Here is a 230,686-nt window from a genome sequence, read left to right on the forward strand (position 1 = left end):
ATCAATGTAGAAATGTAGGTATAAAATCGGGCGCCGACATCCTGAATGTCGTACACTAAGGTATCGATATCGGTCAGCGTGTCAGGTTTGAAATCTTGCCCGTCTTGCCGGTAGAGACTGTAGAGCGGCATACCGGCAATCGATTTGTTTTCACTATCCCACACTGTGCCGGCGTTTTCACAGCCATAAAGCCCGTGTTCCGGCGCGAAGAGGGCGCGTACTGTGTACCGTTCGGCAAGTATTTTCCATGAAGGGGTAAAATCTTTAGAAAGACCGGACAGCGAAGTGATAACACCGAGCTTTTTCCCTTTAAAGAGGAAATCGAAGTTATGTATCCGGTCTATTCCATTTAGAACCATAGTAAAACTGGTATAACTTACTGTTTTGCCTTAGTGCCGAGCTTTTCTGCAGCACGGGCATAGTCGATTTTTGCCAGCTTATAGTAGTCGGGCGGTAAATGTATTGCCATCGGTCCTTCATATTGTGCGATAATCTTTTCGAGCATAGCGTGAGCATCTTTCCACTGATGTCGTTTGATGTGCAAGTGTGCGATTTCGTATTGAGCGGCGATGCACGCGCTGTCATCATCGGCAAAGCGTTTTAGGATAGTCTCATAATAGACACGTGCAGCGCGATAGTTACCGGAATCGAAGGCTTCTTGCGCTTTTTGTGTTAAATCTGCTGCTGTTGCTTCTTCCGGTATTTCTGATTCCTTAGGAACAGTCATACACGCAAAAAGACCGAATACCATAATCATGCATCCAAGAGATGCAATACTTTTTATTTTCATATATCAACTCCTGTTAGTCGCGCAGAATAGTAATTTCGACGCGGCGGTTTTTTGCTCTGTTTTCAGCGGTGTCGTTCGGTGCAATGGGACGCGTTGCTCCGTATCCGGCGGTTTGCATTCTATTTGCCTCAATGCCGCGTTTTGCAAGCTCTTCAGCAATTTTATCAGCTCGTTGCAAAGATAGGATGCGTTGCCCTTCAGGGCGATTAAGGTCAGCAGTATGCCCTTCAATTAAGAAGTGTGTGTTTGGTCCGACTTTTTTCAACGCTTCTGCAATTATATTAAGGCGATCTGTTTCGTCCGGAAGAATTTCTGCCGAATCTGCTACGAATAGTATCTCATCGTGCATAGTAATTTTGATAACATTTTCAGGTGCTTTGACGCTGATACTTTCCGGTTCGCGGTCTAAGAAGAATTTTTCTATATCATGATACATAAAATAGAACTGTTCATCCACAAGCGGATATGTCGGAGAGACCTGCAAGGTATCTTTATCGCATACAATAACGATCTTCCCTTGGCGGAGCAGTTCGATATTTTCTTTTTTTGCAAGGATCCGTTCTGCATCTTCATTGCTGATAATCGGATCGGTACGGTTATCGCCGAATACACCGCGTGCAATAATCCTTAATGGCTCCGTACCTATTCTATCTCGATATTCGCTTTCATCAAGTGTCCCTGTATACAAAACAATGCTGTGCTTTTTTGCCTGATCGGGGTCTACGATGTTTTTCTCATAAATCAGGTTCATGTTTTTATTCCATATTTTGGGGAATAAACAAGGATTGAGTTGTTCGCTGGAATACTCACCGTGTACGGGCAGTTGTCCACGAGCGTCGATTAAAATACCGGTATATACCTTACTCGCCGTACCGAAGGGAAAAAATGAAGGGGTATACGGCGCATTGTGTTTTACAAAAAGATTGGCAAGTTCCTGCAAAGGATTTTGATGATAGATAATAGCCGTCTGTAATTCTTGCGAGAGAATAGGTGCCGTACTTTTTCCGTTATTAATGACGGTATTGATGTCGGTGAAGGAAATTTTTTCTTCCGCCAGATAGTTACCGATCCTGTGGGAAGAATCCACCAATATGGAAAGGTAAGCATTCTTTAAGAGCGAAGAACGGTTTTGTTGGATAAGCCGTATTGCCGCATTTCTATCGGTCGGCAGGTACAGTCCGCTTTTATTTAAATCTATTGTAATCTTTGAATCTACTTGAGCGGTTTCCCAGTTTTGTACTGTTTGGGATTCCATCCCTGATGGATAGCCGTAGCAGAATGCCAAAGCACATAGAACGAAAACGGTAAGGGAGACTGAATGTTTCATAGATATGTCCTCGTCATAGTATCGGCACTTTTAGGGTATTCCCTAACTTGAGGACACTATTTACCGACAGATTATTTTTCTGGGCTAGAAGTTCGACTGAAACCGAATATTTCAGCGCGAGTGACCACAGTGTGTCGCCCTGTCGGATGGTGTGCGTACCGTCGAAATTTCCCGCCTGTACGATGTTCTTGCCCGAATATGTTCCAACCGACTTTAATGCGGGAATAAGGATAGTCTTTCCTATTTTCAACGTTTCGGGTTTAAGGCCTGTGTTGTAGTTTAAAATACTTTGGATGCTCACCCCGTAGTGGTTTGCGAGGGCATAGAGCGTGTCGCCGGATTTAATGCGGTATTGATAGTATTTTATCAGCAGTTTATCGGATTGATTGAGTACTGTTTGTGCAGCCTCCGTGTATGCCGACGGAAGACGGAGCTGATATTTGATACTCGGCGGGGTGATAAAGTAACGGAGTGAAGGATTAAGTTTCCTAATAGTTTCGGAGTCAAGGCCGAGTTCCTCTGCGAGTAACCGCACATCGATTGCCCGTTTGATTTCTATCGTGGAAGTAGGCGGGTGGTCTTCGGTATTTCCCCAATCGATGTTCAGTTCTTCACTGCGAGAAAGTATTTCTGCAATGGCGAGAAATTTCGGTACATAATAGAGCGTTTCTTTTTTTAAATAACCGTGCTCTGCAAGGTACCAGTAGTCCGCCTTACCCGCCTTTTTGATAGCTGTGCGTATCGTTCCCGCTCCGCTGTTATAGGCGGCAAGTGCAAGTGGCCAGTCGTTGAATTGGCTGTAGTTCCACTTGAGTTTTTTTACCGCAGCGATGCTCGCTTTCCACGGATCGCGCCGTTCATCAACCCAATCGTCAATATGAATGTTGTATCCGCCGATACTGTTCTTCATAAACTGCCAAATCCCGACGGCACCCGATTTCGACGTAGCTGTTTCAAAAAAACCCGATTCTATGACGGGGAGAAACAGTAGTTCGGCAGGCATATTTTCGGTTTCTAACAGCTCGATAATGAAATCCCGGTACGGAGCGGAACGCTTCATTATTTTTGAAAGGTAGTTATAGCCATCGGTACTCATATACTGCTTACGAAATTTTTCGATTAATGGATGATCGTGAGGAATGAGGGTACTGTGTAAAAATGTGTTGCTTTGAAAGTTTTTGAGAAGTTGTTTATTTACATATAACTCTGTGTCCGAAACAGGCGGTTTTGATTGAATATTTGCATAGATAGGGTGAATATACAGCGCCCCTGCTATGATGCCGACGCAGAAGTACTTTATCTGTGGTTTTTTATCGGTAAAATGTATGCTCAAACTTTTTCTCCATAATAAATACCTGCCCATTCCCAGCGGCCATGAATTGTCGGATCGGCAGGGAAATTGATTTTCCTAAAGTAGAGGTACCATGTACGGACGTATTGGTTCCAACCGGAAGTCCTTAAATAAGCTTCGTAAGGCGTGGAAGACGGATCCAACTCGGAGGCAATACTGATAGCGCTGCCGTACATAAAGTCCTTTAGATTCGTATCAGGCTGCTGCTGCGTATCGGATAACTCCTGTTTCCACGACATTGCGAAGAAGTTCACCTTTGAGCGACACCGTTCCAATGTCGCATAATCTCGTGAGCGGATCGCGGTCTTGATGGTCTTTACGAGGTCGTCAAGTGTATTGAACGTCCAGCTTTTTGTCGACGTACTGTAATCGACAATTTTACGCGCATAGCCGTAGCTGTCGGGAATTCCCGGAATAATAACATCAAACCGGTGCAGATTTAAAAATTGCGTATAAGCTTGGATTGCAAGCCGCCATTCCCCTTGTTTTTCATAAGCCTGCGCGAGCATAAAATATGCTTGTGCAGGATCAAACTCATTATAAAAATCGGTTAAAAGCCGCGAATAATAAACAATCGATTTTCTGGCAGTACCGACGAGCTCGATTAGATTTTTCAAACAAAGTAGGTGGATTGATTGTCCGTTTACAACCATATCGGAATAATTTTGAACGATGTATTCAAAATAATATGCAGCAATGGTATCTTCTTGGAATTCTCGATATGCTGCCGCGAGCCGTAAAAGAAAGTAGGCATTATACGGATTGTCCGGTTCTTCGTCAATAACGGATTGCAGGAATACTGTCAGTGATTTTATTTTATGTTCAGTTTGCAAATGAGAGGCAATCTTATCGATGAGGGCGAACCGTATTTGAGGCTTCTGTTCTTTTTCCAATAATTCTACCAAGGTTTTCTGTTCTTTGCGATGTTCACGTAAACCGGTATACAGATAATCGAATCGGTTGTGAGAACAAGAACACAATAGAGCACAGATGTACAATATAAAACAACCGAACAGAGACTTTTTAAACCGTACCACGGGAGGCATACTATCACAGTCAGTGTATATTGACAAGACTCCGCTTGCCTTGACAGTCCGTTTTTTATTTACTACCATTATATCACTACTATGCAATCGGATGCTTTCAGATTTCAGGCACAAGAAGATTTTTCCAGAGCACGCAATAAAGCATGGATCAATGAGATGCAGAATATTATGCATCCCGATAAAAAACGGCTCCTTTCCTTAAACGACGTAAAAAAAATTTTAAAACCTAAGAATGAGGTATACATCGGGCTCAAAACTGTTCCGATTAAAAAAATAGTCGGCAGTGAGGGGCGTTATAACGATTTTGACAATCATTTTTTACCTCGTTCAAACGAATTGAAGCAGCGGTGGGTGAATATCGATCAGGCTCATTTATCCGACATTGTTTTGCCGCCCATTCAGCTGTACGAACTTGGCGGGTTGTACTTTGTGCGTGACGGGAATCACCGTGTGTCGGTGGCGAAGACGCAGGGCGTTGAGTTTATCGATGCCGAAGTGATCTCACTGCAAAGCGAGGTGCAGCTGCCGCCGGATGTCAGGCTGGACACGCTGCTCGATGCGGTTATCCGTTACGAAAAGCGGGTGTTTTACAACGAAACACATTTCGGCGATCTAACCGATTATTGGGATTTGGACTTTACCGCAACCGGCCGCTACGATGTTATCTATAATCATATCCTTGTACATAAGTATTATATGAACGAGCAGCAGCATACCGAAATCGACTTTAACGATGCGCTGGTTTCTTGGTATAAAACGGTGTATCTTCCGGTTATCGCTGTGATAGACAAATATACGCTGCTTTCCGATTTTAAAGACCGGACGAAGAGCGATATTTATGTCTGGATTGTCAAGCATTGGGATAGTCTCAAGCAAAAAAACGGTAACGATTTCAGTCTTGATGAAGCTGCGCTGGATTTTGTTGCATTAGAGAAAACGGCTAAGTTTCAAGAACCTTCGGTGTTTTCAAAGTTTAAAGCAAAAGTTTTGAAGCTTTTAAAAAAATAGTAACGGTGGGGTAATCGCCGCATTAGTTGCGGTTTTCTGTAAAGGCAGGGGGGGGCAGATTGATGATAAAAGACGGATTGATGCGGTATGTGCAGTTGTTCACGGCTTTTTTTAAGATAGGGCTTTTTACCTTCGGAGGCGGCATGAGTATGCTGCCGATGTTGCAAAGAGAATTGGTAGAATCGAAGCAGTGGCTGACTGAGGAAGAAATTCTGAATTACTTTGCGATAGGGCAGTGTACGCCGGGAATCATTGCGGTGAATGTTGCGACGTTCTGCGGGTATAAACGTGCCGGTCTTTCGGGGGCGATTGTGAGCACGATAGGGATTGTGTGCCCTTCGTGGATTGTCATTACGCTGATAGCCGGTTCCATCTCCCGCTTTTCCGATATTGTATGGATACAGCGCGCAATGAAAGGTGTCTATGTCGTTGTAGCCGCTCTGCTTGCCCGTGCGGTTTTTACTTTCGGCAAAAAGATTATTACGGACTTTGTTACCGCGGGGATTGCCGTCGGTGCGTTTCTCGCGATGTCCGTGTGGAATGTGTCCGGTATCTTGATAGTGCTTGCCTCCGGTATTATCGGGTTTTGTGCGCAGATTATCCGAAACGGCAAAGAAACTTCCGGTCGCCGTGAGGAGGATAAAGAATGAGTTTGCTCGGTTTATTTTTCCTTTTTATGTATATCGGCCTTTCTACCATCGGCGGTGGACTGGTTGCCGTCAGTTTGATGCAGCAGGAGTTGGTAGCTCGCTCAATTATCAGCTCGGAACAGTTTATTGCAATGATAGCCGTTTCGGAGTCGACGCCAGGCCCGATCGGTATCAACATGGCGACCTATATCGGGTACGAGCTGTATGGTATTTGGGGCAGCCTTGTGTTGACAACAGGGATTGTGCTGCCGTCGCTGATTGTTATTGTGTTAATCGCCCGCTTTGCCCAATCGTTTCAAAATGCGGCGCCGGTTAAGAACACCATGTATGGGCTGCGGGCGGGAGCTGCGGGGATGATTGCCGCTGCCGCATGGAACGTGCTTGCGGTTGCAGTATTTACATTGCCCGCCTTTTACGCTTCGCGACAATGGACGGAATTGGTTGACTGGAAAGCTGCAGCCGTCTTTTGCCTTTTCTTGCTTGTGCAAGTGCTGTTTAAGCGGCTGCATCCCATCTTTTTAATTCTTGCCGGCGCTGCCGTCGGCCTTGTGTTGTTTTAAAAAACGATTCGGCGCTTATTTTACGGTGCCGATAATTTCGGACATTGCGCCGAGGTCGGCGGTTTCAAACCGGTCTTCGGGCGGGTAAAGGGCGCCGCCGTAGTAGATGGCGGGGTTCTTTGCCGTCGAAGGTTCGGCAACGGCTTTTAACGCTGCAAAGTGGATCTGATTGACGCCGGTACCTTTTACGAGCTTCGCCGCATTTTTCTTTGTAATGCCGCCACCGGGTAGAATTTCTATGCGGCCTTTTGCGTGCTTAACCATCGCAGCGATCAGTTCCATGCCTTCGTAGGCGGTCGGTTCCTGTCCGCTGGTGAGCACGCGGGTAAAGCCGAGATCAATCAAAATATCGAGCGTTTTAAGGGGATCGGGTACGACATCGATAGCACGGTGGAATACCTTTTCTTTATCGCCTGCAATTTTGATGAGCGCTTCGCACCGCTTTTCGTCTATCGTTCCATTCTTTTTTAAAAATCCGAATACGATACCGTCAGCTCCGTTGTCGATAAACAGTTTTGCATCTTCTTTCATTGTCTTAAATTCGGATGCGGTGTACAAAAAACCTGCAGCGCGGGGGCGAACCATCGTCATCACTTTGAGGTTGGTCTCTTTTTTAACGAGGAGAAGGGTGCCGAGCGAGGGGGTTAGCCCTCCCAAAAACAATGAAGAATTCAATTCAATTCTTGCGGCGCCGGCTTTTTCGGCTGCAATTGCATCATCGAGCGAGCCTGCGCAAATTTCAATGGTAATAGTGCTTTTCATTCCATAATTATAGGATACCCCTTATGAAAGGTCAACGATGTATTTCGCACAGTAAAGCAGGAAATTGCTTAAAATATTTATAATGCGGAATCCCTGTGTATTTCTCCGGTCTTTCTTAAAAAATATATTATTTCGTTGTAAAAACATCGGATATTGATTATGATAGCAAAACCGTTAAGAATACAATAAATAGAAGGAAAACCGGTATGAAACAATTCATCAATCTTATCCGATCGATCGTATCCGATATGAGACTTCTGGGGAAACCGTTTATCAACTATACTCTTGCCTATATAGGTTTGGCAGTTGTTTCAAATGCGCTGTCTCTGTTTAACAGTTCAAACGAAGCTTTAAATTCTCTTATAGCTCTTTTAATTCTTGCCGTAGCAGTTCTGCAAACAGTCGCTATTGTCTACTTTCAACAGGCGTATATAAAGCAACAAATAGGCAATGTTGTTTTCAATTCTATTTTTGCCGTAATTCTACGCCTCTATTTTATCTATTTTATTCAGTTGATTATTATCATCATACCGGTTACTGCGGTTATGATGATTCTCCGTTCGGTACGACCGGAAGCATCTGCCGCATTCTTCGATATGGATTGGGTAGGCAGAGGGTTGGTCTTTATATTTCTGTTATACTGGTTCAGCCGGTTAGTATTTGTACCGACTATTTTGGTTTATAAAAAAGAGAGCATGAAGATGAAGCTCATTATTGCCGAAAGTAAGGCTATATTCCGGAAAAATTTTTTTGTCGTTCTTCCGTTTTTTCTTATACTGTTTGCCACCGCCTTTTATGCCGGTTTTACTCTTATGGACAATCCGCAGTATACACCGTCATTAGCACGGGTTATCTTTTTAACGTGTAATGCATATATTTCTTCAATTCTCTATTGTAAACTGGTCATTAACTATCAGCTGCACATGGCAAGCAAGTACTTGCCCCAAACAAGCGGTGCGCAGGAGTAAACATGGAAACGGAAAAACAACGGGCACAGATTTTAAACGATAATCTCTGGAAGATTTTAATAGATTTTTCATGGCCGGCAGTTATTGCGATGTTCCTGCTTGGAGCGAACAATGTGCTTGACGGAATATTTGTCGGGCGCTTTGCTGAAGAAGGCTCGCTTGCAGGTATTTCCATTGCGCTGCCGCCGGTAATTGCGCTTACCGGCTTCGGGCTCCTGATCGGAACGGGAGCGGGTTCCCTATTAAGTATTGCGATCGGCGCGGAAGATACCGATATTCGGCGGCGGTTATTAGGGAATGCGAATGCGCTGGTGCTTATCGCTTCGGCAGCGGTAATGCTGTTGGGATTTCGTTTTTCTCAGCCGCTGCTTTTTGCGATGGGTGGCAGGGGAAATGAACTTGTGCTCGGCGATGTGTATTACCGGACCCTTTTATGGGGTGCACTTCCTTGGATATATGCTGTTGCGCTCAATACGCTGATTCGCGCTGAAGGCAAAATGAAAACCGCTGCCGTCATTATGGCGATAGGTTTGGCGGTAAACGGGCTTTCAAACTATGTGTTGATGGTTTTGCTTAAGCAGGGCATTAAGGGGGCTGCAATCGGTACGAACATCGGTATGATCGTGCAGGCGTTGATCTGTATGCTGTATGTTATTCATTCCCCATTGGTGCAGCGAGATGCGGATTCCGCGGGCGACAGGATATCTGTTTCTTTGTTGCAGCGAGCATGCGCAATCAGGTTGGACAAAGATATTGTCAGTACGATTATTCGAATGGGGTTATCTTCTTTTATTATGCAAATTATGATGGTGCTGCAAAGTATGTTGGTATTGAACGTTATTGCCCGCTATGGCTCTGCTCACGATATTGGTTTTTACGGTGTAGTTACCCGCCTGTTCAGTTTTGTCATACAACCTCTTGCAGGACTCATGATTGCGATGTCTCCTATCATCGGTATTAATTTCGGAGCAGGACGATCTGAGCGTGTTATTGCAGTATTTAAATGTTTTTTAATGGCTGCTTTTATTCTCGTACTTCCCTTTTGGATTTTCGCACTTACCATGCCCGACGTAGCTGCCGGTGTTATGATGAACCGTGCCCTGATTACTACAGAGAATAGCATACAAATTAGGATCTTTATGGCACTGCTGCCTGTGATGCCGCTTACTTTTTTAACACTGAGTTTTTTCCCCGCAATCAACAAAGGCCTTAGTAGCTCTGTAATTGCTCTTATGCAGCAGGTCGTACTGTATGTTCCCGTTATGCTGCTTTTGCCTCGTTTCACCGGCGTCCGCGGTGTGTACTATGGTACGTTGTTTATCGAACTGGTAACGGCAATTCCGATCCTCATTTTAATTAAACGTGAATTCCGACTGTTAAGAACGGGTGCAACTCGCTGGGTAAAATGATGAAGTCCGGTACGGCTTTTGGGAGAAAGGGTATTAAAGCCGACTGCAACCACCTTATAGAACACACAGTGCGAAACGTTGAGCACTGTGCCCCGACGCTTGCGTCGGGGTTGCTGATTCGTTTCAGCTATTTATTCATTGGTTTTTATATTTTGCAGATGATCAGTGTGTGTAATCAGTGCATTGAGCGTACCGATTGATTCGCTCGTTTCGGCTTCTACTCCGCGTGTTGTCTCAACTGCATCATTTAAACTTTTGATATTTGTGAACATAGCCGCTATTTCCGTATGTACTTTTTCGGTTGCTTGCAATAAGCTGGTAAAACTTTCATTGATTTTGTTTCTTAGTTCAGATACCTCGGTTTGTTCCTCTTGAACATCAACGGATTGATCAGCCAGCGATTGCATAGCGCTGTTCATTTTTTCTGCCTGTATATCGACGTCTTTTAAAAATGATGAAATATCTCCTAATATCGTCTGGAAGTTATTGACCTGTGTATTGATATTGTCAAAGCTTTTTCGCAACACATCCGAAGCTTCTGCAGAGTCTTTAATGCTTTTATTGATATGCTTTAAAATCTTACCGGTATTATCAGCTTCATACGCAGAGTTTTCTGCAAGTTTTCGTATCTCATCGGCAACGACTGCAAATCCTTTTCCCGCTTCTCCGGCATGGGCAGATTCTATTGCCGCATTCATAGCCAATAAATTCGTTTGCTCTGCGATAGCGGTAATAATTTGGTTTGTTTCCAGCAGGCTTTCCGAACTTTCGTAAATCGCATTGATAATATCCGTAACCGTTATTAAATGATGTTTACCGGCATCACTTGCTTCACGGATGTAAGAAAAGTTATGATTTATTTCGTTGAACTTTTCCGTTAGTCCGTTAGTAGCATTATTCAACTGTTTAATTTGTGTTACCGTTTCTTCCGCCGCATCGGATTGCCGTTCAATTCCTTGGCGCATCGTATTCAAGAAAGCGTTAAAGCTGTCGGTTGCGTTTTGCGTACTCCGAAGCTGATTACTTTGTTCGGACATTTCGGATTTTAACGTTTGCACTTGAATTGATAAGGCCTGCATTGCCTTTTCTGCTCCATCCATGTTTCGTGACAGAACCGTTTCTTGTTGTTGTAGCTTATCGCTAGTGTTTCTGATTTCATTAAATAAAAGTGTTTTTTGTTTGTTGGAATCCGACAGTTGTATTTTTATCTCCTCGCTTTGACGATTGTAAATATGTGTTTTCCATGCAAAACCGAATGCCTGCGCTAATAAAAATGCGGAAAAACCGAAAGGCAGAAGGTTGCCTGTAGAAATAATCAGCATACTATAAAGTAAATCATTGACAGTAAATAATATTAACGCAACGATACCGACGATAATAAATATCGCCCCTTCCCGTTTACGCATAAGCAGCTTGATGATCAAATAAATGACATACACGATAATCATGACAATCACGAATTGGTGAACTTGTATGAGTTTTCCGTATATATAAGACGGTGTTACACAAATAAAGGCGGTGTATGTCAACGCTTCGATCATAATGATACGGTTAATAATTTTATGAGTATCTTTAGGATAGAGCGTAGCAAAATAACCGACTACGGAAAAACCGAGCAGTGCAAAGGTAAGGTAGTCGATTTTAGTATCAATACTCCACGATAAAGAAGAAAAAAGGATTCTAAAGACCGGACCCTTTACCATGTTGCGGAGAACAACAAGGATGCTGAAGAATACGAACCATAGGATACTTTTATTATCCGGTTGAAATAGATAGAGCGCAAGGTGATACAGAATAATTGCTGCACCAAAACCGAAAACAAAAATCTCAATAAAGAGAAATGCAAAATTGGCGCTGTCGGCTTTTGCCTTTGTCGAAAATCTAATGGTTTGGTAAATACCGCCGCGCGAATGAAAAAAGTTTGAAACTTGAATGGCAAGGAATACTTCAGTGATGTCTTTTGGAATATAATAGAGAATATCTGCTTCGCCGCGGATCGATGCTTCTCGTGAAGCTCCAACTCGTCCTGAATGGTCTTGTAATTCTCCATTCACATAGAGACTCCATGCTGAAACCGGAGAAGGAATTTGTATTGCCAATTCTGGGTGTCGTTCCGGTAATAAAATCTGCAGCGTATAGGTACCGTATCCGAAAGCGGACATCTTTGTTCCGTCGGATAAAACGGTTGCGCTCCATTCTTTAGGACATTCGATAAATACTGCAGGGTTACGCACATCTTCCGGTGAAGAAAGTAGCTGACGATTATAGAATCCCATCTTACCGCTTATCGCAATAGTTTTAGCGCTGATGAAGTTGTTCCCGCGGAGATCGAGTACCCCGTTCTGAATGGTTTGGGAAAACACGGGGGCAAAGCATATACTCAAGATTAAAAGCGCTGTAAGTCTTTTTATATGTTTCATTGTCTCTCTCCTTTTAAATTTACCGAGGCTGCATAGAGTAAGCAGCCTTGGTAATCCTTTGTTTCTATTCTTTGATACGGGCTGCAAGCGCTTGGGCGGTAAATCCGAGATGCTCCGCAACTTTTTTTGCGGGGCCAGATTCGCCGAAACGTTCTATCGAGAAAATATCTTTCTCCGGTGACTGTACCCAGCCTGCCCAGCCCTGTTTAACTCCTGCTTCTGCAACCATTACACGGACGGCACTGCTTCCCACCAACTGCTCTTTATATGAAGATGTTTGTGCTTCCAGAAGCTCTTTCGACGGAACGGAAACCACCCGTACTTTTTTCGGGGCTGCAAGCTGAGCAGCTTCGCAGGCGAGGCTAACCTCGGAACCGGTTGCAAGTATCGTTACATCGGGCGTACCGATCGTGTCTTTTACGATATAGCTGCCGGCGGCTTTCATCAGAGCTTTCCACTGAGGTTCGGCTTTTTCCAGTATGGGCAGATTCTGGCGGCTCAGTATTAAACAGACCGGCCGGTCTTTCTGCTCAAGCGCAATTCTCCATGCGACGGCGGTTTCTTCCGCATCGGCAGGGCGGAGTACCAATAGATTAGGAATGGCGCGGAGGCTTGCGAGTGTTTCCACCGGCTGATGGGTCGGGCCGTCTTCGCCGACAAAGATGGAATCGTGGGTCAATACAAAAATAGAAGGGATGCGCATCAGTGCCGCGAGCCGGAGCGCCGGACGCAGATAGTCGGAGAATACGGCAAAGGTTGCGCAGAAGGCGCGGAAGCCGCCGTGCAGCTGAATACCGTTGGTAATCGTTGCCATCGCGAATTCTCTGATACCGAAGTGGATATACCGTCCCTGCGGCGTTGCGGCGGTAAAGGATTGGGCATCCTGCAAGGCAACCGCATTCGGCCCCTGCAAGTCCGCCGAACCGCCGACAAGATTCGGAAATGCTTTTGCAAAAGCGTTCAGTGCGGTTTTGGAAGCCGCCCGCGTCGCAATCATCTCATCTTTTTTAAAGACAGGATCGGCTACACCGTCGAGTATGGCTTGATCGATGCCGCCTTGTACAAAGCTGCGATCCCATTCTTTGCGCCGTTCGGGATAGGCGGTACTCCACGCGGCAAAGCGACTATTCCAGTCAGCTTCCGCTTGAGCGAATTCCTTTTGCCGCTCTTCAAAATAACGATAGGCTTCGGGTGCAACAAAGAACTGTTTTGCAGGATCAAGCCCCAGCGTCTTCTTTGCCTGCGCCAGCTTCTCTTGACCGAGCGGCGCTCCGTGTGCGGCGGCGGTTCCCTCGACAGCGGGCGCTCCTTTTCCGATTACCGAATCGAGTATGATGAGCGAGGGGCGGGGATCTTTCTTCGCCTCCGCAGTGAGTTTTTCTATATCGCTGTAGGAATACATCGACCCGTGCAGCACCTGCCAACCGTAAGCCTCGTACCGCTTTGTAACATCTTCGGTAAAGGCGATATCGGTTGAACCGTCTATCGTAATATTGTTTTTATCATAGTATATAATGAGCTTACCGAGTTTCAGCGTACCGGCAAGGCTCGATGCTTCGGAAGAAACGCCTTCCATTAAACAGCCTTCTCCCACCAGCGCGTAGGTGTAGTGATCGACAATGCGGTACTCTTCGGTATTGAACCGCGCTGCAAGCATCGCTTCGGCAATCGCCATCCCGACTGCGGTAGAAATACCCTGACCGAGCGGCCCGGTGGTGGCTTCGACGCCGGGGGTGAGGCCGTATTCGGGATGGCCGGCACAGCGAGAACCGACCTGCCGGAACGAGCGGATATCGTCGAGCGAAAGATCGTAACCGGCCAGATGCAGCGCGGCATACAGGAGCATAGACCCATGCCCCGCCGACAGGATGAACCGGTCGCGATCTACCCATTGGGGATTTTTCGGATTATGCCGTAAAATTTTTGCATACAGCACCGCTGCGAGTTCGGCGGCTCCGAGCGGAAGCCCGGGATGGCCGGAATTGGCTTTTTCGATTGCATCGATTGAAAGGCTCCGTATCGAAAGCGCTACGGCGTCAAGTTCTTTATTCATAGTTCCTCCAATATGTTACGGCTGCGGAATAAGTTCGAGCAGCTCGGCGATAATTTCATCTGCACTGATATTTTCCGCGCTCGCTTCATACGAAAGTTTTAAGCGGTGGCGCAGAATAGGGTAGGCGAGAGTTTTTATGTCTTCGGGAAGAACGTAGTCGCGTCCGTTTAAAAATGCCCGTATCTTTGAGCACCGGTAGAGGGCGATGCTCGCGCGGGGAGAGGCTCCAACGGTGATATAGCTGAGGTAACTGCCGCGGGGCAGCTCTTCCCGTTTTTCGATAATGGGACGGGTCGCCGTAACCAACGCGATAATGTATTCGTGTAAACCTTCAGTACAGCGGACGGCTTCGGCGCCTCTACGGATGGTATGGAGCATATCGACGGAAAGAATTGCTTCGGTTTCGGGCGCTTGCATTTTTTTTACCGAAGCGGTGATATTCTCGCTTTTCAGCATGATGACGAGTTCATCCGCCGGTTTAGGGTAGGGGACAAAGAGTTTAAACAGGAAGCGGTCGAGTTCTGCTTCGGGAAGGGGATAGGTACCCTCCTGTTCAATCGGATTCTGGGTTGCAAGCACGAAGAACGGTTCGGGGAGGGGATAGCTCGTTTCGCCGATGGTAACCTGACCTTCCGCCATCGCTTCGAGCAATGCGGATTGAACCTTTGCCGGAGCGCGGTTTATTTCGTCAGCCAGCACTACGTGCGCAAAAAGCGGCCCCTTTCGTACCGCAAAGCGATGCGCGGTAGAATCAAAGATGAGCGTTCCGGTAAGATCGGCAGGTAGCAAGTCGGGCGTGAACTGGATGCGTTTGAAACTTAATTGAGAAAGCTCCGCGAAAGTCCGCACCGTTAAGGTTTTGGCAAGACCGGGCGCCCCCTCCAACAACACGTGTCCACCTGCAATATAAGCGACTAGAATGTCATCAATCAGCTGCTCCTGCCCAATGACGGATACGGCCATTTGTTGTTTAAATGCAGCAACTCGCTGCAGCACTTCGGTTGGTAAGCTCTCCATAATAACGAAAGTGTACGCATATTTTTCATTCTATGCAAGATAAGGTAATTCTGTAACTTCTTATAATCTTATTCCTTGTATGTAGGCTGCATTTTACTTTTAATCATATTGATAGTGTTAGAAAGATCGATTTTAAAGGAGCCGCGTGTGAAAAGATTTTTTTCCCTTGTTTTTATTCTTGCCGGTGTGTTTATAATTAGCGGGTGTTCTCACTCTCCGAGAATATATAGTGTAACCTTTGATACGCGTAGACTTACCACCCCACCGGCTCCGGTAACTGTTGTTAAAAATCATACTATTCCTGCAACTGATATACCGAGTCCTACGCATCCGACATGGAATTTTTCCGGCTGGTATAAAGATAAAAATTGCAATGCTCAATGGAATACGGCCTCCGATATCGCTATGGGGAATATGACGCTGTACGCAAAATGGACTCCTAAAACTTTTTTAGAAAAGGAGTTATGGGAAAGTAAGAAAACTGAAGGAGCGACAAACTATTTTCGAATTCCGGCATTGGCACAGACAAAAGACGGGACGCTGATTGCCGTTACGGATTTACGGTACAATCATACTGCCGATATAGGCAGGTTCGGGCCTAATGGGGAGTGGAATCAACACTCCGATATCCATCGCGTGGATGTAATAGTTAAACGCTCTACCGATAACGGCTTGACATGGGATAACAGCAGTACAAAAATTACAAATGCACCGGATAATTCCGTGAAATACGGTTATGGAGATGCCGCTATCGTAGCAGATAGGGAATCGGATAATGTACTGATTATTTGTGCTCACGGGGACACTCGCTACGGACATTATACAGCAGGAAATGCAAGTACGCGGCTTAAAGTCGTCAGGATTCGTTCCTCAAACGGAGGCAGAACCTTCACATCGCCTGAGGATATTACGACTTCCATTTACGGTTTAAACGACAATTGGGGAACGCTCTTTTTCGGTTCCGGGAAGATTATGCAGTCTCGCAAGATAAAAAAGGGTAGTTATTATCGTATTTATTCAGCAATTTTGATTACAGATACGGCAAAGCACCTCTTCGGAAATGCCGTATTGTACTCCGACGATTTCGGCGAAACATGGCAGGTTCTCGGTGATGCAACAGTGTCGCCGATACCGAACGGTGATGAAGCCAAGGTTGAAGAGCTTCCTGACGGTAGAGTATTGCTTTCAAGCCGCACAAAAAACGGACGTCTTTTTAATATCTTCACTTATACAAATGAAGGAACTGCAAGCGGGCATTGGGAAAGCGCTCAAACTGCGCCGCTCGGAACGGAACGCGGTACGAACGGTGAAATATGTATTATAAAGGTTCGTAAAACCGATACGAAAGCGCCGGTATATCTTGCATTACAGTCTATTCCCTTATCCTCAAAACCGCACCCTAAGAGCGGCGAACCGAACATCCGCAAGGATGTCGGCATCTATTGGCGCGTAATAGAAGAGAACATCAGCCTTTCTGCATTGGCAGATAAAAATCAGTGGAAAAAATATCAAGTATTTACCGGAGAGAGCGGGTATTCGGCAATGGTAATGCAGCAGGATCACCGGATCGGCTTCTTATATGAGAAATATGATCATGTTACCAACCTTGGCGATATGAATGACGTATACGATATATGTTATGAAAGTTTGCCTATCAGAACTATTACTAACGGCGAATACGAAGCGGCGTTTTTAACGGAGTAGCAACATAGTTTCCGTAAGCCTTTTGAAAATAGCCTGTCCAGAAGTGTACCTCCGTGTACACTTTTTCCCGACATACATCCGTGTATGTCGGGAAAAGACGAGTTTTGTGCGTGCACAAAACTCACTGCTGATTAGTACCCCGTCCCTCCATGGACGCATTGATGGCGAGTTTTTGTTCCACAAAAACATCGCTGCTGCATGGAACCACGGACATCCGTGTCTGTTCTGAAAATGCTAGGGGCGTACAAATTAACCGCAGGCTACTGACTAGAACCACCGCCGTCCTTGTCCGTTATGATACGTTGAGGATTTTCAGTAGCAACATAATAAAATACCCTTTCCGTAAGCCTTTTGAAATAGACGGCGTAGATGCTAGGAGCCTAGCCGAAATAAAGCGGAGACGTATCAGGTATACGTTGAGCATTTATTTCGGCGTAGTGACAACGCAGATATGCCGTATATTTCAAAAGGTCTAGTAGGTTTTATTATGCGGAAGAATAATCGGGAACAGTTTTACATCCTTTGCTTTTGCCGCTTCGATAACTCCCTCTTTCGTAATTGAACCTTGAGGGCGGGGATGGGGCGGGGCATCGCCGATAAGGATCAGTTTACGGTCGATATCCGCATCGGTACGCCATTCAAGGTCGAGTCCCGCGTCGATGCCTTCGTAAACCGCTTCGGGGATGTCGCGGCCGCCGAATACGCTAAAACTCCTGAGCGCAGCGGAAAAACGATCGATATCCGAGGTAAAATCGGTTGCGGTTTTAGTCAGAAAATCATCATAGTAGTCCTTATAAAGGACAAGCCCTATCCGGTATGAATCATATTTGGGAAGTACTTTTTTTAACGAAGCCGCAAGCAGCTCTCTGACTTTTTTTATATCATCCTTCATACTTTCGGTTGCATCGATGACAAACACCACATCGAGTTTTTTGTGTTTCTTCGGTGTCAGGATGACTTCAATTGAGGGCATAATACCGTCGACGTTTTCAGAGTAGATCAGTTTATTGCCGCTCAAACGGGCAAGTTCCGAAAAAGAAGCGGCGGCCGGTTCGCTAAAAGCCGGAGCATGTACTTCCTTAATTGATTTTTGCGTTACACGGAGGACGAAGGGGTTATCGCTAAAGGAGCCGGTATAATCGGCATACGGCTTCTCAAATGCGCGGATATTAAAAAACGTGCCGTCCAATACCTGTACTTCGCCGTGTCTGTCCCATTCATAGCCGTAACAGATAATGTACGGTACCCAAATATGAAATGCTTCGCCGAGCGGCGTGTCTTTTTCGGGACTGGAGTCTATCAGGCTGTAAAGTCGCTTTCCGCGGGTATCCAGCTCTTTGCCGTTTAGGATACGTTTTTCATCGCCGTTAATGCTGTTGTATTGGAAATCGCGGTATGCAAAGTTATCGAGCCGATTTTGAGGATCCTTTGTCGTCTCCGTCATTAAGATGGAAGCGATATCGGGCTTTTTTCGAATATAAAAGTGATATCCGGCGCCCTTGGGGTCTTGAATAACCGCAAGATCGCTTTGGTCAAGCTCTAAATCCGCCCCGAATACGGGAAACAGGAATCCGATAAGCGCAATAACCGTAATAATACCGTTCTTTTTCATATCTTTAATATCGAACGGATTACTTACGCGGCTTAATCTTTTTCTGCGCTTTTTCGAGATTTTTCTGTTTGCTTTCCTTTATATCCCACTCAACGTCGATGAGGCGGGCTTCCAAATCGGGGATTCTTTTGAGGTTGATACAGCTTTTCCGATGAATGATAACTCCTCTACCGTTGGCGACATAGCCGCAGATGGCGGAATCGGAGGTCGGTTTACAGCACCCTGCAAAACGTACGGGAAAGTTGGTAGAACCGCCGATGCGTATCCGCAATGCAGGGTTCTTTTTGGGATCCTTTTGAGCTGATTCAAGTTCCCGTTTTGCCGTTTCAGCTTCTTCCGGTGTTTCTTTGGGCGGACGCAACGCTTCTTTTGCCGAATCTTCCGTAAGATCCGTTCGCTGTCCTTTTTCTTCTTTTTCACTGCGGAGCAGGTTTTCGTTCAACTGAAGCCAAGCACGGATTTTTTGACGAGCCCGCGTCGTATGGGCGTTTTCGTACTGGTTGTGCGTGGGGTGCGCGTTCGGGTGCGTGATAACCTCTACCACTTGTGTGTTTTTGAGCGGGCGAGAAAGCGGGATGATGGCGCCGTCTGCCTTCGCGGATACGAGCTTTTCTCCTATCGACGAATGGATACGGTATGCAAAATCGACGGCGGTTGCACCGGCCGGCAACTCGATAATATCACCCTTAGGAGTAAACACAAAAATCGAATCGCTTAATAAATCGCTTTTCAGTTCCGCGAGGAATTCTTCATTATTAAAACGCTGTTGCGCGAGCGATTTAACTTGCTGCACAAAAGATAATTCCTGCTCGTTCGCCGTTTTGTTCTTGCTGTGTTTTTTATACACCCAGTGGCTTGCAACGCCGCGCTCGGCTATTTCATGCATTTCGTGCGTGCGTATCTGGATTTCTAAGGTTTGCCCGCCTTTGCAGATAACGGTGGTGTGGAGACTTTGATAGCCATTCGCCTTCGGCATCGCGATGTAGTCCTTGAAGCGGCCTTCAAGCGGCTTCCATACCGTATGCATCAGGCCGAGAATGGTATAGCATTCGTTCACTGTGGTGCATAAAATCCGCACGGCGAGGAGGTCGTACAATTCATCCGCCGCCTTGTTCCGCTTTTTCATTTTTTGATAGATAGACCAAAAATGTTTGGCGCGGCTTTGTACCTTAACCTTGATTCCCGCTTTTTCCATCGTTTGATAGATGGTTTTTTCGGCGCTTTGCAAAAAGGCTTCCCGTTCTTTCTTCTTCGCTGCGACAACGGTTTTTATCTGATCGAAGGCTTCGCGGTTGATGTATTTGAGGCTTAAATCTTCAAGCTCATTTTGAACGGTGGAAATACCCATCCGTTGGGCAAGCGGCGCCCAGATTTCACTGATTTCACCGGCGATACTGCGCTGCCGCTCCGCAGGATATTCTGAAATATACCGAATCTTATCGAGCCGGTCGGCAAGTTGGACAATCATAACCCGTAAGTCGCTTACGAGGGAAAAGAACATCTTGCACACAGTGTCGGTATGTTCTTTGCTTTTGCCGTACAGCTTTACGTCGGAAAACTTTGCCGCCGCATTCAGGATGTCCGCTACCGTATCTCCGAATTGTGCGCGCAGTTGATCATCCGGTAAAGTAAAGCTCCCGTCTTCGCTGTACAGCAGTGCACAGATGATACTTTCGGAATCCATTTCAAGCTCGGCAAGACTGTGCGCCATGCGTAGCGAATGAGCGGCGTCATGCGGAATGGGGGCGTCTGCAGCCGTATCGGGTATACGGTTTGCAAGCAAAAGATTCCACGCAGCGGTAATCCGGGCGGCGTCTTCAGGACTTTCCGCTTCCGCATAACAGGGATACTGCGCAAAAAAATGTTCAAGACTGCTTAAGTTTTCAACTTTTTGTATCATCGTGTCATCCTCAGGAAATGGTAACCGCAGCAGATCGTGTTTTTAGCAGCCCCGCAAAATAATTGAGGTCTTGATCAATTGGTCTGCTGTGATTGCCCTTCTGTAAAAATAAACTGTGTGAAATTTTTGACAAAATTTCACACGGAAGGGAACAACCGTTACACTAACCTTAGTGCGGTTGTTCCGATACGCCTTCGATTAGTCTATCTTGGCCTGCTAAGTCCTGATGGATACGGATGTCCGAAAAGCCTGCGGTTTCAAAGAGCTCGCTTGCGGCTTGGGCATGGTATTGGGGCGGTCTAAAAGCTTCAGCTTTTGGACAGTTTCCTTAGCTTTAGATTCTACATGGAACTATTGATATCCCGTCAGAAAAGCGATATTTCGACGTTGTCGAAATATGCTGGCAAAAACGTATAAGGAGACATACCTTTGGCAATGCGACGCAATAGATGCGCAGTATATTTTCAAAAGAATTTTAACATTCCAAGATAACAAGTCCATCAGGTAGCTCATTGGAATTTTCTGCGTCGCTAGGAAAGTTCTGTTGTAGAATCCTGCCGCATTCCTTTACGGCGGTAACAAAGGCTTGGGCTGCGCGGTGTTCTTTTAATCCTGTGGTCATAATTTCGCAAATGCCGTCCCATTTAGTTTGCGCTACTTTTGCAGCAATTCCCGAATCGGCGATGACAAAGAACTTCCGTTCCAGTACGGATGCAAAGATGAGAACGCCGGAATGTTCCGCTGTTTTATATACGCCGCTTTCGACAAAGTGTTGCAGTGCACGCGCATATACACGACGATTTTTTAAAGTATTCGGAATAATCAACCGGTCGATTGCGGGAATATTTACCAGTAAATAAACAATAAATACAGCAGTAGCTGCACCACCTCCGATGACCGCTGTCAGCTGGGCAGGGGACGGAAACCAAACGGTGCGTTCTAAAAGACTCCAGATAGGAGCGGAACATAAAAACAGAATGAAAAAAGAAAGAAACGCCGCGCAACATGCAATGAACAACTCTACAAAGGCATATGAATCGCTTTGGTATACAACCGCAAGGGCAATCTCTCCGGTAGTCTTTTTTTCAACCTCCGCGACCGTATCGGCAATTTCTCTCATTTGAATAGGAGAAATATTCATTAGCTTTAATAGCCTATTTTTTTTCATCGTATTCCTTCCTCATTTAAAGCAATCTGGAGTATCTTCTAAAAACGTCCAGTTTTAAAAAATACCTATTATGGCATATTTTATGAAAAACGGCATATCACATATTATCCTTTCCGATGCGATTACCCTGCTTTTCTTATCGGCTTTTATGAAAGTTTATATACTGCATAATTGATTAAGTGATATTCCTTCTTGTACTGCCTGCAATGCCGGTTTTTTACCGGTACTATGCAGTGTTCGTTGTAATAAGGAATTAATGAATCGTGAGTTAGAAAAAGCATATTTTCAACTTTCGCCTGACATATCAACCTTTGCAGTATAGCTCATAGTATGTCTTCCTCTGTATTTATAGTATATGAGAGACATACCCACTGTCAACAACACCGAAACCACAACCCCAATTATTTTGCAGGGTTGATCAATTTAGCTGCTTTGATTACCCTTCGTTAAAATACGCCCTCGATTAGTCTGTCTTGGCTTGTTAAATCTTGGTGGATACGGACATCCGAAAAACCTGCGGTTTCAAAGAGCTTGCTTGCGGCTTGGGCATGGTATTCTCCTACCTCGCTTAAAAGGACACCGTTGCAGTTCAGGACAGTACAGGTATTATTTGTCAAAATCCGTATGAAATCAAGACCGTCGGAGCCGCCGTCGAGGGCTAATGCCGGTTCATTCCGCCCGTCTTTGAGTAGTTCCTGCGTCAGCGTAGAGGGTACATACGGCGGATTGGCAGCGATAAGGTCGAAGCGGATAGGCTTGGAGATCAAGGAAGATGAAGATAGTGATTCTTCAAAACGGGCGATGGTTTCCGGCAATGCGTGCATATCGCCTTCGATGATGTGCAGCCGAGTTTGTGTTTCAGCCGACAGGAGCCGCTCCGCATTGAGGCGGGCTATGGCGAGAGCTGCGGGAGAAATATCGGCGGCAATACAGCAGAGATTTCGTATGTTTTCAGCTTCAAGCGTATGTAAGATGGAAATTGCAACGCAGCCCGATCCTGTGCAGGGGTCGAGTATGAACAGATTTTGTTCGGGTAGGAGAGCCGCCGCTTTTTCTCTTATGATAGCAAGGCTCCGCTCTACCAGCAGTTCGGTGTCGGGCTTAGGGATCAGCACATCGGGACTCACGTGGAAGGGAAGCCCCCAAAAGTCTTTTTCGCCGGTGATATAGGCAATGGGTAAACCGGTACAGCGCCGCTCTACTACCGCGCAAAAGGCTTCCCGTATCGGGGAAATATCGGTGTCATCATGGGCAAAAAGCCATGCCCGCGGCTTATTAAGAAAGTGCTGCAACAGGACGTCCGCATCGAGCGTTAAAGACGAGCGTGGCTGCGTTTTCAGTATTGCCGACTGCATAAACAAATCGACGGCACAGCGGCGGGCATCGGCGACGGTAAACATCCGGTTATGCTTGGGCTTTCATCATTTGCTCGCGGGCGGCGATGCAGAGCGCTTCGACGATTTCGTTGAGGTCTCCCTGCATAATCGCATCGAGCTTGTAGAGGGTTAGGTTAATCCGGTGGTCTGTTACGCGGTTTTGCGGATAGTTGTAGGTGCGGATGCGCTCCGAACGGTCGCCCGAACCGACTTGATTCTTCCGGTCTTCCGCCCGCTCGGACTGCTTCTTCGCTTCTTCCATATCGTAGAGGCGGCTCCGCAATACGCGCATTGCCTTTGCCTTGTTTTTAATCTGGCTTTTTTCGTCCTGACAGATAACAACCAGCCCGGTCGGAATATGGGTAATACGCACGGCGGAGTCGGTTGTGTTGACGCACTGACCGCCGGGACCGCCTGCTCGCATAACGTCAATGCGCAAATCTTCCTGTTTGATAACGATTTCCGTTTCCTCAGCTTCGGGTAAAACCGCGACGGTTACCGCACTCGTGTGAATACGCCCCGAGCCTTCCGTTTCAGGTACGCGCTGTACGCGGTGTACTCCCGATTCATAGCGGAGGCTTCCGTACACATACTTGCCTGAAATGGACAGCGTTACTTCTTTAAACCCGCCCAGCTCGGTTTCGTTAGAGGAAAGGATTTCGTATTTCCAGTTTTTCAATTCCGCATAGTGCGTGTACATTTTTAACAAATCCGCTGCAAAGAGCGCCGCTTCTTCTCCGCCGGTACCGCCGCGTATTTCCATAATGATATTTTTTTCTTCGAGCGGATCGGGCGGAATGAGCAACACTTTAAGATTGTTCTCGCTTTGCTCCAGCTGCGCTTCGAGGTTATGCAGTTCTTCTCGAGCCATCTCTTTCAGCTCATGGTCGGTTTCTTCCTGCATCATTGTGCGGGTTTGCCCGATGTCTTTTTCCAATCGAAGGTACTGCGCATATTCTTCCATCAGCTTCGAAAGATAGGCATGTTCCCGCATCGCCTCCTTATAGCGGTTTTGATTTTTAATCAACGCAGGGTCTTGTATTTCTTCTTCCAGTTCTTTCCAGCGAATCGATAAACTTTCAAGTTTTTCTTTCATAATTATTCACCTTATAATGCTTTAGCATAATACTTTAGCCGAATAAAACGGCTGATACTATTGAAGGACGTTAATGCCGATAAATTGAAACACAGCTAAGGCTGCTGCATGGCTTCTAAAATCTCTTGATTGTTGAACAGTTTTGCGTAACCAAGCGCGGACATGCCCAGTCGGTCGGTGATGTTCCAATCGGCATGATGTTTTATGAGCAACTTTACCATTTGGGTATCCTTTCTGCCGACAGCGAGAATTAATGCCGTTTGTCCGTCTTTGCTTTGAATGTTTGTGTCTGCATTCTTTGAAAGCAGTAATTCTGCAGTTTTTAAATCGCCGATTTGAGCAGCTTCCATTAATGCCGAATAGGAACGATCTTCGGCACAGAGGTTTATCTCTGCTCCATAGTCAAGCAGCAGTGACGCAATTTCATAATGCGAATTTCTAATCGCAAGCGAAAGTACCGGAGTACCGCGTGTGTCGCGCTGCGAAGCATTATAACCCGCCTCTAAAAAGAGCCGAACAATCTCGTATTTTCCTTCTTCTACTGCTGCAGCAAAATTAGACTCACAACAAGGAAAGCCGCTATTCAACAACTTTTCTCGGGCGAGCTGTTTTCGTTCTAGTGCAAGAAAATTCTGTTGTTCTTTAATAAAATAATCTTCGAAAATATCAAGCGCAAGTGGAATGATAAATTGTTTACAGTTTTCCGGCAAAGGCAAGGCGCTTTCCTGTCCAAGCGTTAAAATAGGTAGATTTTTTCCGACGCCGAATCCTAAAAAGAAAATAAACGCAAGGTCTAGCGCTGATGTATTTTTACCGAGCACAAATAGAATATGTGACGCATCCTGCAGCAGTGCGATAGGAGAGCATACACCTTTCTCCCATATTGTATCGACTTGATAGTGTACGACATCGCATTGATGAGATTCAATAATATGAGCGGCAGCTTCGGAAATTTTCTTTTCAGTTTTTTCGTACAGGATAACAATTTTCATGATATTATACGGTAATATATCGTAAAATAGAAATCATTTCAATGATTTTTGATATCCTGAGTCTTAATAGCACCCGACCGTATCAGCGCTATCTTTGCAGTCACCGGTCCCATCAGTTCATATAACACCGAAGATGCTAGAATGATATTAAATAGGATAAGGCCGTCCTTTTCCGGCAACATTGCTTTACCCATAAACGCGAGTCCGATTGCAACACCTGCTTGCGGCATTAGCGCAAACCCCATATTTTCCGTTATCTTCTTATCGATTGATAATATTTTACATGATGTGTATGCACCGATATATTTTCCGATTATGCGGATGAAGAAATATGCAACGCCGATAATCCCTGCCGTTACGATAATGCTTAGATCCATATTCATACCGGAGATGATAAAAAAACTGCTCATCACCGGGGGAGAAAAATTATTCATTTGGTCGAATAGGGTTTTATCGTTTGTTCGGTTGTAATACACGGCGCCACACACCATACAGGCAAGCAGTGGGCTTACCTCAAAATATGAGCAGATACCGGAAATCAAAAAAAGAAACGCGACAGCTAAAATCAGCCTGTTATCGAAACTTCGCTTTTCCGTAATGAGAAACTCCATACACAGGGCGGTAAAGAAGCCTAACATCAGCATGGCCGCATTAAGGCCGACCGGCGTTATAATACTCATGATATTAAAGACATCACTTTCTTGCGCATTGACGACGGCAACCATAATACTGAACACAAAAAGGCAGACAACATCATCAAAGGCGGTGATACGCAGCAGCAAATCAACAAACGGCCCTTTGCCGTTGTATTCCTTGATAGTCATAATAGTGCTGGCAGGGGCTGTTGCGGTTGCAATCGCGCCGAGTAAAAGCGAGAAAGAAAGCCTCATCTTAAAGACAAAGAGCATAACGACGGTAACTAAGCATCCCGCTAACAGGGATTCGCAGAGCGTGATAAAGACGACATTCCGGAATTCCTTTCTGCCGTCGCTTCGTTTAAAATATCTTCCCATATCGAAGGCGATAAAGCTGAGCGCGATAACCGAGATAACGTCCAAATTGACAATAAAATGGCGATGAATTAAATGTAATCCGCTCGGGCCGATCAGTATTCCGGCAAGAATATAGCCGCTCACTTTCGGTAGCTGGAGCCTTTTGGTGAATCGAGTGACTAAAAAGCCGCTTATCAATATCAGAGAAAAGGATATCAGAATCGTAGTAGGTAAATTGAGGTCTTTAACAATGCTGTAAATAAAATCGATCATATTCATTTTTGCTCATCTCTGATACGCGCAGGTGCGTCGCCGAAAGGGCGATTGTGAATTCAGAGGTGTTTTATACTATAGTATATGGTTAAAAGACGCAACCTCCTTTTGAAAATATACGGCATATCTACTGCGTCGTACGTTGAAAATAAATGCTCAACGTATCATAGATACGCCTCCGCTTTATTTTCAACTATCTCCTTGTATCTACGCCGTCTCTTTTCAAAAGGCTTACGGCAAGTTTATTTTCAAATTGAAAATATACGACGCATCTACTGCGTCATACTGCCAAAAGCATACACGGAGGTTTTTACCGTACATTCGCATTATTTACCAGCCATTTTCCCCTCCGTGATATACAAGAAAGGTATATTCACGGAGGTGTGAAAAGTGAGAAAAACCATTACCATTCCTATGCGTTTTACTGCTCGAAACGACTATGCGTTCAAAAAGCTCTTTGGAACTGAAGAAAACAAAAATATCATGATTGAGTTTCTTTCCTTGGTGACGCAGTTGAGCAAGGACGACTTTGATGATGTCCATATCGAAAACAGTGAGCAACTTCCCCGCTTCTATAACGACAAAATCGGACGGCTCGATATAAAAATCCGCTTACAAGACGGCCGCAAAATCGATGTAGAGATGTCGTTTCCCGATAGACATCCGTGTCTATCGGGAAACACGAGTTTTGCCTTTCGGCAAAACATCGCTTCTGCTAAAATCCACCGCCATCCATGGCGGTATGGATACGGGAAAAAAGCCTCTACCAATAGAGAATAAAAACTGATAGACTGACTACGATTTATATGAATCGGCTCTTTTGGAAATAGGTGGAGCAGATACGAGGCATGAACAAAAATTAGCCGCAGGCGTGCGTTTGCACGTTGAGGACTAATTTTTGTGAAATAACGAAGTAGGTGCCCATATATTTTCAAAAGATAGGAGGTAAAGTACGTGCTAGCACAGGGAAATCCGGCAATGACGAAGGCAAATCGAGTGATGGATATCTTTTATCTGGATGAGCAAGAACGTAAGCGGTATGAGGCAGCGTGGGAATATGAGAGCGACCGGCTATCAATGATAAGCGAGTCTGAGCGGAAAGGCCTTGAACGCGGTGCTCATCAAAAGGCGCTCGAAACGGCAAAGATTTTAAAACAGTTTGGAGATTCTATCGCAAAAATAGCACAAGCAACAGGGCTTAGCCAAGAAGAAGTAGAAGCGATTAACTAATCGATAATGCGGTAATGGGTAATTGAAACCGTTCCGACTTGAGTCTTGACATAACGATGAATATTTTAGATGATGCCGCAATGGAGAGTGGGAGTGCGGTGAAATTTACCAGATCCTATTTGCAGACGCTGTCTACGGATGCTCTTTTTGCGCTGGCCGACCGATATGGGTTGTTTTTGTCATCCGATTTGACTCGGTACCTTTTGATCAGTGAATTACTTGATCTTGATGACGGTTTCGCGAATGATGATGATAGTGTTGACCCTATTTTGGCATCAACACGACCTCAAGAAGCAGCATACGGCTATAACATGACCGAGATAAGGGTTGTCTTAAAGAATCCGCTGTGGTTTTTTGTCTTTTGGGATTTTCATAAACGTCTTTTTACCGAATTGACGGAAGCAAAAGATTTTTCTTTTTTTTCACTTCGCGTGCATTCTCTCGACCTTGAAAACCCTTTAAAATCTTCAGACTTTTTTGATATACAGGTACCAAAGGAAGACCGCAGGCGCTATGTGCATGTTTCTTTTGATGAATACTTGCACCGTATCGACTTAATGGCTCATTTTACGAACGGTCGTGAGCAAATATTGTCGCAATCGAATGTTGTCGGTATGCGGCGAAAGAATATTCCGCAACGGCTTTGCATTTCGCAAAATGCAGTGAATAAGATAATCGGTTTATCAGGATTGACCTCTTTAAAAAAGTCCCACTTTCGGCATTACCGGCAGGCTTTTAGATAGAAAAGCAAGGAAACTATTCCAAAACTGAAGTTTTTGGATAACCCTACGCAGCCCTATGTTCGGAGAACAGTATATTCGAGGTACTCGATGATTAAAAAGACATTACTTTTTATTTTTCATGCTCACGTACCATATATCCGCCAATCGGATGAGAACGAACCGCTCGAAGCGGCACAGTTGTATGAGATGCTGTCATACGGTCTTTTGCCGTTCTTACGAATGTGCAGACGTTTGGATTCCGTTCCGTTTAAATGCGCGCTGGTAATTTCTCCGCTTTTGTGTGAAATGCTAAAATCTTCCTTGTGGCAAGAGCGGTACGGTGTGTATTTGGATCGGCATATAACATTTGCACAACAGGAATTAAAGCGGACATCCGGAACTGCCCGTGAAGATATTGTCAGGATGTACCTTGAATTTTTAACGCTTAATCGAGAAGATTTTCATACCCGTTATAAAAAAGATATTTTGAGCGGAATAAATTTCTTTGTTGCCAAGGGATGCATTGAACTGCTTGCGACGTCGGCAACACCATGCTTTTTCCCGTTTTATCAGGATATGCCGGAAGCGCTTACCGCACAGATTGAACAAGGCCTCAGTAGTTTTCGGGAGGATTTTGAGGCGGTGCCTGCAGGGTTTTGGCTTCCGTCAATGGGATATGATACGGGATTAGACAGCATTATCAAGTCTTATGGTATCGATTATACCGTATTGGAAGGTCAGAGTTTCTTATTTGCCGATCGACCGCCGGTAAATGGTGTCTTTTCCGCCGCCATAGGCGAAAGCGGTTTGGCGTTCTTAGGGAAAGACAGTACAGCGTGTGCTGATGTTGCCAATCCCGAAACAGGGTTTTATCTGCACCCCGATTACCTCGATACCGATAAAGACGTCGGCTTCGAATTTGATGAACAAGCGCTTTCACCTCTGTTCGATGTGAAAAAAGGGCGGCGTGCAACGGGATTTTGCTATCACCGGCGAGGTGGCGGCGAATATAACGCAGCGGCAGGCGTACTGCAAGCGGAAAAGGATGCCGAACGGTTTATTGCAAACCGTAATGCGGTATTAACGGAAGCTATGGAATTGCTCGGTACCGATACCGATCCGCTGTGCTCGGTTTCCGTATTGCCGCTCAGGTTTCTCGGCAAAACGTGGATGGAAGGAATGCGATGGCTGGAAGCAGTGTTTCGCAAAGTTGCGCAGCGGCGTGATATGCAGTGCGCATTACCGACCGAATACCTTAAAAAAGTGCGGCGGATACAGAGTATTAATCCTTTTTATGCTTCCAACCTGCCGAGCGGGTATGCTGATGAACTGATTAACAGCTCTAACGATTGGATGTTTCCTCGTATTCAAAAGGCGACCGAACGGATGATCGACCTCGCAGGACGTTTCCGGAACGATCAAGGCCTTAAAGAGCGGATGCTGAATATGGCAGCGAGAGAACTGCTACTTGCGCAGTCGACCGATTGGCCGCTGATGGCGGATGCCCAAATCTCCGCCGACTATGCCGCCGCGGAGTGTGAGGAGCATCTTGCCGCCTTTACCGATGTATATGATTCGCTCGGTTCGGGCTCGATCGGTACCGACCGGTTGATTAAGAGAGAAAAAGAATATCCGATATTTTCGGATATGAATTATCGTTTTTTCATATCATAGGAAAGTTTTTATGGAGGTAGAAAATGAAATTAGTGCTTATACGGCATGGCGAAAGTGAATGGAACAAGTTGAACCTGTTTACCGGTTGGACTGATGTGGAATTGTCGGAAAAGGGTGTAGAGGAAGCAAAGGAAGGCGGAAAGGCGCTTGCCGCAGCCGGTTTTGACTTTGATATCTGCTATACCTCATATTTAAAGCGAGCAATCCATACGCTGCAATTCGTATTGGACGAACTTGACCGCAATTGGCTCCCTGTCGTTAAAACATGGAAACTGAACGAACGGCATTACGGCGATCTGCAAGGATTGAACAAGGCTGAAACGGCTGAAAAATACGGGGAGGCGCAGGTAAAAATTTGGCGCCGTTCCTTCGATATTGCGCCGCCTGTTCTTTCGGAAGACGATGCACGCTGCCCGTATCTCCAAACCGCATACCGTGGTGTCGATAAGGCGGAGTTGCCCCGTACCGAAAGCTTGAAAGATACCATTGCACGAGCTGTTCCGTATTTTGAATCGGTCATTAAAAAGGATATGCTGGCAGGTAAGCGCGTATTGATTGCCGCGCACGGTAATTCGCTGCGGGCGCTCATTAAATACTTTGAACATTTGAGCGACGAGGAGATTGTGCAGGTAAATCTGCCGACGGGCGTTCCCCTCGTCTATGAATTTGATGTTAATTTTAATGTGGTGAGTAAGGCCTATTTGGGAGATCAGGAAAAAATCAATGCCAAGATCAACGCCGTTGCGAACCAAGGCAAGGCGAAGTAAACGTTAATTTAATCTTTATCATGCAAGAAAATGAAACACAAAACAGCGCACACGTGAATAAACTCATCGTTAAAGGTGCGCGCGAGCACAATCTCAAAAATATCGATGTGGAGCTGCCCCGCGACAAGCTCATTGTGGTGTCGGGGCTTTCCGGTTCGGGAAAAAGCTCCCTTGCTTTTGATACCATCTTTGCCGAGGGGCAGCGGCGGTATGTGGAATCCCTTTCAGCGTATGCGCGGCAGTTCTTAGACCGTATGGATAAGCCCGATGTCGATTATATTGAAGGCTTGTCTCCGGCTATTTCCATAGAACAAAAGACTACGCACCGTAATCCGCGCTCGACGGTCGGTACGGTAACGGAAATTTACGATTACTACCGCCTCCTGTATGCCAGAACGGGGCATCCGCATTGTCCGCAGTGCGGGAAAGAGATTCAGGAGCAAACAGTCGATCAAATTATCGATGCGATTATGAGCTGGGAAGACCGTACCCGTGTTCAAATCCTCGCGCCGATTATCAAGGGCAAAAAGGGCGAACACCAGAAGATTATCGAAGACGCCCAAAAGGCGGGTTTTCTCCGTGCGCGCATCGACGGACTGACGGTTAATTTGGAAGACGGCGTTAAGCTCGATAAACAAAAGAAACACACTATAGAGATTATCGTAGATCGTATTCAGCTGTCCGCCGATGCCCGCAAACGCCTTTCGGAGTCGGTGGAAACTGCGTTGGAAAGTTCCGGCGGGACGCTGATAGCCTTGCGGCAAAAGACAGCGGATGACCCGATAACGGAAGTGTTCTTTTCGCAAAAAAATGCCTGTCCCGACTGCGGTATTTCGATGCCGGATTTGCAGCCGCGCCTTTTTTCGTTTAATAACCCTTACGGCGCTTGCCCCGAATGTACCGGATTGGGGCTTAAACAGCATTTCGACTTTAAGCTGATAGTGCCGGACACCTCGCTTTCCTTTAACGAGGGGGCGTTCTTGCCCTATAATCCCGATTCCGCATGGAACCGCGCCCGTTTTGAAGCGCTTGCCCGACGCTTCGGTTTTTCGCTTGACACGCCGGTAAAGGAACTATCAAAAAAAGAGCTAAAGATCATTATGGAAGGCTCCGGTCTTGAACCGATTGAATTTGTGTACGAACGGCAGGACGGGTCGGGTAAGTCGAAGTACCGCCGTCCGTGGCTCGGAATCTATGCTGACATGCAGCGCCGGTATAACGAAGCGTATTCGGCAGCGCAGCGGGAATCGTACGAAAAATACATGGCGGTTACGACGTGCGAACACTGCGGCGGTAAGCGTTTAAAACCGGAAGCCTTAGCCGTTACCGTCGGCGGTAAAAATATTTACGAGTTAAGCAGCCTTTCCGTCGGCGATTCAATTACGTTTTTTGAAAAGCTCAAGCTGACCGCTACGGAAAAAACCATCGCGCATCAAATTCTAAAAGAGATAACCTCCCGCCTCCAGTTTATGAAAAACGTGGGGCTTGACTACATCACCCTTGAACGGAAGGCAGCGACGCTGTCCGGTGGGGAATCGCAGCGGATACGGCTTGCAACCCAAATCGGCTCCAGCTTAATCGGAGTGCTGTACATCCTCGACGAACCGTCCATCGGATTGCACCAGCGGGATAATCAGCGGCTGATCGATACACTGCTGTACCTGCGTAACCTCGGCAATACGCTCATCGTGGTAGAACACGACGAGCAAACCCTCCGCATCGCCGACTACATCGTAGACCTAGGCCCGGGTGCAGGGGTGCACGGCGGCGCTGTCGTAGCGGCGGGGACTCCCGACGAGGTGATGCAGGTAAAGGAAAGCCTTACCGGTCAGTACCTTGCGGGCACGCTCTGCATGGAACTTCCCGCAGAACGGCGGAAAGGAAACGGCGCCTTTTTAACTTTGCAGGGAGTAACCGAGCATAATTTAAAGAATGTTTCTGTTTCCATCCCGCTCGGAGCCTTTACCTGCATCACCGGCGTTTCCGGTTCGGGAAAGTCCACGCTCCTTTCGGATGTACTGTACCCCGCCGTATCCAATGCGCTGATGCGCAGCGGTCTGCCGGAGGGCGCATACAAAAAGATAAAAGGGCTTGAGCATATCGATAAGGTCATCAATATCGACCAAAGCCCGATCGGCAGAACGCCCCGCTCGAACCCTGCGACCTATGTAGAGGTGTTTACCGCGATTCGCGACCTGTTTGCAAACTTGCCGGAAGCCAAAGCGCGGGGCTATAAGCCGGGACGTTTTTCGTTTAATGTGCGGGGCGGCCGCTGCGAGCACTGTCAGGGTGACGGCGCAATCGCAATCGAAATGAACTTTTTACCCGACGTGTATATCACCTGCGATGTGTGCCGCGGCAAACGGTTTAACAAAGAAACGCTCGATGTCCGGTATAAGGGGAAGAACATCTCCGACGTGCTCGAGATGACCATCGAAGAAGCCGCCGAGTTCTTTGCTCCCGTGCCGCAAATTGCCCGCAAAATGCAAACCCTCCTTTCGGTAGGGCTCGGCTATATCCGCCTCGGGCAGTCAGCGCTTACCTTGTCGGGCGGCGAAGCGCAGCGGGTTAAACTGGCGCACGAGCTTTCCAAGCGTTCGACGGGGAAAACGCTCTATATTTTGGATGAGCCGACAACGGGGCTGCATTTTGCTGATGTTAAACAGCTGATGGAGGTTATTCAACGGCTGGTGGATCAGGGGAATACCGCCCTGATGATCGAGCACAACCTCGACGTCATCCTGCAAGCCGACCACATTATTGACCTCGGCCCTGAAGGAGGTTCCCGCGGCGGTACCGTTATTGCGGAAGGCACGCCGGAAGAAGTTGCCGAAGTGAAAAATTCCTACACGGGATTTTACATTAAAGAGATGCTTGACCGACAGCGGCACAAAAGCTCATAGGTTTTATAGACAGCCGTATAATGAAAAAGCCGCTTGTTTCCGTTTTTTGCCTTTTTTTATTCATTCTCTCTTCTCCCTCTGCGCAGATTGCGAAAGAGCCGAAAGTTATTACCATCAATTCAGTGCGCGTGATGGAGGTATTCAAAAAAGAGAATAAGGCGCAATACAGTACCAAACCGGATAAAACCGATAAGAAAAAAGATACAAATAGCAGTGAAGATAAAACGGAATCTCCGACAGAACAAACCGCCGGTACGGAAAATATCTCCGACACTCAGACATCGGTAACAACCGAAGAGGCGCAAAAAGCCGTTGAGGAAAAAAAAGACGACATTATTGTGTTTACCGGCGGTGTTTCTCTTTCGGTAAAAGACGGCTCTACCGTTTCAACAATCGAATCGGATAAATTAGTGTATAATCGCTCCGAAAATACCATTGAGGCGGAAGGGAATGTTCACTACAGTAGAAAGAGCGGCGGTTCCGATGGGGCGGAAGAATTCATCGGCGAATTACTGCTATTCAATATCGACGAGATGGAAGGTATATTTCTTGACGGTACGATCAAACAGGCACCTCGGAAACAAGGGCAATCCCCTTTTACAATTCAGTCGGCAACGGTTGGCCGTGATTCGAGCGGTGTAATCGGATTTAAAGATGCCGTGCTAAGTACCAACCCCGATCCGGACGAAGAACCGTTGTGGTCTATCCGTGCAAGTCGGATTTGGATGTTACCGGGTAATGAATTGGCATTTGCTAACGGTTATTTCTCCATCGGAATTGTGCCGATATTGTATCTACCGTTTTTTTATCATCCTGCCGATGAAATGCTTTTCCATCCCGTATTCGGCTTTCGAAACCGTGAGGGATATTTTCTTCAAACAACAACATATCTTCTTGGGCGTAAACCGCTTGATACCGATTCCAAAAAATCCGGTTCTTTTTCTAATTTTATGAAAAGTGATCGGCTTAAAAAACAAGAACGAATCGGTTTGTTTTTTAAGAACATGGAAGAAGATGAAACCGATATAAGTTCTGCATATATTAAATTAATTGCAGATACCTATTCACAACTCGGCGGTTTAGTCGGCATAGAAGGAAAGACAATTCCTAAAAACACACCGATTAGACAGCTCGATTTTTCAGTTTTTTTTGGAATGTCTCGGACACTTTTTCCTCTGAATAGAATCGGTACCGGCGGTATCTCACATACTACTTATGATACACATGGAAAAAGGCACTACAATAAAGGTTTTTTTCTGGGAATGCAGCTGCCGTTTCGATACAGAGCGCATATTAATTTTGGAATTTCGCAGGCACCGTTTCAACTTTCGATAAGTGTGCCCCTTATTTCCGACCCTTATTTCAAGAAAGATTTTTTTGACCGATCGGAGGATATGAATTGGTTTAATTATCTTTTGAATAAAGAAAAATTAGCAAAAGGCGCCGATAGTATCGGACGTGAAAGCTCTTATTCTTGGAAAATAGACGGATCAATACGGCCATCATTTAGGAAAATCAGTCCATGGATCTCTTCATTTAATCTGGATACCGCATCTTTGACCGTTGATTTTTCTTCAAAAACTAAGCAATCAGTCACTGCTGAAGAGTTGTATGCTCCGCAGAGGGATTTCTTTTATCCTTCGCTTTTTAAACCGGAAGGAAAAATTTCAATTGCGGGAACCCTCCTATCCAATACTATGTTTAATCGAACACCGGCAAAAAAAATTCCTGATGTGGAAGGCATTGTACATCCGTTTATCACGCAGGATAAAGCACCGTCGGATAGCGAATCGGAAACTAAAACCGCCAATTCAAAACGGGATTTTTTTGATACTTTTATTCCTCTATTTAAACCGGTGTATGACAAAGAGTTCGATCATAGTATTGCATATTCGCTTAGTTATTCAGGTGATTTTTCTGCATTACAGGAAACAACCTTTGCTTCTTCGCAGTGGAATAATCCTGAAGATATAAGATGGAAAGACTATGAATCGCGATATTACCAATTGAAGGGGAGTGCAGGTTTAAAAGGTTCACTATCCTATTCGCAAAATCTTATTTCTCTCTCGAGTAACCTTGTCATTTCGGGAAATTATCAACGTCATCCATGGACACGGGATGTGAGTAAAAAGCCGATTTTAGAACTAAACAACTTTAAAGCAAACGTGTATACATTAAAGAACGAAAACTCAGTAACCGTCAATCCATTCGTGTACACTGATTTATTTAAACCTGTGTCATTCAGCTGGAATATCACAGAAATTTTAGCAAAAAATACATTTATCGGTACTTATAGTAATCCTAAATGGGAAACACAGAGAGTAAAGTGGAATAAAGATTTTATTACTGCGCATACGGGGACAGCAGTATTCGGCGTTATACTCGCAGAAAAATATACGCAAAAAATTACTTTTTCTATGAATTTGCCGCCCCTCTTGCAAGCCTATACTACGTCGCTTAATGTGTCGTTTCCTTATGGCACATTTGCGGCCTCTACAAAGTTGTCCGAAAAAGAGCATTCAGCAAAAAAATGGGCTTGGGAGCCTTTCAAGGCAGACTTAACATGGGTGCTTCCTTATGATATACGGATTGCCCAAACCTATATCTATAATATCCAAGATAAGAGCAACGAGCGGCTGCATATCACCTTTGGGTGGAAATATATTTCCGCCTTTTATACCCAAAGCAGAGAAGTGCCACAAAAGCTCGTACCGGGAAGCGGATGGGTATTGGACGGTACGGAAAAACGGTTTATCCCCTTTGCCTTGGGTTTTTCGTTTTCCAACACTTCCAATCCGTTTACTATTTATGCATGGAAAAACCGTATCAAAATACAGCTTGGATTGTCGTCAACTTTACAGTTTAATTTAGTCCGTATTACTGACAGCTATTTTACGTTTGCTCCTAAGATTATTTTTAATATCCATGAATTTTGGGATTTTTCTTTCGGTTCATCAAGCAGGAATGATGTCATTGCACGATATTTTCAAAAAGCGCTCAATTTGCCGGTTGTTATTCCCGGTAATACTAATATACTTACCGATTTGGCTCAGTCTTTTTATTTTTGGAACAGATCGAAACGGGAAGCCTCGGGATTTAAACTGCAATCACTGGATATCGGTTTTACCCACTACCTCAAGGATTGGAAATTAAAACTCAATTGTGAAATCAAACCTCAGTTAAAGAATGAAGGTTCCCGTAAATATTATGAATTTAGTCCGACCATCACTTTTGCGGTGGAATGGAATCCTATCGGCGATATAAAAGTTGAGGCAAAAAAGAAAGAAGGAAAATTCTCTGTCGAGCGTGGCGAACTACAATAGAGCATCTTCTAAAAACTCAGTAGCGATGTTTCGGCCAAAGCCGAAACTCGCGTTCAAAAATTGACAAGGAGGTCAATTTTTGAACTTGGCACGGATGGCGGTGGTTCCATGCAGCAACGATGTTTTTGCGTGAGCAAAAACTGTAAGCAAAGACTGTACAAGGAGGTACAGTCTTTGCGATGGCATATTCTCGTTTATTGTCGATTGATGTTCTGCCAATACAATAATCTTATCGTCTACAAGGCAGGAAATATCATTAACAATGTTCATGTACATTATATTATCAAACCTTATATTTTCTACAGGACAGGAAAGCGGTAAATTAGTATGATGCAAGGCATTATACAGCGACAAAAAATTCTCTTTTGCAAATATGCGGGCATCTGCTGCGTCGCACGGCAAAAAAGTGTCCTCGACGTATACCCGATACGCCTGCGGTACTTTTTTGCCTAACTCCTTGCATCTGCTCCGCCTATTTGCAAAAGTGCTCATACTATATAACCGCCACGGATGGCGGGGGTTCCAGCATTACGATGTTTTGAGCTTTGCTCAAAACTCGAAGTCAACGACTGTACACGGATGTACAGTCGTTGACGGTCGACAAAAACCGAATCTTTGTATTTTCTGTTTGCTGTAGTCATAGCGGTTTACTCTTACAAGCGGTATTATAGCACAGATTATAGGATTTTGAAATGGAATTGTTGAGTTAAAACGGTTGCTATGGCGTTTTTTTATAACAACCATAGCATAAAAATCCCTCTGGTGTGGTATTCATAATTACCCATTACCAATTAAAGGGATTACCAATTAATTGTTTACCTATCACCAATTGATTACTGCGCACATCTAAAGCTTTTCGATTTCTTCAACGGAAAGACCTGTTCCTTCGGCTATTTTAGCAATGTCGATTCCAAGGCGCTTAAATGCTACGGCCGTTTCACGCTTTGTTTGGTATGAGCCTTCTGAAAAACCTTGTTCAATACCTTGCTCAATGCCTCGTTCAATGCCTCGTTCAATGCCTTCGGCAAAGGCGATTTCTCGTTCTTCGGCACGCTGTACGGCTATATCGGTTTCATAATCATATTCGGCTAGCAGCATATTTATTACCTCCTTAGTCTTGCGCTTTAGATACTCACGCAAAATATTGTTCTCTATACATTCTTCGACGGCTTTTTCAAAACCGTTTTGCGGGTCTATCTCTTTCCACTTTCTTACCGTTTCCACAAATATACTGTATTCCTGTATCGTTTGGCAGTTTTCCAATACCGGATGGCGGTTTTGCCGATTTATATTTATTACTTTAACGGTTAATTCAAGATTAGCTTGTGTTGTGTTTTCTATAAAAGCCTCCGATAGTTTCAGAGTTTTATCAGAAGGATAGGATTCTTCACCATTATAAAAAACATAAAACTCAGGAGTAGGAATATTTAAGAGCTTACGGCTATATTTTTCTTTTGATTCAAAGAGTGTTTCATACAGGCGGCCGATGTATTCAAGACAACGCAGCGGCATATTGGGATTTATCGTAGACTGGTGTTCTGCAAGGACTATTATTCTATTATCTACAAGATAGGATACGTCATTATAGAATGCCATATAAAGAACTTGCTCAAGCCTGATATTTTTTAACTTTCCTACAGCCGTAAGTTTTGTTCCATGCAAAGCATTATAGAGTGATAAAAAGTTTTCTTTAGCCTTTTCATCTTCACTGAATAGATCAACAAATACCGAATCTTTGTATTTTCTGTTTGCCGTACTCATAGCGGTTTCCCTCGCTTATTGCAGTATAGCATAACTTACTCGGATGTTCAAAGAGATCGAATAGGGGAAGCCTTTTCTTTTTTTCGATAAAAAGAAAACTCTTCCCCTCTGACCTCGTAATCCACAATTATCAATTACACATTACAAATTACAAATTACCCATTAAATCCATTCCCCATTCTCTTAAATGTCTTCATCAAATCCTACCCCATTCAGTTTTTTCATTGCCCAGTGCTTTGCGTCTTTCGCATTGTCAAAGGCAGCTTTAAGGCTTGCAGGCTGGGTGAAGTCTGTGCAGTTGCCTTCGGCAACGCCTGTTTCTTTGCTGTAAAGTATAGCCTCTGCATTGTCGCTTCCCTCACGAGTCGGCAAATCGTTAAAGAGCTTTATGAACGCATCGGCATTAAGCTTATTTTGGTCGCATAGCAGGATTTTCAAAGAGGTGCAGCCTTGCACGTTGAGGGTCTTGAGCTGATTGGTTTCGCAGTTAAGCTTTTGCAAAGAGGTGCAGCCCTGCACGTTAAGGGTGGTAAGCTGATTACCGTAGCACTCCAGCTGTTGCAATTTGGTTAAGCCTTGCACATCAAGGATGGCAAGTTGAGCGTTAGGGCATCTCAGCTCTTGCAAAGAGGTGCAGCCTTGTACGTTAAGGGCGGTAATCGTATCGTTGTTTTCGCAGAGCAACTTTTGCAAAGAGGTGCAGCCTTGCACGTTAAGCTCGGTAAGCTTATTTCTGTAGCAGTCCAACTTTTGCAAAGCATTTAAGCCCTGCACGTTGAGGGTACTAAGCTTATTGACGCTGCAGTCCAGCTGTTGCAATTTGGTTGAGTCTTGCACGTTAAGGGTGCTAAGCTCATTGCTTCCGCAGTTAAGTTCTTGCAAATTCTTTAAGCCTTGCACATTAAGAGCGGTAAGCTGGTTTTTGGCACAGTCGAGCTTTTGCAAGGCGGTTAAGCCTGACACGTCGAGGGCAATGAGCGGTCTGTTACCACCTACCGCTGCTTCACCACTGCAGTTAAGCTCGGTGATGTCTCCTATGAGGGTAATCTTGTTGTCTGGAGCTGTTACGGTCAGTGTGGTTTCTGTGTCATTTGCAAGTTCGGTCACGGTGCAGCCTTCCACTTTTATGGCAGAGCCGTCAGCTGTTTTTGCCTTCACCTTCACGGTATTCTTGCCTGCCTCAAGGGTGAGGAGGGCTTTTTTTGGCTCAAAGCTCACGGTGATTGTTGCAGACTGGGTTACAGCCAGTGTGTAGGTCTCAGCTGTACCGTTTACGGCGTTGTCGTCGAGCGTCCAGCCCTTTACTTTGTAACCCTTGTCAGGCGTTGCGGTAAGGGTTACGGTTTTGCCGTGCTCGACGGTAGTATCAGTTTTTATTTCCGTTTCACCTATCTTTGCGGTAAGGGTTCCCCCCCCCCCCCCCATCTACGTTAAAGGTTACCTGGTACTTGGGCGTTGCCAGCTTATTTCCGTGTGCATTGGGGCAGCCGGTAAAAAGCAGTGTCAAAAATACAGCTATGATGAGCGCCGCGGCTCCGCTCAAGGTGTGCGCCTTTTTGCCGGTTCTCAATTTTGTCATATAAACCTCCTATATTCAATGTGTAATGGGTAATTGGTGATGTGTAATTACAAATTACCTATTACGCATTATCAATTAACAATTATCCATATATGGATAGAAAAAATCTTCTTAATAAAGTAATTTTAATGAAAAAAGAACCTTGGTTGCTTAAAAAGAACTATGGTTACAGGAAAAGATCGTAGGGCGGACATAGACTGATGCGGCTGTACCGGAATCGAACCGGATGGCCTGCAGTGTACTGCGGTATAAAGCTAAAAATAATAGGTAATCAATTTTTAATTGGTACTGTTTACTGGGTAATAGGTAATCGAATCGGGCGCAATGACACCGGTGATCATTTTGATAGTCGTCGTTTTTCCCGCCCCGTTCGGCCCCAAAAAGCCGAAAATCTCCCCGCTTTTCGCCTCAAAAGAGAGGTTATCAACCGCTTTTCCCGCCGACCGTCCATACGTTTTTGAAACATTCCGTATCGTAAGCATATTTTTACCTTCCCTAAAATGCAACAGTTGAACAAAGTGTGAACTTTGGAAACTGCTGCATTGGTGCGCGGAACGCGCATACGTTAATAAGCGAGTTTGCGTTAAGCAAACTCGCCGTGTTTTTCAGCCGCGCTATTTCAGCGGCTGAAAATAAACCTTCCATTTGTGCAAAATTTTATCTAAAATTTTGCACAATTTTTTTCAGAAAAAGGGCAAACGCATCAGAGAAATAGACAAAACTGCAGAATAAATAGGCTGTGAGACCATTTGAGCCGCAGTCAGAACTGCCAAGGATGGCAGAGGTGATAAACAGAAACCGGTTTTTGAAAAAACCGGCAGCCAAGGAATTGACACGGATGGCAATTCCTTGGCGTTATTCTGGTCGAATAGCCTGTTTATTCTGCAGGGCTGTTAAAAAAACAGTCTAATGCGTTTGCCCTGAGTTTTTACAGGTTTTTATCCATTTTGAAGCTGAGCTTTGAGTAGTTGAACGATTCCAGCATCAGCTGCGCGATCAGGTCTTTGGTCTTTTTGATGACGTAAGCGGCAGTCTTTTCGTTTTCCGTGGTGAGGAATTCGGTCAGCTTTTCTCCGGTCAGGGCTTTGCCTGCTTCGGTAACCTCGTGAACTCGTTTGAACCCGTAGGTTTGCATCTCGTTCAGATAGGTTGTATTTGCGTCGCGGAACGCCGGGTAGCGGCTTTCGGTGAGGAACCCGAGGATTTTAAACAGCCAATAGGCGTTTTCGAGCGAAACGGTCGCCGTCTTTTTTTTGTAGATTTTCGGCGTGTCGTTGATGTTGGTAAAAAACGGCACATAGGGGGTAAAGGCGGTGGTGCCGAATGCGAGCCACTGAATAGCGGCTATGCCTTCCGGTACGCCGGAACGCAGCTGGAGAATATGGGATTCCGCCGTGCGGGAAAGGGAGATTCCTCTGAACCGTGTTTTTTCATAGTCGGTTCCCGCCTTGCCGAGCGGATCGTAAACGGTTTCGTTGTAATGCGAACTCAAGATATACTGAACATCCTCTACCGAAATCAACCTGCTCGCCTTTCTGATAAACGGGATATCGTTGGATACGGGGCTTTGCTCTATTTCGGGGTTTAGGTATTTTTGTGCGAACCATGCGCGCGGCGTGTTGTACACACGGTCTTTCTCGGTTGAAGTGCCGAAAATATGCCGGAAGTTAAAACCTTCGCGGTCGGGATTGAGATTATGCGCTTCGACAAATGCCTGAATGCCGTCCGCCCACATAAAATCACGCTCGTTTGAAAAATCGATGGTTTCGATACAGACCTGATTGGGCGCAACCGCATAGCAGTCATCGGGGATACGCTGCGCGACCCAGTAATGTCCGCACGGGATTTCCATATACCATGCTTCATCCGCATCGGCAAACAGGATACCGTTGCCTTCCGCCGAACCGTACTGCGCAATGAGCTTACCTAAAAAGGCAACACCTTCCCGCGCGGAATTGATAAACGGCGCTACGATGTTGTGGATAGCATCTTCTCCGATGCCGTCCGGCACGAGCGGATCGAACGCAAGCACGCGCGGATTGCCGTATACGCTTTCGGTTGAGCTGACGGCAATATTCTTTTCGTTGATGCCTGCTTCTCCGTATTCTCCTTCATCGCCCTTCAACAGCTGAAATGCCTGAGGCGTAGAAGTACAGCGGAGCGCCTTCTCCGGCAGCGCAACGGTAACGCCGGTGTTTTTCGACGTATAGGTACGGTTTTTGATCTCGCTTGCAGGCATCACGGTAAAAAGCTTAACTGAAATTGCTTCGTGAAAGTCCTCGTTACGGGCAATCATCACCGAACCGTCAACTGAGGCCTTTTTACCCACCAGCACGGTGGTACAAGCCTGATGATGTGTGTTTTTCATATAATCGAATCTCCTATAAACCTTTTAGATTTAATGTGCGGGAAGTGCTTTCACTGCGCATCCCTAAGCGACTGACAAGCATCGCAAAGGATACGTGTCAGGTATTCTTTATTCCGATAAAGCTCCGTCTCTCCCGAAGGACAGCATACGGGGTGTAGCGCGGCAAGCAGCTTATCAAGGGTATCGCGGTCGTATTCTGCACGGTTTTGCAGGCGGAGAATTTTCGGGTAATCGGTCGGCTCGGTATACTCCGTTTCCGAAGTGAGCGGCTCTTCCAACCGTTCTCCCGGCCGTACCCCGATAATTTCTATCGGTATGTCCTTCTCGGGTTCGTAGCCCATGTACCGTATCAGTTGACGGGCGGTTTCCAGAATATTCACCGGCTCGCCCATATCCAGTAAGTATGACTGCCCGTTGATGCCAACCCCGCCCGTTTGCAGTACCAGCGAACAGGCTTCCGGTATGGTCATAAAAAAGCGCATCATATCGGGTGAGGTTACCGTTACGGGGCCTCCTTTTTTTACCTGCTCCACAAAGAGCGGAAAAATCGAGCCGCGCGAACCGAGTACGTTTCCGAACCGGACAAACATATAGGCATAGTCCGGACTACCGTATTTTTCTTTGACCCGCGCGGCGGCATCAAGTACCATCTTCTCGTTGAGCATCTTCGAAACCCCGTAAATCGATACGGGATTAACCGCCTTATCCGTCGAGATAAGCACAAAGCGTTTAACGCCGTTTTCGATACAGGCGTCGAGCAAATTCTTGGTGCCGAACACATTATTTTCGATGACGGCGACGGGGTTCGCTTCCATCAGCGGTACGTGCTTGTAAGCCGCCGTATGGAAAACCGCATCGCAGCGGAGCTTCTCAATGATATACTGCATATAATCACGGTCTTTCAGCTCGCCTACGATGGGCACGATCGTCGCCTTGTCGCCGACCCCTTCTTCCTGCAAGAGACGCAGTTCCTTATCGATCTGATAGATTGAGTTTTCCCCATGCCCGAATAGGTAGAGCCGCTCGGCGCCGCCTGAAAGGAGCTGCCGTGCAAGCTCGCTGCCGATAGAGCCGCCTGCACCGGTTATCAATACCCGCTTTCCGCGCAGATAGGCGAGGCTGTTCTTTAAACTGATTTTTATCGGCGTGCGTCCAAGCAGGTCTTGCGGGTTTATCTCCCGTGCTTGTACAAGGTGCGCATTGCCGTCCACAATCTGCGAAATGCCAGGCAGTAATTTGATGGTGGTAAATCCTGCCTCTTTTACAATCGCATAAATTTCACGCAGCCGCTCTGCCTTTATGCTTGGAATGGCAATCAACAGTTCATCGCGCGCCTCTACTCTGATAAGACGGGCAACATCTTGAATCGGCCCAAGTACCGGTATCCCTTCAATCTTACTGCCGATTTTCTGCGGATCGTCATCAAGGAACGCTGCGACGCGGCCGAATACGCCCTTTCGTTTTATCTCATGGGCAATCATGGTGCCTGCCAGCCCCGCCCCGATAATATACACGGTTGGCTGTACTTTATTATTTGGAACTGTCATTTCTCCCCTCCAATTTATATGAACCGGAAGCTGCCGGTTCTATCACATCAAAAGCCAAATCGATGGGAAAGCTGTCGGTGTACATGTCGAGTAGTACCTTAGCCCGTTGCTTTCTTCTATCAACTTTGATAATTTTTCCTTCAAGCCCTTTGAGCGCTCCTTCGATAACGCATATCCGTGCATTCGCGTCAAAAAATACTTTAGACGGAGCGGTGATTTCTCCGAACGAAAGAAAATGGCGCAAAAGCGAGAGGTCGTTATCGGCAAGCGGCAGCGGATTTTGATTATTCGGCAAAAAATGATAAAAATTCGGTGTCTTACGGAGTCGCCAGCAAAGAGGAAGCGATAAGTCATCGATTTCTAAAAAGATATAGCCGGGAAATACCGGCGCATCAACTTTATGCCGTATACCTTTCTTTTTAATATACAGTACGCGGCGCGGAAAATAGGCTTCTATTTCATGATTTTCTTCATTTAATTTCCGTATTATTTTTAACAGCTCCGGTTCCTTGCCCGTTTTTACCTGCACTGCGTAATAATCCATACAGTTTTCATTTTAACATAAAAAGAAAAAAAGCTCCACGGGATATAAGTCAGGTGGTGTGCGGACTCTAGGACAAGAGCAGGAAAATCTGCTATAATCCGCTATGCGGTTACAGCTTGATTGTGGAAAAGGGCATATAATAGAAACCGATTTACCGGCTTTTATCATGGGGATTGTCAATACAACCCCCGATTCGTTTTATAAACCGAGCCGTTCAACAAGTTTGGAAAAAAGCTTGATACGGGCATTAGCTTTAGAAGCGGAAGGCGCCGATATTATCGATATCGGAGGTGAATCGACTCGTCCCGGCGCTTCCTATATCAGTGAAGAAGAAGAACTTGAACGGGTCATACCGTTAATTGAAGCTGTACGGGGGCGCAGTACTGTTGCTATTTCGGTAGATACCCGGAAAGCAGCGGTTATGAAGGCCGCTTTTAAGGCTGGAGCAACACTGTGTAACGATATTTCGGCTTTAATCGATGATCCGGCACTCGGTACGCTGATTGCGGAAGAAGCCGGTGCGGTGGTTCTTATGCACAAACGGGGAACACCGCCGACCATGCAGCAAAATGTTCCGCAATACCGCAATGTAGTAACGGAAGTGCGGGACTATCTTGAAGCACGGGTGGCGCATGCTTTAAACTGCGGAATAGCGCATGAGCGTATCATTATCGACTATGGTATCGGCTTTGGGAAAACGGCTGAAGATAATTACCGGCTGATTGCGGCAAGCGCATACTTTACCGGCTTAGGATACCCGCTGCTAGTAGGCCTTTCGCGGAAGTCGTTTATCGGCTACGTTACCGGAGAACCTCCCGAAAAGCGCCTTGCAGGAACGCTTGCCGCAACGATGTATGCGGTGCAGCAAGGAGCTTCTATCGTACGGGCACACGATGTTGCCGAAACACGAGAACTATTACTGGTGTTAAAGGAATTGCAAAAATATGGAACTACTTAGGGATATGTTGTCATTCTATCTTTCCTATATCGGGCCGGCACTGGATATACTCCTTCTCGCGTTCCTGATGTATAAGTCATATCAGATACTGATTAAAACGCAGGCAGCACAGCTCGGGAAGGGTGCCTTATTGATGCTCCTTATTTACGCAGTTGCATTCCTACTGCACCTTACGACGCTGCTTTGGATATTGAACATGCTCGCAACCGGAGTTGTTATCGGTGCAGCGATTATCTTTCAACCCGAACTGCGGAGAATGTTCCTGACGATGGGACAAAACGATTGGTTCAGACGTTCCCGATCTCAACACAGCCATATCGACTACGTGTTAACCGCCGCCGAACGCCTTTCTGCAGAGCGCCGCGGAATGCTGGTCATATTTTTAAGGCAGAATAATTTAAAAGAGATTATCGAAAACCCCTCTGCAACCCGAATCAATGCGGAGATTAGCTCAAATCTTCTTGTTACCATTTTTGAATTTGACACTCCGTTGCATGACGGAGCAGTCGTTATCGATAACGGGCGGATTATTGCGGCGGGCTGCTATCTGCCGCTTACCAAGCAAGAGGATATCAACAAGAGCTTTGGGACACGGCACCGTGCGGCGCTTGGTATTGCCGAAGAAACCGATGCGGTTGTGCTCATCGTGTCCGAAGAATCGGGGGCAATCAGCCTCGCGTACGATTCAAAGCTGTATTACGACCTTACCACGGACAATATCGAATCGGAGCTGACCTATCTGCTCAAAGTCAAGGCAAAGACCCAAAACATCGAAACATCCGAAGGAAGCGCTTCATGAATATAAAACAAATATTACTCCGGCTTACCGAAAATTGGCCGGCTAAAATTATCTGTCTTGTCTTTGCCGTTTTCCTTTCGGAATTTTATCGCGGAACTCTATTGGATAAACGATATCTCATTGTACCGCTTACGATTGAAAATAACGGCCTCCTCACACCTGCGGAACAATATCCCGCAAAGATAAAGGTTAGCATTTGGGGCGATGCAATCGGAATCGGTTCCATCGATGAAAATGATATTATTGCTTTTATCAATATATCCGATTTTAAAACCGAAGGGACGTATCGAATACCGATCAAAACTCGGTTGGCGGGGACGGTAACGCCGCTCGGCAATATGGAAATTAGTACGGAACCGGCAATTTTAACGCTTCGATTGGCGACAAGTATACGCAAACAGGTGCCCGTTACGCTTTCTTTAAAAGGGATCCCAGCCGACGGATATGAGGTAACCGAAAGTTCGCTGGAACCGGCAGCTGTTGAAATTGAAGGTCCTGCCGAACTCGTTGAAAAAATCAACGAACTTGTGACTGAGCCGCTTTCGATAGAAGCGCGTACGAGCGGTTTTTCGGGAACAGCCGCCATCATCAACAACAACCCGTTAATTTCTATCGTCGGTAAGGCACAGGTACAACATACGGTAAAAATAAACGAAACAACTATCCAAAAAAAATTTGATAACATCCCTCTTTATTTTGAAAAACAAAACAAAGGACTATCGATAACTGCTGATACAAAAACCGGTAGCTTGGAAGTACAGGGACCAAAAAAACTGCTGGAAACATGGAGCCCTTCCGAAAATATATTAACAGTGTCGTGTGAAAGTATTACCGAGCGGGGTGTGTATACGCTGCCTGTTTTTCCGGTATTATCGACAGAATATTCAAAACTGCATGTACTGCAAGTAAGTCCTAAATCGGTGCAGGTAACAGCGGAATTTCCGGAGGTATCGGAAGGGGATGAAATGCATAGATGATTGTCGGTTTCGGAATAGATGCCGTTGCTATCAGTCGTATACGGCGGTGGATGGAAGATGAAGGACTGCTTGCTCGCTTTTTTCATCCGCAAGAATTGAGGGAAACTAAAAGCAGAGGCTTGACCGCTGTCTACTCTTTGGCAGCCCGCTTTGCCGCGAAAGAAGCGTATGGAAAAGCGCTCGGTACAGGATTAAAAGGGATAACACTAAAAAATATTCTCGTTACCAATAATCCGAACGGAAAACCTGAATTGACACTCTTAGGAGATGCAGCAACGCCATTCAAGCGTATCTGCGGTACCCGTATCCATCTTTCACTGACCCATGAAAGTAATATGGCTATTGCAGCTGTAATATTGGAAAGTTAGTAGTCAGACACGGGGAACGCCAAAAAAGCAACCGACTATTGAGATATTCCCGAATACCCGGTATGTTTACAAGGAGATCTGTAGTATGAAACGTGAAGAAGATCAGCAAAGCAAAAAAGAAGTAGCTATTTCTTATTATTCCAAGGATCAGATTGAATGTCCCGTATGCGGGGCAAAGTTTAAACGAGAAGAAATGTATTCCGGTGGCGGCCGCGTTATCGCCGGTGATTTAACGGAGGAATTGCGCCGCTTATATGAACCGTCGGCGAAATACGGAGAGGTCTATCCACTTATCTACAGTATGACCGTTTGTCCGCAATGTTTATACACAGGATTTACCCAGGACTTTAGAGTTATTGAAAAGCCGATTGCCGAAAGATTACTCGAAGCTATGAATGAGCGCTACACTGCGGTAAAAGGTCTTTTTGGGTATATTGATTTTAATACTGCCAGAACACTTCATGCAGGAGCGGCCTCCTATTATCTGGCCTTACTCTGCTACGACCATTTCGATTCAAAATATTCTCCTACTATTAAGCAGGCAATATGTGCGCTTCGCGCCGCGTGGCTCTTTTCAACGCTCGGAGAAAAAGAACCGGAGGAGAATTACACCTATATTTCAAAACTCTTTTATCAGAAAGCGCTGTTCTTATATCGACGAGCGCTTGAATTGGAAACAACCGGTAAAGAGATGATAGCAGGTTTAAAATCCTTCGGGCCTGATGTAGATAAAAATTATGGGTACGACGGCGTTATTTATCTGGGAGCATTATTGGAGTACCGGTACGGTCAGAGGCAAGATGCCGAAACGCGGCTAAAACGGCTTGAAATGCATAAAATCGCGTTGGCAAAACTATTCGGCCTCGGAAAATCCTCCAAAGCTAAGCCCGGCCCTATTTTGGAACATGCCCGCACTCTCTATGATGCATTAAAACTCGAATTAAAAGAAACCGATGACGACGACTGAACCCGATCCGGCTATCCCGCAACGGAATATTCTGCTCCGTATTTCATACGACGGAACACATTTCCACGGATGGCAGAAACAGTTGCGGCACGGACAAGAATCGTTCCGCACCGTGCAGGGCGAAATAGAGCAGGCATTGGCGCTGCTGCATAAGCACCCCGTCGAGCTTTTCGGTTCGGGGAGAACCGATGCGGGCGTCCATGCGTGCGGGCAGGCTGCTCATTTTTTTACCGATATAGCGCGGATTAAACCGGAAAGTTTTATTCCGGCGCTCAATTCCGCACTGCCCAAGGATGTCCGGATTATGGAAGCAGTTCATGTTTCCGATAACCTGCATGCCCGTTTCAGTGCCCGATCCCGTACATACCGGTATTTCATCCACTGTGGGAAAACCGCTTTTGCGCATCAATTACCCTATTGCTGGCACATACGGCGAGAACCGAATATTAACCTGCTCAACAAGATGGCAAGCGTCCTATCAGGCGAGTTGGATTGTACGACGTTCTCTGCCGCAGGCGATCAAAGTAAAAGTAAATCGCGCTATATCTATAGTGCTCATTTTTTTACCGATCGGGAGTTTCTGGTGTTTGAAATTTCCGCCAATGCCTTTTTGTGGCGCATGGTACGCTCGATAACCGGTACTTTACTGCACTATGAGCAGCAGAACGGCACAAAAGAGGATTTTGAGGCTGTGCTTCGCTCAAAAGACCGCCGGAATGCGAGAGAAACCGCTCCTCCGCAAGGGCTTTTTTTGTGGTCGATTGAGTATCCGCAGCAGTTACTTACGCCGTAATGGCCGTCTATTTTCAAATGCCCCGATAAAATACTTCCATTTTATATTATTTTACAGTATATTACAAAACATTGCAGTTAACATTTGAGGAGAAACTATATGAAAAAACCATTAGTACCGATTACCCTGCTCTGCGGATACTTAGGAGCGGGCAAAACAACCTTGATGAATATGATCCTTGCGAACCAAAAGGGGTACAAGGTGGCAGTCATTGTCAACGATATCGGCGAAATCAACGTCGATGCCAGTTTGATAGAGAAGGACGCCAATATCACGGATAAAAGCAGCCTTGTGCCGCTTACCAACGGCTGTATCTGCTGTACGCTTAAAACCGATCTTGTGATGCAGATTGAAAACCTCATTGCGTCGGGAAAGTATGACTATCTGCTGATTGAATCGAGCGGCGTATGCGAGCCAATGCCGATTGCGCAGGCTATTGAAACAATCGAAAACGGCTACTTGGATAATGTCGTCAGCGTTGTCGATGCAAAGCGGCTGGTGGATGAATTTTCCGAGGGGGCGCAGCTGTTAAAAAAGGATATGGGAGAAGAAGATATCGAATCACTCCTTGTCCAACAGATTGAGTTTTGCTCCACACTCATTATCAATAAAAAAGATTTGGTAACGGAAGATCAGATGAAAAAGGTGCGGGCGGTTGTCACTAAGCTCCAGCCCCATGTGAAGGTGATAGAGACAACGCGGTGTCAGGTGCCGCTCGAGGATTTGCTTGCGACAAAGCGGTTTGACTTTGAGAAAGTCTTTGAAAGTGCCGGTTGGGTTGCCGAGTTGGAAAAACGTGCGGAAGAAGACGATGATGATGAAGAGTGCGACCACGACCATGAGCACTGCGATCACGATCACCATGACGAGCACGAACACCATGGACATGAACATCACGAACATGATGAGCATGGAGAACACGGGCATCACCATCATCATCATCACGAACATAAACATGAAGGTGCGGATGAGGATGAGTACGGTATCGGCTCTTTTGTGTACTACCGCCGCCGCCCGTTTAATAGAGGAAAGCTTGAAAAATACGCTGGGGTATGGCCGCGTAATATTATCCGCTGTAAGGGTGTCGTCTGGTTCAGCGATGAACAAGATATGGCCTACGTCTTTGAAACTTCGGGGCGGCAAATCCAAGCGGGGGCTTCCGGCAGATGGCTTGCAACTGCCTCTAAGCGAGAGCAGGAAAAAATTCTCGCCCGAGAACCTCGGATGAGGGAAGAATGGGATGAAAAAGTCGGCGACCGGATGATTAAGCTCTGCATTATCGGGCAAAAGCTTGATAAAAAGAAGATTTGCGCGGACTTGGATGCCCTGCTCGATTAGCAAAATGCTGAACAAAAACCGTTTTTAATAGATTAAACCTGTTCGACAACGCAGTTATCGAACAGGTCTGTTTTGTAAGGTGAGATAAATGGAAGAAATAAAGGCAAGACCTATCGGCCCGGCTGAAAACAAGATGGGCGTTATGCCGATTATGAAGCTCGTCCTCAATATGTCGCTGCCGATGATGTTTTCGATGTTCATTATGGCGTTGTATAATATCGTCGACAGTATCTTTGTGGCAAAAATCAACGAGGATGCGTTGACAGCCGTATCGCTTGCCTTTCCCATCCAAAACCTGATGATTTCCTTTGCCGTAGGGACGGGGGTCGGCGTTAATGCCCTACTGTCCAAACGGCTCGGTCAGCGGAATCAAGCGGATGTCAATAAAACCGCAATGAACGCCGTTTTTTTGGCAGCCTGTAATTTTATCGTTTTTTTTATTGCGGGGATTGTACTGGTACGCCCCTATCTTGCCTCGCAGGGAGTAGACGCCGGAATTGTTACCTACGGGGAAGCGTATTTGGATATTGTGCTCCGTATGTCGTTTGCGCTCTTTTTCGGTATTACGTTCGACCGGCTGCTCCAATCGACGGGACTTACGCTGTATACAATGTATTCACAGCTTTCCGGTGCGATTTTCAATGTGATATTCGACCCGCTGCTGATTTTCGGGATCGGGCCGTTTCCGAAAATGGGTATACGAGGGGCGGCGCTTGCAACCGTATTGGGGCAGATCCTCGGCCTTTGTGTTTCGGTTTTCTTTAACCTAACAAAAAACCATGAAATTCAGTTTAAGCTTAAAAACCTACTTCCCGAACCGCGCATCGTTGCGGAAATTTATAAGGTCGGTGTGCCCTCTATTCTCCTCAGCTCGATAACATCGATTACCACCTACTTTCTCAATATCATCTTGAGCGCTTTTTCGAGCACTGCGATTGCGGTGTACGGCGTGTACTTTAAACTGAATAGCTTTATCTTCATGCCGGTGTTCGGGTTGAATAACGGTATGGTGTCCATTATCGCGTACAACTACGGAGCACAGAACAGAAAGCGGATTACGGCGACGATACGGAACGGCCTTTTGCTTGCGATGGGGATTATGCTTTTCGGAATGGCACTTTTTGAACTGTTCCCTGCGCAGCTTTTGGGGCTATTCGACGCCTCCCCCGCGATGCTCGCGATCGGTGTTCCTGCAATCCGCATCATCGCATGCAGCTTCCTCGGGGCGGCACTCGGCATCACCTTTTCTTCGGTGTTTCAAGCATTCGGCAACGCGGTCTACAGTATGATTGCGACCTTTGTGCGTCAAATTGTCGCGCTGCTTCCGGCGGCATATTTGCTTTCGCTGTCCGGCGATGTCAATGCTATCTGGTGGTCGTACCTCATAGCCGAAGTTGTCTCCATCATCGCATGTATCTTTTTTATGCATCGCATTTACAAAGAAAAGATCGAGCCGCTGCCGGTGTAAGGGCGATGTATTTTATGAAGCCTTTAAGAACATTGTTATAAAAGAAAGGAGCTGGTATGCAGGAAATCATTGATTTATTGGAAAACGATGCGCGGCTGAGTCCGCAGGATATTGCCGCAATGACGGGTAAGTCCGAGGAAGAGGTTCGCGCTGCCATTAAAAAATTAGAGGATGAGGGCATCATCTTAAAATATGCTGCGGTTATCAACCGTGAACGGCTGACGAGTAGCGATACGGTATCTGCGATGATCGAAATTCAGGTTGCTCCGGCACGGGAACACGGATTTGACCGCATTGCAGAGCGGATATATCGGTACCCGCAGGTAAAGACAGTTCAGCTAATGTCCGGCGGATATGATCTGCATGTGCTGGTCGAAGGAAAAGACTTAAAAGAGGTTGCCTTTTTCGTGTCGGAAAAGCTCGCATCGCTGGAAGGGGTGATCAGTACGCGCACGCATTTTGTACTCAAGACCTACAAAGAAAACGGAACCTATTATATCGACCCGAAAAAAGATTCCCGTGAAGAGATTACCGCATAATGGACAGACCCGATCAATTTTCCAACCGGATTGTGACTATTGCTCCTTCCGGTATCCGCCGTTTTTTTGAGCTTGCTGCAGGAAAAGATGATATTATCTCGTTGGGGGTAGGGGAGCCTGATTTCGCAACGCCGTGGGCCATGCGCGAGGAGGCGTGGTATCACCTCGAATGCGGGCATACTTCGTATACTTCAAACTGGGGGCTTGAACCGCTCCGCAAGGCGATTGCAAGCTATTTAAGCCGTTATGGCATGTCGTATTCGCCTAAAAACGAGGTACTGATTACCTTCGGCGTTTCGGAAGCAATAGATATTGTGTTCCGTTCCATTCTGAATCCGGGGGATGAGGTGATTGTTGCGGAACCGTGCTATGTTTCGTATCAGCCCTTGGTGGCGCTCTGCGGGGCGAAACCGGTCGGACTGGATACTTCGGCGGATAACTTTATCCCGACGGCGGCGGCGATCGAAGCGCTTATTACGCCGAAAACCAAGGCGCTGATTATCTGCAGCCCGAACAATCCCACCGGTACGATGATTCCTGCTGATGAGATGGAAAAGATCGCCGCCGTCGTTAAAAAGCATAAGATTTGGGTGCTGTCCGACGAGGTGTATTGCGAACTTCGGTATGAAGCGCCGCATGTGTCTATCGGTTCCTTTCCCGGAATGAAGGATTACTGCATTATCCTCAACGGGTTTTCAAAGTCCTTTGCGATGACCGGCTGGCGTATCGGGTTTATCGCCTGTCCGCAGGAGCTGATGGCGCAAATTCATAAAATTCACCAGTATGCGGCAATCTGCGCCCCCATTATGAGCCAATATGCGGCGCTGGAAGGTTTGGAGCGCGGCTGGGACGAGGTTGAGCGGATGCGGATTTCCTACCGGCAGCGGCGCAATTTGATGATGAAGAGCTTTGACTCGATGAATATTCCGTATATAATGCCCGACGGCGCATTTTACCTCTTTGTCGATATCCGCAGTACCGGTTTAAGCTCGGAAGATTTTGCGGTTAAGCTGATTACCGACTACAAAGTTGCCGTTGTTCCCGGGCACGTGTTCGGGAGCGGCGGCGAAGGCTTTGTCCGCTGCTGCTACGCTACCGACATCAGCAAAATACGGATTGCGCTTGAACGTATCGGCAGATTCTTGAAAGGTGAACCACTATAATGGCAAAGTTGAAAAATATAGAAATTATCGCAATGGATTTGGACGACACCCTTTTGCGGGATGATCTGACGATCTCCGATTATACGGTATCGGTGTTGCAGGCATTAATGAAAAAGGGTGTGTTGACGCTGCTCGCTTCGGGGAGAAGTCCCCGTTCGGTGCATTCGTATGCGCAGCGGATCGGTTCGGATAAAACGGAAAGCTATATCCTGTGCAACAACGGAACACAGATATTGACCTCCGATATGAAGCTGGAAATCATCAGCCGCTGCCTCGGTGCCGATCTTGCGCTTGAAATTTACGATTATATCGAGTCGCAAAATCTTTCCTGTCATCTCTACTTTGACGATACCATTTATATCGTTAAACGGACGGTTTTTTCGGATAGGGACGCACATCTGACAAAAATGAAGATTGTCGTACCGAAGGACTATCGGGAAATTTTGCGCACCAAGCCGGTGTATAAGCTCCTCATTCCTGCAGAGCCGGATATTATCGCTACCGTCGAACCTGAGTTTAGAAAACGGTTCGGTACGCGGGCAGTCCTGTTTACCAGTAAGCCGTATTTTTTGGAAATCATTCCGTTGGATACCGGTAAGGGGGAATTCCTACAGGAGCTGGCATGGCTGCTCGGTGTCAGAAGTGAGGCTGTGATGGCATTCGGCGACAGCATGAATGATGAAACAATGATTCGCTATGCGGGATACGGCATCGCTATGAAAAACGGTCTCGACGCTATCAAAGATATTGCGTATGCAGTAACAGACTACACCAATAACGAAGACGGTATCGCTCACTTTTTAGAGAAGTACGTGCTGTAGAGTATAAGGATGCGGTATCTTCTTTCTGTGCGAAATTTTGGATAAAATTTCGCACATTTTTTCTAGCAGACGGGTAACTGCATCAGGAAAAATTGATAAACATCGCAGAATAATTGAGGTCGCGAGACCATTTGAACCAACGGTTCAACTCTGGTTGAGCGGCCTCAATTATTCTGCGGGGATAACAAAAGAGCCTGATGCAGTTACCCGGATTTTTTTATAGGTGTGTAGTTGCAAAATTTCCATATCCGTGATACCGTGTTATACAGCTATTAAAAAAGGTTATAAATACAGTAAACTACCATGGAACAAAACAATTTATTGACCGTTAAAAATTTGCACACGGCTTTCCGTATCGACGGCAACTATTATGATGCCGTTGATGGGGTATCGTTTGACGTTCATCCCAATGAGATGCTTGCGATTGTAGGGGAATCCGGCTGCGGGAAAAGCACTATCGCAATGTCTATTATGGGATTGCACGATATGCGTTTTACCCGCGTTTCGGGCGAAATCCTCCTGAACGGCAGGGATTTGCTGACACTCCCCGAAGACGAGATGAACAAGATCCGCGGAAAGGATATCGGATTTATCTTTCAGGATCCGCTTGCTTCACTTAATCCGCTGCAGCGGGTAGGGAAGCAGATTGAAGAAGCCCTGCTGTACCATACCAGCCTCAGCGAAAAAGAGCGGCAGGAGCGGGTTTTGCAGCTTTTAAACGATGTCGGTATCCAGAACCCCAAGCGTACGGCGCAGCGATTTCCGCATGAGCTTTCCGGTGGAATGAGGCAGCGGGTACTTATCGCGACAGCGCTGTCCTGTAATCCTTCTCTTATCATTGCCGATGAGCCGACGACGGCACTCGACGTAACGATCCAAGCGCAGATTCTTGATCTTATCAAAGACCTGCAGGAAGAACACAAGGCGGGTATCATCCTTATCACCCATGACCTCGGTGTCGTCGCACAGGTAGCCGACCGTGTTGCGGTTATGTATGCGGGGCAGATTGTCGAACTGGCTACCGTGCAGGAATTGTTTACTCATCCCTTGCATCCGTACACCCGTTCTTTGCTTAAATCGATTCCGCAGGCCGATAAAGACGATGATATGCTGCACGTTATTAAAGGTATGGTTCCGTCGCTAAAAAAACTCAAGCATACGGGCTGTCGGTTTGCCGACCGTATTCCGTGGATTCCGGCCGAAGAACATGAAGAAACTTCCGTCTTACATGAAGTAAGTCCCGGGCATTTTGTTCGCTGCTCCTGCTGGAAAAATTTCCGGTTCGAGGGTGAGGTTTAGAGGAGGCGGATATGGCATTATTGGAAGTAAAAGATTTAAAAGTGCATTTCCCTATCCGCGGCGGCTTTTTCAATACGATACAAGACTATGTTCGGGCGGTGGACGGTGTTTCTTTTCAGATTGAAGAAGGAAAAACTTACGGCCTTATTGGGGAATCCGGTTCGGGGAAAACCACCATCGGCAAAGCGATTGTCGGGTTGGAACAGCCTACCGGCGGCGAAATCCGCTTCAAAGACAGCCTTGTAAATACCAAGGCGCAGCGAAAAAAGATTAAATATAACGAAAATGTTCAAATGGTATTTCAGGACGTTATGTCAAGCCTCGACCCCAAAAAACGTATCCGTGACATTATTGCGGAACCCATCAGAAACTTTGAACGGCTTTCAAAGCATGAAGAATTAAAGAAGGTGCTTTCACTGTTGCAGATTGTTGGAATTCCGCCCGATGGCTTATATAAATATCCCTATGAATTTTCGGGCGGGCAGCGGCAGCGCATCGGCGTTGCGCGTTCAATTGCCGTTAATCCGCGGCTCATTGTGGCGGACGAGCCGGTTTCCGCACTTGACCTTTCGGTGCAGGCGCAAATTCTCAACTTTCTCAAAGAGATTCAGCGTGAATTTATGCTGAGTTACCTGTTTATTTCGCACGACTTAGGCGTTGTCAAACACATGTGCGATTACATCTATATTATGTACCGCGGCCGGTTCGTAGAGGCGGGAACGCGGGAAGATATTTACCGTAACCCTATGCATATCTACACCAAGCGACTTATTGCGGCAATTCCCGAAATGAATGTCGAAATGCGCGATGAATATAAAAAGCGCCGTGCCGAAATTGAAGAAATATACAAGCGTGAATCGGAGCGCTACTTTAGCCCCGAAGGGCGAGTGTACGATTTAAAGAAAATCAGCGATACCCATTACGCTGCGTTGAAGGATTAGGGGGAAGAGTATGTGGAAGACAATAATACGCCGTATCCTTATTATGATACCGCAGCTATTTATATTGAGTGTTTTGGTTTTCTTAATCGGGAAGATGATGCCCGGTGATCCGTTTACGGGACTTGTCGGTAATCCGAACATCAAGGCAAGCCGTATCGAAGAGCTGCGGGAGAAAGCCGGTTTAAACGATCCGTGGCCGGTTCAGTATAAGAATTGGATGGGGCGGATTTTGCTGCACGGTGATTTCGGTGTATCCTATACCTATAAAATCCCGGTAACCGATAAAATCAAATTGCCTGCACAGAACACCCTGTGGCTTTCACTTTTAACGGTTGTGTTAACGTATGCCATTGCCGTTCCGCTCGGTATCCGTGCCGGCCGCTATAACGGGTCGAAATTCGATAAGGCGGTGCTGGTCTATAACTTTATCACGTACGCAATTCCGACGTTTATCCTCGGTCTTTTGAGCCTTTTGCTGTTCGGCTATCGGCTGAGGATTTTCCCCACGTCGGGATTTGTCGGATTGGAGGCAATGGGGAATACCGGTCGTTATATTGCAAGCAGAATATATCACATGCTACTACCGGCCATTACGGCAGCAGTATTGCGCACGACGGGTATTGTGCAGTACCTGCGTAACGAGGTTATTGATGCAAAAAGCCAAGATTACGTTAAAACGGCGCGGAGTAAGGGCGTACCGATCGACAAGGTGTATACGCACCATATTTTTCGGAACTCCCTATTACCGATAGCGGCTTTTTTCGGCTTTACAGTAACAGGTCTGCTCGCCGGTTCGATCTTTATCGAAACGATTTTTATGTATCAAGGAATGGGCTTGCTGTTTATCGAAGCGATTATGTCGCGCGATTATTCGATTATCAATGCGCTTACTTTGTTGTACGGTACGCTCGCCCTGTTCGGTAGTTTGATTTCGGACATTATTATGATAATCGTTGATCCGCGGATCAGAATTGAATAAGATCATCAACTGATGTACCTCCTTGTACATCAGTTGATTTTGAGAGGGTATTATGGAAAAAACGGCATTTGATATTGATACTATAGATGAAGCGACGTTAAAAGAAATGTCTTCCGTGCCATCGTTTTGGAAGATTGTAAAGACAGAATTTAAACATGATAAAGCGGCAATCGTTGCGCTTGGCATATTGGTTATTATCTTTGCGGTGATTATCATCGGTGGTTTTGTGCTTGATACGGAAACGGTCATGAAGGTAAGCTTACGGGATAAGTTTTCGGTACCCGGCAAAAAATTCTTGCTCGGTGCAGATCTCGGCGGTCGGCCGATTTTGCCTCAGCTGATTATCGGAGCGCGCAATTCCATTCTCATCGCATTCAGCGTAACCATTATTACCGAAATCGTCGGCGTCTTTTTCGGCTTGATTACCGGTTTTTACGGCGGAAGGGTTGATAACATCATTATGCGTATTTGCGACTTTATTCTTATCCTGCCGGTTGTTATGCTGATTATCGTCTTTGTAACTATCGTACCGACCTATAATATTTGGACGTTTATTTTTATTATGTCCGCTTTTTATTGGACGGGAGTTACTCGGCTCGTGCGCAGTAAAGCCTTGTCTGAAAACCATCGCGATTATGTGAATGCCTCGCGGATCATGGGTACCGGAGATTTTAAGATTATGTACGGGGGAATCTTACCGAATATTGCTTCCATCATTATCGTTGACTTTACACTCGGTATGGCAGGCAATATCGGTATAGAAACGGGAATGAGCTTTCTGGGCTTCGGACTTCCGCCGACATCACCGTCGCTCGGTACGCTGATCGGCTATGCGCGTGACCCGGGAACCATTTCCGGCAAGTTGTGGGTATGGCTGCCTGCGTCCATTCTTATTATGGTGTTAATGCTGTGTATCAACTACGTCGGACAAACGATAAAACGTGCCTCCGATGCAAAGCAGCGTTATAAATAAAGAGAGCATCTTTAAAAACCTAACCGGTTTTTTGAGAGTTTTAAGAGGAGGAAAACAATGTCAAAAGGTTTAAAACGCGCTGCGTTTTTATGTGCGGTAATGTTGGCGCTTGTCAGCTGTGGCGGTAAGACGGAACAAAAGCAGACTGCACAGAATGGCGGGGATGATGCAGGGGATAAGACATTAAAACTGATGTTTCCGCAAATGATTGAGCGGGAAGGATCGGCTATTAATGGTGGCACCTTTGTATACGGTTTTGTATATGATACGCCGTGGAAAGGAGTGTTTAATACCTTCCTGTATCAGGATAATCCTACGTATGAGGTGATGCGTCCACGGATCGGTAAGTTTATGACCGACGGCCCGAATCATGAAATTAAAGACGGCTACTGTACCATGACATTCGATCGCGAGGCAAAAACGGCAACATACCACATAAACGAAAAACTTACCTGGTCGGATGGAGTGCCGGTAACGGCTGAGGATATTATTTTTGTCTATGAATGTGTCGGACATCCTGACTATACGGGCATTCGCTATGACAGCGAGTATGAAAATGTTGTGGGTATGGTCGAGTACCACAAAGGTGAGGCGAAAACCATCTCCGGTGTAAAAAAGATAGATGATAAAACGGTAGAAGTTACCTTTAAAAATTTTTTCCCGGGCATTTTATGGGGTTCGGGACTTACTTATGATGCGGAACCCTATCATTACCTCAAAGATATTCCGTTAACGGAAATGGCTTCTCACGACCGTGTACGGAAAACGCCGCTCTCCTGCGGCCCGTTTGTGATCAATTCTATGGTAGAAGGTGATATAATTGAATATGTGCCCAATCCCTATTGGTACGGTAGAAAAATTGCGATCGATAAGCTCATTGTAAAACGGATTGCTCCGACCTCTGCTGCCGCGGCAATAAAAGCGGGTGAAGTTGACGCCATTCAATTCAAAGCCGATTTATACGATCAATTCGTTGAGCTTGATGATGAGGGTAAAACAATTCTTGACGAAAACGGAAAACCGAAAATGAAAATCGATAATATCGATATTGTCGGTAATATCGAAAACACTTATACATACGTCGGATTTAAATTCGGGACGTGGAATAAAGAAAAAGAAATGTGCGAAATGTTCCCCGACGGCGGTAAATTTAAAGATAAGGCTCTGCGTCAGGCTATCGGTTATGCAATGGATAACGATGGTATCAATGCCATCTACTACCACGGTTTGCGTGTTACGGCAAATTCGTTTATTACACCGTACCATCCCGGTTTCTACGATGTCTCACGGAAAGGTTATTCCTACGACCCTGATAAAGCAAAACAACTGCTTGACGAAGCAGGCTACAAGGATGTCGACGGGGATGGCTACCGCGAAACGCCTGACGGAAAACCGCTTAAAATCAATTTCATGTTTATGAGCGGCAGCGATGTAGCGGCTCCGATTGCGAATTACTATATCCAAAACTGGAAAGATGTCGGTTTAAATGTCGCGCTGAATGACGGCCGGTTGATCGAATTCAATGCGTTCTATGATAAGCTGCAAGATGACGACCCGACGGTAGAGATGTATTCCGCGGCATGGGGAGTCGGATCCAATCCCGAACCGACCGGCCTTTACGGAAAAGTTGCGCAGTTTAATTTGGAACGTTGGGTAAATGAGAAAAATGAGGAGCTTCTTGCCAAAATAACTTCCGAAGCTGCTTTTGACGAAGCATTCCGTGCTCAAGCTTATAAAGAATGGGACGAGAATATTCTTGAAGAAGCTCCTGCGATTCCGACTGCTTATCGTATGAAATTGTATGCGGTAAACAAGCGGACAAAGAACTGGGATCAACAGTTCGTTACCGGTTGGGATTGGTGCGACCTAGCTCTGATTAACGATAAGCCTGCCGTTAATATGATGAAATAACGGTAGCCAAGTAAAAATAATGATTGGGGATAACACTGGTCGGTCAAACAAAACCGATCAGTGTTATTTGCATTTAAAGTAAATTAAAATTGTTATGAGGTTATAGCGCATGATACGGAAACAGCAGGAATTTTGGGGAAAATTAGTTATTTTCACCGGTATTAGTTTGGTTTTTGCATTTTTTATGCTGGCGTTGAGTCCCCGCTTTTCATTTTTAGGGCGATTGATTTCGGCAAAAGACCTTACATTGATGGTAACTCAATACCGGATACTCCCTAATTTCAGCTTTCTTACTCGTTTCGGCTTCGCCTTTGGAATCTTTGCTATTGCTTCAATTATGGCCTCACTTGGGACGGTTTTTTTGTCTCGTAGGGTTCGGGAAAGAGTGTATAAAGAAACGGAGACTGCTCTTTTTGATACTTTTATCAATAGATTGCGCTTTTGCTATACACGTGAAAACCTTATTGAAGCTATCCAGCAAGAACTTGAATACAAGGCTGATTGTTCTGTCTTGCTCACCAATACCGATACCGATTTAGTTATATACGGCAGTACGTCTGCGTATGTTTCGGATCCTGATGTATATGCAAAGTTGGCGCACCGATTCTCGGTCGAATGGCTTGACCACTGGGGAGAAAATATTTATTTATTGGATTCCGATATGCAGATGACCTCTGACAGAAAGAAAGCACGAGGTTTGGTTATTGCATACGGCTCTTCACGCCTTTTTATTATCTGCCGATATATCCGTTCCGTTGAGCCGGAGATTTTTTCTCAGCTTTTTAAAGAATTTAAAAATTATTTCGGACGTGAAAAAACGCTTTCTCAACTGCTCTATTATTCGGAACTCGCACAGGAGTGGCAGATGGTTGCAAATACTCAGCGTGCATTCCTGCCTCAAAAAATACCGGCACTTGACAAGTTAGAAATTGGCGTTTATTTCCGACCGTTAGTAAACGTGTCCGGCGACTATTATGATATTATTCCCATCGATGAGGATAAGACACTTATTATTACGGGGGATGTTTCAGGAAAAGGACTTGCTGCAGCGCTCGTTATGGGGGTTGTCGTAAATACAATACGGATTATGGAAAATAAAGAGGATTTAGCCGGCCTGATCCTTGCAATAGATAGCGCTATTAAACGTATGAATCTCCTTGATAAATATACCGTTGTGTTTTTAGGGTTGATCGATACCAAAGCGATGAAAATACGTTATGTCAACGCTTCGATGGAAGCGCCGATGATTTTTACCCATGCTGCGGAAGGATACAAAGTAAAGCAGCTTGATTCGAATTGTTCCGTTATCGGAATCATCGACATCGATTCGGTTGATGTCGATGAAAAACCTTTATACCGTAACGATTTACTGGTTATTACAACGGATGGAATTCCTGAAATAACGAATGAAGAGGGCGTAGAACTCGGCAGTAACGAAATTTATATTAAATCGATCAAATCTTTTGCCTCGTCGGATGCGTCGACTATTGCTTCAAAGGTAGCAGATTTGGGGCTTACTTACAGTGCCTCAAAAACGTTCCGCGATGACACTACTATTTTAGCAGTAAAATTAAAGGGATAATGTATGGGTTTAATTTTCTTTACTTATTTTTTTGCCGTATCACTTTTTGTGAACTCCTCCTATCTTGCATTTCATAAATCGAACCGTATTAATGTCCTTTTAAATAAGATTACGGTACCGGCTTCTCTTGTTGCGCTTTGTATTGCCGTTTCTATTCATCTGGTTTTTTATAAACAAATCGGACTGCAGCGTATCATATCAACTGCTACCTTATTCTTTATGCTGCTTACTTCTTATCATATTGTCGATATGGCTCTTGTTCTCTCTGAATTGAAAACGTACAAGATAATGCAAAAAGTGAATACGGTAGTCCATCTCGCCGGTATCGGACTTATCGTATTCTATGTGGGTAGATTTCAATGGAACTCGCTGAAAGGTTTCTATTTTGTACAGCGCGATGTGTTTCCGGGCATGAGCGGTATTAGACTGTTTCAGTATATTTATGTATTTTTTACCTCTGCGGTTTCGATAGCAATATGTTTTATAAAAATATTTTTTGTTAAAAGTAATATCCATCGTCAACAGCTGTTTTTACATACTCTTGCCATCGGGCTTGGCCTCGCGATATGGATTGCAGAAGGCTATTATTTCTTGATGTTTTCTTGGGTGTTCGCATTTATACCGGTCGGTTATGCTGCAATGTTGGCGTTTGACAATATAATATTCTCACTGACGCGCGTATTTGATATTAAACAAATCGCTTTCGGCCTTATCCGATTTGTCCTTTTTACAGCTATCTTTGCAGGTGCTGCAGGTTTTACGACGGCACTTATTATGCAGTTTATTCATTCAGTCAGCGGCTGGATAGTTTTAATTATCGTTTCGTGTATTATTCTTTTCTTTATCCGCAGTTTTGTTTCCGGTAAGCTTGAATATGTTTTCGGTAAAACGACGGATTATGAAGTAATGCTGGACACTGAGTTGCAAAAACTTGATTTTGGGAAAGGCCACGATACCGTGTTGGAATCTTTTCCGAAAATAATGAAACAATATATCACTTGTCAAGGGCTCGATATTCTTGTAAGTGATGAAAATATGAATTTACAGACAGTCTATTCGGATTTTGAGCATCATAATACATTGAGCGCTAACCTCGCTTGTTTTGAATATTTGCTCAGCCAAAATAATGTTGTTCTTACGAAAACGGAACTTATTGCCAATTATTTGTATGACTCTATAAGAGATGAACTGTTGGATGTCTTTGAAACAACACAGACCGAAATTCTTATCAGTATGCGGGAGGGGCAGAAACTCATCGGCTGTATCCTCCTCGCGCCAAAAACCCATAGCGCGGAATATACCCCTTATGATATACACGTATTGTCCAATATGTATTCGTATTTCTTTTTGGTAATCTATTACCTCAGAAATATATCCAAGCAGGATATTATCGTTACGATCGACCGTGAAGTTGAAATGTCCGACCAAATTATCGGATCCATTCAGAACTATAAGGATACACTTGAAGCACACGGATTTTCAATGGATTCTATTGCATATTCGGCGCATCAGCTTGGCGGTGATTTTATCGACTATATTACATTGAATGAAAAGCGGACAATGTTCCTTATCGGTGATGTTTCGGGTAAGGGGTTAAGTGCAAGTATGTCGATGGTTATTTTAAAGTCGATTATTCATACCTACTTGCAGACAATCTCCGATTTTAAAGAATTGATAACAAAGGTAAACCGGTTTATAAAGGATAACTTGCCGCGTGGGACTTTCTTCGCAGGGCTTTTCGGTATTATCGACTTCCCGACTAATACGATTTATTACTTGAATTGCGGTATTCCATTGATGTCAATGTATATCAGTTCATATAAGCATGCAATCGAAATTCAAGGGGAGGGTAGAGTTCTCGGTTTTGTAAAGAATATCGCACCGTTCCTAAAGGTACGGAAAATCACCATGCACAAGGGAGATACAATTGTCTTTACGACTGACGGCCTGCTTGAAGCAACGAATCTTAAAGGTGATCGGTTTGGTAGTGATCGCGTCGGACGAATTCTGCAGGAAAACAACGGGGCAAAGGCTTCTCAGATCGCCCGCACTATTTATAATAATCTTCTGGATTTTATTTTACGTAAAATCGATGATGATGTTACCATATTGGTATTGAAATACAATCAACAGGGTGTTTCTAAAAACTGATTCGCTATCCATGTCATGGATACGATAATAATTCCCTTACGGAATGAGCCGATAGGATTGCAGTCTTTAGAAGGCCTCAATATATAGGAGTAGATTTATGGATAATTTAACGATTACGGAAAAAACGAATGATGCGTTTGTATTACTGACGGTAGCCGGTTCAATAAATTCATACACGTATCATGAATTTGAAACGAAAGTTTACAATCTTATTAAAGAACACTCAATTGTACTTGATGTGTCAAGGGTTACCAATCTATCATCGTCAGGCTTAGGGATTCTCATGGCTGCTTCTGAAGACGGGGCGGAGCTTGGTCATAAAATCTATATTTTGAATCCTTCAGAGGTTGTAAAGCTTGCGATTGCCTCTACCGGCTTTACGGAAGTGTTTCCTATCATTCACTCGCTTGATGAAGTAAAATAGGCCGATACGGTAGTAGGACGTGAACCATTTACAGGTAGGAGCCGATTTAAAAAATATCGGCTTTATTGAAGAATTTATCTCTACCTCTAAAGATATTCCCGAGAATAAGCGAGTAGCAGCGCTTATTATATCAACAGAAGTGTTTGACAATATTGCTGAGCATGCCGCTTTTACAGGACGTAAAGAACTTCAATTAAGCATATCAAATATGTTCTTTCCGCGCCTTTGTTTTTCCTATCGCAGTACGAATTTCGACAATCTCCTGCATGCGCTCAAGGAAACAAAACCTTATTTTGATCCGAAAGCGAAGCGGTATCGAGGCTTCGGTCTATTGATGACGAAAAACATTGCTCGAAAAGTGTGCTATCGGCAAGAGCAATCTCGTTCTTATATTATCGTGTACTTATAAACACATTGTTAAAAGTCGGTGGTATGAAAAAAATACTTTGTATAATACTGTGTCTGTCATCGTTTTTTTGTATAACGGCAGCTGATCCTGCTATGGAAGCTCAGCTTCGCAACTTTGTATATCCCTCTGCTGTTCCAGCAGAGATACGGCGCCATATCGGCAATGATGCAGATACTTTTTTAGCTGATCTGAAACAAGTTTTGGCTGCAGAAAAAGAGAACTTATTTATACTGGTTGATAAACGGCATTTGCTGCCGGATGGATATACGCCGCAAAATCTTGTAACGCTGCATACCGGTCGTGCATATATAATTAACCGGAAGGATTTATCTCTGACAAAAACGGCGGAACAGGCGTTACAAGAAATGGCGCTTGCAGCAAAGCGGGATGGTATTACGCTGATTGTCAGCTCCTCATATCGTTCATATACATACCAGAAAAATTTATTTGACCGCTATGTACGGGAATCCGGTGAAAAAGAAGCGGAACGGTTTTCCGCCCGTGCGGGAACAAGTCAACACCAACTTGGGACGGTCGTCGACTTCGGTTCTATCTCCGATGACTTTGCGCAAACGCGCGCCGGCAAATGGATATTGCGTAACGCTTCAAGATACGGGTGGTCGCTTTCCTTTCCCAAAGGATACGAAGCAGTAACCGGCTATGTATGGGAGTCGTGGCACTATCGCTATATTGGCCTAGAAGCCTGTGTCTTTCAGCAAAAATGGTTCGGCGATATTCAGCAGTACATGCTTGAGTTTATAGACGCTTGGAAGAAACAAACGAGATAAGAGGATGCCTCAAAATGATTGGGTATTCCTAAAAACTTGGAATGGATTAGCCTGTCTGCCCTGCGTACGATCACTTGAGGATTTGACCAAAACGATTTTTACCTATAGAATAGTAGATATGAAAATATTTCATCGATATTTATTTTTAGCTTTTATAATAAGTGTATTGGTCGGCTGTTCTGCTGCGCCGTCTTCCGTTAAAGAGGAACCTACACCGTCCGAAGAGATCGCGGTTCCTGCGCCTCAGCCTGAACCGGTCAAAGAAGCGGAAGTGCCGGTAAAACGGGAATCCGTTAAGCCCACGGTTCCTGTTAAACCGAAGCCTCCTGTTAAGACGAAGGAGCCTCCTGCGAAGGTAGAAGAACCGCCTGTAAAGGTGGAAGAACCTCCTGCGAAGGTTGAGGAGCCTCCCATGAAGCCTGAGCCGGTTAAAGAGCCTGTTGTTGAAGTTAAGCCCGAACCTGTCGAAGAAAAAAATACCGTTATTGCCGAGTTTGAAGGGGTTACCATTACAAAAGAAACCTATGATCAAACAAAGACGGAGATGGAAAAGATTGTCGAGAAGCTTAACCGTATTACAGCGACAAAGGACTATGCTCAATGGACGACATTCTTATCGGAAGAGTATAAACAACAATATTCCCAACCTTTGACGCTTAGAAAGGTTTCTGAAGCCTTACCGGTTAAAGGGATTAAGCTCAAATCGCTGCGTGATTACTTTATGTATGTTTTTGTTCCTTCTCGTCAGAATGTACGGGTAGACGATATTAGGTTCGTTTCCCCGACACGGGTCGATGTTATTATGAAACAGGCAAATGTTTCGCTGCTTGTCTACGGTTTGGAAAATATTAACGGCAGCTGGAAACTGATTCCGTCGAAACTGTAAGTCATCTTTGAGTAGGAGTTATACGCTATGCGTAAAAGTATTACTTCTGCAGTTTTTGCTGCGTTAATTTGTGCAGGATGGATGATGTCCATTCCCGTCGGACCTATTCCCATTGTGCTGCAAAATGCGCTTGCAGTGCTTGCCGGCTTGCTGTTGGGGCCGCTGTTCGGCGGTCTTTCGGTACTGCTTTTTTTGGTTGCCGGAGCCGTCGGTCTGCCTGTTTTTTCGGGTGGTTCGGGAGGTTTTGCCGTCTTTGCGGGACCGACGGGCGGCTTTTTAGTCGGATATCTTGCCGCGGCTGTTGTCGGCGGTTGCATCATGAAACTTTACAGAGAAGAACAGCGGTGGCCGCTTGCTTGCGGTATTATTGCGGTTGCAGGGCTTTTAAGCTTTTTGTCTATCTACGTATTCGGTCTTCTGTGGTTTAAACATGTTCTGAACCTCAGCTGGCAGCATACGTTTCTGAAGGGGTTTGTGCCGTTTATCCTGCCCGATCTGATTAAGCTGGTTGTTGTCGTTCCGATTACGCTCAAATTGCGCCCGATTATACGGCGCTATACGGAATAACGCAGCCTCTATCGATGCTCCGACTTTATAGTGATGATGCCTTCCTCAGAACGCTATGAATTATTCAAGCTCACCGATGTAGCTAAATCTTTTACCGGTGCCGAACGTCCGGTGTTGAACGATATATCTTTCTCGGTATATGACGGTGATTGTGTTGTCGTATCGGGGCCGAACGGATCCGGTAAAACCGTACTGATGACGCTTATTGCCGGATTGGAAACTCCTTCCTCCGGTTCGATAGTCAGCAGCAGGAAAGACGGCGGTGAGTTGCGTATCGGACTGGTGTTTCAGGAAGCCGACGCTCAAATCCTCGGCGATACCGTCGAGGAAGATGCGCTTTTCGGTATGCGGGATAGTAAGCTGTCTAAAGACGTCATCGCACAGCGACTGGAAACGGTGCTTGCACAGCTGGGCTTGTACGAAAAGCGCCGCTCGCCCGCACGTAGTTTGTCAGGGGGCGAGAAGCGGCGGCTTGCAGTTGCCGGCATCCTGATGATGGAAGCCGATGTTATCATCTTTGACGAACCTTTTGCCAATCTCGATTTTGCAGGCGTGGTGCAGGTAACGGCAATGATAGAGCAGCTGCAGCGTGACGGGAAAACGGTTATGGTACTTACCCATGAGCTGGAAAAAGTGCTTGCACTTGCGAACCGGCTTATCATCTTGCACAAAGGGCGTCTTGTTTATAACGCGGAACCGGAGCCTGCACTCCATAGCGGTATTCTTGAACAATACGGCATACGGAATCCTCTCTGCTCATATCGTGTATTTTCGGACCTTGTATGGAGAACCGGTGACTGTCGATAAAAATAACTTTTTATTTCAATACACGGCTCGAAATACGGTGATTCACCGCCTTTCGGCGGGAGTAAAATTCTGCGTATTATGTCTTTCATCCTTCGTTTTATACGGCGCACCTCAACCGCTGCTGGCAGTCTATGCACTCTTTCTTGTATTGGCCAGCGTTGCTGCAAAGCTTTCGTGGCTAACGGTAAAAAGGAATTGCCGATTTTTAGGTATCTATGCACTTTGTATTTTTTTTATCAAGATAGTCGGTGTGCCACTGACGGCAGATATGCTTAAAACTATGACGGCGGAAACGCTGTTGTTTATGCAAAAGCTCGTGCTTATCTTATTTACTGCCTCGATATTTTACGAAACCACCTCAAAGCTGGAGTTTTTTGTACTCTGCGAAAAAATCGAACGCTTCTTTTGCAGAAAAAAATACACCGGCGCTTTTTCAACGCTCTTTACCATCACATTGATGTGCGTTCCCCGTGTGTTTGAGGTGTGGGCTCAATTGAACTACGCTTACGATGCACGTACCTGTCGGCGGCGTGATATTGTCAGTGCCTACCGCCGGTTTGCTTCACTATTGCCTGCACTTATCGAAAATCTCTTACGTTTTGCCGTTACCGCCGAAAAAGCCCTCAAAAACCGCCGACTGCGGGGGTGTGCAGGGCAACCGTATTAAAAATATTTTTAGCGGTTGCCTTCCTTTTGGTGCAAGCCGTTTGACAATAGGGCAGTGTTTGTTATATTCTATACGACAATATGTTTGTATCGATAATGATAGATCCGGGCGGAGAGGAATCTGCCGCTCATCTTTCTGAATTGTTAACCTTTTATGGATTTGAACGGGTACAGCGGGCGTGTTGGGAGTCCACTACGATTAGTGAAAAACAATTGGGTGCTCTTAAACGCGAAATTGATCGGGTAACCGATTATTATGATGTTATTCGCATATATCAGTATCCTGTCGAAGGGGTATTGGCGATTTCTACGCTTGCTAAAAAGAAGTGGCGGAAACTCTTAATTCGTCCGCCTAAGGACAGCTAAAAACTTTTTCGGATGTTGAAACATCCTGCAAAAGTTTTTATAGGAGATGCGCTAAAAAGTGCCGTCTAAAATTATCGCCGACACCTTTTTAGCTCAAGTTTGCGGGGCAAACTTGTTGATTTACGTGTGCGCGTTACGCGCACGGCTAAAAACTTTTTCGGATGTTGAAACATCCTGCAAAAGTTTTTATAGGAGATATGATGTTATTGGAAGAATATAAACCGCAGATTGCAGCACTTAAGGCCGATGTCGATGAAATCTGGAGGCGTCTTTGACTCCGAAGCGGTAAAAAAACGGATTGCGGAAAAAGAAGCTATCGCGGGGCAAGAAGGTTTTTGGAACGATCCTAAAAATGCCGAAAAACTCTTGTCGGAAATCAAAAAGCTGAAAAACCGTATCGAGCCGTGGGAAACACTCATTGCCGATATAGAAGATCTGCAAGCCCTCTATGAACTTACCCAAGAGGCGGGGGAGGAGGATAATGCAGATTCCATTCAAGAAATCGATACGTCGCTCACAAACCTTCAAGAACGGTTTGAAAAGCTCAATACGCTGGCACTCCTTTCCGATGAGGTTGACGGAAATGACGCTTTCTTGACCGTTCATGCAGGGGCAGGCGGCACCGAAGCGTGTGATTGGGCGCGGATGTTAACCCGTATGTATCTCCGCTGGGCGGAGCGCCGCGGGTTTACTATCGAAACGCTTGATGAGCTGGAAGCCGATGAAGGTTTAAAATCCATTACCCTACAGATACGCGGCGACTATGCTTACGGCTTTTTAAAGGCAGAAACCGGTGTACATCGGCTTATCCGTATCAGCCCGTTTGATGCAAATGCCCGCAGACATACTTCTTTTTCTTCCGTCTATGTATTCCCCGTGCTGGACGATACCATCGAGGTAAATATCAGACCGGAGGATTTACGGGTGGATACCTACCGCGCGGGCGGTGCCGGAGGACAGCATGTTAATAAAACCGACTCTGCAGTACGGCTGACGCATCTGCCTACCGGTATTGTCGTAGCGTGCCAAAACGAACGAAGCCAAATCTCTAATCGGGCAACGGCAATGAGTATGCTCAAGGCACGACTTTACGAATACTACCGCAACGAGAAAGAAAAAGAGAATGCGAAATTCGCTACCGAGAAAAAAGGAATTTCGTGGGGAAATCAGATCAGATCATACATCTTTCAGCCCTATACGATGGTAAAAGATCATCGTACAAAACATGAAACGGGCAATATTCAAGCTGTTATGGACGGCGATATAGACGGCTTTATCGAAGACTTTTTAAAAAAACAATGGGCAAATCAGCTTATGGATGAGGACAGCCCAGAATGAAGGTAAAACGGGTGTGCGTTGCGCTGATTGCGATGGTAATTGTATCCTATGGTACTGCGCAAACAAATGGGGAAATTCCTACATGGTCAATTACGGCATCAAAATTTACGCTTACCGATGTGCCTGAATTGTATGCGTCGTACTCGACTGCATTGCCTACAATGCTCAACCTTTTTTGTGCTGTACCTACAAGCAGAGTTGTGACTCCCGAAGAAAAAAAGGCACGACAGCTCATAGATTATGCTGCAAAAAAACTTATGCTTATTCGTGAGCGAGTATCATTAATCGCAGAACGGGATTCGTTGTACCTTGCTGTCATGCCCGAGAAGGAGAAGCTGAAGCAAGCAGTCGCATTCAACAAGAAAATAACTGCGAAGGAAATTGATATCCAAAAAGCCCAAGAGAAAATTGATGCATTACTGAACGATACTTCTTTTACTGCCGAAACGCTCCCGGTTACGATATGGAAGGACGGTCAACAGTTGTTTGAGCTCCCTGAATATGCGAATATTCCGCAAACGCTCAAAGTTGAGAATATCTCAGCAGTTATTAACGGATCGATACAGGATTTGGCGGGGTATATGTATGTGTCCGTTGTGTTGACAACCGGTTTGCCGGGTATGCCCGATTATCGGTTCAGCGAAGCGGGGCCATATCAGTCAATCGAAGCAATTGCTCGTTCATTAGCGGCACAAATTATGACGGCGGTAAAAAATACTCAGCCTGCAAAGGTTTTGCTTACTGTCGAACCGGAAAATGCAGAAGTGTATTTAGACAGCGAACTGCTGGAAACTGGGAAAAAGTCTATTTATATGTATGAAGGAAGCCATCGACTGGAAGCGCTTGCTGACGGTTACGATTCAGCCGGTCAAACTATTGAGGTTCAAGCAGGACAAAACTATTTGTTGAACATAAAATTAAAAAAGGAAAAAATTATTTCCGTCGGGTTTCAGTTTATAACACCCAATGCAGATGTGTTTTTACATACACAGTATTTTGCCGGTGCACCATTTCAAACTGATATTCCGGTAGGTAAAAATACTGCTATCAGTTTTTCTTATGGAGACGTAAAAACCTATATTGTACTTCGGCCTCATGATTTTATGCAGCAAGGACAGACAATCTATCAGTTGCAAGCTACACTCAATAAAGAAAAGACCAAAACCTTGGTTGATCGGCGGCGGAATGTCTTGTACTGGTCGCTCGGCGCCTTTTACGTGTCGCTTCCTATTTTTATGATTTTGCAGGGACTTACTGCGGATATGGCTTCCGCCGCTGCGGATTCCCGTTTGGGAAGTGATACAACAGTACGAAATAAATATCGTGCACTGTTTATCAGTACTGCGGTTATGCAGGGAATAACAATCGGTTTAGGTATTAACTATGTGGTACAACTTGGACTGTATCTGCATGCCGCCGACCAAAGTATCCCAAAAGAGGCACGCAAATTATAACCGGATAAGCAGCGATACTATCACGCTTTGTCGGAATATCGGATATACTGGAGAGAAATATGGCTAAAAGAAGTTTTTCCGAAGGCTTAAAGAAACTGTTCGGCATTCATTCCAAATTGGACGATTCTTTTTTTGAAAGTGTTACCGATACTTTGGTAGAAGGCGATATCGGTGCTCAATTTGCATTCGAGATTGAAGACATGCTTCGTGCAGAATGTAAAAAACGGAAGGTTGAACAGCAAGAACAAGTATTGCAAATTTTATACGATATTTTGCTTCCTTTTTTGCCGGTCGTCTCTTTTACGCCGGAGAAAGATAAAACCTCCGTGTATTTGCTACTGGGGGTGAATGGAGTAGGGAAGACCACGACAGCGGCAAAGCTTGCTCAGTATTATAAGCCTCGCTTTGAAGCGCCGATCATACTTGCCGCTGCGGATACTTTTAGGGCCGCTGCGATAGAACAGCTTGAATATCACGGCAAACAGCTTGGAGTGCGGGTTATTGCACATCAGTACGGCGGAGATCCGGGAGCGGTTATCTTTGATGCGGCACAGGCAGCGCGGGCGCAGGGAGGAGGACTTGTCATCGCCGATACCGCAGGGCGACTCCATAATAAGGAAAACCTTGTACGGGAATTGCAAAAGATCAATAGGATTGCCGAATCTAAAACCGATGAGGGATGTTATAAAAAAATACTCGTGCTCGACGTAACGGCGGGACAAAGCGGTTTCAGGCAGGCTGAGGTGTTTCACGAGGCGGTCGGTGTCGATGCAGTCATCCTGACAAAATACGATTCGACGGCAAAGGGTGGTATCGCGCTCAGTGTGGGACGGCAGCTGAATCTGCCGGTCATTTTTACCGGCACCGGCGAAAAATACGGGGACTTTGCCCCTTTCAATGCCGATACCTATCTACGGGAATTTATCGGTATGCCGGTATGAAACGTTTTGCCTTTTGTCTCTTCATTTTAGTGTCTGCATTCCGCCAATTGCCGTTTGGCATTGCTGATGGAATCGAATTAACGGATACTTCGATCGGTACAGTGCCGGGTGGGGCGGTAGATAGCACTCCGGATATTCAGGCAAACTCAGCGCCGATAGATACTACCCAAGCAGAGAAACTTTCTGCCGAATCTACAAAAGAGCATGAAATGACTTCGACACCTGCTACGACAAGAAAAGAAGCTTCCATGGAACCTGCAAAAAGTGATGAATTTGCTCCGTCGACAGCGGATACAGATGGAAAAACGGTTGATAATGACGGAACCACTGCATCAGCCGTAAAAGACGAGAAAAAAGACGAAAGTGGTGAATCTGCTGATGTAGCTTTTGCCTCTATCCATAGCAAGGGATTGACCGTCGCAGACGGGAACAGATGGTACTACGAGACTTTTGATCGCCAGGGGCGTTCTACCTTTGCGGTACTTTACGAAGATGGTACGGCTATTGAAAAAACAGAGTGGGCATATAAAGGAAAAACCCGTCATCCCACAAAAAAGCAGATACTTCGCGCGGATGGATCGGAGACGTTCCGTTATAACGAGCAGGGAAAAGAGTTGACTATTGAACGATATAAAGGAAAGACATTAACCTCAAAGACGGAAAATGTATATAACAGCGACGGTAAACTAATTGAGCAGACAATTACCGCGGGGAAAAATACCGACAAATCGGTATGGGTGTTTGCCGGAGATAAGGCTGTTTCTCAGACTAAATATCGGAACGGAAAAAAAACGGCCCTTATCGAACTGGGTAATATTCCTCATATTATACACTTATATGTCGATGACAAAGAAGTATATGCAGGAGAGGAACAATGAAACGTACCGACCTCGCATGGATTTTTTTTGTATTGCGGCGGTTTAATGCCGCAGATACCAAGGGGCGTTCGGCAGTTACCGGAATCCTTTCCGTACTCGGTATTGCTTTCGGAGTTATGGTCTTGATTGTGATCCTTGCCGTGATGAACGGTTTTCAGCGTAGCTTTATCGACACCATCTTACAGGTAAGTTCGGCGCATGTGCAGCTGTACGGCTCCGAAGCGGCACTTGAAAAGGCAAAGGCTGCAGGCGGGTTCCAATCTTTTTCTATATTTTCAGAAACACAAACGGTAATGCAGGGAAATTACGGCAGGCAGCAGCCCGCCATACTGCGCGCTGTGCCCGAAACAATCTTAGGCGATGACCGTGGCTTTGCCGGCGCTATAACAATGATGGAAGGTCGCTTTGACCTCAGTGTGCCGTATTCTGTCGTGCTTGGGTATGAGCTTGCCCGTATGCTTTCGGTTTCTATCGGGGATAAAATTTCACTTCTTGTACTTTCGGGGACTGCTGATACCGATATATTTCCGGAAGATGCGGAATGTACGGTTACCGGTTTAATGAAGACCGGCTATTATGCAATTGATGCAGGGTTTGCCTTTGTGTCAACCGATACCGGCGAACTGCTCTGTGGCAAACAGCAGGAGCTGTCTGCTGCCGTAAAACTTCGAAACTCTGAAGCCGACGGGATCTATATTGCCCACATTTCCACAGCTGTGCCCGAATTGAAAGCCGAATCCTGGCGCACCTATAATCAGGCGTTTTTCGGTGCACTACGCATCGAAAAAAATACGATGTTTATACTTGTGTTTTTAATCTTTGTAGTGGTTACGGTGAATATTTACAACGGGATGCGGCGTTCCATCTATGAGCGGCGGGAAGAGATTTCGGTGCTTGCCTCATTGGGAGCTAAAAAGGAGCATATCCAAGCTCTCTTTATCGCAAACGGTTTTACCATCGGACTTCTGGGTGCTTTAATCGGCTTACTATTGGGGCTGCTGCTTTCCGCCGACATCAATCGGGTATTTCTGCTGGCTGAATATCTGGTAAATACCGTCATTGAAGCGGCAAACATTTTGTTGGAGTATACGTTTTTTACCGGTTTCAGTATTTTCAGTCCTCAGTATTTTTATATTGATTCGGTACCGGTTCGCATTTTTTTTAACGAAGTATTCTTGATATTTTTGTTCGGAGTTTTTTCGGCAAGCTTTGCCGCTTCAATTGCAGCCCGGAAAATTCTTACTCTAAAACCTGCAGAGGTGCTACGCTATGAATAAACCGATTTTAGCACTGACGAACGTCTCAAAGACATTTCAGTCGGAGGCGGATTCAATCCGTATTTTACAAAATTTAGACCTGATAATCGAGTGTCCGGCAAAAATTGCCGTAGTAGGGGAGTCCGGTTCCGGGAAAAGTACCTTTTTGAATATTGTCGGCGGTTTGGAACAGGCTGATTCGGGAGAGATTGTTGCGGGCGGGTACGAATTGCACCGGCTCAATGAAAGCGGATTAACGGACTACCGACGGTTTTATCTCGGTTTTATCTTTCAGTTTCACTACTTGCTGAAGGATTTTACAGCGCTTGAAAATGTAATGCTGCCTGCCCTCATCGCCGGTATGCCGAAAAAAGAGGTAAAAGAGAAGGCTGCTGCGCTTTTGCAGGATGTCAAACTGGAAACACGGCTTCATCATTTCCCTTCTCAACTGTCGGGAGGGGAGCGGCAGCGGGCAGCGGTTGCTCGTGCGCTTATAAATGATCCCTCGCTTATTTTGGCCGATGAACCGACCGGCAACCTTGACCCTGCGAATGCGCACGGGGTTCAAGAGCTGCTCTTTTCGATAGCGGATAAGCATCATAAAACGCTCATCATCGTAACGCATGATCAGGGAATCGCTGCCGATACCGATCTATGCTATCGGCTTGAACAAGGGAAGCTGAATCTCTTATGAATTTTTTACTGGCATGGAAACTGGCGCTGCGGTATCTCGGACTCAACGCAGGTACGGCAGTCTCTAACGCGCGGAAGAGTTTAATCGGCGCCATCTGGGGCATCGGTATCAGTATTATCCCGTTGGTCATCGTGCTTGTGGTGTCAGATGGGATGATAAAGGGGATTACCTCTCGTATGATTGAGCTCGGAAGCGGGCATATACAGATACTCGACCTACGCCCTGCACCGCGCAGTGTACAAACAGCCGCTGATCGGAAGCGAAGCGCTCAAGAAGTTTTTGATTCAATCCGCATGAATACACGTTTGCTACTCACCGGTTCGCGGCAGCAGCAGGAAGGTACCGGCTTACTGATCGGCAAAGTCGGCCGCAGCGGGGGCACGATACGGGCGATAGAGGCGGGCTATTTTACCGGAAATCCTGCTGCACGGAATCTATTAACGGTAGTAGACGGTAATCTTGAGTTTGACGATGCCCGATCAATTCTGCTCGGTAAAAAGATTGCGGAGAAAACCGGTCTTAAAGTTGGAGATAGCTGCTCTCTGCTTACGCTAGTGCCACAGTATACAGGTAATCAGACAAAGCCGAAACTTACTCGTTTTAAGGTTGCCGGTATTCTTTCTTCCGGTTATCAGGAATTAGATGCATTGTGGATCTTTATCCCGTTGGCATCTGCCGATGCAGTGTTATCGCCTCAGTCCTCGCTGAGCGCTCTTACGGTCAGTATTGCAGATCCTTTCAATGCCACTTTGCTTGCTGATGCGAAAGATGCCATCCAACAATTATTGCCGGCAGGTTTTTCGGTATATACGTGGCAGGATCTAAACCGCTCTCAATTTTATTCATTTCAGACTTCAAAGAATCTTTTGATGTTCATCATGTTTTTGATTCTTCTTGCTGCCTCGGTCAATGTTTCATCGGCAATGGTGATGCTCATCATGGAGCGGCGGAAGGAAATTGCAATTCTTAAAGCGACCGGCGCACATCCGTTTTTTATTACCCTGTCGTTTTTAATTGCAGGTCTCTTTACGGGAGCAGCAGGACTCTGTATCGGCTTAACCGGCGGTATCCTTGCAGCTTTACACATCAATGAACTGTTTACCTTTTTTGAATATGCAATCAATGCGGGACAGACTGCACTTTATTATATGGTGGGAAAAACGGGTGTTCCCCAAACCATCCGCCTCTTAGCACCTGAATACTATTTGGAGTATATCCCTATATCCTTAAATGCGACCGAACTGTATATAATCGCCGCCGGAACGCTTATTTTGTCGGTGATTGTCTGCTTGCTGCCTGCCGTGTATGCAGGTAAAGAAAAGCCCTTGGACAGTATGCGGAAACTGTAAGGGCTGATAATATGCTAATAAAATTCCGGAAATAGAAAAAATTCCAATGCCTATAAATTTTTACCTTGCATCAGATTAAAGAGTCTTTTAAACTTCTCTTTTGCCGCATTGCCGTATCGGGCAGCAAGCTGTTCCAGCGCTAAATCGATGGTTTTCTTTCCCTGCGCTTCCGCATCGGCAATCGAATCGCTTGAGCTCAGCAGTGCTATCGCTTTTTCTATCGCAGGAGAATCGATACCTTCTCGCCGCGCCTGTTCAAAATAAGCGGTAAGAGCTGCAGCATCTTCGGGATGTTTTTCGATATGCAGGATTACAGGCATACTCTTCTTCCCTTCCACAATATCGTCGCCCCGTTTTTTTCCGGCATTTCCCGTGCTGATATTTTTTACATCATCGAGTATTTGAAAGCCGACGCCGGCTTCTGCAAACAGCGCTGCAAAAACGTTGCTTTCTTCATGTTCTTTTCCTGCAGCGCGCATACCGGTATAGGCGGCAAGCGCAGCGAGCGCTCCGGTCTTTAAGCGGATCATCCGCTCATAATCCTGCCGTGAAGGGAAAAACCCCGCCGTCCGATGCCAGTGGATATCGAGTGCCTGTCCTTCGTGCAAAGCACGGATATGTGTGAGCGCCGCAGTATATAAATCGAGCTTTATGTCGGCAGGGGCATGATAGCCTTCAATCGATTGCAATGCCCGAAAGTAAAGCCAGCTGCCCGAATTGAGTGCCGAATCGAGCCCGTAGGCCACGTGAGCGGCAGGTTTTCCGCGGCGCAGTTCGGAATTGTCTTCTATATCATCATGAATAAGGCTTGCCGTATGGATTCCTTCGATAAGCGGCGCAAGCGTGTAAATGTCATCACCGCTGCCCCCTGCAAGCTGATAGGCAAGAACCGCAAGCAGCGGTCTCCAGCGTTTCCCGCCGCCGGACACCAACGAGGCGCACGGAGCGGATAAAAGTGCAATAGGATTTTGTCCCGCAGCGGACTCCGGTACATCGGGTAAAAATGCAGTTCGCAGTGCGCCTTCAATCTTTTCAAGCCGTTGCTTAAATTCATCATTCATACTACTATTATACCTCATATTTTATTGATAGAGAACTACTCTAGCAAAGTGCAAAGGAACAGATGGGAAATCAGTATCGAGAACCGGACTATTGGTCGCGGAAGGCTTTTTCGGAAGGCTATCCTGCGCGGTCGGTCTATAAATTAGAAGAAATGCAAAAGAAATTTAACCTGTTTGGGAAAAATGACAGCGTGCTTGACCTCGGTGCCGCGCCGGGGAGCTGGACAACATTTTTACTGCGGTTTCTTTCTCCGGAAGGGCGCGTATGTGCAGTGGATTTGCAGCCGCTTTCGGAATCGATACAGGATCCGCGGCTTTCGTTTTTCCAAGGAGATCTGACAGCGGCGGCCATGGCTGCTGCTGTAAAAAACTGCGGCCCCTACCGTTCCGTTATCTGCGACGCGGCGCCCGCCACCACCGGTAATAAAATCGTCGATACCGCCCGCTCCGCCGCCCTTGTCGATATGGCGCTTTACTATGCCGAAACGCAGCTTGAAGCTCACGGCAGCTTTGTTGTTAAAATCTTTCAAGGCGGCAGCGAACAGCAGTACCTACAGCAGATGCGGAAGCTATTTAAAACCGCCCGAGCTTTTAAACCGGAAGCATGCCGTAGCAGCAGCTTCGAAACCTACCTGCTCGGCCTAGACTTTAAAAACCGTGGGTAAGTTCTCGTAGGACAACCGCAGTACAAGTATTTTAAGCGGTTGTCTTCCTCCTGTACGAAATTTCATAGGTATAAGGTGAGCGTCTACAATGATGCCTTCATCAACTGATGAACATCCCTGTCCATCAGTTGATGACGAATTTTGGCAAAGCCAAAATATCGCTTCTGCTCTAACCACCGCCGTCCGTGGCGGATGTATTAACCGTCAAGTTTTCTTTCGAAAACTTGCGCATTGATGTGTGCGCTTTTCGCGCACGAATGCAACAGTTTCCAAAATTCATATTTTGTTCAACTGTTGCATTTTAAGGAAATAAAATTTCGTACATCTTTTTTTGGCAGATGGGTAAACGCATCAGATAAATAGATAAGAATCGCAAAATCACGAGGTTTTTTAAAAACAAACTCTTCATTGGCCTTTTGAAATAGACGGTATAGATACGAGGCGCGAGCACAAATTAACCGCAGGCACGACAAAGAATAAACGTCCGTGTTCATTCTTTGTCTGCTAGTTCGCATTGCGAACTAGATTCCGCTCGAAACCACTGCCATCCTTGGCAGTTCTGACACGTTGAGGATTTTTCAGTAGCGGCACGGATGCCGCTGGTTATATCAGAAGCGATGTTTCAGCGATGCTGAAACTCGCTGCCAAAAGTGTACAAGGATGTACACTTTTGGCAAGGCAACGAAGTAGATGTACCGGCTATTTCAAAAGGTATCTGATGCGTTTAACTTTGAAGTTCTCGATTATTTCCTTGACAATACCTACAACTAGCCCTTACAATATATAATATAGAATACTTTTTAACATCTTATGAGGAGCTTCGTGATGGGAATTGGAACAGAGAACATAAGAACGATTGCGATTGCAGGGCACGGGCAGTCCGGCAAAACAACACTTATTGAAAATCTTGCGGCAGTAACGGGTACAATTGCACGGGCGGAGCCGGTTGCAGGCGGTAAAACGGTTAGCGACTACACCCCCGAAGAAATAGAGCGAAAAATTTCGATATATTCGGCGCTGGTATCAACAAATTGGAATGATACGGTGATCAATTTCTGGGATACTCCCGGCTCTTCGGACTTTATGGGCGAAGTTATCGCGGCTTTCCGGTCGGCAGAAACGGGTTTAATGGTACTCGATGCAAAATCGGGAGTGCAGATTGAAACCATCAAATACTGGCGAGACCTTGACCGCCGAAATAAACCCCGCTTGGTTTTTGTCAATAAGATGGACGAAGACCGCGCCGACTTTAATCATGCGATGCAGGATGTCAAAACCCAATTCAACGCTGATGTATTTGCCGTTACCTTTCCGATCGGAAAAGGTAACGATCTTGCAGGGATCGTCGATGTCCTGCACGGTGTTGCTTATCAAACAGATTCAAACGGTAAAGAAAAGGAAATACCTATTCCCGATTCGGAAAAAAAGCGATACGAAGAAATGCGCGAGGTACTTGCAGGAGCTGCAGCGGAAGGCGACGAAGATTTATTGGTAAAATTTATCGACGAAGGTGAACTCAGCAGTGACGAAATTGCGAAGGGGCTCACGCTCGCGATGAAGAACAATAGAATTGTGCCGATTTTTGCCGGAGCCGCACAAATGGGACTCGGTTTAACAGCGCTTTTACGCTTTATCACGGAGATTTTACCCTCTCCGGCCGGTTGTTTGGAACGTGCGGTAAAAGGCGAAGAGGAGTGTACCGTCAAAATCGATCCGGAGCCCGCATTCTCCGGCTTTATCGTTAAAACTGCAAACGACCAGTTTTCAGGGCGGCTTTCGTACATCAAAGTTATTACCGGCACGCTCGTGTCGGATGCAGAAGTATATAACATTAACGAACAAAAGAAAGAGCGAGTCGGTAAGTTATATCGCGCTGTTGGAAAGAAACTGACCGAAGTAAAAGAACTTGTAGCCGGAGATGTCGGCGTTGCGGTTAAACTCGCGGCAGCAAAAACCAACGATACCCTTGCCGCCTCTCAAGATTGCCCGCCGTTTGTAAAACTGCGCAATCCCGATCCTATCTATTCAATTGCAGTTGCAGCCGTCGATAAGAAAAATGACGACAAACTCGGCGAGCAGTTACTCCGCGCCTGCGAGGAAGACATGACGCTCTCTTTTGTCTACAACCCTGAAACAAAGCAGAATGTATTTTCCGGCATGGGAGACTTGCATACCTCCATTGTGCTTGACCGCATCAAAAAACAGACAAAGATTGAAGTACAAACCTCCATCCCCCGCATTGCCTATCGTGAAACCATCCGGCAAAAAGCACAGGCGGAATATACGCATAAAAAACAGTCGGGCGGACACGGACAGTTCGGACGGGTCGTCTTGGCAATTGAACCGTTGGAGCGCGGCGCAAAGTACAGCTTTACCAATGCGGTATTCGGCGGTGCGATTTCCAAGGGCTACATTCCCGGTGTTGAAAAGGGTGTAAAAGAAGCAATGGAAAACGGCGTCATGGCGGGCTATCCCGTTGTCGATGTCGGTACGACAGTGTTAGACGGTAAAGAGCATCCGGTAGATTCATCGGAAATGGCCTTTAAGATCGCCGCCCGAAACGCATTTAAAAATGCAATGCGCAATGCAGGTCCCATCCTTCTGGAACCGATTATGAATTTGACGGTCTATGTGGAAACGGCCTACCTCGGCGATATTATGAGTGATCTATCTTCACGCCGCGGACGCATTCTCGGACAGTCTCAACTTGCAAACGGTATTGAAGAAATCCGTGCACAGGTACCGCATAAAGAACTGCTCCGTTACGCTATCGATTTACGGTCGATGACCAGCGGTACCGGCTCTTTCGAAATGTCGTTTGATCATTACGACCCGATATCCGGTAAAATTGCCGATGAAGTAGTTGCCGCTGCCAAGGCATTTATCGAAGAACAAGAGGAGTAATATTTCTAGCTGTAATACTTAAAATTAAGTCATTGATATATAAAAACTTAATTTTAAGTTTGTTGAGGATGTTCTGAAAGATAGAAACTTTTGGGACATCCCCGTTTCCACCATATAAAAAAGTTGGCACATATACACAGAAAGGAGAATATTATGGCAGAAACAACAGCAAGTCCGGAGTATCAAGATCCCCCTAAACAAATTCTTATTCTCGATTTATGTACTAATCTCGGATGGATAGCAGCTAATTTTATTACTTCACCTTTTATCGGCAGTACCGGTAGTTTAAACGGTGTTATCAGGACAAAAGCTTTCATTATCGGTTTAATTCTTGCGTTCATCAATCCTGTTATAAAACAACACCTATTATTTCCGTCGATCATTAATTGGAAGGAAAATCCTCATAAGGCAAAAAAATGCATTACACTCTATGAACAATTATTACTGATATTTCCGGTTCTTATAGCGATTACTGTTCCGTTCTTTATTTCGCTTGAAATGGGTTTGCTGCAAAGCACTGGAATCTTTTTATCCGCGATGTTCAGCACAATCGGTAATATCTTATTAATCGGTGGTTTATTCTGCGCATATACGGTAAGGAGTTTTGAAAAATGGGTTCTATTCGTACCGGTCGATGAGGAAAGCCTTACGCTCTCTATGTTGAAACGAGTAGTATTCGTAAGCATCGCATGTATTGTAGCAATCGTTCTACTCGTCCTTTCACCACTTGTACGATATCAACAACATGATACCCATGTTAAGTTGATTACCGCAGCTTTACCTCTTTTTATATATGGCTTATTTTTTTCAGTATTTAATTTGCTAACAATTATACGCTCATTTGGAAGAAGAATATCGCTGATTCAACAAATTGTTAGGAAATTGGCAAACGGAGATTACCGACAAGAGATGCTTACGGCATGGACACGGGATGAAATATCTCTTTTACTATTGGACTTTAATAGATTGCTCTCATTTAATAAGACTTTCTTAAACGAGCTGAATGAAAGTGTTGCCGTTTCAACCCACACAGCGGAAGCGCTTTCTTCTAACATGAAGATAACCTCTAAAGCCGCCGAGAAAATCGGTGAAAGCGTATCTTTTGTGCGGGAGCGTATCAAAGAGCAGTCGAGCGGCGTTTTAGAGATGCAGGAAAACTTGCAGCAAGCGATAGAAAATATCGAAGATCTTGATAACAGTATTGAAACACAATCAACTTCCATCGGTCAAGTGGTTTTTGTTATTGAACGAATGGTTTTCGATATTCAATCGGTTACCCATACGATAGAAAATACCGTCGATTCGATTAAGCATTTAAATAGCGCAGCCGATGCCGGTAATGCAGCGGTCTCGAACGCCCATACAATTGTGAAAAATATTAGCGATCAATCCGAAGGATTACTGGAAGCAAGTAACGTCATTCAGCATATTGCAAGCCAAACCAATTTACTTGCAATGAATGCTGCTATCGAGGCTGCTCATGCGGGGGATGTTGGTAAGGGGTTTGCAGTTGTCGCCGACGAAATCAGGAAACTTGCCGAGGAATCAAGTACGCAAGGGAAGACTATTACTGCGGTGTTAAAAACACTGAAGGAAAAAATTGAAGCATTGAATTCGGTTGCGGAAGAAACTGCTATTCAGTTTGCAGAAATTATGCGGCAGCTCTCGACGGTTAATAGCGGCAGTAATACCATTATGGAATCGGTAACGAAACAAAATGACGGTAATACGCAAGTGCTTGAATCCGTTAAAGAAGTCAATGCTATAACGGCGCGGGTTAAGGAGAGCTCCTTACAAATACGCTCGGGTAATACGGAAGTCGGTAAAGAGATGGCAAGGTTGGTAGAAATTACTCAAAATATTGATAACACGATCAGCAGTGTAAGCGGTGACACGGAACAGATTAGAAAAGTTATCGATGAGGTAAGCGATAGCAGTGCGCGGAATCGAAAAGCTGCGCAGAATGTCATGAAGTATCTAAATCAGCTTTCGCTGTAATTTTAAAAGATACATAGGGAGTTTCTATTGCACACGCATAATGGAAAATGTGCTTGAGAAGCTCCCCGCTTCATTAGTATAAAAGCAGTCAAATTAACGGAAGAGACTGTTTGCCGATACGTTTATCGCAAAAAAAAGACAAACAGTACGATTATAAAAATACCGAATAGGATAAGGCAGATTCCGAGTAGTACGGCGAGCCCTCTGCCGGCCTCTTCATTGACACGACTCACTCGGGTTTCGGGATCTACAAGAACTCCGAGTCCCCATATCATACACCCGATACCGAAGCTGACCATTTGCAGATCCAATACACCGTCCGGTACTCCCAATATTTTTGTGATTGGTATTTCCAAAAAAGACATAACCACAATCGAAAAAATGTAGATAATCAGTCCCGTAATCTTGAGTCCTGTCCCTATCGTATGTCTTGTGCGTGTGGTTTTTTTCATACTAAAAACTTATTTCCAAAATCCTAATATTTCAAAATCTTCACAGTTAAATGCGGTAATTTTATCCCAATCTCTTTTTAAGATGATATCATCGACTTGTGCCGCTGTATATAATTCATCTAATGACTTGTAATTATATTCTCCGCTTGATTTTTTATCATTACTGCCGCATCTCTGAAAGGAGCAATGGTCTTTGTAGATAATAATCATATACTCTTCGGGGTTATCTGCAAAAAATATGTGTAATTCGGCTTCGCAGTGGTACTCATCTATGCTTTTTAATAATAAGGTTTTAATCTCTTCAAAAGTAAATTCAGCCGCACTGTTTGTTTTTTCAATCCACACAATATTTTCTTTTGAGTTTTCCGCTATTATTTTACATTCTTCTACCGTGTCAAAAAAATAATCACTAACTGTGTTGAATTTTTCATCACAGAAAAACAAATAAAAACCTTGCTCATTTGCATAACTGCAAATTGCAAGATGTTTTATATCGAGAGTTTTCTTTCCGTCATTGCAGTCGACGGTACCAAAATCATCTTTTTTTGTATAGTATTTAACCTTTGCACCGTCTAAATAATTTGGGAACACTTTTTACCCCTATTAACTATATTATGTGTTGTCTATTCAAATCCCATTAAAAGACCATACATTTCGTCTTTTACAGTCTTTGATTTCTCCAAGTCTTTTTCTGAAAGCTTTTGAGCAGTTTTTGAAAGTACATATATGCAGTCGATACAAATTTCAAATGCTCTCATCGGTACAGCTCCATTTTTCTTCCATTGCTTAAATCTTTCATTTAATTTTTCAAAGAATATATTAATAAGTCTTCATCAAAAAATCCGTTTTTCTGTTTAGACACAAACCGAATGTATGTTTCCCTTAATTCCATTCATCATACCATTTGTTTATGCCCTTCTTTTAGCGACGCTTTTTTCATTTTTATTTAAACACACCATAAATAAAAATACCTCCGACAATAGCAAAGAAAATACCGCCTACAAAACCTATTATGCGGGCAACAGGACGGCCAAAATAACGACTTATCTGTCCCATTCCCCATTTACTTTGATAGTGAGCGTCCGGCGCATACAGCCAATCCCAATCTCTGATGGCGCCTATAATGAGGCAAACTCCGAAAACAAAAACCACAACCGCTATTATTTTTCCGAAAATAGCAGGATTATTTTTTATCCATTGCTCAATACGCTCGTCCATAGTTTACCACCTCCTCTTGTCCCATTTTTCTAAAGATTATTGAATAATTTCTAAACCATGTAAATATGCAAATTTGATTAAACTTGCACCGTAAAAGTCTTCAAAATGCAAATCGATGTTTTCTTTTGGAATTTCTTTTAATGAGTTATAAAACGAAATATATTTTTTCTTTAACTTATTTTCTTTGATAACTTTATTAAAGTATCTTTCAGCCGGCTCTTTACCGCCAAAATAGTAGATATAGTAGAGCAAAGCATACCCTTTTAATGAGCCGTTTAAAATTCTTTCGATATTTTTATTTGTATCTTCAAAGTCTGCAAATAAAGGCATAATGTGTTTATGTAATAATCCCGTAATTTGCGTTACGGTATCTTTATAGCTTGCTCCGGCCAACTGCCACCAAGCACCCGTTTTTCTTCCGGCTAAAGAACTAAGCTCTCCGCCGTAAATAATTCCCTCACCGGTTTTTCCTGCTTTTTTCATAGCCTTTGAATAAATGTTGATATGCGGGATAAACTCAACATTAGATTCACAATTGTATTTATTAGCTTGAAAATATATTTCAAAGATAATGTCTTTGTTATTTGCAATTTTTCGTAAAGTCTTTCCTTTACCTAACACTTTAAAGTCAGGGAAATTGCGTGCTATTTCTTGCCATGCTTTTTCGCAAAGTTCTCTTGGTTTCATAACTTCCTCCTAAAAACTCATTTCCAAAATTCTAATATTTCAAAATCTTCACATTTTAGTAAATGGAAACCAAAACATTTTGACCTGCTTGGGCTGCTTCGTTATAAAAATCTTTAAGTCCGGCAAATGCACATTTAAGTTCATCTATAATTTCTTCTTTTTCATCTTCATAATCCCAGATATTCGGATACAGTTTATTTTCTTTACATTTTTGCATACTGAAGTTTTCCAAAAGAGAATCAATATCGGTTTCATTTAATTTTTTCACGATTAATCGTATGTTTTCCTTTTTTGTATATCCGATAAAATCTTCGCATTCTTCGAAAGAATTTACTCCGACAATTGCTTCACTGAGCGGGTTACCCTCTATCGGATCTCCTGCTGAAACACCGGTAAGTACAAAATGTAAAACGTCCCACATTTTATCCATGTCGAATAAAATACAGTCTTCGGATTCTTGCAGTTCTTCCGTAAAATCTGCAATGTCTTTTTCGGTCATAAGTTCTTTTAAGTCCCTATCACTTATGATTTGATAGTTTGCAATCATTCCCATATCAAATTCTCCTTAGCTGTTATCTAAATTATCATTCTTATGAATACTCTTGTCTTTTGTACTCCGTTATTAAGATAGTGTCAATCAAGAAGATTAAGAAATGGAATGCTTGGAGCTGGCACGAACAAAAATTACCCGCATAAATATCAGTAATGACCTAATTATATATGCACCATGTCTTGTGCTATACTCAACAACACCTCTACAATATTACCGGTTTTGATTAGAACAATTACCAAACGCTCGTAAAATCTGAAAATTGAGATACATTTTTTAGAAATATATCGTCATAGTGAACTTTCGTATTTTTGATGCGTATAAATCCAAAGCCTGTATCATCATGAGGATAAGCAATAAATCCTAATTCATCAAAAACAAAAAAACAATGCCCGTCAATTCCTTCATCCATCATCATTAATAAAGAGAACATAGATATAATATCATAATCCGTAGTGAGAAATTTTTTGAATCCTAAAGATAAGCAATTATCATTATCATAAATAGAAGCGCTAATTGTTTCTATATATCCAAAATCAATTAAATACTTTTCTATGTATTTTATGTAATTGTTTATGTTGCTGTTATTTAGATTATATTCTTTTACTTTGAAAATATTAGAAACTATGATTATATTATTTGTATGTTTTCTAAAAAAATGCATAAAATAACCGACTATTTTATTTGCACGAAAAATAGTAAAAGGCTTATTTCTTCTGCAATATCCTTTCCAGCCTTTACTGTCGGTATAAGAATTCAAATTTACCCATTCTTGAATATTAAAATTTGAGTTATCCATTCTCGTGTCCATCTATCTATTTTTATCCCACCAGTTTTTGATAATACTTTTCCAATTGTTTTATATTCCGTGCTCTTTTTAAAGAATCGGCATCATTTTTATCCGTATAGGTCAGCCATTTATTATATAAGTCATATAAAATTTTCTGTCCGATTTCGGTTAAATCGAGATTCGTATATAAGAGTTTTATAATTCTGCCTTCTCTGTCTACAGGATTTTCCTTTATCAGCTTTTTTTTATAGGCAAAATTAAGAAATGTAAGATTTTCTTCATATAGTTTATAAATGGTTTCGGGATAGCCTCTATAACTTTGAAATAAAAATCCTATATCAATGACAACTTCTTTTAGAAAATATAATTCATGAAAGACATAATGTATGATCTTTTCAAGTTTCTCCTTATCTTCAAGATTTGTAACTTCAATAAATTGATAATACTTCCAATTAAATAAATTTACCGTTTTAAAACAAGGCAGTATATTTTCCGTTTTTTCAAAAGTTGGTGCATAAAGGACATAAAACTTTTCCTGATACAGCACTCCGATTCGTTTCCCTGATACAAGTACAATATACTCTTCAAAAATGGATTCCAGTGAAAAATTATTTATTCCCTTGCATTGTTTTTCCATATATTGAGCAAATTTTTTAGTGGTCATTTATTTTCTCTCTCCTAATCAAAACATAAGTCATATCCGGTTTTACTTTATCAAATTATACATGATTTTACGGTATTTTTCCATCCTTTAAAGAGCGTAAGAACAGCTATTCTTATTATAGAAAAACCAGCTTAAAAATGATATAATATAAACAATATTTAATTGGTGAAGGGCTTGTACATGGCAAAAGAAACAAATACTTTAAAAGAAGACATAAAATGGCACGATACGAACTTGGCGCAATTTACGAAATAGATGCAGGCGAAAAATCCTATTATGCCCGCCTTTTAAATTGCGATTTATATGGAGTATTCGCCCCCCTTTCCGGTGAAATATCCGAAGAAGCATTTGAAAATACACCATATCGCCTGTATATTTCTACCGGTAGCTATGCAGTAAAACGAGGCTTTTGGAAAAAGCTTTTTCCTTCGCCCGATAAAACGGATATTGAACGCTGGAGCCGCCCTCTGCATTTAGTTGTATTTACACCTTGGGACATTGAGGGGGCACTCAACCGTCGAACTTCATTTGACAAATACGGCCATACTGAAATACTTGATGAAAAAACATATATTCAATGCCTTAAACAGGGCTTTATTTCAATCATTCAACCTATGTACGAAAAAATCTCTCAGTTCCTCAATAATTATTACGATGATTGGCCTGCAAGTGAAATTTACAGCGACGTTCTAACAGGAATCGGCGCGGCAGAATATCAACAAAAACAAATGAGCAATTTAAAGAAATTGGGATTTGATATTTATGAATATCAGCATAAGAGGGGCTAGGTAAAAACCATGGTAAAAGCATATCCGTTAATATTGGAAAATACGACCTTTGTAAGCCATTGTATAGTCGGAATATATCCGCTAAAAGATAAAATAGCGGTTGTTCACTGTGCTTTCAATCATGCCGATAAAGAAAAAAATAGTGCAGAAAAGTGCATACGGACTTATATCCTGCTCGATGTTTTTTCTAAAGATTTTACCGAGCATACTAAGAGCCATCTTATATATCATCAAGAAGAAATTGTCTATCAAAGAGATGCGGCTTGTTATATAAAAGATGGTAGATTCTTATTGAATACTAGAAAGTATAAAGGTCTTGATTCTTCAATATCAAAGCTGATAGAAATATCCGATACTAATCTCGTTGAACTTGGAAAATCACCTGAACCTATTGATAAAATATATAATGACGGTAAAACATATTACTTTGATGAATCTGAAATATATATGTTTTCACAATATATAATGGCATGTAAAAATAGTAAATCAAAAGAAATAATATGGAAGCTGAAATTAGGTTCATATCTTTATACTGAAGTAAAAGAAGAAAATGGTGTGTTATATTTTGGAACCGCCGGGCACGGAGGGAAGTTTTTTGCCGTGAATATAGATAACGGCAGTCTCCTTTATAGTTATAAAACAGGCGGAACTGAAAACTTTATACAGTATAAGGATTACATCTTGCTTGCCGATATAAAAAACAAGCCAATATTGTTAAATAAAAAAAACGGTACGGAATTTAAAAAAATAGATTTTAATAATTTTCAAATTACAGCAGATCAACAAATGATTGTAATTGATGATACTTTGTACACAATAGCTTTTAATGATAATACAGTTTATGCGGTATGCACTGATTTAGTATAATTAATATAAGGAGAAATAAAATGCTTACATTGAAAGAATTAATTAAAAATCAAAAAAATTTTAATGAAAGCTTCTTTGTGGAAGTTTCGAGTAAACTATGGAAAATTGGAGAAATAGAAGAAATTAAAAATCAAACCGATGAGGATTTATTCCTTTTTCATATTGCCGTTAACATCATCGGAAATTGGAAGGGAGATGGTTGGTGGGAATTTATCTGTAATTATCCGCAGCTTATCCGTTATGTTCCTGACACATTGGCAGCATTAAAATTATCCGATATGAAAACAGCTTTTGAAAACGTGATAAAACGTTTCCCTGAAAATACGGTTTTTGAATATTCGAGCACCTATGTAGATACGGTCAATTTTCTTCAAAATGTCAGATTCAAAATAAGCGATACATATTTAAATTCGATTCCTGCAGATAAGAGAAAAGAAATGTCCGAGGCTTTGCATAAAAGCATTGATGCTCTTGAATCCTTGACGGATAAACGCTGGGCTTATAATGCAAAAGATGACGGTTGGTCGGATGTAATTGATTTTATCGGAGAAAAGAAATAACGGAGAAAATGATAATGCACTATATCGGAGAATTAACAACAGACGGTTACGGAATGGCTATTATTCCTATTGATTTGCTTACGGAATATCTTGCTTCAAAAAAATGCAGGGCAAAGAAGCTTTTGAGCTATCTGCAAAAGAACTTCGAGCTTTTTCTGGAGCTTGTAGAAAAAGGCAAGCTTGTCCCATTTTATCGTATCAATTCTTTTGAATATCATATATTCGCCTCTATAAATGAAGAAACTGTCATACCTAAAGGATTTAAAGAAGTATGCAAGTTTGAAAAATTTTATCTTGAAGTGGGCGATTTAAATAAAATATGTTTTTCCTGCTTCGATGATTTGGACTATGATTTTGAAAATATCAAAAAAAATATTACAGATCACACGGAATATATTAAAACCGGTCCGAAAGAAATTATGGAGCCGTATAATTATCGTTTAGATTTTGATATACCCAAAGGAAAATATGAATTCGATCTTATAGGCTTGGAAAAAATAGAGAAAACTGAAAGAGAAAGCAAGAATTATGGTTATGCTTTTGTGTTCAAAAAGAATGAAAATGCCGTAAATAATAATTTGACAAAATGTGATAATGAAGATGATACTTATAAATTTAATGTACCGAAAAAAATACATGAATTATTTGAAGATTAAAAGAGAGGTGCTTAACACTTCGAGAAATAGGTAAACAAGGAATTAGTTATGATAACAATCGGAAATATCGGAAGATTTGAATCTATACCGCAAATTTTAAATGATGTACTAAATGAAAATATTTCTGCATTGGAAGAACATCTATTAAATGGGTGGAAGCTTAATAAAGCAATCAGAGTCGGCAAATACACCGAACTCTCTCCTTTGGATTTTGCATTGATAATGGAAAAATTTCAATCTATAAAATGGCTGACGGAAAAAGGAGCAGACCTCAATGTAAAGGAGCATCCAAGTTTTCTTCTCGCAGTGAGATATTGTAATGAAGAGGTAATAAGGTTTCTTATTTCCCATGGTGCAAAGATAGATGTAGCGAACAACGTAGGTTCGGAAGCTTTTTTAGAGGCGTACTATGGTAAACGCTTTGACAATTTTTCGATTATACAAGAGCTTGGGCATACCGCAGCTCAATACGGCGGACAGCTCTTGCGCCACGCGGTTTCTGACCGTAATTATAAAGTTTTAGAATTTCTAATTGAACATGGAGCAGATATTAATTACAATAAGTCCGACATGGTATATTCCAATAAATCAACTCCATTGTGTGTAGCTGCAAGATATGTTGATTTGGAAATGTGTACATTTTTAGTAAAGCATGGAGCGGACATTACGACCGCCGAAAAAGATGGAATGCGTCCATATAGCATAGCTTTGGAAAAAGGCGATGAGGAAATGGCGGAGTATTTTAAATCATTAGAGCCTCCCGAGTTTCATCAAACGCAAAATAAATTGGATGAATTAAAATCGTATAAATTGCCAAAGAAAATAATTGAATTTTTAAATAGTGAAAACCTACACTTTGATTTAGCGGATTCCGACTTTGTGTATCTTGAGTTCTTCAAACTGATTGATACTATTCCATTTAAATTCGGCAAACAAAAATTATTAAGACTTTCCCGCTCTCTCGGCGATTACAGTCATATTTATATTGTATGGAATCCGAAAACAAAAAAGATTGCAAGCTATGATATGGAGCATGAAGAGCTCATCGATTTGGCAAGCTTTGATGATTTTATAGAGAATATGACAAAGTATATGAACCGGATTTTTGAATAATAACTGATAATGAGAAAAAAGCTTAATGAATATAAAATGCATAGACAGATATTTCTATAATATAGATGAGGAGATGATAGATTGGGAAGATTAATTTTTATTTTACTGCTTTCCGTTTCAGGACTTATTTTTTTAGCGGTTATCTTCGGAATGTATATTTATATGAAACGAACCGTATCGGGCGGAAAATCATTGATGGAAGAACCGGTAAACGAACAGACCGATACTACAAAAATGGAGCTCAGTGAGTTTTTAGTATATGCATCTTCGATACTTGGGGCAATATTATTTGCCTTACAGGTGATAAAAAAGGGAGGCTCAGGATTTTCTAATTTGGCAACAGCTATTGTCTTGCCTCCGGTTATGGCTCTCTTTAATGCACGAAAGCGTACCGGAAGAAGTATTTTTGTGTTTGTGGCTGTCGCAATATTTTCACTTTATACGTTTCTGGTATATATCATAATCAGCGTTCCGGTGAAGGCTCCGGTTTTTACGATTAACAACACAAAGATTAAGATGGCACATACAACTGTTGCCGATATAGCCGCGGACGGATTCGATATTTATGTAAAACAGGATAATCCTTCCGGCAGAGATTATAAAAAACTGCTTTCTTGCGGTGCTTTTAAAAAATATCCCGTTGATCGGAGTATTCTCGTTGAAAAAGGATTCCGAAGAAATAATACTGCTATACCTTATGCTCATTATCTTCTTGTAAAAGACGGCTTTGTGATCGGGAGCATCGGTCTTTACGGTCATAAAAAGAAAGATACGGTATTAGAGGATTGTAAAATCATTCATTTAAAACTTGATGAATACTGCATTTCCGATGCAAGAGCAAATTCAATTCGTTATTGTCTTGATGATGTTGAGCTGCTCGTTCCATTGCAACAAGAAACATTGCAAAAAACATTCGATAAAAAACTATGGTTAGCACCGCCGAGAAATACGAGAGACATAACCCAGCTGCACTACGGCATTAAATGGTCAACCGGAAGCGATCATCTCTTTTGGAATGAATACTTTGCTTATATTCATTTTAATGAAAGCAATGACATGACCGGTTTTGAGATTTCAACCGAAATAGCACGTGATTGGAATGAATAAGAGAGCTCAGTCGTCATAATCCCCCTACACAAAGCCGCGCCGTATTTTTTTCTTGCAGTATGATAAGCGATTCGAAAGATGCAAAAATTACAACCTGCATGCCAAGCGTAATCCGAGACTACCTGCATGAAAATCGGGAGTATAAAAGAGCCTGATCGGCAGCGCTGCGGTATATATATCGATATCTATACCGCCGATCCGGTAGGACGGCAAGCTGACCATATGTGCAGGGTTTACGTCGTATTCTCCGTATCCGAGGGTACCGTCCGTTACGGCAGGAATGGTGATCATCGTAAACGATACGCCGTTTACCGTATACGTCTTACCGGTAGGCAGTATGTCTGCATTTTCGGCATTTACACCGGCACTGCCGCCTGTCATTGCAATAAGCACCGCTCCTAAAAATAATGTTTTATTCAATTTTCTTTCCTCCAAATATATTTATATTTCGGTTTTATAATACTGCTTTACCACAGTCTCCTTTCCCAAAATTACCTTCAACATTTTGTAGAATATTCTACATTTTTATTGTATCACTCCAAACTTCATAGAGCAATTAAAATAGAGTGATTAAAATAGAGCAATTTTGATAACGCACATTGTCTTAAGATGATAACATGTTAAGATAATGTGCGTTTTTATATCCGTTAGAGCAGTTAGCAAGGGCGTTTTTACCAAAGATACATGGTCTTTTTTATTTTTCATGAAAAGTAACTTTATGCAAGGAAGGGAATCTGTTTGTAAAATTGAAAACTGATGGCATAGTTGAATCGCTTCAATCTCTACAAGGGTTGTTTTTGATGATTTGATGATTCTCTGTTGTTAGACTGTTATAGAGTCGGTTTGGAACTTTTTAAGTTTCTGAAATGCTCTATTTTTTTGAACAAAATATTGAGTTTCAGCATTACAAATTAAAAATAGGATACATCATATCATCCTACTAAGTTATCTATCATTGTAGTTACAACAATGATAGATAACATCTATGAGCCAAGTATGATGCAAGAGACTGTGAGAGAATAATTTATAAAAGCTCTTGACAAAATAACAGATAAAAGATATTATAAAAAACCGAACGGTCGGAATTTAATAAGAAGGTGTATCAGCTATGGCGAAAGAATATAATGCAAAGGCTACCATTGAGGCTATTTTATCCGTATCAGCGAAGCTGTTTTTACAAAAGGGATTCGATAAGACCAGCATGATGGATATTGCAACAGCTGCCGGAATATCCAAGGGGGCTATTTATCATCATTTTAAATCGAAGGATGAAATTATCAAATCTGTTATGGAGAAGCAGGAGCAAAGTGTAAAGGGTACAATAGAAAACTTTATGGAAGAGACCCGGTTTTTGAGTGGAAAAGAACAGTTGCAACTTATTTTGGAGAAAAATATCGAGAATCAGGAAGCACATTATTTAGATGATGCAATGAGTGTACGCATGAAAAGTGCAGAGTTTGTCCTATCCTACATGCAATCTTGTGTCAATAAGGATTCTAACTTTGTTTCAAAAATTATTAAGAAAGGAATACAAGATGGCTCTATCGTTACAGATTTTCCGGATGAATGTGCGGAAGTTTTTATGCTATTGCTCAATGTGTGGTGTGATCCGGCTGTTTTTGATTGTGATGGTGAGAAGTTATCCTCGAGACTCGGATTTTTACAATATATGATGAAGTCGATAGGCATCGATGTATTCAGTGATGAACTTATTGAAAAATCGTTGGAGCTATTGCAAAAATTATATCCAAAGGAGGATAAGACCGATGAATCATCATTTCATTATAGAAACAAATAACCTTACAAAAACTTTTGGCGGTAAGGAAGTAATTAAAGGTTGTAATATGCATGTAGAAAAAGGTACGATTTATGGTTTTTTAGGTGCGAACGGAGCGGGGAAAACAACGGTATTCAAACTTCTCTCAGGACTTCTTACACCGACTATGGGAAAATTACAAATGTTTGGAATAGATAATCTTTCAACACCGAGTGATATGTTATCACAGATTGGTACTTTGATAGAAACTCCCATTTTTTATGAACATTTGTCGGCAGCAGAAAATTTGCGTATGCATCTTGCCTACATGGGCAAGGAAGGTGGGAATGTAGAGGATGTCTTGTCAAAAGTCGGATTAAAGGATATTGGTGTTCAGCCGGTATCTACTTTTTCCTTGGGAATGCGTCAGCGTTTAGCGATTGCAAGAGCAATTATCCATAAACCACAACTATTGATTCTGGATGAGCCGATTAACGGACTGGATCCTATGGGAATTAAGGAAATGAGGGACTTATTTTTGTACCTTGCAAAAACAGAGGGTATGACATTACTGATTTCCAGTCATATTTTGACAGAAATAGAGCATATTGCGGATACAATAGGGGTCATTGTCAACGGAACGATAGTGAGAGAGGTCTCGATGGATAAGGTGAAGGTAGAGTATCCATCAGGTCTGGAAGAGTATTTTATGGATATTATGATAGGGAGAAAAGAAAATGAAAACGCTGATTAGATTGGAATTAAAAAAGAATAACATCAACACTTATATCTTAGCGGATATTATCATAGCGATTACGATGATTGGTTTCCTTTTTCTTTTTGCATATGCCCCTTTGATAGAGCCGAATGATAAAGACATGGCAATTTTTGCAGGATATGATAATCTTATTTCTCTATTTTGTGTTTTTAACATGGCAGTATTTTGTGTGATGTCTGCAGTGATGTATTGCAGGTTTGTTATTGAAGATTATTCGGGTAAGCGACCTATTTTACTTTTTTCCTATCCGGTCAGTCGAAAAAAGGTTGTGTTATCCAAACTTTTGATTGTGTGTGGATTTACGATTATATCAATGGTTATCTGTAACTTTATTGTTTTTTTGATATTCGGTATCACTGAAAATTTCATTCATCTTGTAGGAAACAACTTTACAGTTTCTATTATCTTGAACATTGTTGAAAATACCATATTGATGTCAGCGATAGCTGCAACTATCGGAGTGATAGCAGTAGGAATCGGATTTATCAAAAAATCAGTGCCGACAACTATTATTTCTGCAGTTCTCCTTGCTTCGTTAATGTGTAATATTGTGGTAAATGCAAACCCTAATCGAGCAGCGATGTATGTGTTAGCAGCGGCAATGGTAATGATTGGTATCTTGTGTTCGATATTTTTGATGAAAAAAATAAATAAGATGGAGATTTTATAATGGAACAAAAAATAGAAGGAACAGTGGACAATTTTCTTGATAGAATGGCATCAGAATTATATTTGGGAAGTGTATGGTTTGGATTGTTGCTAATCCTTGTTGGAGCAGTGTTGTTATTCAAAAAAAGAAATTCAAACAATAACAAATTTGTTTGTTATGCTTGTATGGTAATAGGATTTCTCGCTATTGTAAGTGGACTGATGCAGATGTAATCCACTGAAAAAGGGGTTCTTGAATGCGTATCGGCTCTACATGAGACCAGACTATTTACGCTACAAGACAGGATAAAAGTATGTATATCAAAAATCGAAATTCCTATGCTTACAGTACGAGAAAATACTGAGAGAAGACGAATAGGGTAGTATAAGATGTTGAGAATACGAACAACAGGTTCTTCCAAAATCAACCATGCGGTTTATAATCTATCTTCTATTTTATATTATAGCTTTAACACTGCGATAAGTTCTTCCCCATCCGTATCTCCTGTTTCAACAAAACCGAATGAGCTATATAGTTTACGCGCAACTTGATTTTCAGGTTCATAAGACAACCAACAACATTCAGCTTTTCCGCAAGGAAAAGTCTTAACAAAATCTAGAGCCAATTTAACTACTTCTTTTCCAAATCCATTGTTTTGATACGCTTTATCAATCATCAGCCGCCAAAGATTATAATTCCCTTTTGCTATTTTAGGTGCATCAATCCAATAGTCATGAACATCAAAACCGATCATCAAAAATCCGACCGGTGTTTCATTGTCATATATCCCGAATGGAAATGCATAACCATTTGCGGTGATTGTAATATAGGCTTCAATGATACTTATATCGTTGGCAGCAACAAAGCTTTTCTGTGTTTCCGATACCTGCAGTTTCAGAATATCCCAAATGTTTTTCCCGTTTACTTTTTCCAAATGAAGCATAATATATCCTTTATGACTTAAATTTATTCTGCAATATTAATTCCTTTCTTGATAAGTTTTTTCTTTGCTTTTTCGGAAATATAAATAGCGGTACCGCTAATAAGTTTTAAGTTTGGAAACTGTGCCAACTCTTCATCGGAAATAGACTTAATATCAAATAAATTATCTTCGCCATCCCATTGCGGAATAAGCTGCATATTAATTTCATTTCCGCCATCAAGAAACAGCTGTGTTACCTTTGGGGCTAATTCAGCAGGAATTTCCAATTGCTGAAACCAGCTTTTTACTTCAGGTATCATTTTATCGTAGTAATCATCGGGATCTATTTCTTTTTTTGCATAATCATTACAAAAATCATATACATCAAATTTCGGTTTAAGCAGTTCTTGTTTGTACATCAGCTCTTGGATAACAGCAAGTTTAAAATTGAAGTTTGTAAATGTCAGTACTTCACCTTTCACCTTTGGCAGCGCCCATTTACCGCTCGACACCCTCGGCGGTTTATACCAAAAACTTATATCCCGTATAGGTTCAGGTTCGGCACATACCAAATCGGCTATCTCATCGGTTTTTGATTTTCTCAAACGCTCCTGAAAAGATAGTGCGCCCAGAACCGAGTTTAATTTGCTCGACAATGAGCAATTTATTTTCCAGTTTTCCACTTTCATTTCTAAAAATATATAAGCTTCTCTCAATGTTTTTTGAGGTATAGCTTCCAAAATAGTTTTACCGTTTATCGTAAAAATGCCGGGAAACACCTGCGTTGGATTTACATCGAAAAACGAAAATTTTACTTTTTTCTCCCATTCCCTATCTTCACATATTCTTATGTCTAGTTCGCTGATACGTCCTTTGGAAACAAAACTCTTTATTCCTATATTATCCCAGATATATATTTCCTCTAAATCATCTTTACTTACTGTTCCATCAGGCGGCTTACGCAATACTTTTCTATATTCACCGAATTTCTCCGCAAGAATATCTATTGATAGGTTTTCAATAAACTCATCATTAATATACAAACCGTTTTTAGTTAAATTTATATGAAGTTTCTGTTGCGGCATAGCCGGCTGTTTATCCTGTTTATTTGATTCCCTGTTTTTTATAATACTCATTTTATAACTCCTTTTCCTTCATTACAGCATGTTCACAATTTCAATCGTATTCTCAGATTGAAGCAGGCTGAACAGTCGTTTATAAGCACTTATGATTTTTTCTCTATTTTCTTTATCTGACAAACCTAAAATATAGCAATCGCTATTTGTGTCGATAAGATATAATACCTTGTCACTCATCGAAGCAAGTCTACGGAAAACTTCCGGCGGTTCAAATTCCGTATCTTTATCCAAGCGAAGCATATTCGATTTTGTCTTTTTTGCTAATAGATTGTAACCGTATACAATATCTCCCACATCCGCCTTCCAATCGAACATTGCCAAATAGTTCAAATCTATAAAATCGTTTATCAAAGAGACACAAATATCTTCTTGCTCCAATGCTGTATGGTATATTTTCTTGGCTTTTTGCGGAGATATGCCGAGTAATTTGCAAAGCGATAAAAAAGTTTGTTCCGTATCGGCAGGTAAGCTTTTGTTCCGGCAAGCAAGTTTTTCTTTTGCTTCCCAAATACGTCTGTCTTCTTCTTCAAGTATTTTTATTTGCAGTTGTCCGTATTGTGTTAAAGCCGTTTTTATATTCTCAATGATTTTTTTATCAAAAACAGGGTTGTTCTTTCCTATAAAATTGAACCACTCTTGTCCCTTCTTGCCTGTGATGTCATAATCATAAGAAACAATTTCACAACACTCTCCGATTCTCACAACGGCAAAGATTTCATCTTCACAATAATCAACCATACAGATACTTTCGGGTATAAATGCTCTATGGCCGCCATTTTCGTAAAAGCGATTGGTGTATTTTGAGCTTTTGAGTGAAATACAATCAAAAATATTTTGTTCTTTAATTTTGCTCTCTATCATTTCTTGAGCCTGACTCGAGAACCTTGCGTTGTTTTCCAATATCTGTCGAAAGAGTTGTATATCAAATGCCGACCCGCCTATGAGTTTTTCGTCTTTGTAGTACACCCACGATACAGTTCGGCCGATATTTTTTCCATTCATATCCCACTCCTTTTTTTTATTTATTTCAATTAAGCAATAATCATTTTACATTTTATGAAAAGCTCTCTCAGCGGCGTAATGCAGTTTTTTCGACAGGTTCTCGAATTCCAAAGACCAAATCGATTCATCGTATTTCCATTCAAACGGTGTTTTGTAATTTTCCCAAATTATACAAGCCTGCTCATTTACCTCTTCAATGAGCTCCGTAATCTTCAAAGCCTTACCTGCCTCGCTCATCATCAACTGCCAGTTGTCCAAATCGGCAGGGGCTTCGGTATGGATGGATTTCTCTCGCGGAAGATAATACACAAAATCGCTTGTATCAAAAGGGAACAGGGTATGGCATAGCGCAGTAGTGTAAACTTTTTGAGCTAATACGGTAGGCAGCTGCTCGTCGGAATAACCGAAGGTGGAAATATATAAAAAGCCGCGCAAAATGCCCGCTAAATTTCTACAAACGGGAGCAAAAGCATAATTTGAAACCTTAGTTGTTATGGCTCCGTTTCGTATAAAACTGATGGCACTGTCTATCTCTTTTCTTCTTAGATTTACATACTTTATCTTTTTAAACCGCCAAGAGTACATCAGTTCCAAAGAATTGTCGATGACGCGCAAATGCTTGTCTCTTTTTTCCTCTGCCGTACCGTTTAGCTCGGCAATCCTCGTAACAGCCTGCCTCCAAAACGGAATTAATGTTTTTACCCATTCGAAATACTGCAAAAAGAGGTCATTGGGTTTTTCTTTTTCAAAAGCAGTTCTTATTTCTGTAAGTTTTATCATGGTTTTTATCTCATTGTTTCTTTGATGGTTCAAGCCCGAATCCTAAGTATACTTAATCCTTTCAACCGAGCTTCTTCATCAACTAATCCTCTTCCTTTCATATTCTATTGTATCATTTTTCCTTATCGTTTTTAAGAGGGGCGATGAAAATCTGACAGTAGAAAAAACACCTTAAAAAGGGTAGAATAGTGTCAAATATGTAATGAAATGAGAATTGTGCGTGGAATGTAGGTTATGGAAATGTTGATTATCGATATTTAAGGAATGACTTATCAATCGATAAGCCGGAACGTTCTGCCAGTGCATTATTTTCACAAAAGAGATACAACAAAGAAATACGGAAGAGGAACGATATGAAGTATATGGATTGGGATAATATGCATACAAGATTGGAGGCGCTATATATTTTGGATAATGCTTTGACTGACCCGTCGGAAGACGACTTGCGATTAGTAAGAAAGAAGAAACTCGACTCGAATCTCAAATATGTTATTGATAACGGAGCAGGAGATTCGTTATCTGTAATCTTTACGGAAACAGTGGTGTTGGTAAAAGGCTTTGCGCATGAAAACAGTCTGAACCAATTTGCTGCCGACGAATGGAATCAAAGTATTATAGACAAGATGTACGAAGGGCTTGACGAGAAATTGATGAATCTTTTTTCAGTAGACGAAAGGGCGGAAACGACATTTTTCATTTGGTATGATGGGGAAGTTCACCAAAATCAAACAGATAAACATGATGGAGGTTATTGGCTATTGGGATATGCTTTCGATGCGTATGAAAGATTTCAGGAATTTGTTACAGAATATTACTCTATAAAATTCGATGATAATTTGTTGAGAAAACTATATACGGATTCCGTTTTATCAGATTTTGAATTATCGGAATTGATTGCAGGATGAATAGATGTATTTTACGAATCGTTCAGAGAAATGAGAGGAGGAGCTGAAAATGTCTGTAATCAATTGGTATTATCGTGTGATAAAACGACGGATGATATTGTGAAATGGTTACAAGGAATTTTCAAATAAATCAGCATTGAATGACATATGCTATCAGTGAAAGGGAGATAACAAATGCTAAAGATCGGAGAAAATCATACGTTTGAAGATGACTGGAGTGGAAGACAGAGCTGTCTGATGTATTTAAAAGAAGATGGATCTGCATCATGGTCAGTGGATGTCGGATTTGCTAAAGGTAATTTTAGGGGCGAAACAATAGCACCTTCTATTTGCATAAATTGGATAGGTACAAACAAAAACTCAGCAGCAGAATTAATTGGAGAATCCTTTTCTGTAATGACAATAGAAGAAAGCGATGACAGAGAAGATTCATTTTACATTTATGAACACGAACCGATGGTTTCATACAAATTAAAAATTCTTGAAATAAGGAATAGCAAGGCTCATATCCAATGCAGCGGAATATTAATAGTGGATGGATATACTGAACCCTATGAACAGGAAAAATTTGAAATCGATAGTTGGATACCTGTTATTGAATCGGTTAATGACTGGGAAAAATTCGGATTATAGGAAAAGTTAGGCGAGCGGAGGAACTATGAACGAGATTGAGAAATATAGAATATTGAGTGCAGGAAAAGCCTTTGGTCACCGTGCAAAAATTGCTTTGGTGTTGCTTGATAGCCGCACAGCCTATGAAGAACTTAAAGAGGAAGCGGCACAAACTTCAGTTGCCGGAAGTTATGGTTGTACCGGAGGTTTTCCATCCGAAATACTTGAAAGAATAATAACAGAATTGATATGCCGCGATACCCGCAACACCTGGTATTTGCCTGACAATGTAAAATTTTGGGACAGGCGTTTCGGCAGTCTATTTGAGACCAAGTTTTTTTGCTATGATGATGATGTAGAAACGTGGAGTAAGATACTTTACAAATTCTTTGTAAAGCTCAAGTGGATGCCGAAAAGAGAAGATTATACTTCAACAAAAAGCTATAATAACGTTTGGGGATATTTTGCAGAACTTTTAGCGGTTGTGAAACAAAATAATCATCCCGAATTTGATAAGTATTATGAAATTGCAATCAAAAACGGAATGAATGCAGTGATTTTGGAAAGAAAGTTAAAAGAACTGTCTGAAATAAAACAGTCCTTTATCGAGTTTAAAACAATTTGAACTAAAAAACGAATTTGATGAATGATGGATTAGTCGCATTTATAGTAGTGAACTGACTGTTATGTGAATATGGGAGAATAATTATGAATTACTATAATTGGAATGCAAAATGGGCAGGAAACTCTATTACAGAGTTAAAAGATTATACAGGAGAAGAAATTTTAAAGTTATATTGCTACGGATTATCTGAAGAAAAATATCCTTTAAAAAAAGACAGAGATAACATTTTAAAAAGCTGGATAGATTATTTTAACAATACAAAAACAAACATTAAAAAGCTTTTAGTAACAGGTATTGTAAATCAGAAGTTATTGGAAGCGATATGTAATCAAACGTCACTTGAAGAACTCGTTATATTTCAGGGTAATTTCTCGGACATACAGTGTATTACAAAATTAAAAAACTTAAAGACTCTTTCAATATATGCTTCATCAAGAGTAAAAAGTTTGCAGCCCATAGGCGAAATAAAAAATTTAGAAGTACTTATATTATCTAACTTCACCGGCGTAACGGATTATTCTCCGTTGGGAAAATTAAAGGATCTTAAACAGCTGGGAATTCATAGTTCTATGGGAAATATAATTAAAGTAGATTCTTTTGATTTTTTAAAAAGTTTGAAGAATATTAAAAATCTTCATACAACGGGATTTAGGCTATTGAATGGAGATTATTCGCCTGTTTTAGAACTTGAAAAATTAGAATTCCTATCTGTTAATATGCCTGCTTATGATTACAAAATATGGAATGATAGGTTTGCAGAAAAGTTTAAAGATATTCCACAAAATGACCATGTTCGTTAGTTTGTATTTATATAATTTTAAAACCGAGATGATAATGATTACTGAATGGATAGAAAGAATAAAGCGAAAACATAATTGTAAAGCACATTTTGGAAATGATAGTTTTCAAATGAAAGACTGTATCGTAGCTCCAGTCCACCTGATTCCGGAGGAGATTTATGATAATCAAGAGTTTGACTTCTATGTCAAAACAAAATATGATGTTTACCTGCTCCGTATTATAAATAATGAATCTAAGTGCGGTATTATTTATCCGGCAAAACTGAGTGGTATTATATATATCGTAAGCAATTTACCTATTAGCAAAAAGAATATAACCGAATCTATTCAAAAAACATTAAATCGATTAGAGGAATATGGTTTTCCAAATTTAAAGAACTCAAAATGCAAAATCGCATTTCAAATGGAGTAATAAATTGAGCACTTACACAATGAAAGAAAAAACTTTGGTTACTCTTAAAGATGAAATATCTTTTGAATATCCGTTTTCTGATGACATGCCTATGGTTTACTTAGGCGAGATAGCTAATATGCCGGAACATGGAATTTTTATAGGTCAATCCGGAAAATGTTATTTTGGGTATCATATTTCAAATTTTAGAGAATTAAGTGAAGATGAGATATAAAATATTAAGACAGAAAATATTTGGAGAAGTTTACAATGAATAATCAGATGGATTTTGTACTGCCTACTTTATATGATAAATTTTTATTAGAAATAGGAGAGGATGGAGAATTTACAATAGAGGATACCGGTATCATTTTATATTCAAAGGCGGATTTGGTAGAAAGAAATACTACTTATCAGATAGAAGAATGGGAGCCGGATTTTTTTATGATTGGACAGGGCGGTGACTTGGCTTTCTTTATAAAAAAAGATTCTGATGATACTATTTATATGAATGATTTGGGAGCTTTGGGGTCGATTGAAATGAAGCGTGTAGCCTCAGATGTATATGAGTTTGTCAAACATTCAGGTGAGGGGATTGATTGGAGGACTTAATGGAATTAATTGAATACATGCGGCTAAGAAATAAAATGACACAAAAAGAATGGGAAGACTCTTTTGAGAAAAAGGAACGAGAGATTATTGTTCTAAGACACGAAGGCGGCGGCGGAAGTTTGAGAAACGGTTTTTGGGACTGGGCTGCTTATTTCTTAGCTTATGTGGACTGTGAAACAGGTGAACTGCATAAAGAAGAAGGGCGTATAGTATTTCCTGTCACAGATAAAGAAAATTTGCCATATCAATTTGAAGACGAAACCATTTACAAATTAAAGGTGCGTGCAAAGCTTCCTGAGGAAGTTCCAAACGGTGTATTGCCGATAAAAAACCATTTTTTAGTTGTGGAAGTTCTTGAAAAAGACGTAGCTTGTCCGGAACTTGAAGAAATACTTGCAGAGTATAGAAAGCCGATAATTTTGCAAGATGATGTATTGGGTGAACTGACTTATGATAAGCAAATTAAAAGTTTTGAGGGAAATATAGCTTGGCTTGGTGACAAGGTACATATATCCTTATATGTAGATAAGGATAATAAATCAGGAATAACAAAGGCTAAAAAAGCTCTGAAAACAATGGTGTCAGAACAGGAAAAATGGGATGCAGACCTGCGCAGTTTTGCTGCCCAAAAGCTTACAAAACTTGCCTGTGAATGGGCAGAATCTGATGAAGAAGCTGCTGAAATTACAGAAGAAAGTTTTGCAAAAAGAATTAGTCTAAGTTTGATTTGGATGACATCGGGAGGTTCATTTTCTGCTTATTTTGATGATGATGACCTTTTCTTTGGACATAGCATAACGGTTTGCGGCAGCCCTAAGAAGGGGATTGTGTCGGCTGATATTGAGGGATGAAACATATACTGATATTTATGGTAATGAAAGGAAAAAATGGAAAAACAAGCTGTTATTAATCAATGGTTGCATGAGCAGGAAATAGCTCATATTAAAGGTTGGGATTTCTCACACATTAGAGGAAGATATAAAGAAGAGGATGATCTTCCATGGGATTTCGAAAACATTATAAAATCCTATTTAAATGATACAGATTATTTATTGGACATGGAAACAGGAGGCGGCGAATTTCTTTTGTCTTTTATGGCAAACGCTAAACATACTGCTGCGATTGAAGGATATGAACCAAACATCAAAATATGTGAGGGCAGACTTCTTCCTTTAGGAATAGATTTTAAAGCATGTGACGGAGGCGATATTCTTCCTTTTGAAGATAATTACTTTGACATTATTACTAACAGACATGGTAAATATAATATAAAAGAGATTAAAAGAACTCTTAAAAGCGGAGGAGTATTTCTTACGCAGCAAGTCGGTGCAGAAAATGACAGGGAACTTGTAGAGCTTTTGATAGGTGATGTTGAAATTCCGTTTCCGGAAGCTTATTTAAATATTGCAAGACAGGAATTTGCTGATAACGGATTTGACATTGTGGAAGAAGATGAAGTCTACAGACCGATAGAGTTTTATGATGTAGGTGCACTGGTTTGGTTTGCCAGAATTATTGATTGGGAATTTCCCGGATTTGAAGTGGAGAAATATCAGGATAATCTTTTTAAAGCACAGGAAATTCTTGATAAAGAAGGTGTAATTAAGGGAAAAATTCATAGATATTATTTTGTGGCTAAAAAGAAATAATAAATTTTAGTTTGTTTTTTAAGTAAAACAGTAAGCTATAGGAGATTAATATGAATCGGCATGATAATTTTGATTTCACTTTGGTCTGCACTGTAAAATTTTATAGAAGAAAGAGAAGCTTACCGCCTGATTTGAGTAATGGGAAATATTGTCCTCATTTTATGATAAAAACAGATACAAGATATCTGGGTATTTGTTTTATTGAAGGGCAGAAAGCGGACTTTGAGACTTTAGTAAAAAGTCTGGTTGTACCATTGTATGAAGAGGTCGATTATTCCGGATTAGCCTGCGGAACTGAGTTTTATATAATGGAAGGCCAAAATAAAGTTGGAGAAGGAATTATAGATGAAATTATTTAATGATACAAGTATCAAATACTTTTGATACCCACATAGTATAATGGAAACTTAATAATTGGGGATTATAACTAAGGAGAAGAATAATGGCAAAGAAAAGAATTACCTTACCTAAAAATTTTGATGAACTGATTACAGCAGGAGATGTTGAAGCACTTAAAGCCGTCTATGATAAATGTGAGCTTACCGCTCATGACGGCAGATACAGCTTAAATACGGCGCTTCATTATGGCGGTGTTCCTGATGAACTTGTGATCTGGCTCGTTGAACAGGGCTTAGATGTAAATACACTCGATTATTATGGGCGTACACCATTATATAAACATGCCACTCTGGGCAGAGATACTGTAAAACTGCTGTATGAATTAGGAGGAGATATACAAAAACCTGATACATATGGAAGTACACCTCTGCATACGGCAGCAGGGTTTTTCCGACCTAAGATAGTAAGTTTTTTGATTGAAAAAGGTGCAGATGTTAATGCAAAAAATGATATGGGACGAACTCCGCTAGCCGAAGCCCTTGCTACTTGCAGAAATAGTAATATTGTACAGGCGGCAGAAATTGCAGAAATGTTGATAAAGGCAGGTGCTGAGGTAGTACCTGAAATGACGGAAAGAGTCGAAATAATCGGTAAGGATTTTGAATTTCACAGAGAAAACTTTAATAAAGATTATCTGGCTGAAGCAGAAGCAGGGCTTGAGAAACTCTATACACTATTTGATGTAAAGCCTGCTCCAAAACGTAAAATACATGACGGCGTTTCTCCTATTATTGTAAAGACGGGTTCTTGGAGGGAACAATACGATGAACTTTGGGAGATGCTGATTCCTTCAAGCGGAGCTGCAAAAACAGTACAGGGAGAAGTCATCCGTATAACAGGCAGGGTGCAGGATGAGCTATATAGAAACGGCGGAGTAAACTGGGATAAAGATTATAGAAATATGCTTAATACCCTGCCAAATCATTTTGCTTCAGGCACACCGCTTTCTGAGGAAGAACTGGAAGAGACCAAAGAGCTTATTTCAAGCATACGTGCAAACGGTGGTGATGAAGACGCTATAACGGAGCGTTTGTGTGAACTTTCAGTTCTCTGGGTGCTTTCAAATCCGACACCTATTCCTTTAGGAAAAACAAATTATAACAGATGATTGAGAATATAAACTTATAAAAATAGTTCTTTGAGGCGGCAAAATGAGCGGAGAAATCTCACACAAGTATTTTTTGTTCTCTTATAAATAAGCAATAGGAAAAGATGGAATAAGCCGTATTATCTTATTGAAAAACAAGAGAAAGAAAACAACTTTGATGCGAACATGAAAGGAGAATGTATATGCATATTTTTAAACCAATAGTCATTTTATTATGTATTGTATGCAGCGCAATCTTTTTAAATGCCTGTTCGCATATTAAAGAAGATAGTGAAATGATAATCAAATATTTGGATAATAGATTTGGTAAGGATGCATATACCATTAAGAAAGATAAATATTATCGCCGCTGGCTTGTGACATTAAATGAATATCCCGATCTCATCATTTTTTATACTGTTTCCCGTGATCCTCTTTCCATGACATCACCTTCTATAAAAACGAATTTTGATGAGATTTTCGGCGAGTATATCATTGAGGAATACAAAAAAAATTATGAACTTGGTAATGATGAGATTTTTTGGGAAATCCCTATAAATTTTATATACTATACGAAAGTACGTTCACTTGAAGAATTGAAAGTTCCTTATGATAGAGCGATGGAATTTATTGCATTCGTTTCTGAAAAACATCCGATGCTTATTGATGAGAGATTACTAAACATACGAATGGATATTGACGGCATCAGACTGAAAGGTGTTGCCGATAATGATAGCATGATATATCTTGATATATCTGAAGTAAAAAACGATGGACTTAGTATTGCGGCATACGAAGACATTTGTAAAGAATTAACTCCAAAGTTAAAAACGCATTCGGATAATCCGAATGGATTTACATTTCATGCAGATATTGGGAAGTCTTTTATTTTAGGCAGTGATACATTTGAAGATTGTTTCTTTAAAAACCTTATTGTAAAGCAAGGAACGATTGAAGAATTAAAAAACATCATTTTGCAACCGGGGGAAATAAGTAACGCTTATATTTTTAAAAGTGATAATCAATATGAGTTTACAAATATAACTTTACAAGCTAAAAACTTATCGGATTCACCATGTTCTTTACTTGAGGCAACGATTGTCAAAGCAATTATAGATGATGCAAAAGAAATATATATTGAACCGGTATGGATTGATCTTGTTTTTGATAAACGCAGAGAATGGAAAGAACCTTATGAAGTACTAGGAATTTCTCCTCCAAAAACAGAGCAAGAGAATATGGAAGGTGTGCAATATAAAAATATTAAGATTTTATTTGAAATGAATCAATATTACAAAGAAGTTAAAAGGATTACATTAACCTTTCTATAAGTAAGCAAAACTAAATAAGCAGCACTTGTTAAGGAATGTATTAGAATTATGAACGGAGAGATGAAAAATGGCAATAGACGGTGTAAAAATTATAGACAGTGACGATGGGTATGATATTTACAATACTATAGTAGAACGATATAAAGACGGTGAAAATATCGACACAATAGTTGAAGATATTTTAAATGACGAGAATAACTTTTGTACAGATTCATTTTACACGGAGATTTACTGGACTGCATTCGCTTATTCTTTGTGGAAGGTTGGACATTTGCCGGAAAAGATAAAGAATAAGGCATTAACAATAATTGCAAAAGGTGCTGATGATTTCTGGCTTGAAATTGACGGGAAAGCTTTAAAGCAAAGGCAAAAGGAACTCGATAAACTGGCAGTACAGCTGCAAAGTGAAAATCAAAAACCGATTAAGGTACCAAAGGCAAAAATTAAACGAGACCCGTATTTTAAAGTTGGAGAAGTGCTTGCAGTTAAATTTGAGAATGAGTACGGTGTCGTTTTTATTTCAGATGTTGACCAGACACCAAGAAAAATAGAATATCATTTAGCTTGCACGCGTTTGTTGCAAAAAGATAAGCCGACTATGGATGATTTTTTGAACAGCCAAATTGCCTGTAAGAAACAAAATACGGAATATGCTCTGGATACGGATTGCTGGTTTAATCACAAAGATTTAGGACTTCTATTAGATAAACTTGAAAAGATAGGTGAAGTCATTTTCGAAGATTATTCTTTAGGATTATTAGCACCTGCGCATACATTGGAGAATATATACGAAGAAATTACCGCCGACAAGAAGATTTGGCAACTTCGCTTTATAGAAACCTATCATTTGATAAAAGAAATTAACATAATATAGTAGATACATATATGATGAAAAAATTTGAATTTGTGGCAGGAACACCAAAAAGCGACATGATTATGGGATTATGCTTTCCGATAAGCTTTATGTTTCCTATATTACTAACCTACCTGCTGTTATTTTATTCTGGAATGATTACTTACAAAATTCATCCGCTATTTAAATTTTTAGTGTTTTTACCTGCATTTGTTATATCATATCTTATTATAAAAAAAATTCGTAAAAGTGTAGCAAAAAAATTTATTGTTTATATCGATAAGCTTAATATAAGAATTTTAGAAAATGAAAAAGAAATTATAGCCGGTAAAATCTCATTTTGTAAAATCAAATCGAATCATGATAAATTGCTAAAGGTTGATATAGGAATTGATAACCGGAAAATATCATTTATATCAAGACCGAAAGAATACAAAACAATTACAGGCGCTACATCCTTCAATCCTTTCGGGATAAGCGATATATCAGACATGAGCCGATTATTGACCTTGGGAAGAGAAGTACAAGAGCTTATTGAAAAACAAGGGGAAAATTAGATTTACCGACATAAATGAATAGCATGTTTATACCTCCCTAATTCATCCATTTTTTCATTATTTCAATGAAATCGGAAATCATTAAATTGAAATCATAATTCGGTGTTTTCTTTTTTTGTTTTTCTGCAATAGTTCTAAGTGCAATTAAAAAATACTCTGCCAGTTTTTCTTTTTGCTGACGATGTGTTAATCGGCTGAATTCTTTTTCAAAATGTATAACTACATTTATCTTGCCTGCATCTGCTCTAAATGGCCCGTATTGAAATCGGGGACGCAAGTAATATCCGTTTTCGGAAATCTCTTCTTTTGTGTATAATTTCTGTAATTCTTTTGCGGCTTCTTGATTTGATAATTTGCGCCCCGATTCATCGATGACATAGTTTGTTTTACAATGAGCATTATCATAATAGCTGAAAGCACATTTCAATAAAATACAATTTACGGCTTTGCCGTATTTTTCGGGACGCATCTTTTTATTTAATTCGTCCTGAAGTTTTTCTTTAATGCTTTCTATAACCGGTTTTGAATTTTCATAACAGTTTGATATTGTATGCACAATCCAAACAGGATTTTTAGGAATCCAATTACGTTGACTTTCAATTTTTATGTCTTCTATATTTTCTGTTACGGAGTAATCCCAACACATCGATTGCTTCTTGTCTTTGCAGTCGGGAGAGGGGTAATAGGAAGTTCTACCCTGCTCCATGGTAAGTCCTGTTTTTCTTTTTGACCATATTGCCTCGACAAACCGGAGCTCTCCAAATCTGTTGCAAAAAAAGGTACGGGGATTACCGTTAAAAAACACACCTCTTGACGCTTCCAAAGGTTCATAATTTCCCCAGCCGATTACGGCAAGACATTCACAAAGCCGCACCGCCTTGTTCCACTCCGAGACGCTTTTATAATCCGCATATTTTAAAAACTCTACAAAAAGTTTTTCACGTATGTTTTCAATGAAGTTTTGAGAATGTAAAAAATCTTCCAGTTCCGATAAGCTGGTAATTGCATAAATTTCGTTCATATCCGTTCGCCTTTCCATATAGCTTAGCTACTGATTCCGAGCCCATTTGTTTAACAGCAATCCCAATACAGCCATACCTTGTCGAAGTTTCTGTTTTTCAAATCGTCTTTGTTGATAAAAAAATGAGCCGTGCCGGTATCGCCGAACATAATCTTATCATCGCTATCGATTTGCAAAAGAGAAACATCATTCTTATGTTCTTGCCCGTAATCGCGCGGATCGGTTTGTGTAAAATATGAATAACCTCCTATCTTGTGCCCCGTGCCGTAAAATAAATCATCAAATACTTCTTTTTGTGCAGGCTCAAGCGTATCATAAAGCTCCCACGGGCTTTTTCCGTTGAACATACAGCTACACCGAAAATCTTCGGTACCGCCGTACTCTTCAGCTTCTTTAAACTGCAAACGGTGCTCGCACCATATCGGACACTCTTCGTACAAATCTTCGGTTAAGAACGGAAAATCAGTTTGAGGCGGCGAGTCCGTATGCGCGTGGAAAAGTACTTTTATTTCTTCGCAATCGTACCACTTATCTGCCGAAACGAAAAACTGCACAATACCATTTTCGGGATAATCGTCCAAATGAGGAATTTCCGAAAAATTTAATTGCGCCCATAAAACAAGCGGCTTGCCATCCTTGTCTTTCGGATAGTCCGTACCGACAGGCAAATAAGGGGTTCCCAAAAACTTGGAACTTTTTATATCCGTTGTTTCACCGTCGTTTAGGGCTGTCGCAAGAATTTCGACAGAACGCTGCCTGTATTTTTGTAAAGCGGTTTCGTATTCTTTCATAAAATCGGGAATTTGTTTCATGATTATACTTCTTATATTTAATCCTTACTTAAAAATCTGACAGCCGATTTGCGAGCCTTTTCTATTTTTACTGCATCTTCATTTTCAACAGCGATAGACGATATCCATTTTTTGCCGAATAAACTCTGTGCCGACTCTATCATTACGCCGCATGCAAAAAGGTCTTTTTCCGCAGCGATTGCCTGTCTAAAAACATCTTTTACATCCGGGAGTATTGTTTGACTATGCAGTCTGTTACATGATAATTGCCATAGCCCCGAAGCTGACCATGCACGGCAAAGACTATCCTCATCGTGGAGCATTCTGTCATTAAAAATACCAATCTCTTGTACTGTCCCAACCCACCCTACAGCTATCAGCACTTTGCGCCTCAGAACACAGTCCTTCGTATTTGTAAGCGAAACGAGTATCGGCACAAGACGATTGCATGCAGCCGTATGAAAATTGCGATGTTTCGACCTTACAAGAATTTCGGCAATGAGATAGGCGGTGAACACGCGTATTTTTTCGGTTGCAGCTTTGTTTATAGCTGCAAAAAGAAAATCAATTCCCGCTAAATCGTGTTTATCGAAACTGTTATCCAAATGCAACGGATCATCTCGCTCCCAGTCTTCGCAAATCAATTCGTAATGATAAGCAATCTCATTACTGCCGCCTAAATCGGCTATAAAACCGATACATTCGCTAAGAGGAAAACCGGTTCTTTGTAAGTCGGCATACTTTTTTTGTAAATCTTCTTTTGTAAGATTTTGACGGCGTAACCGTTCCGCTTCAAGTTCTTGCAAAACTTTTTCCTTCCTTAAAATTGAACAACTGAACAAAGTGTCAACTTTAGAAGTTGTTCAATTAGTGCGCGATAGCGCACATATAATATACGATGTTTGCCGAACGGCAAACTCGTCATTTAACTTCGACTGCACTATTTTAGCGGTCGAAGTTAAACCTTGAATTCTTCATTACTTTATCTCCGATTTTATATTCAACCTCAAAAAACCTAATTAATTCTTTCCCTCAAACCATGAAGAAAGTACTTTTGCTTTTACGGCAAATTCCGTCTCTCTTAATTTAATAAATTCTTCCCGATATATTTTTAATACCTCAAAAGAATAATAATAAAAACTGTAAAAAAGATCATCAGGAAAAACATTCTCATCTTCATACCGGAGGCAATCATCATCTTCATTATAAACTTCAGACCATAAATATTCTTCCTTTAACATATCTTCAAAAAAAGGAAGAGGCTCTGCATGTTCCAATTCATCACCCTCACAAAAACTCTCAGCTATTATTGCAAAACCTTCCAGTAGTTCTTCTACAATGTAGTGCGCATTCTTATTTGTACTGCTCTGAGTTAAAGCTTTCATAAAAATTCTTGTAAGAAATATAAGAGCAAACGGAGTTGCATACCACAGAGTACTTTGATGTTCAATATTTATTGCTATTTCATACAATGCATTTTCTATTTTATCCGTGTCCTGCATGTTTTCCAATATTTCAAAATATTGAGGAAACAAGGTCGCTCTTCCATAAGTTGTAGGAAGCCGATGCCAAGGAACATCTTCCATTTTTAAATTATGAATATAAGAATTGTTTTGCATACAATATCACTCCTTGCATATTTGTAGTAAATTGTGTTTTACAGCTTATATCTTTCCATCATATCCATCAGTACCGAGGCTGTATCAATTTCTTGTGAAAGTAAATCGTCAAACTCTTCTTCAAGCTCATCTTGTCTGTCAAAAATCCATGATAAAAATTCTTTTGATTTTTCATAGTTTTGATGAATAAAATAATATTCACCTAAAATACATTTTGCAGATGTAACACTGGCAAGATCATCATCGAGTTCGATTACTTTATTCAAAGTTTCCAAGGCTTCGTCATACAATTTCTTATTTAGTTGCAGCATGCCCTTTTTTAGATATAATTCTCCGTTCATATTTTACCCTCTATAAAAACTTTTTGAAGCAAATATAAATTTGCGAAAAAAGTTTTTTCAAATGTGTGCCGGAAAGCACACATATATAATAATGCGATGTTTGCCTGAAAGGCAAACTCGAAGATAAACAGTGAGGCTGAATTTCTGCCGAACTGTTTATCGCACCTCCTTATATTTATTCTATCATCTTTCAACCGTTTTTGTAAGTGTTGTAATTATATCGTCCAGTGTTTCAGATACGGAATTAAAGCCGGCTTTTTTTGCAGCCTTAGGAGTTTTTTCCAATGAAAATGATACGGCTTCTTTTAAAGCTTCTGCATCTTTTAGTGAAATAAGATTTTCCTTCGCCACAGCATTCCCAAAAGAGTCTGTAATAATTTTATCATCATTCAAAAGTGAATAACAATTGCGAATCATTATGCCGATATGAGAAAGTGTTATATAATCCCGTTTTTTCTGCATAAGCTCTATGATTACAGGCCAAACTTCGGAAGTTTTCTTTAAATACCAAAGCAGGCTTGCTGCAGCTTGCCGTACAGAGGCATCTTGATGCCCTAAAAATAATCCTCCGAGCTCACGAGCCTTTATTTTGAATTCTGTGTTTTCTTTTTTTGCGATAAAATTTTGAGAATCTTTTACCAAATAAGCTAAATCAATATAACGTTCACAATATGTTTTAATCAAAAATAAATATTCCCATAACAGTTTCGAATCTTTTTCGGATTTTACTATTTTAAAAAGTTTTGTGTAATTTTTAGTTTCAGAAAACCAATCTCTTATCGGATAGGTATTTTTCGTACCCGTTTCCAAACAAGAAGCTTGTCTTAAAAACTTTATCCCTTTTCTTCTCATACTAATATTGCTGCTTTGCGCTTGCAGCAATGCTTCATCTAATGCTTCTTTTGAATACTTTGCCATATTCTTAACTAATCCCTCTTAAACTTTTAAGAACAATTTCTTTAAACAGCTCGCCATCAAAATTATATCCGGCTGCTTTAAGCTTTTTTTCAATAATTCCGCCTAACTGTATCAACGAGCTTTCCATGAATAGAATAAACTTTCTATCCACTGGAAGAACAGGTTCTAACGACCAATAGTTTTTATCGATACAAAACTCTGTCGTATATTCTGTCTTTGCACGGAAATATCGGGTTGCAGTAATACCCGTTTTATCGCAATAAGAAGAAACATCTCCGCTGATATATACGTTGATTTTTATTCTATCTAGCCCTTCAAAAAATATTTTTTTAAAATGCTCTTTCAAGGAGTTTCTCATTTTTATTATCAATGAATGAACAATTTTCCCACCATCAACCTCAACCGTAATTTCACCGCCGATTACCGTACTCAAAATAACTTCCATATTGCTGTCTCCTCATATTTATTCTATCATCTTTTAGCAATTTTGTGAGTGTACTATTCTTTTATATTGTTACCTTTATTGTAAGATTATCAAAAACGCTGTCAAAAAAATAAAGAGAAAAAATAACAATAATGGGAATGATGATAAGTTCAATGTAGTATAGTTTGGCCGAAATTGTATTTTGTTGAAAAATTTTTATTTTTCTTGTAAGTTGACTAATAGCTAAAAACAAATTCGTTATTATAAACGATACTAAAAATCTATAACTCTCGATAACAATATCAAAAGAAAAGATAAGAGTTCCGGTAAAAACCCCTGTCTTTGGGAAATAGTACCCGATGATATACACCGCAATATTTAGCATGATGTAGTTCAAAAAAGTTTTAAGATATTTATTTTCAATTTTCGGAAATAAATCAGGAAGCCCGCCCCAAAGAGGAGCCAAATCATTATATCTTCTTTGTTTTATCAGTGTGAAAAATCTTGTGATTAACACTATATCGGCTGTAAAAATTAAAAGAGTAAAAATTACCATTACTGTTGTAGTTACAATTTTATTCATATTAATTTCTAAAGATATGCGGAAAATTCGCTGTGAAAACTTCCTGTTCTTTGGGAGAAAGATTCTCGAAATCTTTGTTTATCCTTGCAAATATCTTTTTTGCAAGTTCATTTTTAGAATCCTCGGCTAAGTGAGTAATCGTTAAAACAGTTGCGCCGTCCAAATAATTCGGAAACATCTTTTAATCCTAAAAATCCCGTATCGTATCAAAAATTTCCAAGAGCTTTTCTTTATTGATAGATAGAGAAGGCGATATTAAATCTAAAAGTTCTGTAAGAGCACAATAAATATCTTCTCTTTCTACTGTTTCAATAAAATATTTGCGTTTGTCCATCTTATTAAAGGCTTCGGTGTATGCCCTCACCAAAGCTTCAGCAGTCCGTGCTGCTTCGAGCGGCGAGCTTTGTTCCAATTTGAGAATTTCGGCTCTTGTTTTTTTATATATATCTGCTGCTTTCTTGGCATTCGCTGCAGAAATATTTTCCTGTCCGTCCCATGAGCGGAACGGATTGTCAAGGTTCTGCGCCAGCCATTCCGGTTTTCGCGGCTTTTGTATCCAAAGATCAAGCCCTTCTTCTTTTCTCTTTTTATAAAGCTGTTTAGCTTTTTTGGCTGCATTTTCCGGCAGGCTGCTCATCCAAAACCAAAGTAAGTTCGGTAAACATTCCGGCTCCGGAATATCTTCGGCAGAAAAACCGAATAAATCAACCGTGGTAAAGCCCTCCAATTTTGTAAATTGGGATAGCATAGAAAGGTTAGAAAGAATACCGGGTTTGCCCCATAGCCGCAATTCCTTCAGCATCGGGTATGCTTTTAAAATCTCGGCTACATCAAGTTCTGTAATCTCTGAGCAATGCAGTTTGCCCAAGTCTTTTAGCCCCTGTATTTTAGGCACTATTTTAGTTGCTGTTAAAAGTAATAAAGCTCCGTTTTCAACAGCATGTATTTTACAGTTATTTGTTACTTCACCTAACAGAATAAGTTCTTCCAATTCGTTATTCAGATACAGTTCTTCCACGCCGTTCATATCAATGGAAAGCTGATGTAAATGCGTATTGGAAAAATCCAATCTTTTTTGCTGATGATTTTCAAGTACCAGCTCATCTAAAAACGGACATGATTGTAAATATTCATATAAACCGGTATGCCATTTTTTACATGCCAAATAGGATAAGCATGGAAAGGCCTTTAATTCCAGCACATTTTCAAAAGGAACATCATCATATATGCGATGTTTGGAAACCGGTCTTTCTTTTCCGGCAAATATAATTTTTTCCTTACTGCTCTCCGCTTTTTTAAACGCATCTCTTTGCTCTTTAGGAATTTCCTGCCATTTAAGTTGACGATATACTTCGTATCCGTTTCCCCAAGACATTGCATAGGTATTTGTGCTTTCATCGGTTAATGGCTGCATGTTACCGATTAACATATGGTTCGCAGGCACCATGACATCAACATTACAAAGATGCAGACCACGTTTCCAGTACATAAAGTCCTGATAAAGCGGCTTTAGTAAAGGTAATTCTTCCTCTTTGAGAGGCTGTTCACCCGACCAATCTAACCAGAGCAGCACTGCTTTCGGTTTTTTCTCACCTTCCTCTATCTTGGTTATTTGGCATGCAGTATATTTTTTTAAATATGAATTATACACACAGTATACATCGCCGGTTTTAGCTTTCATAATATTTATCCTTTTTTAATTATATCACAGTTTTTGTTCTTTGATAATCCTATCTAAATATAATTTATCTACGCTGATCCATTCAATGCTTTCTTTCCCATTTTTATAATTGCAATATTGGAATATCATCTCATCCCTTGTTTGAAATAATGCATTCACAGCCCAATTTTTTTCTAAATCATCTATTTTACAATCAATAATAAGCTCATCAATTAATTCAAGTGCGGATAAATCAAATACATAGCACTTCCCTTCAGTGGTACAAAATATTCCGAACCTATCATTGATTTTCTGTACATTGGATAATGAATCTTCTTTAAATAAAGAATATGTCTTTTCAGCAATCGGCGTAAAATCGGAGGAGGAAATTTTAAAAAAGTTTGAGCTATAAAAATCAGCAAGCAAAGCATATTTATCGAAGCTAAACATATACGATAAATTCTTCGGAAACTTATATATTATTTTCAGCTCATTTTGAGTTAATTCTATGCAATAATCTTGAGAACCGTCTTGTCCTGCTGCAAAGGATACTACTATGCGATTTTTTTCATTTAAACTTGTAAAAGCTATATCTGAATCGCTCAATTCATCTTCCATTTTTATAGAAGCAATTTTGTTTGCAGCTTTATCGAATGCCATTATGCGTACACAATTTTCGTCCAGCCGTTTTGCAGCCCAAATAATCTTATTTGAATGAGGAGATTGATAGATAATATCAGCTTCGGGGTTGTTGATTATTTTTTCAATCTCGACACTTGGTTTCCTGTTAATGCCCTCTAAACAACCTTTGCTTTTAGTATAAAATTTAGCATAAATCATAGTTTGTTGCTTTCTCTCTAATCCTCATCTGTTTTGTAAGTGCCGATGAAGACAAATTTCTCGGGATTATTCTTAATGTAATCTGTCAGCTTATCGCTAAAGTCCTCGTTTTCATAGAAGAACCTGTCATGCTTATCTAAAAAATCATAAAGAGCTTCTTCATCTTTTTCTTCCGCTTTTGAAAGCATATCCCAGCGCTGCTTCCTATCAAAAGAAACATCTCCGCCAAAAAATTCTATCACCTCCAGCAAGTTATTATATAAATTATCTATGCCGAAAAGTTTGAAAGCCTCCAACGCATCTTTCCACACAATACCGGTGGAGTTAAAAAATAGTTGATGATGCCCGCCGTTATCGGTTTCCGCTGCATACCACTGCAAGGCTAATAAGTAACGCTGCTCCGCAGTAAAATCTTTAGCCGATTTTAAATACTCTTCATAAGTTCCGTAAATATTTACGGTCCACCACATCGGGTTGGTAAGTCGATAAAGGTCAATTTCCTCACCCATTTCTTTAATAACTTCTACAGTTAGATTTTCATTAATTGTTTTCATATATCAAGCTCCTTATATTTAATTTTGCAGGGGCACGAATAAAAAGTTTTTACATTGACATTTCCAACCGCTAACTTTCCCAATCGATGGATATGATTTTTGCATCTTCACCGAATTTTACGCAGAGTATTTCATCGCTTTCATCAGGCGCAATCATAAAATCCATTGTGATATGCGGCCCTTCACTTTCAATCCATAAGCCGATATTGGTTATCTTCATTTTCGTTACAAACTCGGTAATATCACTCGGTAAATCTTCCAGTCCGCATTCTTCAATATGAAAGTCAATATAGTAGCTGTCATCTTTTAAATATGTTATCAGCGCTTTTCTTGCTTCTTTTATTTTATCGTCTATGTTCTCAAGAAACTGTGCATAAAGGTCGAGTATGCCGGTAGACGGTTCTACATTTTTGCCGAGCCAAAGCCATGTGTCTATCCCCTGAACCTCTTTTTCCCAAATTACATCTACATCATCTGTTGTCGCAAGATTCAACTGACCGAAATATTGATGTTCCATTTTTTTCATAACTTAATCTCCAATAAAAACTTTTTGCAGCAAATATCAATTTGCGAAAAAAGTTTTTTCCGTGCTTTTGTAACGCAGTTAAAAAGCACATATAATAATGCGACGTTTGTCGAAAGACAAACTCGGCAGATAAACAGTGAGGCTGAATTCCTGCCGAACTGTTTATCATGACTCCAATAAAAACTTTTTGTAAGTATATCAAAAAATGAAACTTTTGTCTGTGGACACAGGTACTGATAAATACTATATTATTTAATCTTTATGTGGAGGTTTATATGATACCGACAAAAGAATGGATTGAAAAATATGAAAAAGTGAAGGAACTGCTTGTATCTCCGGTGCATTACGGTAACTTGTTTTCTCAAGATGGAGTACATGGGAAAAAGTTATTTATATTGCCGATGGGAACCGTGCATTTTCCTACGGGAAATATTTTGGTGCGTGATCCGCTTGTCTACCTTGACAAAAACGAAGAGCCGTATCTGCAAAAAGTACCTACAGGAATTTTTCCATTAGAAACTTTGGTTGTCGAAATAGAAGAAGACCATTACCGATATGTTGCAACACGGGTAAAATTTTCCGATGAAAAGGCTGCCGTATATCGTGAAGCCTTGATAGGCAATGAAGATTTGGACGACGTCAATGGAGAAAGTTTTTTCGGATTTAATGTCGATGCAGGGCTTGCAACGGTTGTCGATGTAAAAACACGGGATGCCTATTGCGATTTTGAAAGCCGTTGGGCAAACGAAAATCCCGACAAAAATATATACGACGATTATTTTGCAAAAGAGTTCAAAAAGAGTTATGCAGCAAATCCGCGCTTTCAACGCGACGGCGGGGACTGGATTAACTATCCGTTAGAAGGAACGGACTTGACCGTTCCTATGATACAAAGCGGTTTCGGTGATGGAAAATATCCGGTATATTTCGGCTACGATAAAAACGATGTTGTCTGTGAGCTTGTCATCGAATATATTTTTGCCGGATAAAAATAGCGATGTATATTTGATTAACTAACTTTCCCAACCGATTTATCGAATCGGTTAAGGACTGGAAAAAATTCGGATCATAAGGTAGCAGTATAGAGAGCGAAAAATATGGATAATATTAATTTATTACAGCTAAAACAAAGGCTTGATTCGATAGACTGGAGCGGTAATTTCGAAAAGGCGGATAAAGAGCATTATGAGACCCTCGACAGACTGTGTGAATATATCGAGGTAGAACTTGGCAGAAATCCGAAATCTGAAACGATAGATAATGCCCTCTTACTCCTTGCAGAAAACATAGGCTGTGCCGAAGATTTTGCAAGATACGAAGAAAACTTTGTAAACAAGCTTGCAGACAAAGGGCTGCTGACCAAAGAACGGACTAAATTATTTTACAATAATACAAACAGAAGACAAGGATAGAACTTTATTGTGTAGGATAGAAAATTATGCAGGTAAAATTAGATAAAATTTCAGAGTGGACGACGACAGGATTCGAGCTAAGCAACGGTGCATATCAATATGCTCCTATCAATGCAAAAAATCATTTTGCACGAGGAAAAGACGAATTTGTTATCTGGGGCAACGGTGATGACGGCACGAGCTACGGTATCGTTTGGATAAAGGCGGGGCGATGGTCATTCATTCCGTCTCCCGCACAAAAGAAAAGCTGGAATAAGCCCGTTTTGTTGGATACAGGTTCCGATATTTTAGTTATTAGCGGAGAAGACAAAAAAGCCTGGTGGGTGTCGTCTCCCGAGCAGAAGCCGTGCGAAGTAGTAAGTGAAAACCTGTGTGCCGCAGAGAATATCACGGAGATTTCCACACTTGGCGAAAAGGGGGTTTATCCGATTATTTGCCGTGTCGACGGAGAGGTCTTTGCCGCAAATAGTTTTACCTCTCTACATTATGATAATGAGACGCATACGCTGCACTGGGACAAGCAACTCACCCCTGTGTTTACAAATGAAAAAGTCCGAAGCAATTTTATGCAATCCTTGGAACGGGCAGAGGGTATCCATCACAAAATGGATTTTAGTTACTCCTATCCCCAGATAGGCAGCCTTATGATAAAAGATAATTCGATTTATGCCTTCGTGGAAGCTGATACGGTAAATCCTTGCCGCTTATCACAATTTAAATATTATTGGTATCTCGAACTCACCCAAGACGGTATCTACAAGAGGAAAATATGGGGAAAGGAAAAATTGGAAAAGCTTGCACAAAAGCATGGCTTGAGGGGAAAATTCAGCGCCCAAAAAGAATATCTGATCCTATCCCCGATTTTCAAGACAGATGAATGGAAAGGAAACCAAAAACTGTTGAGATTGTCTGACCTGGAACTTCTCGATATTACATTCCCAAGAGGATATTCCAAATTCAGGATTATGGATATTTGGGATAATCACGTATTTATCAGCGATGAGATAAATCATATCGCCCTGTGCAAAATGGCGGTATAGGTACTTTTTGAGAGGAGGTATCGGTACTCTCTCTTATCGTATCCCTTGCCGTTACAATAGTCGACTTGACAAACAATATCCTTCTCTTTAATATTAAATTAAAATTCAATTTTGATAAAAAGACAAGCGATTTTGAGATGCAAGTATTGAAAGAAGAAGTGAGAAATAGAATTCTCGCCGCAGCAGAAAAAATATTTTATGAACAAGATTATAGAAGCGCCAAGCTGACGGATATTGCAGATGAGGCTGATATTCCTGTAGCACTCATTTATACTTATTTCAAGAATAAGGAAGTTTTGTTTGATACGGTTGTTGCCGGTATAACCGAGTATTTTACGAATGCGCTGGAAAAAGAAGAAGCTATGGAGTCGGGGCTGCCGTCAACACGTTTTGAAAAAATCGGCGCGGAATATGTGCACGGGCTTTTAAAAAATCATATAAAGCTCGTCATTCTGATGGATAAAAGTTCCGGCACCAAACACGCCGGAGCAAAAAACCGATGGGTTGAACGACTGCAGTTGCATATCGAAAAAGGAGCCGCGCAGTTTGCGCATGGCTCCTATGATCCTGCACTGTTTCATATTCTTTCCAATAATTATGTTGAGGGGCTTTTAGAAATTGCACGCCATTATAAAAACGACGAATGGGCGATGGAAATGTTCACGTTAATGAACCGATGTTATTATCACGGAGTTGAATCGTTATAACCCATAGTTGTGGCATAAACAATGGAAGAGAAGGAGCGGCAAACCGCTCCTTATTTTAGGTTATAATACTGAATATATATTCAATATTATTTAGTTTTGAAGACATGGATGTTAACACTTGATGATGATAAGGAGTTATTTGAAATGACTGAAAAAGAATTGAAAAAGCCTATGACGGATAAACAAGTTGGAGCGGCGTATGTTTTTACGCTGGCTAAGGCGGAGCGAGGAAAGTTGGCTACGGGTATGGTACTTGCAGCGATCGGCTCGATGTTGTCGTTGGTTCCGTACATTGCGGTGTACCGGATTTTGGAAATGATTATTGCTCGGTCGATGAGTGCGGAAGCGCTTTTACATTGGGCTGTTATGTGTGTTGCAGCAGCGGCGGTACAGGCAGTGTTGATGTCGATTGCGGGAATTTGTTCGCACACGGCGGCATTTAATACGATGCATACGGTAAAGATAAAAGTCTTGCAACATATCTCGTACCTGAATGCAGGCTTCTTTCAAAAAAATGCAGCGGGTAAAATCAAGACAACCCTGTTCGATGACATCGATAGAGTGGAAGCTTTTTTAGCGCACAGCACTTTGGAACTCACGCAGGCGGCGGTTGTTCCCCTTGCGATGTTTGTATTTATGCTGCATCTCCATTGGCTTATGGCATTGGTTATGCTCGTTCCTATGCTGCTCGGTATTGCCGCTCCGATGATGATGATAGCGGCAAGTAATTTTTCGGGATTGGCGAACGATTTTGCAAAGGATATGGAAGCCTTGAATGCATCGGCTACGGAATATATTTCTGCAATGCCGGTGATGAAGATGTACCGCGTAACAGCCGAAAAATTTCAACAGTACAAAACCGCTTTACAGACGTATACTGTTTGCTGGAAAAAGATGTGCAGCGCTTCGTGTAATCCGCTTTCGGCAGCATCGGTTATTTTGGATTCGGCAATCTTATTCACTCTGCCGGCAGGAGGGTTCCTTTATGTAAGAGGCTCACTGTCGGTTTCTTCTTTTTTGATTTTTATTCTTTTGACGGTGTGCTTTTATACATCGTTTTTAAATTCGGTTACGATTGCTATGCAGTCGATGGAACTCGGCGGCGGACTTGCAGCGGTTAAAAAAATTTTGGAAGAGCCGCAGATGAAAAGCGGAACAAAAACGCTTCCGCTAAACGGCCGTTATGATGTCCGGTTTGACGGTGTTTCATTTTCGTATGGAGAAGACGGACGGAATGCTTTAAATGATGTTTCGCTATGTGTAAAGGCGGGAACCGTCAACGCCTTTGTCGGAGCTTCCGGTGCAGGCAAGACCACCGCCGCCCAGCTTATCGGACGATATTGGGATAGCTCTGCGGGCACTATTTCTATCGGCGGTATTCCCGTTACGGAACTGCAAACGGAGAACCTTATGGCGCTTACCTCGTTTGTATTTCAAGATGTGTTTTTATTGGAAGACACGCTGCTCGAAAATATCCGCATGGGAAGTGACGCTTCTTTGGAGGAAGTACGCAAGGCAGCACAGGCAGCTCAAATTGACGATTTTATTATGAGTTTACCCGACGGTTATGAAACGAAAATCGGCACAGAGGGTATAAAGGTTTCAGGCGGAGAGCGGCAACGGATTTCTATTGCGCGTGCGTTAGTTAAAAATGCGCCTATCCTCATTTTTGATGAAGCAACTTCATATTCGGACATTCAAAATGAACATAAGATTCAAGTCGCATTGCAAAATTTGCTCAAAGGAAAAACGGTCATTATGATTGCGCACCGTCTGCACACGATAAAAAATGCGGATACTATTTTTGTCTTTGAAAAAGGCAGCATCGCTGAACAAGGTAGCCATACTGAACTGATGAATAAAAACGGTTTGTATGCACAGATGCAGCGCACGTATATATTCGCTCTCAACCACGGTAGTATAAATGTAAAGGAGGAAAACTGATATGTTAAAACTGATTGCACATATATTAAAAGAAAAACGGAAAGCATTAAGGCTGCCGATTATTTTAATGTCGCTTGATTCCGCGGGCGGTATGCTCTTATACATTATGCTCTATTTTACGGTGGTAGGATTAGTACGTAACACATTGACCGGAGAAATTATCATTACCTATTCGCTGGTTTGTTTGGGAGCGGTGGTGTTCCGTTTAATTATTTACCGCACGGGTTACTACCTCTGCTTTGCTCGCGGGGCGGAAGTATGTGCGCACATGCGGCTTGATTTGGCAAATCACTATCGCGCGTTAAGCCTCGGCTATTTTAACCGGCACAGTTCAGGCGCTCTTTTGGAAACCCTTGTAAAAGATATTACCAATTTTGAACTGATCATTACGCATACGCTTCCCGCACTGGTAAAAACTGCGGTAACGGCGGCGCTGATTTTAATCGGTATGTATTGTATCGATGTTTCCTTGGCGATAGCGCAAACAATAACGCTCCTTGTGCTTGTTCCGTTTTTGCATTGGGGAAACAGCTTGGCGGAACATTTCGGAAATGAAAAGCATCGACTCACCGCTCGTATGATTTCCATTGTGCTGGAATACATTAAAGGAATAAAAGTGTTTAAGGCGTATAATCTAACCGGAGAAAAATTTGACAGAATGCTGCAGTCGTTGGAAACGGTAAGAAAAACCAATATCAAAGCGGAAATAAAACTTTCGCTGCCTGCTGCCGTCTATTTTATAGCAGCTCATTTTTTACTGCCGCTTGCTCTTTTATCTTCGGTATATATTCTGAAGAGCGGATCGGTCAGCCCCGAAAAACTCACCGCTTTTATGTTGATGAGCCTTGCGCTTTCGGGGGTATTAATTTCATTTGAACACGCATACGGTTTACTAAAAGGTTTAAAGCCTGCGGCGGAACATGTGCAAAAAGCGTATACGGCTCAACCCCTACCGTGTTTACAAACCGCTGGAACTGCAAAGGTAAATACCGGCACAACGGTGGAAGAAACAAGGCAGGAACAAAGACAGCCTTTTGACGTTTCCTTTGAAAATGTTTCGTTTTCTTATCGAGAACCGTTCCATACGTTTCAAAACCAAAGCGGTGAAGCTAATGCCGAACGGGAAATAGACGGTGCAAAACAAACAGCGGTATTGCATTCCATTTCTTTTGAGGCAAAGCAGGGAACGGTAACTGCTCTCATCGGCCCGTCAGGTTCAGGCAAAACCACGATTGCCAATTTAATAGCCCGCTTTTGGGATCCGCAAAAAGGTACGGTTAAAATCGGCGGAAAGGATATAAAAGAAACAGAACCCGATACGCTTTTGCAGTCCGTCAGTGCGGTATTTCAAGACAGCATTTTACTGTCGGACACCATTTACAATAATATTAAAATAGGGAAGCCCGATGCTTCGGAATCGGAGGTTATCGCTGCGGCACAGGCGGCTCAATGTCATGAGTTTATCAGCGAGTTGCCTGACGGATATAACACCCTGCTTGCGGAAGGCGGAGCTGCTCTTTCAGGCGGCGAAAGACAGCGCATTGCTATTGCCCGTGCTCTTTTAAAAAATGCACCCATCGTGCTTTTGGACGAATCGACTGCCTCACTCGATGCCGACAACGAATGGAAAATCAACGCCGCCTTGGATACGCTGATGCAGGGAAAAACCGTCTTTGTCATCGCTCATCGGCTGAATACCATTCGCAATGCGGATCAAATCATCGTGTTGAAAAACGGCCGCATCGAAGAAAAAGGGACTCATACGGAACTTATGCAAAAGCGCGGCACCTACTTTGAGATGATACAAGAGCAACAAAAAGCCGCCGAATGGGAAGTCGCGGGGAATTTGTAATTTGTAATGGAGTTGTTTATGACAGAAAAAGAGCTGCGGAAAAAAGCAGTCGGTAATAATGTGAGTTCAAATATATTGCTTTCTTTAAAGATACTATTTGATTTAATACCGCAGGTACTGCTCGTTTATCTCATAAGTTCATTGATTGCACAAGATATAGCAGCGGCAAAGGTGAAGTATATTTTTCTTGCAATGCTCACTTCCTTTATTCTAAAGGGGGTGTTTTATTATTATGCGACGAAAGTTGCTCACGAAAAAGCATATAAAAAATTGACGGAACTAAGGTTAGATATTATAGGTCATCTGAAAAAACTCAGTTTGGGATTTTTCAAAGAGCATAATACCGGAGAGCTTACCAATATCGTTCAACATGATGTAGAGCAGGTTGAAGTATATCTTGCGCATGGATTACCTGAAATAATGGCTGTTACGCTTCTTCCTGTTATCATCTTCATCGCAATGATTTTTGTAGATTGGCGTCTTGCACTTAGCATGATTACAGGTGTTCCGCTGATGTATGCGGTAAAAATACTTTCGCAGAAAACAATGAATAAAAACTTTGCGCTCTACTTCAACCATGAAAGTAAGATGAGAGAAGAACTGATGGAATATGTAAAAAATATTTCCGTGATTAAAGCTTTTGCAAAAGAAGAAGTGATGAGTGAACGGACACTAAAGACGGCAAGAGAATATATTTACTGGGTGAAAAAGAGTATGGGAGCAATTACTATTCCAATGGGGCTCATTGATATATTCATGGAAATCGGCGTAGTCATTGTTATGATTTTAGGAAGTATATTTCTTTATCATGGAAATATTACAACACCTCATTTTATTCTTGCTATTATTTTGTCCTCTGCATTTACAGCCTCTATAAGTAAGACTGCTACTTTACAACATTTTTCTATTGTGTTTAAGGAAGCCTTAAAAGAAATAGGAAAGATTTTAACCGTTCCGATTCCGAATAAAAAAATGGCACAAGGTTTGGGATGTGGCGATATAGAATTTTCAAATGTGAATTTTGCTTATGGTAAAGACAGTTTTGAGCTTAAAAATATCAATTTAACTTTTAAGAAAAACAGCTTGAATGCCTTTGTCGGGGCAAGCGGTTGCGGAAAGAGCACCGTAGCCAATTTGCTTATGGGCTTTTGGGATGCAGACAGCGGACTCATAACGATAGGTGGAAAAGACATAAAGCAGTACAGTCAGGAGAATATTGCAGAACTTATCGGAAGTGTGCAGCAGGAGGTTATTCTTTTTGATGTAAGTATTTCGGAAAATATCGCTATCGGTAAAGCAGGAGCAACAACAGAAGAAATCATAGAAGCCGCAAAGAAAGCACGATGTCACGATTTTATTTCTGCTTTACCGAATGGCTACAATACAAAAGTCGGTGAAATGGGTGTCAAGTTATCAGGTGGAGAAAAGCAGAGAATTTCCATTGCGAGGATGATACTGAAAAATGCACCGATTTTGATATTAGATGAAGCAATGGCCGCAGTTGATAGTGAAAATGAAAAATTAATCGGAGAAGCGATTGATGATTTACGTAAGGATAAAACGGTCATTACTATTGCTCATCATTTGAATACGATAAAAAATTCGGATCAAATTATTGTTATGGATAAAGGTCGTGTGCTTGATGCAGGAAAGCACAAAGAGTTAATGCAAAGATGTGATTTCTATCAAGATATGGTTGAAGCACAGAATAAGGTCGACCGATGGAATCTGAAAGACGAGGAACAAAGCTTTTCACGAACGAGCAGCGCAGCAGATTGCGATTGCATAACGGGAGTAATAAAAAATGTTTAGAGAGATGCTAAAACTGCTTACAAAAACCGGTAAAAGAGATTTGATTATATCAAGTATATTCTTTGCCATGTATGGATTAAGCTCGATAGCGATGATTGTTATCGTCTTTTCTATCTTGTTTCAAATATTTGCCGGAACGAGTATAAAAAATCTCTATACCTATTTTATTGCAATTGCGCTGCTTGTTGTATTTAAGGGCATCTGTAACATGATTGCGGATATGAAAAAGCACAGCGCAGGCTTTGATATTGTTCAGCAAATTAGAGAGCGAATGATTATTAAACTAAAAAAATTCAGCTTAGGATTCTATACTAATGAAAGACTCGGTGAGATTAACACGATTCTTCATAAGGATGTTGATACTATGTCTCTTGTTGTAGGACATATGTGGTCAAGAATGTTCGGGGACTTTTTAATAGCGGCAGTTGTATGTATCGGTCTTGCAAGTATTGATATAAGACTTGCACTGATAATGACAGTATCCGTTCCTATTGCTCTTGCGTTTTTAATTATGACAATTAAAAGATCAAAGGAAATTGAAAATAAAAACAACTCCGCTCTTTTGGATATGGTGAGTTTATTTGTTGAATATGTTAGAGGGATACCGGTATTAAAGAGTTTTTCCAACAACAAAAGTCTGGATAGTGAACTGATAGAAAGAACAAAAAAATTCGGAGAAACAAGCAAAGTTGCTTCAAGATTTAAAGCAAAACAATTATCCGTATTCGGTTTTTTACTTGATATGGGATATTTACTGCTCCTTATATTTGGAGTGATGTTTGTGATAAACGGCAATTTGAAAGTATTTGATTTTATCATCTTTGCCGTTATTTCAAAGGAATTTTATAAGCCCTTTGCGTCGATGGAACAGCACTATATGTATTATGTTTCGGCAGTAGACAGTTATGAACGACTTTCAAGAATTTTATATGCAGAAGTAATACCGGATAAAGCGGACGGTATTATTCCGAAATATAATGATATAGCTTTTGAAAATATCGAATTTGCATATCAACAAGATGAGTTCAAAATGAATGGAGTAACTTTTTCCGTTCCGGAAAAAACGATGACTGCGCTTGTAGGAGAATCGGGAAGCGGTAAGACGACAGTTACGAATTTGCTTTTGCGGTTTTACGATGTGCAAGGCGGAAGTATTACACTCGGCGATACCGATATTCGGGATATTCCCTACGATGAACTTTTGGATCGCATCAGTATTGTTATGCAAAATGTGCAGCTTTTCGATAACACCATCGAGGAAAATATCCGAGTAGGAAAAAAAGGAGCAACAAAAGAAGAAATCATCGAAGCTGCAAAAAAGGCAAAGATTCACGATTTTATTATGAGCTTGCCGAAAGGCTATGAAACGGATATTGGAGAAAATGGAGGTCTCTTATCCGGCGGGCAAAGACAGCGGATTTCCATTGCACGAGCATTTTTAAAAGACGCTCCGATTTTAATCCTCGATGAAATGACCAGTAATGTCGATCCCGTAAATGAGTCTTTAATACAGGATGCCATTACAGAACTTGCAAAAAACAGAACGGTCATAGTGATCGCTCATCATTTAAGGACTATTCAAAAGGCAGATCAAATTCTTGTGTTTCAAAAAGGAAAATTGCTTGAAAGAGGAAAGCATAGAGAACTTTTGGAAAAAGATGGGTACTATGCTCGGCTGTGGAAAGCACAGTATGAGGTGTAGTTATGATAATGCTTAAGAATATACAAGATTAAATGATTTGTTGGAATGAAACCGTATCTTACGTATCCATCGAAATATCGAACCAATCGGATTCTTCGGAAATAAGCCATTCAAGTCCGCGCCGCCGTTCCATCAAAACATCGGGATTTAAGTCCTTGATTTCCGTTTCCGGGCGGAGCCGCTTTTCCTCCGTTGCCCAATGGTAACGGTAGTGAAGATCGAGCATATCCAGTATTTCTTCTATTCCGCGTAACTTACATTGTGCTTTAAACGCAGTTTTCCCATCGGTATCGCCGACCAGTTTTATCGCTCTCTCCACATCACAGATGGTGTTCGGATACGAAATATCTTCGACCAAGCCCAAAGCCCACACAAGCGACCAATAGGCTTCATAAGTCCAGCAGACATCGATGACATCCTGTTCACTGTATGTCCCGTCAAAAAGCCGTTTTTCTTTTTCCAAAAGGCAGTCCGATACTTCGTAGTTTTTAAGCAAACGTAAAAACAGTTCCTTCGATTCTTCATACCCTTGCTCATTATGAATGTCTTCGGCCAATTGAATTGACAAAAGGCATGCGATGGCTCTGTTGCAGATTTCTCCAAAGCTTTTAAGCTTTGCCTCTTTTGAGGATTCCACCAAGGGCAGTTCTTCCATACAGGCAATGCCCATTCCCTTTATTTTTGCATTCGATTTTTCACGCCGATCTTCAGGTCTTATGTACATAATAGTTCTCCTGTTTTTTGCTTACGTTGCCATTATATCAAAAACTGAACTCATTGATAACTGCTGGAAAAACACCTTCAACATGGTATAATATTAGCTTAGCACATTTGACTTGATAAACAGACCGAAATATGATGCAGTTTTATTCAAATGAATTTTATCACTGAAAAGCGGATAATGTATACGGAATAAAGCGTTAAAAAAGGAATTGTAAATGATGAGAAGAATAACATTTCAATGCAATAAATATTCACCCGGTGTATTGTATATTATGGTGTTATTCGGAGTAATAGTTGGGCTTTTGACTTTTTATGCATTTCTTGTGTTCTCCGGTATTGAGAAAGGACCGGAAGATGGACCGGTATATTTCAGAGAACATCCCATGCATGCTGTTTATGTGATATTCGGTTTAATTCCTATTGCTATGTCGCTGCCGGCATGGATTGCTGCAAAATGTTGGAGCAGCAAGGAGGAAGAAGCACAGCTGGAACTATATGAAGATCATGCCGTTTTATATTGGAAAAATAAAGAATTCCTCATCAAAAAGGGAGCTGTAAATATTAAGATTCCCAAACCGCAACCTTATTGGTATAAAACTTACGTATTAAAAATACCGGGACACAGAGTAGTTTTGGTTGGCTCCATAAAAGAAACAAAAGAAAAGAGAAGAAGGCTGCCTTCTTTGGATATTGCAATTGAGGAGATATCAGCTTACAAATAATGACCGATGCAACTATTAGAGAGTCTTTGGGAACCTCTTAAAAAGGATAACGAAAAGCGGTAAAATAAGATATGAACGGCAGTATATCGGGGTTATCGGATAAAACGAAAATACGGTACGAAAAATTCTTTGCAGCGCTTTTTTTTACATATACTGCACTTTTTTTATTTCCCTTGAAAATTGTGCCGAAAAATGTGCCCTATTCGTATGCGCTCTATGATAAAACGGGTGTCCTGCTCGGTGCATCGGTTGCTTCGGACGGTCAGTGGCGTTTTTCGCCCGGCGAGGTTCCCGATAAATTTGCTCAAGCGGTTATCGTTTTTGAGGATAAACGTTTTTATTATCATCTCGGTGTTGATCCGATTGCCGTAGTGCGTGCGGTTGTGTCCAATATACGGGCGGGACGGATTGTTTCGGGAGCCTCGACGCTTACGATGCAAACTATGCGGCTGCTTGCAGGGAATAAGCCGCGTACATTCGGACAAAAGTGTCGGGAATCTTTCCTCGCGGTTATGGCGGAAATTCGGTTGGGCAAGGCGAAAATCTTGTCGCTGTATGCCGCTCATGCGCCGTTCGGGGGAAATGTCATCGGCATTGAGGCTGCTTCTTGGCGGTATTTTAACCGTTCGCCTGCTTCGCTGACATGGGCGGAGGCGGCAACACTTGCCGTACTGCCGAATCAACCTTCGCTGGTGCATCCGGGAGCAAACAGAGCTGTTTTGCTCAAAAAGCGTAATACATTGCTGCAAGAGCTTTATGCAATGGGGCGTATCGATGCGCAAACGCTGGAGCTTTCGCTTGCAGAGCCGTTGCCTGAAAAGCCGTATCCGCTGCCTTCAGGCGCCCCCCATTATTTGGAATTGTTAAAGAAGCAATACCCCCATACCGCACGGTTTTACACTGATCTGGATTCCGGTCTGCAAAAAAATCTGTACCGGATTTTGGAGCGGCATTCGCGTGAACTTTCCCGAAAAGGGATCGATAATGCTGCAGCGCTGATTATCGAAACCGCTACCGGAAAAGTGCTCGCATACTGCGGCAACACTGGGCTTGACGGCCGGAATGGAACTACATCGGCAGTAGATATTGTGCAGGCGCGGAGAAGTTCCGGAAGTCTGTTAAAGCCGTTCCTTTATGCCGCAATGTTGGACAGCGGCCGGTTATTACCGGATCAACTCGTCATTGACATTCCGACTCGTATCGGTAGCTATAAACCCGATAATAATGTGCCGCTCTACCGTGGGGCTGTTCCTGCTTCCGAAGCGCTTTCACGCTCGTTAAATATTCCCGCCGTTAGAATGCTGCGTGAGTATGGGATCAGTCATTTTCTCGACTATCTCAAGCGGTGCGGTTTTACCACCTTTACGCGATCTGCCGACGAATACGGTTTGCCGCTCATCCTCGGCGGCGGTGAGATTACGCTCTACGAAGCGGTATATGCCTACGCACAGCTTATGAACGCCGCATGCAGCCGGAGCGGGTACTCCGGTGAACATGTCTTTCCCGTATCGGCCGGTGCTGCGTGGTTGACGCTCAAAGCATTGGCCGAGGGGGTGCGTCCCGATGATGAATCGCTCTGGCGTGTTTTTGCCGGTTCCAAAAGAATCGCATGGAAAACCGGTACCAGCAACGGGAACCGTGACGGATGGGCAATCGGAACCACGGAAACATATACGGTCGGTGTGTGGTTCGGCAATGCGGAAGGGCAGGGGAGACAAGATCTCCAAAGTATCCGCACGGCAGCGCCGGTATTGTTTGAAATTTTTGCTTCCCTTCCCGCCGCCCATTGGCCTGCGGCACCATCCGAAAGTTTAAAGGAAGAAACTTTCTGTGCGGATTCCGGATATATTGCCGGACGGTACTGTAGCCGTACCGTAAAGGGCTTTCGTCCCGCTCAAGCGCCGCAGGGTACGGTTTGCCCGTATTGCACCGCCGTGTCGTTTACACCTGACGGAAGATTTCAGGCTGATATGTCGGACATGACGGGGGTATACGAAGGCCGATTTCCGCTCATTCAAAACCGCTTTGTATTGCCGCCGGCAGTAGAGTATTATTATACCCGGTTTGCAGCGACGTATAAAAAACTGCCGCCCTTCGTTGCGGGGCATCAAGGCGCTCATCCTTCGCAGCTGGCAATTTTATTCCCCGAGCAAGGAGCGCGTATCGTTATTCCGATAGAAATCGACGGCAGTGCGGGCGCCATGATTATGCAGGCTGCTGCGCGTGATATCGGTACGGTTATCTATTGGGATATCGACGGAGTGTATCTCGGCAGTACGCAGGGAACGCATACAATGACTGTCCGGCCTAAGATCGGTACCCATGTTCTTACCGTAACCGATTCGTTAGGAACTCGCCGTGTCCGCACCTTCGAAATCCTCGATGCAGGATAGGAATAAAGTGCAGACGTCTCTACTCATCACCCTTTCAGTGCATAAAAAACGGTAAAAAGGAACTCCATTCGCGGAGGCGGATCGCTTCTTCGATATGCGGTGCCGCAATGACTTCTTCCTGCGCGAGGTCGGCAATGGTGCGCGCAATCTTCAAAACGGCGTGGCTGCCTCTTCCCGAAAGCTCTCTTTTTTCGGCATTATGGGTAAAAATACGCTCCGCCTCGCCGGTTAGCGGGCACACTGCTAACAGGGCAGACGGAGTCAGGTGTACGTTTTTGTAAGACAGCTGCGCTGCCGATTGCGCAGCACCGGCGAGGCTGGAGTTTACCGCCTTGTTGTGTACAGGCGTTCCCGCTGCTCCGCCGTTGAATCCTTTATGCAGATATGCGGCGTACCGTTCTCGTTGTATTTTATCCGAAGCCGCGATTTTTTTGCGCATATCCGCGGTATTGTAACACGGCTTTCCCGGCAGCCCGTATGCTTGAGTCGGAAACACCGGAATCCGCAAGTCGATACGGTCAATCAACGGCGCTGTCAATTTTTTCCAGTATTGTTCAACTACGGCAGGCATACACGTGCATACCTTGCCGTCGGCTCCGAGATTTCCGCACGGACATGAGTTGAGCGCCATAAGCAACTGGAAGCGGGCAGGGAAGGTGGTCGCCCTGCCGGCACGGCTCAAAGTGACGGTTCCCGTCTCCAGCGGCGCACGGAGCGTTTGCAGCACTGTTTGTTTAAACTGCACAGCTTCGTCCAAAAAAAGGGTTCCGCCGTGCGCAAGGGAGATTTCCCCGGGCATACATTTTCCGGCGCCGCCGATCATTCCTTCAAGGCTGGCATTCGGATGCGGCATTCTAAACGGTGGGCGTTTAATCCGCACATCATGACCGCGCATACTCGGTAAAAGACCTGCGATGCTGTAAATATGGGTAACTTCTTCCGCCGTTTTCGGGTCTAGGTCGGGAAGGAGGCTGGCAAACCGCTGCATCGAAAGCGTTTTACCACAGCCGGGCGGCCCGTAGGCAAGCACGCTGTGTCCGCCTGCCGCTGCGATGTGCAAAGCTCGTACCAGCTCGCCTTGCCCGTATACCTCCTCGAAAAAGCCGCCCGTACCCGTATTTGCCGCGGCATCCGCTTGACTCGGTTCCGACCATGAAGCCGCTGTGAAAATCGAGTTGCCTGTGTGGTCGATAGCCTCCTGTGCCGGTGTGCCGCCGTTTTTTTCGCCTGTGTTTGTTTCGCAGTCTTTTTCCGCACGTAGCTCCGTTTCAATCGCATAGAGACATTCCAAAGCTTCCCGTAGCGTTTCAACACCGTATATGTGCACCCCCTGCTGGATACGGGCTTCCGCTTCATTTTCTTTCGGTACGATAAAGTACTCAATCCCAGCGGCAGATCCTGAAATTAAAGCTCCCAATACGCCCCGCACCGGCCGTACCCTCCCCGATAGTTCCAGCTCTCCGATTACCATAACCGGCATATCGAGCGCGCAGTCTGCCTGCAATACGGCAAGGGCAATTGGCAAGTCAAACCCGCTGCCTTCTTTTTTCTGATCGGCAGGGCTTAAATTGATCAGTATCCGTTCTTGCGGGAAAGGTAAATCGGAATTACCGATGGCAGCGCGCATCCGTTCCCGCGCCTCCTTCACCGCCGAACCCGGCAGTCCGACAATATCGACAATCGGCAGCCCGCGCCGCAAATCCGCTTCAACCTTGATAATCTCTCCTTCATAGCCGAAGGAGGCAAAACTCATAATAGTCATGTTCAGCTCCTCATCCTGTCACCGCCTCATAAAAAACACGATGGTTGCAGTTTCTTAAAGGATATATAGGGCATGATCAGCAATTCGGCTAAAGATTTGAGGAAAAAAACTGCTGTTTTCATGAAAATGTTAAGAAAAAATGTGCCGTTTTAGCATCGGGGAGATTAAAAACGATGGAAATTAATCTTTAAGACAAGCGAATCCGTATTAATCGAGCGGCTGGGCTGTCTCTTTTTCTTTGATAAGGATAGTGCCGGTGGCGCCTTCGTTAAAGGCAAATTCTTTTGCAGCGGTATTTGCTGCAAAGCTTTTACCTTCGATGGTAATTTCATCTTTTTGAGTGATTGTTACCGTTTCATCCGCAGGCGCCGATAAGAAGTTTTCTTTTTTTTTCCAAATGAGGGCGGGGCTTCGGATAGAAAAATCATCTTCAATCAACTGAAAGGATACCGTGTCGCCAAGCGAGTATTCTTCCGCTTTTTCATCGATGTATAAAATACCGGTTTGTCCCTTCATAGACTCTTTTTGTGTTTTTTTATCGTACTGTATAAAACTGATGTGCTTGCCCGCCCAAATTTTTTCTTCATCGTACATTTCGAGCTCTTGTGCATACACACTTAAATCGACGAGTGTATCCTCGTATCGCTTTAATGTGACGTTTGTAAATATCATATCAGGTTGAGGCACCGTTTGTTCCGGCAGTTCCTGATAATTAAACGAGCACGCCGTGCAGATAAAGATAATAAGGACAGGCCACAGCTTCATCTATTCCGCATCACTTCCGGTTGCTTCGATGACGGTTTCGGTAATGATCCCTTCCGCTTCCGGTTTACGGGAATAGCTGACGGAAAGATTCTTACCGCGGTACGGAAAATCATTGAGTTTTTCAATAATTTTATCTGCATCTTCATTCATTACCTGCACGAATGAGTAATTGTCGAGAATGCGGATATCGCCGATTCGTTCGCGGCTTATGTCTGCATTTTGGATAAGCAGCGTAATAATATCACGGGGAAATACACGGCGGCTTCTGCCGACACTCATAAAGATGCTCACCGATTCGGACGGTTCAAGCATCGGGCGTTCTACCGGCGGACGATCGGAAAAATAACCTCGTGAACGATCTCCGAAACGGGGATTCGGACGCCGACTATACGGTTTTGAGCGGGGGAAGGCAGAGCCTTCAAATTCTTTGATTAAATAAGCAGCAATATAAGAACGCAGCGTAAAGGGTACATTCTTTCTGAAAATCTTACGATAGGCGTTAAGGACATCCGGATCTTCTTCCGTTTTAACTGTTTCTACTGCTTCTTTAAGAAATGCGGTGATTTGTTCTTCATTTAATGCGGGGGTATGTTTTACCACAATATTCTCCTCTTCAACTCAGCTCCGCCTCATCGGAGCATAACATAACTGAAAATCATTCATCGTGCGCCGGATTAACCGACACTGTAATGCGACAATACTGCCATAGATAGATAATTTACTCAAGGGCAGGTTTAATTTTTCCTGACGATGTTCAAAATATCTTCTTGCGTTAAGGCTGTAACTATAATGTAGTTAGCATCTATAAATCGATATTTGCCTTTCGGCAGCCGTGCTATAAAATCGGAATATTCTACCTCTCCTGCCTGCTGATAAGAGTCTTTATCATCGGGATCGCCGTTTATAATCATTAAGGCTGCTTTCCAAGCGTTTACATCTTCATTTTTTACTATGTTTATATTCTTGTATTCCACGCTTGGTTTATAGGGCAAAATGGTTTCTACGTCTTGGGTGAGGGCATACATTCCAATAATTTGTTTAGTGTTCTTATCCTCAAAAAACATCTGATTTGCTGAAAAAGCGTCTAAATACTGAATCTCTTTATAGAATGTGCTAAATGCCGCTATCGGATTTTCAGCATTTAGAAATCCTTCTATAATTTTTTTGTTCAGCGCAACTTCACGGAAAATGCCCAAACTGATGTATTCTTCTGAATCTTTATCAAAACAAGATTTTATTCCGAATAAGATATCATCGGTATAATTGAATTGTTCAATGTTCTCAGCTGTGAAATATTCATCTCTTTCACTTACAATATCACTGCCTAATTTCTTTGCCAGATCTTTGATATATTTTAAAGCAACTTCCCAGTCTTCTTGTGTGCTTGGGGTGAAAATTCTCACGGCATATTCATTGAGATCCTTTTCAAAAGAAAGTTCAAAACCGCGGGAACTCCGTTCATATACTCCACAGAGCAAACATTCATAATCTGCAATTGATGAGTTATAGAATTCCTTTGCATCAAAATCATCTTCTGTCTCATCAAAGGTAAATTGCTCTATTTTTTGTGAAGAAAGCGCTAAGCATTGTTCCACTGTCATAGGAGCCTTACTTCCCAAAATACTTTTTTTGTTTTTAATATAAAACGATATGCTCATTCGTTTCTCCATGTACTTTAGGTGGTATGTTAGATGGGAATGTCTCAAAACTCAAAAGTCGGTTGCTTTTTCGCCATCCTTGCCTTATTGGATATTGATATAAAAACCGGTGATATACCGTATCCGTGCATCCGCTTCCGCCCAATACTTACTTTGCGGAAAACCATCTGTAAGCGTTTTATATGCGTCGAGGGCAAGTCTGATATTGCGCATGGAACCGTTTAATTCATACGCGCGTCCTTTCAACAACCACCCTTCATCCAATTTCTCTTCCGCAGTGGTAAAGAAATTGTTCAGATATGTTAAGGCCTTGCCTGCATCCGCAGCTGCGATTGCCGTACGTGCCTTTTCGAGCAATTGATCGGGGCTGAGTACTTCTTCGCTTGCTGCTGTGGGGCTTTGTCCGGTTGAATCGCCGGTATTTCCGGCAGCTGAGGATGCGGCTTCCGCCGTTCCGGCGGTCATAGCCTGTTCCGAAGTTTTGCTTTGCGAACCGGTACTCGCTGTTTGCGGAGCTTCGGAGGCTGCTTGTACCGTGTGTGTTGTCGTGCCGGTTCCGGTGTTTGCGGTCGAATTGCTTGACGACTGAGAAGCGGCTGCTTGCGTATTTTTGTTAGCTTGCGCTTCTGTCGTATCGGAATCCGCTTCGGTTTGATAGTCCGGCGCTTTTACCATTGCTTTCGCTGCGGTTGAGCGGGCGGCGCTCACCGATACAGCTACCGCATCGGTGACAAACTCATTGGTAAATACGTCGAAATAGGAGAAATGGAGTATATAATCCCCTTTTTTCTCCGCTGTAAACATAAAAATCGAATTTTCATCCTGTAGTTTCCGCTGCTCATACTTTAATCCCGGTTGGGAAGTTTGTTCGCCGACATAGACCCATCCGTGCCCCGGATAGGTGAGCTCTAATCGCTGTTTTTCTTCGACTGCAACCATGCGCGAAACCTTGGGCTTTTGTTCGGTTTCCGGTTCTTTGGAAAGCGCAACGGTAAATATTTGCGGAGAAAAAAGGTCGCGCATTTCTTCCTGGAAGGTCGGTGGAGGTTCGTAGCCGTGGCTGCCGCCCTGTTTTTCAAAATCACTGATAAGATCCGCAAGCGTTGTTTCGTACGCCGGTACGTTCTGCTCTACAGAAGGGACGGGCGTGTCTGCGGCTGCAAGCGGTACCGGTTCGCCCGTAGACGGAGCTGTCGGAACCTGCTCGACGGCTGTATCTGCCGTTGTTGTGGGCTGTGGCGTGTTCTCGGTGGCTTTAGCGATATCTGCTGCTGTCGTTGTCGTGTTCTCGGCGGTTACGGTATCGGAATTGGAAGCGGCCGATTTCAGCTCACCGGCAGTTTCGGCAGGTACAGACTCACCGGCTGCTGCAGTAGGCTCTGCCTCACCGGCGGTTTTTGTAGGGACAGATGTATCGGCGGCAGCAAGGGCAGGGGAGGCGGCCGCAGTCGAATCCTGCACGGTCGTCTTGCCACTATTTTCTTCGTTCTGTACAACTGCCTCGCTACTGTTCTGTTTGGAATGCTGTGCAGCTGCTGTTACCGTTGGTTCGCTCTGTGCTTTCGCGGCGGTTTTATCTGCGGCAGTGTTCTTTTGACCGGCCGTTTTACCTGCGGTAGCTGCCGGAGTATGTTGCTTTTGAGATACGGCTGCGCCGCTGGTTGCCATACCTTTGTTGGCTCCTACTGCTTCCGATGCAGGCGTTCTTTTTTGCCGTTGGGATACGGTCGCGCCGGATACGGTATCGATTGTCGCACCCGATACCGCATCGGGCTGCATTGCCGGTTTTGTCGGCTGCGGAGACATTGTATTGTCGGTGTGAGAATCCGCTTCTACAGCAGGCTGTTCCTGCCGCGAAGGGGGATCCTGCGGCTTTTCCGCAGCAGTCTTTGTCGTACAGGCGGTAACCGGCACGAGGAGTAATACGAGAAGGATAAGGCAGGGCGGATAGATCGATTTTTTCACGGAACACTCTCCCATAATTTGTTCATTTGCCGCTCATTTATATCGTGCAGTTTTTGCATCTGCTCCGCATCGGGAATCGTATACCAATACTGCAAATCCGAATCAGTCCAGATTTTCTTTTGTTTGCGCGAATATTGTACCGGCGGAAGTTCAAGCGGCTCGTCGGGAAGCATAAAAATCACCGGATCGATTGAAATCATTACTTCATCAGGATCGACACTCGGCTTTTTTGTTCCGCTTAGTAAAATAATCACGGAAATAATCAACATGATAATCAGTAAACCGAGTGCAGAAGCTAGAACGATGAGCTTATGCGTCCGAATCGTTTCTATGATGTTCATCCGGCTGTTCCTCCTGAATTGTATGTCGTCGTTTCGGCGGCCGCGACGGAATGTAGATACCTTCTTCAGGTTCTACATCCTCTTCTATAAAAGTATCGGCATCTTCTTCCGCTTTCTCCTGCTTTAATAACTCAATATCATTATCCAATTTGATTGCAATGAGTTTGGAGACGCCTGATTCCTCCATCGTAACACCGAGCATGGTGTTTGCGCCGAGTACCGTTTTTTTGTTATGGGTGATGACGATATATTGGCTGACATTCGCAAAGCCGGACAGGGCAGTAACGAAGCGGCTGACGTTCTGCTCGTCAAGCGCAGCATCTATCTCGTCCAAGAGACAGAACGGGGATGGTTTAACCATGTATGTTGCAAAAAGGAGCGCCACCGCCGTCATGGATTTTTCTCCGCCCGATAATAGACCGATATTCTCCAGCTTTTTCCCCGGAGGCTGCGCGAAAATCTCGATGCCCGATTCCAATACCTGCTTGGGATCGGTTAGCTTAATTTCCGCCCTGCCGCCGCCGAAGAGCCGCCTAAACATATTGTGAAAGTTCTTTTTGATCTTATTATAGGTTACAAGAAACAGCTCCGTAGACTCCGCCTTTATTTCATCCGTAATCCGCTGCAAATCCGAACGGGCTTTATCAAGGTCGTTGATTTGTCCGGTCAAAAAATCAAATCGGGTCTTTACTTCTTGGAATTCCTCCGGAGCCATCAGGTTGACACTGCCGAGGTCTTTCAGCTGTTTGCGCAACTCGGCAAGTTCCGTCCGTAAATCCATCGGGGAAGCGGTGATTTTATACATCCGCTCTTCAAATTCCATCAATTCACGCGAATGGGTTTCTCTAAAGTTGTCTTTGACGTTTTTGATTTCGATTTCAAGAGTTGCCGTATCGACATAATACTTTTCGATGAGTGAATTATGCTTGGCAAGTTCCGCATTGAGCGTTTTCAGCGTCCCTTCGTTGCTCGAAAGCTCGTTGTTGCGGGAGGTGATTTCTTTTTCCAGCTGCTCGAGCGCTTCGGTCAACTGCCGCCCCTTGCGGTCAATCGACGCAATTTCTCCTTCAATTTCGAGGAGCTGTTCTTTTACCTCGTCAAAGCGTTTTTGCTCCGTATACAGCTCGTTTTCAAGATCGCGGAGCGCGTTTTGCTGTACCGTCAATTCTTTCCGCAAAAACGCCGCTTGCTGCTCGGCAGCGTCTGATTCAGCCTTCATCTTGGTTTTATGGATACGGAGATCTTCCAACGTTTTCCGGTACTCGTTTATTTTTACTGCGAGCTGCTCGTTTTCGGTATGTAGACTTGCTATCTTTTTTCGTTTTTCTTCTATTGTATTTCGATTTGCTTCGATTGCCGCATCAATACTGCGCTTTTGAGTGATAATACCTTCCGGTGCTAAAAAATCGTCGATAAAACTTGCAGAAGATTTTTTGTACTCCTGCAAATATGTTTCCAGCGATTCGGTTAAGCCGAGCAGCTCGGTAAACGACTGTACGGCATTGTCGGCAAACAGCGCAGTCTCTTTTTCAGTATGATCGCTGAGTGCGGCAAAGTCCGAAAAGATATTCTTGCGGCCGTTTAACAGCACCTTGATTTGACTGATGCAGTCAAAAACCTGTTGTTCCAGCTTGCCGCGTCCCTGCGCCGAATAACCTGCTGCGGAAAGGTTCTTATCCAGTTCCGTAACGATGTCTTCGGTGATGGCGCGGAGCTCGGTTTCCATACCGGCGCGTTTTTTATCGAGGTCTTCAATCTGTTCCTGCAGCGTCATACGGGCGGTGTCGTTATCGGTAATTTTTTGCGACGCAAGCCGGAGACTTTCTTCAAAGTCATCGATATTTTTTTGAATATCCTGCACTTTCTTTTTAAAGTCGTGCACCTTCGCATCCTGCTCTCCGGCGTCCTCTTCAAGGTTTTCGATACGCTCTTCAAGCCCCGTCTTGCGCAGCTCCAGCTGACCGAGTTTGGTTTTAAGCTCGGTTTGCCGCTCTGCCTGTAAACGCGCCTGATTTTCCTTTCCGCGCTTTTCGATGGCAAGTCCGTAAATCTCTTTTTGATGTTCGTCGAGCTTTTTTTCCAAGCTGTTGACTTCGTCCATGTTCTCGGAAAGCATTGTATGGATGGAATCGATTTTGGTCTGTACATCATCGCGCTTAGCTTTGGCTTCTTTTATGCTTTCCTCGCGTTGTGCGTAGTCGTCGGTGAATTTTTTAAGGCGCAACAGCTGGATATCGAGGTCGTGTTCAAAGATGGCATCCCGCAGCGACCGGTGCTTGACGGTTTTTTCCGCCTGTACTTTCAGAACATCGTAGGAGCGGCGTACCTCTCCCAATACGCCTTCCACTTGACGCATATTTTCTTCGGTCTTTTGCAGTTTTCGCTCCGCTTCGGCACGGCGTACTTTAAATCGCGTAATACCGGCGGCTTCTTCAAACAAATAGCGGCGGTCTTCCGGCTTGCTGGAAAGAATTTGGTCGATCTTTCCCTGCTCCATGACTGAATACGCCGCCTTTCCGACACCCGTATCCCAAAAAAGCTCCCGCAGCTCTTTGAGCCGCACCGGCGTATTATTGATAAAATATTCGCTTTCTCCCGACCGGTAGAGCCTGCGCTTTATGGCAATTTCACTTACTTCAAGATTTAACAATCCGTTTTCGTTGCTGATAGTCAGCGTAACTTCCGCCACATTGAGCGCCTTCCGCGACTCGGTGCCGTTAAAGATAACGTCTTCCATCTTCTCCGCACGGAGCGTTTTTGACGCCTGCTCACCCAACACCCACTTCATCGCATCGACGACATTGCTTTTACCGCAGCCGTTCGGGCCGAGTAAGGCGGTAATACCTTCCGCAAATTCTATCCGCGTCCTATCCGCAAACGATTTAAATCCGAATATTTCAAGACTTTTAAGAAACACCCTGTCTATTAACTCCTCAAGAACTTGCCGTTTCCCATTCATTCAAGATAATCGGCAATCTTTTGTATTTTATACTTTTTTAGGGAGATTGTGAACATCCGGCCGAAGGAAATTTTATGCTGTTATGGAAAATAGATCTAAAGGGAACCTCTAAAAACCTCAGTTTTTAGAGATGCCCTAAACTCTTACTAAGCAGGTCAAAAAGAAGTATAGTGAATATGGATGTTTATTTTCAGCCGCTGAAATAGCGCGGCTGAAAAACACTGCGAGTTTGCCATTCGGCAAACATCGTAGATTATATGTGCGCTATCGCGCATTAATTGAACAACTTCCAAAATTGACACTTTGTTCAGTTGTTCAATTTTAAGGGAGGATAGAAAGCAGCAGATGCGGAAAAAAGTACTCGGAGGGATAGGTTTTGTGTGTCTGATTTTGATGCTCTTTTTATTTGCATTCGGGCGATCTTTTCCTTCGTATATACGAATAGATACACCTACATATCCGAATAGTTTCGTTTTGAACCTTGACGATAATTTATTTTACCGGCAAACACTGAATAATTGCGGCCCTTATTCGGTGATGGCTGTAATTAACGTTTTAAAAAGCGAAGTAATCTCTCCTGAACTGCTTGCAAAGGAAATGAGATGGCGAATGCATAAAAATTTAACATTCCCTATAGGATTAATAGAACTCCTACATAGATACGGTATAGGGGCAACAGAGTATATTTTAAACGGTAAAACAAGTGATACAAAGATTCATTGGATAAAAGAAACGATTGCAAAAGGTTCTCCCATAATTATGCTCATAAAAATCAATCATGTTCAACATTATGTGACAGTCTTAGGGTATGATGAGCATGGTTTTATGTTGTATGATTCACTGCAAAAGAAAAATATTGAAAATGGACGAAAAACTTTTATTGATGAAGGCTGTCTTGTTGGTAATAGATATTATTCGCATGAAGAATTAATCGATTTATGGAATAATGGCGGATATAAAATATTTTTCAAGAACTGGGCTATAGTTTGTAATCGGTATTAAATCGCTTTTTATAACGCTTACAGTGAAGATAATAATAAGTAAAAGCAAGCAAGAAAATCAACATACAGAGGCAGAACACACGATATAAAAACAATTTTCCCAAGAACTAATTGTAAGTACGGGGAGTACCCGATTTACAGTCCTCCGAGGAAGATGCCGGCAATAACTAAAATCAGGCATACGGGCACAAAGACATACTGCATATAGGGGGCGTACCAAGTGCCGACCTTATGCTTGGCATGAAGGTTGATATCCTCAAGTATCCGCTGTGCTCCATATACCCAAAAGATGACAAAGGCTGCCGTAACCGCAGCGAGCGGAAAAATGATGATGGCGATGGTGTCGGTAAAGGTGCCGAATACCCTCATGTCAAAGTTGAGGGGGACGGCGATACCGGCTGCTAACACGGTGATAATAATCGCAGCTTTTTTTCTGCTGATTCTAAATTTTGACATCAGCGACTCGACCGGTACTTCCAACATAACAATCGAAGAGGTGAGGGCTGCGAACATTGCGCAGAGAAAAAAGAGGTTACCGAAGATATAGCCCGCCGGCATGTGTGCGATAATGTTAGGTACGGCAATAAAGAGGAGCGCGGCTCCCGCCTGCGGATTGATTCCAAGCGAATATGCGACCGGAACGGTAAACAGGGCGCACATTATCGAAGCAAGAAAATCCAAGCCTGCCGTTTGGCGGGCGGTACGGGGAACATCGGAACCCTCCGGCATATAGCTTCCATATACAAGCATTGCAGCTCCGCCGAGACTGAGGGTAAAGAATGCCATCCCCAGCGCATATATCCAGATTCTGAAATGACCGAATACTTCCCACTTAGGCCTCAGCATTATGGCAACTCCGCGTAACGCTCCCGGCAGGGTGAGCGCACGGATAACCATCACGGTAACGACGATGTAAAAAGTTGCCATCATCACGGTGGTAAAGCGTTCGATACCTTTTTGAATGCCGAGACTGACGATCAGTGCTGTTGCAACAAGGGCTGCGAGCGTCCACGGAATATTGGCGGGAGTTCCTGCAAAGGATTCGAAAAAGGAGGGCTGCATCGTTGGAAATGTGTTGGTAATCGCCAATACAAGATAGCGCAGTATCCATCCGATGATAACGGTGTAGAACGATAAAATTCCGATAAGAGCTACGACCGGAAACCAACCGACGGCACGGAGTAGAGGATTCGCGGTTTTTCGCGTGATAACCGATTCAAAGGCGAGTACCGGCCCCTTACGCATCTTGCGTCCGAATGCATATTCTCCCATCAGCCCAAAGGCGGAAAAGCAAAATAAAAAAATGAGGTACGGAATAAGAAACGTGATGCCGCCGAACTCCACTAAGCGGGCGGGAAACATCCAAATATTCGCCAATCCCATTGCCGAGCCTACGCAGGCAAGGAGCATTCCGATGTTTGTTTTAAAAAGTTCTCGTTTTTGTTTCATCCGTAACCTCAATCGGGTAAACACATCAGGCAGAGTCAAATAAATTCTACATAATAATATAGGCAATGAGACCATTTGAGCCGCGAAGTGGTTCAAATTTGGTTGAACAGCCTATATTATTATGCAGGGATAGTCAAAAGCAGCCCGATGCGTTTACCTTGCTTCTTTAAAAGCGGCGCCTACCGCATTCATATCCTCGATAAACCGGGGGTAGGATATTTTTACGCAATCAAAATCTTCTATACAAGAGGTTTCGGAAGATTTTTCGGTATTTTCTCTTGTTGTGTTCGATTGTTGTCCGCTGTGATAACGTGCGGCAATTCCGCAGGCTGCGACGGCGAGCATCATCGCGATGCGGTGGTCGCCGCGGCTCCGTACCCGTGCGGGATGGAGTTTTTGTCCGCTGCTGCCGTTTACGGTGCTGCTGTTCCCGCCGCTGCCGCCGATGCGGAGAAAATCTTCCCCTTGGGTGATATCCGCTCCGAATTTTGCGAGTTCTTCCGCCGAGGCAGCAAGCCGGTCGCATTCTTTAAAGCGGCATACACCCGCGTTGAACAGCAGTGTTTCTCCCGTACAAAACACGGCGGCAGCGGCGAGGATGGGAACCGCATCGGGGATATCACTACAGTCGAAGCGTCCGCCTTTTAATTCGCCGGATATGGGAAACACCGAAACCGTGCGGCGCTCCGTATCGCAGCGGATGTCCGCTCCCATCGCTTTAAGGATGGAAAGCGCCTGCGAATCCCCCTGCGTGTCTGCGGGGTCGAGGTTGGTCAGCGTAAGCGCCGCATTGCAGATGACGGCTGCTGTCAAGGGAAAGAGGGCGGACGACCAATCGCCCGGTATTGTTTGTTTAAAAGCATGATAGCGCTGTCCGCCTGCAACCTCAAAATAACAGTCACCACGGTTTAGTACCTCGATACCGGCGATGCGCAGCCAAGCGCAGGTCATCCTGAGATACGGACGTTCCCCGGCATTGTTAAAGGTAATGCGGCTCATTCCGTTTAAAAGCGGCGCGGCAAGGAGAAGCCCCGTTACGGGCTGAGAAAAGGGGCCGTCGAGTTGATATGCTCCGGCCGGCAGCGGGCCGCAAAAACGGAGCGGCGGAACTTCCATGCTGCCTGTATCGTTTTTAACGCTTGCCGCCGAGTACGGGATGCCCGCTTGCCGGTATACCGAAAGGAGCGGTTCCACGGGGCGGCTCCGAAGGGATTCATCTCCGGTGAGACACACCGGGATATCGGCGGCGGCAAGAATCATGCCTAAAAAGTAGAGGAGGGAACCGGAATTGCCGAGGTCGAGGACGAGTTCTGTTGGTTTGTCACTTTGCTCGCTGTGTCCGATGTTTGTGCCAGTTGCATCGCGCTCTGCGGAGGCGAGGAGACCGCCGGATGGCGGCGTAACTTTGAGTACAAGCGGATTATTCGATACTTCCGTAATGGTAACGCCAAGCTGACGCAGTACCTGCACGGCGCTTTCCATGTCTCCGCTGATAAGGGGTGCGGTAATAAACGAAGTATCGTCCGCTAAAGAGGCGCAGATGAGGGCGCGGATCGTATGGCTTTTGGAAGAAGGCGCCGTCATTGTTCCGCAAAAAGACGGCGTACTTACTCTGAGATTCATTATGATACAGTTCGTTCCGTTATTCAGCGACGAGTTTTTGTTTAAGTCTTTATATTATAATGACTTAAACAAAAACATCGCAAATTAAATCTAAGGAAAACCTCTAAGTTGTTTTTTTTGTTCGGGGCTTTTTTACCGCCGCTTTTTCGGTTTTTGTATCGGTCGTCTCTTCTGCAGCAGGCTCAGTCGCTGCTGTTCTTTTTTTGCTTACAGCGGACTTGGCTCTTGCAGGAGCCTTCGTGTCCGCAGCAGACTTAGCAGATGCAGCTTTTTTTGCCTTGGTGCTTGTAGCGGGTTTTGTTGCATCTGCTCCTTCTTCGCCTGCAATAGACTTGGCGCTTGCCCTTTTTTTTGTCTTGGTACTGCTAACGGGTTCTTCTGCATCCGCGGCGGATTTGGAAGCTCTGCTTGTTTTTTTTGCCGAGGATGTCTTCTTGGGTTTTTGTTCAGCGTTTTGCTCTGAGGCAGGCTGATCGGTTGTGCCGGTATCCTGCAAGAGGGCTTGTTCAAGCGCCTCGACACGTTCCGACGTTTCGTACTGTTTAAGCTGTACAACCTGCGCTTGTGCCTGCTCGAACCGTTTTGTGTTGCGGTACACACAGGCAAGATCGTAGTGTAGGTCGGGACTTTCAGCAAAGGATTCAAGCCCTGCCCGTAACGTTACCTCCGCACGGGCATAGTCGCCTTTTTGAACGGATATGGATGCAATCAGCTGATATATCCGGACGGACGGCTGAATATCGAGCGCCTTAACCAAACCGTCATCGGCTTCGTTGAGGAGGAAGAGCGCATAGTCGTTTTCAGCCTTATCGGTGAGAAGCTCAGGATTTTTCGGATCAAGTTTTAATGCCTTATAGTACCACTGCTGGGCTTCTTCGCGGGCATCGTCGTCGGCAAATGCATTCGCTAAGGCGTGGAACGCAGCTGCCCGATTCCGTTCTACCGCGAGGTCGGCAGTTCCGTTTTCAATATCGAAGAGCGGCAGGCACTTTGCAAGCTGTCCTTTCCTGCGTTGTACTTCAAGGTAGTTTACCAACAGGGATACCTCATCGGGCAGCAGTCTGCGCGCTTCCGCAACTGCCGCTTCCGCCTGTTCAATATCGTTTTCGCTCAATGCTGCTAATGCACGTAAATTATGTACCCAACCGTTTTGAGGATCGGCGGCAAGCGCTTGTTCCAATACCGGTTGATATTTTCCATTACTTAAATAGAGCGCTTCCGCTAACCGGAACTGATATAATCCGTATTCGGGTTCAAGGTCACACGCTTTTTTAAATGCTTTGACCGCCTCTTTCGGTTCATCTGTTTTGAGCAGCAGTCCGTACAGGTACCAGTCCGCGGAATCTTCCGAACCTTTTTTGCACGCCGTTTTGAATTTGAGTAAGGCATCATCGTATCTGCCCACTGCGTAAGCATATTTTCCGGCAATCGAAAGCGTTCGGGGATCATTCGGCGCTATACGTTCCAGTATCGTAATAACTTCCGCAAGGTCATCGTAGGCTTCCTGCTGTAAAAACGCGCGCGCAGCCTGCATATATGCATCTACCGCTTCCGGCTTTTTCCCGCAATCGTAGAGTTCATTCGCCTGATGGAAGGCAAAAAGCCCCTGATCGGGATTGATTGTAAACGCCCGCCGATATGCTTCAGCCGATTCTTCGTGCTTTCCCAAGGCATGGAATAAATGTCCTTCAAGGTTTGAAAGGAATGAGGATTGCGTCATCATCGGCTTCGGAACTTTTTGCAGTAAACGCTGCAAATCTTCGTACCGTTCAGCCCGATAGTAAATGCCGCCGAGCTCCGCAAAAGCTTCCTCGTTGGAGGGATTCGCTTCCAAGACCGATTGAAATTCCCGCTCGGCTTCGTCAAGCATCCGTTGCGCAAAATAAATGCGGCCTGCCAGTATCCGATCCGCTTCTTCCGGCTCCTTTAACCGCGCTGCAGCCCGGAGCTGGAGCAGGGCAGGAACATACCGCCCCATCGCATAGAGCGTTTTTGCAAGGCTGATGCGGGCATCCGGCGGCACCGCAGAAAATTCGTTCGCTTCCGTATATGCCGTTTCTACCGTCATCGGGATGGAGTTTAACGAAAAGCGGGAAAGCTGCGCGGTAACCTGCGGGTAGGTTTCCCAGTTTTGAATTGCAAAGGCAATTTTTCCCGCTGCCTGAATGGTGTCATCCTCGCAGCAGGCAACCCAATGGCCGTTTATCAAAATAGTGATAGTCGTATTATTCGCGATCAGTTTGATTGAGTACGCACGTTTTGTATCCGTCTCTTCTTTATGATTTGAATGGTCTGAATAGGAATGATCTGGATCGGAGTGATCTGAACCATGATGATCGGCATCGGAATGAGCGGAATCGGGGATTTTTATCCAGCCTAGGAGGGGCATCGGAGTGCTGTTGACGACTGCATCGAGCCGTACCCATCCCGCATCAGAGATCATCAGTGCGTAAAAGGTACTCTGGCTGATATAACGGAACAGGATTCCGGCAGCGAATCCTCCCGCCTTATCGGTCGGTGTGTCCTGTCCGTCCGGCTTTTTTGCCGGCTCCCGTAAACGGATATCGGCTTCGATAATCACATCCTTATAGCGGAATACCGGATTTACCGTCCACGCATAGAGATGCTTCCGCTGCGCTTCGAGCGTCAGTCCTCCCGTATTGTTTCCGGCAGGCTCAGGCGGCGTAAAGGCAACTGTATATCCGTCACCCGTTTCGGCAGCAAACCGGCAGTTTTCAGGCTTGGAAAAATTGGCCTGCCACTGTTCTTCAACGATTTCTTCATAATCAATCGGAATTTCTTCTTTAGGCTTCCGCAGATTTTTAATCTTACTTTTAAAATAATCGATGTAAAGTTTGAACATCCCCATACATTAAAAATAGCGAAAAAGAGAAAAAAAGTCTATCGAAGAAATAAATCAGAGCAATCCCAGCAGTTATTTTTATTGGTAAATGCCTTTCATGTAAAACTTGGTCCGGTGTTTAAGTTCTAATATTTCTCAATATATTTTGCTAACAAGCGAGGTGTAATAAAAAGAAATGTACTGCCACAAGACGGAAGCCGGTCATTCCTTTTTGTTTTCTATCATCCGGTACCGGACATATTCCTTTTTTAGGAAACCTCGGGAATGGCGAAAAAGTAATAACTTTTGAGCCATCCCCTTATCAGTTAAAATTCAACTTTAGGTGCCGTTGCTGCTTGCTCATCAGCCTTAAAATATGCCTTTTCTCTAAAGCCGAACATATTGGCGAGAAACGCCTGCGGGAAACGCCTAATCTGTAGATTATATGTCTGTACCGCCTCATTGAAACGCTTCCGTTCTACGGCAATGCGGTTTTCGGTTCCTTCAAGCTGGCTTTGCAAGTCGCGGAAGTTTTCATTCGCTTTCAATTCAGGGTAATTTTCCGCAATGGCAAGCAGCCGCTGCAGTGCCCCGCCTAACTCGTTCTGTGCTTTTTGGAATTTTTCAAACGATTCGGGATTGTTGAGTACTTCGTCCGAAACATTGATAACGCCGCCTGCTCTGGAGCGCATTTCCGCAATTTCGGTAAAGACTTTTTCCTCATGGCTTGCATAGCCTTTTACGGTGTTAACAAGGTTGGGGATTAAATCAAAACGGCGCTGGTATACGTTTTCTACCTGACTCCATGCCGCTTTAACGTTTTCATCCGCCGCTACCATCGAATTATACGAACGGGTTACACAACCGTACAGCGAAAAAATAATCAGCACAATAATGCCGAGAATAATGAGTCCTGTTTTTAATCCTTTGCTCATAACCGGATGCTCCTATCAAAAAATTTAAAGTATTATTTGGCACACTGATGCATGCCAAATAATCAACGGCGAAGTATAGAGCATTTAGCGAAAAGAAACAACGTTCCGAAGTCTATAAGTGTAGGGCTTCAGCATGAAAGAAAGGCTGTAACGGCAGACGGTTTCGCCGGTACAGGAGGAAGACTGTACAGTTAAGAGGGATTCCGAAGGAGATTGGGAGGAGCTTGAATTTGCTGGGGAATAAGCAAATAGCTTTCAAATTGCATTTTAAGGAATAATCTGTTTGCATAATCAACAACCCCGACGCAAGCGTCGGGGTATTAAACCCTCCGCACGAACAAAAGTAATCCACGCTTGACATTCTCATCTGGTTTTAGTAACATTGTTATTGATTGATAGAAGAGTTATTATAGATATGGACAACTATACGGAAAAAATATTAGCCGATAAGGATGAACTCAACACACGGGCAAAGATTTTGCGCGCTGCAAAACAGGAGTTTTTTACCAACGGCTTTGCAGATACTAACGTGCGTGCCATTGCAGAGAAAGCAGGGGTTACAACAGGGGCGCTGTATAATCTTTTTGATAATAAGGACGGCATATTCGAAGCTCTTGTAAGCGGTGTGTTCGATGAATTTTTAGCCATCGTGACGCATCACGATGGATTCGATGCTGAAAATTTTGGAATGAAAACGAGCGACCTTTCCGCAATTACAGAACTATCGCAACGACGGTTTTTACGAATGATAGATTTTTTTTATGATAATTGGGATGCGATGAAATTGATTGTCTGTTGTTCGAAGGGAAGTTCCTACGAGCATATTTTCGATAAGGCAATCGATATAACTGAAAACGACACCTTTCGATTATTGAAACTCGACGGCGTTAAAATGTCACGGCGCATACGGTTTTTTATTCATGTCATGGTAACGTCTCACTTTGAAAATTTAAAAGAAATTTTTTATCATAATTTAAAAAAATCGGAAGCAGTGGAATATGTGCTCGACTTTAACATATACCATTGTGCCGGCTGGAAACAATATTGGATGGAACAAGTAAAGGGCTAAAGGTTAATGGAATAAACATTTTTGAAAATAGGTGGAGCAGATGCAAGGCGCAAGCAAAAATTAACCGGAGCCGTACTTTGTGTACGGTGAGGATTAATTTTTGTGAAGCAACGCAGCAGATGCCCGCATATTTTCAAAAAATAAAGGAGTTTATTTTATATGGATACATATAAAAGGTTGTTTAAATATACGCCGGAGAAAATACACTGTGCGTATATTTCGGTGGTGTGCGCTACGCTGGGAGTTGCTTCTCAGATGGGGGCATTTTGGTTTTTATGGAAGTTCTTGTACGCGCTTTTGGTTACCAAAAACGTTACGGACGGCTCGATGTACGCAACGGTGATTGTTTCGCTGTTGGCAGGCTATTCGGTTGTATACTTTTGTGCTGTGTGGGCGTCGCACGTGCTTGGGTTCAGGCTTGAATCGAATTTACGCAAAACGGCAATCAACCATTTGATGAATGCATCGTTTGCCTTTTTTGATATGAACCCGTCGGGAAAAATACGGAAGCTCATTGACGACAATGCACAGGAGACGCACATGCTGGTTGCGCATTTAATTCCCGATAATATTTCCGCATTGTTTACGCCGATTTTTATGTTTATCATTGTATTTGCAGTCGATGTAAAACTCGGTCTTTTGTTGCTTGCCGTTGCTCTTATCGGCGGTGCGCAGATGATGTTTATGATGGGCAATAAAGATTTTATGCGGAAGTATCAAGCGGCGTTGGAACGGATGAATGCCGAAGCAGTTGAATATGTCCGCGGTATGCAGATTGTAAAAATCTTTAGAAGCACGGTTGAATCTTTTAAAGCGTTTTACGAAGCAATTACCGGCTATTCCGATTTAGCATATAAGTACACGCTCAGTTGCCGTACGCCGTATGTGCTGTTTCAGGTGCTGTTTAACCTGTTTGCGGTATTCACCATTCCTGCTGCTATTTATTTTATGAACAAGGGGGCGGACGCTAACCTCATCATTGCAAAGCTCGTCTTTTTTGTCTGCATCGCCGGTGTGCTTTTTTCGGCATTTATGCGCGTGATGTATGTCGGTATGTATAACTTTCAGGCAAAAAGCGTTGTAGATAAACTCGAAAATCTTTTTGCAGACATGGAAAAGGATAACCTTGAACACGGTACGGAAGAAACCTTTGAGAACTTCGGTATTGAATTTAAAAACGTATCGTTCGGTTACACGGAAGAAAAGATTTTAAATGATGTCAGTTTTACCTTGGAACCGAATAAAACCTATGCACTGGTCGGCTCATCGGGCGGAGGAAAGAGTACAATAGCAAAATTGATTTCGGGTTTTTATAAAATAAATTCAGGTGAAATTTTAATCGGCGGAAAAAATATTTCGTCATATTCACGGAATGCGCTGATGCGCAGTATCGCCTTTGTATTTCAAACCTCGAGGCTCTTTAAAACAAGTATTTTTGAAAACGTCAAAATGGGGAATAAAAATGCAAGTGATGAAGAGGTGATGAATGCGCTTCGGCTTGCCCGCTGCGAAGATATTTTAGCAAAATTCCCCGAACGTGAAAAAACGGTTATCGGTTCAAAAGGTGTACACTTATCCGGCGGAGAAATTCAGCGTGTTGCGATTGCCCGCGCAATTTTGAAAAATGCAGATATCATTATTCTGGACGAGGCATCCGCCGCTGCCGACCCTGAAAACGAATACGAAATTCAGCAGGCGTTTTCCAATTTGATGAAAAACAAAACGGTTATTATGATTGCGCACCGGTTAAGCTCGATTAAAAATGTCGATGAAATTTTGGTTGTCGAAGACGGAAATATCGCTGAACGCGGCAGCGATGCGGAGTTGATGCAGAAGGGCGGAAAATACAGCCGATTGCAAGGTTTATACTCCAAAGCGAATGAATGGAGGGTCTAGCCTTTTGAGAATAGGCGGAGCAGATGCTAGGAACTTAGCCGAAATAAAGCGGAGACGTATTGTTATACGTTGAGCATTTATTTCGGCGTAGTGACAACGCAGATGCCCGTATATTCTCAAAAGAGTTGGAAGGAAAGAGATTTTTCCTAATTAGGGAGTTATATATGACTAAATTACAAAAATGGTTCGGGGTAACCGAATCGGGGGCAAAAGGGATTGTTACGGCATCGGTATGGTCGATGCTTGCGGATGTCGCATTTATTCTACCGATGTTTGTGATGATGTTTTTTTTGCAAAGTTATTTTGACGGGACGCTGCAGTCGGCGGGATTTTATATCGGTATTATTGCTGCCCTTGCAGTTGTGATGTATGTGCTTGTGCATATCAATTACAATACGCTCTACACCGCGACATTCAAAGAATGTAAAGAACTGCGCGTGAATATTGCAGACCGGCTCAAGGCGCTGCCGCTTGCGTATTTTTCCAAACACGATGTTTCCGACTTATCACAAACGGTGATGACTGATGTTGCTGCAATCGAACATGCGCTGAGCCACGCAATTCCGCAAACAATCGGTCTTGTGTTCTATTTGACTATACTTGGCGTCGTGATGATTGCAGCCCATCCGGGATTGGGCTTATGCGTATTTGTTCCGATTATTATCAGCTTTATTCTATTGATCTTGTCGAAAAAAATTCAGATACGGGAGACAACGCGGGACTTTCATAAACAGCGTGAGCGCACGGAATTTTTTCAAGAAGCGATAGAACTGCAACAGGAAATTAAAAGCTATGGGCTGACGGAAGACACGGCTGAAAAACTAAACCGCAATGTCGATGAAGCGGAGAAATTGCACTTAACTGTGGAAGCACATCAAGCGATCCCTCTCAACATTGCACTGCTGTTTTTAAAGTTTTCCATCGGCGTTACCGTATTTTTCGGACTCAAAATGTATCTTGCAGGAACAGCCCCGCTTTTGTATCTTATCGGATATATTATTGCCGCTGCCCGTATTGTAGATGCCGTTGCAGGTGTAGAAATGAATCTTGCAGAGCTGATGTATATCGATGCACGGGTCAAGCGCATCAATGAGCTGCGCGAAACAAAAACGCAGGAAGGCGAACCTGCTTCTTTGCAGCATTATGGTATTCAATTTAAAGATGTGGAGTTTTCGTATAACGATGGACAAAAGATTATCGACGGTATTTCGTTTACGGCGGAGCAAAATAAAGTTACCGCGCTTGTCGGGCCTTCCGGCTGCGGAAAAACAACCGTACTCCGGCTTGCGTCCCGCCTCTACGATTACAACAAGGGACAAATCCTCATCGACGGCAAAGACATTGCAACGATTGATACCGACAGCCTTTTCGATAAAATTTCGATTGTCTTTCAGGATGTCGGGCTTTTTAATACCTCTATTATGGAAAATATCCGCGTCGGAAATAAAAATGCCAGCGATGATGAGGTAAAAGAAGCTGCCCGTCTTGCCAACTGCGCCGAGTTTATCGAAGCGCTGCCGGACGGCTACAATACAGTCATCGGTGAAAACGGCAGTAGGCTTTCCGGCGGAGAGCGCCAGCGTCTTTCCATTGCCCGCGCCCTTTTGAAAAACGCACCGATTATCATCCTTGATGAAATCAGCGCCTCGCTCGATGTGGAAAACGAAATGAAAATACAGGAGAGTCTTAACACGCTCATCAAAGGTAAAACGGTGATTATCATTTCGCACAGATTAAAGTCAATCGAGAACGCCGATAAAATCATCGTAATGAATCAGGGCAAAGTTGATGCGGAAGGTACGCACGCAGAGCTGTTGCAAAAATCGGCACTGTACCGAAGTATGATTGAGAAGTCGGGGTTGACCGAACACTATACCTATTGAAAATATACGGCATATCTACTTCGCCGCTCGTTCAGCGAAGTACGTTCGTGTACTTCGCTGAGCACAAGTTTGCCCTTGCAAACTTGTAGCCCAAAAATGTACACAGATGTACATTTTTTTAGCGATGGCATCCATGCCGCTGATTTCATGCAGCAGGGAGTTCGCCTAGCGAACTCGTAGCCCAAGGATGCGCAAAGACGCTTGACACAAAGGTAAAAGTGCGTATAATAATGAATGAATTGTATGAAATATTCATTCATATCAACAACAGGATACAGAGATGGACGACAAAAAAGAACGGCTGACATCCGCAGCACATTCATTATTTTTAAAAAACGGCTATAAAAACACCAATATTGCTCAAATTGCAAAAAAAGCAGGTGTTGCCGTCGGATCATTCTATAACTACTATGCTTCAAAAGAAGATATATTTTTAGCGGTCTATATAGAAGAAAATGAGACGATGCGAAGTCATCTAATACAACAGATTGATTGGAAAGGGGATGTCGAGCAAATTATTGATGAGCTTTTCTCATACAGTTTTAAAAATATTATGAATAATAAAATTCTGATCGAGTGGAATAATGGCGCTGTTTCACAAATGCTGCATAGCTACTATTATTCAAAAACAGGCATAAAAAATAATTCTTTTCATCATTTTTTACAGAAAATTTTTACTAAATGGATGAGAGAACGAAGTCTCACTTCTGATGCAATCGAAAAAATATTAAAAGTATTTGATTTCATCTACTACATAGACTGTCATGTTACAGGGGATGAGTTTACGGGTTATGGCGAAGCGCTGCAAACATTTGTAAAGTATTTTGTCAAAGGTATTTTGTCGGAAGTCTCATCTAATACATAGCGGCTTAAGCCTTATTCTAAAAGATGAAATAGAATCCTGTGTTTTTTATATCAGAAAATGAATGAATTTTAAAATTTATTCATTCATACTTAAAAAGGAGATCTGTGTGCGCAACGGAGATAAAAATTATACGGCAAGTATTTTGGTTAATTGTTTAACTATGGGAAGAATACCGCTTTCTGTTTTGGCATATATACTCGTATCTGCAGAGGAAATCAAAATGCTATCGTATCTATTCCTATTTACGGCTATTGCCGCAAGCGATTTTTTTGACGGAAAAGCTGCGCGGGCATTCCATGTGCAAAGCAATCTTGGTGCGGCAGCAGATGTGTTTTGCGATTTTTTTTATATCATAACTTCTTGCTATGCACTCTATCGAAAAGGGTTATTTCCATTATGGATGATAGCACTCATTGCACTCAAGCTAGTGGAATTTATCATGACATCCCTAGCAATACAAAATAGAAACAGCTGTCGGCATATTTTTTGCTTTGATTATATTGGGCGATATATCGCAGTTGTTTTTTATGCATTGCCGTCAATGATTATCATCTTTGATCGATTTATGCCCGCATATATCTTTTATCGCACGTCATATGTGCTATACGTTACATTGTTATTTTTTTCTATTTTTTCAAGCATCAAACGAATCAGGCTACTAGCATAATGAACATTTTCTCAGATGATCTGTTTGTAAACAGTTCCTATTTTTCTGCTATTATTCGTGCGGGGGTAATACCCCGACGGTTGCGTCGTAACAAAGGGCATTAAAGCCGACTGTAACCACCTTATGAGAACAACATACCTACAGAGTAGATTAGTATAGCCTTTTATCGCATATACGACACTACAGGATATCTTTATCATTGAATATTTTATTCAACGTTCGTTTATATGAATTGATCAAATGTTTTCTGATCATTCGTTTTGCTTTATCGGGATCGTTCTTTTTAATTGCTTCTGCAATAGCAAGATGTTCATTAAATACGGTTTGCGCATCGATCGAATTATTGTACACGGATTTATTTTCAAAGCGGAGATAGTTATCCAAGATCAATTCCGTTTCTCTATAAAGCCACTTATTGTTTGTTGCCTTTGCTATTGCTCTGTGAAATGTATGATCCAATCGATAGAGTTTTATTCCGTCTCTTGTTTCCAGTTGATCTTCAAGATTCTGTAAGCAATTAAAAATATCTTTTACACTCTGATCATTTGCCCGTGCTGCTGCGAGGTATGCATTATTCTGTTCCGTTAATAACCGTATCTCTAAAATATCTTTGGCGATTTCATCGGTAACCGGAACAACTTTTACGCCTCTCCCTCGTGCAAAAGCAACATAGCCTTCTTTTTGTAATTCTAACAAGGCTTCCCGTACAGGCGTTCTGCTGATACCGAGCTCTTCGCATATTTCATCTTGCGAGTATATGGCTCCGACTCTAAACCGGTTAAATAAAACAGCATCTTTTATAAGTTCATAAGCTTGTTCTTTGTATGTCAAAGTTTTTACAACTACACCGCCTATCAAAGACTCTTTTTTATCAGACATATAATCTCCTTCCGGAATTTTCTTACTGTTTCTCTATTTCTCCGTTGAGTTCACTATCTACGTTGAACTCAAATTGACAATTGCAGTACGGAATAACTCTTCTTCTTTTGCAGCAGGATCAATACCTTTCGCACGCATGGACTGCGCAATCGATTCTACCGTTTCTGTAGCACGCTTTCTATCGTATCCCATATTGATAAGAGCGGTGATGATATCCTCAAACTCCGATTTTTTTGCCGTTTCCGTCCGGCCCGTATCGTGTAATCCGGTGAGTTGTCCTTTCAAAGCAAGCACCATCTTTTGCGCTGTTTTCTTGCCGATACCGGGGATGCTTTGCAGCCGTACAACATCCCCTGCCTCAAGAGCCGCTTCCAATGCTGCGCTGTCAAGACCGGAAAGAATTTTCAGCGCTTGTTTCGGGCCAATCCCGTCAACTTTTGTTAAATCCAAAAAAAGACTCCGCTCCGCCGGTGTTAAAAAGCCGAAAAGCCTCATCTGATCTTCCCGATGATAGAGCCATGTATAGACCCGTATCGTGCTCCCCGCAGCTCCGAATCGGTCTGCACTCAGGGCTGATACAAAAACTTCCCATTCAATGCCATTGGTTTCTATGTAGATGGACTCCGCCGTTTTACCGGTTAGCGTCCCGCTGATGCTGTTGAACATCTCTTTCTCCTTCTGAAATATATCCGAGAGAATCTCTTTTAGGGTGAGTTGCTATTCTGAAAACCGAACCGAAGACGCTCCCTTGGTGATTTCCGTAACAAGCTGAGCAAGCTCATTGCAATATTCAAGTGGAATTGACCCGCTCAGCCGGACGGTTTGTGCAAATTCCGTTTGTGCAAAGCTGATCGGCAGGTGTGCGGCGGCGCGGAGCAGCGGGTTGTGATTCTCATAGCTGCATTCGCAGGTGAACTCCGCTTTTTGAATAAGCGGCTCCGTGTGTACTTTAGCGAGCGCCTCTTTTGCCGCCGTAGAATAGGCTTTGACTAAGCCGCCTGTTCCCAATAGAGTACCGCCGAACCAGCGGGTAACGGTTACAAGAATATTGGTAATTCCGCTTCCTTTTAAGACGGCTAGAACCGGCTGTCCCGCCGTGCCTGCCGGCTCTCCGTCATCGCTGCAACCGAGTACCGCGCCGCTTTCACCGATAACAAAGGCGTGTACCACGTGCCGGGCATCGCGGTATTGGTCTTTTTGTCGCTTTACGGTCTCTTTAGCTTCCTGCGCATTGTCCGTATAAAACACCTCGGCGCGGAACACCGATTTTTTTACGGTTATTTCTGCGACAACGGCAGCTATGGGCATCGATGCTTCGGGGATAGATATCAATATGTCGGGCATGACCGCCGGTTTATCCGTTACTCCTGCGTCCGGCACTACAGTGGGTTCGTGTCGAGCGGTTTGCTCCCGGCTGCGGCTGAGAACTAGCATCCGGCGGCGCCTGTGTTAGCCTGCGCTCCGGTTTCCGTTTCCGGCAAGCAGTCGTGCCGGAGCTGTGCGGCACGTAGGGTGTTCCGCAACACCATCGCTACGGTTAAAGGACCGACACCGCCGGGAACCGGGGTAATCCAGCCGGCTTGTTCAGCGGCGCTTTCAAAGTCAACATCGCCGGTCAGCCTGTTGCCTTTGGGTGCAGTAGGATCGGGGACGCGGTTAATTCCCACGTCGATAACTGCGGCGCCTTTTTTTATCATGCTACCGGTAATGAGCGCCGGATGTCCCGCAGCCGCAATCAAAATATCAGCCTGCCGTGTCAGTGCGGCAAGGTCTTTCGTTTTACTGTGGCAGAGTGTAACGGTTGCATCCGCTGCAGTGAGCAGGGCGGCAAGTGGTTTCCCGACAATCGCAGAGCGCCCGACAATAACCGCATGAGCGCCGCTGAGCAGTATGCCATATTGCCGCAGTGCATACATAATTCCCTGCGGTGTACAGGGGATAAAGCCTGAACTACCGGTAAGCAATCGTCCCAAATTCTCCGGTGTAAAGCCATCGACGTCTTTAGCCGGATCAAGCGGCGCTAGTATCCGTTTGCTGTCCAGCGGGTAGGGAAGGGGCAGCTGAATTAAAATGCCGTCAACGGTATCGTCAGCATTCAGGTTTTGTACGCATGCTGCCAACTCCCGCTCACTTATTGTTTCGGAATACGGAATAATCCTGCTCTGCATTCCCGCTTTCTCCAATGCTCTCACCTTTGTTTTAATGTACACCTGCGAGGCGGGATCGCTTCCCGATGATACAATCGCGAGGCAGGGCTGCGGGTGCTTTTTACAATATGCGGCATTTTCTTGTGTTACCGCTTCGGTCAATGCTTCGGCTAATTTTTTGCCGTCTATAATCTGTGCCATAATCAAGTTCTCTTATTGTAGTATATTAAAATCGCTTTGGGAATATCCGGCGCATTGTATGACGGTCTTTTTTCTGGTATACTTGCCGAGTTATGAGCTGTGTTATATTTACCGGCGGCGGTACCGGAGGGCATATATTCCCCGGTATTGCCGTTGCAGAAGTGTTAAAAAAAGAAACAGGGATACCGATTATCTGGATAGGTTCCAATAACGGCACCGATCGATCGTATGTGTGTAGTGCTGATATTCCGTTTTACGGAATACCGGCAGGAAAGCTCCGACGATATTTCAGCCTCGAAAACCTCATCGATGTGTTTAAAATTATCGGAGGATTCTTCGCTTCGTTGATTATCCTGTTAAGGCTTAAGCCTCGCTTTGTGTTTTCCAAGGGAGGCTTTGTGTCAGTGCCGCCGTGCGTTGCCGCACGGTGTTTAAAAATTCCGGTTATTACGCACGAATGTGATTTTTCTCCCGGACTTGCCACAAAAATCAATATGCGGTTTGCCGATCAAGTACTCATCTCTTATGCAAAAACAGCTGAATTTTTTCCGGTTACCGTGCAGAAGAAGCTTGTCGTTACCGGAAACCCTGTTCGAATGCGTTTTTATGCAGCCGATGCGGAATCTGGCAAAGCTTTTATTCAATATACCGGTGATAAGCCGATCCTATTTGTACAAGGAGGAAGCCTCGGTGCACTCCAGATTAATGTATTGGTAGAGCAAACAATTTTATTTCTTGCGGAATCTTTTTTTGTTGTGCACCAAACCGGCGCTCAGCACCGTGCGCAAGGGGAACGGATTAAGCAGCGTCTAAAGGAAGAACGGCCGGATTTAAGCAGTTGCTATAAACCCTTCCCGTTCATCGTCGAGCAAATGCCCGATGTTCTTGCCGCTTCCGATCTCGTGATGTCGCGTGCAGGTGCTAATACTATCTGGGAAGCGGCTGCAGCCGGAAAGCCGATGCTCTTATTGCCGCTCGAAAAAGGCAGCAGCCGCGGTGATCAAATTGAAAATGCGGAATTTTTTACAGCGCAAGGAGCAGCTATTACACTTCATGCTAAAGATGCATCACCCACTGCGCTTTGCAGTGCATTAACTCATCTTGTAGAGAATCCGGAAAAGTTAAAAGCGATGGCTCAAGCCTCTTCCGCTCTTGCCGGAGAAAAACCTGCTGTTAAAATTGCCCGTCTATTACAACAATGGATGGCAAAATGAGCATCAATATACTTGATACCGTTCTATTGCTTTTCAGTATTATTGTCATCATAAAAGTTACCATCCGAGGTTTTATCGACGAGTTTTTTTCAATGGCTGCCTTTTTGCTTGCAATTGCCGTCGCCTTTTGGTTTTATCGCCCGCTTTCTTTGCACACAAAGGTGAGCGGACTTTCCCCGGCGGCGATGAAGCTTATCGCTTTTTTTATGATATTTATCGTAGTATTTATAGCGGTTAAACTTTTACAATTATTGATATCTGCCGTTTTCAATAATGAAATTCTCAATAGTCTTGATCATGCGCTCGGGTTTTTTTTAGGTGTATTTGAAGCATATATCGTGCTTATTATTATAATCGCTATCCTACAGCTTCAGCCGTTTTTTAATGTTGATGAGCTTATTGCCCACAGTATTGTTGTGCGAGTACTGGTACCGCTTCCGATAGATAGCGATAATGTCTTGCAGATGATCAGAAGCGGTATCTAAAGCGCAAAGTACCATGGCAACCGTACTGAAAATATTTGAACGGTTACTTGCCGCTTAGGGATGTTCCAAAAGTTGGTTACTTTCGGGACATCCCCGACGAGTTTAAAATTAAGTCTTTATACAGCAATGACTTAATTTTAAACATCGCATCTAAAACTTAAGGAAACTGTCCAAAAACTGTTTTGCAATCCGCTTTAGCGGATATGACAAATCATTTCCTTACAGAAAAAGCCGATAGGCTTTCAGTTTTTGGACAGCCCTATCATTTTTTTTGAGAAGGGCAACGCATCAGACGAATAAATATAAATAGCAAAATCAGGAGGTTGGACAAGCATTTGAACCATCTTCAACTGCTGTACATCCGTGTACAGCAGTTGAAGGCGAGTTTTATGCGTGCATAAAACATCGCTTCTGCATGGAACCACTGCCATCCATGGCAGCTCTGCTTGAACGGCCTCCTGATTTTGCGGGGAGATTAAAAAAATGATCTGATACGATTTGCCCTGAGAGAGGGTATATGTTTGAAAATGTACTCGGGCAACCGGTTATCCAGCTGCTCAGCGATGAATCACAGCACGGTAACGTACCACCGGCATTGCTTTTTGCAGGGCCGGAAGCAAGCGGTAAACTCACCGCCGCATTGGAAACAGCACGTATTCTTTCATGTGCTACAGACGGCAGTTGGACATGTACCTGTGAATCCTGCAAACGGCATAAAGACCTATCGGCAAGCGATCTGTTAATCCTCGGAACACGGGATACCGTGCTTGAAACGAAAGCAGCTGCCCGTGCGCTCTGCACCACAAAGACTGCGGCTGCACGGTACCTTTTTATCCGTGCCATACGCAAGCTTACGTCCCGATTTGATTCTCGGTTGTGGGAAACGGACGAACCGCGGTTTGTTAAGGCGGCGCCGATCCTTGCCGACATAGAGGAAGCTTTATCAGACCTTATCAGTCAATATGATAATATGGAAAACCTATCGGAAGAAGAAGCAAAAAAACTGGAAAAGCAAACAGTAAAAATTGCCGATTTCTGCCAAAAGCTACAAGAAGACTGTATGTATGACACACTTCCCGTTAATCAGGTACGCAAAGCTTCCGCATGGGTGCGTTTAATGCCGGTAGGTAAAAAAAAGGTACTCATTGTCGAAAACGCTGATAAAATGCAAGAATCTGCCCGAAACGCATTTCTCAAGATATTGGAGGAGCCTCCTGAATATGCAGTTTTTATTTTAACGACAACACGCAGAGCCGCTGTTATCCCCACTATTTTATCTCGCGTACGAACCTACCCGTTTATTGAACGGGAAGCTAAGCACCAACAGGCAGTAATCGAACGGGTATTTCGCGATACGCATTTTTGTGTGGCGCTATCTCCATCGCAACCGGTTCGTATCGTTTCATACTTGCAGAGTTTTTTACCGGTTGTCCCCGAATATTTTCGGGAAGCTGCCGCGGCCTTTTGGGAATATTGCTTAAATAGGGGCGAGCAACAAAAAAGACAATCCACAGTTCTTATTCAAAAACTTACGGCTTATCGGTCCGAACATCCGTCAACCTACGAACCGTCGATTACAGTTATACTGAAACTGCTCAATAATTGTAAACCGCGCCGAATATATATGCTTTTCTTAGAAGCGGCTATCGCTTTTTTGCAGGAAAGTATTCACACCGGCACATGCACGCCGCAGGAATTAGAGCAATACGCTGCTGTTTCTCGTTTTATCCACACGGCGATGCAGTCAGTCGATATTTTTAATGGTGCACCGCAAGCAGCACTGGAAACACTGAGCGAGCAGATTGCCTTTGCCTAAGGATGATCAAGGCAAGCATATCAAATTGGACATTTTAGATTTCCAGTGCAGGTTGCCTCGATGAATAGGTATCTGTAAAGAGGTCAGGGGGAGTTTTTAAAGATTCCCAAGCATTATAACCCGAAGGTGTTTGCCGGATTTACGCCTGCATAAAAATATAACGGATGCTTATCTTCAGGGAAGACTCCTTTCAACCGTTTAGCTTCTTCAACCAGTGCAGGAGCATCCTTAATCACGGTAGTCAGTGCATTGAGGTTCGCAAGATTTTTATTGATAATCAGTTCCGACTTGCGAGCAAGTCCCTGTAGTCGGCATGCAAGGTTGATGCCATAACCGACATAGTCGCGATATTTTAAGGCAGACGCTTCAGCAGATATCTCATACTTATATACTTTTTCCATTACTAAAGCACCGCCAAGCCCTAATTCGGGGTAGGGACTGAAAAGTTCTTCTCCGAGAAACTCGGTATAGGTTTGAAATACCATAATCGCTTCGCCTAATGTTGTCGGGGTTGTCTCGTCCCAAATAACTAAAGCACCGTCCCCAAGGAGCTTGTAGTATGAGCATCCGTATCCGAATTGATTTACACAGGATAAAAAGTTTGAAGTGAACGAGGTGATAAGCGAAAACACAGCCTTTTCATCATGTGAGCAAAGAAAGTTGCTGAATCCGCGTACGTCGACACAAAGGATAAGCGCATGAGGTTTTACGTCACCGACATATACGTTATCGAATATATCGACAGGCATCTTTTTCAAACCGGCAAGAGTTGATGCATCCAGCTCAACAGATCCGTTTTCAGCATTAGAAAATACAAGGTTATTAAGCGATACTGTATCCATTTGTACAAAATTTAACATATTTTATTCAAAAAGACAAGGTAAAAATATCTTGTCTTGAATATTTTTAATATTCCTCGCATATTAATAGGGGAGGAGTAATCATATATGCGCCGAATCGCTGTTTTTATGTTTCTGTTGCCTGTATTCTGTTCATGCTGTGTAGTTGCCGACTCACTGCAAGTTATTATTCCGGCTGTTGTAGAGGAAGATGCTGTCCCTATAGACGATGGCAATCTCCTTTTTATGGGAAGCAATCCTTATAGTCCTCCTCTCGTGCTCACTTTCGCAGGAGATCTTATGGCTCATACTGTGAATTTTAATATGAAGTCGTATGATTTAATATACACTGATGTCGAAAAAATATTACATAATGATGATTTAAGTTTTGTAAATGTTGAAACACCGGTCTGCGATGTACTACCGCTTTCGACCTACCCCAGTTTTAATGTGCATACACCTTATGTGCGTGCTGCTGTTCAAGCAGGGTTTGACGTATTGAGTCTCGCGAATAATCACACCAATGATCATGGTAAAATCGGTATTGATGGAACACTTACTGCGATACGGACAGTACAGAAAGAGCGCCCCACTTCCGGCATACTTCCTTCGTTTTTGATATTTTCCGGCTTAAAAGATTCCGAGAATGACCCTATACAGGTAACACCTCTTTTTTATAAGGGATGGAATATCCTATTTTGCTCCGTTACCGAAATTTTGAATTCCTACGATTCATCAAAAGCTCGGCTGTATTACAGTGCACCGACAAAGCAGGGGAGAGAGGCGCTCCTTTCAGTCATTAAAGAGGCACGCAACAGATATCCCTGCGATCTATTTGTCTTAGGGCTCCATCTCAATGAACCTGAATACGGTAGGATTGTTTCGAAAGCGAAGAAGGCGTGGTTTAAACAGCTTGGCGAAGCAGGAGTTGATATTATTTGGGCGCATCATCCGCATGTTATGCAGACATGGGAGACAATTACGGTCGAACGACCTGTACCTTTGCAAGAAGCCACCATGACCGATAACACAACCAATCAAAAAACTTCTGATACCGATATGGCAATTGATGCTAGACATACCGACATATCCGATGTGAAAGAAATCGTTGCCTCAGAACAGTGCAAGGTCTTTTGTATGTATTCTATGGGAAATTTTATTTCTGGGCAACGCTGGCATACACGGTATGATGATCCCGCATTCTATCGTGAATATACCGGAGACGCCGTATTGCTGCAATTAACATGTACGCGAAATAAAGCGGGTAGGGCGGATTTTTCGGTTTTGCCGCTGCTTATAACGCAATACAATGAATCGGCATATCCGGTTGTCAAGCGTTTTACACAGGAATGGCTAGATACGCTCAGCGAAAAAGAAAAGAATTATTTTACGAAGCGGCTTGAACTTATGGAGGCATATCTTCCGATAAATCTAACTACCGAATAAAACACGAGCTTTAGAGCCTTGCCGTTTTCAGTTATTATTCGTTCCGCGCCTTAGAAACAAAACGGGTACATTCGCTGATAAACTCAAGGTTGACGGTAGCAACCGGTCCGTTACGTTGTTTTGCAACGATCAGCTCGGTATCAGGGCTCTCGCGTTTTTCGCGATGTAAGAACATAACGACATCAGCATCCTGTTCGATTGCGCCTGATTCCCGCAAATTTGCAAGTGTCGGAGCTGTACCTTCAGCATCACGCCCTACCTGCGATAGCGCTATGACGGGAATATTAAGTTCGCGGGCGAGGCTTTTAAGCGATTGAGAAATTTCTGCAAAGCGTTCATGGCGCGGAATAGCGTTATTTTCCGAAGCGATTAAACCGAGGTAATCGATAAAGATAATCTTTACCCCCTCTTGCAAGCAGAGTTGCCGCGCCATCGCCCGTAAATCGAGCAGCTTCATATTGGGCATATCGACGATATAGAGCGGTGCTTCATAGAGTCTGCCTGCTGCATCTTGAATTTTTTGAAAATCGGCAAGCTGCAAATTCCCGGAACGGATTTTGGAAGAGGAAACTCGCGATTCCAGAGAGAACAGTCGATGTATCAGCTGCATATTTGACATTTCAAGCGAAAAGAAAGCGGAAGGTATTTTTTTTGTTACCGAAATATAGTCGGCAATGGTAAGTGCCAGCGCAGTTTTTCCGATTGAAGGGCGTGCCCCGATGATAATAAGTTCGGAATTTTGAAAACCGCTGGTAAGGCTATCTAAAAATTCAAAGCCGGAAGGAATCCCAGAAAACTCGTCGCGATGTTGTGTACGCGCTTGGATAATCTCGATTGCTTCCAAAATAAGATCTTTCGGTGTATGAAAGGTCGCCGATTGCCCCGCATCGGTTAAATCAAAGATATTCTTCTGTGCCTGTTCCAGCACGGAAGAGTATGCAACGGTTTGGTCAAAGACATCGGCATAAATCTGCTGCGAAACTCGTAAGAGTGAACGACGGATAGCAGCATCGAGGACAATTTTTGCATAATAGGCAACGTTTGCAGTGCTTGGGACGGTATCAGTGAGTGAGGCGATATAAGCCGTACCGCCTACAGAATCAAGCAAACCTTCTTGCCGCAGATGTTCGCTGATAACAAGAAGATCAACCCGATGACCCCCGTTATAAAGATCAACAACAGCTTGGAAGATTTTTTGATGGGCAATTGTATAAAAACTTTCCGCACGAACATACTGCAAAACCGTCCCGATAGAATCCGAGTCAAGCAAGATAGCTCCGAGCACAGCTTGTTCTGCTTCCGTATTATTCGGCGGTATTTTATCCTTTAATGAAGAAAGCTGTTTTATCATGTCTGACATTCTATTTTCCCTGATAATTTTTATATATGAGCATCTATAAAAACCGGCGAGTTTTTATAGATACCCTAAAAAATAAAAGAGAAGCCCCCTAATAGAACTTCTCTTTTATGATGGATGACACACCGTTTCCTTCTCTGATAAATCAATATAAGAGAAGTAGGCTATTCTTGCGTTTTGGCAGATTCTTCTGCTTTTACTTCTTCTTGGGTAGCTTCAGCTTGCTGTCCTTCAGTTGCTTCTGCCCGAGTCTCAGCTTCGTCCCCTTCATGGTGGCGGCGAGAGCGTTTCTCCGGTTTTGCCTCGGCCGTTTTTTCAGCCTCAGGCTGTGCCTCTACCACGATGGGAAGCACCGCAACAGCCGCTTCATACAGTTTGAGGGTCGCGTTATAATGCCCCACACTTTTAAAGGTAAGGCCGGGTAATTCAATACGCTTCCGTTCAATTTCGAATCCAAGTTTCTGCAGTTCATCGGAAATGGTTTGGTTGGTAACCGCACCGTACAGCTTCCCATTGGGACCTGCGGGCATTACGATAGTCAGTGTGAGGTTTTCAAGCTGCTCTTTTAAGCCTGCCGCATTCTGCCGTTTCACTGCTTTCCGCTGCTCTATCTCCTCTTTACGGCTTTCAAAATGGGCAAGGGTAAAAGAATTGCAGGGAACTGCTAAATTCCGCGGAAACAAATAGTTACGGGCATACCCTTTGGCAACGTCCTTAATATCACCCTCTTCTCCGAGGTGTTTGACATCTTCATTTAAAATTACTTTCATTTCAAGCTCCTTATAGGCGTACCGTTACAACGGTACATAATGATAAAACGATAGCTGACCGGTATTCCAGGAGTTGGAATCCGGCAGCAGACAATTTAAATACTCCTAAAAACCGTGTTTTTAGGAGTGTATCAACTCTTAGTCTACAACGTAAGGAAGTAACGCTAATGCGCGCGCACGCTTGATTTCAAGCGCAAGCTTACGCTGATGCTTCGCACAAGTTCCGGTAATACGGCGTGGTAAAATCTTTCCGCGTTCGGTAATAAAGCGCCGCAAAGAATCAGGGTCTTTATAATCGATTTTTGCCTTTTGCGAACAGAATCGACAAACCTTTTTACGGAAAAACATTTTTCCTTTTTTATTTACCTGGCGTTCTTCGTTTCCTCCTCCTTCGCGAGGATTTTCCTGTGTATTTGTGTCCGCTTCAACGGTATTCAGTGTCTCGTCCGACATGTTTTGTTCTCCTTAAAATGGAATATTGTCATAATTAGCATTATCAAAATCAGCTTCATAACCGTCATTAGCCGGTGACATATTTTGCCGAGCCTGATATGCCGAAGGCGCATTTGATCGCTGATATGCTTCCCGATTGCCGCTACTTGTCTGCTGACCGCTTCCGGAACCGCCTCCTAAAAGCTGAAGATTATTCGCGATAATTTCTACTTTACTGCGGGATTGCCCGTCCTGTTCCCATCGGTTTTGCCGAAGTTCACCGTCAACAGCAACCTGTTTTCCTTTCACAAGGTATTGGTTAAGCGCTTCACCCTGTCTGCCCCAAAGTACGATGTCGAAATAGTTTACTTCTTCAACCCATTCTTCACCGTTTTTCCGCCGTCGGTTAATTGCAATCGAAAACTTGCATACGGCAGCTCCTCCTTGAGTATATTTTAATTCCGCATCACGGGTAAGTCTGCCGACAAGTACGACATGGTTTATATCTGCCATCAATATCCTCCCGAATTATTCATCAATTTTGATAAATAAAAAAGTCAAAAGGTTTTGATTTAGTTTAAACTTGCGGTCTATTTCGATAATCTTATCCGGTTCGGCATGGATATTGAACAATACATAGCGCCCCTTTGTCTTTTTTTTGATTTCATACGTTAATTCACGGTCTCCGAATGGGTCTTCGGAATCAATTTGGACGTTGAAGTCCCCCAGAACGGATCGGGCTTCTTCAATCCCCTGTTTGAACTGTGCTTCCTCAATAGGAAAGACAGTCATCAACTCATACTTTCTCATGTGCCCTCCTGATGGCCATTAGCCCCGTATTTACTACGGGATGGAGTTTATTTATCGGGCTTTAAACCCCGATATAGCGTTTACCTCATCTTAGATGAATAGCAATAAAACCCATTCATAGAGAGGTAAAGCATAGATTTCAGTATAGTATAAAAAGACTTGTTCAGTCAATGCTGCATTTCATAATTAAAGAATTAACCATCATCTGATGTTAAGCGTTATAATTTTAGTTTTGTTTGCGTATTTCCTTAATCCGCTCCCAATAAAAGTCAAGTTCATCGGCTTTAAGGAGCGGTTCAGGCGGTGGCCGTTTGAGACTATTATGCCGTTTTATCTCTCCCTGCAAGTCTGAAATTGATGATCGGATTAAAAAAGGCTCGCCAAATGCAAAGGCGGTATCCGTTTCACTATAATATAACGGGAGCGATTGTACCTTCGGATATTTTTGATTCGGATACACATCCCCAATTGCATAAGTTCCCGGTCCGCCCCCCTGTGGTATAAGCGTCAGCTGGCGCATACCATTTTTGCCATTGCTGATCGATACGGCGCCTTTTTCATAGTTTTTAAGCCTAGACCCGTTATCGGTTACGCAGCTGTATATGGCATCATATTGCCGGATAAACTTTGGTACGGTTACTTGTAATCCGTCATCGAATGCAAACCCTGCATATTTTTCTTTGTACTCAAAATCGCCTATCCAATAGCGAAATTTGATATACTGTGTCCCATTGAAGAAAAAGGCATCAAAAAAAGCAGGAGCCTCTTGCTGATATATCAAGATGCCGTTTCGGAACCCCTGTTCAACCCAAAAACCATCCAAAATCGCTGTTTCCGGTGTAAGTACCGGTTGCAAATGGGCATCCATTTCTGCAGACACAGAAGAAGAGAGGCTTTCTCGTCTATCGGTAACAAGATTATAAGGTCTCTTTTTATAAAATGAGGAAAATAATCCGTTATCATACACCCATACGCTTGTTGTTATCGGAGTTCTGAATCCCTGGTAACGGATATTCAGTGAATAAATATTCCTTCGATCTTCTTGTTTTACCTTGACGGGGTAGCTACCCATATCCTCATACACAAAGCGATAATGAGTCTTGAGAACTATCCGCAATGTATCTTCTGCAGCTTCGTCTGCCTTCCCGATATATTCAATAAAACGTTCCGAATTTTCCCAAATACCGGCAAGCGGCTGAGCAGGGCAGGGGAGCGAAAGAATAAAAAATAAAATGATATAAAGGTATTTAATATATCTCACAGCAACGATAGTATATCATATAGCTTGTATTTTGTTTAGCCGTCATCATAACTAATAAAACTCTTTAATGCCCTCATACTGAACACTTTAATAGCACTTTAAGAATTATCCTAGACATAACCTCATTTATATAGTAAATTGAGGAAATTTAATAAAGTTGCTGTACTTAGAATACGACAGTGTCAAGAATTAAAGGATTAATTAATTGTGAAAATTAAAGGTATAGCGTCCATTATTATACTATTTGCGCTAAGTCTTTATACCATGTCTTGTACAAAGGTCGAGCAATTGTATGTTTCAAATGGTATTTATGATATTTCGGATATTGATAAAGATATAGTTTATTCGTTAAAAGGTTCATGGGCATATGCGGAAAAAGAGTTTGTTTCTCCGATTATGCCGCTTGAGATATATACACATTTTCAGCCGATCGAATTCGGCTGGACAACATATACACCTCCACAACCGGTACAAGGATATGCTTCGTATGCAGTAAGAATCCGCGGTTTTGAGCCTCAAAAGGTATATGCGATCCATTTTACTCGTACATCGTCAGCTTTTACGGTATATCTGAATGGTAACCTATTCTATACATCGGGGACGCCCGGAAAAAATTTTAAAGAAGAAATATTTGATTGGCACGCTGATACGGTTATCTTGCCGCTTAATAATGAAACCGAAGCAACCATTGTTGTTCATTTATCGAATTTTCATGATAGAAATCCGGGGGTGGAAACACCTTTTCTTTTTGGCCTTTATTCAACATTACAAACAAAAATAGTATTGGATAAGCTTGTTTCCTCCGGCATATTTTCTATCTTATTCAGTATGGCTACTTTCTTTATTTCTTTATTTCTGTTTTATAGGAGAGAAACCACTGCAGGCCTCTTTGGATTGCTTTGCTATAGCTTTGCCATTAGGACACTTTGTTACAATGACTTTTTGTTAAGAGATTTCTTTCCGAACGTATCGACGAATATTATGTATCGACTCGGATACTTCACCTTTCCGTTTTGTGCTGTATTTACATTTCTCTTTATTCTTAATCTGTTCATCAAAAAACCGCCAAAAGTTTTTTATTTTTTAACTATTCCATTGATCTTGTATGGTTTAATAACACTCATCACTCCAATACCGGTATTCGTCGGAATATTACTTATTGTACAACTTTATATCTTATTTCTTTCGGTGATTGCATGTATAGTGGTTGCTTATGCATTAATTAAACGAAAACCATTTGCGTTAACATTTTTAATTTCATTTTTATTATTCATCAGCGCAGCAATATTTGACGGTTTAATTTCGAACGGTCTTATTAATGCCCCGTTTATTTCTCATTTTGGAGTATTACTGCTGATGATTCCGATGGCATTTATTGTCATTCGGCATTTTTCTGCAGCTTTTAAGACACAAGAGCAGATGATCGAATCGATCCAAAAGACAAATATATCTTTTCAACGATTCTTTCCAAATGAATTTTTACAATTTTTGAATAAGAAAAATGTTACGGATATTTCACTTGGTGATAATATTCATAAAAATATGTTTATTGCCTTTATCCATCTTGGTATTAAAGCAAAACTTTCATCAAGCAGTGCGCGTGAAGAACTGTTGATTTTATATAATACCGTTATCCAAGCAGCTAATCCTATTATTAAAAAATATAACGGATTCATTGATAAGTATTTAACAGATGGATTAATGGTTCTTTTTTACGGCACTGCAGAAGACACGGTGGATTGTATTATTGAGATTACACAGCTCATTAAAAAAATTAATATACATAGGCAGGAGCAATCCTTACCGCCGCTTCACATCTCTTCAGGAATTCATTATGGGAAATTAATGATGGGGACTATCGGGGAACCGGAGCGAATGGATACAACAGTTATTTCCGATGTGGTGAATATTTCTTCTCGAATGTATAGTTATGCGACTGAAAAGAATGTTAATATCATTATCAGTGAAACCGTTAGAGAACAGCTTCTTGAAAGTTATTGGCGTACACATACCTGCTTTTATTACGGAAAAATAAAATTCCACGGTAAAAGAAATTTAATAAATGTTTATGAGGTCAATTTACTATGAAAAAGATACTTGTAGGCGCTTTTCCTTTTTTTTGTATGATCCTTATGATAACATTTATTAGTAGAGAGAAACCAATACAGAATCTTCGAGAATATACAGTAACGGTACAGCATGGGCTGTTAACATTGCCAGTGCATAATGATCAAGATGTGTTTAGTATTAGAGGCCAATGGTATTTTACTCCTAATCAGTTCTATTATTTTAAAGATAATACGCGGCCGTTATATGCACCGTTACCAGGTAGGCTCAGCGAAACCGCGCTGAAAACCGACTTTGGTTATGCCTCATACGGATTACGTATTGTCGGGCTTAACCCTAATAAGGTATATGCGCTTCAATTGAGTCATATTCTCTCAAGTTGTACCATTGTTATTAACGGTATTGATAGGGCAGGGCAAGGGCAACCCGGTGTATCTGCGCGGACGGAGATACCGGGGAAAACGATCAGCATTGCAACTTTCAAGCCACTAAAGAACGGTACTGCCGATATTATCATAAATATATCTAATTTTCATAATCGATATGGGGGAACAGATCAATCAATTATCCTTGGTTCCGCTGAAATGTTAAATCGATCTTTTGTATTCAATCTTTTATTTTATAATATTGCATCTACCGTACTGTTGCTGTTTAGTATCTTTTTTATCATACTGCACTTAAATTATAAAAAAATACCCTATATATTATGGTTTGCATTTGCTGCTATAACGATTAGTATTCGAATTAGTGTATTCTATCCGCATATTCTTGCTTATATTTGGCCTGCAATTCCATGGAAGTTGTATTTTATTTTGCGTTATTCTTCCATGCCATTAACGGCATTGTTTTTCACAATATTTATTAATAAGATTTTAAATATCCGGTATACATCTGTTTATCGAAGTATTATTGTAATTTGCCTATTATCAACTACCTTTATTGTTATTGCACCAACGCTTCTCGTATCCCGTTATTTATATATGCAACAGGCACTTGTATTTATTGCTGCCATTTACGACGCGGTAATCATTATTCGTGCACTGGTTAAAAGGGAGAAGTCTGCAATATGGATTGCTATTGTATTATGTATACTTGCCGGCTTTGCGCTGTATGATACACTGGTAAGCCAATGGATTGTTTCGGGTAAATTACTCTTGCAAGAAGGCGCAATGGTCGCAATTATTATTGCCGTCATTATGAGCATCGACGGATATGCAGAAGCAATACACCAGATTGAACAGCTGGTAGAGGAACTGAAAAGGATCCAAACAGCATTGCGTCGTTTTTTCCCTAATCAATTATTGATGTTTCTTCAGAAAACCAGTATTACTGAGATAAATACCGGAGATTTCTCGGAATTGTCGATGACTGTTCTTTCAATTGATATCCGATCTTTTACCAGTATATCGGAACAACTGAGTCCTGACGAAGTTTTTATATTGCTTAATAACTATTTTGCTTTGGTAGCTCCTATTATCCGGCAGTACGGCGGGGTGATTATGAAGTTCCTTGGTGACGGTTTTACTGCATTGTTTCCCGAAAATTCCGATACAGCAGTATTATGCGGAATTGAAATCCAGAAGAAATTACAGGAAAAGTGTATACAGCTAAAGAATCTCCAATCTATTAAAATTAGGGCAGGTATCGGGATTGATACAGGGAGAATACTCTTAGGTGTCATCGGAAATGATAGCCGATTAGACAGCGTTGTTATTTCAAATACTTGTTATACAGCAGAAGAATTGCAAGCCGCGACAAAGATATATTCCAATACAATTATTATTTCTGAATCGATTTTCCGATCACTTAAGCGACCAGAAGATTTTCACATACGGTGTATTCAAGAATCGCCGATTATCGGAGAAGCGGAGCAAAGCGTACTTTATGAAGTTTACGATTGTGATATGCCTGATATACAAAATAAAAAACGACAGACAGCATCCCGTATTGAAAAAGCGCTTAAATCCATCAAAGAAAGAGATTACGCCCGAGCCCAAACATATCTTACACAATCGCTGGAAATATTTTCTGATGATCCGTTAGCACTCTATTATCAAAGATTGATAATAGGGATGTTGTCGGATAATTCTTAGAGTATTGACATAACGACTTTATGCTTTAAGATAAACATTTTAGTAGACAGAACGCTCATTATTGATAGCATATTTCAGCTATTCATTATATAACGTTTTATAGAGATTTGTCTAGTAGTCGTTTTTCGATCGCATCAATGCTACTGTCAGGAGTTGAAGCGCCGGCAGCAAGACCGATTGTTCCGTACTGATACACATCCTGAGGAATATCATCGGCGGATTCGGCAAGCCATGCAGGTTTACTGCTGTCGATGGCAGTTTGCAAAAGACGGCGGGTATTGGCGGAATTACCGCCGCCGATAACGAGTATTGCATCAACTTCTTCTACGAGCTCCATGAGCGCCTCCTGCCGTTCGTCGGTCGCCGGACAAATAGTTTCCAAAACGGTAAGGTTTGGAATTTTACTATTAAGGATTTTGGCAATTGCGCGGTATTCTTCCCGTTTAATGGTGGTTTGGGCAATCAGAACGGTAGGCGCTCCATCATATTGCAGTTTTTCCGCTTCTGCAGCCATCTGCACGGTAATACACTTACCATTTGGAACTGACAAAGCATATCCTTTAATTCCGATTAGTTCTCCATGGTTTTTATCCCCGGCGAGGATAACCGTATAACCTTTTTTTGAATACTGTGCAGCCCTCAGTTGGCTTGCAATGACACGCGGGCAGGTTGCATCGATAATGATTGCGCCACAGTCTATCAATTCTTGCCGTTTTTTCGGAGCGATACCGTGTGCTCTGATAATAATCGGTGAGTCGGGAGTAATCTGAGATTTCAGCTCCTCATCGGGGTTTACGATACGCACCCCCTTCGCTTCTAAAAGCCGTATCGTTACCGGATTGTGAATGAGTGGGCCATACGTATAAACCGTTTTGTCAGGATACTTGGCAAGAGCGCGATATACCGCCTCAACCGCCCTTCGTACTCCCATACAGTAACCAAGTACTTTTGCACGCTTCACCTGTCGATGCTGTTCTTGCAGATGCGGTATATCGTCGAGCTTTATCATTTTACACCTTTTTTACCATAATACCGTTAATTAAAATCTGTAACGATTTCTCTCACAGCTGCAACGAACTGTTCCAAATCACTTTTTTCCGTGCCGTGTCCGATGGAAATACGTATAGCATTTTGTGCGATTTCGGGACTAACGGAAAGAGCTGCCAGTATCGGCCGAACTTTTGTCTTTGAAGAACATGCTGAACCGGCCGATACAAAGATATCGCGATCGGAAAGGCATCGTGTCATGATTTCTGCCGGAACATTCTTAAAGCTCACTTGTATAATCCACGGTGAAAATGCATGGGCACACTTGATGTTATCCGGTACTGCGGCATTCGATATTTCGACTGGTATTCTTGCGGAAGGGATAATCGAACATTCGGGGATTCGGCACAACGCTTCGATGAGGAATCGAGACAACTCCCCTGCCCGCTCAAATTTTTGCTGAAAATCCGTATATGTTTTTTCAAGACAGCGGGCAAGCGCACAAGCACCGGCAAGGTTTTCCGTCCCGGGTCGAATGTTGCGCTCCTGCGAGCCACCTCGGATACCGGAGTTTAAGGGCTGTTTTAAATATAATAATCCGATACCGCGCGGTCCACCAATCTTATGGGCGCTCATCGAAGCAGAATGCACATCGGCAAGTCCAAGCTCCGCGACCGGTAATTTTCCGATCGATTGTACCATATCAACATGGAAATGAACGGGTCTTTTTCCGGCTGTATGTGCTTTGAGAGCTTGTGCAATATCTCGAACCGGCTGCACAGATCCAATCTCGTTGTTAACGCCCATAATTGCAACCAACACGGTATCTTCCCGCAGGGTATGCAATACTGCATCGGGGGTAATGCAGCCGCTCTTATCGGAAGGAGCTTTTAAAATCGTCCAGCCGCAATGCTCCAATACGGCGGCTTGTTCTCGTACCGACGGGTGTTCGATATTGCTGATAATCAGACTGCCGGTTGCCGGACGGGTTAATAATGAAAGGAGTACGAGACTGTTTGATTCGGAAGCGCCGGAGGTAAAATAAAGCGTTTCTGCGGGAACACCGAGCACTGCGGCGCAGCGGCTGCGGGCTTTTTCCAGCATATTCCGTGCCTCTTTTCCGAAGCGGTGCTGTGCTGAAGGATTTGCGAACACTGCTGTCGCCTCACGATAAGCAGCTTCAATCTCATCGGTGTAGGGTATCGCCGATGCCGCCCAATCCAGATAAATCATATCAGTACCTCCCGTATTATAGAAGTATCGACTTCACGTACCTGTGTTTTGAGAATATTCTCTTGAAGAACAAGTCGAATCATCCCACCTCGGTTCTTTTTATCTTTTTTCATGCGCGCAATAATAGCGTCCGCAAAAGAATCTGTATTAGATAGTATACTAAAGTAGACAGGTGTTGTACACCAGCCGTAACAGCTAAGAATTGACGTGAGGGAGTGGGCGTAGTTTTTATCGGTAAGCTGTAGACGAAGTCCTACCGCTAAAGCGCGAGACATACCCCATGCGACGGCATCTCCATGTGGTATGGAAAAATGAGCTAAACTTTCAAGAGCATGGGCGAAGGTGTGTCCGAAATTTAAGAAAGCGCGTTCTCCTTGTTCGGTAAAGTCCCGCTCGACAACTTGCGCCTTAGCCTCCGCAGCGCGGCGTATCATCGTAGAGATACAGGTCTCATCTCTACCGATAATTTCATCATGCTGTGTTAAAAACATCTGATACAGTTCAGTATCGTAGAGAACGGCTGTTTTCAGTATTTCCGCAAGCCCCGAACGGTATTCGGCCTCGGGCAAGGAACGGAGCACCGGAAAACAGAGGTGAATCGATGAAGCGGCGTAAAATGTACCGATAAGATTTTTATAACCGGAAAGATTCACTGCTGTTTTTCCGCCGATGCTTGCATCCGCCATCGCGAGTACGGTTGTCGGCACCAGAATACACTGTATGCCGCGCATATAGAGCGAAGCGGCAAGGGCGGTTATGTCGCATACTACGCCGCCGCCGAATGCGATAAAACAGGCATGCCGGTCAAGTTCGTATTCTGCAGCTTTCTCGGCAATAAGAGTAAGGGAGTCTAAGTTTTTTGCTTCATCCCCTGCCGGTAGTACTACCAGCGGTACTTGCATGGAAAAATATTCAGCTTGTCGTAAGAGCGGGAGCGTATGCTCGTCGCATACATACAATGCGTCTACCCTCCCCTTTTTTTCCGAAAGTTGAGGGAGCCGGATGGTATCTGAGTACCATACCTGTGTAGTGCCGTGCGGCGTAGAAAATGAAAATGATTGCGGTAATGATTTCATAGGCGTCTGTTGTAGCCGACAAATTTAATCGGCGCGTACTGCTGTTGCAGTGGGTGTCGTTCGCGATATTTTTCTATTTTTTATTTTTAAAAAGAGCATTTTTTCAGTTTCGTAATTCGGATTTAAATCGGTTTTCCAATAAAAAAACATTCGTACGCCACGTATCATCTGTTCAACGGCTTCCGTCTCCCTTTTGCAGATGCCGTAAACGGGAATAACAATGAGACCCGGCACCTCATTTGCTTCCATTGTAAACTGAATCTTTCCTTCGGGGTCTTCGAGCTGTATCCATGAAACCTTATTAAATACATCGGTAGTGATACTGCGCTCTTTTTTTTGATTTTCTTCGCAATCATACAGTGATAGGGAAGGCATGACGGAATCAGTTTCTTCTAATGCAATATCGATTTCAACAATAAAATAAGCGGAAAGATTAAAAGGGCTATCGTTCTTTAAAATGTATTGAACCTGCGTTCCTTCGGAAAAAAAAGTATATTGCTTACGCAGTGAAACCGGCTGTTCAATGCCGGCATCAAATAAACTTGCAGTAGACAGCTTCAGCTCAGAACGGATTGTATTAATTTCGGTTTCCTGATATGTATTATCGGAAAACACAGCTGTAAGCGCTTCGAGTTGTCCGTTTTTAAGACGCTGTAAAGCTGCTTCCGATAAAAGGTAGTCGATAAACATCCCTGAATGCTCCAACGGCATATCGGAATAGTTTTTATAGGCTGAAAACACGTCACATTCAAAAATCTTTCCGCCGTGATGATGCACATACATATTTAGAGGAGAACGTTGCGATAGGACTTCTTTAAAACCGTCCATATCGATATCATAGCGGGTGAGACCTTCGGTAAATATGCCCGGAAGCCGCGTTTGCTTTTCGGCAACAAGCAGTTTTCGGTAGGCAATTCGGCGTAATTCGTTATGGTATTCGGAAATACAAGGTTCCAGCGCGAAAAGCTCTGCATTTTGCGCTTTCCATAGTTCTTGTAAGGCATATTTTTTACGCGCCTTATCGCCTTTCATACCGTTTGCCAACATATTCACATACATCATTTTGGAATAAATTTTAAAGGCATCACGCTGTATCGTAATGGCGTGTTTTGTTGCATGTCCCGTCGGGGTATCACAGAGAATCGTATTTGGCGCAATGTACATGGGTGGGTGAGGTTGCCGCCGTTTCATCAATTCAGCCGTATGGGTAAGCCGTATGACCGATTCAGGTTGATTACACAGCTCCACAAAGGAAGAAAACCAGTTTAGCCCGTCTTTATTTTTTTCAAGGCATTTTATATAGGCTTTAACCGGTAGGAAAAGAAGATACATAGATTCGTCGGTAGAGGAGGCTGTAGCCGCTAATTTATCATAAAATTCTTGCGGTGTACGGTTTATGAAATCAGGATCATCGGGAATATACGGAAATACGGTTATTGTTTTTCCTTTATCTTCAACAATTGTAGGAGAAAAATAAGTATTTTGACTATTCTGTTCTCTATTTTGAGGAAACAGACGATAATCGAGAAGACAATATTCCATACCGCACCGAATAAACGGAGTAATTAATGACGGTGTCCATGCGGAAGCGGTTAAAAAAAGACCTCGAGGCCGTTTTCCGAAATGGGTACGGATAGCAGCAGTCATCATTTCAATTTGACCGATGACATCGGAAGCGGGTAATAAAGACAGATAAGGCTGATAATACCCTCCGCCCAGAAGCTCAATTTGTTTACGGGAAAGCATACTGTTGAGCAACATCGTATAGGCTTGACGCTTCCCTTTTTGCCATTCTAAAAAGCTGCCCGTTGCAAAAATTGTCAGAGGCAGCTTTTCCTCAGCTTGAATACCGGAAAAAAAAGTTTTATACAGCGAAGCATTATCATTTTTATCAATTTGCTGTAAATAGGAGATAGAGAGCTGTACACAAAAGCATAAATGCACATTTTTTTTTGAGGTATCCACGGGAATCATCCTTACTAAAACAATAGTTATTGTATACTATTTTCAGTAATTATGGAAGTATAAAATTCCGTTACATTTTTAGATATTGGTATCTCTAAAAACTCGATGAGCTTTTAGAGATACACGATAAGTATTTTGAATGTCACTGATTATTGCTGAGGAGTGGATGAATCCGAGCTATCAGCAGCACTAGACATGCCCGCTTTGTAAAGTTGCTCTTGCTCACCGGACATATCTGATGAAATAGGTATAATTTTCGATGTTTCGGAGATGGGCTGTTGCGGTAACTGAGACTCTGCCTTAATGATATCGTCAAACTCCTGTTTATCGATCGTTTCTTTTTCAAGCAAACGCTGAGCAATATACTCAAGCAGCGTCTTTTTTTCTTTTAATCGATTTACAACTACGGTATACCGCTCTTCCATAACGCGGGCAATTTCTTCATCGATATATTGCTGTGTAGTTTCAGAGTATTCACGTACCAGCTGAGGATCGCCTGCGCCGTATCCGCTACCCCGCTTTGAAAGAGCAACGTTTTTAAACCGATCACTCATACCGTAATCGGTTATCATACTGCGGATAATATCAGTAGCACGCGACAGATCGCTTGAGGCGCCGGTTGAGACAACCCCAAACTGTACAAATTCGGCAGCCCGTCCGCCAAGGAGACAGTCAACCTCTGCAAGCAGTTCCTTTTCAGTACTCAGGAAACGATCTTCTTCGGGGATGTTCAAGGTATAGCCAAGTGCTGCGATACCACGCGGTATAATGGAAACCTTATGTACCTTATCTGCTCCGTCAGTAAAAGCAGCGGTTATAGCGTGTCCGGTTTCGTGGTAAGCAACAATTTGACGTTCTTTTTCTTTAATCACCCTACTCTTTTTTTGTAAACCGGCAATAGCCTTTTCTACTGCCTCATTGAGATCTTCCGCGGCAACTTCTTTACGGCCGCCACGTACTGCGAGCAAAGCCGCCTCGTTAATCACATTTGCAAGATCAGCGCCGGAAAAGCCGCTTGTAATCCGTGCCGTATCACTAAGATCAATTCCGCTTGCAAGTTTAACATTCTTTGCATGTATCTTGAGTATCTGTTCTCGCCCTTTCATATCGGGGCGATCCACTGCTACCTGCCGGTCAAACCGTCCGGGACGAAGCAACGCAGGGTCAAGAACATCAGGCCGGTTAGTTGCCGCCAGCAAAATAAGCCCTGTACTATTATCGAATCCGTCCATCTCTACGAGCAGCTGGTTGAGCGTTTGCTCCCGCTCGTCGTTTGAATGAATGGAATTTAAACGGGACTTACCGATGGCATCAAGCTCATCGATAAAAATGATACAGGGAGCTTTTTCCCGCGCTTGTTTAAAGAGATCACGTACACGGGAGGCACCGACACCGACAAACATCTCTACAAAGTCTGAGCCGCTAATCCGAAAGAATGGAACCCCCGATTCCCCTGCAACGGCACGTGCAAGCAGGGTTTTACCGGTTCCGGGCGGGCCGACCAGTAAAACACCGCGCGGAATCTTACCGCCTATTTCGGTATATTTTTGAGGGTATTTTAAAAAGTCTACAACTTCAACCAGTTCTTCTTTTGCCTCGTCAACACCCGCGACATCACTGAAACGAGTGGTAACTTTTCCTTCCTCAACGGCCGCCGACCGAGCCTGCCCGCCGGAAAAAATACTGCCGCCGAGACCGCCGAGATTCGAGGTAAAGCGCTTCATAACAAAATGCCAAAGAAGGAAGATAAAACCGAATGGCAGTATCCATTGTACCAAAAAGTCAACGAGAAAGTTATTTTCTTTAGGACGTACTAAATAAATGACATTGTGTTCATCCAGCAGTTGTAAAAAAGATTCCGAATATATTCCGACCGTTTGATAGGCATCTCCCGCATCCGCAGATAAAAACGGCAACTTGTTTCGTGTTTGTTCACTACTCGCTTGCGTTTTCGTTTGTCCGATAAAATATGTCGGCCCCATAATGACTTTAACGATTTCGCCTGACGCAACACGATCTTTAAACTCCGAAAAAGGAATAATATTCGCATCTTGCTTCATCAAGAACTGGTTTACAATCAGTAGAATTATAAACACGCCCGCAATAATCGCGATAAAAGGTAATCGAGGTTTCTTTTGATCCTTATTATTATTGTTATTGGACGGTTCGGGGCTCAATTTGAAAAAATTAAAGGGATCTTGTTCGTTCGGATCCTTTTTGTTCTTATCATCATTCTGATTCATAACTGCCATTGCCTCATCTTTTACTCTAGGATTCCGCTCAAAACTCCGGTGAAGGTAGTGGGGTTCCCTATTTATAAGGCATAACATACTCAAAAAAAACAATATAGACAAGCCGGCTATTCGAAAAGTCATAGCAACCGATCAAATTTTTTGCAATATACGTTCATAGAATAATGAAGGTTGTAGACATTTTATAATTGACGATACCGGTAATAGATGATAGAATTGCCCCCATGAAAACGGTTTCTGCCGCAACGGTGTTCCTTGCTATAAGCATAGTATGCAGCTTATTTTTTGTAATAAGAGCTATAAAGAATAGAAAAAGTATACAATCGACACAGTTATATAATATTATATTGGCAGTAATTATGCTCTTGTCTATAGCAGCGGCCGGCTTTTTCAGATATATTTCCTTCCCGTTCGCTTCGTTAGCACTCGGTGCCCTCTGTTTTATCCTATTAGTAGTTATTGCGTCAAACGATGCAGTCTATCGCCGGGAATATATGGCTCTCAAAACACAAATGGAGTTGGTACAAGAAGAGCTGATTAAGGCGCAACGCCCCGATGAAACCGCTATGAGAGCTAAAGAGTTGCTGCCTGTCGGTAATACCTTCTTAATAAAAGCTGCCGAAGCGATACGGCAACAAACCGATACGGCTGGCATCCTCGGTTTTATCAATAAAATTATGATCGAACAGCTCTTTGCGGATGGAGGTGTTATCCTTACCATCGGCGAATTTGAAGACGTGCTTAGTGTTAAGGCGTATAGTGGAACTTATCCGCCGCCGTATAAGTTGCCTGATGATGTACCGCACCAACAAGATCAAGTTGCTACTAATTTTAGATATGCGGAGTTCCCACTTAATAATTCATTTTTTGGTGAAGTAGCCCGTTCAGCACAATCGATCCTAATTCCACACGCACAAGAAGATAGCAGAATTGTTATCAATGGAGAAGAGCCGTTTCTCATGCCTGGATCATTACTTACCCTTCCAATGGTATATCGGGATACGGTCGAAGGATTGATTTCTTTGTCAAGAAGTGCCAATCATGCACCGTTTACCGAGTCAGACCTACAGATCGGTGAAATATTGGCCAGCTATGCAACGGCAGCGCTTAAATTGATATACGATTTGCAAGACGAGACGGAATTAAACACAATTGAAAATGAAACCGATATTGCAAGTCGTATTCAGAAAATATTACTGCCTAAAAAGCTTATCGATACTACCGATTTGAATTTTTCCGTACTTTTTAATCAAGCACGAGGCGTTTGCAGTGATTATTATGATATCATCCAGAGTCAGAGGGATCGACTTTTCTGTATTATTGCCGATGTCGCCGGGAAAAGCATTCACGCCTGTATCGTTATGGTAATGATTCGCTCATTGCTTTATCTTATCACCAATACGGCTCAGAATACTCAGAATATCCTCGATATTTTAAATAAGGGTATTACCGGGAAAATATCGATTGACCACTATGCAAGTATATCGTTATTGACGTATATTCCTGCAGAGAAAAGCATTGAATATGTAAATGCCGGAACGCAGTCTCTTCTCTTGTGGAAAGCTTTGACAAAGAAATTAATCCGGCTTGAACAAAAATCGGATCCTATCGGTGTGGATAGTAAGTCAGTTTATACCTGCAAAAAGATTCCGGTTGAAAAAGGAGATATCGCCGTTTTATTTACCGACGGTGTTATAGAAACGCTCAATGGACGTGGAGAACCGTTCGGATTAAAAGCTCTTGCTGAGATTTTGGTTGCGAACGCTTCATTATCTGCAAAGGCAATTACCGAGAAAATTAACAAGCAAATAAGGACTTTTATCGGGAAAACAGCACCTCATGATGATCAGACGGTGATGATTATTAAAGTAAAATAGAGTTAAGGAGGACAGAGTATGGAACTGAAAATCCGAAAAAATAAGGATGTATACATTATCGATGTAAGCGGCGAGATGGATTTATACAATTCGTATAAACTGAAGGAATTAATTGCAAAGATGCTTGAACGTCAGATTCAATGCATTGTACTCAATCTTGAAGAAGTGGAATATATCGATTCTTCCGGTATCGGAGCGTTGATTTATATCTGTTCAACCTTAAAAAAGAAAAACTTAAAGTTATACATTACTAATATTCATGGTTCGGTAAAGAAAGTCATCGAATTAACAAAACTGATGGGCTTTTTCCCAATTACCAATAGCCTGGAAGAGGCTCTACAAAAATTAGCCGATAGTCAATAGGAGAACGTTACAATATGATCAAAGAATTACGCGTTGACGGAAAAGACCCGTTATTTGATAAGACCGGTATGCTGTATAAAGAATTCCCTTCGGATTTCCGACAAATTCGCTATTTTACCCTTTTGATTGTTCAGTCAGCTCCGTTGGAAATCAAAGGAATTAACCTACTTGAGCAGCAAATCAGTGAGATCATCAAAAATGCTGTAAAGCATGGAAATAAATGTGATCCTAAAAAGAAAGTAAAGGTATGGTATGAATTCAGCCCCGAACACGCACACCTCATCGTCGAAGATGAAGGCTCCGGCTTCAAAGATATAGAGAAATGGAATGAATTTAACCGGAAACGGCTTGAATGCCTCCATAAGCAGGATTTTACCAATCTTGGTGATTATGTTTCTTTTAGAACGGCTCAGAGCGATGATAATGACGGCGGAAACGCGTTGTTTGCAGCACTGGAGTATTGGAACGGCGGTTTTGTATTCGGCGATAAGCGTAATTCGATCGCGATGCTGAAGCAATACCCTAAAAAACGCCACGGTATTGCAATAGAATAGTGCAGTATTGAAAAGCCTGTTTACCAGGGGCTGTCCAAAAACTGAAAGCCTATCGGCTTTTCCTGTAAGGAAATGATTTGTCATATCCGCTAAAGCGAATTGCGTAACAGTTTTTGGACAGTTTCCTTAGATTTAGATGCGATGTTGCGATCAAAACGGTACATCCTTGTACCGTTTTGATCTTCAAGTTTTCTTGCGAAAACTTGTTACTGTTAAAGCCACCGCCATCCTTGGCGGTTCTGATAGTCATTACTGTATAAAGACTTAATTTTAAACTCGCGGGGATGTCGAAAAAGTAACCGACTTTTGAGACATCCCCTTTTTCTAACAAACAAAAGATTGACGGCACATAAATTCTATGCTATCCTAAATCTATGTTAATAAAAGATATAATGCATGGGATTGCAGTGCCGTTTTATTCGTGCAACGGTTCGATTAAACAACAGACATACCAGCGTAAATTAATACTTCCTTCTATAATACCCCCCCCCCATCTTTTGGAAATATACAGTACATCTACTTCGTTGCTGCGCACAAATTAATCCTCAACGTATCAAAGATACGCCTGCGGTTAATTTGTGCTTGCGCCTCGTATCTGTACCGTCTATTTCCAAAAGAAATTTCAGCACGGATAGGGATGTATATTCGATGACGAGGTATTTGTACCGTTCAAAAGCGTTTATTCAAATAGTTCTTTTTCTCCTTTTATTTTCAGTTCGGCTTGCAGCGCAAGATGTGTCCAATGCACAAAACGAACAAAACACGTCGACTGCACAAGGTGAGCAAAGCGTACCGGTTGTGCAAGAATCGCACAGCGCCATACAAGATTCCGCTCAAGTCGCCGAGACGGCCGCATCTGATAGTTCGGATATTTCAGGACGTTGGTATACGAATTTCTTTGTTTCGGGAGGCTTGCAGACCTTTATTCCCGTTTCCCTTTTAAAAGAATACACACAAGCAAAACCCGGTTATAGGGCGGCGCTCGGCTACACCTTTTTCCGCTCCGGCAAGCACACCATGCCGGTGTATCTGGAAACCGGACACAGCGTTATCCTCGGGACGAACCCGCTGGTACGCAGTTTTGATGCTTTTCCGATAACCGTCAATGCCGCCTATGAATACTTCCCGATACGGTATCTTTCGCTCGGCGTGTTTGCCGGGATAGGGGCGGAGATACTGCATATTCGCCATTATCGGACGGCACTTGATCTATTAGCCGATAAACTGAATACACAATCGGGAGCGGAAGCAGTGTTCACAACCGGCATAACGGTCGGAACGGCAATACTGGAACGCAGCATCGAAGTGAAAGCTCAAGTTTCTATAGACCTTATGATGGAGCAGTCCCGTGTTATTCCGCTTCCTTCTTTTCAACTTGCAATGAGAGTGTATCCCGGCGCTGTTTATGCTTACACGAGAAAAAAACGGACAGCAGAGTACCAGGTGCAAGAATGTGCCAAGAGGATAGAAAGCCTTAAAACATCGATAGAAACAAAACAGGAAGCAGCGTTGGCAGTAGAGAAAGCGCCGCCGAAAGAGCCTGAAGGGAAAGAGGAAGTTGATATACCTGAAACAAAGCCGCTTGCACAGTTCAAGAGTATCTATGTGTATTTTGAACCTGAAAGCGCTGCGCTCGACGTAAACGCCAAAGGGGACATTAAAAAGGCTGCGGCAATCTTGAAAGAAAACGATGACCTTTTCATCCTGTTTGAAAGTTCTGCAGCGCCGTTCGGATCGCAAGACGAAAGGCTGCAGATTGAAACGGCGCGCATCAGGTCGGTTGCCGAATACCTCACACAAAAATGCGGCATCACGCATGATCGCATTATCTATAACGAACCGAAAGATAAAAACCTGCAAAGGGATAGCCGTAGCGGAGCAGACGAATATTACATCCAATACCGGTATGCAAAAATTCGCTTTGTTAGAATACAAAGCAATCCCGATGAAGGAGCAAACAGTTGGGCGATTCCGAACGCGCGATGAGCTTTTTAAAAGCCGCCGTATCAATAGAACGGATAGATAAAGGAGAAAAAAGATGAGAACGATGAAAAGTAGTATACGTTTGTATGCGCTTTTATGTGCCGCGCTATTGCCGGTAACGGTGTGTCTTTCATGCAATAAGCTGATAACCGATCTTATTCCCTCGGACGATCAAAAACTTATCAGCCTTGATTTGAGAAATGTTGAGCGGTATGTGTGCAGTACAAACACTGCTATTCGTGATCATAGCGTTACCGTAACCGTTCCCAAAGGAACCGATGTAACACGCCTTTTGCCCGAAGCGGTTGTATCTGCGCAGGCGACGCTCTTTCCGGTAACGCTGCGCTACTTACAGGAAGCCTTTCCCGCAACCGATGTACTGAAAATCGGCTCTGCCATCGGCAGCTTTGAAAACATCGAAGCGATAAACAAGTGGTTTTTCGAAATGTATGCGGAAAATCCCAACTTTACCATTCCGGAGCTGATTTTTCCTATTAACTTTTTAAGCCCCGTGCCTTTTGCCGTTATCGGCGGACAGGGGAAGATAGAACTGTATACCGTAAAAATCCTCTATGACGATGGCACCGATCCCGCTACCGGTACCCTGCCGCCGGGCGTTAATGCAGAAAAAAATATTCTTTCGTTTACGGTTGGGGAGCCGCAGATAGGCGAAAGCGTTATCGGAGAAAGCACGGTGGATTTTGAAGTAAAGGCGGGAACGGAAGTACGCGCGCTGACCGTAACGGCAACCGTTTCTCCGCACGCTGTTTTGATACCGCTTACCGAGTCCTACCTTGTGCCGCTTTTGCGGAGTTTGGGGATGGATCCGTTGAGCGTATTATCCGGTTACATTACTGCGCCGAATAAAGAAGCGTATTTACGCGCTCTTTTTGCACCGGTTAATCTTTCGAGTGTAACCGTTCCGCTTAATAAACCGATTGATTTTACCAACCCCGTGCAGTTTGCCGTACTGGGTAATGATAAGGATGTAAAGCTATACACGGCAACCTGCAAGCAGACGGTAACGGGAGCGGCGCTGAAAAACTTCGGCTTTTCAAAGATGAAAAACCCCGGTCCGGTAAAAGACGGAACGGTTCGTATAGACCATGCGGCAAAAACCGTAACGGCAGAGCTTTTTTATCCGGTTGAATACTCAAATACCGGCTATGACGCTTTTTCGCTGTATTGCGATGTTGCTTATGCCGGAGACGAAGTAGAAATAAAATATAGGGGCAGACGGTATGAGACGAACGATAAAATCCCCTTTACGCCGGAAAATCCGTCGGGGGCGCAGTATCATCTCGGTACAGCCGAAGCAAAGATTATCATCACCTTCGGGACGGAGCAGACGGAGTACCGCCTGTTTATCTCGTTTAAAGAAGACCCCGACACGGTTCGCAGCATTACCGACTTCCGTTTTACCAAAGACAAGAATAGCGAGCTGAAAACGCTTTCGATGGCGGCCATTGCAAACGACGGCCACGAAGGTACAATCACCGCAACGGTGCTGTACACGGGAAGCGCAAAGCCCGAAAGCCTTATCCCTACCTTTATTACTCCCGGTACGGTAACCGTAAACGGCGCCGCACAAACATCGGGTAGCAGCGCACAAGACTTTAGAAAGACGTTGACGTATCTGTGTACCTCGCGGAACGGACAATACACAAGGCGGTACACCGTTAAAATACGGTTTGTCTATGCGGAGCCTGCTCAATCGCTGTTAAAAACCTTCCGCTTCCCCGCAGGGGTCAACTCGCTGACTAAAGACTCTGAAGGCAGGATAGACCAAACGGCGCATACCGTGCACATCAGCGCCCACTATGCGGGAGAACGACCCAAAAAGCTGATCCCTGAATTTTCTGCAACGGGCGAGGTAACGGTGGACGGGCTTGCGCAGTCAAGCGGTTTTAGCGCGCAGGACTTTGAATACCCCGTCTACTATAAGGTAACCGACCCCGGCGATCCGTCTGCATACACAATCTACGCGGTAACGGTGCACTTTGAGTACTCGGCGGATTCGGGCTGCGAATTAACGGAGTTTAAGCTGTTGCAGCAGGATAACCCTTCGCTGACACAGGATGTAGACGCTGTTATCAGCGCTCATTCGGGTACTGTCTATGCACTTTTGCCGCGCGGGGCGGATGTTACCAATCTTATACCGCGCTTTACCGCACGAGGACGGGTAACGGTGGACGGCGTTGAACAGACCAGCGGAGAGACGGCAGCCGATTTTTCGTCGGTGGTAGAATACAAGGTAACGAGCGAAAACGGCCTTTATACCAAAACCTACCGCGTAACCTTACAGCAAGCGGGCGGCATTATCCATGTTGACCCGAAAGCGACGGGCAGGCACAACGGTTCGACATGGGAAGACGCCTTTACAAACCTTGAAGCCGCCTTACAAAAGGCGAACGAAATGCCTGACGGCGTAACCGCTGAAATATGGCTGAGTAAAGACTTTACAAGCCCCGCAGGAAAGCGGTACAGGCTAAAACGCACGCTGACCCTACGCGGCGGTTTTTTGGGCATTGAAACCGAAGCCGACCAGCGGAACAAGGATAATAAGACCGTATTTCTTTGCGAAAGAAATGACCTTGACGACATATTTTTCTCCGATACGGTAATACACGGAACGCTCACCTTTGACGGCATTGAGTTTAATAAGAACGGCTATATGTCGGTATACCCTATTTACTATATTAAATGGGACACCGCCGGAGAAAACGCCCTTGTTATCGAGAACTGTACTGTGCGCTGGGCTACGGATTTTAATACCAGCATCTCCTCCCGTTTGGCCTCGGTTACGATAAAAGATTCGGAGGCTTCTAGCGACATTAGACTACCGAAATGCAATACCGTTACGGTACAAAATGTAAACACCGGCAGCAAGGACTTGTCCGTAATATGCGATACCGCTGCCGTCGATAATTATATTGGCGATGACCTTTTCATTAATAAGGGCAACGGCATTGCTCCGGCGCAAAAAATAGTTATCAAAAACAGCCGCTGCGACCTCGAAATTTCCGCAAAGGACATTGACGTTAGCAATTCGACGATATACGGTAAGTACAAGGACTTTGATGTTATCAGTCTTTACCGACTATTAGGATACTACAACATGGAGCTGTATCCTGCAGCTTCTGCCTCCATTAAGATGAAAAACTGCGACTTCGGCAATATATCGATTAAGAACGACAAAAGCGAAGTGCTAAAATTAAAAAATGTCGATATTACCGCTGTAACCATAGCCGATCTCTCTGTATCCAGCGGAAAGGTAATAACCGAACGGCTTAGCTGCTCAAAGGAGTGGTATAACGACGACACGATAGGATCCTTACAGCTCCCTGCCTGTTCGGTAACAATAAAGAATTGTAACTGCAAGGATACCATCGATGTTTCCTGCAATGAAAAGGACTTTAAAGCTATTATGGAAGCCGTACCGGTACATACGGACATAGAGAACGTATCGGCAAAAACAATAAAATGCGGGTATATAACCGAAGCCTTACGAACCATCAAAAGGGAGTACAGCTGCCCTCCGTATGTATTCAAAACAAGCGACTGGAAAAAGATATATGTAGAACCGGTACCCTTTGCAAGCGGCGGCTCCCATACCCTAAAAGATGTTAAGGCGGAAAACCTATATGTATCTTCAGGCGATTCCATTACCTTAAAAGGCGGCAGCGGGTATCAGCCATTCCGGCTGGAAGGACAGTTAAAAGGCACCCTATCGTTCGTTATGCGATGGAATGAGGAGATCCAGACGGATGTAGTATATAATGCCTGTGATTTTTCTTCCGTTGTGTTGAATAACGAAACGACGCCGAACAGTAAAATCGACATAGACAATATCTATGTGCAAGGGGAGTGGTTCCGGGCACGGACGAATACCCTTTCCGTACGCAAAATACTACCCGCATGGTTGCAGCTGGGCTGCATAGAACTGCAAGGGCATAGCAGTGTAACCGTTACGGACTGCGACTTCCGTAACTTGGTGCCGTTTTACGCATACTACGACAAACGCCCGACCGAAATACGCCCCAGCTTCCTTGCCGTAGGCGGAACGGTCAGCTTGACGGGCTGCACCTTTGACGAGAGCTTTGTTCAAGTGGCTTCAGGCACGTGCTTCGACACCCACCTCAACAGTACGTTCAACTGCACGGCAGCGGTGTGGAAAAAGTAGGGGCAAAACTATTACGGTGTGGTCCGGGGATGTCGAAAAAGGAGCCGACTTTTAAGACATCCCCCGTCCGCCTGCCGCTTCTGTGGGTTCTTCATATCTGCAGTTAGAATATTAGAAAAAATATGATAACCTGCCGAATTTCTTAGCCATTTTGCCGTTGGTGGTATATATAGAGGGTATGGAGGCGTGAAAAATGCAGAAATTACCTACCACACCGATGAAGTTTACCGCTCGAAATGATTATGCGTTCAAAAAGCTTTTCGGTACCGAGGAAAATAAAGACATCATGATTGAATTTATTTCGTTAGTAACAGACTTAAGTCAGGATGATTTTGATGATGTCCGTATCGGTAATAATGAGCAGCTTCCGCGTTTTTATAACGATAAAACCGGACGGCTCGACATAAAAATCCGCTTAAACGATGGGCGAAAAATCGATGTGGAAATGCAGAACACGTACTTTGATTACTATCCCAAGCGGAGTATCTTTTACTGCTCAAAAATGATTCATGAACATTTTTTCAGCGGATTCCAGTATGCAGATTTAAAAAAATGTATTGCAATCAATGTACTGAATAGTCCTTTTAAATTAAGTCCTAAAGTACATTCGGTGTATCAGATACGGGAAAGTGAAGAACAAACGCTCTTGGATGAGTTATTGGAGATTCATTTTTTAGATTTAACAAAGCTGCCGAAAGAGAATTTGACAAGCGTAGAGAAATGGCTTATGTTTATCAAAACAGACAGTAAGGAGGAGAGGCGGATGTTAGCACAAGAAAATCCTGTAATGACAAAGGCGAATAACGTGATGGATATCTTTTATCTGGATGAGCAGGAGCGGAGACGGTATGAAGCAGCATGGGAATATGAAAGCGACCGGCTGTCGATGATAAACGAGTCTGAACGGAAAGGTCTTGAACGAGGTAAATCGCTTGGTCTTGCTGAAGGCGAAGCACGCGGTTCCCGCCAAAAAGCGTTTGAAACGGCACGGCTGATGCTGCAACGCGATTATCCGGAGTCTGAAATTTGTCTGATGACCGGCCTCACCAAAGAAGAAGTAGAAGGCTTGTAAGGGTGTAACGGGATAATGTCACGGAAATCAATTTTTGAAAATAATACTGCGATCCAATGATTTCCGTATTGTTTTTAGAAGAAATGATACGTCGAGTATTTTCAGTAGCAATGTTTTGCCTTTGGCAAAACTTGCAAGTTTAAGCGGCAATGCCGCTTAAACATTGGCACGGATGCCGCTGGGTTATATCAGAAGCGATATTTCGGCTGCTGCCGAAATTCGCCATTAAAAGTGTACACGGATGTACACTTCTAATGATGCGACGCAGTAGACGGTATACATATTTTCAAAAAATCATCTCCGTTAGCCTTTTAAAAATAGTGATACCGGATACAAGGCGCGAACAAAAATAAAGCGGAGCCGTACTTGTTGTACGGTGAGCATTTATTTTTGTGCAGCAACGCCGTAGACGGTATGCATATTTTTAAAAGGTCGAGGGGCTGTATTTTTCATGATAAACCCGCTCATATAAAAACCGTTTATCTTCTTCAAAAAGATTTTCAAACACAAAACCGAGGACAGCGCAGTTGCTCTTGGGTAGAAAATGAGAAAATAAGCTGCGGCCGGTGCTATGAATGACACGATGGGGAAAATGCAGAACGAACCGAAGCGATTGCCGTTTTCCGATCGAAACGGCATAACGATCTCTGCAGCCACAGATGAGTATTTTACTGTCAACAAACAATATATACAGTCCGCCGGATGTGTAGGGGTTAAACATCATAAACGTTTGCTGCTCAAATTCATGCAACCGGTATAGGAAAAGCGGAAAAATATTCTGCGTTACTGTTTTTTCCGCCGTAAATTGTGCGGCAGTTTGATACGCTGAAGGCAAAAAGTCGGTAAAGGGAGGCAGATGCAGATCTGTGTGGATAATCGAATCGAGCGGGAAATACTCGTGTTCCTGTGCAGTGATTGGAGGATTCTCCGGTATATGAATTTCCGCAAAAACATTGTTCTTTTGCTGTTCATCGGGATCGTATTTATATGCGCTATCGGGTAAAGTAAAAAAACAGCTACCGTCATCGGCATAAATAGCCGTATAAAAGACAATACTTCGTTTTTTATGATCAAAAAAAACGGCTATTTTTTTTCCGATAAATTCGGGAAGCGATTGAAAATAAAGCCTACTGTTCTTGATCGTATAGGCGCCGGACGGCAACATATAAAAAAGTGCCCCCGATTGCAAAAGAAGCGGAGGCAATTCCTGCAAAAATGTTTCAAAAACATAGCTATATTCAATCCGTGAGAGCGGAATCTGCATATTCTGCCCCCTTAAAATCGATATAAGAGATTTTCCATACAGTTTCTTCTTTTACTGCGCCGAGTTCCATCATAATAAAAAGCGGCTGTTCATCGTCGGCAAAAAGGTTCGGAACATCAGCGATATTCTCCGGCTGATCTTTGACGTCTTCCTCGACAGCTTTAGTACCTTCGGTATTTTCAATACTTTTGGTACTTTCGATAGGAAAAGCTGCCGGTTCCGTCTCCCCATTCTGCACAACCGTATCTTGCTGTATAGCTGTATTTTGAGTTGTGTCCGAGACTTCCGGCGCGGTCTGTTTTACAGTAAGTCGCATCAGTATTATCGCACTACCGTCCTGCTTAAATGACGGGCGTCCGTAAAAAGCATAGGAAAAATCGGGAAAATGTTCAAACATAAAACGCCCGAGATGCGGTAAAAAAGGTTTCTGTGTACTGAATAAAGCGCTGTCAATCGATTTTGCGACCATTGCAGCAGCGACCGTATCGCAAAAGCCAAGCAAATCTTCGGGGATATTCTGATAATCCAATATACCAAGCTGCGGTAATGAGGGTAAAATAGCGCCGTCATCGATGGTATCCGCATACGGAATAGGACGATTGCTTTCAATGGTATACGGTTCGGGAAGGGACGGAATGGCCAAATCGTTCAGTTCTTCCCATTGAATAGAATCAAAATACGTTTTATTTTGATCCCTGAGGGACTCCGAGCAGAGCGGCAACAGAACTAATATAAAAAAAGCTGCGCACCATTTTTTCCGCACTATTCTATACTCCCTACATCTTCCGCCGATAACCCATAGCACTCCCCTTCCCTGTCGGAATTATACGGCTCAATATGGATCACAATATCATAGACATTTCCAAGTGCATTGCGAATAACAAGTGAAGTCTTTTCTGCAATACCATGCGCTTCGCTTACCGGCATCGATCCGTCTACCTCAATATCCAAATCGATATCCCAAAGGTTTGCCATTTTACGTATCCGCGCTCGGTGCGGATTTTTAACTTCCGGGATGGTGGCTACAGCGCTAAAAAGTCGTTCGTAAAGCTGCTTATTGGTATTCCCGTCCATCAATTCTACATTGAGTTCGATAAAGAGCGTAATAGCCGATTTAATAATGAGGCACGAAACAAGCAATGCGACAAGCGGATCAAAATACGGCGCGTGGAATAGCAGAGAGATGATAAACCCGATGAGTACCGATGATGAAATGACGATGTCGTTTACCATATTGCGCGCGTTAACAAGTATCATTAAACTTTGCGCTTTTTTGCCGAGGAGGTATTGGTTGAGCGCAAGTAAGAGCTTGCCGGCAATAGATACCGCTGTTACGATTATCGCAATGCGTTGCGGCATCGGAAGCAGCTCCCCCCTATAAACCTGTATCAGTTTATTGATTGAGGCGATAAAGAGCTGGATACCGGCAAACATAATGATGAATGCCAGTACCATAGAAGCGATGGTTTCGGCACGCTGCCGTCCCCACGGATAGCGAGAGTCCGACGGTTTATTGATGATAAAGCTGACAAGTACGGCCATCACAGCGATACCGACATCAGTTGCAGTATCGATACCGTCTCCTAAAACGGCAAGACTGCCGGTCATAAGCCCGACGGCGAGTTTTAGTATGCAGAGGAATAGATTACCACCGAGCGCGATAAAAGAGGCGGTACGCACAATCTTGGTACGTGTATCTTGTGTAAGCGTATTTTGATCGGTCGGTTGCATTTAGGCGTAAAACTCTTTCATTGTGTCGGCAATATATTGAATATGTTCTTTTGTAATCCAATAGTGCGTTGTCAATCGGAAATAGCCGTCGCGGTCGCACGGATTGATTAAAATATTTTTTTCATGCATATATTCGACAAAGGCTTCGGTATCCAGTTTTGTATCTTCTTTATTTTTGAAAAACACAAAGTTAATATCTCTGCGGTCATGCGCAATCTCTATTTTATCGATATCGTTTAAGAGCTTTTCCAGCATCCCCGCATGTTGATGGTCGGTATCGAGGCGGTACCGCATCTCTTTTAAGGCGATTAAGCCCGCAGCGGCAAGGATACCTGCCTGACGCAAGCCTCCGCCCATAATTTTGCGATTCCGGCGAGCTTGATCGATAAATTTGCGGCTTCCCGCTAAAATAGAGCCGACCGGTGCACATAAGCCTTTGGAAAGGCAGAACATAACCGAATCCACATGCCGCGTCAGTTCTTTCGCTTCAATGCCTAAAGAAACCGCCGCGTTAAAAAGGCGTGCGCCGTCAAGATGAATGGGAATATGATGACGATTTGCGCATCGCCTCACCTGTTCCATCTGCTCTACCGAAAACACCTTTCCGTTTGAATGAGCATTTTCCAAGCAGATAAGGCTTGTCGAAGGTTCATGAATATCATCGCCGATGCGTACCCGCGGTTCGATTGCTCCCGGCAAAAGGATAGAACCCTGCGCATCGATAGTCCGCAGCTGAACGCCCGCGATAATGCTTGCAGCGCCGCTTTCGTGCTGCACGATATGGCATTGGTCGTCTAAAATGACCTCGCTGCCGCGCGGACAATGCGTGAAAAGCGCCAACTGATTTCCGAATACGCCGGAAGGCACAAAAAGCGCCGCTTCTTTTGCGGTAATACTCGCCGCATATTGTTCCAGCTCCTTAACGGTAGGATCATCTTCATACACATCATCACCGACCGGAGCTTTCGCCATAGCTTCCCGCATCGCATCCGTCGGCCACGTAACGGTATCGCTACGCAAATCAATGTAGTTCATATATTCAAGTGTATCTCATAACCCCTTCCGATGCAATACAGACGCTTTCAATATTCAAAGATATTTTGTTAAAAGTAAATCTGTTCGGAAACTTCCGTTTCGGAACAGGTTACCTTGAAATGCGATGTTCTAAATCGTGCTATTTGTACGATTTAGAACTCGTCGACCTATTCGAAAACGCAGTTATCGAATAGGTCGAGTATTCCCGCTTGAAAGACAGACGCTGAAGCATATATTATAGGTTGCAGGGAACAATTAAAAACGAAAGTTTTTAATTGTTCCCTGCAAGAAATCTCTAAACAATCGGATAGGATGATGACGGAAGAAAAACCGGAAGCGTCGGCGGCATTTTCGCGGACTCGAGCAGATCATGCAATAGAAATACTGGAAGATTATACGGAGGCTATCGCCAAAATCAGTAAAGAAAACGGGAAATGCCGCGTTATGGATCTTGCACGATATTTCGGCGTAAGTCATGTGTCGGTCATTCAGGTACTGCAACGGCTAAAAGTCAATCATTTGATTGAAAGTGGTACCCATAAACCAATATGCCTTACTGAAGAAGGCCGTGCATTGGCACGCGAATGTGCTATCCGGCATGGAATCGTACTTCAATTTTTACTGAAACTCGGCGTAAGCGAAAAAACAGCCCTGCTCGATTCCGAAGGATTGGAACATCACATCAGTTCCGAAACATTGGAATGTATGAAGCAGTTTATAGAAAACCCCTAAAAACTGGACTGCTATTATTACCATTCAAATTATAGTGGGAACCTCTAAAAACAGAAGTTTTTAGAGGTGAGCTTTGCTCACCGGTTTTCCTTAGATTTATTTGCGATGTATTTTTTATAAATTATTATAATATAACAATTTATAAAAAATACTCGTTATCAGCTTTGCTGATGAGGCATCTTCTAAAAAGCTAACCGAGTTTTTAGAGATGCCCAGTGATAGTCTTGACAAAATACTGTAGTATGCACTACATTTGTGGTGAAAATATGTAGTTTTTACTACATATTTTCCAAGTATTTTATGTAGTTTATACTACTAAAAATAGAAATTTTGTTCCGGAATAATTTTCCAAAGGAGCTTGTATGAAAAATCATACACAACGGACAACAATTATACTCATGATACTAACGTTTATTATCGGCGCAGCCGGTATTATCGGCTGTGCAAAAAAAGATGCGGCTGCAAGTAAAGCAGATGCTGCGCGTCCGAAACGGGTAGTAACAACCTTCACTATTTTGCAGGATATGGCACAGAATATTGCAGGCGATAAGCTTCTCGTTGAATCGATTACCAAGCCGGGGGCAGAAATTCACGAGTATGAGCCGACTCCGCTTGATATTGTGAAGGCTCAATCTGCTGATTTGGTACTGCGCAACGGTTTGGGGCTTGAACGCTGGTTTGAAAAATTCATGGGCAATGTAAAAGATGTACCGAGCGTTACGCTTAGCGATGGGATTGAGCCGATGGGTATTGGGGAAGGACCGTACAACGGTATGCCTAACCCGCACTCGTGGATGTCGCCGAAAAATGCGCTCATCTATGTAGAAAATATCAGAAAAGCTTTTGTGAGTTTAGACCCTGCGAATGCGGAAACCTACAATGCCAATGCGGCTGCGTACAGTGAAAGCATCAAAAAGATAGATACCTTCCTCACTGAAAAGCTGTCTGAAATCCCCGAATCGCAGCGGTGGCTCGTAACCTGTGAAGGGGCTTTTTCGTACCTTATCCGCGACTGCAATATGAAAGAATTGTATCTGTGGCCGGTTAACGCCGATGAAGAAGGCAGCCCTCAGCAAATTCAAAAAGTCGTCGATACGATCCGGCAAAATCACATTCCTGTTGCCTTTTCAGAAAGCACCATCAGCAATAAGCCGCAGCTGCAAGTCTGTAAGGAGACAGGTGCCTATTACGGCGGGGTTTTATATGTCGACTCTTTGACGTATGAAGACGGAGATGCCCCGACTTATCTGAAAATGCTGGAATACAATGCCAATGCAATCGTGAAGGGATTCCAGGATAGTCTTTCACGGTAAGCCGCCGCGATGTAGATAAGCGGTGATGGCTGATGTACGGAAATATGTCCGTTGCAATATCGGGCTAATCAACAACCCCGACGCAAGCGTCGGGGTACAGTGCTCAATGTTTCGCACTGTATGTTCTATAAGGTGGTTGCAGTCGGCTTTAATACCCTTTGTTACGACGCAAGCGTCGGGGTATTAAACCCTCCGCACGAATAATAAGGAAAGAATTATGGACGGTAAGCAGGAATATCCCGTTGAACTTACAGTAAAGGATGTGAGTGTTGCCTATAACAACGGACATGTCGCCCTATATGATGCGTCGTTTTCTCTGCAAAAGGGGACGATTACGGCATTAGTCGGGGTAAACGGCAGCGGAAAGTCCACGCTTTTTAAGACAATCATGGGCTTTATTAAACCGATGAGCGGACAGGTAACAATCTGCGGAAAACCGATTGGTATGGCACAAAAACAGCACTTACTTGCATACGTGCCGCAGTCTGAAGATGTGGACTGGTCGTTTCCGGTTAGTGTGTGGGATGTGGTGATGATGGGGCGGTACGGCTATATGAATTTTCTCCGTATTCCGAGCAAAGAGGATAAAGAAATGGCCGAGCGCAGTTTAGAGCGGGTACAGATGCTCGATTTTAAAGACCGGCAGATTGGTGAACTTTCAGGCGGGCAAAAAAAACGAGTATTCCTTGCGCGGGCGCTTGCGCAGCAGGGAAAAATCATATTGCTCGATGAGCCGTTTACCGGAGTCGATGTTAAAACGGAAACAGCGATTATCGAGCTGCTGCGTGAGCTGAAAAACGAAGGGCATCTAATCTTTGTTTCCACACACGATTTAGGTTCCATCCCGGAGTTTTGCGACCATGTTGTAATCATCAATCGGACGGTGATTGCCTCCGGCGCGACGGAAACCACCTTCACCGCCGAAAACCTGATCAAAGCCTTTGGAGGCGCTCTGCGGAGTATTAAAATTGATCATACCGATAATCCGGAAGACACTGCTCACGAAATAAGAGTATTTACCGATGACGAGGGGGCTTTGATTACCAAGCAGGAGGGAAAACCGTACCTCAAGGGCATAAGAAATGTTGTTGAGTAGTGGCGGTTTTGAAAAAGCAACCGCGCCCGACATATTTAAAGCGGTTGCGTTCCTTTCTGTGGAAAATTTTATTAAAAATTTTCCACAGTTTATTTTGAAGAGAAAGGCAAACACATTAGATAAATATATAAAAATCGCAGAATAATGGAGGTTGTGAGACCATTTGAACTGCAAAGCAGTTCAACTCTGGTCGAACAGCCCCATTATTCTGCGGGGTGTTAAAAAAATAGTCTGATGCGTTTGCCTTGATGGAGTGATATGTTATTGATTCCTTTTCAGTATGAATACATGGTGAAAGCGATTTTGGTGAGCGGAGATGTCGGCGGGGTGTGCGCCTTGCTGTCGTGCTTTGTTGTGCTAAAAGGCTGGTCGCTTTTGGGAGATGCACTCTCCCATGCGGTGGTGCCCGGAGTTGCGGTTGCTTACATTATCGGTATTCCGTTTTCAGTCGGCGCGTTTATCAGCGGAATGCTTGCCGCGCTTATCATGGGCTTTGTTAAAAATAAGACACGGATTCGCGAAGATGCGGTAATAGGTATTGTCTATACCACGTTTTTTGCGCTCGGTGTGCTGCTGATCTCACTATACCCAAGTAACATCAGCCTTACGACAATCATTATGGGAAATATTCTCGGTATCGCCGACAGAGATATTGTGCAAACGCTGATTATCGCAGGCGGAAGTCTTATCATCATTTTGCTGAAATGGAAGGATTTACGGCTTTTTTCGTTTGATCCGTCGCACGCCCGCTCGATAGGACTGAACACCAATGCGCTCTACCTGTTACTGCTCACCCTGCTTGCCGTTACGGCGATTGCGGCGCTGCAAACGGTAGGCAGTGTGCTGGTTGTGGCAATGCTGGTAACGCCGGGTGCTGCCGCATATCTGCTCACAGACAGATTTCCGATAATGATGGGGCTTGCGGCAATAATCGGGACACTCACCGCTTCAGCAGGAGCCTATATCAGCTATTATCTGAACGGCTCGGCAGGCGGGTGTATCGTTGCATTGCAGTTTTTCCTATTTTTAGCGATTCTGTTCTTTGCGCCGCATCACGGAATCCTCGCTGCACGGCGGACGGCAGCACGTTCGATAAAAGCCTTTTTTGCACAAAACTGAGGAGAGGTCTATGTGGTTAATGTCGGTTTTAGAGCCGTTTACGTATGGATTTATGATAAAAGCGCTCGTAATAGCGGCGTTGGTTGGGGGTGTTTGCGCTCTGATTTCGTGTTATCTGATCTTAAAGGGCTGGTCGCTGATGGGGGATGCGATTTCTCATGCGGTGTTGCCGGGAATTGTGGGGGCGTATCTTTTGCATATTCCGCTTGGGGTTGGGGCGTTTGCGGCAGGGCTATTGAATGCGGCTGCGACGGGGTGGATAAAAGACCGGAGCCGTATCCATGAAGATTCGGTAATGGGGGTGGTGTTTACAGGGCTGATGGCGATCGGGCTGATTTTGGTCACAAAGGTGAGTTCGAATATTCATTTTATGCATATTTTGTTCGGGAGTCTTTTGGGAATTGAAAGGGGCGATATGATACAGGCGGTTGTATGTTCGGTGGTGACGCTGGTTGTACTGATTGCCAAACGGAAGGATATTCTGCTGTACTTGTTTGATAAAAACCATGCGCAGGCGGTGGGTTTGAACGTGCAGGCTATTCATTACCTGTTTCTTTCGCTGACGGCGCTGACCATTGTTGCGTCGCTGCAGGCGGCAGGGATTTTGCTGACGGTTGCAATGCTGATTATTCCCGGTTGTATCGCCTACCTTTTGACGGACAGACTGAACCGGATGCTCCTTATTTCCGCCTGCTCCGCGGTGATGAGTTCCTTGATTGGTACTTACGTGAGTTATTACCTGAACGGAGCGACCGGCGCCTGTATCATTTTAACGGAGTCGTTCTTTTTTGCCTGCGCGATGGTATTTGCGCCTAAATACGGTATGCTTGCACACCGCCGAGCAGCGCGGAAAGCACGTTTAGCGCTCGCTTAGGACTCGCTTAGTGCGTCAAACAACGTAAAGGGAGATCGATATCGCTCCATTCTTCTTCGGTCATTACGGTTATCCCATTTTTCATAAGTAAATCTGCCGTTTTCCCATTTCCTGCAGTGAGTATTCCGGAAAAAGTCCCGTCATAAACCAAACCTTTTCCGCATGAAGGGGAACGGGCTTTAAGCAGTGCATCCGTACAACCATACTGCTGTGCTATTTCTAAAACTACAGCAGCACCTTTTTCAAATGCTTCGGTTACGTCATCGCCGTCAGTGTTAATGACTTTTCCTGCTTTTATTTCTGCTGCCGAACGCGGTGTCGGTAAGCCTCCAAGCTGCTCCGGACAGACCGGTATTGCTTTTCCTTCTCTTACAAGCTGCTGCACATCAGGATTTATTGCTTTCTTTCCGTCATACCTACAGGGGAATCCTGCAAGGCAGGCGCTTACAATGAGCATAAGCGGAACGCTCCTCTTCACAGGTGTATCTCCGGCATTTTCGACGCTTCCGATAATACCGGCAACGCTGTTGTTTTAGCTACCTTTCCTGCGGTTCCGTAGAGACGGCAGGGAGTACGGTGATAGTTGTTTCAGAAATTGACTGTCTAACAGCTTGAATGCTTATCGTAAGCGCGTTTCCGTCAGCATCGATGACGGCGGTCGTATCGGGAGTAAAGTCGCCTGCGATAATTTTGACGGCAAGAGCATCTTCTATTTCGGTTTGCAGCAGCCTGCGCATCGGGCGCGCTCCGAGCAAGGGATCATAGCCATGCTTTATACAATAAGCGCGAGCCTCGTCGGTGATTTGCAGCTGCAGCTTCTTTGCTTCAAGGCGACCGGTTAATTTGGAAAGCTCCAACTCGAAAATAGATTCTATTTCTTTTTCGGAAAGCGGGGTAAAGACAATTAATGAATCGAGCCGATTCAGAAACTCAGGGCTAAAGATTTTTTTTGCTTCCAGCTCCGCCGACTTTTTCATGCTTTGATAGTCGATAGTGCGGTTTTCTACCTGTGCAAAACCGAGCGGTTCTTCCATCAAATCCCTGGTACCGACATTACCGGTGAGGATGATCACCGTATTCCGAAAGCTCACCGTATGGCCGAGGCTGTCCCGCAGTTCACCTTCTTCCAGCACCTGCAGCAACAGGTTAAAGACATCGGGGTGTGCTTTTTCGATTTCATCGAATAGGATAACGGAATACGGATTTCGCCTGATTTTTTCCGTCAGCATTCCGCCGTTTTCAAACCCGATATACCCGGGAGGCGCTCCAACCAACCGTGCAACGGCATGTTTTTCCATGTAATCGCTCATATCGACCCTAATAAGGGATTCCGCAGAGCCGAAGAGGAATTCGGCAAGCGCCTTTGCCAGCAGCGTCTTCCCTACCCCTGTCGGTCCTAAAAAGAGGAATGAGCCGATAGGCCGATCCGCCGATGCAATACCCGCACGAGAACGACGCAATGCATTTGAAATAATGCCGATAGCTTCATCCTGCCCAATAATGGTTTTATGCAGCTCTTTTTCGATATGCGCAAGGCGCTTCGCTTCATCGGAGCCAACACTTTTGAGCGGAATATCCGTCATCAAAGAAACGGTTTCGGCAATATCGGCAGGATCAACTTCAAGCATTGTTTTGTTTTCCTGATTAAGCCAATGCAGTTTAATCTTTTCCAGCTGAATCTTTAGGACATTTACTTCATCACGCACCGCAGCTGCCCGCTCATAATCCTGTACGGCAACCAAGTCTTTTTTTTCGCCGACAAGCTCGGTAATCCGCTGTTCGATAGCGGTTATATTTTGAGGCAGTTCAGCCGTATCCATCGTTTTCAAAGCTCCCGCCTCATCCATCACATCGATTGCCTTATCGGGGAAAAAACGGTCGGGAATGTAGCGAGATGAAAGCTCTACAATCTTCTTAATCGTCTCGTCCGAATAATGCACGTGATGATGCTGCTCATACTTTGCTTTAAGCCCTCCGAGAATAGCGCACGTTTCTTCTTTTGTCGGCTCTTTAATCAGTACGGATTGAAAACGCCGTTCAAGAGCGGAATCTTTTTCAAAATACTTGCGGTATTCATCTAATGTCGTTGCACCGATACACTGTATCTCTCCGCGGGCAAGCGCCGGTTTTAAGATATTGGCCGCATCGAGCGCCCCTTGAGAACCGCCGGTACCGATGAGGGTATGTAGTTCGTCGATAAACAGGATGATATTTTTACTTTCGCTTACTTCTTTAATAATACGTTTGATGCGCTCCTCGAACTGCCCGCGGTACTTGGTGCCGGCGACAATAGAGGCAAGATCAAGCGCAATAACCCGCTTTCCGAACAGAGACCGAGGTACTTGCTCATTCACAATCGCCGCCGCGAGTCCTTCAACGATGGAAGTCTTGCCGACGCCGGGTTCTCCAATCAATACGGGATTATTCTTGCTGCGGCGGGATAAAATCTGCATAACGCGGCGCATCTCCCGCACTCTTCCGATAACCGGATCAAGGAGACCTTCGCGGGTTATCTTGGTCAGATCTCTGCTGAATTCCGATAATACGCTGTGTTTCTTTTTTTCTTGCTGTGGTTTATCGCGCCGAGTATCCGTACCATGCAGTTGATTCAATGTCTGCTGCACATCATCCAGAAAAATTCCCTGCTGTAAAAAGAAATGCGCAAGAATACTCTCTTGTATCTGAGCAAAGGCCAGAATAAGATGCTCCGTACCGGCTGCATCCTGCTGCATGATCCGGGCTTGGGCAGCGGCGGTATCGACAAGCTGTTTAACCCTACTTGATGAAGGAATGTCTCCTTTTATCGGTTCCCCTTCTCGTATCGGCGTACTTTGTTCCAGCCGTAGCTGCAGTGTCAAAAAATTGACATGGAGATTCTCCAACAACCGATATCCGCGCCCCAGTTTTTTTGTGATGAGCGCAAGCAATATATGTTCAGGCTCTACCGTGTCGGCATTCACCCGCCGAGCCTCTTGCTGGCTAAAGATCGTTAACAATTCATAAAGATTTTGTGAAAGAGTATGCATCATGTACCTCTCGTTTCTACAGTCCGTTTTTTGCGGAGCTTTGTATCCGCAGTTCAGCTCGTTTTAAGATCTCCTGTACTAAAATCGCACGGATACGCTCAATACGGATCTCATCGAGCTGGAAAGGTTCTTCAAGATGAAACGTACCGTTTAGCATCAAAAAGGCAATATGGGCGGTTTGGGTTTGATACAGAAGCGCAAGGCAGGCTTCGGGGCTTAAACCTTCGATAAAGCCGAGATTGATGCCGAGTTTTATCTTGAACACAAGGTCTATCGTATCTTTTACATCGAGCAAGTATGCATTTTTAGCAATACTGAACGCTTTAATGACATCATCTTGAATACGCCACAGCTGCGTCCTTACCAATGAATCCCGCAATTCCCGCTCCTCATTGATAAGCGTTCTAATGGCGGTCATTATCATACCAATTTGTACCTCATCGGTATAGCCCGCGGAGCTTTTCGTAGAAATGAGGTATAGATAACCGAGCATCCGCTTTGTATTTTGCGCATAATATGCGTGCACTTCAAAATTCTGCTTTGTAAGCGCCTCTATCTTTTCCTGTATCTTGTTTGTTAACGAATGACCTGGCAGCGAACACAATACTGAATACTTTATACCGCTCCCAATATTCATCACATCAGAAGAAAGATAGCCGAAATCCTGGACTGCGCTGAATTCCAGCGTTTCAGCCAAGGTATCGATGATGTTTTTTCCCAGCGTAAAGCATTTTTGAAGTTCAAAGCCTGCATAGAACGCCGAAAGCCTGATGTGGTCTTTGATATTCACGGTTGCCGAAAGGATACCGTCATCACGAACAATGACCCCCGTACCGAAATTCCGCTCCAGATTTGCTGGGATAATATTCCGCTCTTCAAAAATCTTTTTTGCTATTGCATCCAACGTATCGAGCCTAATGGGATGAAAGCCGTCAACAGGAGGCAGCGTTTGGAATGCGGAAACTACAGTTCGATATACTGTTTCAGCATCTTCTTTACCGAGTGTCGGAGGAAAGCGGTAGTTCTTTAAGTTCCGTACAATACGTACCCGCGAAGAAAGCACCGTATCGTTGTCGTGTCCCGAATAGGTATACCATGCGTTTGAAGCAGCAAACATCCTAGGACGAAACCTCCTGCTCTTTTATCTTATCGCGGAGGTATGCAGCCAGCTCATATTCTTCATTCTCTACCGCTTTTTGCAGTTCATCTTCAAGATGTTGCAACGAGACTGCCACGTCCGAAAATGTCTCCGGTTGTAACGGCAAATTTCCAGCGTAAAAGATCTCTCCGGAACCTTCCTGCATAAACTTTAATACGGTATCGCGAAAATAAAAAAAACAACGAGGGCAGCCGATCACTTTTTTTTCTTTGACACGGCTGAGCGGCATCCCGCAATCGGGACACGCAAGAGGGTGGGCACTCTCATTTACCTTTTCTCGAGCGTCCAATTTAGGTACAAGGCCGTCAAAAATTGCTTTGAGCGAAAGAGACATTTCCTTATCATCGGAATAAATATGGTGTTTTTTAGCACATGCTCTGCAAAGATACAACTCTTTTGTCTTTCCGCCTACAATCTGCCGCACAAGCATAGAGGCATTATGTTTTCCGCATATTTGACATATCATGCTGCCTTCCTCATTCCCTTCTAATATTTTTCCAAGGTTTGTAATTTCCTTAGAAGCATACAGACAATGATTGATAAAATCAAGGACTAAGCTAAGGGTTGTTCTTTTATGTCGCGGGAGGCAGTATGCCGTTGACGTTTGCGGACAAAGGTTGCATGAGACATCCCGAGACTTTCTGCCGCAAGCCGTACATTGCCGTAGGTCTTATACGCAAAGTCGATGTACTCTGCTTCTATATCCGCGAGCGCAGCCTTTAGATCGTGGATACTGTCAGGCTGCTTTACCGGTATGTACAAGGGCTCCGTCTGCGGCTTACACGGGGTAATAAACGTATTCATGGCCGTAATTTCATCGCTGTCGGTAACGATAACAGCCCGTTCCACAATATTCCGCAGCTCGCGGATATTACCGGGCCATTCGTAACCAACCATCAGCCGGAGCGCTGCATCGGAAAAGTATTTATGGAATGCATATTTCCGGTTAAGCTGTTCGAGAAAAAGCTGCGCCAGCGGGATGATGTCGTTACGGCGTTCGCGGAGCGGCGGAATGTGCAGCGGGAACACCATCATCCGGTAATACAGGTCTTTTCGGAATTTCTTTTTCTTAACCATTTCTTCCAAATTACGGTTCGTTGCCGCAATGACGCGTATATCTACCGGAATGGGCTTTGTTCCACCGATACGCTTTACCTCATGCTCTTGCAGCACCCGCAGTAACTTTACCTGCATATTCAGCGGCAGCTCGCCGATTTCATCGAGGAAAATCGTCCCTTGGTCGGCTACCTCGAAAAGTCCTGCTTTGCCGTTCTTATCAGCGCCGGTAAAAGCACCTCGTTCATAGCCGAATAGCTCGCTTTCTATCAGATTTGCGGGAATGGCACCACAATTCACGCTGATAAATGATTTTTTACTGCGGCGGCTTTGGCTGTGAACATATTGTGCAAACACTTCTTTACCGACACCTGTTTCACCGCTAATCATCACCGTTGTATCGAGCGGGGCAACCTTATCGGCCATACGGATAATCGAAAGTGTTACTTTATCGGCGGCAATAAAATCGGTTTTATCAAGGAACTGAGTCCTGATATGTTCCAACTCTTTATGAAGACGCAACCGCTCCTCGTTTCTGGATTCAATTTCTTCTCTCAGATGATGGATCTCGGTCATATCACGGACATTAGTGATGACCATTTCGATCTTATCGTCGGGGCCGAACACCGGCGTACTGGTAATCAACGCCTGCCGCCCCGTGCTAAATTTTTGCTGCAGTGTTACCGGCTTGCCGGTTCTGATAGCGATTAAGGACCCCGACTGAGAGATTGTACCGCTCTCTTCAAGCTGTTTCATGTTACAACCCATCACATCGTCGCGACAAATACCGGTAATCATCTCGTACGCTTTATTTGCCCGCAGCGTATTAGCCTGTCCATCGGTGATATAAATACCGTCAAACATATTTTCAATGATGGAATCGAGCTGCTTTTCCGCATCCAGCCGGATCGGACAAGAATCTTTTCTTAAACATTCATACTCAGACATAGCACCACCCTCCCACTATCTTTTATGATTTGAGCGGAGTTATTCTAATATGTCGGATAAGTTCTCCTTCCATATCATATACTTGAAACATATATTCACCGATTTGAGCTTCACATCCAACCGTCGGCGTTTTTCCTATTGCCTGTAAATAATTGAATAGATACCCCGCAACGGTGTGCCCGTAAGATTCATCGAAGTCTGCATCGAGCCTCTTATTAACCTCTTTCATACTGATACCGCCGTTTACGATATAGTCCCCACCGGTTTCATGATTATGTACTTCAGGATCATTGAAATACTTACGGACGGCAAAAAGGATTGCGATAGCGATAACACCTAACAGAGAGCTCTGCATACTGCTGTGATCCATAATGAGCGCACGAGCAATCGTATACAAAAGTACCTCGATAGCGCTGCCCGGCGTATGCTTTGTGAGCATCTTTACAAACTCGATACCGATAACCAGCTCGAATACCGTTGAAAGAAATTCCGCAAATGAGGGAATCTCCGTACCTGCAAACGTACTGATGATAAAGCCTTTCAGCTGTACAAGAACGCGAATACAGAGAAGCAAAATTCCGATAATGACTACAAGGGCAAGCAAAATTTCCGTATAGCTTGCCAGCAAACCTAAATATCGCCTAAGGTTTTGTTTGTTCAGTTTCGCTTTTAATTTATTCATTATCGAATATTATACACTGAAATGCTCAAAAGAAAAGAGTTAATTGACAATAAGTGGGCAAATTAATGGATAATGGGTAATCGCCGACTTAATTACACATACCAAATCAAATTACACGCGTTGACAGGCCGGACTAATTGCGTTACCATTTAAGCAAATGTAATAAATAACTTACATTGGGAGCATTGTATATGGAAAAGTTAAGCGCATTAAAAGAAAAGACAAAAGCGAAAGTTATCGAAATACTCGGAGACACGCATTTTCAAAGCAGAATAATATCCATCGGTATAACAGTCGGAAGCGAAATCGAAGTAATTCAGAATTATAAAAAACAGCCGGTGCTTATGTATTGCAGAAACACCACGATTGCAGTCAATAAAAAAGAGGCTGATAAGATTATGATGGAGATATTATAGCTATGAAAAAAATAACCATTGCGCTGCTTGGTCAACCGAATTCGGGGAAATCAACATTATTTAACGGACTTACAGGTGCAAATCAGCATGTCGGCAACTGGCCGGGAAAAACCGTAGAGAAAAAGGAAGGAGACTTTTCGCATAAGGGTACCGACTATACAATCGTCGATTTACCCGGCTCTTACGGCTTGTCGGCACACTCCGAAGAAGAAGTCATTACACGAGAATATATAGCGAATGGAAAGGCCGACCTTGTTGCGATTATGGCGGATGCGTCGCAGTTAAACCGGAGTCTTTTTATGCTATCCGATTATGCCGGTATACAAGTTCCCGTTGTCCTTATTATGAATATGATGGATATTGCGCATCAGCAAGGTAAGATGGTGGATATTGACGGATTGCAGAAAGCGCTGAATATACCGGTTATCCCGATTATCGCAGCAGACAAAAAAGAATACGCTTCCCTGTATGACTTTTTAGAACACCGGAACGGAGCGCTTTTAAAAGATGAAGTGCTGAAAACATTATACGAAGATACGATTGGCGAAAAATATCGTGCGTTGGAAACGTATATTCCGAAGGACGGCATCGGCGTTTTTTCACAAACGTGGATTATAAGTAAACTTGTTGAAAAAGATCAAAAAGCGATTGAATTGGTACAAACAGCGGTCGATGCGACGCAATTTAAAAATATCGAAAGCATATTACAGGACATAAAAGACGGCAATTTATATACCGGACAATGTAAATTTAATTGGGTAGATTCGCTCATTAAAAAATACGTTACGGAAAATCGGCATACTTTTACCAGAAGCACATTCGATAGGCTCGCGACAAGTAAAACATGGGGTAAACCGATTGCTGTCGGCATTATCATTGCGGGATTAATTGTTTCGATGCTAATCGGTTTTCCGTTAATGGGAATATTTTGGGTTGCTATTCCGCCGCTTTCCGGTTTACTGGCGAAAGGGCTTATGCTCCTTGGCGCTGCAAATTGGATAATCTCGCTTGTGTGCGGCGCAGTTATGACTGCCGTTACGTTTGCGTTTATGATGGTCAGCTATGTATTCGGCGTCAGTTTAGTGTTCGGATTTATGGAAGATGTCGGCTATATGGCACGGGTTTCCTATGTGTTTGATAACACGATGTCTAAATTGGGATTGCAGGGAAAAGCGATTATGCCTTTCTTGGTGAGCTTCGGCTGCAATATCGGAGGCGTTACCGGATCGAGGATTATCGACTCATGGGGGCAGCGGGTTATGACGATAGCGCTTTCGTGGGTGGTGCCGTGCGGGGCGACATGGGGCGTTGTGGGTGTCGTCAGCGGAGCCTTCTTCGGTAAGCAAGCGGTTTTTGTTGTTTTGAGCTTATTTGCCGTTGCATTTTTACACCTCTTAGTTACATACCGGATTTTCAGAAAATCGCTTTATAAAGGTGATGAAAATCTTGGCATGATTATGGAGCTGCCCCCTTATCATAAACCGCATTGGAAAAATCTCTTTGCTTCCGTTTTGAATAAAATGGGCAATGTGTTTAAAAGAGCGTTGAGTGTTATCGTACTTATTTCCGTGGTATTTTGGGCGCTTGCGTATACGCCGGACGGAAACATAACAAACAGCATCATTTATAAAATCGGTATGTTTATAGAACCCGTCACAAAAATCTTCGGATTACCGTGGCAGCTTTTTATGGCATTTGTTGCCTCGGCGATGGGGAAAGAATCCGCGCTGGGAGTGCTGGCATCCCTGTTTACGTCATCCGGTATCTGGAATGCCGTTGCAACGCGGGGTACCGTTGATACGGCGGTTTTGAGCAACACGATGCTCGCGGCTATTTCAAAACCCGAAGCACTTGCATTCCTCTTTGCGTTTTTCTTTAATATGCCGTGCTTGATGGCGCTTGCCGCTACCGCACAGGAAACGCACTCTAAAAAATGGACGATAACCATTGCGGTGTATTATATTTTTTCCGCACTTGTAATTGCCGCTATCGCGTATCACATCGGGATGCTTATCTTTTAGAAAATAGCCCTGTTCCGAAACGGAAGTTTTCGAACGGGTTTAGCGGCCGTAACATGCTCATACGCTTATTGGAATTGTTAAAATCGGGAAAAACATATACGCTTCAGGAACTCGCCGAGCTTGCGGATATGGATGCCGCAAGCGTCAAGGCGGAAATAGAATATCTTGAACACACCGGTTATATTAAACCCGGGGCTATTCAAAAAGAAGAAACAAAAAAACACAACGCTTGCCATCATCACTGCAAAGGATGTAATGGGTGCGGCTGATAGCACAGCCTGTTATGAACCAAGAAAATTGAAATTTTGCTCCAAAGCTCTGCAGCGGAATTTGCGCTTTTTACCGTTTTGCATTATACTTGCTACATGAGAGAGTTTATGAGCCGTGCACTGCAGAAACTGCCACGCATGAACGATTCGCAGCTGCGCTCTTTTATTCAGTTGATTGTCGATGACTATGCACTGTTTGATGCGATGATGGATTCGCTTACAAGCGGCGTCATCATTCTGGATTCCGATCATACCATTATAAAAACTAACCGCGCAGCTTTGCGTATCCTCGGTATCCCGCTTTCTGAAAGCCCCGAACGGCCGCTGTGGGCGTCTATTCCCGACACCAAGCTGGCGGATTTTATCCATACGGTGATAAAAAATGAAGAGACATGTACCGCAGAGGAATTTGTCATTGTTGCCGATGAGGGAAATCACTACATTGAGCTTTCGGTACTGCCGCTTGTAAAAGAAAAAAGGGTGCGCGGTACGATTATCACCGTTGAAGATATTACGCAGCGAAAGCGAGAAGAAATCAACAACCGGCGGCTTGAAAACCTCGCAAGCCTTACCAATCTTGCAGCCGCGGTTGCGCACGAAATAAAAAATCCGCTTGCGGCCATCAGTATCCACGTCCAACTGCTGCGGAAGAACTTTAAAGCATGCAATTTGGAAATTAACGCAAAGGCGCAAAAGCACCTCGATGTAGTAGAAGAAGAAATTGAGCGATTAAATAAGATTGTGGTGGACTTTCTCTTTGCCGTTCGACCGCTCCAGTGTGAATTTGCACCGGTCGATGTAAACGAACTTATTAAAAATCTTTTTGCTACCTTTCAGGAAGAATTTTCCGCTGCAGGTATTTCTTTTGTTCCTCAGCTCGACGGCGAACTGCCGATTATTCAAGCGGACGAACGCTTTTTACGCCAAGCGCTGATGAATATTCTAACCAATGCAAAAGCGGCGATGATGCCTGCGGGCGGAGAACTCGGCATTACGACACGGTATGACGAAGAAAACGTATATATCGCTATTACCGATACGGGAAAAGGCATTCCGCCCGACATACTGCATAAGATTTTTGAGCCGTATTTTACAACAAAGCCGGACGGAAGCGGGCTCGGCCTTACCATGACATATAAGGTGATTAAAGAGCACGGCGGTGATATTCAGGTCCATTCGGAGATCGGCAAGGGAACCCGTTTTACGCTAATCTTGCCTATTACTCACAGTGAGAGACCGCTTCTATTGGAAGCACATACTGCATACGATAATAGTACAAAACCTCAATTTGAGAGCATAAAAGATGAAATTTAAGATTTTAGTTATCGACGACGAAAAGAATATCCGCGAAGGGCTCCAGATGGCACTCGAGGACGAAGGTTATGAGGTACTGACTGCGGAAGACGGGGCAGACGGACTGCATAAAGCGCTGTCGGAGATGGTAGACCTTGTCATCACCGATCTGCGAATGCCGGGCATCGGTGGGCAAGAAATTCTCCGCAGGGTAACTTCGGAAACGCCGGGCGTACCGGTTATCGTGTTGACCGGCCATGGTACCGTCGAAACCGCCGTCGAAGCGATGCGCATGGGCGCGTATGATTTTTTAACCAAGCCGCTCGACCTTGACCGGCTTTCCCTGCTGGTAAAACGCGCTCTCCAGAACCGCGAGCTGGTGCTGCAGCACCGCGAACTTGTCGAACAGATGCAGTCGGACAAAACATTCGAGCACATCATCGGGAAGAGCGCGGCGATGGAGCATGTCTTTGAGATGATCAGAAAGGTTGCTCCCTCACGGGCATCCGTGCTTATCACCGGCGAAAGCGGTGTGGGGAAAGAGCTTATTGCAAGCGCAATCCACAACCTTTCCCCGCGAAAAAACAACAGCTATATCAAGGTGCACTGCGCCGCGCTTGCGGAAAGCTTACTGGAAAGCGAACTGTTCGGGCACGAAAAGGGTGCATATACCGGCGCGGTCAGCCAAAAGCGGGGACGCTTTGAACTTGCCGACGGCGGCACGATCTTTTTGGATGAAATCGGAGAAATCAATCAGAGTTTGCAGATAAAAATACTGCGCGTATTGCAGGAAAAACAGTTCGAGCGGGTGGGCGGCGAAAAGTCAATCACGGTAGATACTCGTCTTATTACGGCAACCAACCGCGATCTTGAAAAGGAAGTCGCCGCCGGTACATTCCGCAGCGATCTGTATTACCGCCTGAATGTGGTACATATCCACGTGCCGCCGCTTCGGGAACGGAAAGAGGATATCCCGCTGTTGATTGCCGCCTTTATCAAAGAATTTACGGAAGAAAACGCAAAACAGATTACCACCATCGAACCGAAAGCCCGCGCAGCGCTCTATGCCTACGATTGGCCCGGCAATATCCGGCAGCTGAGGAACTGTCTGGAAAGCGCAGTCGTGATGAGCTCGGACGATACCATCCGCCTGTCCGATTTACCCGAACCGATACGCGAAGCGGAGCAGAATTCTTCCATCCGCATCCAAATCGGCACTCCCCTCGCCGAAGCGGAACGGCACATCATCATGGAAACCCTCGCAGCTTATAACGGGAATAAATCGAAAACCGCCGATATACTCGGCATCGGACGCAAAACCTTGCATAGAAAACTCGATGAATTTGCGGCACATGCTACTGATGCCACCGATTCTAGTGCGGAGTAAAACGGGTCGCACGGGGGTAAACCAACAGGCAGTATTAAAAAAAAGCTTTGTTACAGGTTTACGCCGACGACAAATCGGAAAACTCCCGGCCGTAAAAACGTTCGAACCGGATGCATATACTCTCCACCAATCTCCACCGATCTGTTTAATGCCACAAGGCAGTTTACATAGAGGGTGTCCAAATAGAGGTAGCCGCCGGTATGCGCTTTTGAAGCGAAATTCCCTGTCAGTATCCATGCATAGCCGGTATGAAAGGATATACGGTTTATAAACAGCGGTAAGAAAGAGCTACCGTTTTGCACGTCATAGCTAAAAAATGTAAGATCGCATACACCGGATATTCCTCCCGATACTTTGCCTGTTCCAAGCGAAGCAAATTTTTTCCGCATTGCATCAGTATTATATGCCGCAAAAGAGGGAAAATAATTAGTTTCCGTAACAGGGTAATGAGCGGCAATATGCGAATATGTTCCGTTTAAAGGATTAAACTGTGCATTGAATCCAAGATAACCGCTCAAAGTAAAGCGAAGCGGTACTACAGGAATATAGCCGTCAAACGATGCCTGAAAAACAGCAGCATTGGCTTTTTGTTCAACGCAGTATGCATGAGCAAGAGAGCTTGATATGGAGACACCTTGAAGATCCTTTGCAAAGAAAGGAGACCGTATTATGCGGGAACTGCGGACATTTCGGTAATAAAGCTGCCCTTCATGTGCAAGTACCGTATACTTGTATGGAAACGGATAGAAGGTTTTACCGGTATCGGATAAAGGCGCTATCCATGCTGCCGTTGCCAGATAAGAGAGTTTAAACATTTCCCATGAATAGGAAAGCGGAATAACGCTGCTTGCACCGACGCCAAATCCGGTTTTACGGTAGGTAAACGTCTTTGTATCAAGTTGATCAAAGACATTCATATTTAACGAAATAGGCCTAAAGTGATAGGCGGCATCGGCTTTTATTTGTGTAAAAAAAGGCTTTAGCAGAAATAGCAATGAAGAATTAACTTCGATTGTCTCCGTAGGATCAAGCATAGCCAGTTTTATCCCGATACCGTATCCCCCGTAACGCCGTATATCGGCAGGGATATTGGCTGTTGGCCGTACCTTTGCCCGCCACAGCCATGTGAGTGGCTGATACCGGCTCGGATTGAGAAGCTCAAGGTTAGGAAGTTTGGTCGATGCCGGTATATCCGGTTGAACAGTTATAGCTGTCGGTTGGACAGTTTTTACCGTAAGCTCCGATTCTTGCATAGTATATAAACGGTGATAGGCACCATGCTGCCCTACGTAAATGATGGAATGATTGCCGACTTCATTCGATAGCTGCTGTTTCTCCGGCAGTAGAATGGGAAAGAACACGCCGCCGGAAATATCGGTTTGCTGTGTTTTTATGATGCCGCTTTTAGGATAATAAAGACCGAGCCGATAGAGCATATTCATCTCAGCCCAAGAGAAAGCAAGGATATACTCATTACCGCTTTTTACCGATTGTAAGTAGCGGATCGCGTAGGGGGTATCTTGTTCAGGCAACGACGAAAGACGGCCTGTTTCGGTATCGATACGTAAAATAGTACGTTTTACCCCATTTGCTGCGATAAGGGCAACCTGCCCTTCTCCGATATAACAAGGACTATACAATGAGGCAAAGGATTGACCGGGACCAGCCGTATATAAAACTTTCTTAACTTCCTGTGTAGTACGATCAATCAATACTGCGGAAAATGATTGATTCTTTAGCCTTATGGAACAAAGTGTCTGATTGTCAACAAAACACGCCGCCATACTTGATGGTATCGGTTTACCGATAAATCGACGTTTTTTCATATCAAAAATACGTGAGCGCTTTTGCGATGTTTTATTACTTGTTTCAACTGAATCCGAGACAACGAGAAGAGAGCCGTCCTCCGAAAAAGACAGTTGATTTAACGAAAAATCCGCTGTAAAAAGCTTGACGGGTGTGGAAGCTGCAATGGTATTGTCTGTATTATCGATATTTACGTGTGTAAAATATATCGCTTGACTGTCAAAATCATAATAGGCAAAACCGTCATGGGAAGCTGCAAGAGCGCTATATCCAGACTTCTTTGTCTGAGAAACAAAGGGAGCAGGTTCATTCAGTTTTTCCGGCAGTGGAATAGTGTTGATAAATTGATTCCATGCGGCGCTTACCCCTTTATCATAAATGGACTTGAATTTTCCCGGTATAAAAAGTCTCCAGCTCAGTTTCCATAGCTTTGAATACGACTCCATCCCATACGTTTTTTGTAAAAAGTCGGCGAAATAACCGCCATAGATATACGGCCACAATCCGGTCGGATACATATCCCGCGAACTTGCAGCTTCTGTCCACGTCGGAGTGATGCCATCGATTTTATTCTGAATCAAATACTGTTTAATCAACGGATCATTTAAACGACCTTGTCCATGCAAACTTTCAAATGAAACAGCCGCTCCTTCTACAAAAGACATCGGTAAAATATTTAAAAGGGAAAAAGGAACGTCAAGCGTGAGAGCGTGAGTAAGTTCATGGTAAAAAACTTGTAAGAGTGTGTCGGGCAAATTACCGAGTGTCCCATCCGTAATCCCGGTATCGTAAAGGACAATGCGGCGATGCGGTGTCCGGGTAAAATATCCATTAAGTTCTTCCGTATCGGATACAAGGTATACCGGTATACGTCCTTTGATTTTCTGTTGCAGAGCGGTACATATTTCTTCGGCATAACCGTCGGCATATTCTTTCAGCAGTGCTGCAGAAGGAGCCGATGCTTCCCTATAGATAATTTCAAAATACTTGGTTTTAACAGACTGCAGCGGTTCTGTAAAAGCCGGAGCTATGGCGACAATGAAAAAAAAGAATATTCCTAAAAGTTTTGCTTTATTATTCCTATGCTGTTTCATGATTAATCAATCCTCAAGTTCCGAATAAAACCGATCAATAAGCTGCTGTTCACACTCGGCATACTGTCCATTGATAAAGAGCGGTAAATAGGTATCTTTAAACTCAAACCAGCTTTCAGCTTCTTTTTCAGGAATAATCGGATAAAAGGACACGGTATTACTTTGCGCAGCCTGTAAATCGCCGGGAGCATCACCGATTTTTAATATACATCCGTCTTTATATCTGCCGGTCTGTTTCAATGAGGCAATCACTTGCTTTTTGCTGCCGTTTTCTTGCGTAAAAATACCGTCCACAAACTTGATTAAACCGGCTTGCTCCCATTCGGCAGTCACGGCAGCATTATTGGCAGAACTGACAACAGCTATATCGGCAACGGCATAAATAGCTTCGATGCTTTCATAAACATACGGGAAAGGGATGCGGTCTTCCAGCGGTATTGCAGCAATAGTCTTATTGACATTTATCGACCATTGCTCGGCAAGTGCAAAAATAGGATGACCGACAGTTTGATATGCCTGCCTGATGCCTTCATTCGACAACTTTCCGCCCGAATTAAGGAAATGTTCATACGCTTCCAATCCGTCAACAGGAATAAAGTGCTTATCGATATACCGGCATACCTCAAAAAAGCCTTTAAAACGATTTATTGCACGCTTTTTGCTGAAGAGATTTATCTTATTCCAATAATGTAAAATCGGTTCCGCATGATCGCGCAAATTGAATATGTTTACCAGCTCCGGCCCGAAAGCACGGTAGTGCTTGAGGTTCATCGTATCCATAGCACAGCCGTCGCTGTCGATACAGACTAAAAAATCCTTCTTCCGTTGGAAATCCATCGCGGCCTCTCTTTAAGGAGCTTTTTTTAAGAATGCATCCTTAAAGCCTAATTTTTGGAAGTTTTCCAATATTGCACCCCGTTCATCTTTTTTCAGCGGTCCGATATAGACCTTATAAAAAATTCCCTTTGTCATAGGAGACTTTTCTACTGCGATAGGATACTGTTTACCATACCGCTGTACAAAACTTTCTACATTCAGCATATCCTTAAACCAACCGATTTGTACATAAAACGCTCCCTTTGTAAGGACATTGGCAGTATAGAGCTCTTCGGCAGGCTGTGTAACAACCGGTGACGCAGGCAAAGCCGGTTGTTCGGGTTCTTTGGGCGCAGGGATATATTCTTTCATCGGTACCCGGGGCTCCGACGGTACGAGCATAACATGATTTTCTGTAATCAAGTCATCTTCCGTAGTGTCATCCTTAGGCTCTTTCCCTGCAAGAGCTTCCTTAGCGATAACAACTTCCGGTTCGTCTTGCAACTCCTCCGATTCTTCTACCGGTTCTTCCTTAGGTTCAACGGCAGGAAGCTCCGGCTCGACTGTAGGCTTTTCCATATCTTTTTCAGACTCAGCTTCATCGACTGTTACCGGTTCCGGTTCAATCGGAGTTGACACTTCCGGCACCGGTGAAAGTAATGCATCTAAACCCGAAGCAGTCTCCGGAACGGCTATTTCCGCGACTTGCACTACCGGTTTTGTATACTCGGCGGAAGACTCGCTCTCTTCTTCTATCGGCGCTTCTTGAATAGGGGGGGCATCCAATACCGGTTTTTCAGCCTCTGCGGAATATTCGGATGATGCAGAAAATTCTACGGGTTCGGTTACCTCAGAAACGGCAGCAGGAGCCGGTACGATTTCCGGTTCCGGTAAAACAGGTTCCGATACTTCAGCTACAGGTGCGGCAGGTGCTGCCGGTGTCTTTTCGGGTTGAGAAGGTTCTTCCACTTCAGCGATCGGAGCCATCGGTTCTTCCGGTGCCTTTTCGGGTTGGGTGGGCTCTTCAACTTCGGCAATCGGAGACACCGGTTCTTCCGGTTCCGGTTGTACCGGCGTTTCAATTTCAGCTACCGTCATCGGTGCAACTTCTTCGTTTTTTTCTCCTTTGGGTTCGACTGCCGGCTTCACCGGTTCGGCTACCTCCGGAGGTGCAGGTTCATTCTGAATAACTGCTTCATTTTGAATAGGTTCTTCATACGGGTCTTTTCGGTTGTTATCCTCTTGTATCGGTTTTTCTGCTGGTTGTACCGGTTCCTCTATGGGGACAGCCTCTACAGGGGAAGTTTGAGGAGCCTCTTCTGCCGGTTTTTCAGGTACCGCCGTTGGGGTAGGCTGCCTCTCTTCAACTTTACCTAACAGCACAGGATCGGCACCTTCCTCGGCTACAAGTGGAGGTATGGAAACGCGGATGCGCACAGTACTATCTTCTTTAATTGCCAAAACCCTTGCTAAATCAGGCGACACCTTTACCAATACTCCCTGTGCCCCCTCATTATCGATAACAACTGCACGGGATGTTATATCTTGTTCCAAATTGGTGATTTCGATAAGCGTATACTTAGGGAATAAATCACTGGAAGCAAAGAGGCCTGCAGGGAATTCTTCCTGTGATCCGGCAACAGCATTACCTTCCCATACTGCCCATGTCAGTGCAGTGCTTAGTATTAACATACTCAGGACAGTCATTATTTTTTTGATCATCTGTATCCCCTTTTCCTCTATAAATTTTCCAACATACTTGTACCGATAGATTGACCGGCGCTTTTGATTTTCTGTTTCAATTCGTTTTCCGGCATTGTTTTCGGATCGATATTTTCTTCAAAAATGATTTTTTGGGAGGAAAAATCGATGAGCTTCCATTCAAGATTCTTCCATTCAATTACCGGTGTCTGTCTCTTCGCGATATTGTCCGAGGCCTGATTATATTCGCAATATAGTGCAACTAAACAGTCGATCGCTGAATCGAAACGTTTTATCAGTGCAGTATTATTTTTGTATTGCTCATAGTTTCCTACTATACATTCGACACTGGTAGCTACTATCCCTTGATCAAAACAGAAGTCAAAAAGCTCGGTTTCGAGCGCCATAGTCAGTTCGGTTGCCCCGGCCGGTGCATCGGAATTATAGATACAAGCAAAACCGATTGTTTTCGCATATACCGCACCATACAGCATAGTGCAGCATAAAAGCACTATCGGTATCCGCTTTTTCATAGTATATTCTCCGTAATCAATATCGGCAAAATAAAAAAAGGATAAAGGATAAACGAGACAGGGCAAACGCATCAGGCCGCTTTTTTAATATCCCCGCGAAAAAATTGAGACTATTCGACCAGAGTTGAACCTCTTCGCTGAGCAAAAAGCTCAGCATAGTGCTGCGCATTCTGCTTGGACTGCTGCACAAAGGCGTTGTCTTCCACATGACCGAGTACGGCATCCCGCTCCGCCCTATTCCGGTAGGTAATATCGCGAAAATGATTGGTGTAGTCTTTTTTCTTGGTAATAAGAACCTGCGCTTCGATGTAACGGTTCAAGCGGAGCGCTTCGTCAAGGTAGGTTCGCCAGTGTGATTCGCCAAGAACGGAAACTCCGGCGAGCCGGCAGAGTACGCTGTAGGCATGTTCTGCACGGTCAAAGGGATACCGTTCCCAGAGCCGGTCGTATTCGGCGTGGATTGCGTGCCACGAATTGAACACCCCTGCCCCAACCCTGCTGCGAAGCCGGTCATATTCGTCCTCGCGTATCAGCTGCCCGCCTGCATTGACCCACGGGATTGTTCCGTTTTGAAGATTAAACCGGCTGCATACACCACTGCGGCTAAACACCTCACCGTCGCTACCGGTTCCATCGATGTATTTTGCCAAAACGGTTACCCCGTACCATACGAGCATATCGCGGTACGCATACCATGCATCTACGCCGTGCAGAATCTTCACTGGGCGGGCGGAATGCTCGATGTTTTCGGCAGTAAGGGGCAGTTTTTTCAGCTCATCCTGTTTATGCGCTAAAAGGTTTTGAGCACTTTCGGGTTGATTTCCTGCCGCCGTCCATGCGGTTTCAAAGATGTGCTCCAGCAATTCCATTGCGTGCATAATTTCTCCGGCGGTATCGCAGGCAAGTACCTCGGTTTCAATCTTTTGCGTCTTTGTTTTCCGTTTATCCCGTTTTTTAAATTTATCGTTATTGCGGGCAAGCGCATACATATTATACATCCAAAAATAAGCGGGCATAATATCGAGGCAATTTTCCCGCAGATTATCGCTGACCAAGCTGAATGGAAAAGGAATATCCAGTTCGGCGGGATAATTGCCTTTATTCAACAGCACAAAGGACGCAAACCGGCAATTATGCTTGAGCGTCGCGGAAAGCCCCGGCCAAAATCCACGGCCGGCGATAATCTCTCCGTCGTTGCCGCGGGTATTGTGGTTTGAACCTACCGTAGCGGCGGCCGCCATATTGGACTGCCCCTGAATCATCGCAGCGATAAGGAATGAGTTGTTATGATGCTGCTCATGGTAGGGAAAGATCAACGCATTTAATACTTCGCAGCAGGAGATAGTTGAATTATCTCCCATCACGGAGTGAATGAGGCGGGCGCCGTATTTGAGCGTACAGTTATTTCCGAGCACAAAGCGCACGGCCTTAACGCCGTAGAACACGCGGCAGCCGTATCCGATAATTCCGTTGACCAGCTCAACGCCTTCCCCGATCTGCGTCGCTTCTGCTGCAGAAGACCGGATGGTTAGATTTTTTAGCTTATTGGCGCCCTTAATATAGACCGCCTCACCGAATCGGACATCCTTGATAATCCTACAGCTTTTAATCACTGCGTTATCGCCGACGGTACCGTAATAACCGCGGGCGGAGTCGCAAGAATCCTGCGTCAGCTTTTTCAGCTGCGCCATCAGCTTTGCATCATCGCGGTACCGCGCCCACATAAACGCATCGGCGCAAATCATATCCGCAAAGGGAAGAATTTCCCGTCCGCCTGCTTCGTTCATCACATCGATTGTAATGCGGACTGCTTCATCTTCCCCGTCTTTAATGACCCCTTCGCCGAACTTGGCATGATCGGTTGCCGCCATCTCATCTATTCTGCTTAAAATGACGGTATTCCCGATAATATAGTGCGCAAGATAGGCGCAGTCGTGCACGGCGCAATTCGCTCCGATATCGCAGGAGATAATTTTGCTGTTGGTAATCCCCGCGGGGACAATAAAATCATGGTAGCGCAGATAACATTCGGTTAAAGAGGAAATCCTCACCAATCCCGCAAAAAGCGAGTTTTTAATGAGCGATGGTGTAAAAGGATCTTCCACCAAAAAAGTATTCCAGTTAGTACAGGTATTTCCATTCTTGATGAGCGTTTCAACTTCGTTAAAGGTGAGCGGCCGCCATCGGTGCTTTTCGGCAGGGTTCTGCATAAAACGGACGGTATATTCATCCCGTCCGGAAGTAAGAAAAGATTTATTGACAAAATTAACCCCAAAGTCATCCGCTGTTATAACACGTACCGGCATACTTCCTCCAAGCTGCTGGAGCAAACACATTAGACGTTCTTCTGAATACCCCGCAGAATAATGGGGCTGTTCAACCAGAGTTGAACCTCTTCGCGGTTCAAATGGTTGCCCAGCCTCATTATTCTGCGAAATTTGATTTGTCTGTCTAATGTGTTTGCTCTTTTTCCGAAATAAACTGTGCGAAATTTTAAGCAAAATTTCGCACAAAAGGAAGGCAACCGCTTAAAATATTTACGATGCGGTTGCCGTATTTTTCCTCTCAAATCTAATATGAAACCGAAGCACTACGATTTTCGGCTGTGAACGCGAAGCTTCTTTTTGAGGTTTTTAAACCAAAATGCGCGTAACTGTTCGGCACACGAGTAGAGGCGATAGCGGAAGCCTCGTACCGGAATATCAAGTGTTCCCACCCGATGAATAATTACCCCGCCGAATCCCGTTTTAAACCGATACAGGCCGTACATGGGATGGTGCGAATCATCGGTTGGCGGAATCCCGTAAAAATCATAGGATAGACAACCGTACTTTTGCGCATCTTGGATTGCCTGCCATTGCAACAAATATGCAGGCATAAGGTTGCGGTGTTCATTTGAAGAAGCGCCGTACAGATAGACAGCTCCGCTCGGAGAAAAAAGCGTAATAATCGCGGCAAGCGGTTTTTCTTCAAAATAAGCAATATAGATTGAAATAAGAATACGTTCGGTATCGAATGCAGGATCGACAGCAAGCCGACAAAGCGAGTGGTAATAGTTTTCGCTATGGATAGCAATGCCATCCCTCGCTGCAGTTTCACGATAAAGCCGATAAAAGATCGGTATGACGTCTTCAGCTTGGCTTCCGGGAAAACAGCGAACTTGTACGCCTTTTTTTTCGGCAAGCCGGATATTGTAACGCCACTTAGGTTTACACTGAGCGAGCAAGGCGTCAAGCGGCTGTCCTAAATCGAGCAGAACGGTATCGGGCGGCTGAATATCGGAAGCTGCTTTACGCAGGCTGCACGGCGTTTTTCCGCCGGTACAGGGAATAAGCGGGAAATCTTGGCGAGAGAATGCCTGCGTGTTTCCGCTTCTTATTACACATTCCCACGGAGGATCAAAGCGAATTAAAAAAACATAAGTAGGCAGCAAGGGAACGAGCTTTTCCGCTAGGTTTACCAGGAAAAGCTTCCGTTTTTCCGCCGTTTCGGGGAGCTGTGAATTATAATCGGTTAAGATAGACGGCCCCATCGGAATATAGGCAAGAAAGCCGAAAGGACTCAATTGCCGCAATAACACCGTGAGTAAAAAAGAACGGGTACCGGCAGCGTGTACCTCATATTGCTGATATGACCAACCTTGCTCCTTTTTAAACTCCGCCCAAAAGCGGCTCTGCAAAAAATGCTGAGCAGGAGTTTTTACCGTCATATCGGTACATTCTTTTATCGTCAATGTATTCATAGTTGAAAGGAACGATAGCGGAAAAACAGGCTTTTGTCAAAGGATTGGCTCTCGGTTTATAGTATCGAGGTGTTCGGACTGTAGAAAAACAATCTGCTTACACTCCCCCACCCCACCCGCGCCATTTTTCTGCAAGCGAGGTTTGTGCTTCCGATGCGGAGTATGAAGAAGTAGCATCGGAATCCGCTGGAGCAGAAGAAATTTTAGCAGGAGTACCGGTATTGCAGATGGTTTCGATATCGGCAGTCTTTAATTCCTGTAAGAAGGCGACTAATTCCTCCGGGGGCATGGTCTTTTTTAATGTATTGATTGTACGGATTAAATCTTGTTGGGCACCGCTCGCGGTTTCTTTTGTCAGTTGAGCATTGTTTTTTTCCACCTTTTCGCGGAGCCGTTTTGCATACTCACGTCCATCGATGGATTGCGCAACAGGGATACCTGCCGTCACACCGACAACTGCAAGCACTAATTTAAGTCCGACAAGTCCGCCCGCACTGCTCGCATATTCAAAAGAAGCGCCGGTAAGATAAGCGGTTTTAAACGCCTCATAATAGAAAATAGTAAGCGCACTGTATGCGATAAGAAGTATAAACGCCGCAGCAAGCCGCCTTTTGGTGTACCATCCCATCGGCTGAATAAACAAATAGATAATCGCTGCAATCAAAACCAACCCAAAAAAGAGTTCGGCGCTCCACGGCATCATAACAAAAGAAAAAGAATCCGTATGAATTACATTGCGTAACAGATAGAACTGTCCGATAAGAATTACAAGAAAACAGATAACCGTCACCCCGCCCCGCGCACGAACATTTGTTTTATTTTGTTTCATTTTATATATATTCCCTCGTGAATAGCCATCTCTATGCGAAGTTTTATTTGAAACTTCGCACATTTTTTTTCTAGCAGATGGCAAACACATCAGGCAGATTAGATGAAATGCGCAGAATAAAGAGGTTATGAGACCATTTGAACCGCGCAGAGGTTCAACTCTGGTCGAATAACATCTCTTATTCTGCGAGGGTATTCAAAGAAGTACCTGATGCGCTTACACCGTCAGCCTAGCAGGTTTCTATTGACGAGTCAACGGAACTACGGTACAAAAGGTACGGAGGATTTATGCTGCAATTCAATCCGGTACATCTTGCTTTCGCCGTTATGATAATCGGCGTTATTTTTACCTTTGTATTATCAAAAAAAGAGATCAAACAACTTCGCTCGTTTGCCGATTCCTTTGCTATTCCATTCGTTAAACTTTCAAACTATATTGCACCGCAAAAGCCTGCAAGCTCATTGTTGACAGAAAAAACGGAATCCGGCGGTATTAGACCGCTGCCGGCAGAAGGACAATCAAAAGAAATGCGCGAAATCATTAAACGAGCGGGAAATACTAAAGCGGTAAAGCTTTTCCGTGAAATGGTGGAAGCCGAAGATGCGCTGAAAGAAGCTGCAGGGAAGAACCGCCGCAAATGCTATCAATTTGCCGATCCCGTCGCCCGCATCCTATATATGACGCATACCTTTCTTACCGGCTGCGAAAACCTTGCTCTCATCGACACGGAAAGCAAGCTGGATGAATTTAACAGCTTTTTGAATGAACAAGTGCAACACCGCATGACTTTACTGCGACTGATCAGCGGTTCCCTTGCCGAGGAATACAGAACGCTAAATAGGGTATACGCCGCAGAGATGGAGCAAATCGAACGGGAACAAATGCCGTTTATTAAGCGGAATGCCCAATGATGCAACAACTGCCAAAGTTTATACTTTGTTCAGTTGTTGCATTTTAAGGAAGGTATAACTTCGACCGCTCAAATAGCGCGGTCTCGTTAACCGTCGAGTTTGCCGTTCGGCAAACATCGCTTATTGACGTGTGCGCTGCCGCGCACCAATGCAACAGTTTCCAAAGTTCAAACTTTGTTCAACTGTTGCATTTTAAGGAAATTCAAAACAATCCCTCTCTATAATATATCCGATTATTTCCACAAGAATTCGGGATAATAGTTCTCTTTAATTTTTTGTGCTATTTCTTTTTTCACGATTTCGCGGTCTTCGGGATAGGTCATGCCGAACCAACGTTCATCGGTGGTATAACATTTGATTGTACCGAGCCCCTTTGTAACCAGCATACTCGCTCCTTCCGGCAAGAGACATTCGGCTTTCTCGCTCGCGATATTCTTTTTGATAAATTCCTCAAAGAATATATGGAAACCTTCAAAGGCCTTGAGACTAAAACCGAAAAGATTCATAGAAACGGTCTCTTTACCGGTCAGATGCACTACTCCATTTTCAAGTTGAGATAGAATCACCCGTTTACCGTTTTCTTCACCGTAAGAAATCTTGGTATGTTCCTTCATAGAAACCAGCATTCCGTTCTCAACCTTGCATACGCCCCGCGATACGGAACCGGATTCACTCATCGTATTTTCCAAAATATAACCGACCATCGCATGGTTTGGAGAATAATTGTCTAGAGTTGACAAATGTCCGGCCATTGTTTTGTAGGCCTTGCGCCCGTAATAGTCATCTGCATTGATAATAGCAAAGGGAGTTTTCACGAAATTCTCCGCACAAAGAACAGCGTGGATAGTACCCCACGGTTTTTTACGGTTTACCGTCTGAGGGAGCTCTTTAGGATCAATCAGTGAATCAATGGATTGAAACAGGTATTCTGCATCGCAATTACGGGCAATTCGATCAAATAAACGGGCGCGGAAATCGGTTTCAATATCTTTTCTAATAACAAATACCACTTTTCCAAAACCGTTATGGACAGCATCGTAAACTGCATAATCCAGCAATGTTTCATTATGCAGTCCAACCGCATCTATTTGCTTAACACCGCCGTAACGGCTCCCCATTCCTCCTGCTAAAACCAACAATGTAGGTTTCATTCTATTGTACCTCCATAAATACTCGCTTCCATACATCAACGCTTCAAAGAAAACGCCGATTAACCCATTGCAGGATCAATCAGCGTTCTAAAAGTTCATTAATCACACTATAAAAGCACTCTAAATGCACATAAGGTTAAAGGCAACCTCTAAAACCGTGAGGTTTTAGAGGTTTTCGTGCATTTACCGTTTATTTACGTGGCGGAAAATAACACGTTTTTCCATCGTTGTCATTGTCTTACCGATGGAGGCGCCTTTTAAATCTTCAACTTCGACGGAAGAAAAGCCTTTATCCCGTTTATAATTTGAAAAGAATTCATACATGACCTTTTCAGCTTCATTCTCGTCAAAAGTGTTCTTATCTTCTTCGTATACGCAATAGTATTCCGCCCAGTTATCGGTCTTATAAATTTCGGTTAGATAAAGCGAGGCATTTGCACGACCTTCAACCTTAATCTTTTGCTTTTTAGTCTGTACAGTCTGTGCAGACAGGACAACAGCGAGCAGCATAAATGCGCACAGCGCAAGTATTTTCTTGTTCATTATAGATCCTCCTATAAAGTAATAAACAGAATGTAATATATACGGAAAACCCGTTCTTTGCAATATCGACTGTCAGGGCAAACGCATCAGGCATTTTTTATCTACCCTACCTGATGCGTTTACCCTATTCTACATCATTCACAGAGGGCGATCGGAGCAAAGGTTTCGGCTTTAAGTGCTGCGCCACCGATTAAACCACCGTCGATATTCTCTTTGGCAAGCAAAGCCTTAGCATTTTCGGCTTTCATCGAACCGCCGTACTGAATGACCATTGCATCGGCAGCAGCTTTTCCGTATAACTTCGCAATGACGGATCTGATATGCGCATGAATCGCATCGGCATCTTCCGGAGTTGCCGTTTTTCCGGTACCGATTGCCCAGACCGGCTCATACGCAATAGTAACCCGTGCCAGTTCTTGTGCGGTTACGCCTTCCAATCCTTTTCCGGTTTGAGTTGCGCAGACAGTTTCCGCCTGACCTGCTTCGCGTTCCTCCAGTAACTCGCCGACGCAAAGGATAACTTCCAGCCCATGCTGCAATGCAAGCCGCACCTTTTTGTTGATCATTGCATCGGTTTCCCCGTAAATATGACGTCGTTCCGAATGGCCAAGGATAACAACCTGTACCCCGAGGTCTTTGAGCTGCAATACGGACACCTCACCCGTATGAGCGCCCTGCTCGTCGGTACTCATATTCTGCGCACCAAGCAAAACATTGGTTCCTTTTACTACCTGAGAAACGGCATCAAGGGCGGTAAAGGAAGGGGCTATCATATATTTGTGCTTTCCTCCTTTGACAGCCTCTACCACGCCTTTCGCCAGTTCAACAGCCTCACCCTTTGTTTTGTGCATTTTCCAGTTGCCTGCAATAAAATATCTCCGCATACCTTCTCCTATAAAAACTTTTGTAGGATGTTTCAACATCCGAAAAAGTTTTTAGCCGTGCGCGCATTGCGCGCACATGTAAATAATCAAGTTTGCACCGCAAACTTGCGATAAAAAGCATCGACGCAATTTTAGGCGATGCTTTTTATCATAGCTCCTATAAAAACTTTTGCAGGAAATATCAGAGCCTTCGGCTCTGTTCTGCAAAGAAATTCATTAACTTGTCCGCTTAAGCGGACAGCGAATCAACATCCGAAAAAGTTTTTAGCCGTGCGCGCATTGCGCGCACATGTAAATAATCAAGTTTGCACCGCAAACTTGTGATAAAAAGTACCGGCGACATCTCAGACGGTACTTTTTATCTCATCTCCTAATCAAGTTTGCACCGCAAACTTGCGATAAAAGTTTTCAGATATTTCATTATACCGTACCTTTACCGATTTTTAAAGGGTACCGTTCTGCAGCACAGAATAAACACATCGAACTCTTTCTGCGATTTCTAATTATAAATTACTTCCCTTTTTTTATTATATATTCTCGGTTATAATAGACCTGTCCAATAACTGCGTTGTCGAACAGGTTTAAGAAACAAAAGAAGGATGATGCGATGAATGTATTTGATATAATCGGTCCTATCATGATCGGACCCTCCAGCTCCCATACCGCAGGGGCGGTGCGGATTGGTTTAATGAGCAGGCTACTGTTGGGTGCCCCTGCAGTAAAAGCATATATCAGACTGCATGGCTCTTTTGCGCAGACTTACAAAGGACACGGAACCGATCGTGCACTTGCGGCAGGGATTATGGGAATGCAGACCGATGATGAGCGTATCAGAAAAAGCTTGCAAATTGCCAAAGAAACGGGGCTTGCCATTACTTTCGAGCCAACCGTTATCCTCAATGCCCATCCGAATACAGCAGAAATCACCCTAACCGATGCAAACGGAAAAACAGTGTGTGTTCAAGGAGCGTCCATCGGCGGCGGCAACATTGTTATTACCCAAATAGACGGTAGAGAAGTAAAAATTACCGGCCAATCTCCAACGATTATTGTCGTACACAATGATATTCCAGGGATGATTGCTGCCGTAACGGCAGTGATGGCGCAGTATAAACTTAATGTCTACAAATTCAATCTTGCACGGGACAAAAAGGGGGGAACGGCAATTATGACATTACAGATCGATGGACGCTCCCTTGGAGAAGACTTGCAAACGACTATTGAAAAAATACCCGGTGTTACAAAGGTGATTTTTGTTAGACCGTTCTAAATGGAGTCCTATATGCTTAGTTATGAATCAGTTAACGAATTATATAAAACAGCGGAAGCGCAGCATAAGCGTATCAGGGAGATTGTATTAGAAGATCAAGCGGCACAGCTTGAACTGCCGGAAGAAGCACTGGTCAAGCGGATGGGAGAAAACTTGACAGTCATGCTAGAGGCAATTGAAAATGGCAGTAAACCGGGAGTTAAATCTACAAGTGGATTAACAGGGGGAGATGCATATCGGTTAAAACAGACGATTGCAGAAGGCAAACATCTCTGCGGAGACCTTATATCAAACGCCATCCAGATGGCGATGGCAGTATCTGAAATAAATGCCGCGATGGGGAAAATTGTTGCAACCCCAACGGCCGGCTCCTGCGGAATCCTCCCCGGTGCATTGGGTTCTTTGCTAAAAACGCGCGGCGTTCCGCGGGAAGAAGCGGTACTGTCCCTATTTACCGCCGGAGCTATCGGTATGGTGGTAGCAAACAAAGCATCAATTGCCGGTGCGTCAGGTGGCTGCCAGGCTGAGTGTGGCACTGCTTCTGCGATGGCAGCTGCCTGCATTGTAGAACTTTTAGGCGGCACACCTGAGATGGCAGCGCATGCTGTCGCAATAGCAATCAAGTGCATCTTGGGACTAGTGTGCGACCCCGTTGCCGGCCTTGTAGAAATCCCCTGCATTAAACGGAAT

Annotated in this window: 211 protein-coding genes and 2 pseudogenes (2 of these 213 cut by a window edge); 114 read left to right on the forward strand and 99 right to left on the reverse strand. The window is 43.5% G+C overall.

The features are described from left to right. The 5 genes in view from E4N69_RS05655 to E4N69_RS05675 are tightly spaced (at most 17 nt apart) and all read right to left on the reverse strand, a layout consistent with a single transcriptional unit that may run on beyond the window. Positions 1-359 carry the start of an exo-beta-N-acetylmuramidase NamZ family protein gene (locus E4N69_RS05655; protein WP_253824779.1) on the reverse strand. It extends 784 nt beyond the left edge of the window, so the window shows 359 of its 1,143 coding nt (coding positions 1-359); it begins with the start codon at positions 357-359; the stop codon falls past the left edge of the window. Between the two features lie 17 nt (positions 360-376). Next, the gene (locus tag E4N69_RS05660) at positions 377-790 is read right to left on the reverse strand and encodes a tetratricopeptide repeat protein (RefSeq protein ID WP_162663416.1); all 414 of its coding nucleotides are present in this window, start codon (positions 788-790) and stop codon (positions 377-379) included. 13 nt (positions 791-803) lie between these two features. Further along, positions 804-2,117 (reverse strand): OmpA family protein, encoded by a 1,314-nt coding sequence (locus E4N69_RS05665; RefSeq protein WP_253715565.1) that lies wholly within the window; start codon positions 2,115-2,117, stop codon positions 804-806. Between the two features lie 13 nt (positions 2,118-2,130). Further along, a complete protein-coding gene (locus tag E4N69_RS05670; RefSeq protein ID WP_162663417.1) occupies positions 2,131-3,450 on the reverse strand; it encodes a lytic transglycosylase domain-containing protein in 1,320 nt (439 codons plus the stop codon). Continuing rightward, positions 3,447-4,514 carry a tetratricopeptide repeat protein gene (locus E4N69_RS05675; protein ID WP_162664767.1) on the reverse strand — a complete coding sequence of 356 codons (1,068 nt, stop codon included), beginning with the start codon at positions 4,512-4,514 and terminating at the stop codon, positions 3,447-3,449. The genes E4N69_RS05670 and E4N69_RS05675 overlap by 4 nt, the downstream gene beginning before the upstream one ends. Before the next feature lie 81 nt (positions 4,515-4,595). Here E4N69_RS05675 and E4N69_RS05680 point away from each other — a divergent pair, with 81 nt between their 5' ends. From E4N69_RS05680 to E4N69_RS05690, 3 genes are all read left to right on the forward strand, one after another. Further along, positions 4,596-5,522: a transcriptional regulator gene (locus tag E4N69_RS05680; RefSeq protein ID WP_253824780.1), complete on the forward strand. Its 927-nt coding sequence runs from the start codon at positions 4,596-4,598 to the stop codon at positions 5,520-5,522. Positions 5,523-5,584: 62 nt separating this feature from the next. After that, positions 5,585-6,172 carry a chromate transporter gene (locus E4N69_RS05685; protein ID WP_253824781.1) on the forward strand — a complete coding sequence of 196 codons (588 nt, stop codon included), beginning with the start codon at positions 5,585-5,587 and terminating at the stop codon, positions 6,170-6,172. Beyond that, positions 6,169-6,732, forward strand: coding sequence for a chromate transporter (locus E4N69_RS05690; RefSeq protein ID WP_253824782.1), 564 nt, complete (start codon positions 6,169-6,171; stop codon positions 6,730-6,732). The genes E4N69_RS05685 and E4N69_RS05690 overlap by 4 nt, the downstream gene beginning before the upstream one ends. A gap of 15 nt (positions 6,733-6,747) precedes the next feature. On the opposite strand, the gene E4N69_RS05695 is transcribed toward E4N69_RS05690, so the two are convergent. After that, positions 6,748-7,494, reverse strand: coding sequence for a copper homeostasis protein CutC (locus E4N69_RS05695; protein WP_253715572.1), 747 nt, complete (start codon positions 7,492-7,494; stop codon positions 6,748-6,750). Positions 7,495-7,700: 206 nt separating this feature from the next. On the opposite strand from E4N69_RS05695, the gene E4N69_RS05700 reads away from it, so the two are divergent. Further along, entirely contained in the window at positions 7,701-8,462 is a 762-nt protein-coding gene (locus E4N69_RS05700; protein ID WP_253824783.1) for a hypothetical protein, read from the forward strand. Between the two features lie 2 nt (positions 8,463-8,464). Then, positions 8,465-9,871 carry an MATE family efflux transporter gene (locus E4N69_RS05705; RefSeq protein ID WP_253824784.1) on the forward strand — a complete coding sequence of 469 codons (1,407 nt, stop codon included), beginning with the start codon at positions 8,465-8,467 and terminating at the stop codon, positions 9,869-9,871. A gap of 131 nt (positions 9,872-10,002) precedes the next feature. On the opposite strand, the gene E4N69_RS05710 is transcribed toward E4N69_RS05705, so the two are convergent. The 3 genes from E4N69_RS05710 to E4N69_RS05720 form a co-directional block, all read right to left on the reverse strand. Continuing rightward, on the reverse strand, positions 10,003-12,291 hold the full coding sequence (locus E4N69_RS05710; protein ID WP_253824785.1) for a methyl-accepting chemotaxis protein: 2,289 nt from the start codon (positions 12,289-12,291) through the stop codon (positions 10,003-10,005). Between the two features lie 64 nt (positions 12,292-12,355). After that, positions 12,356-14,344 (reverse strand): transketolase, encoded by a 1,989-nt coding sequence (gene tkt, locus E4N69_RS05715; RefSeq protein ID WP_253824786.1) that lies wholly within the window; start codon positions 14,342-14,344, stop codon positions 12,356-12,358. Positions 14,345-14,359: 15 nt separating this feature from the next. Next, the gene (locus tag E4N69_RS05720) at positions 14,360-15,361 is read right to left on the reverse strand and encodes an AAA family ATPase (RefSeq protein WP_253824787.1); all 1,002 of its coding nucleotides are present in this window, start codon (positions 15,359-15,361) and stop codon (positions 14,360-14,362) included. 147 nt (positions 15,362-15,508) lie between these two features. On the opposite strand from E4N69_RS05720, the gene E4N69_RS05725 reads away from it, so the two are divergent. Then, the gene (locus E4N69_RS05725; RefSeq protein ID WP_253824788.1) at positions 15,509-17,065 is read left to right on the forward strand and encodes an InlB B-repeat-containing protein; all 1,557 of its coding nucleotides are present in this window, start codon (positions 15,509-15,511) and stop codon (positions 17,063-17,065) included. Between the two features lie 472 nt (positions 17,066-17,537). Here the strand turns inward: E4N69_RS05725 and E4N69_RS05730 are convergent, their stop codons facing one another. The 7 genes from E4N69_RS05730 to E4N69_RS05760 form a co-directional block, all read right to left on the reverse strand. After that, the gene (locus E4N69_RS05730; RefSeq protein ID WP_253824789.1) at positions 17,538-18,677 is read right to left on the reverse strand and encodes a vWA domain-containing protein; all 1,140 of its coding nucleotides are present in this window, start codon (positions 18,675-18,677) and stop codon (positions 17,538-17,540) included. Between the two features lie 19 nt (positions 18,678-18,696). Next, positions 18,697-20,577, reverse strand: coding sequence for a RelA/SpoT family protein (locus E4N69_RS05735; RefSeq protein ID WP_253824790.1), 1,881 nt, complete (start codon positions 20,575-20,577; stop codon positions 18,697-18,699). A gap of 475 nt (positions 20,578-21,052) precedes the next feature. Beyond that, positions 21,053-21,745, reverse strand: a complete 693-nt coding sequence (locus E4N69_RS05740; protein ID WP_162663428.1) for a TPM domain-containing protein — start codon at positions 21,743-21,745, stop codon at positions 21,053-21,055. A gap of 446 nt (positions 21,746-22,191) precedes the next feature. Beyond that, positions 22,192-23,145, reverse strand: coding sequence for a peptide chain release factor N(5)-glutamine methyltransferase (gene prmC, locus E4N69_RS05745; protein ID WP_253824791.1), 954 nt, complete (start codon positions 23,143-23,145; stop codon positions 22,192-22,194). Positions 23,146-23,149: 4 nt separating this feature from the next. Next, complete coding sequence (prfA, locus tag E4N69_RS05750; protein WP_253824792.1) at positions 23,150-24,217, reverse strand: peptide chain release factor 1; 1,068 nt, start codon at positions 24,215-24,217, stop codon at positions 23,150-23,152. Positions 24,218-24,312: 95 nt separating this feature from the next. Then, positions 24,313-25,209, reverse strand: a complete 897-nt coding sequence (locus E4N69_RS05755) for an ankyrin repeat domain-containing protein (protein ID WP_253824793.1) — start codon at positions 25,207-25,209, stop codon at positions 24,313-24,315. 38 nt (positions 25,210-25,247) lie between these two features. Further along, entirely contained in the window at positions 25,248-26,480 is a 1,233-nt protein-coding gene (locus E4N69_RS05760; protein WP_253715589.1) for a cation:proton antiporter, read from the reverse strand. A gap of 384 nt (positions 26,481-26,864) precedes the next feature. Between E4N69_RS05760 and E4N69_RS05765 the strand changes: the two genes are divergently transcribed. The 7 genes from E4N69_RS05765 (at position 26,865) to E4N69_RS05795 (ending at position 37,093) form a co-directional block, all read left to right on the forward strand. Further along, entirely contained in the window at positions 26,865-27,254 is a 390-nt protein-coding gene (locus E4N69_RS05765; RefSeq protein ID WP_253824794.1) for a PD-(D/E)XK nuclease family transposase, read from the forward strand. A gap of 174 nt (positions 27,255-27,428) precedes the next feature. Beyond that, positions 27,429-27,704 (forward strand): hypothetical protein, encoded by a 276-nt coding sequence (locus E4N69_RS05770; RefSeq protein WP_253824795.1) that lies wholly within the window; start codon positions 27,429-27,431, stop codon positions 27,702-27,704. 98 nt (positions 27,705-27,802) lie between these two features. Next, entirely contained in the window at positions 27,803-28,447 is a 645-nt protein-coding gene (locus E4N69_RS05775; RefSeq protein WP_230978107.1) for a DUF4912 domain-containing protein, read from the forward strand. 87 nt (positions 28,448-28,534) lie between these two features. Next, positions 28,535-30,100 carry a 1,4-alpha-glucan branching protein domain-containing protein gene (locus tag E4N69_RS05780; protein ID WP_253824796.1) on the forward strand — a complete coding sequence of 522 codons (1,566 nt, stop codon included), beginning with the start codon at positions 28,535-28,537 and terminating at the stop codon, positions 30,098-30,100. A 23-nt stretch (positions 30,101-30,123) separates the two neighbouring features. Next, the gene (gene gpmA, locus E4N69_RS05785) at positions 30,124-30,867 is read left to right on the forward strand and encodes a 2,3-diphosphoglycerate-dependent phosphoglycerate mutase (RefSeq protein ID WP_253715597.1); all 744 of its coding nucleotides are present in this window, start codon (positions 30,124-30,126) and stop codon (positions 30,865-30,867) included. A 20-nt stretch (positions 30,868-30,887) separates the two neighbouring features. Beyond that, positions 30,888-33,770, forward strand: coding sequence for an excinuclease ABC subunit UvrA (uvrA, locus tag E4N69_RS05790; protein WP_253824797.1), 2,883 nt, complete (start codon positions 30,888-30,890; stop codon positions 33,768-33,770). A gap of 20 nt (positions 33,771-33,790) precedes the next feature. Next, the gene (locus tag E4N69_RS05795) at positions 33,791-37,093 is read left to right on the forward strand and encodes an LPS-assembly protein LptD (protein ID WP_253824798.1); all 3,303 of its coding nucleotides are present in this window, start codon (positions 33,791-33,793) and stop codon (positions 37,091-37,093) included. 180 nt (positions 37,094-37,273) lie between these two features. On the opposite strand, the pseudogene E4N69_RS05800 reads toward E4N69_RS05795, so the two are convergent. The 8 genes and pseudogenes from E4N69_RS05800 to loaP form a co-directional block, all read right to left on the reverse strand. After that, a pseudogene (locus E4N69_RS05800) lies at positions 37,274-37,495 on the reverse strand (hypothetical protein); the annotation flags it as partial. Between the two features lie 444 nt (positions 37,496-37,939). After that, positions 37,940-38,854 (reverse strand): Rpn family recombination-promoting nuclease/putative transposase, encoded by a 915-nt coding sequence (locus E4N69_RS05805; protein WP_253715602.1) that lies wholly within the window; start codon positions 38,852-38,854, stop codon positions 37,940-37,942. 183 nt (positions 38,855-39,037) lie between these two features. After that, the gene (locus E4N69_RS05810) at positions 39,038-40,279 is read right to left on the reverse strand and encodes an InlB B-repeat-containing protein (RefSeq protein WP_253824799.1); all 1,242 of its coding nucleotides are present in this window, start codon (positions 40,277-40,279) and stop codon (positions 39,038-39,040) included. Continuing rightward, entirely contained in the window at positions 40,239-40,433 is a 195-nt protein-coding gene (locus tag E4N69_RS05815; protein WP_253824800.1) for a hypothetical protein, read from the reverse strand. The genes E4N69_RS05810 and E4N69_RS05815 overlap by 41 nt, the downstream gene beginning before the upstream one ends. A gap of 311 nt (positions 40,434-40,744) precedes the next feature. Further along, positions 40,745-40,915, reverse strand: a pseudogene (locus tag E4N69_RS05820) (ATP-binding cassette domain-containing protein); the annotation flags it as partial. Positions 40,916-41,361: 446 nt separating this feature from the next. Next, positions 41,362-42,801 (reverse strand): C69 family dipeptidase, encoded by a 1,440-nt coding sequence (locus tag E4N69_RS05825; protein WP_253824802.1) that lies wholly within the window; start codon positions 42,799-42,801, stop codon positions 41,362-41,364. A 50-nt stretch (positions 42,802-42,851) separates the two neighbouring features. Further along, the gene (locus E4N69_RS05830) at positions 42,852-44,348 is read right to left on the reverse strand and encodes a polysaccharide biosynthesis protein (RefSeq protein ID WP_253824803.1); all 1,497 of its coding nucleotides are present in this window, start codon (positions 44,346-44,348) and stop codon (positions 42,852-42,854) included. After that, positions 44,332-44,892, reverse strand: a complete 561-nt coding sequence (gene loaP / locus E4N69_RS05835) for an antiterminator LoaP (RefSeq protein ID WP_162663448.1) — start codon at positions 44,890-44,892, stop codon at positions 44,332-44,334. Before loaP ends, E4N69_RS05830 begins: the two co-directional genes overlap by 17 nt. Positions 44,893-44,995: 103 nt before the next feature. Between loaP and folP the strand changes: the two genes are divergently transcribed. The 33 genes from folP to E4N69_RS06000 all read left to right on the forward strand — a co-directional run bounded on the left by folP (position 44,996) and on the right by E4N69_RS06000 (position 77,742). Continuing rightward, positions 44,996-45,850: a dihydropteroate synthase gene (gene folP, locus E4N69_RS05840; protein WP_253824804.1), complete on the forward strand. Its 855-nt coding sequence runs from the start codon at positions 44,996-44,998 to the stop codon at positions 45,848-45,850. Further along, positions 45,837-46,649, forward strand: a complete 813-nt coding sequence (gene cdaA, locus E4N69_RS05845) for a diadenylate cyclase CdaA (protein WP_162663450.1) — start codon at positions 45,837-45,839, stop codon at positions 46,647-46,649. Before folP ends, cdaA begins: the two co-directional genes overlap by 14 nt. After that, on the forward strand, positions 46,646-47,626 hold the full coding sequence (locus E4N69_RS05850) for a CdaR family protein (protein WP_253715612.1): 981 nt from the start codon (positions 46,646-46,648) through the stop codon (positions 47,624-47,626). The genes cdaA and E4N69_RS05850 overlap by 4 nt, the downstream gene beginning before the upstream one ends. After that, positions 47,623-47,994: a holo-ACP synthase gene (gene acpS, locus E4N69_RS05855; RefSeq protein WP_253824805.1), complete on the forward strand. Its 372-nt coding sequence runs from the start codon at positions 47,623-47,625 to the stop codon at positions 47,992-47,994. Before E4N69_RS05850 ends, acpS begins: the two co-directional genes overlap by 4 nt. Positions 47,995-48,079: 85 nt before the next feature. Then, on the forward strand, positions 48,080-48,961 hold the full coding sequence (locus E4N69_RS05860; RefSeq protein ID WP_253824806.1) for a DUF2225 domain-containing protein: 882 nt from the start codon (positions 48,080-48,082) through the stop codon (positions 48,959-48,961). Beyond that, positions 48,948-49,754: a tRNA pseudouridine(38-40) synthase TruA gene (gene truA, locus E4N69_RS05865; RefSeq protein WP_253824807.1), complete on the forward strand. Its 807-nt coding sequence runs from the start codon at positions 48,948-48,950 to the stop codon at positions 49,752-49,754. Before E4N69_RS05860 ends, truA begins: the two co-directional genes overlap by 14 nt. Positions 49,755-49,853: 99 nt before the next feature. Further along, a complete protein-coding gene (locus tag E4N69_RS05870; RefSeq protein WP_253824808.1) occupies positions 49,854-51,092 on the forward strand; it encodes a CobW family GTP-binding protein in 1,239 nt (412 codons plus the stop codon). An 88-nt stretch (positions 51,093-51,180) separates the two neighbouring features. Then, the gene (locus E4N69_RS05875; RefSeq protein ID WP_253824809.1) at positions 51,181-52,560 is read left to right on the forward strand and encodes an MATE family efflux transporter; all 1,380 of its coding nucleotides are present in this window, start codon (positions 51,181-51,183) and stop codon (positions 52,558-52,560) included. Between the two features lie 56 nt (positions 52,561-52,616). Continuing rightward, positions 52,617-53,099: an Lrp/AsnC family transcriptional regulator gene (locus E4N69_RS05880; RefSeq protein ID WP_253715616.1), complete on the forward strand. Its 483-nt coding sequence runs from the start codon at positions 52,617-52,619 to the stop codon at positions 53,097-53,099. Next, positions 53,096-54,262 (forward strand): aminotransferase class I/II-fold pyridoxal phosphate-dependent enzyme, encoded by a 1,167-nt coding sequence (locus tag E4N69_RS05885; protein ID WP_305880166.1) that lies wholly within the window; start codon positions 53,096-53,098, stop codon positions 54,260-54,262. Before E4N69_RS05880 ends, E4N69_RS05885 begins: the two co-directional genes overlap by 4 nt. Next, a complete protein-coding gene (locus E4N69_RS05890; protein WP_253824811.1) occupies positions 54,262-55,083 on the forward strand; it encodes a Cof-type HAD-IIB family hydrolase in 822 nt (273 codons plus the stop codon). Before E4N69_RS05885 ends, E4N69_RS05890 begins: the two co-directional genes overlap by 1 nt. Before the next feature lie 303 nt (positions 55,084-55,386). Then, on the forward strand, positions 55,387-56,382 hold the full coding sequence (locus tag E4N69_RS05895; RefSeq protein WP_253824812.1) for an ABC transporter ATP-binding protein: 996 nt from the start codon (positions 55,387-55,389) through the stop codon (positions 56,380-56,382). 11 nt (positions 56,383-56,393) lie between these two features. Beyond that, entirely contained in the window at positions 56,394-57,323 is a 930-nt protein-coding gene (locus E4N69_RS05900) for an ATP-binding cassette domain-containing protein (protein ID WP_162663458.1), read from the forward strand. Between the two features lie 10 nt (positions 57,324-57,333). Continuing rightward, positions 57,334-58,302 carry an ABC transporter permease gene (locus tag E4N69_RS05905; RefSeq protein WP_162663459.1) on the forward strand — a complete coding sequence of 323 codons (969 nt, stop codon included), beginning with the start codon at positions 57,334-57,336 and terminating at the stop codon, positions 58,300-58,302. A gap of 52 nt (positions 58,303-58,354) precedes the next feature. Beyond that, complete coding sequence (locus tag E4N69_RS05910; protein WP_162663460.1) at positions 58,355-59,275, forward strand: ABC transporter permease; 921 nt, start codon at positions 58,355-58,357, stop codon at positions 59,273-59,275. A 57-nt stretch (positions 59,276-59,332) separates the two neighbouring features. Next, positions 59,333-61,186, forward strand: coding sequence for an oligopeptide ABC transporter substrate-binding protein (locus tag E4N69_RS05915; RefSeq protein ID WP_253824813.1), 1,854 nt, complete (start codon positions 59,333-59,335; stop codon positions 61,184-61,186). Between the two features lie 109 nt (positions 61,187-61,295). Beyond that, positions 61,296-62,768 carry a PP2C family protein-serine/threonine phosphatase gene (locus E4N69_RS05920; RefSeq protein ID WP_253824814.1) on the forward strand — a complete coding sequence of 491 codons (1,473 nt, stop codon included), beginning with the start codon at positions 61,296-61,298 and terminating at the stop codon, positions 62,766-62,768. Between the two features lie 3 nt (positions 62,769-62,771). After that, a complete protein-coding gene (locus E4N69_RS05925) occupies positions 62,772-64,919 on the forward strand; it encodes a PP2C family protein-serine/threonine phosphatase (protein ID WP_253715627.1) in 2,148 nt (715 codons plus the stop codon). A gap of 97 nt (positions 64,920-65,016) precedes the next feature. Beyond that, positions 65,017-65,343: an STAS domain-containing protein gene (locus E4N69_RS05930; RefSeq protein ID WP_162663463.1), complete on the forward strand. Its 327-nt coding sequence runs from the start codon at positions 65,017-65,019 to the stop codon at positions 65,341-65,343. 19 nt (positions 65,344-65,362) lie between these two features. Beyond that, positions 65,363-65,752: a hypothetical protein gene (locus tag E4N69_RS05935; RefSeq protein ID WP_253824815.1), complete on the forward strand. Its 390-nt coding sequence runs from the start codon at positions 65,363-65,365 to the stop codon at positions 65,750-65,752. Between the two features lie 23 nt (positions 65,753-65,775). After that, positions 65,776-66,540 (forward strand): M15 family metallopeptidase, encoded by a 765-nt coding sequence (locus E4N69_RS05940; RefSeq protein WP_253824816.1) that lies wholly within the window; start codon positions 65,776-65,778, stop codon positions 66,538-66,540. Between the two features lie 118 nt (positions 66,541-66,658). Beyond that, a complete protein-coding gene (locus E4N69_RS05945) occupies positions 66,659-67,426 on the forward strand; it encodes a hypothetical protein (protein ID WP_162663466.1) in 768 nt (255 codons plus the stop codon). A gap of 27 nt (positions 67,427-67,453) precedes the next feature. Next, a complete protein-coding gene (locus E4N69_RS05950; RefSeq protein ID WP_253824817.1) occupies positions 67,454-67,993 on the forward strand; it encodes a biotin transporter BioY in 540 nt (179 codons plus the stop codon). A gap of 33 nt (positions 67,994-68,026) precedes the next feature. Beyond that, the gene (locus E4N69_RS05955; protein ID WP_253824818.1) at positions 68,027-68,800 is read left to right on the forward strand and encodes an ABC transporter ATP-binding protein; all 774 of its coding nucleotides are present in this window, start codon (positions 68,027-68,029) and stop codon (positions 68,798-68,800) included. Then, entirely contained in the window at positions 68,787-69,467 is a 681-nt protein-coding gene (locus E4N69_RS05960) for an energy-coupling factor transporter transmembrane component T family protein (protein WP_253824819.1), read from the forward strand. Before E4N69_RS05955 ends, E4N69_RS05960 begins: the two co-directional genes overlap by 14 nt. 80 nt (positions 69,468-69,547) lie before the next feature. After that, complete coding sequence (cas2, locus tag E4N69_RS05965) at positions 69,548-69,832, forward strand: CRISPR-associated endonuclease Cas2 (protein ID WP_162663469.1); 285 nt, start codon at positions 69,548-69,550, stop codon at positions 69,830-69,832. A gap of 200 nt (positions 69,833-70,032) precedes the next feature. Next, positions 70,033-71,170, forward strand: a protein-coding gene (gene prfB, locus E4N69_RS05970) for a peptide chain release factor 2 (RefSeq protein ID WP_253824886.1) whose coding sequence is annotated in 2 segments (ribosomal slippage) — positions 70,033-70,104 and positions 70,106-71,170 — 1,137 coding nt in all. Because the reading frame shifts where the segments join, the coding sequence is not laid out codon by codon here. Continuing rightward, positions 71,167-72,624: a PEGA domain-containing protein gene (locus tag E4N69_RS05975; protein ID WP_253824820.1), complete on the forward strand. Its 1,458-nt coding sequence runs from the start codon at positions 71,167-71,169 to the stop codon at positions 72,622-72,624. Before prfB ends, E4N69_RS05975 begins: the two co-directional genes overlap by 4 nt. A gap of 59 nt (positions 72,625-72,683) precedes the next feature. Continuing rightward, positions 72,684-73,565, forward strand: a complete 882-nt coding sequence (ftsY, locus tag E4N69_RS05980) for a signal recognition particle-docking protein FtsY (RefSeq protein WP_253715637.1) — start codon at positions 72,684-72,686, stop codon at positions 73,563-73,565. Then, positions 73,562-74,443 carry a hypothetical protein gene (locus E4N69_RS05985; protein WP_253824821.1) on the forward strand — a complete coding sequence of 294 codons (882 nt, stop codon included), beginning with the start codon at positions 73,562-73,564 and terminating at the stop codon, positions 74,441-74,443. Before ftsY ends, E4N69_RS05985 begins: the two co-directional genes overlap by 4 nt. Next, positions 74,440-75,720: an ABC transporter permease gene (locus E4N69_RS05990; protein ID WP_162663472.1), complete on the forward strand. Its 1,281-nt coding sequence runs from the start codon at positions 74,440-74,442 to the stop codon at positions 75,718-75,720. Before E4N69_RS05985 ends, E4N69_RS05990 begins: the two co-directional genes overlap by 4 nt. Next, positions 75,713-76,393 (forward strand): ABC transporter ATP-binding protein, encoded by a 681-nt coding sequence (locus E4N69_RS05995; RefSeq protein ID WP_162663473.1) that lies wholly within the window; start codon positions 75,713-75,715, stop codon positions 76,391-76,393. Before E4N69_RS05990 ends, E4N69_RS05995 begins: the two co-directional genes overlap by 8 nt. Beyond that, positions 76,390-77,742, forward strand: a complete 1,353-nt coding sequence (locus E4N69_RS06000; RefSeq protein ID WP_162663474.1) for an ABC transporter permease — start codon at positions 76,390-76,392, stop codon at positions 77,740-77,742. The genes E4N69_RS05995 and E4N69_RS06000 overlap by 4 nt, the downstream gene beginning before the upstream one ends. A gap of 50 nt (positions 77,743-77,792) precedes the next feature. Here the strand turns inward: E4N69_RS06000 and E4N69_RS06005 are convergent, their stop codons facing one another. Further along, entirely contained in the window at positions 77,793-78,803 is a 1,011-nt protein-coding gene (locus E4N69_RS06005) for a polyprenyl synthetase family protein (protein WP_162663475.1), read from the reverse strand. Positions 78,804-78,865: 62 nt separating this feature from the next. Between E4N69_RS06005 and E4N69_RS06010 the strand changes: the two genes are divergently transcribed. The 3 genes from E4N69_RS06010 to E4N69_RS06020 all read left to right on the forward strand — a co-directional run bounded on the left by E4N69_RS06010 (position 78,866) and on the right by E4N69_RS06020 (position 84,370). Beyond that, positions 78,866-79,468: an RlmE family RNA methyltransferase gene (locus E4N69_RS06010; protein WP_253824822.1), complete on the forward strand. Its 603-nt coding sequence runs from the start codon at positions 78,866-78,868 to the stop codon at positions 79,466-79,468. 825 nt (positions 79,469-80,293) lie between these two features. Then, complete coding sequence (gene fusA / locus E4N69_RS06015) at positions 80,294-82,372, forward strand: elongation factor G (RefSeq protein ID WP_162663476.1); 2,079 nt, start codon at positions 80,294-80,296, stop codon at positions 82,370-82,372. A 153-nt stretch (positions 82,373-82,525) separates the two neighbouring features. Further along, on the forward strand, positions 82,526-84,370 hold the full coding sequence (locus tag E4N69_RS06020) for a methyl-accepting chemotaxis protein (RefSeq protein WP_162663477.1): 1,845 nt from the start codon (positions 82,526-82,528) through the stop codon (positions 84,368-84,370). Between the two features lie 122 nt (positions 84,371-84,492). On the opposite strand, the gene E4N69_RS06025 is transcribed toward E4N69_RS06020, so the two are convergent. The 8 genes from E4N69_RS06025 to E4N69_RS06055 form a co-directional block, all read right to left on the reverse strand. Further along, positions 84,493-84,822, reverse strand: a complete 330-nt coding sequence (locus E4N69_RS06025; protein ID WP_162663478.1) for a hypothetical protein — start codon at positions 84,820-84,822, stop codon at positions 84,493-84,495. A 9-nt stretch (positions 84,823-84,831) separates the two neighbouring features. Continuing rightward, entirely contained in the window at positions 84,832-85,413 is a 582-nt protein-coding gene (locus tag E4N69_RS06030) for a hypothetical protein (RefSeq protein ID WP_203232451.1), read from the reverse strand. 32 nt (positions 85,414-85,445) lie between these two features. After that, positions 85,446-85,580 (reverse strand): hypothetical protein, encoded by a 135-nt coding sequence (locus E4N69_RS12675; protein ID WP_256478600.1) that lies wholly within the window; start codon positions 85,578-85,580, stop codon positions 85,446-85,448. A gap of 184 nt (positions 85,581-85,764) precedes the next feature. Continuing rightward, positions 85,765-86,040 carry an Imm17 family immunity protein gene (locus tag E4N69_RS06035; protein WP_162663479.1) on the reverse strand — a complete coding sequence of 92 codons (276 nt, stop codon included), beginning with the start codon at positions 86,038-86,040 and terminating at the stop codon, positions 85,765-85,767. A 36-nt stretch (positions 86,041-86,076) separates the two neighbouring features. Next, positions 86,077-86,727: a DUF4304 domain-containing protein gene (locus E4N69_RS06040; RefSeq protein ID WP_162663480.1), complete on the reverse strand. Its 651-nt coding sequence runs from the start codon at positions 86,725-86,727 to the stop codon at positions 86,077-86,079. Positions 86,728-86,782: 55 nt separating this feature from the next. Then, entirely contained in the window at positions 86,783-87,280 is a 498-nt protein-coding gene (locus E4N69_RS06045) for a YfbM family protein (RefSeq protein WP_253824823.1), read from the reverse strand. Positions 87,281-87,512: 232 nt separating this feature from the next. Further along, positions 87,513-88,088, reverse strand: coding sequence for a hypothetical protein (locus E4N69_RS06050; protein WP_253824824.1), 576 nt, complete (start codon positions 88,086-88,088; stop codon positions 87,513-87,515). A gap of 10 nt (positions 88,089-88,098) precedes the next feature. Beyond that, positions 88,099-88,731, reverse strand: a complete 633-nt coding sequence (locus tag E4N69_RS06055) for a hypothetical protein (RefSeq protein WP_253824825.1) — start codon at positions 88,729-88,731, stop codon at positions 88,099-88,101. Between the two features lie 218 nt (positions 88,732-88,949). Here E4N69_RS06055 and E4N69_RS06060 point away from each other — a divergent pair, with 218 nt between their 5' ends. The 6 genes from E4N69_RS06060 (at position 88,950) to E4N69_RS06085 (ending at position 93,822) form a co-directional block, all read left to right on the forward strand. Further along, the gene (locus tag E4N69_RS06060; RefSeq protein ID WP_253824826.1) at positions 88,950-89,519 is read left to right on the forward strand and encodes a hypothetical protein; all 570 of its coding nucleotides are present in this window, start codon (positions 88,950-88,952) and stop codon (positions 89,517-89,519) included. A 9-nt stretch (positions 89,520-89,528) separates the two neighbouring features. Further along, positions 89,529-90,386: a LamG domain-containing protein gene (locus tag E4N69_RS06065; RefSeq protein WP_253824827.1), complete on the forward strand. Its 858-nt coding sequence runs from the start codon at positions 89,529-89,531 to the stop codon at positions 90,384-90,386. A 20-nt stretch (positions 90,387-90,406) separates the two neighbouring features. Next, complete coding sequence (locus E4N69_RS06070) at positions 90,407-90,946, forward strand: hypothetical protein (protein WP_253824828.1); 540 nt, start codon at positions 90,407-90,409, stop codon at positions 90,944-90,946. A 14-nt stretch (positions 90,947-90,960) separates the two neighbouring features. After that, on the forward strand, positions 90,961-91,602 hold the full coding sequence (locus E4N69_RS06075) for a hypothetical protein (RefSeq protein ID WP_253824829.1): 642 nt from the start codon (positions 90,961-90,963) through the stop codon (positions 91,600-91,602). Between the two features lie 48 nt (positions 91,603-91,650). Next, positions 91,651-92,715: an ankyrin repeat domain-containing protein gene (locus E4N69_RS06080; RefSeq protein WP_253824830.1), complete on the forward strand. Its 1,065-nt coding sequence runs from the start codon at positions 91,651-91,653 to the stop codon at positions 92,713-92,715. An 81-nt stretch (positions 92,716-92,796) separates the two neighbouring features. Then, positions 92,797-93,822: a hypothetical protein gene (locus E4N69_RS06085; protein WP_253824831.1), complete on the forward strand. Its 1,026-nt coding sequence runs from the start codon at positions 92,797-92,799 to the stop codon at positions 93,820-93,822. A gap of 87 nt (positions 93,823-93,909) precedes the next feature. Here the strand turns inward: E4N69_RS06085 and E4N69_RS06090 are convergent, their stop codons facing one another. Then, on the reverse strand, positions 93,910-94,242 hold the full coding sequence (locus E4N69_RS06090) for a hypothetical protein (protein ID WP_253824832.1): 333 nt from the start codon (positions 94,240-94,242) through the stop codon (positions 93,910-93,912). A gap of 688 nt (positions 94,243-94,930) precedes the next feature. Between E4N69_RS06090 and E4N69_RS06095 the strand changes: the two genes are divergently transcribed. From E4N69_RS06095 to E4N69_RS06110, 4 genes are read left to right on the forward strand one after another with little or no spacing between them, the layout of a single operon-like run. Then, the gene (locus E4N69_RS06095; protein ID WP_014263033.1) at positions 94,931-95,620 is read left to right on the forward strand and encodes a TetR/AcrR family transcriptional regulator; all 690 of its coding nucleotides are present in this window, start codon (positions 94,931-94,933) and stop codon (positions 95,618-95,620) included. Continuing rightward, positions 95,589-96,332 carry an ATP-binding cassette domain-containing protein gene (locus E4N69_RS06100; RefSeq protein WP_162663491.1) on the forward strand — a complete coding sequence of 248 codons (744 nt, stop codon included), beginning with the start codon at positions 95,589-95,591 and terminating at the stop codon, positions 96,330-96,332. Before E4N69_RS06095 ends, E4N69_RS06100 begins: the two co-directional genes overlap by 32 nt. After that, positions 96,316-97,026 carry an ABC transporter permease gene (locus E4N69_RS06105; protein WP_162663492.1) on the forward strand — a complete coding sequence of 237 codons (711 nt, stop codon included), beginning with the start codon at positions 96,316-96,318 and terminating at the stop codon, positions 97,024-97,026. The genes E4N69_RS06100 and E4N69_RS06105 overlap by 17 nt, the downstream gene beginning before the upstream one ends. Then, on the forward strand, positions 97,026-97,238 hold the full coding sequence (locus E4N69_RS06110; protein ID WP_162663493.1) for an LPXTG cell wall anchor domain-containing protein: 213 nt from the start codon (positions 97,026-97,028) through the stop codon (positions 97,236-97,238). The genes E4N69_RS06105 and E4N69_RS06110 overlap by 1 nt, the downstream gene beginning before the upstream one ends. Before the next feature lie 227 nt (positions 97,239-97,465). Here the strand turns inward: E4N69_RS06110 and E4N69_RS06115 are convergent, their stop codons facing one another. Genes E4N69_RS06115 through E4N69_RS06130 form a run of 4 tightly spaced genes read right to left on the reverse strand, consistent with a single transcriptional unit; the run spans position 97,466 to position 100,848 of the window. Next, positions 97,466-97,948 (reverse strand): GNAT family N-acetyltransferase, encoded by a 483-nt coding sequence (locus E4N69_RS06115; RefSeq protein WP_253680996.1) that lies wholly within the window; start codon positions 97,946-97,948, stop codon positions 97,466-97,468. A 23-nt stretch (positions 97,949-97,971) separates the two neighbouring features. Then, positions 97,972-99,063, reverse strand: a complete 1,092-nt coding sequence (locus E4N69_RS06120; RefSeq protein ID WP_253824833.1) for a DUF6892 domain-containing protein — start codon at positions 99,061-99,063, stop codon at positions 97,972-97,974. Between the two features lie 21 nt (positions 99,064-99,084). Further along, positions 99,085-100,068: a DUF6630 family protein gene (locus E4N69_RS06125; RefSeq protein ID WP_253824834.1), complete on the reverse strand. Its 984-nt coding sequence runs from the start codon at positions 100,066-100,068 to the stop codon at positions 99,085-99,087. A 45-nt stretch (positions 100,069-100,113) separates the two neighbouring features. Then, a complete protein-coding gene (locus tag E4N69_RS06130) occupies positions 100,114-100,848 on the reverse strand; it encodes a hypothetical protein (protein WP_253824835.1) in 735 nt (244 codons plus the stop codon). Between the two features lie 353 nt (positions 100,849-101,201). Here E4N69_RS06130 and E4N69_RS06135 point away from each other — a divergent pair, with 353 nt between their 5' ends. The 14 genes from E4N69_RS06135 to E4N69_RS06200 all read left to right on the forward strand — a co-directional run bounded on the left by E4N69_RS06135 (position 101,202) and on the right by E4N69_RS06200 (position 110,669). Then, complete coding sequence (locus E4N69_RS06135; RefSeq protein ID WP_253824836.1) at positions 101,202-101,753, forward strand: hypothetical protein; 552 nt, start codon at positions 101,202-101,204, stop codon at positions 101,751-101,753. Positions 101,754-101,927: 174 nt separating this feature from the next. Further along, on the forward strand, positions 101,928-102,386 hold the full coding sequence (locus E4N69_RS06140) for a hypothetical protein (protein WP_253824837.1): 459 nt from the start codon (positions 101,928-101,930) through the stop codon (positions 102,384-102,386). 25 nt (positions 102,387-102,411) lie between these two features. Beyond that, the gene (locus E4N69_RS06145; protein WP_253824838.1) at positions 102,412-102,990 is read left to right on the forward strand and encodes a hypothetical protein; all 579 of its coding nucleotides are present in this window, start codon (positions 102,412-102,414) and stop codon (positions 102,988-102,990) included. Between the two features lie 83 nt (positions 102,991-103,073). Beyond that, the gene (locus E4N69_RS06150) at positions 103,074-103,790 is read left to right on the forward strand and encodes a leucine-rich repeat domain-containing protein (RefSeq protein ID WP_253824839.1); all 717 of its coding nucleotides are present in this window, start codon (positions 103,074-103,076) and stop codon (positions 103,788-103,790) included. 28 nt (positions 103,791-103,818) lie between these two features. Then, positions 103,819-104,202: a hypothetical protein gene (locus E4N69_RS06155; RefSeq protein WP_371922371.1), complete on the forward strand. Its 384-nt coding sequence runs from the start codon at positions 103,819-103,821 to the stop codon at positions 104,200-104,202. Between the two features lie 19 nt (positions 104,203-104,221). Beyond that, positions 104,222-104,416, forward strand: a complete 195-nt coding sequence (locus E4N69_RS06160; protein WP_253824841.1) for a hypothetical protein — start codon at positions 104,222-104,224, stop codon at positions 104,414-104,416. 35 nt (positions 104,417-104,451) lie between these two features. Beyond that, the gene (locus E4N69_RS06165; protein WP_253824842.1) at positions 104,452-104,793 is read left to right on the forward strand and encodes a hypothetical protein; all 342 of its coding nucleotides are present in this window, start codon (positions 104,452-104,454) and stop codon (positions 104,791-104,793) included. Next, positions 104,793-105,644, forward strand: coding sequence for a DUF2262 domain-containing protein (locus E4N69_RS06170; protein WP_253824843.1), 852 nt, complete (start codon positions 104,793-104,795; stop codon positions 105,642-105,644). The genes E4N69_RS06165 and E4N69_RS06170 overlap by 1 nt, the downstream gene beginning before the upstream one ends. A gap of 36 nt (positions 105,645-105,680) precedes the next feature. Next, positions 105,681-106,442 (forward strand): class I SAM-dependent methyltransferase, encoded by a 762-nt coding sequence (locus E4N69_RS06175; RefSeq protein ID WP_253824844.1) that lies wholly within the window; start codon positions 105,681-105,683, stop codon positions 106,440-106,442. A gap of 50 nt (positions 106,443-106,492) precedes the next feature. After that, on the forward strand, positions 106,493-106,801 hold the full coding sequence (locus E4N69_RS06180) for a hypothetical protein (protein WP_253824845.1): 309 nt from the start codon (positions 106,493-106,495) through the stop codon (positions 106,799-106,801). Positions 106,802-106,884: 83 nt separating this feature from the next. Then, positions 106,885-107,949, forward strand: coding sequence for an ankyrin repeat domain-containing protein (locus tag E4N69_RS06185; RefSeq protein WP_253824846.1), 1,065 nt, complete (start codon positions 106,885-106,887; stop codon positions 107,947-107,949). A 182-nt stretch (positions 107,950-108,131) separates the two neighbouring features. Next, complete coding sequence (locus E4N69_RS06190; protein WP_253824847.1) at positions 108,132-109,259, forward strand: hypothetical protein; 1,128 nt, start codon at positions 108,132-108,134, stop codon at positions 109,257-109,259. A gap of 67 nt (positions 109,260-109,326) precedes the next feature. After that, a complete protein-coding gene (locus tag E4N69_RS06195; protein WP_253824848.1) occupies positions 109,327-110,133 on the forward strand; it encodes a hypothetical protein in 807 nt (268 codons plus the stop codon). An 11-nt stretch (positions 110,134-110,144) separates the two neighbouring features. Beyond that, positions 110,145-110,669 carry a hypothetical protein gene (locus E4N69_RS06200; RefSeq protein ID WP_253824849.1) on the forward strand — a complete coding sequence of 175 codons (525 nt, stop codon included), beginning with the start codon at positions 110,145-110,147 and terminating at the stop codon, positions 110,667-110,669. A gap of 37 nt (positions 110,670-110,706) precedes the next feature. On the opposite strand, the gene E4N69_RS06205 is transcribed toward E4N69_RS06200, so the two are convergent. The 13 genes from E4N69_RS06205 to E4N69_RS06265 form a co-directional block, all read right to left on the reverse strand. Continuing rightward, positions 110,707-111,690 (reverse strand): hypothetical protein, encoded by a 984-nt coding sequence (locus tag E4N69_RS06205; protein ID WP_253824850.1) that lies wholly within the window; start codon positions 111,688-111,690, stop codon positions 110,707-110,709. 50 nt (positions 111,691-111,740) lie between these two features. Further along, a complete protein-coding gene (locus E4N69_RS06210) occupies positions 111,741-112,502 on the reverse strand; it encodes a YwqG family protein (protein ID WP_253824851.1) in 762 nt (253 codons plus the stop codon). Positions 112,503-112,519: 17 nt separating this feature from the next. Then, entirely contained in the window at positions 112,520-113,287 is a 768-nt protein-coding gene (locus tag E4N69_RS06215) for a HEAT repeat domain-containing protein (RefSeq protein ID WP_253824852.1), read from the reverse strand. 213 nt (positions 113,288-113,500) lie between these two features. Beyond that, positions 113,501-114,100: a hypothetical protein gene (locus E4N69_RS06220; RefSeq protein ID WP_253824853.1), complete on the reverse strand. Its 600-nt coding sequence runs from the start codon at positions 114,098-114,100 to the stop codon at positions 113,501-113,503. A 38-nt stretch (positions 114,101-114,138) separates the two neighbouring features. Beyond that, positions 114,139-114,441 carry a tetratricopeptide repeat protein gene (locus tag E4N69_RS06225; protein ID WP_253824854.1) on the reverse strand — a complete coding sequence of 101 codons (303 nt, stop codon included), beginning with the start codon at positions 114,439-114,441 and terminating at the stop codon, positions 114,139-114,141. Between the two features lie 183 nt (positions 114,442-114,624). Next, on the reverse strand, positions 114,625-115,359 hold the full coding sequence (locus E4N69_RS06230) for a hypothetical protein (protein WP_253824855.1): 735 nt from the start codon (positions 115,357-115,359) through the stop codon (positions 114,625-114,627). 4 nt (positions 115,360-115,363) lie between these two features. Further along, complete coding sequence (locus E4N69_RS06235; RefSeq protein ID WP_253824856.1) at positions 115,364-115,804, reverse strand: Imm12 family immunity protein; 441 nt, start codon at positions 115,802-115,804, stop codon at positions 115,364-115,366. A gap of 61 nt (positions 115,805-115,865) precedes the next feature. Continuing rightward, a complete protein-coding gene (locus tag E4N69_RS06240; protein ID WP_253824857.1) occupies positions 115,866-116,366 on the reverse strand; it encodes a hypothetical protein in 501 nt (166 codons plus the stop codon). A gap of 1 nt (position 116,367) precedes the next feature. After that, a complete protein-coding gene (locus tag E4N69_RS06245; protein ID WP_253824858.1) occupies positions 116,368-116,544 on the reverse strand; it encodes a hypothetical protein in 177 nt (58 codons plus the stop codon). 9 nt (positions 116,545-116,553) lie between these two features. Further along, positions 116,554-118,047 (reverse strand): gliding motility protein, encoded by a 1,494-nt coding sequence (locus tag E4N69_RS06250; RefSeq protein ID WP_253824859.1) that lies wholly within the window; start codon positions 118,045-118,047, stop codon positions 116,554-116,556. A gap of 24 nt (positions 118,048-118,071) precedes the next feature. After that, positions 118,072-118,866, reverse strand: coding sequence for a hypothetical protein (locus E4N69_RS06255; protein ID WP_162663517.1), 795 nt, complete (start codon positions 118,864-118,866; stop codon positions 118,072-118,074). 17 nt (positions 118,867-118,883) lie between these two features. After that, on the reverse strand, positions 118,884-119,420 hold the full coding sequence (locus tag E4N69_RS06260; RefSeq protein ID WP_162663518.1) for a DMP19 family protein: 537 nt from the start codon (positions 119,418-119,420) through the stop codon (positions 118,884-118,886). 70 nt (positions 119,421-119,490) lie between these two features. Then, positions 119,491-119,946, reverse strand: coding sequence for a DUF2004 domain-containing protein (locus tag E4N69_RS06265; RefSeq protein WP_162663519.1), 456 nt, complete (start codon positions 119,944-119,946; stop codon positions 119,491-119,493). A 275-nt stretch (positions 119,947-120,221) separates the two neighbouring features. Here E4N69_RS06265 and E4N69_RS06270 point away from each other — a divergent pair, with 275 nt between their 5' ends. From E4N69_RS06270 to E4N69_RS06305, 8 genes are all read left to right on the forward strand, one after another. Beyond that, a complete protein-coding gene (locus E4N69_RS06270) occupies positions 120,222-120,935 on the forward strand; it encodes a DUF4241 domain-containing protein (protein ID WP_162663520.1) in 714 nt (237 codons plus the stop codon). 108 nt (positions 120,936-121,043) lie between these two features. After that, entirely contained in the window at positions 121,044-121,358 is a 315-nt protein-coding gene (locus E4N69_RS06275; RefSeq protein ID WP_009216794.1) for a hypothetical protein, read from the forward strand. A 26-nt stretch (positions 121,359-121,384) separates the two neighbouring features. After that, entirely contained in the window at positions 121,385-122,398 is a 1,014-nt protein-coding gene (locus tag E4N69_RS06280) for a hypothetical protein (RefSeq protein ID WP_162663521.1), read from the forward strand. A 137-nt stretch (positions 122,399-122,535) separates the two neighbouring features. Beyond that, complete coding sequence (locus E4N69_RS06285) at positions 122,536-123,105, forward strand: TetR/AcrR family transcriptional regulator (protein ID WP_162663522.1); 570 nt, start codon at positions 122,536-122,538, stop codon at positions 123,103-123,105. Between the two features lie 171 nt (positions 123,106-123,276). Continuing rightward, positions 123,277-125,049 (forward strand): ABC transporter ATP-binding protein, encoded by a 1,773-nt coding sequence (locus E4N69_RS06290; RefSeq protein ID WP_162664784.1) that lies wholly within the window; start codon positions 123,277-123,279, stop codon positions 125,047-125,049. 1 nt (position 125,050) lies between these two features. Beyond that, positions 125,051-126,901 (forward strand): ABC transporter ATP-binding protein, encoded by a 1,851-nt coding sequence (locus E4N69_RS06295; protein ID WP_253824860.1) that lies wholly within the window; start codon positions 125,051-125,053, stop codon positions 126,899-126,901. Between the two features lie 18 nt (positions 126,902-126,919). Further along, the gene (locus E4N69_RS06300) at positions 126,920-128,713 is read left to right on the forward strand and encodes an ABC transporter ATP-binding protein (RefSeq protein ID WP_253824861.1); all 1,794 of its coding nucleotides are present in this window, start codon (positions 126,920-126,922) and stop codon (positions 128,711-128,713) included. Next, complete coding sequence (locus E4N69_RS06305; protein ID WP_253824862.1) at positions 128,706-130,415, forward strand: ABC transporter ATP-binding protein; 1,710 nt, start codon at positions 128,706-128,708, stop codon at positions 130,413-130,415. The genes E4N69_RS06300 and E4N69_RS06305 overlap by 8 nt, the downstream gene beginning before the upstream one ends. A 58-nt stretch (positions 130,416-130,473) precedes the next feature. On the opposite strand, the gene E4N69_RS06310 is transcribed toward E4N69_RS06305, so the two are convergent. After that, complete coding sequence (locus tag E4N69_RS06310; protein ID WP_253824863.1) at positions 130,474-131,139, reverse strand: DUF4272 domain-containing protein; 666 nt, start codon at positions 131,137-131,139, stop codon at positions 130,474-130,476. A 217-nt stretch (positions 131,140-131,356) separates the two neighbouring features. On the opposite strand from E4N69_RS06310, the gene E4N69_RS06315 reads away from it, so the two are divergent. Both E4N69_RS06315 and pbpC read left to right on the forward strand, forming a co-directional pair. After that, positions 131,357-131,860 carry a hypothetical protein gene (locus tag E4N69_RS06315; protein WP_253824887.1) on the forward strand — a complete coding sequence of 168 codons (504 nt, stop codon included), beginning with the start codon at positions 131,357-131,359 and terminating at the stop codon, positions 131,858-131,860. A gap of 71 nt (positions 131,861-131,931) precedes the next feature. Continuing rightward, positions 131,932-134,253, forward strand: a complete 2,322-nt coding sequence (gene pbpC, locus E4N69_RS06320; RefSeq protein ID WP_253824864.1) for a penicillin-binding protein 1C — start codon at positions 131,932-131,934, stop codon at positions 134,251-134,253. 34 nt (positions 134,254-134,287) lie between these two features. Here pbpC and E4N69_RS06325 read toward each other — a convergent pair whose 3' ends face one another. The 7 genes from E4N69_RS06325 to E4N69_RS06355 form a co-directional block, all read right to left on the reverse strand. Further along, the gene (locus E4N69_RS06325) at positions 134,288-136,015 is read right to left on the reverse strand and encodes a YifB family Mg chelatase-like AAA ATPase (RefSeq protein WP_253824865.1); all 1,728 of its coding nucleotides are present in this window, start codon (positions 136,013-136,015) and stop codon (positions 134,288-134,290) included. Positions 136,016-136,222: 207 nt separating this feature from the next. After that, complete coding sequence (lptC, locus tag E4N69_RS06330) at positions 136,223-136,780, reverse strand: LPS export ABC transporter periplasmic protein LptC (protein ID WP_162663529.1); 558 nt, start codon at positions 136,778-136,780, stop codon at positions 136,223-136,225. Beyond that, a complete protein-coding gene (locus E4N69_RS06335; protein WP_162663530.1) occupies positions 136,781-137,380 on the reverse strand; it encodes a DbpA RNA binding domain-containing protein in 600 nt (199 codons plus the stop codon). Between the two features lie 134 nt (positions 137,381-137,514). Further along, positions 137,515-138,438 carry a DUF4299 family protein gene (locus E4N69_RS06340; RefSeq protein WP_162663531.1) on the reverse strand — a complete coding sequence of 308 codons (924 nt, stop codon included), beginning with the start codon at positions 138,436-138,438 and terminating at the stop codon, positions 137,515-137,517. Between the two features lie 84 nt (positions 138,439-138,522). Then, positions 138,523-140,403: an outer membrane protein assembly factor BamD gene (locus tag E4N69_RS06345; RefSeq protein WP_253823293.1), complete on the reverse strand. Its 1,881-nt coding sequence runs from the start codon at positions 140,401-140,403 to the stop codon at positions 138,523-138,525. Beyond that, positions 140,400-140,744: a hypothetical protein gene (locus E4N69_RS06350; protein WP_162663533.1), complete on the reverse strand. Its 345-nt coding sequence runs from the start codon at positions 140,742-140,744 to the stop codon at positions 140,400-140,402. The genes E4N69_RS06345 and E4N69_RS06350 overlap by 4 nt, the downstream gene beginning before the upstream one ends. Next, the gene (locus tag E4N69_RS06355; protein ID WP_162664786.1) at positions 140,713-143,661 is read right to left on the reverse strand and encodes a chromosome segregation SMC family protein; all 2,949 of its coding nucleotides are present in this window, start codon (positions 143,659-143,661) and stop codon (positions 140,713-140,715) included. The genes E4N69_RS06350 and E4N69_RS06355 overlap by 32 nt, the downstream gene beginning before the upstream one ends. Before the next feature lie 387 nt (positions 143,662-144,048). Between E4N69_RS06355 and E4N69_RS06360 the strand changes: the two genes are divergently transcribed. Further along, positions 144,049-144,705 (forward strand): C39 family peptidase, encoded by a 657-nt coding sequence (locus tag E4N69_RS06360; RefSeq protein WP_253713786.1) that lies wholly within the window; start codon positions 144,049-144,051, stop codon positions 144,703-144,705. Positions 144,706-144,839: 134 nt separating this feature from the next. Here the strand turns inward: E4N69_RS06360 and E4N69_RS06365 are convergent, their stop codons facing one another. The 4 genes from E4N69_RS06365 to E4N69_RS06380 form a co-directional block, all read right to left on the reverse strand. Further along, on the reverse strand, positions 144,840-146,153 hold the full coding sequence (locus tag E4N69_RS06365) for a sodium-dependent transporter (RefSeq protein WP_253823294.1): 1,314 nt from the start codon (positions 146,151-146,153) through the stop codon (positions 144,840-144,842). A gap of 153 nt (positions 146,154-146,306) precedes the next feature. Then, the gene (locus tag E4N69_RS06370) at positions 146,307-147,776 is read right to left on the reverse strand and encodes a 3-phosphoshikimate 1-carboxyvinyltransferase (RefSeq protein WP_253823295.1); all 1,470 of its coding nucleotides are present in this window, start codon (positions 147,774-147,776) and stop codon (positions 146,307-146,309) included. Between the two features lie 103 nt (positions 147,777-147,879). Beyond that, positions 147,880-150,639, reverse strand: coding sequence for a tetratricopeptide repeat protein (locus E4N69_RS06375; RefSeq protein ID WP_253823296.1), 2,760 nt, complete (start codon positions 150,637-150,639; stop codon positions 147,880-147,882). Between the two features lie 305 nt (positions 150,640-150,944). Continuing rightward, positions 150,945-151,553 (reverse strand): LemA family protein, encoded by a 609-nt coding sequence (locus E4N69_RS06380; RefSeq protein WP_253823297.1) that lies wholly within the window; start codon positions 151,551-151,553, stop codon positions 150,945-150,947. A gap of 415 nt (positions 151,554-151,968) precedes the next feature. Between E4N69_RS06380 and E4N69_RS06385 the strand changes: the two genes are divergently transcribed. From E4N69_RS06385 to E4N69_RS06405, 5 genes are all read left to right on the forward strand, one after another. After that, the gene (locus tag E4N69_RS06385; protein ID WP_253823298.1) at positions 151,969-152,622 is read left to right on the forward strand and encodes a TetR/AcrR family transcriptional regulator; all 654 of its coding nucleotides are present in this window, start codon (positions 151,969-151,971) and stop codon (positions 152,620-152,622) included. A 159-nt stretch (positions 152,623-152,781) separates the two neighbouring features. Continuing rightward, complete coding sequence (locus tag E4N69_RS06390; protein WP_253823299.1) at positions 152,782-154,518, forward strand: ABC transporter ATP-binding protein; 1,737 nt, start codon at positions 152,782-152,784, stop codon at positions 154,516-154,518. 164 nt (positions 154,519-154,682) lie between these two features. Then, entirely contained in the window at positions 154,683-156,401 is a 1,719-nt protein-coding gene (locus E4N69_RS06395) for an ABC transporter ATP-binding protein (protein ID WP_253823300.1), read from the forward strand. Between the two features lie 280 nt (positions 156,402-156,681). Continuing rightward, positions 156,682-157,266 (forward strand): TetR/AcrR family transcriptional regulator, encoded by a 585-nt coding sequence (locus tag E4N69_RS06400; RefSeq protein WP_162663542.1) that lies wholly within the window; start codon positions 156,682-156,684, stop codon positions 157,264-157,266. Positions 157,267-157,372: 106 nt separating this feature from the next. After that, on the forward strand, positions 157,373-157,933 hold the full coding sequence (locus tag E4N69_RS06405; protein WP_230978130.1) for a CDP-alcohol phosphatidyltransferase family protein: 561 nt from the start codon (positions 157,373-157,375) through the stop codon (positions 157,931-157,933). 180 nt (positions 157,934-158,113) lie between these two features. On the opposite strand, the gene E4N69_RS06410 is transcribed toward E4N69_RS06405, so the two are convergent. The 4 genes from E4N69_RS06410 to folD all read right to left on the reverse strand — a co-directional run bounded on the left by E4N69_RS06410 (position 158,114) and on the right by folD (position 161,160). Next, positions 158,114-158,812 (reverse strand): GntR family transcriptional regulator, encoded by a 699-nt coding sequence (locus tag E4N69_RS06410; protein ID WP_044016458.1) that lies wholly within the window; start codon positions 158,810-158,812, stop codon positions 158,114-158,116. A gap of 57 nt (positions 158,813-158,869) precedes the next feature. Further along, positions 158,870-159,478, reverse strand: a complete 609-nt coding sequence (ruvA, locus tag E4N69_RS06415) for a Holliday junction branch migration protein RuvA (protein WP_253823301.1) — start codon at positions 159,476-159,478, stop codon at positions 158,870-158,872. A gap of 51 nt (positions 159,479-159,529) precedes the next feature. Further along, positions 159,530-160,120 carry an IMPACT family protein gene (locus E4N69_RS06420; protein WP_371922379.1) on the reverse strand — a complete coding sequence of 197 codons (591 nt, stop codon included), beginning with the start codon at positions 160,118-160,120 and terminating at the stop codon, positions 159,530-159,532. A 119-nt stretch (positions 160,121-160,239) separates the two neighbouring features. Beyond that, complete coding sequence (gene folD, locus E4N69_RS06425) at positions 160,240-161,160, reverse strand: bifunctional methylenetetrahydrofolate dehydrogenase/methenyltetrahydrofolate cyclohydrolase FolD (RefSeq protein ID WP_253823303.1); 921 nt, start codon at positions 161,158-161,160, stop codon at positions 160,240-160,242. 92 nt (positions 161,161-161,252) lie between these two features. Between folD and murG the strand changes: the two genes are divergently transcribed. The 3 genes from murG (at position 161,253) to E4N69_RS06440 (ending at position 164,675) form a co-directional block, all read left to right on the forward strand. Beyond that, on the forward strand, positions 161,253-162,374 hold the full coding sequence (gene murG, locus E4N69_RS06430) for an undecaprenyldiphospho-muramoylpentapeptide beta-N-acetylglucosaminyltransferase (RefSeq protein WP_253823304.1): 1,122 nt from the start codon (positions 161,253-161,255) through the stop codon (positions 162,372-162,374). After that, positions 162,371-162,859 carry a CvpA family protein gene (locus E4N69_RS06435; RefSeq protein WP_253713798.1) on the forward strand — a complete coding sequence of 163 codons (489 nt, stop codon included), beginning with the start codon at positions 162,371-162,373 and terminating at the stop codon, positions 162,857-162,859. The genes murG and E4N69_RS06435 overlap by 4 nt, the downstream gene beginning before the upstream one ends. 517 nt (positions 162,860-163,376) lie before the next feature. Next, positions 163,377-164,675: a hypothetical protein gene (locus E4N69_RS06440; protein ID WP_253823305.1), complete on the forward strand. Its 1,299-nt coding sequence runs from the start codon at positions 163,377-163,379 to the stop codon at positions 164,673-164,675. Positions 164,676-164,788: 113 nt separating this feature from the next. Here the strand turns inward: E4N69_RS06440 and E4N69_RS06445 are convergent, their stop codons facing one another. After that, positions 164,789-165,535 (reverse strand): hypothetical protein, encoded by a 747-nt coding sequence (locus tag E4N69_RS06445; RefSeq protein WP_230978131.1) that lies wholly within the window; start codon positions 165,533-165,535, stop codon positions 164,789-164,791. 87 nt (positions 165,536-165,622) lie between these two features. On the opposite strand from E4N69_RS06445, the gene E4N69_RS06450 reads away from it, so the two are divergent. Continuing rightward, complete coding sequence (locus tag E4N69_RS06450; RefSeq protein ID WP_253823306.1) at positions 165,623-166,960, forward strand: CapA family protein; 1,338 nt, start codon at positions 165,623-165,625, stop codon at positions 166,958-166,960. Positions 166,961-166,994: 34 nt separating this feature from the next. Here the strand turns inward: E4N69_RS06450 and dnaB are convergent, their stop codons facing one another. The 6 genes from dnaB to E4N69_RS06480 form a co-directional block, all read right to left on the reverse strand. Then, complete coding sequence (gene dnaB / locus E4N69_RS06455; protein WP_253713801.1) at positions 166,995-168,320, reverse strand: replicative DNA helicase; 1,326 nt, start codon at positions 168,318-168,320, stop codon at positions 166,995-166,997. Between the two features lie 161 nt (positions 168,321-168,481). Further along, entirely contained in the window at positions 168,482-169,087 is a 606-nt protein-coding gene (rplI, locus tag E4N69_RS06460) for a 50S ribosomal protein L9 (RefSeq protein ID WP_253713802.1), read from the reverse strand. Positions 169,088-169,225: 138 nt separating this feature from the next. Beyond that, entirely contained in the window at positions 169,226-169,540 is a 315-nt protein-coding gene (gene rpsR / locus E4N69_RS06465) for a 30S ribosomal protein S18 (protein ID WP_162663553.1), read from the reverse strand. A 12-nt stretch (positions 169,541-169,552) separates the two neighbouring features. Next, the gene (ssb, locus tag E4N69_RS06470) at positions 169,553-170,032 is read right to left on the reverse strand and encodes a single-stranded DNA-binding protein (RefSeq protein WP_162663554.1); all 480 of its coding nucleotides are present in this window, start codon (positions 170,030-170,032) and stop codon (positions 169,553-169,555) included. Between the two features lie 15 nt (positions 170,033-170,047). Continuing rightward, positions 170,048-170,329: a 30S ribosomal protein S6 gene (gene rpsF / locus E4N69_RS06475; RefSeq protein WP_162663555.1), complete on the reverse strand. Its 282-nt coding sequence runs from the start codon at positions 170,327-170,329 to the stop codon at positions 170,048-170,050. A 226-nt stretch (positions 170,330-170,555) separates the two neighbouring features. Next, positions 170,556-171,590 (reverse strand): hypothetical protein, encoded by a 1,035-nt coding sequence (locus E4N69_RS06480; RefSeq protein WP_253823307.1) that lies wholly within the window; start codon positions 171,588-171,590, stop codon positions 170,556-170,558. A 207-nt stretch (positions 171,591-171,797) separates the two neighbouring features. On the opposite strand from E4N69_RS06480, the gene E4N69_RS06485 reads away from it, so the two are divergent. Both E4N69_RS06485 and E4N69_RS06490 read left to right on the forward strand, forming a co-directional pair. Beyond that, a complete protein-coding gene (locus tag E4N69_RS06485) occupies positions 171,798-173,678 on the forward strand; it encodes an adenylate/guanylate cyclase domain-containing protein (protein WP_162663556.1) in 1,881 nt (626 codons plus the stop codon). Further along, a complete protein-coding gene (locus tag E4N69_RS06490) occupies positions 173,675-175,750 on the forward strand; it encodes an adenylate/guanylate cyclase domain-containing protein (RefSeq protein ID WP_253823308.1) in 2,076 nt (691 codons plus the stop codon). Before E4N69_RS06485 ends, E4N69_RS06490 begins: the two co-directional genes overlap by 4 nt. Positions 175,751-175,847: 97 nt before the next feature. On the opposite strand, the gene ispH is transcribed toward E4N69_RS06490, so the two are convergent. The 5 genes from ispH to ftsH form a co-directional block, all read right to left on the reverse strand. Further along, entirely contained in the window at positions 175,848-176,759 is a 912-nt protein-coding gene (gene ispH / locus E4N69_RS06495; protein ID WP_253823309.1) for a 4-hydroxy-3-methylbut-2-enyl diphosphate reductase, read from the reverse strand. A 26-nt stretch (positions 176,760-176,785) separates the two neighbouring features. After that, positions 176,786-177,970 carry a cysteine desulfurase family protein gene (locus tag E4N69_RS06500; protein WP_253823310.1) on the reverse strand — a complete coding sequence of 395 codons (1,185 nt, stop codon included), beginning with the start codon at positions 177,968-177,970 and terminating at the stop codon, positions 176,786-176,788. After that, positions 177,967-179,046 (reverse strand): 3-dehydroquinate synthase, encoded by a 1,080-nt coding sequence (locus E4N69_RS06505; protein ID WP_253823311.1) that lies wholly within the window; start codon positions 179,044-179,046, stop codon positions 177,967-177,969. Before E4N69_RS06505 ends, E4N69_RS06500 begins: the two co-directional genes overlap by 4 nt. A 24-nt stretch (positions 179,047-179,070) precedes the next feature. Next, positions 179,071-181,011 carry an alpha-amylase/4-alpha-glucanotransferase domain-containing protein gene (locus E4N69_RS06510; RefSeq protein ID WP_162663561.1) on the reverse strand — a complete coding sequence of 647 codons (1,941 nt, stop codon included), beginning with the start codon at positions 181,009-181,011 and terminating at the stop codon, positions 179,071-179,073. A gap of 149 nt (positions 181,012-181,160) precedes the next feature. Further along, a complete protein-coding gene (gene ftsH / locus E4N69_RS06515) occupies positions 181,161-183,254 on the reverse strand; it encodes an ATP-dependent zinc metalloprotease FtsH (RefSeq protein WP_315450679.1) in 2,094 nt (697 codons plus the stop codon). A gap of 356 nt (positions 183,255-183,610) precedes the next feature. Between ftsH and E4N69_RS06520 the strand changes: the two genes are divergently transcribed. The 6 genes from E4N69_RS06520 (at position 183,611) to E4N69_RS06545 (ending at position 193,295) form a co-directional block, all read left to right on the forward strand. Then, entirely contained in the window at positions 183,611-185,140 is a 1,530-nt protein-coding gene (locus E4N69_RS06520; protein ID WP_253823312.1) for a PP2C family protein-serine/threonine phosphatase, read from the forward strand. An 18-nt stretch (positions 185,141-185,158) separates the two neighbouring features. Next, positions 185,159-185,503: an STAS domain-containing protein gene (locus tag E4N69_RS06525; protein ID WP_162663563.1), complete on the forward strand. Its 345-nt coding sequence runs from the start codon at positions 185,159-185,161 to the stop codon at positions 185,501-185,503. A 14-nt stretch (positions 185,504-185,517) separates the two neighbouring features. After that, positions 185,518-186,057 carry an ATP-binding protein gene (locus E4N69_RS06530; protein ID WP_162663564.1) on the forward strand — a complete coding sequence of 180 codons (540 nt, stop codon included), beginning with the start codon at positions 185,518-185,520 and terminating at the stop codon, positions 186,055-186,057. A gap of 648 nt (positions 186,058-186,705) precedes the next feature. Next, positions 186,706-188,043: an OmpA family protein gene (locus E4N69_RS06535; RefSeq protein ID WP_253823313.1), complete on the forward strand. Its 1,338-nt coding sequence runs from the start codon at positions 186,706-186,708 to the stop codon at positions 188,041-188,043. A gap of 52 nt (positions 188,044-188,095) precedes the next feature. After that, positions 188,096-192,223 carry a hypothetical protein gene (locus E4N69_RS06540; RefSeq protein WP_253823314.1) on the forward strand — a complete coding sequence of 1,376 codons (4,128 nt, stop codon included), beginning with the start codon at positions 188,096-188,098 and terminating at the stop codon, positions 192,221-192,223. A gap of 193 nt (positions 192,224-192,416) precedes the next feature. Further along, positions 192,417-193,295, forward strand: a complete 879-nt coding sequence (locus E4N69_RS06545; protein ID WP_253823315.1) for an Rpn family recombination-promoting nuclease/putative transposase — start codon at positions 192,417-192,419, stop codon at positions 193,293-193,295. A 424-nt stretch (positions 193,296-193,719) separates the two neighbouring features. Here the strand turns inward: E4N69_RS06545 and E4N69_RS06550 are convergent, their stop codons facing one another. The 4 genes from E4N69_RS06550 to ltaE are packed head-to-tail and all read right to left on the reverse strand — an operon-like array spanning position 193,720 to position 197,325. After that, positions 193,720-194,559: a hypothetical protein gene (locus E4N69_RS06550; protein WP_253823316.1), complete on the reverse strand. Its 840-nt coding sequence runs from the start codon at positions 194,557-194,559 to the stop codon at positions 193,720-193,722. Further along, a complete protein-coding gene (locus E4N69_RS06555; protein ID WP_253823317.1) occupies positions 194,534-195,322 on the reverse strand; it encodes a hypothetical protein in 789 nt (262 codons plus the stop codon). The genes E4N69_RS06550 and E4N69_RS06555 overlap by 26 nt, the downstream gene beginning before the upstream one ends. After that, on the reverse strand, positions 195,322-196,290 hold the full coding sequence (locus E4N69_RS06560; RefSeq protein WP_253823318.1) for a cation diffusion facilitator family transporter: 969 nt from the start codon (positions 196,288-196,290) through the stop codon (positions 195,322-195,324). Before E4N69_RS06560 ends, E4N69_RS06555 begins: the two co-directional genes overlap by 1 nt. Further along, the gene (gene ltaE, locus E4N69_RS06565) at positions 196,291-197,325 is read right to left on the reverse strand and encodes a low-specificity L-threonine aldolase (protein ID WP_253823319.1); all 1,035 of its coding nucleotides are present in this window, start codon (positions 197,323-197,325) and stop codon (positions 196,291-196,293) included. 315 nt (positions 197,326-197,640) lie between these two features. Here ltaE and E4N69_RS06570 point away from each other — a divergent pair, with 315 nt between their 5' ends. The 5 genes from E4N69_RS06570 to E4N69_RS06590 all read left to right on the forward strand — a co-directional run bounded on the left by E4N69_RS06570 (position 197,641) and on the right by E4N69_RS06590 (position 202,459). Beyond that, the gene (locus E4N69_RS06570) at positions 197,641-198,057 is read left to right on the forward strand and encodes an iron dependent repressor, metal binding and dimerization domain protein (RefSeq protein WP_162664790.1); all 417 of its coding nucleotides are present in this window, start codon (positions 197,641-197,643) and stop codon (positions 198,055-198,057) included. 362 nt (positions 198,058-198,419) lie between these two features. Beyond that, positions 198,420-199,370 (forward strand): metal ABC transporter substrate-binding protein, encoded by a 951-nt coding sequence (locus tag E4N69_RS06575; RefSeq protein ID WP_305880160.1) that lies wholly within the window; start codon positions 198,420-198,422, stop codon positions 199,368-199,370. A gap of 217 nt (positions 199,371-199,587) precedes the next feature. Beyond that, positions 199,588-200,466, forward strand: coding sequence for a metal ABC transporter ATP-binding protein (locus tag E4N69_RS06580; protein ID WP_162663573.1), 879 nt, complete (start codon positions 199,588-199,590; stop codon positions 200,464-200,466). 258 nt (positions 200,467-200,724) lie between these two features. Further along, entirely contained in the window at positions 200,725-201,585 is an 861-nt protein-coding gene (locus E4N69_RS06585; protein ID WP_253823320.1) for a metal ABC transporter permease, read from the forward strand. Positions 201,586-201,595: 10 nt separating this feature from the next. Next, the gene (locus tag E4N69_RS06590) at positions 201,596-202,459 is read left to right on the forward strand and encodes a metal ABC transporter permease (RefSeq protein ID WP_044016519.1); all 864 of its coding nucleotides are present in this window, start codon (positions 201,596-201,598) and stop codon (positions 202,457-202,459) included. Positions 202,460-202,466: 7 nt separating this feature from the next. Here E4N69_RS06590 and E4N69_RS06595 read toward each other — a convergent pair whose 3' ends face one another. The 6 genes from E4N69_RS06595 to E4N69_RS06620 all read right to left on the reverse strand — a co-directional run bounded on the left by E4N69_RS06595 (position 202,467) and on the right by E4N69_RS06620 (position 209,330). Beyond that, positions 202,467-202,916: a 2-thiouracil desulfurase family protein gene (locus tag E4N69_RS06595; RefSeq protein ID WP_162663575.1), complete on the reverse strand. Its 450-nt coding sequence runs from the start codon at positions 202,914-202,916 to the stop codon at positions 202,467-202,469. A 79-nt stretch (positions 202,917-202,995) separates the two neighbouring features. Continuing rightward, on the reverse strand, positions 202,996-205,485 hold the full coding sequence (locus tag E4N69_RS06600) for an ATP-dependent Clp protease ATP-binding subunit (RefSeq protein ID WP_371922380.1): 2,490 nt from the start codon (positions 205,483-205,485) through the stop codon (positions 202,996-202,998). 16 nt (positions 205,486-205,501) lie between these two features. Beyond that, positions 205,502-206,602: an ATP--guanido phosphotransferase gene (locus tag E4N69_RS06605; RefSeq protein WP_162663576.1), complete on the reverse strand. Its 1,101-nt coding sequence runs from the start codon at positions 206,600-206,602 to the stop codon at positions 205,502-205,504. Between the two features lies 1 nt (position 206,603). Next, on the reverse strand, positions 206,604-207,110 hold the full coding sequence (locus E4N69_RS06610) for a UvrB/UvrC motif-containing protein (protein ID WP_162663577.1): 507 nt from the start codon (positions 207,108-207,110) through the stop codon (positions 206,604-206,606). Between the two features lie 86 nt (positions 207,111-207,196). Next, entirely contained in the window at positions 207,197-208,648 is a 1,452-nt protein-coding gene (locus tag E4N69_RS06615) for a sigma-54 interaction domain-containing protein (protein ID WP_253713821.1), read from the reverse strand. Between the two features lie 22 nt (positions 208,649-208,670). Beyond that, positions 208,671-209,330, reverse strand: coding sequence for a transporter associated domain-containing protein (locus tag E4N69_RS06620; RefSeq protein WP_162663579.1), 660 nt, complete (start codon positions 209,328-209,330; stop codon positions 208,671-208,673). A 191-nt stretch (positions 209,331-209,521) separates the two neighbouring features. On the opposite strand from E4N69_RS06620, the gene E4N69_RS06625 reads away from it, so the two are divergent. The 5 genes from E4N69_RS06625 to E4N69_RS06645 all read left to right on the forward strand — a co-directional run bounded on the left by E4N69_RS06625 (position 209,522) and on the right by E4N69_RS06645 (position 214,716). Beyond that, positions 209,522-209,746, forward strand: a complete 225-nt coding sequence (locus E4N69_RS06625) for a FeoA family protein (protein ID WP_253823322.1) — start codon at positions 209,522-209,524, stop codon at positions 209,744-209,746. A 2-nt stretch (positions 209,747-209,748) separates the two neighbouring features. Further along, entirely contained in the window at positions 209,749-211,767 is a 2,019-nt protein-coding gene (gene feoB, locus E4N69_RS06630; RefSeq protein WP_253823323.1) for a ferrous iron transport protein B, read from the forward strand. A gap of 53 nt (positions 211,768-211,820) precedes the next feature. Beyond that, positions 211,821-212,036 carry a hypothetical protein gene (locus E4N69_RS06635; protein WP_253823324.1) on the forward strand — a complete coding sequence of 72 codons (216 nt, stop codon included), beginning with the start codon at positions 211,821-211,823 and terminating at the stop codon, positions 212,034-212,036. A 96-nt stretch (positions 212,037-212,132) separates the two neighbouring features. After that, positions 212,133-213,350 carry a two-component system sensor histidine kinase NtrB gene (locus tag E4N69_RS06640; RefSeq protein WP_371922344.1) on the forward strand — a complete coding sequence of 406 codons (1,218 nt, stop codon included), beginning with the start codon at positions 212,133-212,135 and terminating at the stop codon, positions 213,348-213,350. Next, the gene (locus E4N69_RS06645) at positions 213,340-214,716 is read left to right on the forward strand and encodes a sigma-54-dependent transcriptional regulator (protein ID WP_253823326.1); all 1,377 of its coding nucleotides are present in this window, start codon (positions 213,340-213,342) and stop codon (positions 214,714-214,716) included. The genes E4N69_RS06640 and E4N69_RS06645 overlap by 11 nt, the downstream gene beginning before the upstream one ends. A gap of 50 nt (positions 214,717-214,766) precedes the next feature. Here E4N69_RS06645 and E4N69_RS06650 read toward each other — a convergent pair whose 3' ends face one another. The 7 genes from E4N69_RS06650 to E4N69_RS06680 form a co-directional block, all read right to left on the reverse strand. Beyond that, a complete protein-coding gene (locus tag E4N69_RS06650; RefSeq protein WP_253823327.1) occupies positions 214,767-217,616 on the reverse strand; it encodes a hypothetical protein in 2,850 nt (949 codons plus the stop codon). 6 nt (positions 217,617-217,622) lie between these two features. After that, complete coding sequence (locus E4N69_RS06655) at positions 217,623-218,453, reverse strand: HAD family hydrolase (RefSeq protein WP_253823328.1); 831 nt, start codon at positions 218,451-218,453, stop codon at positions 217,623-217,625. Positions 218,454-218,465: 12 nt separating this feature from the next. Then, positions 218,466-220,154, reverse strand: coding sequence for an SPOR domain-containing protein (locus E4N69_RS06660; RefSeq protein ID WP_253823329.1), 1,689 nt, complete (start codon positions 220,152-220,154; stop codon positions 218,466-218,468). Positions 220,155-220,171: 17 nt separating this feature from the next. Continuing rightward, a complete protein-coding gene (locus E4N69_RS06665) occupies positions 220,172-220,666 on the reverse strand; it encodes a hypothetical protein (RefSeq protein ID WP_253713827.1) in 495 nt (164 codons plus the stop codon). A 110-nt stretch (positions 220,667-220,776) separates the two neighbouring features. After that, complete coding sequence (locus tag E4N69_RS06670; protein ID WP_253823330.1) at positions 220,777-222,972, reverse strand: DUF4954 family protein; 2,196 nt, start codon at positions 222,970-222,972, stop codon at positions 220,777-220,779. Between the two features lie 284 nt (positions 222,973-223,256). Continuing rightward, complete coding sequence (locus tag E4N69_RS06675; RefSeq protein WP_253823331.1) at positions 223,257-224,408, reverse strand: lipid II:glycine glycyltransferase FemX; 1,152 nt, start codon at positions 224,406-224,408, stop codon at positions 223,257-223,259. Positions 224,409-224,505: 97 nt separating this feature from the next. Then, complete coding sequence (locus tag E4N69_RS06680) at positions 224,506-225,237, reverse strand: hypothetical protein (protein ID WP_253823332.1); 732 nt, start codon at positions 225,235-225,237, stop codon at positions 224,506-224,508. Positions 225,238-225,524: 287 nt separating this feature from the next. On the opposite strand from E4N69_RS06680, the gene E4N69_RS06685 reads away from it, so the two are divergent. Beyond that, positions 225,525-226,148 carry a hypothetical protein gene (locus E4N69_RS06685; protein WP_253823333.1) on the forward strand — a complete coding sequence of 208 codons (624 nt, stop codon included), beginning with the start codon at positions 225,525-225,527 and terminating at the stop codon, positions 226,146-226,148. Positions 226,149-226,381: 233 nt separating this feature from the next. Here the strand turns inward: E4N69_RS06685 and E4N69_RS06690 are convergent, their stop codons facing one another. The 3 genes from E4N69_RS06690 to tpiA form a co-directional block, all read right to left on the reverse strand. Further along, positions 226,382-227,299: a nucleotidyltransferase family protein gene (locus tag E4N69_RS06690; RefSeq protein WP_253713831.1), complete on the reverse strand. Its 918-nt coding sequence runs from the start codon at positions 227,297-227,299 to the stop codon at positions 226,382-226,384. 183 nt (positions 227,300-227,482) lie between these two features. Continuing rightward, positions 227,483-227,842 (reverse strand): hypothetical protein, encoded by a 360-nt coding sequence (locus E4N69_RS06695; protein WP_162663593.1) that lies wholly within the window; start codon positions 227,840-227,842, stop codon positions 227,483-227,485. A 134-nt stretch (positions 227,843-227,976) separates the two neighbouring features. After that, complete coding sequence (gene tpiA / locus E4N69_RS06700; protein ID WP_162663594.1) at positions 227,977-228,726, reverse strand: triose-phosphate isomerase; 750 nt, start codon at positions 228,724-228,726, stop codon at positions 227,977-227,979. A 607-nt stretch (positions 228,727-229,333) separates the two neighbouring features. Here tpiA and sdaAB point away from each other — a divergent pair. Both sdaAB and sdaAA read left to right on the forward strand, forming a co-directional pair. Continuing rightward, positions 229,334-229,996, forward strand: coding sequence for an L-serine ammonia-lyase, iron-sulfur-dependent subunit beta (gene sdaAB, locus E4N69_RS06705; RefSeq protein ID WP_253823334.1), 663 nt, complete (start codon positions 229,334-229,336; stop codon positions 229,994-229,996). Between the two features lie 12 nt (positions 229,997-230,008). Next, positions 230,009-230,686, forward strand: the 5' portion of a protein-coding gene (gene sdaAA / locus E4N69_RS06710) for an L-serine ammonia-lyase, iron-sulfur-dependent, subunit alpha (RefSeq protein WP_253823335.1). 261 nt of this gene lie beyond the right edge of the window; the window shows 678 of its 939 coding nt (coding positions 1-678); its start codon is at positions 230,009-230,011; its stop codon lies off the right edge, out of view.

It is taken from the genome of Treponema sp. OMZ 906 (assembly GCF_024181185.1).
Taxonomy (GTDB): Bacteria; Spirochaetota; Spirochaetia; order Treponematales; family Treponemataceae; genus Treponema.

Excerpts from the sequence above, each read along its gene's own strand:
- E4N69_RS05695 (WP_253715572.1), bottom strand. The coding sequence starts at position 7,494 with ATGAAAAGCACTATTACCATTGAAATTTGCGCAGGCTCGCTCGATGAT.
- E4N69_RS05710 (WP_253824785.1), bottom strand. The coding sequence starts at position 12,291 with ATGAAACATATAAAAAGACTTACAGCGCTTTTAATCTTGAGTATATGC.
- sdaAB (WP_253823334.1), top strand. The coding sequence starts at position 229,334 with ATGAATGTATTTGATATAATCGGTCCTATCATGATCGGACCCTCCAGC.
- E4N69_RS05665 (WP_253715565.1), bottom strand. The coding sequence starts at position 2,117 with ATGAAACATTCAGTCTCCCTTACCGTTTTCGTTCTATGTGCTTTGGCA.
- E4N69_RS06350 (WP_162663533.1), bottom strand. The coding sequence starts at position 140,744 with ATGAACATCATAGAAACGATTCGGACGCATAAGCTCATCGTTCTAGCT.
- E4N69_RS06260 (WP_162663518.1), bottom strand. The coding sequence starts at position 119,420 with ATGAAAACAATTAATGAAAATCTAACTGTAGAAGTTATTAAAGAAATG.
- E4N69_RS06535 (WP_253823313.1), top strand. The coding sequence starts at position 186,706 with ATGACGAGGTATTTGTACCGTTCAAAAGCGTTTATTCAAATAGTTCTT.
- E4N69_RS06445 (WP_230978131.1), bottom strand. The coding sequence starts at position 165,535 with ATGTTAAATTTTGTACAAATGGATACAGTATCGCTTAATAACCTTGTA.
- E4N69_RS12675 (WP_256478600.1), bottom strand. The coding sequence starts at position 85,580 with ATGAGAGCATTTGAAATTTGTATCGACTGCATATATGTACTTTCAAAA.
- E4N69_RS05900 (WP_162663458.1), top strand. The coding sequence starts at position 56,394 with ATGGCATTATTGGAAGTAAAAGATTTAAAAGTGCATTTCCCTATCCGC.
- E4N69_RS06325 (WP_253824865.1), bottom strand. The coding sequence starts at position 136,015 with ATGACTATTATGAGTTTTGCCTCCTTCGGCTATGAAGGAGAGATTATC.
- ruvA (WP_253823301.1), bottom strand. The coding sequence starts at position 159,478 with ATGTTCAACAGCATCAGCGGGACGCTAACCGGTAAAACGGCGGAGTCC.
- tpiA (WP_162663594.1), bottom strand. The coding sequence starts at position 228,726 with ATGCGGAGATATTTTATTGCAGGCAACTGGAAAATGCACAAAACAAAG.
- E4N69_RS06540 (WP_253823314.1), top strand. The coding sequence starts at position 188,096 with ATGAGAACGATGAAAAGTAGTATACGTTTGTATGCGCTTTTATGTGCC.
- E4N69_RS06120 (WP_253824833.1), bottom strand. The coding sequence starts at position 99,063 with ATGAGTATTATAAAAAACAGGGAATCAAATAAACAGGATAAACAGCCG.
- E4N69_RS06235 (WP_253824856.1), bottom strand. The coding sequence starts at position 115,804 with ATGGAAGTTATTTTGAGTACGGTAATCGGCGGTGAAATTACGGTTGAG.
- tkt (WP_253824786.1), bottom strand. The coding sequence starts at position 14,344 with ATGAATAAAGAACTTGACGCCGTAGCGCTTTCGATACGGAGCCTTTCA.
- E4N69_RS06145 (WP_253824838.1), top strand. The coding sequence starts at position 102,412 with ATGAACGAGATTGAGAAATATAGAATATTGAGTGCAGGAAAAGCCTTT.
- E4N69_RS05740 (WP_162663428.1), bottom strand. The coding sequence starts at position 21,745 with ATGAAAAAAAATAGGCTATTAAAGCTAATGAATATTTCTCCTATTCAA.
- uvrA (WP_253824797.1), top strand. The coding sequence starts at position 30,888 with ATGCAAGAAAATGAAACACAAAACAGCGCACACGTGAATAAACTCATC.
- E4N69_RS05920 (WP_253824814.1), top strand. The coding sequence starts at position 61,296 with ATGATACGGAAACAGCAGGAATTTTGGGGAAAATTAGTTATTTTCACC.
- cas2 (WP_162663469.1), top strand. The coding sequence starts at position 69,548 with ATGTTTGTATCGATAATGATAGATCCGGGCGGAGAGGAATCTGCCGCT.
- prfA (WP_253824792.1), bottom strand. The coding sequence starts at position 24,217 with ATGAAAGAAAAACTTGAAAGTTTATCGATTCGCTGGAAAGAACTGGAA.
- E4N69_RS05905 (WP_162663459.1), top strand. The coding sequence starts at position 57,334 with ATGTGGAAGACAATAATACGCCGTATCCTTATTATGATACCGCAGCTA.
- E4N69_RS05680 (WP_253824780.1), top strand. The coding sequence starts at position 4,596 with ATGCAATCGGATGCTTTCAGATTTCAGGCACAAGAAGATTTTTCCAGA.
- ftsY (WP_253715637.1), top strand. The coding sequence starts at position 72,684 with ATGGCTAAAAGAAGTTTTTCCGAAGGCTTAAAGAAACTGTTCGGCATT.
- E4N69_RS06265 (WP_162663519.1), bottom strand. The coding sequence starts at position 119,946 with ATGAAAAAAATGGAACATCAATATTTCGGTCAGTTGAATCTTGCGACA.
- E4N69_RS06110 (WP_162663493.1), top strand. The coding sequence starts at position 97,026 with ATGGAACAAAAAATAGAAGGAACAGTGGACAATTTTCTTGATAGAATG.
- E4N69_RS06365 (WP_253823294.1), bottom strand. The coding sequence starts at position 146,153 with ATGAAACAAAAACGAGAACTTTTTAAAACAAACATCGGAATGCTCCTT.
- E4N69_RS06305 (WP_253824862.1), top strand. The coding sequence starts at position 128,706 with ATGTTTAGAGAGATGCTAAAACTGCTTACAAAAACCGGTAAAAGAGAT.
- E4N69_RS05945 (WP_162663466.1), top strand. The coding sequence starts at position 66,659 with ATGAAAATATTTCATCGATATTTATTTTTAGCTTTTATAATAAGTGTA.
- E4N69_RS06140 (WP_253824837.1), top strand. The coding sequence starts at position 101,928 with ATGCTAAAGATCGGAGAAAATCATACGTTTGAAGATGACTGGAGTGGA.
- loaP (WP_162663448.1), bottom strand. The coding sequence starts at position 44,892 with ATGGATTATTACGCAGTGCAGGTAAAAACGGGCAAGGAACCGGAGCTG.
- E4N69_RS05795 (WP_253824798.1), top strand. The coding sequence starts at position 33,791 with ATGAAAAAGCCGCTTGTTTCCGTTTTTTGCCTTTTTTTATTCATTCTC.
- E4N69_RS05810 (WP_253824799.1), bottom strand. The coding sequence starts at position 40,279 with ATGGGGGGGGGGGGGGGAACCCTTACCGCAAAGATAGGTGAAACGGAA.
- E4N69_RS06385 (WP_253823298.1), top strand. The coding sequence starts at position 151,969 with ATGGACAACTATACGGAAAAAATATTAGCCGATAAGGATGAACTCAAC.
- E4N69_RS06255 (WP_162663517.1), bottom strand. The coding sequence starts at position 118,866 with ATGATTTATGCTAAATTTTATACTAAAAGCAAAGGTTGTTTAGAGGGC.
- E4N69_RS06645 (WP_253823326.1), top strand. The coding sequence starts at position 213,340 with ATGAAATTTAAGATTTTAGTTATCGACGACGAAAAGAATATCCGCGAA.
- ltaE (WP_253823319.1), bottom strand. The coding sequence starts at position 197,325 with ATGAACTACATTGATTTGCGTAGCGATACCGTTACGTGGCCGACGGAT.
- E4N69_RS05870 (WP_253824808.1), top strand. The coding sequence starts at position 49,854 with ATGAAAAAACCATTAGTACCGATTACCCTGCTCTGCGGATACTTAGGA.
- E4N69_RS06065 (WP_253824827.1), top strand. The coding sequence starts at position 89,529 with ATGGTAAAAGCATATCCGTTAATATTGGAAAATACGACCTTTGTAAGC.
- E4N69_RS06370 (WP_253823295.1), bottom strand. The coding sequence starts at position 147,776 with ATGAATCTCAGAGTAAGTACGCCGTCTTTTTGCGGAACAATGACGGCG.
- dnaB (WP_253713801.1), bottom strand. The coding sequence starts at position 168,320 with ATGTCAGACATGATAAAACAGCTTTCTTCATTAAAGGATAAAATACCG.
- rpsF (WP_162663555.1), bottom strand. The coding sequence starts at position 170,329 with ATGAGAAAGTATGAGTTGATGACTGTCTTTCCTATTGAGGAAGCACAG.
- E4N69_RS05985 (WP_253824821.1), top strand. The coding sequence starts at position 73,562 with ATGAAACGTTTTGCCTTTTGTCTCTTCATTTTAGTGTCTGCATTCCGC.
- E4N69_RS06610 (WP_162663577.1), bottom strand. The coding sequence starts at position 207,110 with ATGATATGTCAAATATGCGGAAAACATAATGCCTCTATGCTTGTGCGG.
- E4N69_RS05780 (WP_253824796.1), top strand. The coding sequence starts at position 28,535 with ATGATTAAAAAGACATTACTTTTTATTTTTCATGCTCACGTACCATAT.
- murG (WP_253823304.1), top strand. The coding sequence starts at position 161,253 with ATGAGCTGTGTTATATTTACCGGCGGCGGTACCGGAGGGCATATATTC.
- E4N69_RS05760 (WP_253715589.1), bottom strand. The coding sequence starts at position 26,480 with ATGAATATGATCGATTTTATTTACAGCATTGTTAAAGACCTCAATTTA.
- E4N69_RS06010 (WP_253824822.1), top strand. The coding sequence starts at position 78,866 with ATGGGAAATCAGTATCGAGAACCGGACTATTGGTCGCGGAAGGCTTTT.
- E4N69_RS05700 (WP_253824783.1), top strand. The coding sequence starts at position 7,701 with ATGAAACAATTCATCAATCTTATCCGATCGATCGTATCCGATATGAGA.
- E4N69_RS06245 (WP_253824858.1), bottom strand. The coding sequence starts at position 116,544 with ATGTTTCCGAATTATTTGGACGGCGCAACTGTTTTAACGATTACTCAC.
- E4N69_RS05720 (WP_253824787.1), bottom strand. The coding sequence starts at position 15,361 with ATGGAGAGCTTACCAACCGAAGTGCTGCAGCGAGTTGCTGCATTTAAA.
- E4N69_RS06665 (WP_253713827.1), bottom strand. The coding sequence starts at position 220,666 with ATGAAAAAGCGGATACCGATAGTGCTTTTATGCTGCACTATGCTGTAT.
- E4N69_RS06595 (WP_162663575.1), bottom strand. The coding sequence starts at position 202,916 with ATGCTCATTGTAAGCGCCTGCCTTGCAGGATTCCCCTGTAGGTATGAC.
- E4N69_RS06420 (WP_371922379.1), bottom strand. The coding sequence starts at position 160,120 with ATGCCCATAGCTGCCGTTGTCGCAGAAATAACCGTAAAAAAATCGGTG.
- E4N69_RS06400 (WP_162663542.1), top strand. The coding sequence starts at position 156,682 with ATGGACGACAAAAAAGAACGGCTGACATCCGCAGCACATTCATTATTT.
- E4N69_RS06000 (WP_162663474.1), top strand. The coding sequence starts at position 76,390 with ATGAATTTTTTACTGGCATGGAAACTGGCGCTGCGGTATCTCGGACTC.
- E4N69_RS06660 (WP_253823329.1), bottom strand. The coding sequence starts at position 220,154 with ATGATCAAAAAAATAATGACTGTCCTGAGTATGTTAATACTAAGCACT.
- E4N69_RS06165 (WP_253824842.1), top strand. The coding sequence starts at position 104,452 with ATGAATAATCAGATGGATTTTGTACTGCCTACTTTATATGATAAATTT.
- E4N69_RS06690 (WP_253713831.1), bottom strand. The coding sequence starts at position 227,299 with ATGAAACCTACATTGTTGGTTTTAGCAGGAGGAATGGGGAGCCGTTAC.
- E4N69_RS06240 (WP_253824857.1), bottom strand. The coding sequence starts at position 116,366 with ATGAATAAAATTGTAACTACAACAGTAATGGTAATTTTTACTCTTTTA.
- E4N69_RS06670 (WP_253823330.1), bottom strand. The coding sequence starts at position 222,972 with ATGCCGGTACGTGTTATAACAGCGGATGACTTTGGGGTTAATTTTGTC.
- E4N69_RS06275 (WP_009216794.1), top strand. The coding sequence starts at position 121,044 with ATGGATAATATTAATTTATTACAGCTAAAACAAAGGCTTGATTCGATA.
- E4N69_RS06500 (WP_253823310.1), bottom strand. The coding sequence starts at position 177,970 with ATGATTTATCTGGATTGGGCGGCATCGGCGATACCCTACACCGATGAG.
- E4N69_RS05850 (WP_253715612.1), top strand. The coding sequence starts at position 46,646 with ATGAATATAAAACAAATATTACTCCGGCTTACCGAAAATTGGCCGGCT.
- E4N69_RS06210 (WP_253824851.1), bottom strand. The coding sequence starts at position 112,502 with ATGAAACAAATTCCCGATTTTATGAAAGAATACGAAACCGCTTTACAA.
- E4N69_RS05955 (WP_253824818.1), top strand. The coding sequence starts at position 68,027 with ATGATGCCTTCCTCAGAACGCTATGAATTATTCAAGCTCACCGATGTA.
- E4N69_RS05895 (WP_253824812.1), top strand. The coding sequence starts at position 55,387 with ATGGAACAAAACAATTTATTGACCGTTAAAAATTTGCACACGGCTTTC.
- E4N69_RS06300 (WP_253824861.1), top strand. The coding sequence starts at position 126,920 with ATGACAGAAAAAGAGCTGCGGAAAAAAGCAGTCGGTAATAATGTGAGT.
- E4N69_RS06380 (WP_253823297.1), bottom strand. The coding sequence starts at position 151,553 with ATGAGCAAAGGATTAAAAACAGGACTCATTATTCTCGGCATTATTGTG.
- E4N69_RS06130 (WP_253824835.1), bottom strand. The coding sequence starts at position 100,848 with ATGATAAAACTTACAGAAATAAGAACTGCTTTTGAAAAAGAAAAACCC.
- E4N69_RS05875 (WP_253824809.1), top strand. The coding sequence starts at position 51,181 with ATGGAAGAAATAAAGGCAAGACCTATCGGCCCGGCTGAAAACAAGATG.
- E4N69_RS05660 (WP_162663416.1), bottom strand. The coding sequence starts at position 790 with ATGAAAATAAAAAGTATTGCATCTCTTGGATGCATGATTATGGTATTC.
- E4N69_RS06315 (WP_253824887.1), top strand. The coding sequence starts at position 131,357 with ATGAGAAGAATAACATTTCAATGCAATAAATATTCACCCGGTGTATTG.
- E4N69_RS05675 (WP_162664767.1), bottom strand. The coding sequence starts at position 4,514 with ATGCCTCCCGTGGTACGGTTTAAAAAGTCTCTGTTCGGTTGTTTTATA.
- E4N69_RS06150 (WP_253824839.1), top strand. The coding sequence starts at position 103,074 with ATGAATTACTATAATTGGAATGCAAAATGGGCAGGAAACTCTATTACA.
- E4N69_RS05735 (WP_253824790.1), bottom strand. The coding sequence starts at position 20,577 with ATGATACAAAAAGTTGAAAACTTAAGCAGTCTTGAACATTTTTTTGCG.
- E4N69_RS06060 (WP_253824826.1), top strand. The coding sequence starts at position 88,950 with ATGGCACGATACGAACTTGGCGCAATTTACGAAATAGATGCAGGCGAA.
- rplI (WP_253713802.1), bottom strand. The coding sequence starts at position 169,087 with ATGAAAGTAATTTTAAATGAAGATGTCAAACACCTCGGAGAAGAGGGT.
- E4N69_RS06310 (WP_253824863.1), bottom strand. The coding sequence starts at position 131,139 with ATGTACATAAGACCTGAAGATCGGCGTGAAAAATCGAATGCAAAAATA.
- E4N69_RS05915 (WP_253824813.1), top strand. The coding sequence starts at position 59,333 with ATGTCAAAAGGTTTAAAACGCGCTGCGTTTTTATGTGCGGTAATGTTG.
- E4N69_RS06045 (WP_253824823.1), bottom strand. The coding sequence starts at position 87,280 with ATGGGAATGATTGCAAACTATCAAATCATAAGTGATAGGGACTTAAAA.
- E4N69_RS06295 (WP_253824860.1), top strand. The coding sequence starts at position 125,051 with ATGTTAAAACTGATTGCACATATATTAAAAGAAAAACGGAAAGCATTA.
- E4N69_RS06530 (WP_162663564.1), top strand. The coding sequence starts at position 185,518 with ATGATCAAAGAATTACGCGTTGACGGAAAAGACCCGTTATTTGATAAG.
- E4N69_RS05930 (WP_162663463.1), top strand. The coding sequence starts at position 65,017 with ATGGATAATTTAACGATTACGGAAAAAACGAATGATGCGTTTGTATTA.
- E4N69_RS06170 (WP_253824843.1), top strand. The coding sequence starts at position 104,793 with ATGGAATTAATTGAATACATGCGGCTAAGAAATAAAATGACACAAAAA.
- E4N69_RS06685 (WP_253823333.1), top strand. The coding sequence starts at position 225,525 with ATGCTGCAATTCAATCCGGTACATCTTGCTTTCGCCGTTATGATAATC.
- E4N69_RS05825 (WP_253824802.1), bottom strand. The coding sequence starts at position 42,801 with ATGAAAAACACACATCATCAGGCTTGTACCACCGTGCTGGTGGGTAAA.
- E4N69_RS06545 (WP_253823315.1), top strand. The coding sequence starts at position 192,417 with ATGCAGAAATTACCTACCACACCGATGAAGTTTACCGCTCGAAATGAT.
- E4N69_RS06005 (WP_162663475.1), bottom strand. The coding sequence starts at position 78,803 with ATGAATGATGAATTTAAGCAACGGCTTGAAAAGATTGAAGGCGCACTG.
- E4N69_RS05880 (WP_253715616.1), top strand. The coding sequence starts at position 52,617 with ATGCAGGAAATCATTGATTTATTGGAAAACGATGCGCGGCTGAGTCCG.
- E4N69_RS06195 (WP_253824848.1), top strand. The coding sequence starts at position 109,327 with ATGGCAATAGACGGTGTAAAAATTATAGACAGTGACGATGGGTATGAT.
- E4N69_RS06285 (WP_162663522.1), top strand. The coding sequence starts at position 122,536 with ATGCAAGTATTGAAAGAAGAAGTGAGAAATAGAATTCTCGCCGCAGCA.
- E4N69_RS06410 (WP_044016458.1), bottom strand. The coding sequence starts at position 158,812 with ATGTCTGATAAAAAAGAGTCTTTGATAGGCGGTGTAGTTGTAAAAACT.
- E4N69_RS06360 (WP_253713786.1), top strand. The coding sequence starts at position 144,049 with ATGCGGAAAAAAGTACTCGGAGGGATAGGTTTTGTGTGTCTGATTTTG.
- E4N69_RS06625 (WP_253823322.1), top strand. The coding sequence starts at position 209,522 with ATGGAAAAGTTAAGCGCATTAAAAGAAAAGACAAAAGCGAAAGTTATC.
- prmC (WP_253824791.1), bottom strand. The coding sequence starts at position 23,145 with ATGTTTACCGTCGCCGATGCCCGCCGCTGTGCCGTCGATTTGTTTATG.
- E4N69_RS06640 (WP_371922344.1), top strand. The coding sequence starts at position 212,133 with ATGAGAGAGTTTATGAGCCGTGCACTGCAGAAACTGCCACGCATGAAC.
- E4N69_RS06650 (WP_253823327.1), bottom strand. The coding sequence starts at position 217,616 with ATGAAACAGCATAGGAATAATAAAGCAAAACTTTTAGGAATATTCTTT.
- E4N69_RS05950 (WP_253824817.1), top strand. The coding sequence starts at position 67,454 with ATGCGTAAAAGTATTACTTCTGCAGTTTTTGCTGCGTTAATTTGTGCA.
- E4N69_RS06230 (WP_253824855.1), bottom strand. The coding sequence starts at position 115,359 with ATGGCAAAGTATTCAAAAGAAGCATTAGATGAAGCATTGCTGCAAGCG.
- E4N69_RS05705 (WP_253824784.1), top strand. The coding sequence starts at position 8,465 with ATGGAAACGGAAAAACAACGGGCACAGATTTTAAACGATAATCTCTGG.
- E4N69_RS06250 (WP_253824859.1), bottom strand. The coding sequence starts at position 118,047 with ATGAAAGCTAAAACCGGCGATGTATACTGTGTGTATAATTCATATTTA.
- E4N69_RS06025 (WP_162663478.1), bottom strand. The coding sequence starts at position 84,822 with ATGAAAAAAACCACACGCACAAGACATACGATAGGGACAGGACTCAAG.
- E4N69_RS06220 (WP_253824853.1), bottom strand. The coding sequence starts at position 114,100 with ATGCAAAACAATTCTTATATTCATAATTTAAAAATGGAAGATGTTCCT.
- E4N69_RS06675 (WP_253823331.1), bottom strand. The coding sequence starts at position 224,408 with ATGAATACATTGACGATAAAAGAATGTACCGATATGACGGTAAAAACT.
- E4N69_RS06115 (WP_253680996.1), bottom strand. The coding sequence starts at position 97,948 with ATGCTTCATTTGGAAAAAGTAAACGGGAAAAACATTTGGGATATTCTG.
- E4N69_RS05910 (WP_162663460.1), top strand. The coding sequence starts at position 58,355 with ATGGAAAAAACGGCATTTGATATTGATACTATAGATGAAGCGACGTTA.
- E4N69_RS06080 (WP_253824830.1), top strand. The coding sequence starts at position 91,651 with ATGATAACAATCGGAAATATCGGAAGATTTGAATCTATACCGCAAATT.
- E4N69_RS05730 (WP_253824789.1), bottom strand. The coding sequence starts at position 18,677 with ATGAAAAAGAACGGTATTATTACGGTTATTGCGCTTATCGGATTCCTG.
- E4N69_RS06655 (WP_253823328.1), bottom strand. The coding sequence starts at position 218,453 with ATGGATTTCCAACGGAAGAAGGATTTTTTAGTCTGTATCGACAGCGAC.
- E4N69_RS06575 (WP_305880160.1), top strand. The coding sequence starts at position 198,420 with ATGAAAAATCATACACAACGGACAACAATTATACTCATGATACTAACG.
- E4N69_RS06635 (WP_253823324.1), top strand. The coding sequence starts at position 211,821 with ATGCTCATACGCTTATTGGAATTGTTAAAATCGGGAAAAACATATACG.
- cdaA (WP_162663450.1), top strand. The coding sequence starts at position 45,837 with ATGGAACTACTTAGGGATATGTTGTCATTCTATCTTTCCTATATCGGG.
- acpS (WP_253824805.1), top strand. The coding sequence starts at position 47,623 with ATGATTGTCGGTTTCGGAATAGATGCCGTTGCTATCAGTCGTATACGG.
- E4N69_RS06600 (WP_371922380.1), bottom strand. The coding sequence starts at position 205,485 with ATGCATACTCTTTCACAAAATCTTTATGAATTGTTAACGATCTTTAGC.
- E4N69_RS06185 (WP_253824846.1), top strand. The coding sequence starts at position 106,885 with ATGGCAAAGAAAAGAATTACCTTACCTAAAAATTTTGATGAACTGATT.
- E4N69_RS06605 (WP_162663576.1), bottom strand. The coding sequence starts at position 206,602 with ATGTTTGCTGCTTCAAACGCATGGTATACCTATTCGGGACACGACAAC.
- gpmA (WP_253715597.1), top strand. The coding sequence starts at position 30,124 with ATGAAATTAGTGCTTATACGGCATGGCGAAAGTGAATGGAACAAGTTG.
- E4N69_RS06125 (WP_253824834.1), bottom strand. The coding sequence starts at position 100,068 with ATGAATGGAAAAAATATCGGCCGAACTGTATCGTGGGTGTACTACAAA.
- truA (WP_253824807.1), top strand. The coding sequence starts at position 48,948 with ATGACGACGACTGAACCCGATCCGGCTATCCCGCAACGGAATATTCTG.
- E4N69_RS05925 (WP_253715627.1), top strand. The coding sequence starts at position 62,772 with ATGGGTTTAATTTTCTTTACTTATTTTTTTGCCGTATCACTTTTTGTG.
- E4N69_RS05755 (WP_253824793.1), bottom strand. The coding sequence starts at position 25,209 with ATGAAAATTGTTATCCTGTACGAAAAAACTGAAAAGAAAATTTCCGAA.
- E4N69_RS06070 (WP_253824828.1), top strand. The coding sequence starts at position 90,407 with ATGCTTACATTGAAAGAATTAATTAAAAATCAAAAAAATTTTAATGAA.
- E4N69_RS06135 (WP_253824836.1), top strand. The coding sequence starts at position 101,202 with ATGAAGTATATGGATTGGGATAATATGCATACAAGATTGGAGGCGCTA.
- E4N69_RS06175 (WP_253824844.1), top strand. The coding sequence starts at position 105,681 with ATGGAAAAACAAGCTGTTATTAATCAATGGTTGCATGAGCAGGAAATA.
- E4N69_RS06375 (WP_253823296.1), bottom strand. The coding sequence starts at position 150,639 with ATGTTCAAACTTTACATCGATTATTTTAAAAGTAAGATTAAAAATCTG.
- E4N69_RS06190 (WP_253824847.1), top strand. The coding sequence starts at position 108,132 with ATGCATATTTTTAAACCAATAGTCATTTTATTATGTATTGTATGCAGC.
- folD (WP_253823303.1), bottom strand. The coding sequence starts at position 161,160 with ATGGCACAGATTATAGACGGCAAAAAATTAGCCGAAGCATTGACCGAA.
- E4N69_RS06440 (WP_253823305.1), top strand. The coding sequence starts at position 163,377 with ATGTTTGAAAATGTACTCGGGCAACCGGTTATCCAGCTGCTCAGCGAT.
- E4N69_RS05975 (WP_253824820.1), top strand. The coding sequence starts at position 71,167 with ATGAAGGTAAAACGGGTGTGCGTTGCGCTGATTGCGATGGTAATTGTA.
- E4N69_RS06075 (WP_253824829.1), top strand. The coding sequence starts at position 90,961 with ATGCACTATATCGGAGAATTAACAACAGACGGTTACGGAATGGCTATT.
- E4N69_RS06450 (WP_253823306.1), top strand. The coding sequence starts at position 165,623 with ATGCGCCGAATCGCTGTTTTTATGTTTCTGTTGCCTGTATTCTGTTCA.
- E4N69_RS06100 (WP_162663491.1), top strand. The coding sequence starts at position 95,589 with ATGAATCATCATTTCATTATAGAAACAAATAACCTTACAAAAACTTTT.
- pbpC (WP_253824864.1), top strand. The coding sequence starts at position 131,932 with ATGAACGGCAGTATATCGGGGTTATCGGATAAAACGAAAATACGGTAC.
- E4N69_RS05990 (WP_162663472.1), top strand. The coding sequence starts at position 74,440 with ATGAAACGTACCGACCTCGCATGGATTTTTTTTGTATTGCGGCGGTTT.
- E4N69_RS06590 (WP_044016519.1), top strand. The coding sequence starts at position 201,596 with ATGTGGTTAATGTCGGTTTTAGAGCCGTTTACGTATGGATTTATGATA.
- E4N69_RS06040 (WP_162663480.1), bottom strand. The coding sequence starts at position 86,727 with ATGAAACCAAGAGAACTTTGCGAAAAAGCATGGCAAGAAATAGCACGC.
- E4N69_RS05940 (WP_253824816.1), top strand. The coding sequence starts at position 65,776 with ATGAAAAAAATACTTTGTATAATACTGTGTCTGTCATCGTTTTTTTGT.
- E4N69_RS05805 (WP_253715602.1), bottom strand. The coding sequence starts at position 38,854 with ATGAGTACGGCAAACAGAAAATACAAAGATTCGGTATTTGTTGATCTA.
- E4N69_RS05690 (WP_253824782.1), top strand. The coding sequence starts at position 6,169 with ATGAGTTTGCTCGGTTTATTTTTCCTTTTTATGTATATCGGCCTTTCT.
- E4N69_RS05685 (WP_253824781.1), top strand. The coding sequence starts at position 5,585 with ATGATAAAAGACGGATTGATGCGGTATGTGCAGTTGTTCACGGCTTTT.
- E4N69_RS06525 (WP_162663563.1), top strand. The coding sequence starts at position 185,159 with ATGGAACTGAAAATCCGAAAAAATAAGGATGTATACATTATCGATGTA.
- E4N69_RS05815 (WP_253824800.1), bottom strand. The coding sequence starts at position 40,433 with ATGACAAAATTGAGAACCGGCAAAAAGGCGCACACCTTGAGCGGAGCC.
- E4N69_RS06620 (WP_162663579.1), bottom strand. The coding sequence starts at position 209,330 with ATGAATAAATTAAAAGCGAAACTGAACAAACAAAACCTTAGGCGATAT.
- E4N69_RS06280 (WP_162663521.1), top strand. The coding sequence starts at position 121,385 with ATGCAGGTAAAATTAGATAAAATTTCAGAGTGGACGACGACAGGATTC.
- E4N69_RS05995 (WP_162663473.1), top strand. The coding sequence starts at position 75,713 with ATGAATAAACCGATTTTAGCACTGACGAACGTCTCAAAGACATTTCAG.
- E4N69_RS06505 (WP_253823311.1), bottom strand. The coding sequence starts at position 179,046 with ATGAAATCATTACCGCAATCATTTTCATTTTCTACGCCGCACGGCACT.
- E4N69_RS06155 (WP_371922371.1), top strand. The coding sequence starts at position 103,819 with ATGATAATGATTACTGAATGGATAGAAAGAATAAAGCGAAAACATAAT.
- ispH (WP_253823309.1), bottom strand. The coding sequence starts at position 176,759 with ATGATAAAGCTCGACGATATACCGCATCTGCAAGAACAGCATCGACAG.
- E4N69_RS06055 (WP_253824825.1), bottom strand. The coding sequence starts at position 88,731 with ATGACCACTAAAAAATTTGCTCAATATATGGAAAAACAATGCAAGGGA.
- folP (WP_253824804.1), top strand. The coding sequence starts at position 44,996 with ATGCGGTTACAGCTTGATTGTGGAAAAGGGCATATAATAGAAACCGAT.
- ftsH (WP_315450679.1), bottom strand. The coding sequence starts at position 183,254 with ATGAATCAGAATGATGATAAGAACAAAAAGGATCCGAACGAACAAGAT.
- E4N69_RS06550 (WP_253823316.1), bottom strand. The coding sequence starts at position 194,559 with ATGCAGATTCCGCTCTCACGGATTGAATATAGCTATGTTTTTGAAACA.
- E4N69_RS06390 (WP_253823299.1), top strand. The coding sequence starts at position 152,782 with ATGGATACATATAAAAGGTTGTTTAAATATACGCCGGAGAAAATACAC.
- E4N69_RS06180 (WP_253824845.1), top strand. The coding sequence starts at position 106,493 with ATGAATCGGCATGATAATTTTGATTTCACTTTGGTCTGCACTGTAAAA.
- E4N69_RS06270 (WP_162663520.1), top strand. The coding sequence starts at position 120,222 with ATGATACCGACAAAAGAATGGATTGAAAAATATGAAAAAGTGAAGGAA.
- feoB (WP_253823323.1), top strand. The coding sequence starts at position 209,749 with ATGAAAAAAATAACCATTGCGCTGCTTGGTCAACCGAATTCGGGGAAA.
- lptC (WP_162663529.1), bottom strand. The coding sequence starts at position 136,780 with ATGAAGCTGTGGCCTGTCCTTATTATCTTTATCTGCACGGCGTGCTCG.
- E4N69_RS06290 (WP_162664784.1), top strand. The coding sequence starts at position 123,277 with ATGACGGATAAACAAGTTGGAGCGGCGTATGTTTTTACGCTGGCTAAG.
- E4N69_RS06615 (WP_253713821.1), bottom strand. The coding sequence starts at position 208,648 with ATGTCTGAGTATGAATGTTTAAGAAAAGATTCTTGTCCGATCCGGCTG.
- E4N69_RS06395 (WP_253823300.1), top strand. The coding sequence starts at position 154,683 with ATGACTAAATTACAAAAATGGTTCGGGGTAACCGAATCGGGGGCAAAA.
- E4N69_RS06570 (WP_162664790.1), top strand. The coding sequence starts at position 197,641 with ATGACGGAAGAAAAACCGGAAGCGTCGGCGGCATTTTCGCGGACTCGA.
- fusA (WP_162663476.1), top strand. The coding sequence starts at position 80,294 with ATGGGAATTGGAACAGAGAACATAAGAACGATTGCGATTGCAGGGCAC.
- E4N69_RS06020 (WP_162663477.1), top strand. The coding sequence starts at position 82,526 with ATGGCAGAAACAACAGCAAGTCCGGAGTATCAAGATCCCCCTAAACAA.
- E4N69_RS05830 (WP_253824803.1), bottom strand. The coding sequence starts at position 44,348 with ATGACAGTTCCAAATAATAAAGTACAGCCAACCGTGTATATTATCGGG.
- E4N69_RS06490 (WP_253823308.1), top strand. The coding sequence starts at position 173,675 with ATGAAAAAGATACTTGTAGGCGCTTTTCCTTTTTTTTGTATGATCCTT.
- ssb (WP_162663554.1), bottom strand. The coding sequence starts at position 170,032 with ATGGCAGATATAAACCATGTCGTACTTGTCGGCAGACTTACCCGTGAT.
- E4N69_RS06200 (WP_253824849.1), top strand. The coding sequence starts at position 110,145 with ATGATGAAAAAATTTGAATTTGTGGCAGGAACACCAAAAAGCGACATG.
- E4N69_RS06160 (WP_253824841.1), top strand. The coding sequence starts at position 104,222 with ATGAAAGAAAAAACTTTGGTTACTCTTAAAGATGAAATATCTTTTGAA.
- E4N69_RS06205 (WP_253824850.1), bottom strand. The coding sequence starts at position 111,690 with ATGAACGAAATTTATGCAATTACCAGCTTATCGGAACTGGAAGATTTT.
- E4N69_RS06225 (WP_253824854.1), bottom strand. The coding sequence starts at position 114,441 with ATGAACGGAGAATTATATCTAAAAAAGGGCATGCTGCAACTAAATAAG.
- rpsR (WP_162663553.1), bottom strand. The coding sequence starts at position 169,540 with ATGTCGGACGAGACACTGAATACCGTTGAAGCGGACACAAATACACAG.
- E4N69_RS06585 (WP_253823320.1), top strand. The coding sequence starts at position 200,725 with ATGTTATTGATTCCTTTTCAGTATGAATACATGGTGAAAGCGATTTTG.
- E4N69_RS06695 (WP_162663593.1), bottom strand. The coding sequence starts at position 227,842 with ATGAACAAGAAAATACTTGCGCTGTGCGCATTTATGCTGCTCGCTGTT.
- E4N69_RS06095 (WP_014263033.1), top strand. The coding sequence starts at position 94,931 with ATGGCGAAAGAATATAATGCAAAGGCTACCATTGAGGCTATTTTATCC.
- E4N69_RS06435 (WP_253713798.1), top strand. The coding sequence starts at position 162,371 with ATGAGCATCAATATACTTGATACCGTTCTATTGCTTTTCAGTATTATT.
- E4N69_RS06105 (WP_162663492.1), top strand. The coding sequence starts at position 96,316 with ATGAAAACGCTGATTAGATTGGAATTAAAAAAGAATAACATCAACACT.
- E4N69_RS05890 (WP_253824811.1), top strand. The coding sequence starts at position 54,262 with ATGGCAAAGTTGAAAAATATAGAAATTATCGCAATGGATTTGGACGAC.
- E4N69_RS06580 (WP_162663573.1), top strand. The coding sequence starts at position 199,588 with ATGGACGGTAAGCAGGAATATCCCGTTGAACTTACAGTAAAGGATGTG.
- E4N69_RS06560 (WP_253823318.1), bottom strand. The coding sequence starts at position 196,290 with ATGCAACCGACCGATCAAAATACGCTTACACAAGATACACGTACCAAG.
- E4N69_RS06035 (WP_162663479.1), bottom strand. The coding sequence starts at position 86,040 with ATGGACGAGCGTATTGAGCAATGGATAAAAAATAATCCTGCTATTTTC.
- E4N69_RS05860 (WP_253824806.1), top strand. The coding sequence starts at position 48,080 with ATGAAACGTGAAGAAGATCAGCAAAGCAAAAAAGAAGTAGCTATTTCT.
- E4N69_RS06340 (WP_162663531.1), bottom strand. The coding sequence starts at position 138,438 with ATGAGCATATCGTTTTATATTAAAAACAAAAAAAGTATTTTGGGAAGT.
- E4N69_RS06050 (WP_253824824.1), bottom strand. The coding sequence starts at position 88,088 with ATGGACACGAGAATGGATAACTCAAATTTTAATATTCAAGAATGGGTA.
- E4N69_RS06680 (WP_253823332.1), bottom strand. The coding sequence starts at position 225,237 with ATGAAACAAAATAAAACAAATGTTCGTGCGCGGGGCGGGGTGACGGTT.